Source organism: Streptomyces sp. NPDC026377 (assembly GCF_055567715.1).
Window position 1 is genome coordinate 455,259 of record NZ_JBVHPV010000002.1, and the last position, 222,492, is coordinate 677,750.

At 69.3% G+C, this 222,492-nt stretch carries 238 protein-coding genes, 5 other RNA genes and 2 pseudogenes (2 of these 245 running past the window's edge); 118 read left to right on the forward strand and 127 right to left on the reverse strand.

The window, feature by feature from the left end; translation table 11 throughout:
- Positions 1–226: the final stretch of an ABC transporter ATP-binding protein gene (locus tag ACZ4MU_RS06150; protein WP_467871562.1), read on the forward strand. Its footprint begins 917 nt before the window's first position; 226 of the gene's 1,143 nt are visible here — the last part of the coding sequence; its start codon lies off the left edge, out of view; it ends in the stop codon at positions 224–226.
- Between the two features lie 388 nt (positions 227–614).
- Here ACZ4MU_RS06150 and ACZ4MU_RS06155 read toward each other — a convergent pair whose 3' ends face one another.
- The 12 genes from ACZ4MU_RS06155 to ACZ4MU_RS06210 form a co-directional block, all read right to left on the reverse strand.
- Positions 615–1,640 carry an ABC transporter ATP-binding protein gene (locus ACZ4MU_RS06155; protein WP_467871565.1) on the reverse strand — a complete coding sequence of 342 codons (1,026 nt, stop codon included), beginning with the start codon at positions 1,638–1,640 and terminating at the stop codon, positions 615–617.
- Positions 1,633–2,607: an ABC transporter ATP-binding protein gene (locus ACZ4MU_RS06160; RefSeq protein ID WP_467871567.1), complete on the reverse strand. Its 975-nt coding sequence runs from the start codon at positions 2,605–2,607 to the stop codon at positions 1,633–1,635. The genes ACZ4MU_RS06155 and ACZ4MU_RS06160 overlap by 8 nt, the downstream gene beginning before the upstream one ends.
- A 13-nt stretch (positions 2,608–2,620) precedes the next feature.
- Entirely contained in the window at positions 2,621–3,541 is a 921-nt protein-coding gene (locus tag ACZ4MU_RS06165; RefSeq protein WP_467872253.1) for an ABC transporter permease, read from the reverse strand.
- A gap of 88 nt (positions 3,542–3,629) precedes the next feature.
- Positions 3,630–4,553: an ABC transporter permease gene (locus tag ACZ4MU_RS06170; RefSeq protein ID WP_467871570.1), complete on the reverse strand. Its 924-nt coding sequence runs from the start codon at positions 4,551–4,553 to the stop codon at positions 3,630–3,632.
- 72 nt (positions 4,554–4,625) lie between these two features.
- A complete protein-coding gene (locus ACZ4MU_RS06175; RefSeq protein WP_467871572.1) occupies positions 4,626–6,251 on the reverse strand; it encodes a peptide ABC transporter substrate-binding protein in 1,626 nt (541 codons plus the stop codon).
- Positions 6,252–6,468: 217 nt separating this feature from the next.
- Entirely contained in the window at positions 6,469–7,617 is a 1,149-nt protein-coding gene (locus ACZ4MU_RS06180) for an ABC transporter ATP-binding protein (RefSeq protein ID WP_358836002.1), read from the reverse strand.
- Positions 7,610–8,665 carry an ABC transporter ATP-binding protein gene (locus ACZ4MU_RS06185; protein WP_467871576.1) on the reverse strand — a complete coding sequence of 352 codons (1,056 nt, stop codon included), beginning with the start codon at positions 8,663–8,665 and terminating at the stop codon, positions 7,610–7,612. Before ACZ4MU_RS06185 ends, ACZ4MU_RS06180 begins: the two co-directional genes overlap by 8 nt.
- 14 nt (positions 8,666–8,679) lie before the next feature.
- A complete protein-coding gene (locus ACZ4MU_RS06190) occupies positions 8,680–9,621 on the reverse strand; it encodes an ABC transporter permease (RefSeq protein ID WP_467871579.1) in 942 nt (313 codons plus the stop codon).
- Positions 9,614–10,540 carry an ABC transporter permease gene (locus ACZ4MU_RS06195; RefSeq protein ID WP_467871581.1) on the reverse strand — a complete coding sequence of 309 codons (927 nt, stop codon included), beginning with the start codon at positions 10,538–10,540 and terminating at the stop codon, positions 9,614–9,616. The genes ACZ4MU_RS06190 and ACZ4MU_RS06195 overlap by 8 nt, the downstream gene beginning before the upstream one ends.
- 146 nt (positions 10,541–10,686) lie before the next feature.
- Complete coding sequence (locus tag ACZ4MU_RS06200; RefSeq protein ID WP_467871583.1) at positions 10,687–12,306, reverse strand: peptide ABC transporter substrate-binding protein; 1,620 nt, start codon at positions 12,304–12,306, stop codon at positions 10,687–10,689.
- Between the two features lie 456 nt (positions 12,307–12,762).
- Positions 12,763–14,670: a translational GTPase TypA gene (typA, locus tag ACZ4MU_RS06205; protein WP_389890161.1), complete on the reverse strand. Its 1,908-nt coding sequence runs from the start codon at positions 14,668–14,670 to the stop codon at positions 12,763–12,765.
- Between the two features lie 307 nt (positions 14,671–14,977).
- Complete coding sequence (locus ACZ4MU_RS06210; protein WP_467871587.1) at positions 14,978–17,497, reverse strand: ABC transporter family substrate-binding protein; 2,520 nt, start codon at positions 17,495–17,497, stop codon at positions 14,978–14,980.
- 311 nt (positions 17,498–17,808) lie between these two features.
- Between ACZ4MU_RS06210 and ACZ4MU_RS06215 the strand changes: the two genes are divergently transcribed.
- From ACZ4MU_RS06215 to ACZ4MU_RS06230, 4 genes are read left to right on the forward strand one after another with little or no spacing between them, the layout of a single operon-like run.
- The gene (locus ACZ4MU_RS06215; RefSeq protein WP_358836310.1) at positions 17,809–18,096 is read left to right on the forward strand and encodes a hypothetical protein; all 288 of its coding nucleotides are present in this window, start codon (positions 17,809–17,811) and stop codon (positions 18,094–18,096) included.
- A 22-nt stretch (positions 18,097–18,118) separates the two neighbouring features.
- Positions 18,119–18,937 carry a hypothetical protein gene (locus tag ACZ4MU_RS06220; RefSeq protein WP_467871590.1) on the forward strand — a complete coding sequence of 273 codons (819 nt, stop codon included), beginning with the start codon at positions 18,119–18,121 and terminating at the stop codon, positions 18,935–18,937.
- Entirely contained in the window at positions 18,937–20,886 is a 1,950-nt protein-coding gene (locus tag ACZ4MU_RS06225; protein ID WP_467871592.1) for a fumarate reductase/succinate dehydrogenase flavoprotein subunit, read from the forward strand. The genes ACZ4MU_RS06220 and ACZ4MU_RS06225 overlap by 1 nt, the downstream gene beginning before the upstream one ends.
- Positions 20,883–21,659, forward strand: coding sequence for a succinate dehydrogenase/fumarate reductase iron-sulfur subunit (locus tag ACZ4MU_RS06230; RefSeq protein WP_467871595.1), 777 nt, complete (start codon positions 20,883–20,885; stop codon positions 21,657–21,659). Before ACZ4MU_RS06225 ends, ACZ4MU_RS06230 begins: the two co-directional genes overlap by 4 nt.
- A 64-nt stretch (positions 21,660–21,723) precedes the next feature.
- Here ACZ4MU_RS06230 and ACZ4MU_RS06235 read toward each other — a convergent pair whose 3' ends face one another.
- Positions 21,724–22,782, reverse strand: coding sequence for a glycoside hydrolase family 18 protein (locus ACZ4MU_RS06235; RefSeq protein WP_467871598.1), 1,059 nt, complete (start codon positions 22,780–22,782; stop codon positions 21,724–21,726).
- Positions 22,783–22,923: 141 nt separating this feature from the next.
- Here ACZ4MU_RS06235 and ACZ4MU_RS06240 point away from each other — a divergent pair, with 141 nt between their 5' ends.
- Both ACZ4MU_RS06240 and ACZ4MU_RS06245 read left to right on the forward strand, forming a co-directional pair.
- On the forward strand, positions 22,924–24,975 hold the full coding sequence (locus ACZ4MU_RS06240) for a TPM domain-containing protein (RefSeq protein ID WP_467871601.1): 2,052 nt from the start codon (positions 22,924–22,926) through the stop codon (positions 24,973–24,975).
- On the forward strand, positions 24,972–25,679 hold the full coding sequence (locus tag ACZ4MU_RS06245) for a PspA/IM30 family protein (protein ID WP_467871603.1): 708 nt from the start codon (positions 24,972–24,974) through the stop codon (positions 25,677–25,679). The genes ACZ4MU_RS06240 and ACZ4MU_RS06245 overlap by 4 nt, the downstream gene beginning before the upstream one ends.
- Before the next feature lie 61 nt (positions 25,680–25,740).
- On the opposite strand, the gene ACZ4MU_RS06250 is transcribed toward ACZ4MU_RS06245, so the two are convergent.
- The 6 genes from ACZ4MU_RS06250 to ACZ4MU_RS06275 form a co-directional block, all read right to left on the reverse strand.
- Positions 25,741–28,305, reverse strand: coding sequence for a SpoIIE family protein phosphatase (locus tag ACZ4MU_RS06250; RefSeq protein ID WP_467871606.1), 2,565 nt, complete (start codon positions 28,303–28,305; stop codon positions 25,741–25,743).
- A 166-nt stretch (positions 28,306–28,471) separates the two neighbouring features.
- Positions 28,472–28,867 (reverse strand): ATP-binding protein, encoded by a 396-nt coding sequence (locus ACZ4MU_RS06255; RefSeq protein ID WP_467871609.1) that lies wholly within the window; start codon positions 28,865–28,867, stop codon positions 28,472–28,474.
- Between the two features lie 139 nt (positions 28,868–29,006).
- The gene (locus ACZ4MU_RS06260) at positions 29,007–29,435 is read right to left on the reverse strand and encodes a (deoxy)nucleoside triphosphate pyrophosphohydrolase (RefSeq protein ID WP_467871611.1); all 429 of its coding nucleotides are present in this window, start codon (positions 29,433–29,435) and stop codon (positions 29,007–29,009) included.
- 101 nt (positions 29,436–29,536) lie between these two features.
- The gene (locus tag ACZ4MU_RS06265; RefSeq protein ID WP_467871614.1) at positions 29,537–29,716 is read right to left on the reverse strand and encodes an SPOR domain-containing protein; all 180 of its coding nucleotides are present in this window, start codon (positions 29,714–29,716) and stop codon (positions 29,537–29,539) included.
- A gap of 310 nt (positions 29,717–30,026) precedes the next feature.
- Positions 30,027–30,779 (reverse strand): GntR family transcriptional regulator, encoded by a 753-nt coding sequence (locus tag ACZ4MU_RS06270; RefSeq protein ID WP_467871616.1) that lies wholly within the window; start codon positions 30,777–30,779, stop codon positions 30,027–30,029.
- A gap of 136 nt (positions 30,780–30,915) precedes the next feature.
- A complete protein-coding gene (locus tag ACZ4MU_RS06275) occupies positions 30,916–32,166 on the reverse strand; it encodes a DUF4190 domain-containing protein (protein ID WP_467871619.1) in 1,251 nt (416 codons plus the stop codon).
- Between the two features lie 161 nt (positions 32,167–32,327).
- Between ACZ4MU_RS06275 and ACZ4MU_RS06280 the strand changes: the two genes are divergently transcribed.
- Positions 32,328–33,512 carry a pyridoxal-phosphate dependent enzyme gene (locus ACZ4MU_RS06280; RefSeq protein WP_467871622.1) on the forward strand — a complete coding sequence of 395 codons (1,185 nt, stop codon included), beginning with the start codon at positions 32,328–32,330 and terminating at the stop codon, positions 33,510–33,512.
- 52 nt (positions 33,513–33,564) lie between these two features.
- On the opposite strand, the gene ACZ4MU_RS06285 is transcribed toward ACZ4MU_RS06280, so the two are convergent.
- A complete protein-coding gene (locus tag ACZ4MU_RS06285; protein WP_467871624.1) occupies positions 33,565–34,440 on the reverse strand; it encodes a carbon-nitrogen hydrolase family protein in 876 nt (291 codons plus the stop codon).
- A gap of 391 nt (positions 34,441–34,831) precedes the next feature.
- Between ACZ4MU_RS06285 and ACZ4MU_RS06290 the strand changes: the two genes are divergently transcribed.
- The 5 genes from ACZ4MU_RS06290 (at position 34,832) to ACZ4MU_RS06310 (ending at position 39,795) form a co-directional block, all read left to right on the forward strand.
- Entirely contained in the window at positions 34,832–34,960 is a 129-nt protein-coding gene (locus tag ACZ4MU_RS06290; RefSeq protein WP_467871627.1) for a DUF6408 family protein, read from the forward strand.
- A gap of 166 nt (positions 34,961–35,126) precedes the next feature.
- Positions 35,127–37,184, forward strand: a complete 2,058-nt coding sequence (locus ACZ4MU_RS06295; RefSeq protein WP_467871629.1) for a DUF2075 domain-containing protein — start codon at positions 35,127–35,129, stop codon at positions 37,182–37,184.
- A 110-nt stretch (positions 37,185–37,294) separates the two neighbouring features.
- Positions 37,295–39,175 carry a DNA/RNA helicase domain-containing protein gene (locus ACZ4MU_RS06300; RefSeq protein WP_467871631.1) on the forward strand — a complete coding sequence of 627 codons (1,881 nt, stop codon included), beginning with the start codon at positions 37,295–37,297 and terminating at the stop codon, positions 39,173–39,175.
- Positions 39,176–39,269: 94 nt separating this feature from the next.
- Positions 39,270–39,539: a type II toxin-antitoxin system Phd/YefM family antitoxin gene (locus ACZ4MU_RS06305; protein WP_019434848.1), complete on the forward strand. Its 270-nt coding sequence runs from the start codon at positions 39,270–39,272 to the stop codon at positions 39,537–39,539.
- Positions 39,532–39,795, forward strand: a complete 264-nt coding sequence (locus tag ACZ4MU_RS06310; protein ID WP_467871633.1) for a type II toxin-antitoxin system RelE family toxin — start codon at positions 39,532–39,534, stop codon at positions 39,793–39,795. Before ACZ4MU_RS06305 ends, ACZ4MU_RS06310 begins: the two co-directional genes overlap by 8 nt.
- 241 nt (positions 39,796–40,036) lie before the next feature.
- On the opposite strand, the gene ACZ4MU_RS06315 is transcribed toward ACZ4MU_RS06310, so the two are convergent.
- The 27 genes from ACZ4MU_RS06315 to ACZ4MU_RS06445 form a co-directional block, all read right to left on the reverse strand.
- A complete protein-coding gene (locus ACZ4MU_RS06315) occupies positions 40,037–41,296 on the reverse strand; it encodes a tyrosine-type recombinase/integrase (RefSeq protein WP_467871635.1) in 1,260 nt (419 codons plus the stop codon).
- Positions 41,297–41,331: 35 nt separating this feature from the next.
- Complete coding sequence (locus tag ACZ4MU_RS06320) at positions 41,332–41,514, reverse strand: helix-turn-helix domain-containing protein (protein WP_467871638.1); 183 nt, start codon at positions 41,512–41,514, stop codon at positions 41,332–41,334.
- Positions 41,511–41,798, reverse strand: coding sequence for a hypothetical protein (locus ACZ4MU_RS06325; protein ID WP_467871640.1), 288 nt, complete (start codon positions 41,796–41,798; stop codon positions 41,511–41,513). The genes ACZ4MU_RS06320 and ACZ4MU_RS06325 overlap by 4 nt, the downstream gene beginning before the upstream one ends.
- Entirely contained in the window at positions 41,795–42,031 is a 237-nt protein-coding gene (locus tag ACZ4MU_RS06330) for a hypothetical protein (RefSeq protein ID WP_467871643.1), read from the reverse strand. The genes ACZ4MU_RS06325 and ACZ4MU_RS06330 overlap by 4 nt, the downstream gene beginning before the upstream one ends.
- Positions 42,032–42,042: 11 nt before the next feature.
- Positions 42,043–42,471 (reverse strand): hypothetical protein, encoded by a 429-nt coding sequence (locus tag ACZ4MU_RS06335; RefSeq protein WP_467871645.1) that lies wholly within the window; start codon positions 42,469–42,471, stop codon positions 42,043–42,045.
- The gene (locus ACZ4MU_RS06340) at positions 42,471–42,644 is read right to left on the reverse strand and encodes a hypothetical protein (protein WP_190415544.1); all 174 of its coding nucleotides are present in this window, start codon (positions 42,642–42,644) and stop codon (positions 42,471–42,473) included. The genes ACZ4MU_RS06335 and ACZ4MU_RS06340 overlap by 1 nt, the downstream gene beginning before the upstream one ends.
- Before the next feature lie 27 nt (positions 42,645–42,671).
- Positions 42,672–44,900 carry a deoxynucleotide monophosphate kinase family protein gene (locus tag ACZ4MU_RS06345; protein ID WP_467871647.1) on the reverse strand — a complete coding sequence of 743 codons (2,229 nt, stop codon included), beginning with the start codon at positions 44,898–44,900 and terminating at the stop codon, positions 42,672–42,674.
- Positions 44,900–45,100 carry a hypothetical protein gene (locus tag ACZ4MU_RS06350; protein ID WP_467871650.1) on the reverse strand — a complete coding sequence of 67 codons (201 nt, stop codon included), beginning with the start codon at positions 45,098–45,100 and terminating at the stop codon, positions 44,900–44,902. The genes ACZ4MU_RS06345 and ACZ4MU_RS06350 overlap by 1 nt, the downstream gene beginning before the upstream one ends.
- Positions 45,097–45,456: a hypothetical protein gene (locus ACZ4MU_RS06355; RefSeq protein WP_467871652.1), complete on the reverse strand. Its 360-nt coding sequence runs from the start codon at positions 45,454–45,456 to the stop codon at positions 45,097–45,099. The genes ACZ4MU_RS06350 and ACZ4MU_RS06355 overlap by 4 nt, the downstream gene beginning before the upstream one ends.
- 34 nt (positions 45,457–45,490) lie before the next feature.
- Positions 45,491–45,558, reverse strand: an RNA gene (locus tag ACZ4MU_RS06360) — hammerhead ribozyme type II.
- Between the two features lie 56 nt (positions 45,559–45,614).
- Complete coding sequence (locus ACZ4MU_RS06365) at positions 45,615–45,851, reverse strand: hypothetical protein (RefSeq protein ID WP_467871655.1); 237 nt, start codon at positions 45,849–45,851, stop codon at positions 45,615–45,617.
- Positions 45,852–45,957: 106 nt separating this feature from the next.
- On the reverse strand, positions 45,958–46,383 hold the full coding sequence (locus tag ACZ4MU_RS06370) for a hypothetical protein (RefSeq protein ID WP_467871658.1): 426 nt from the start codon (positions 46,381–46,383) through the stop codon (positions 45,958–45,960).
- Positions 46,380–46,622, reverse strand: coding sequence for a hypothetical protein (locus tag ACZ4MU_RS06375; RefSeq protein WP_356450172.1), 243 nt, complete (start codon positions 46,620–46,622; stop codon positions 46,380–46,382). The genes ACZ4MU_RS06370 and ACZ4MU_RS06375 overlap by 4 nt, the downstream gene beginning before the upstream one ends.
- A 9-nt stretch (positions 46,623–46,631) precedes the next feature.
- The gene (locus ACZ4MU_RS06380) at positions 46,632–47,030 is read right to left on the reverse strand and encodes a hypothetical protein (protein WP_467871660.1); all 399 of its coding nucleotides are present in this window, start codon (positions 47,028–47,030) and stop codon (positions 46,632–46,634) included.
- Between the two features lie 80 nt (positions 47,031–47,110).
- Entirely contained in the window at positions 47,111–47,851 is a 741-nt protein-coding gene (locus tag ACZ4MU_RS06385) for a DUF2786 domain-containing protein (protein ID WP_467871662.1), read from the reverse strand.
- 18 nt (positions 47,852–47,869) lie between these two features.
- Positions 47,870–47,938, reverse strand: an RNA gene (locus ACZ4MU_RS06390) — hammerhead ribozyme type II.
- 1 nt (position 47,939) lies between these two features.
- Entirely contained in the window at positions 47,940–48,443 is a 504-nt protein-coding gene (locus tag ACZ4MU_RS06395) for a hypothetical protein (RefSeq protein WP_467871665.1), read from the reverse strand.
- Positions 48,444–48,460: 17 nt separating this feature from the next.
- Positions 48,461–48,526: hammerhead ribozyme type II (locus ACZ4MU_RS06400), an RNA gene on the reverse strand.
- A gap of 82 nt (positions 48,527–48,608) precedes the next feature.
- Positions 48,609–49,043: a hypothetical protein gene (locus tag ACZ4MU_RS06405; protein WP_467871668.1), complete on the reverse strand. Its 435-nt coding sequence runs from the start codon at positions 49,041–49,043 to the stop codon at positions 48,609–48,611.
- Between the two features lie 19 nt (positions 49,044–49,062).
- An RNA gene (locus ACZ4MU_RS06410) (hammerhead ribozyme type II) lies at positions 49,063–49,130 on the reverse strand.
- 15 nt (positions 49,131–49,145) lie between these two features.
- Entirely contained in the window at positions 49,146–49,796 is a 651-nt protein-coding gene (locus tag ACZ4MU_RS06415) for a hypothetical protein (RefSeq protein WP_467871671.1), read from the reverse strand.
- A 41-nt stretch (positions 49,797–49,837) separates the two neighbouring features.
- Positions 49,838–49,902: hammerhead ribozyme type II (locus ACZ4MU_RS06420), an RNA gene on the reverse strand.
- Between the two features lie 45 nt (positions 49,903–49,947).
- Positions 49,948–50,208 carry a hypothetical protein gene (locus tag ACZ4MU_RS06425; RefSeq protein WP_467871674.1) on the reverse strand — a complete coding sequence of 87 codons (261 nt, stop codon included), beginning with the start codon at positions 50,206–50,208 and terminating at the stop codon, positions 49,948–49,950.
- A 96-nt stretch (positions 50,209–50,304) separates the two neighbouring features.
- Positions 50,305–50,589 carry a hypothetical protein gene (locus tag ACZ4MU_RS06430; protein ID WP_467871676.1) on the reverse strand — a complete coding sequence of 95 codons (285 nt, stop codon included), beginning with the start codon at positions 50,587–50,589 and terminating at the stop codon, positions 50,305–50,307.
- 1,328 nt (positions 50,590–51,917) lie between these two features.
- Positions 51,918–52,361 carry a hypothetical protein gene (locus ACZ4MU_RS06435; RefSeq protein WP_467871678.1) on the reverse strand — a complete coding sequence of 148 codons (444 nt, stop codon included), beginning with the start codon at positions 52,359–52,361 and terminating at the stop codon, positions 51,918–51,920.
- Positions 52,362–52,440: 79 nt separating this feature from the next.
- Positions 52,441–53,250 (reverse strand): hypothetical protein, encoded by an 810-nt coding sequence (locus tag ACZ4MU_RS06440; RefSeq protein WP_467871681.1) that lies wholly within the window; start codon positions 53,248–53,250, stop codon positions 52,441–52,443.
- Positions 53,251–53,276: 26 nt separating this feature from the next.
- The gene (locus ACZ4MU_RS06445; RefSeq protein ID WP_467871684.1) at positions 53,277–54,215 is read right to left on the reverse strand and encodes a hypothetical protein; all 939 of its coding nucleotides are present in this window, start codon (positions 54,213–54,215) and stop codon (positions 53,277–53,279) included.
- A 773-nt stretch (positions 54,216–54,988) separates the two neighbouring features.
- Here ACZ4MU_RS06445 and ACZ4MU_RS06450 point away from each other — a divergent pair.
- The 42 genes from ACZ4MU_RS06450 (at position 54,989) to ACZ4MU_RS06655 (ending at position 83,731) form a co-directional block, all read left to right on the forward strand.
- Positions 54,989–55,426 (forward strand): phage terminase small subunit, encoded by a 438-nt coding sequence (locus ACZ4MU_RS06450; RefSeq protein ID WP_467871686.1) that lies wholly within the window; start codon positions 54,989–54,991, stop codon positions 55,424–55,426.
- Positions 55,427–55,461: 35 nt separating this feature from the next.
- Positions 55,462–55,749 carry a hypothetical protein gene (locus ACZ4MU_RS06455; protein ID WP_223828491.1) on the forward strand — a complete coding sequence of 96 codons (288 nt, stop codon included), beginning with the start codon at positions 55,462–55,464 and terminating at the stop codon, positions 55,747–55,749.
- On the forward strand, positions 55,746–56,111 hold the full coding sequence (locus ACZ4MU_RS06460; RefSeq protein WP_356450195.1) for a hypothetical protein: 366 nt from the start codon (positions 55,746–55,748) through the stop codon (positions 56,109–56,111). The genes ACZ4MU_RS06455 and ACZ4MU_RS06460 overlap by 4 nt, the downstream gene beginning before the upstream one ends.
- A complete protein-coding gene (locus ACZ4MU_RS06465; protein WP_467871691.1) occupies positions 56,074–57,123 on the forward strand; it encodes a terminase in 1,050 nt (349 codons plus the stop codon). Before ACZ4MU_RS06460 ends, ACZ4MU_RS06465 begins: the two co-directional genes overlap by 38 nt.
- 33 nt (positions 57,124–57,156) lie before the next feature.
- Positions 57,157–58,572 (forward strand): phage portal protein, encoded by a 1,416-nt coding sequence (locus ACZ4MU_RS06470; RefSeq protein WP_467871694.1) that lies wholly within the window; start codon positions 57,157–57,159, stop codon positions 58,570–58,572.
- Between the two features lie 32 nt (positions 58,573–58,604).
- On the forward strand, positions 58,605–59,711 hold the full coding sequence (locus ACZ4MU_RS06475) for a VG15 protein (protein ID WP_467871697.1): 1,107 nt from the start codon (positions 58,605–58,607) through the stop codon (positions 59,709–59,711).
- Between the two features lie 3 nt (positions 59,712–59,714).
- Positions 59,715–60,218 (forward strand): hypothetical protein, encoded by a 504-nt coding sequence (locus tag ACZ4MU_RS06480; RefSeq protein WP_467871700.1) that lies wholly within the window; start codon positions 59,715–59,717, stop codon positions 60,216–60,218.
- A 77-nt stretch (positions 60,219–60,295) separates the two neighbouring features.
- Positions 60,296–61,357 carry a phage major capsid protein gene (locus ACZ4MU_RS06485; protein ID WP_223828488.1) on the forward strand — a complete coding sequence of 354 codons (1,062 nt, stop codon included), beginning with the start codon at positions 60,296–60,298 and terminating at the stop codon, positions 61,355–61,357.
- 71 nt (positions 61,358–61,428) lie between these two features.
- A complete protein-coding gene (locus ACZ4MU_RS06490; protein ID WP_467871702.1) occupies positions 61,429–61,887 on the forward strand; it encodes a hypothetical protein in 459 nt (152 codons plus the stop codon).
- Positions 61,884–62,219, forward strand: coding sequence for a phage head completion protein (locus tag ACZ4MU_RS06495; RefSeq protein ID WP_150171697.1), 336 nt, complete (start codon positions 61,884–61,886; stop codon positions 62,217–62,219). Before ACZ4MU_RS06490 ends, ACZ4MU_RS06495 begins: the two co-directional genes overlap by 4 nt.
- The gene (locus ACZ4MU_RS06500; RefSeq protein ID WP_467871706.1) at positions 62,219–62,587 is read left to right on the forward strand and encodes a DUF5403 family protein; all 369 of its coding nucleotides are present in this window, start codon (positions 62,219–62,221) and stop codon (positions 62,585–62,587) included. The genes ACZ4MU_RS06495 and ACZ4MU_RS06500 overlap by 1 nt, the downstream gene beginning before the upstream one ends.
- On the forward strand, positions 62,587–63,087 hold the full coding sequence (locus ACZ4MU_RS06505) for a hypothetical protein (protein ID WP_356450207.1): 501 nt from the start codon (positions 62,587–62,589) through the stop codon (positions 63,085–63,087). The genes ACZ4MU_RS06500 and ACZ4MU_RS06505 overlap by 1 nt, the downstream gene beginning before the upstream one ends.
- Positions 63,088–63,162: 75 nt before the next feature.
- Positions 63,163–63,915 carry a phage tail tube protein gene (locus ACZ4MU_RS06510; protein WP_403500117.1) on the forward strand — a complete coding sequence of 251 codons (753 nt, stop codon included), beginning with the start codon at positions 63,163–63,165 and terminating at the stop codon, positions 63,913–63,915.
- 104 nt (positions 63,916–64,019) lie between these two features.
- Positions 64,020–64,358, forward strand: a complete 339-nt coding sequence (locus ACZ4MU_RS06515) for a phage tail assembly protein (protein ID WP_150171689.1) — start codon at positions 64,020–64,022, stop codon at positions 64,356–64,358.
- A 65-nt stretch (positions 64,359–64,423) separates the two neighbouring features.
- Positions 64,424–64,729: a hypothetical protein gene (locus ACZ4MU_RS06520; RefSeq protein WP_356450212.1), complete on the forward strand. Its 306-nt coding sequence runs from the start codon at positions 64,424–64,426 to the stop codon at positions 64,727–64,729.
- Between the two features lie 3 nt (positions 64,730–64,732).
- Positions 64,733–68,716: a phage tail protein gene (locus tag ACZ4MU_RS06525; protein WP_467871709.1), complete on the forward strand. Its 3,984-nt coding sequence runs from the start codon at positions 64,733–64,735 to the stop codon at positions 68,714–68,716.
- Positions 68,717–68,814: 98 nt separating this feature from the next.
- On the forward strand, positions 68,815–69,564 hold the full coding sequence (locus ACZ4MU_RS06530) for a phage distal tail protein (RefSeq protein WP_467871712.1): 750 nt from the start codon (positions 68,815–68,817) through the stop codon (positions 69,562–69,564).
- A gap of 6 nt (positions 69,565–69,570) precedes the next feature.
- Entirely contained in the window at positions 69,571–70,773 is a 1,203-nt protein-coding gene (locus ACZ4MU_RS06535) for a siphovirus ReqiPepy6 Gp37-like family protein (RefSeq protein ID WP_467872255.1), read from the forward strand.
- Positions 70,773–71,075 (forward strand): hypothetical protein, encoded by a 303-nt coding sequence (locus ACZ4MU_RS06540; RefSeq protein WP_467871715.1) that lies wholly within the window; start codon positions 70,773–70,775, stop codon positions 71,073–71,075. The genes ACZ4MU_RS06535 and ACZ4MU_RS06540 overlap by 1 nt, the downstream gene beginning before the upstream one ends.
- Positions 71,075–72,076 (forward strand): hypothetical protein, encoded by a 1,002-nt coding sequence (locus ACZ4MU_RS06545; RefSeq protein WP_467871718.1) that lies wholly within the window; start codon positions 71,075–71,077, stop codon positions 72,074–72,076. Before ACZ4MU_RS06540 ends, ACZ4MU_RS06545 begins: the two co-directional genes overlap by 1 nt.
- 22 nt (positions 72,077–72,098) lie before the next feature.
- Entirely contained in the window at positions 72,099–72,350 is a 252-nt protein-coding gene (locus ACZ4MU_RS06550) for a hypothetical protein (protein WP_467871719.1), read from the forward strand.
- Between the two features lie 73 nt (positions 72,351–72,423).
- The gene (locus ACZ4MU_RS06555; RefSeq protein WP_467871721.1) at positions 72,424–73,698 is read left to right on the forward strand and encodes a tail fiber domain-containing protein; all 1,275 of its coding nucleotides are present in this window, start codon (positions 72,424–72,426) and stop codon (positions 73,696–73,698) included.
- Complete coding sequence (locus ACZ4MU_RS06560; protein ID WP_467871723.1) at positions 73,695–74,018, forward strand: DUF2746 domain-containing protein; 324 nt, start codon at positions 73,695–73,697, stop codon at positions 74,016–74,018. Before ACZ4MU_RS06555 ends, ACZ4MU_RS06560 begins: the two co-directional genes overlap by 4 nt.
- 68 nt (positions 74,019–74,086) lie before the next feature.
- Entirely contained in the window at positions 74,087–74,971 is an 885-nt protein-coding gene (locus ACZ4MU_RS06565; protein ID WP_467871724.1) for a peptidoglycan recognition protein family protein, read from the forward strand.
- Positions 74,968–75,210 carry a DUF7439 family protein gene (locus tag ACZ4MU_RS06570; protein ID WP_467871726.1) on the forward strand — a complete coding sequence of 81 codons (243 nt, stop codon included), beginning with the start codon at positions 74,968–74,970 and terminating at the stop codon, positions 75,208–75,210. The genes ACZ4MU_RS06565 and ACZ4MU_RS06570 overlap by 4 nt, the downstream gene beginning before the upstream one ends.
- 480 nt (positions 75,211–75,690) lie before the next feature.
- Positions 75,691–76,146, forward strand: coding sequence for a hypothetical protein (locus ACZ4MU_RS06575; RefSeq protein ID WP_467871728.1), 456 nt, complete (start codon positions 75,691–75,693; stop codon positions 76,144–76,146).
- A 242-nt stretch (positions 76,147–76,388) separates the two neighbouring features.
- Positions 76,389–76,706 carry a hypothetical protein gene (locus ACZ4MU_RS06580; protein ID WP_467871730.1) on the forward strand — a complete coding sequence of 106 codons (318 nt, stop codon included), beginning with the start codon at positions 76,389–76,391 and terminating at the stop codon, positions 76,704–76,706.
- Positions 76,697–77,611, forward strand: a complete 915-nt coding sequence (locus ACZ4MU_RS06585; protein ID WP_467871733.1) for a hypothetical protein — start codon at positions 76,697–76,699, stop codon at positions 77,609–77,611. The genes ACZ4MU_RS06580 and ACZ4MU_RS06585 overlap by 10 nt, the downstream gene beginning before the upstream one ends.
- Positions 77,612–77,685: 74 nt before the next feature.
- Positions 77,686–78,147: a hypothetical protein gene (locus ACZ4MU_RS06590; RefSeq protein ID WP_467871734.1), complete on the forward strand. Its 462-nt coding sequence runs from the start codon at positions 77,686–77,688 to the stop codon at positions 78,145–78,147.
- Complete coding sequence (locus ACZ4MU_RS06595) at positions 78,144–78,275, forward strand: hypothetical protein (RefSeq protein ID WP_263398903.1); 132 nt, start codon at positions 78,144–78,146, stop codon at positions 78,273–78,275. Before ACZ4MU_RS06590 ends, ACZ4MU_RS06595 begins: the two co-directional genes overlap by 4 nt.
- Before the next feature lie 30 nt (positions 78,276–78,305).
- A complete protein-coding gene (locus ACZ4MU_RS06600) occupies positions 78,306–78,740 on the forward strand; it encodes a hypothetical protein (protein ID WP_467871737.1) in 435 nt (144 codons plus the stop codon).
- A 66-nt stretch (positions 78,741–78,806) separates the two neighbouring features.
- The gene (locus ACZ4MU_RS06605) at positions 78,807–79,676 is read left to right on the forward strand and encodes an AAA family ATPase (RefSeq protein WP_223828485.1); all 870 of its coding nucleotides are present in this window, start codon (positions 78,807–78,809) and stop codon (positions 79,674–79,676) included.
- 15 nt (positions 79,677–79,691) lie between these two features.
- Positions 79,692–80,084: a hypothetical protein gene (locus tag ACZ4MU_RS06610; RefSeq protein ID WP_467871740.1), complete on the forward strand. Its 393-nt coding sequence runs from the start codon at positions 79,692–79,694 to the stop codon at positions 80,082–80,084.
- Entirely contained in the window at positions 80,081–80,227 is a 147-nt protein-coding gene (locus tag ACZ4MU_RS06615) for a hypothetical protein (RefSeq protein ID WP_467871743.1), read from the forward strand. Before ACZ4MU_RS06610 ends, ACZ4MU_RS06615 begins: the two co-directional genes overlap by 4 nt.
- Positions 80,227–80,367 carry a hypothetical protein gene (locus tag ACZ4MU_RS06620; protein WP_399533307.1) on the forward strand — a complete coding sequence of 47 codons (141 nt, stop codon included), beginning with the start codon at positions 80,227–80,229 and terminating at the stop codon, positions 80,365–80,367. The genes ACZ4MU_RS06615 and ACZ4MU_RS06620 overlap by 1 nt, the downstream gene beginning before the upstream one ends.
- Positions 80,364–80,783 (forward strand): CHC2 zinc finger domain-containing protein, encoded by a 420-nt coding sequence (locus tag ACZ4MU_RS06625; RefSeq protein ID WP_467871746.1) that lies wholly within the window; start codon positions 80,364–80,366, stop codon positions 80,781–80,783. The genes ACZ4MU_RS06620 and ACZ4MU_RS06625 overlap by 4 nt, the downstream gene beginning before the upstream one ends.
- Positions 80,784–80,808: 25 nt before the next feature.
- Positions 80,809–81,285: a toprim domain-containing protein gene (locus ACZ4MU_RS06630; protein ID WP_467871748.1), complete on the forward strand. Its 477-nt coding sequence runs from the start codon at positions 80,809–80,811 to the stop codon at positions 81,283–81,285.
- Positions 81,282–81,644 (forward strand): hypothetical protein, encoded by a 363-nt coding sequence (locus ACZ4MU_RS06635; protein ID WP_467871751.1) that lies wholly within the window; start codon positions 81,282–81,284, stop codon positions 81,642–81,644. Before ACZ4MU_RS06630 ends, ACZ4MU_RS06635 begins: the two co-directional genes overlap by 4 nt.
- Positions 81,641–81,862, forward strand: a complete 222-nt coding sequence (locus ACZ4MU_RS06640; RefSeq protein WP_150171651.1) for a hypothetical protein — start codon at positions 81,641–81,643, stop codon at positions 81,860–81,862. Before ACZ4MU_RS06635 ends, ACZ4MU_RS06640 begins: the two co-directional genes overlap by 4 nt.
- Positions 81,859–83,046 (forward strand): hypothetical protein, encoded by a 1,188-nt coding sequence (locus ACZ4MU_RS06645; protein WP_467871753.1) that lies wholly within the window; start codon positions 81,859–81,861, stop codon positions 83,044–83,046. Before ACZ4MU_RS06640 ends, ACZ4MU_RS06645 begins: the two co-directional genes overlap by 4 nt.
- Positions 83,043–83,351 (forward strand): hypothetical protein, encoded by a 309-nt coding sequence (locus ACZ4MU_RS06650; protein WP_467871756.1) that lies wholly within the window; start codon positions 83,043–83,045, stop codon positions 83,349–83,351. Before ACZ4MU_RS06645 ends, ACZ4MU_RS06650 begins: the two co-directional genes overlap by 4 nt.
- Positions 83,348–83,731 (forward strand): hypothetical protein, encoded by a 384-nt coding sequence (locus ACZ4MU_RS06655; protein WP_150171645.1) that lies wholly within the window; start codon positions 83,348–83,350, stop codon positions 83,729–83,731. Before ACZ4MU_RS06650 ends, ACZ4MU_RS06655 begins: the two co-directional genes overlap by 4 nt.
- A 69-nt stretch (positions 83,732–83,800) precedes the next feature.
- On the opposite strand, the gene ACZ4MU_RS06660 is transcribed toward ACZ4MU_RS06655, so the two are convergent.
- Positions 83,801–84,373, reverse strand: coding sequence for an HD domain-containing protein (locus ACZ4MU_RS06660; RefSeq protein ID WP_467871759.1), 573 nt, complete (start codon positions 84,371–84,373; stop codon positions 83,801–83,803).
- A gap of 17 nt (positions 84,374–84,390) precedes the next feature.
- On the reverse strand, positions 84,391–85,497 hold the full coding sequence (locus ACZ4MU_RS06665) for a helix-turn-helix domain-containing protein (protein WP_467871762.1): 1,107 nt from the start codon (positions 85,495–85,497) through the stop codon (positions 84,391–84,393).
- A gap of 247 nt (positions 85,498–85,744) precedes the next feature.
- Between ACZ4MU_RS06665 and ACZ4MU_RS06670 the strand changes: the two genes are divergently transcribed.
- From ACZ4MU_RS06670 to ACZ4MU_RS06690, 5 genes are all read left to right on the forward strand, one after another.
- The gene (locus tag ACZ4MU_RS06670; protein ID WP_467871765.1) at positions 85,745–86,176 is read left to right on the forward strand and encodes an ATP-binding protein; all 432 of its coding nucleotides are present in this window, start codon (positions 85,745–85,747) and stop codon (positions 86,174–86,176) included.
- A gap of 10 nt (positions 86,177–86,186) precedes the next feature.
- Positions 86,187–86,726: an NUDIX domain-containing protein gene (locus ACZ4MU_RS06675; protein ID WP_467871768.1), complete on the forward strand. Its 540-nt coding sequence runs from the start codon at positions 86,187–86,189 to the stop codon at positions 86,724–86,726.
- Positions 86,727–86,828: 102 nt separating this feature from the next.
- Positions 86,829–87,035, forward strand: coding sequence for a hypothetical protein (locus ACZ4MU_RS06680; protein ID WP_467871771.1), 207 nt, complete (start codon positions 86,829–86,831; stop codon positions 87,033–87,035).
- Positions 87,036–87,209: 174 nt separating this feature from the next.
- A complete protein-coding gene (locus ACZ4MU_RS06685; RefSeq protein ID WP_467871773.1) occupies positions 87,210–88,379 on the forward strand; it encodes a cupin domain-containing protein in 1,170 nt (389 codons plus the stop codon).
- Positions 88,380–88,486: 107 nt separating this feature from the next.
- Positions 88,487–89,200, forward strand: coding sequence for a hypothetical protein (locus ACZ4MU_RS06690; RefSeq protein WP_467871776.1), 714 nt, complete (start codon positions 88,487–88,489; stop codon positions 89,198–89,200).
- A gap of 5 nt (positions 89,201–89,205) precedes the next feature.
- Here the strand turns inward: ACZ4MU_RS06690 and ACZ4MU_RS06695 are convergent, their stop codons facing one another.
- Positions 89,206–90,414: a hypothetical protein gene (locus ACZ4MU_RS06695; protein ID WP_467871779.1), complete on the reverse strand. Its 1,209-nt coding sequence runs from the start codon at positions 90,412–90,414 to the stop codon at positions 89,206–89,208.
- Positions 90,415–90,712: 298 nt separating this feature from the next.
- Positions 90,713–91,801: a redox-regulated ATPase YchF gene (gene ychF / locus ACZ4MU_RS06700; protein WP_467871782.1), complete on the reverse strand. Its 1,089-nt coding sequence runs from the start codon at positions 91,799–91,801 to the stop codon at positions 90,713–90,715.
- A 249-nt stretch (positions 91,802–92,050) separates the two neighbouring features.
- Between ychF and ACZ4MU_RS06705 the strand changes: the two genes are divergently transcribed.
- Complete coding sequence (locus ACZ4MU_RS06705; RefSeq protein WP_467871785.1) at positions 92,051–92,650, forward strand: DUF6542 domain-containing protein; 600 nt, start codon at positions 92,051–92,053, stop codon at positions 92,648–92,650.
- Positions 92,651–93,011: 361 nt separating this feature from the next.
- Here the strand turns inward: ACZ4MU_RS06705 and ppgK are convergent, their stop codons facing one another.
- Both ppgK and ACZ4MU_RS06715 read right to left on the reverse strand, forming a co-directional pair.
- Positions 93,012–93,752: a polyphosphate--glucose phosphotransferase gene (ppgK, locus tag ACZ4MU_RS06710; RefSeq protein WP_467871787.1), complete on the reverse strand. Its 741-nt coding sequence runs from the start codon at positions 93,750–93,752 to the stop codon at positions 93,012–93,014.
- Between the two features lie 56 nt (positions 93,753–93,808).
- Positions 93,809–94,798, reverse strand: coding sequence for a 4-hydroxy-3-methylbut-2-enyl diphosphate reductase (locus ACZ4MU_RS06715; RefSeq protein ID WP_467871790.1), 990 nt, complete (start codon positions 94,796–94,798; stop codon positions 93,809–93,811).
- Between the two features lie 72 nt (positions 94,799–94,870).
- On the opposite strand from ACZ4MU_RS06715, the gene ACZ4MU_RS06720 reads away from it, so the two are divergent.
- The 4 genes from ACZ4MU_RS06720 to ACZ4MU_RS06735 all read left to right on the forward strand — a co-directional run bounded on the left by ACZ4MU_RS06720 (position 94,871) and on the right by ACZ4MU_RS06735 (position 99,416).
- Positions 94,871–96,268, forward strand: coding sequence for an APC family permease (locus ACZ4MU_RS06720; RefSeq protein ID WP_467871793.1), 1,398 nt, complete (start codon positions 94,871–94,873; stop codon positions 96,266–96,268).
- 59 nt (positions 96,269–96,327) lie between these two features.
- Entirely contained in the window at positions 96,328–97,542 is a 1,215-nt protein-coding gene (gene xseA / locus ACZ4MU_RS06725) for an exodeoxyribonuclease VII large subunit (protein ID WP_467871796.1), read from the forward strand.
- 112 nt (positions 97,543–97,654) lie between these two features.
- On the forward strand, positions 97,655–97,903 hold the full coding sequence (locus tag ACZ4MU_RS06730) for an exodeoxyribonuclease VII small subunit (RefSeq protein ID WP_467872256.1): 249 nt from the start codon (positions 97,655–97,657) through the stop codon (positions 97,901–97,903).
- Between the two features lie 922 nt (positions 97,904–98,825).
- The gene (locus tag ACZ4MU_RS06735; RefSeq protein ID WP_467871799.1) at positions 98,826–99,416 is read left to right on the forward strand and encodes a malonic semialdehyde reductase; all 591 of its coding nucleotides are present in this window, start codon (positions 98,826–98,828) and stop codon (positions 99,414–99,416) included.
- 133 nt (positions 99,417–99,549) lie between these two features.
- On the opposite strand, the gene ACZ4MU_RS06740 is transcribed toward ACZ4MU_RS06735, so the two are convergent.
- Positions 99,550–100,083 (reverse strand): DUF4245 domain-containing protein, encoded by a 534-nt coding sequence (locus tag ACZ4MU_RS06740; RefSeq protein WP_365104664.1) that lies wholly within the window; start codon positions 100,081–100,083, stop codon positions 99,550–99,552.
- 124 nt (positions 100,084–100,207) lie between these two features.
- On the opposite strand from ACZ4MU_RS06740, the gene glpX reads away from it, so the two are divergent.
- Complete coding sequence (gene glpX / locus ACZ4MU_RS06745) at positions 100,208–101,239, forward strand: class II fructose-bisphosphatase (protein ID WP_467871802.1); 1,032 nt, start codon at positions 100,208–100,210, stop codon at positions 101,237–101,239.
- An 85-nt stretch (positions 101,240–101,324) separates the two neighbouring features.
- Here glpX and ACZ4MU_RS06750 read toward each other — a convergent pair whose 3' ends face one another.
- Entirely contained in the window at positions 101,325–101,681 is a 357-nt protein-coding gene (locus ACZ4MU_RS06750) for a WhiB family transcriptional regulator (RefSeq protein WP_467871804.1), read from the reverse strand.
- A 149-nt stretch (positions 101,682–101,830) separates the two neighbouring features.
- The gene (locus ACZ4MU_RS06755) at positions 101,831–102,535 is read right to left on the reverse strand and encodes a DUF1707 SHOCT-like domain-containing protein (protein ID WP_467872259.1); all 705 of its coding nucleotides are present in this window, start codon (positions 102,533–102,535) and stop codon (positions 101,831–101,833) included.
- Between the two features lie 273 nt (positions 102,536–102,808).
- On the opposite strand from ACZ4MU_RS06755, the gene ACZ4MU_RS06760 reads away from it, so the two are divergent.
- The gene (locus ACZ4MU_RS06760) at positions 102,809–104,476 is read left to right on the forward strand and encodes a fumarate hydratase (protein WP_467871807.1); all 1,668 of its coding nucleotides are present in this window, start codon (positions 102,809–102,811) and stop codon (positions 104,474–104,476) included.
- A gap of 516 nt (positions 104,477–104,992) precedes the next feature.
- Here ACZ4MU_RS06760 and ACZ4MU_RS06765 read toward each other — a convergent pair.
- A complete protein-coding gene (locus ACZ4MU_RS06765; RefSeq protein WP_467871809.1) occupies positions 104,993–107,827 on the reverse strand; it encodes a GNAT family N-acetyltransferase in 2,835 nt (944 codons plus the stop codon).
- An 85-nt stretch (positions 107,828–107,912) separates the two neighbouring features.
- Complete coding sequence (locus tag ACZ4MU_RS06770) at positions 107,913–109,427, reverse strand: ricin-type beta-trefoil lectin domain protein (RefSeq protein ID WP_467871811.1); 1,515 nt, start codon at positions 109,425–109,427, stop codon at positions 107,913–107,915.
- A 107-nt stretch (positions 109,428–109,534) separates the two neighbouring features.
- Here ACZ4MU_RS06770 and ACZ4MU_RS06775 point away from each other — a divergent pair, with 107 nt between their 5' ends.
- From ACZ4MU_RS06775 to ACZ4MU_RS06785, 3 genes are all read left to right on the forward strand, one after another.
- A complete protein-coding gene (locus ACZ4MU_RS06775) occupies positions 109,535–110,926 on the forward strand; it encodes a class II fumarate hydratase (protein WP_467871813.1) in 1,392 nt (463 codons plus the stop codon).
- A gap of 93 nt (positions 110,927–111,019) precedes the next feature.
- Positions 111,020–111,694, forward strand: coding sequence for a cytidylyl-2-hydroxypropylphosphonate hydrolase (fomD, locus tag ACZ4MU_RS06780; RefSeq protein ID WP_467871816.1), 675 nt, complete (start codon positions 111,020–111,022; stop codon positions 111,692–111,694).
- A 237-nt stretch (positions 111,695–111,931) separates the two neighbouring features.
- Complete coding sequence (locus ACZ4MU_RS06785) at positions 111,932–114,010, forward strand: SpoIIE family protein phosphatase (RefSeq protein WP_467871818.1); 2,079 nt, start codon at positions 111,932–111,934, stop codon at positions 114,008–114,010.
- A 74-nt stretch (positions 114,011–114,084) separates the two neighbouring features.
- Here ACZ4MU_RS06785 and ACZ4MU_RS06790 read toward each other — a convergent pair whose 3' ends face one another.
- Positions 114,085–116,490, reverse strand: coding sequence for a transglycosylase domain-containing protein (locus tag ACZ4MU_RS06790; protein WP_467871821.1), 2,406 nt, complete (start codon positions 116,488–116,490; stop codon positions 114,085–114,087).
- A gap of 259 nt (positions 116,491–116,749) precedes the next feature.
- Between ACZ4MU_RS06790 and ACZ4MU_RS06795 the strand changes: the two genes are divergently transcribed.
- From ACZ4MU_RS06795 to ACZ4MU_RS06810, 4 genes are read left to right on the forward strand one after another with little or no spacing between them, the layout of a single operon-like run.
- On the forward strand, positions 116,750–116,881 hold the full coding sequence (locus tag ACZ4MU_RS06795; RefSeq protein WP_467871823.1) for a hypothetical protein: 132 nt from the start codon (positions 116,750–116,752) through the stop codon (positions 116,879–116,881).
- A 2-nt stretch (positions 116,882–116,883) separates the two neighbouring features.
- On the forward strand, positions 116,884–117,408 hold the full coding sequence (locus ACZ4MU_RS06800) for a PadR family transcriptional regulator (RefSeq protein ID WP_067163548.1): 525 nt from the start codon (positions 116,884–116,886) through the stop codon (positions 117,406–117,408).
- Positions 117,405–118,097: an ABC transporter ATP-binding protein gene (locus ACZ4MU_RS06805; protein ID WP_467871825.1), complete on the forward strand. Its 693-nt coding sequence runs from the start codon at positions 117,405–117,407 to the stop codon at positions 118,095–118,097. Before ACZ4MU_RS06800 ends, ACZ4MU_RS06805 begins: the two co-directional genes overlap by 4 nt.
- On the forward strand, positions 118,094–120,463 hold the full coding sequence (locus tag ACZ4MU_RS06810; RefSeq protein ID WP_467871827.1) for an ABC transporter permease: 2,370 nt from the start codon (positions 118,094–118,096) through the stop codon (positions 120,461–120,463). Before ACZ4MU_RS06805 ends, ACZ4MU_RS06810 begins: the two co-directional genes overlap by 4 nt.
- A 347-nt stretch (positions 120,464–120,810) precedes the next feature.
- On the opposite strand, the gene ACZ4MU_RS06815 is transcribed toward ACZ4MU_RS06810, so the two are convergent.
- Positions 120,811–121,779 (reverse strand): LysR substrate-binding domain-containing protein, encoded by a 969-nt coding sequence (locus ACZ4MU_RS06815; protein WP_467871829.1) that lies wholly within the window; start codon positions 121,777–121,779, stop codon positions 120,811–120,813.
- A gap of 191 nt (positions 121,780–121,970) precedes the next feature.
- On the opposite strand from ACZ4MU_RS06815, the gene ACZ4MU_RS06820 reads away from it, so the two are divergent.
- Positions 121,971–122,525 carry a peroxiredoxin gene (locus ACZ4MU_RS06820; RefSeq protein WP_358833091.1) on the forward strand — a complete coding sequence of 185 codons (555 nt, stop codon included), beginning with the start codon at positions 121,971–121,973 and terminating at the stop codon, positions 122,523–122,525.
- A 13-nt stretch (positions 122,526–122,538) separates the two neighbouring features.
- Complete coding sequence (locus ACZ4MU_RS06825) at positions 122,539–123,072, forward strand: alkyl hydroperoxide reductase (RefSeq protein ID WP_467871833.1); 534 nt, start codon at positions 122,539–122,541, stop codon at positions 123,070–123,072.
- Between the two features lie 136 nt (positions 123,073–123,208).
- Here the strand turns inward: ACZ4MU_RS06825 and ACZ4MU_RS06830 are convergent, their stop codons facing one another.
- The 4 genes from ACZ4MU_RS06830 to ACZ4MU_RS06845 form a co-directional block, all read right to left on the reverse strand.
- On the reverse strand, positions 123,209–124,636 hold the full coding sequence (locus ACZ4MU_RS06830; RefSeq protein WP_467871836.1) for an AI-2E family transporter: 1,428 nt from the start codon (positions 124,634–124,636) through the stop codon (positions 123,209–123,211).
- A 155-nt stretch (positions 124,637–124,791) separates the two neighbouring features.
- Entirely contained in the window at positions 124,792–125,487 is a 696-nt protein-coding gene (locus tag ACZ4MU_RS06835) for an aggregation-promoting factor C-terminal-like domain-containing protein (RefSeq protein ID WP_467871839.1), read from the reverse strand.
- A 368-nt stretch (positions 125,488–125,855) separates the two neighbouring features.
- On the reverse strand, positions 125,856–127,178 hold the full coding sequence (locus ACZ4MU_RS06840; protein WP_467871842.1) for a PhoH family protein: 1,323 nt from the start codon (positions 127,176–127,178) through the stop codon (positions 125,856–125,858).
- A gap of 328 nt (positions 127,179–127,506) precedes the next feature.
- Positions 127,507–128,268: an isoprenyl transferase gene (locus ACZ4MU_RS06845; RefSeq protein ID WP_467871844.1), complete on the reverse strand. Its 762-nt coding sequence runs from the start codon at positions 128,266–128,268 to the stop codon at positions 127,507–127,509.
- Positions 128,269–128,431: 163 nt separating this feature from the next.
- Here ACZ4MU_RS06845 and mgrA point away from each other — a divergent pair, with 163 nt between their 5' ends.
- Positions 128,432–129,475: an L-glyceraldehyde 3-phosphate reductase gene (gene mgrA / locus ACZ4MU_RS06850; protein WP_467871847.1), complete on the forward strand. Its 1,044-nt coding sequence runs from the start codon at positions 128,432–128,434 to the stop codon at positions 129,473–129,475.
- 386 nt (positions 129,476–129,861) lie between these two features.
- Here mgrA and ACZ4MU_RS06855 read toward each other — a convergent pair whose 3' ends face one another.
- From ACZ4MU_RS06855 to ACZ4MU_RS06865, 3 genes are all read right to left on the reverse strand, one after another.
- On the reverse strand, positions 129,862–131,391 hold the full coding sequence (locus tag ACZ4MU_RS06855; protein ID WP_467871850.1) for a DUF2079 domain-containing protein: 1,530 nt from the start codon (positions 131,389–131,391) through the stop codon (positions 129,862–129,864).
- A gap of 71 nt (positions 131,392–131,462) precedes the next feature.
- Positions 131,463–132,257 carry a class I SAM-dependent methyltransferase gene (locus tag ACZ4MU_RS06860; RefSeq protein ID WP_467871852.1) on the reverse strand — a complete coding sequence of 265 codons (795 nt, stop codon included), beginning with the start codon at positions 132,255–132,257 and terminating at the stop codon, positions 131,463–131,465.
- A 54-nt stretch (positions 132,258–132,311) separates the two neighbouring features.
- Complete coding sequence (locus tag ACZ4MU_RS06865; protein ID WP_467871855.1) at positions 132,312–133,022, reverse strand: prepilin peptidase; 711 nt, start codon at positions 133,020–133,022, stop codon at positions 132,312–132,314.
- Positions 133,023–133,465: 443 nt separating this feature from the next.
- Between ACZ4MU_RS06865 and ACZ4MU_RS06870 the strand changes: the two genes are divergently transcribed.
- Together ACZ4MU_RS06870 and ACZ4MU_RS06875 are read left to right on the forward strand one after the other, a co-directional pair.
- Positions 133,466–133,837 carry a DUF192 domain-containing protein gene (locus ACZ4MU_RS06870; protein ID WP_467871858.1) on the forward strand — a complete coding sequence of 124 codons (372 nt, stop codon included), beginning with the start codon at positions 133,466–133,468 and terminating at the stop codon, positions 133,835–133,837.
- A gap of 124 nt (positions 133,838–133,961) precedes the next feature.
- On the forward strand, positions 133,962–134,369 hold the full coding sequence (locus ACZ4MU_RS06875) for a VOC family protein (protein ID WP_467871860.1): 408 nt from the start codon (positions 133,962–133,964) through the stop codon (positions 134,367–134,369).
- Between the two features lie 52 nt (positions 134,370–134,421).
- Here the strand turns inward: ACZ4MU_RS06875 and ACZ4MU_RS06880 are convergent, their stop codons facing one another.
- The 16 genes from ACZ4MU_RS06880 to ACZ4MU_RS06955 all read right to left on the reverse strand — a co-directional run bounded on the left by ACZ4MU_RS06880 (position 134,422) and on the right by ACZ4MU_RS06955 (position 147,036).
- Positions 134,422–134,850, reverse strand: coding sequence for a MarR family winged helix-turn-helix transcriptional regulator (locus ACZ4MU_RS06880; protein ID WP_467871863.1), 429 nt, complete (start codon positions 134,848–134,850; stop codon positions 134,422–134,424).
- Complete coding sequence (locus ACZ4MU_RS06885) at positions 134,850–135,269, reverse strand: SRPBCC family protein (protein WP_467871866.1); 420 nt, start codon at positions 135,267–135,269, stop codon at positions 134,850–134,852. Before ACZ4MU_RS06885 ends, ACZ4MU_RS06880 begins: the two co-directional genes overlap by 1 nt.
- Before the next feature lie 359 nt (positions 135,270–135,628).
- Positions 135,629–136,318: an OmpA family protein gene (locus ACZ4MU_RS06890; protein ID WP_467871868.1), complete on the reverse strand. Its 690-nt coding sequence runs from the start codon at positions 136,316–136,318 to the stop codon at positions 135,629–135,631.
- A gap of 14 nt (positions 136,319–136,332) precedes the next feature.
- Positions 136,333–136,920 (reverse strand): hypothetical protein, encoded by a 588-nt coding sequence (locus tag ACZ4MU_RS06895; RefSeq protein ID WP_467871870.1) that lies wholly within the window; start codon positions 136,918–136,920, stop codon positions 136,333–136,335.
- 26 nt (positions 136,921–136,946) lie between these two features.
- Entirely contained in the window at positions 136,947–137,612 is a 666-nt protein-coding gene (locus tag ACZ4MU_RS06900; RefSeq protein WP_467872262.1) for a pilus assembly protein TadG-related protein, read from the reverse strand.
- Positions 137,609–137,839: a hypothetical protein gene (locus ACZ4MU_RS06905; protein ID WP_467871873.1), complete on the reverse strand. Its 231-nt coding sequence runs from the start codon at positions 137,837–137,839 to the stop codon at positions 137,609–137,611. The genes ACZ4MU_RS06900 and ACZ4MU_RS06905 overlap by 4 nt, the downstream gene beginning before the upstream one ends.
- 129 nt (positions 137,840–137,968) lie before the next feature.
- Complete coding sequence (locus ACZ4MU_RS06910; RefSeq protein ID WP_467871875.1) at positions 137,969–138,691, reverse strand: response regulator; 723 nt, start codon at positions 138,689–138,691, stop codon at positions 137,969–137,971.
- Complete coding sequence (locus ACZ4MU_RS06915) at positions 138,688–140,139, reverse strand: sensor histidine kinase (protein WP_467871878.1); 1,452 nt, start codon at positions 140,137–140,139, stop codon at positions 138,688–138,690. Before ACZ4MU_RS06915 ends, ACZ4MU_RS06910 begins: the two co-directional genes overlap by 4 nt.
- Positions 140,140–140,149: 10 nt before the next feature.
- Positions 140,150–141,037 (reverse strand): DUF5936 domain-containing protein, encoded by an 888-nt coding sequence (locus ACZ4MU_RS06920; RefSeq protein ID WP_467871881.1) that lies wholly within the window; start codon positions 141,035–141,037, stop codon positions 140,150–140,152.
- Positions 141,038–141,047: 10 nt separating this feature from the next.
- Positions 141,048–141,986 carry a type II secretion system F family protein gene (locus ACZ4MU_RS06925; protein ID WP_467871884.1) on the reverse strand — a complete coding sequence of 313 codons (939 nt, stop codon included), beginning with the start codon at positions 141,984–141,986 and terminating at the stop codon, positions 141,048–141,050.
- An 8-nt stretch (positions 141,987–141,994) separates the two neighbouring features.
- Entirely contained in the window at positions 141,995–143,332 is a 1,338-nt protein-coding gene (locus ACZ4MU_RS06930; RefSeq protein ID WP_467871887.1) for a CpaF family protein, read from the reverse strand.
- Positions 143,333–143,349: 17 nt separating this feature from the next.
- On the reverse strand, positions 143,350–143,787 hold the full coding sequence (locus ACZ4MU_RS06935) for a TadE/TadG family type IV pilus assembly protein (protein ID WP_467871889.1): 438 nt from the start codon (positions 143,785–143,787) through the stop codon (positions 143,350–143,352).
- Positions 143,784–144,164 carry a TadE/TadG family type IV pilus assembly protein gene (locus tag ACZ4MU_RS06940; RefSeq protein ID WP_467871891.1) on the reverse strand — a complete coding sequence of 127 codons (381 nt, stop codon included), beginning with the start codon at positions 144,162–144,164 and terminating at the stop codon, positions 143,784–143,786. The genes ACZ4MU_RS06935 and ACZ4MU_RS06940 overlap by 4 nt, the downstream gene beginning before the upstream one ends.
- Before the next feature lie 5 nt (positions 144,165–144,169).
- Positions 144,170–145,405, reverse strand: coding sequence for an AAA family ATPase (locus tag ACZ4MU_RS06945; RefSeq protein ID WP_467871894.1), 1,236 nt, complete (start codon positions 145,403–145,405; stop codon positions 144,170–144,172).
- A 7-nt stretch (positions 145,406–145,412) separates the two neighbouring features.
- Entirely contained in the window at positions 145,413–146,117 is a 705-nt protein-coding gene (gene cpaB / locus ACZ4MU_RS06950) for a Flp pilus assembly protein CpaB (RefSeq protein WP_467871897.1), read from the reverse strand.
- Positions 146,118–146,184: 67 nt separating this feature from the next.
- Complete coding sequence (locus ACZ4MU_RS06955; RefSeq protein WP_467871899.1) at positions 146,185–147,036, reverse strand: hypothetical protein; 852 nt, start codon at positions 147,034–147,036, stop codon at positions 146,185–146,187.
- 125 nt (positions 147,037–147,161) lie between these two features.
- Here ACZ4MU_RS06955 and ACZ4MU_RS06960 point away from each other — a divergent pair, with 125 nt between their 5' ends.
- On the forward strand, positions 147,162–148,967 hold the full coding sequence (locus ACZ4MU_RS06960) for a chitinase (RefSeq protein ID WP_467871901.1): 1,806 nt from the start codon (positions 147,162–147,164) through the stop codon (positions 148,965–148,967).
- Between the two features lie 48 nt (positions 148,968–149,015).
- Here the strand turns inward: ACZ4MU_RS06960 and ACZ4MU_RS06965 are convergent, their stop codons facing one another.
- Positions 149,016–149,858, reverse strand: coding sequence for a S1 family peptidase (locus tag ACZ4MU_RS06965; protein WP_467871903.1), 843 nt, complete (start codon positions 149,856–149,858; stop codon positions 149,016–149,018).
- Positions 149,859–150,256: 398 nt separating this feature from the next.
- Between ACZ4MU_RS06965 and ACZ4MU_RS06970 the strand changes: the two genes are divergently transcribed.
- Positions 150,257–151,636 carry a M14 family metallopeptidase gene (locus ACZ4MU_RS06970; protein ID WP_467871906.1) on the forward strand — a complete coding sequence of 460 codons (1,380 nt, stop codon included), beginning with the start codon at positions 150,257–150,259 and terminating at the stop codon, positions 151,634–151,636.
- Between the two features lie 90 nt (positions 151,637–151,726).
- Here the strand turns inward: ACZ4MU_RS06970 and ACZ4MU_RS06975 are convergent, their stop codons facing one another.
- The 3 genes from ACZ4MU_RS06975 to ACZ4MU_RS06985 are packed head-to-tail and all read right to left on the reverse strand — an operon-like array spanning position 151,727 to position 153,945.
- Positions 151,727–152,158, reverse strand: coding sequence for a RidA family protein (locus ACZ4MU_RS06975; RefSeq protein WP_467871909.1), 432 nt, complete (start codon positions 152,156–152,158; stop codon positions 151,727–151,729).
- Between the two features lie 15 nt (positions 152,159–152,173).
- A complete protein-coding gene (locus tag ACZ4MU_RS06980; RefSeq protein ID WP_467871911.1) occupies positions 152,174–152,929 on the reverse strand; it encodes an IclR family transcriptional regulator in 756 nt (251 codons plus the stop codon).
- Positions 152,926–153,945 (reverse strand): sugar kinase, encoded by a 1,020-nt coding sequence (locus ACZ4MU_RS06985; protein ID WP_467872264.1) that lies wholly within the window; start codon positions 153,943–153,945, stop codon positions 152,926–152,928. Before ACZ4MU_RS06985 ends, ACZ4MU_RS06980 begins: the two co-directional genes overlap by 4 nt.
- Before the next feature lie 172 nt (positions 153,946–154,117).
- On the opposite strand from ACZ4MU_RS06985, the gene ACZ4MU_RS06990 reads away from it, so the two are divergent.
- Together ACZ4MU_RS06990 and ACZ4MU_RS06995 are read left to right on the forward strand one after the other, a co-directional pair.
- On the forward strand, positions 154,118–155,386 hold the full coding sequence (locus tag ACZ4MU_RS06990; RefSeq protein WP_467871913.1) for an amino acid deaminase: 1,269 nt from the start codon (positions 154,118–154,120) through the stop codon (positions 155,384–155,386).
- An 8-nt stretch (positions 155,387–155,394) separates the two neighbouring features.
- The gene (locus ACZ4MU_RS06995) at positions 155,395–157,023 is read left to right on the forward strand and encodes an N-acyl-D-amino-acid deacylase family protein (protein ID WP_467872267.1); all 1,629 of its coding nucleotides are present in this window, start codon (positions 155,395–155,397) and stop codon (positions 157,021–157,023) included.
- Between the two features lie 7 nt (positions 157,024–157,030).
- Here ACZ4MU_RS06995 and ACZ4MU_RS07000 read toward each other — a convergent pair whose 3' ends face one another.
- From ACZ4MU_RS07000 to ACZ4MU_RS07010, 3 genes are read right to left on the reverse strand one after another with little or no spacing between them, the layout of a single operon-like run.
- The gene (locus tag ACZ4MU_RS07000; RefSeq protein ID WP_467871916.1) at positions 157,031–158,263 is read right to left on the reverse strand and encodes an FG-GAP-like repeat-containing protein; all 1,233 of its coding nucleotides are present in this window, start codon (positions 158,261–158,263) and stop codon (positions 157,031–157,033) included.
- 45 nt (positions 158,264–158,308) lie between these two features.
- The gene (locus ACZ4MU_RS07005; protein ID WP_467871919.1) at positions 158,309–159,550 is read right to left on the reverse strand and encodes an FG-GAP-like repeat-containing protein; all 1,242 of its coding nucleotides are present in this window, start codon (positions 159,548–159,550) and stop codon (positions 158,309–158,311) included.
- 54 nt (positions 159,551–159,604) lie between these two features.
- Positions 159,605–160,030 (reverse strand): ATP-binding protein, encoded by a 426-nt coding sequence (locus tag ACZ4MU_RS07010; RefSeq protein WP_467871922.1) that lies wholly within the window; start codon positions 160,028–160,030, stop codon positions 159,605–159,607.
- Positions 160,031–160,124: 94 nt separating this feature from the next.
- On the opposite strand from ACZ4MU_RS07010, the gene ACZ4MU_RS07015 reads away from it, so the two are divergent.
- Together ACZ4MU_RS07015 and ACZ4MU_RS07020 are read left to right on the forward strand one after the other, a co-directional pair.
- A complete protein-coding gene (locus tag ACZ4MU_RS07015) occupies positions 160,125–160,940 on the forward strand; it encodes a helix-turn-helix domain-containing protein (protein ID WP_467871925.1) in 816 nt (271 codons plus the stop codon).
- A complete protein-coding gene (locus ACZ4MU_RS07020; protein ID WP_467871927.1) occupies positions 160,937–161,185 on the forward strand; it encodes a DUF397 domain-containing protein in 249 nt (82 codons plus the stop codon). Before ACZ4MU_RS07015 ends, ACZ4MU_RS07020 begins: the two co-directional genes overlap by 4 nt.
- Here the strand turns inward: ACZ4MU_RS07020 and ACZ4MU_RS07025 are convergent.
- On the reverse strand, positions 161,152–163,080 hold the full coding sequence (locus ACZ4MU_RS07025; RefSeq protein ID WP_467871929.1) for an alkyl sulfatase dimerization domain-containing protein: 1,929 nt from the start codon (positions 163,078–163,080) through the stop codon (positions 161,152–161,154). The two genes, ACZ4MU_RS07020 and ACZ4MU_RS07025, sit on opposite strands and share 34 nt — an antisense overlap.
- Before the next feature lie 627 nt (positions 163,081–163,707).
- Between ACZ4MU_RS07025 and ACZ4MU_RS07030 the strand changes: the two genes are divergently transcribed.
- Positions 163,708–164,919, forward strand: coding sequence for a pyridoxal phosphate-dependent aminotransferase (locus ACZ4MU_RS07030; protein WP_467871932.1), 1,212 nt, complete (start codon positions 163,708–163,710; stop codon positions 164,917–164,919).
- 97 nt (positions 164,920–165,016) lie between these two features.
- Positions 165,017–165,391, forward strand: coding sequence for an SCO4983 family protein (locus ACZ4MU_RS07035; protein ID WP_467871935.1), 375 nt, complete (start codon positions 165,017–165,019; stop codon positions 165,389–165,391).
- A gap of 347 nt (positions 165,392–165,738) precedes the next feature.
- Here the strand turns inward: ACZ4MU_RS07035 and ACZ4MU_RS07040 are convergent, their stop codons facing one another.
- The 7 genes from ACZ4MU_RS07040 to ACZ4MU_RS07070 all read right to left on the reverse strand — a co-directional run bounded on the left by ACZ4MU_RS07040 (position 165,739) and on the right by ACZ4MU_RS07070 (position 173,217).
- On the reverse strand, positions 165,739–166,884 hold the full coding sequence (locus ACZ4MU_RS07040; protein WP_467871938.1) for a hypothetical protein: 1,146 nt from the start codon (positions 166,882–166,884) through the stop codon (positions 165,739–165,741).
- Positions 166,881–167,645, reverse strand: a complete 765-nt coding sequence (locus ACZ4MU_RS07045; protein WP_467871941.1) for a PP2C family serine/threonine-protein phosphatase — start codon at positions 167,643–167,645, stop codon at positions 166,881–166,883. Before ACZ4MU_RS07045 ends, ACZ4MU_RS07040 begins: the two co-directional genes overlap by 4 nt.
- 37 nt (positions 167,646–167,682) lie before the next feature.
- Positions 167,683–168,450 (reverse strand): vWA domain-containing protein, encoded by a 768-nt coding sequence (locus ACZ4MU_RS07050; protein ID WP_467871944.1) that lies wholly within the window; start codon positions 168,448–168,450, stop codon positions 167,683–167,685.
- A 37-nt stretch (positions 168,451–168,487) separates the two neighbouring features.
- On the reverse strand, positions 168,488–169,492 hold the full coding sequence (locus ACZ4MU_RS07055) for a hypothetical protein (RefSeq protein WP_467871947.1): 1,005 nt from the start codon (positions 169,490–169,492) through the stop codon (positions 168,488–168,490).
- Between the two features lie 151 nt (positions 169,493–169,643).
- Entirely contained in the window at positions 169,644–170,102 is a 459-nt protein-coding gene (locus tag ACZ4MU_RS07060; RefSeq protein ID WP_467871950.1) for a hypothetical protein, read from the reverse strand.
- Complete coding sequence (locus ACZ4MU_RS07065; protein ID WP_467871953.1) at positions 170,089–171,072, reverse strand: serine/threonine-protein kinase; 984 nt, start codon at positions 171,070–171,072, stop codon at positions 170,089–170,091. Before ACZ4MU_RS07065 ends, ACZ4MU_RS07060 begins: the two co-directional genes overlap by 14 nt.
- A gap of 309 nt (positions 171,073–171,381) precedes the next feature.
- Complete coding sequence (locus tag ACZ4MU_RS07070) at positions 171,382–173,217, reverse strand: phosphoenolpyruvate carboxykinase (GTP) (RefSeq protein WP_467871956.1); 1,836 nt, start codon at positions 173,215–173,217, stop codon at positions 171,382–171,384.
- A gap of 271 nt (positions 173,218–173,488) precedes the next feature.
- Between ACZ4MU_RS07070 and trhA the strand changes: the two genes are divergently transcribed.
- The 3 genes from trhA to ACZ4MU_RS07085 are packed head-to-tail and all read left to right on the forward strand — an operon-like array spanning position 173,489 to position 176,448.
- Complete coding sequence (trhA, locus tag ACZ4MU_RS07075) at positions 173,489–174,169, forward strand: PAQR family membrane homeostasis protein TrhA (protein ID WP_467871958.1); 681 nt, start codon at positions 173,489–173,491, stop codon at positions 174,167–174,169.
- 58 nt (positions 174,170–174,227) lie between these two features.
- Positions 174,228–175,799, forward strand: a complete 1,572-nt coding sequence (locus ACZ4MU_RS07080; protein WP_467871961.1) for an MFS transporter — start codon at positions 174,228–174,230, stop codon at positions 175,797–175,799.
- A gap of 10 nt (positions 175,800–175,809) precedes the next feature.
- The gene (locus ACZ4MU_RS07085; protein ID WP_467871963.1) at positions 175,810–176,448 is read left to right on the forward strand and encodes a TetR/AcrR family transcriptional regulator; all 639 of its coding nucleotides are present in this window, start codon (positions 175,810–175,812) and stop codon (positions 176,446–176,448) included.
- Between the two features lie 74 nt (positions 176,449–176,522).
- Here ACZ4MU_RS07085 and ACZ4MU_RS07090 read toward each other — a convergent pair.
- Positions 176,523–178,543 (reverse strand): annotated as a pseudogene (locus ACZ4MU_RS07090) (thioredoxin domain-containing protein).
- A gap of 161 nt (positions 178,544–178,704) precedes the next feature.
- Here ACZ4MU_RS07090 and ACZ4MU_RS07095 point away from each other — a divergent pair.
- Positions 178,705–180,351: a recombinase family protein gene (locus tag ACZ4MU_RS07095; RefSeq protein WP_467871966.1), complete on the forward strand. Its 1,647-nt coding sequence runs from the start codon at positions 178,705–178,707 to the stop codon at positions 180,349–180,351.
- Here the strand turns inward: ACZ4MU_RS07095 and ACZ4MU_RS07100 are convergent.
- The 16 genes and pseudogenes from ACZ4MU_RS07100 to fabG form a co-directional block, all read right to left on the reverse strand.
- Entirely contained in the window at positions 180,348–180,506 is a 159-nt protein-coding gene (locus tag ACZ4MU_RS07100) for a hypothetical protein (RefSeq protein ID WP_467871969.1), read from the reverse strand. The two genes, ACZ4MU_RS07095 and ACZ4MU_RS07100, sit on opposite strands and share 4 nt — an antisense overlap.
- Complete coding sequence (locus ACZ4MU_RS07105) at positions 180,503–180,748, reverse strand: hypothetical protein (RefSeq protein ID WP_467871972.1); 246 nt, start codon at positions 180,746–180,748, stop codon at positions 180,503–180,505. Before ACZ4MU_RS07105 ends, ACZ4MU_RS07100 begins: the two co-directional genes overlap by 4 nt.
- Before the next feature lie 8 nt (positions 180,749–180,756).
- The gene (locus tag ACZ4MU_RS07110) at positions 180,757–182,511 is read right to left on the reverse strand and encodes a DNA polymerase (protein WP_467871974.1); all 1,755 of its coding nucleotides are present in this window, start codon (positions 182,509–182,511) and stop codon (positions 180,757–180,759) included.
- Positions 182,512–182,636: 125 nt separating this feature from the next.
- Entirely contained in the window at positions 182,637–183,152 is a 516-nt protein-coding gene (locus ACZ4MU_RS07115; protein ID WP_467871977.1) for a hypothetical protein, read from the reverse strand.
- Entirely contained in the window at positions 183,142–183,363 is a 222-nt protein-coding gene (locus ACZ4MU_RS07120; RefSeq protein WP_467871979.1) for a hypothetical protein, read from the reverse strand. The genes ACZ4MU_RS07115 and ACZ4MU_RS07120 overlap by 11 nt, the downstream gene beginning before the upstream one ends.
- Positions 183,360–183,929: a hypothetical protein gene (locus ACZ4MU_RS07125; protein ID WP_467871982.1), complete on the reverse strand. Its 570-nt coding sequence runs from the start codon at positions 183,927–183,929 to the stop codon at positions 183,360–183,362. The genes ACZ4MU_RS07120 and ACZ4MU_RS07125 overlap by 4 nt, the downstream gene beginning before the upstream one ends.
- On the reverse strand, positions 183,922–184,743 hold the full coding sequence (locus ACZ4MU_RS07130) for a metallophosphoesterase (RefSeq protein ID WP_467871984.1): 822 nt from the start codon (positions 184,741–184,743) through the stop codon (positions 183,922–183,924). Before ACZ4MU_RS07130 ends, ACZ4MU_RS07125 begins: the two co-directional genes overlap by 8 nt.
- The gene (locus ACZ4MU_RS07135; RefSeq protein WP_467871986.1) at positions 184,740–185,258 is read right to left on the reverse strand and encodes a DUF3310 domain-containing protein; all 519 of its coding nucleotides are present in this window, start codon (positions 185,256–185,258) and stop codon (positions 184,740–184,742) included. Before ACZ4MU_RS07135 ends, ACZ4MU_RS07130 begins: the two co-directional genes overlap by 4 nt.
- Positions 185,258–185,944, reverse strand: a complete 687-nt coding sequence (locus ACZ4MU_RS07140; RefSeq protein WP_467872281.1) for a toprim domain-containing protein — start codon at positions 185,942–185,944, stop codon at positions 185,258–185,260. The genes ACZ4MU_RS07135 and ACZ4MU_RS07140 overlap by 1 nt, the downstream gene beginning before the upstream one ends.
- Positions 185,945–185,978: 34 nt before the next feature.
- Positions 185,979–186,302 (reverse strand): annotated as a pseudogene (locus tag ACZ4MU_RS07145) (CHC2 zinc finger domain-containing protein); the annotation flags it as partial.
- Between the two features lie 12 nt (positions 186,303–186,314).
- Entirely contained in the window at positions 186,315–186,737 is a 423-nt protein-coding gene (locus tag ACZ4MU_RS07150) for an endonuclease domain-containing protein (protein WP_467871989.1), read from the reverse strand.
- A complete protein-coding gene (locus ACZ4MU_RS07155; RefSeq protein WP_467871992.1) occupies positions 186,734–187,036 on the reverse strand; it encodes a hypothetical protein in 303 nt (100 codons plus the stop codon). The genes ACZ4MU_RS07150 and ACZ4MU_RS07155 overlap by 4 nt, the downstream gene beginning before the upstream one ends.
- Before the next feature lie 115 nt (positions 187,037–187,151).
- The gene (locus ACZ4MU_RS07160; RefSeq protein ID WP_467872270.1) at positions 187,152–187,946 is read right to left on the reverse strand and encodes an AAA family ATPase; all 795 of its coding nucleotides are present in this window, start codon (positions 187,944–187,946) and stop codon (positions 187,152–187,154) included.
- 84 nt (positions 187,947–188,030) lie between these two features.
- Complete coding sequence (locus ACZ4MU_RS07165; RefSeq protein WP_467871995.1) at positions 188,031–188,807, reverse strand: RecB family exonuclease; 777 nt, start codon at positions 188,805–188,807, stop codon at positions 188,031–188,033.
- Complete coding sequence (locus ACZ4MU_RS07170; RefSeq protein ID WP_467871998.1) at positions 188,804–189,094, reverse strand: hypothetical protein; 291 nt, start codon at positions 189,092–189,094, stop codon at positions 188,804–188,806. The genes ACZ4MU_RS07165 and ACZ4MU_RS07170 overlap by 4 nt, the downstream gene beginning before the upstream one ends.
- 185 nt (positions 189,095–189,279) lie before the next feature.
- On the reverse strand, positions 189,280–189,984 hold the full coding sequence (fabG, locus tag ACZ4MU_RS07175) for a 3-oxoacyl-ACP reductase FabG (protein ID WP_467872000.1): 705 nt from the start codon (positions 189,982–189,984) through the stop codon (positions 189,280–189,282).
- Between the two features lie 344 nt (positions 189,985–190,328).
- On the opposite strand from fabG, the gene ACZ4MU_RS07180 reads away from it, so the two are divergent.
- Both ACZ4MU_RS07180 and ACZ4MU_RS07185 read left to right on the forward strand, forming a co-directional pair.
- Positions 190,329–191,117: an MmyB family transcriptional regulator gene (locus ACZ4MU_RS07180; RefSeq protein ID WP_467872002.1), complete on the forward strand. Its 789-nt coding sequence runs from the start codon at positions 190,329–190,331 to the stop codon at positions 191,115–191,117.
- A gap of 53 nt (positions 191,118–191,170) precedes the next feature.
- The gene (locus ACZ4MU_RS07185; RefSeq protein ID WP_467872004.1) at positions 191,171–192,100 is read left to right on the forward strand and encodes an MBL fold metallo-hydrolase; all 930 of its coding nucleotides are present in this window, start codon (positions 191,171–191,173) and stop codon (positions 192,098–192,100) included.
- Positions 192,101–192,167: 67 nt separating this feature from the next.
- Here ACZ4MU_RS07185 and ACZ4MU_RS07190 read toward each other — a convergent pair whose 3' ends face one another.
- Positions 192,168–192,680, reverse strand: coding sequence for a hypothetical protein (locus tag ACZ4MU_RS07190; RefSeq protein WP_467872007.1), 513 nt, complete (start codon positions 192,678–192,680; stop codon positions 192,168–192,170).
- A gap of 537 nt (positions 192,681–193,217) precedes the next feature.
- Between ACZ4MU_RS07190 and ACZ4MU_RS07195 the strand changes: the two genes are divergently transcribed.
- From ACZ4MU_RS07195 to ACZ4MU_RS07315, 25 genes are all read left to right on the forward strand, one after another.
- Positions 193,218–193,514 carry an HNH endonuclease gene (locus ACZ4MU_RS07195; RefSeq protein WP_467872009.1) on the forward strand — a complete coding sequence of 99 codons (297 nt, stop codon included), beginning with the start codon at positions 193,218–193,220 and terminating at the stop codon, positions 193,512–193,514.
- Between the two features lie 223 nt (positions 193,515–193,737).
- Positions 193,738–194,169, forward strand: a complete 432-nt coding sequence (locus tag ACZ4MU_RS07200; protein WP_467872012.1) for a phage terminase small subunit — start codon at positions 193,738–193,740, stop codon at positions 194,167–194,169.
- Positions 194,170–194,186: 17 nt separating this feature from the next.
- Complete coding sequence (locus ACZ4MU_RS07205; protein WP_467872014.1) at positions 194,187–194,951, forward strand: hypothetical protein; 765 nt, start codon at positions 194,187–194,189, stop codon at positions 194,949–194,951.
- Between the two features lie 65 nt (positions 194,952–195,016).
- Positions 195,017–195,862 (forward strand): hypothetical protein, encoded by an 846-nt coding sequence (locus ACZ4MU_RS07210; protein WP_467872017.1) that lies wholly within the window; start codon positions 195,017–195,019, stop codon positions 195,860–195,862.
- Between the two features lie 9 nt (positions 195,863–195,871).
- Entirely contained in the window at positions 195,872–197,323 is a 1,452-nt protein-coding gene (locus tag ACZ4MU_RS07215) for a phage portal protein (RefSeq protein WP_467872019.1), read from the forward strand.
- 43 nt (positions 197,324–197,366) lie between these two features.
- A complete protein-coding gene (locus tag ACZ4MU_RS07220; RefSeq protein WP_467872022.1) occupies positions 197,367–197,903 on the forward strand; it encodes a hypothetical protein in 537 nt (178 codons plus the stop codon).
- Between the two features lie 66 nt (positions 197,904–197,969).
- A complete protein-coding gene (locus ACZ4MU_RS07225; RefSeq protein WP_467872025.1) occupies positions 197,970–199,070 on the forward strand; it encodes a hypothetical protein in 1,101 nt (366 codons plus the stop codon).
- A gap of 14 nt (positions 199,071–199,084) precedes the next feature.
- Complete coding sequence (locus tag ACZ4MU_RS07230; protein ID WP_467872028.1) at positions 199,085–199,423, forward strand: head-tail connector protein; 339 nt, start codon at positions 199,085–199,087, stop codon at positions 199,421–199,423.
- 24 nt (positions 199,424–199,447) lie between these two features.
- Positions 199,448–199,753: a hypothetical protein gene (locus tag ACZ4MU_RS07235; protein ID WP_467872031.1), complete on the forward strand. Its 306-nt coding sequence runs from the start codon at positions 199,448–199,450 to the stop codon at positions 199,751–199,753.
- Complete coding sequence (locus ACZ4MU_RS07240; RefSeq protein ID WP_467872034.1) at positions 199,753–200,082, forward strand: hypothetical protein; 330 nt, start codon at positions 199,753–199,755, stop codon at positions 200,080–200,082. The genes ACZ4MU_RS07235 and ACZ4MU_RS07240 overlap by 1 nt, the downstream gene beginning before the upstream one ends.
- Positions 200,079–200,462 carry a hypothetical protein gene (locus ACZ4MU_RS07245; RefSeq protein WP_467872037.1) on the forward strand — a complete coding sequence of 128 codons (384 nt, stop codon included), beginning with the start codon at positions 200,079–200,081 and terminating at the stop codon, positions 200,460–200,462. The genes ACZ4MU_RS07240 and ACZ4MU_RS07245 overlap by 4 nt, the downstream gene beginning before the upstream one ends.
- A gap of 63 nt (positions 200,463–200,525) precedes the next feature.
- Positions 200,526–201,440 (forward strand): phage tail tube protein, encoded by a 915-nt coding sequence (locus tag ACZ4MU_RS07250; RefSeq protein WP_467872039.1) that lies wholly within the window; start codon positions 200,526–200,528, stop codon positions 201,438–201,440.
- A 113-nt stretch (positions 201,441–201,553) separates the two neighbouring features.
- Entirely contained in the window at positions 201,554–201,844 is a 291-nt protein-coding gene (locus ACZ4MU_RS07255; protein WP_467872042.1) for a hypothetical protein, read from the forward strand.
- Positions 201,845–201,957: 113 nt separating this feature from the next.
- Entirely contained in the window at positions 201,958–202,251 is a 294-nt protein-coding gene (locus ACZ4MU_RS07260) for a hypothetical protein (protein WP_467872045.1), read from the forward strand.
- 8 nt (positions 202,252–202,259) lie between these two features.
- Positions 202,260–208,106, forward strand: a complete 5,847-nt coding sequence (locus ACZ4MU_RS07265) for a transglycosylase SLT domain-containing protein (protein WP_467872047.1) — start codon at positions 202,260–202,262, stop codon at positions 208,104–208,106.
- Positions 208,107–208,295: 189 nt separating this feature from the next.
- Positions 208,296–209,108 (forward strand): phage tail family protein, encoded by an 813-nt coding sequence (locus tag ACZ4MU_RS07270; RefSeq protein ID WP_467872050.1) that lies wholly within the window; start codon positions 208,296–208,298, stop codon positions 209,106–209,108.
- A gap of 8 nt (positions 209,109–209,116) precedes the next feature.
- The gene (locus ACZ4MU_RS07275) at positions 209,117–210,478 is read left to right on the forward strand and encodes a Gp37-like protein (protein WP_467872052.1); all 1,362 of its coding nucleotides are present in this window, start codon (positions 209,117–209,119) and stop codon (positions 210,476–210,478) included.
- A 4-nt stretch (positions 210,479–210,482) separates the two neighbouring features.
- The gene (locus ACZ4MU_RS07280; protein WP_467872054.1) at positions 210,483–211,556 is read left to right on the forward strand and encodes a hypothetical protein; all 1,074 of its coding nucleotides are present in this window, start codon (positions 210,483–210,485) and stop codon (positions 211,554–211,556) included.
- A gap of 10 nt (positions 211,557–211,566) precedes the next feature.
- Positions 211,567–212,358: a hypothetical protein gene (locus ACZ4MU_RS07285; RefSeq protein ID WP_467872056.1), complete on the forward strand. Its 792-nt coding sequence runs from the start codon at positions 211,567–211,569 to the stop codon at positions 212,356–212,358.
- Complete coding sequence (locus tag ACZ4MU_RS07290; protein WP_467872059.1) at positions 212,351–213,181, forward strand: hypothetical protein; 831 nt, start codon at positions 212,351–212,353, stop codon at positions 213,179–213,181. The genes ACZ4MU_RS07285 and ACZ4MU_RS07290 overlap by 8 nt, the downstream gene beginning before the upstream one ends.
- Positions 213,182–213,258: 77 nt before the next feature.
- The gene (locus tag ACZ4MU_RS07295; RefSeq protein WP_467872062.1) at positions 213,259–214,341 is read left to right on the forward strand and encodes a hypothetical protein; all 1,083 of its coding nucleotides are present in this window, start codon (positions 213,259–213,261) and stop codon (positions 214,339–214,341) included.
- A gap of 36 nt (positions 214,342–214,377) precedes the next feature.
- The gene (locus ACZ4MU_RS07300; protein WP_467872065.1) at positions 214,378–214,911 is read left to right on the forward strand and encodes a hypothetical protein; all 534 of its coding nucleotides are present in this window, start codon (positions 214,378–214,380) and stop codon (positions 214,909–214,911) included.
- A complete protein-coding gene (locus tag ACZ4MU_RS07305; protein ID WP_467872068.1) occupies positions 214,908–215,189 on the forward strand; it encodes a hypothetical protein in 282 nt (93 codons plus the stop codon). The genes ACZ4MU_RS07300 and ACZ4MU_RS07305 overlap by 4 nt, the downstream gene beginning before the upstream one ends.
- Positions 215,190–215,428: 239 nt before the next feature.
- Positions 215,429–216,526: a LysM peptidoglycan-binding domain-containing protein gene (locus tag ACZ4MU_RS07310; protein WP_467872070.1), complete on the forward strand. Its 1,098-nt coding sequence runs from the start codon at positions 215,429–215,431 to the stop codon at positions 216,524–216,526.
- 8 nt (positions 216,527–216,534) lie between these two features.
- Positions 216,535–216,819 (forward strand): hypothetical protein, encoded by a 285-nt coding sequence (locus tag ACZ4MU_RS07315; RefSeq protein WP_467872072.1) that lies wholly within the window; start codon positions 216,535–216,537, stop codon positions 216,817–216,819.
- Between the two features lie 226 nt (positions 216,820–217,045).
- Here the strand turns inward: ACZ4MU_RS07315 and ACZ4MU_RS07320 are convergent, their stop codons facing one another.
- The 11 genes from ACZ4MU_RS07320 to ACZ4MU_RS07370 form a co-directional block, all read right to left on the reverse strand.
- On the reverse strand, positions 217,046–217,210 hold the full coding sequence (locus ACZ4MU_RS07320) for a hypothetical protein (protein ID WP_467872074.1): 165 nt from the start codon (positions 217,208–217,210) through the stop codon (positions 217,046–217,048).
- Positions 217,207–217,515 (reverse strand): hypothetical protein, encoded by a 309-nt coding sequence (locus ACZ4MU_RS07325; RefSeq protein WP_467872077.1) that lies wholly within the window; start codon positions 217,513–217,515, stop codon positions 217,207–217,209. The genes ACZ4MU_RS07320 and ACZ4MU_RS07325 overlap by 4 nt, the downstream gene beginning before the upstream one ends.
- On the reverse strand, positions 217,512–218,312 hold the full coding sequence (locus ACZ4MU_RS07330; protein WP_467872080.1) for a hypothetical protein: 801 nt from the start codon (positions 218,310–218,312) through the stop codon (positions 217,512–217,514). The genes ACZ4MU_RS07325 and ACZ4MU_RS07330 overlap by 4 nt, the downstream gene beginning before the upstream one ends.
- A 326-nt stretch (positions 218,313–218,638) precedes the next feature.
- Positions 218,639–220,003, reverse strand: a complete 1,365-nt coding sequence (locus tag ACZ4MU_RS07335; protein ID WP_467872082.1) for a DUF3987 domain-containing protein — start codon at positions 220,001–220,003, stop codon at positions 218,639–218,641.
- 10 nt (positions 220,004–220,013) lie between these two features.
- Positions 220,014–220,220, reverse strand: coding sequence for a hypothetical protein (locus ACZ4MU_RS07340; protein WP_467872085.1), 207 nt, complete (start codon positions 220,218–220,220; stop codon positions 220,014–220,016).
- Positions 220,217–220,975 (reverse strand): Lsr2 family DNA-binding protein, encoded by a 759-nt coding sequence (locus ACZ4MU_RS07345; protein ID WP_467872087.1) that lies wholly within the window; start codon positions 220,973–220,975, stop codon positions 220,217–220,219. Before ACZ4MU_RS07345 ends, ACZ4MU_RS07340 begins: the two co-directional genes overlap by 4 nt.
- Before the next feature lie 153 nt (positions 220,976–221,128).
- A complete protein-coding gene (locus ACZ4MU_RS07350) occupies positions 221,129–221,341 on the reverse strand; it encodes a hypothetical protein (protein WP_467872089.1) in 213 nt (70 codons plus the stop codon).
- A gap of 14 nt (positions 221,342–221,355) precedes the next feature.
- Positions 221,356–221,565 (reverse strand): hypothetical protein, encoded by a 210-nt coding sequence (locus ACZ4MU_RS07355; RefSeq protein WP_467872092.1) that lies wholly within the window; start codon positions 221,563–221,565, stop codon positions 221,356–221,358.
- The gene (locus ACZ4MU_RS07360) at positions 221,565–222,008 is read right to left on the reverse strand and encodes a hypothetical protein (protein ID WP_467872094.1); all 444 of its coding nucleotides are present in this window, start codon (positions 222,006–222,008) and stop codon (positions 221,565–221,567) included. The genes ACZ4MU_RS07355 and ACZ4MU_RS07360 overlap by 1 nt, the downstream gene beginning before the upstream one ends.
- Positions 222,009–222,088: 80 nt before the next feature.
- Positions 222,089–222,340 carry a hypothetical protein gene (locus tag ACZ4MU_RS07365; RefSeq protein ID WP_467872095.1) on the reverse strand — a complete coding sequence of 84 codons (252 nt, stop codon included), beginning with the start codon at positions 222,338–222,340 and terminating at the stop codon, positions 222,089–222,091.
- On the reverse strand, positions 222,337–222,492 hold the 3' portion of the coding sequence (locus tag ACZ4MU_RS07370; RefSeq protein ID WP_467872097.1) for a hypothetical protein. The gene runs 105 nt beyond the window's last position; 156 of the gene's 261 nt are visible here — the last part of the coding sequence; its start codon lies beyond the right edge, outside the window; the stop codon is at positions 222,337–222,339. Before ACZ4MU_RS07370 ends, ACZ4MU_RS07365 begins: the two co-directional genes overlap by 4 nt.

Genomic DNA, 222,492 nt, shown 5'->3' on the forward strand with positions numbered 1-222,492 from the left:
GCCGATCGATCCGCCGTCGGGGTGCCGGTTCCGTACGCGGTGCTGGAAGGCGGCCGAGCGGTGCGCGACGCAGACGCCGCCGCTGGTGCGTCTTGAGGGCAACCGGGAGGGGCATCTGACCGCGTGCCACTTCCCCGAGGAACCGACGGTCGCGGCGCGGGGGGAGGATGTGGTGCTCGATCCCGCGCTCGCCGCGATCGAGGAGGCGACGGACACGGCCCGTTGACCCGAGCGGGTGCCTCCGCGGATCGTCTGCGGCCCGGTGGTGGGTTGCCCGCGCAGTTCCCCGCGCCCCTCAATACCCAGGTCGTCTGCGGACCGTGGACGGCTGGTCGCGCAGTTCCCCGCGCCCCTGAAAGGCTCGGCTGCGCCTTCGCGTTCACCGGGCCCCCTGAGGGACGCGGGGCCCCACAGCGCCACAGACGCAGGCGAGAGGCGAAGGCGCAGCCGAGCACATCAGGGGCGCGGGGAACTGCGCGAGCAACCCACCACCCCGCCGCAGACAAAAACCGGGCCCACAAGGGGCGCGGGGAACTGCGCGACCAGCACACCACCGCGCCGCAGACGAAAACCGGGCCGCAGGCAAGCCAGCACCGGCCCGCGGGTTAAAGCGGCTACTCCGGCACCACCCTCCGCTCCTCCGCGAAGTGGCACGCCGACGGATGCTGAGCCGGGCCCGGCGCCAGCCGGAACGCCGCCGGTACCGCCAGCAGAGGCACCTCCAGCGCACACCGCTCCTGCGCCTTCCAGCACCGCGTACGGAACCGGCACCCGGAGGGCACGTTCGCCGGGCTCGGCACATCCCCGGAGAGGATGATCCGCTCACGCCGCTCCCGCGCGGACGGGTCCGGCACCGGCACCGCCGACAGCAGCGCCTGCGTGTACGGATGCGTCGGATGGTCGTAGATCTCCTCGTCCCGCCCGGTCTCCACGATCCGGCCGAGGTACATCACCCCGACCCGGTCGGAGATGTGCCGCACGATCGACAGGTCGTGCGCGATGAACACGTACGACAGCGAGAACTCGTTCTGCAGGCGCTCCAGCAGATTCACCACCTGCGCCTGCACCGACACGTCGAGCGCGGATACCGGCTCGTCCGCCACGATCACCTCGGGCCGCAGCGCGAGCCCCCGCGCGATCCCGATGCGCTGGCGCTGGCCGCCGCTGAACTGGTGCGGGTAGCGGTTGATGTACTCCGGGTTGAGCCCCACCACGTCCAGCAGGTCCTGCACCTTGCGGCGCCGGTCGCCCTTGGGAGCCACCTCGGGGTGGATCTCGTACGGCTCCCCGATGATGTCACCGACCGTCATCCGGGGATTCAGTGACGTGTACGGGTCCTGGAACACCATCTGGATGTTGCGGCGCACCGCCCGCAGCGCGCGCCCGGACATCGCCGTGATGTCCTCGCCCTTGTACTTGATCTGCCCCGCCGTCGGCCGCTCCAGGTTCACCAGCATCCTGGCGACCGTCGACTTGCCGCACCCCGACTCCCCCACGATGCCCAGCGTCTCGCCCGCCGCGAGGTCGAAGGAGACCCCGTCCACGGCCCTGACCGCGCCGATCTGCTTCTTGAAGAGGATGCCCCGGGTGAGCGGGTAGTGCTTGACCAGGTCGCGCACTTCCAGAATCGCCTCAGTCATCCAGGCACTCCTTCCAGAAGTGGCACGCGCTCCTGCGGTTCTCGGAGACGACCGCCAGCGGGGGGACGTCGGTGCGGCACACGTCCCGCGCCATCGGGCAGCGCGGATGGAAGGCGCAGCCGGGCGGGATGTGCATCAGGTTCGGCGGCAGGCCCTTGATGGCGTACAGCTCCCGCCCCTTCTGGTCCAGGCGCGGGATCGACCGGAGCAGGCCCTTGGTGTACGGGTGCGCGGGCGCCCGGTAGATCTCGTGGACGGGGGCCTCCTCGACGATCCGGCCCGCGTACATCACCGCGATCCGGTCCGCGACGTCCGCGACCACCCCGAGGTCATGGGTGATCAGGATCAGCCCCATGTTCATCTCGCGCCGGAGCTCCGCGAGCAGGTCCATCACCTGGGCCTGGACGGTCACGTCGAGTGCGGTGGTCGGCTCGTCCGCGATGATCAGCGCGGGCTCCAGCGCCATCGCCATCGCGATCATGATGCGCTGGCGCATACCGCCGGAGAACTGGTGCGGATACTGGTTGACCCGCTCCTTGGCCGCCGGGATGCGCACCCGGTCCATCAGCTCCACGGCCTTGGCCCTGGCGTCCGCCCGGGACATCCCCCGGTGCACGGTGAACATCTCGGCGAGCTGCGCTCCCACGCTCAGCACCGGATTGAGCGAGGACAGCGCGTCCTGGAAGATCATCGCCATCCCGGAGCCCCGGATCCCGCGCCGCTGGTCCTCCTTGAGGGTGAGCAGGTCCCTGCCCTGGAAGACGATCTCGCCCCCGGTGATCCGGCCCGGCGGCATGTCCAGGATGCCCATCACCGCCTGCGCGGTCACCGACTTGCCCGAGCCGGACTCGCCGAGCACGGCCAGCGTCTCACCGGCCTCCACCGAGTAGGTCACCCCGTTGACGGCCCTGGCGACGCCGTCGCGCGTCCTGAACTCGACCTGGAGGTCGCGCACTTCGAGCAGCATGGCGTCCAACTCCTCAGCGCAGCTTGGGGTCGAGGGCGTCGCGCACCGCGTCGCCGAGCATGATGAACGCCAGCACCGTGACCGCCAGCGCCCCGGCCGGCCACAGCAGCATGTGCGGGGCGTTGCGGATGTACTGGGAGGCGGCCGAGATGTCGATGCCCCAGGAGACGGACGGCGGCTTCAGCCCGACGCCGAGGTAGGAGAGCGTGGCCTCCAGGGAGATGTACGTACCGAGGGCGATGGTCGCCACGACGATCACCGGGGCCACCGCGTTGGGCGCGATGTGCCGTAGCAGCATCCGCGTGTTGGAGGCGCCGAGCGCGCGGGCCGCCTGGACGTAGTCGTTCTGCTTGGCGGTGATCACCGAACCGCGCGCGATCCGGGCGATCTGCGGCCAGCCCAGCAGGATCATGAAGCCGATCACCGGCCAGACGGTCGTGGAGGTGACCACGGAGAGGAAGACCAGACCGCCGAGCACCACGGGGATGCCGAAGAAGATGTCGGTGATCCGGGAGAGCAGCGCGTCCCAGCCGCCGCCGAAGAACCCGGCGAGCCCGCCCAGGACCGAGCCGAAGAGCGCGACCCCCAGGGTGGTGCAGACGCCGACGGTGACCGAGGTGCGGGCGCCGTAGACGGTGCGGGTGTAGACGTCGCAGCCCTGGCCGTCGTAGCCGAAGGGGTGGCCGGGCCGGGAGCCCAGCTGGGCCTTGGACAGATCGCATGTGAGGGGGTTGCCGGAGGCGATCAGGGACGGCCACAGCGAGATGACGACCAGGAAGAGGATGATCAGGCCGGAGACGAGGAAGACGGGGTTGCGCCGCAGGTCCCGCCAGGCGTCGCCCCACAGACTGCGCGGCTTTCCGGCCGGGCCGGTGCCCTCGGGGCCGCCGGGGGCCCCCTCCAGGGACGCGCCTTCGCTGATCGCGAGGTCCATCGCGCCGCTGGTGCCGGTGGGCGCGATGGCCTGCTCGTCGACGCCGCCCGCACCGGTCGCGGCGACGCTGCGTTCGTCGAAGTCGGGCTCAGGCATAGCGGATCCTCGGGTCGAGTACGGCGTAGAGGAGGTCGACGACGAGATTCGCCACCAGGAACACCAGCACCAGAACGGTCACGAACCCGACGACGGTCTGGGTGCTCTGACGCAGGATGCCCTGGTAGAGCTGGTAGCCGACGCCGTGGATGTTGAAGATCCGCTCGGTCACGATCGCCCCGCCCATCAGGGCGCCCACGTCCGTACCGATGAAGGTGACCACCGGGATCAGGGAGTTGCGCAGCAGATGCCGGGTGATCACCCGGCGCCGGGGCAGGCCCTTGGCGACGGCGGTACGGACGTAGTCGGCGCGGGAGTTCTCCGCGATCGAGGTCCGGGTGAGCCGGGTGACGTACGCGAGCGAGACCGAGGCGAGGACCAGGCCCGGCAGCAGCAGCTCGTCGAAGGGGGCCTCCGGGGAGACCGACGGCTTGATCCATCCCCACTCGACGCCGAGCAGCAGCTGAAGCACCAGACCGGTGACGAAGGTCGGGATCGCGATGACCACCAGGGTCAGGATCAGCACGGCGGTGTCGACCGGCCGGCCGCGCCGCAGACCGGTGACCACGCCGAGGGTGATGCCGATGACGATCTCGAAGAGGATGGCGATGATCGTGAGCCGGATGGTGACGGGGAAGGCGGTCGACATCAGCTCGGTGACCTTCTGGCCGTTGAACGCGGTCCCGAAGTCACCGGTGAACACGTTCCCCATGTACGTCGCGTATTGCTGCCAGACCGGCTTGTCGAGGCCGAACTCCGCCTTGAGGCGGGCCGCGGTCGACGGGTCGCACGCCTTGTCGCCGCAGAGCCCCGCGATGGGGTCGCCCATCACGTTGACCATGAGGAAGATCAGCAGCGTGGCGCCGAAGAAGACCGGGATCATCTGCAGCAGACGCCGGATCACATACCGTCCCATGAACCGCTCCGAGAGTCGGGGAAGGGGCCGGGCCCGGCGCGGGGCACGCGCCGGGCCGTACCGCCGTCGGCGTCAGCTGACCTTGATCTCGTTGTAGACGGGGACGCTGAAGGGGTTCAGAGCGACGTTGGAGAGCCGGGAGGAGTAGCCGGCGCTGCCGTTCTGGTACCAGAGCGGGATGGCGCCCATCTGGTCGCGGAGCACGCCCTCGGCCTTCTGGAAGAGGTCGATGGCCTTGGCCTTGTCCGTCTCGGCGTTGGCCTCGTTCACCAGCTTGTCGAACTCGGCGTTGGTCCACTTGCCGTCGTTGGAGGAGGCGTTGGTGTAGTACAGCGGCTGGAGGAAGTTCTGGATCAGCGGGTAGTCCATCTGCCAGCCCGCCCGGAACGGTCCCGACATCTTGCTCTGGGTGATCTGGTTGCGGAAGTCGGCGAAGGTGCCGACCGGGTTGCCCACGCACGCCCGGTCGTTGCCCAGCGCGTTGTTGACGCTGTTGCAGATGGCGTCGATCCACTCCTTGTGCGAGCCGGTGTCCGCGTTGTACGAGATCTTCACCTGGCCGCCGGGGATCCCGCCGCCCTCCTCGATGAGCTTCTTCGCGGCGGCCGGGTCGTACGTGCAGGCGTCCCCGCACAGGCCCGCCTTGTAGCCGCCGTCCGCGCCGAGCACGGGCGAGGTCCAGTCGGTGGCCGGGGTGCGGGTCTTCTGGAAGATCGTGTCGGTGATCTGCGCGCGGTTGATCGCCATCGACAGGCCCTTGCGGACCTTCGCCGCGCCCGGGGTGTTCCAGGCGTCGTCGTAGTACGGGAAGGCGAGCGTCTGGATGATGCCGGCCGGGGTGTTGATGTACCGGTCCCCGAGGTCCGCCTTGACGTTCTTGAGCTGGGAGGCGGGCACGTCGTCGACGAGGTCGAGGTTGCCGGCGGTCAGGTCGGTGTAGGCGGTGTTGTTGTCGGTGTAGACCTTGAGGTCGACGCCGCCGTTCTGCGCCTTGTCCGGCCCCGGGTAGCCGTCCCACTTGCGCATCTCCAGCTTCGAGCCCTTGGTGTACGAGTTCACCGTGTACGGGCCGTTGCCGACCGGCTTGGACAGCCATGCCGCGTGGTTGTCGAAGAAGGCCCTGGGCAGCGGGGCGAAGGCGGCGTAGCCGAGGGTGTCGGGCCAGGTGGAGAACTTCTGGTTGAGCTTGACGGTGAAGGTGCGCTCGCCGGTGACCTTCAGCCCGGACAGGCTCTCGGCGCTGGGGTCTCCCTTGTCGGGGTGGGTCTTGTCGTAGCCCTCGATGTACCCGAAGAAGTAGGCGTTCTTCTGGTTGTTCTTGAGGTTGGCGCCGTAGTTCCAGGCGTCCACGAAGGACTTCGCGGTCACCTTCTCGCCGTTGGAGAACGTCCAGCCGTCCTTGACCGTGATGGCGAAGGTGGTCGAGTCGGTGGTCTCGATCTTCTCGGCCAGCATGTCCTTGGCCTCGCCGGTCTTCGGGTCGTACCGCTTGAGGCCCCGGAAGAGCATGTCGAGGACCTTGCCGCCCTGCACCTCGTTGGTGTTGGCGGGCTCCAGCGGGTTCTGCGGATCGCCCCAGGACGAACTCACGATGCCGGAGGCGCCCCCGCCACCGCTGTCCCCGCCACCGCAGGCCGTCGCCGCGAGAGCGACGACCACCGCACAGGCGGCCCACTTGGCGTGCGTGGCTCCGCGCATTGGAGTCCTCCTAGAGTCCCAAGTCTGACTTAGGCCCAAATATCACCCCAGGAGGGGAAGGGACGCACCTCTGCCGCACCCACATGGGCGTGGGCGTGCTCCGTACGGGGCGCGCGCCGCAGGAGGGCGCGGGGGACCGGCGCGGGCATACGCCGAAGGGGCGCCCGCAACCGTGTGGTCGCGGGCGCCCCTTCGGTGCGGCGCGGGCGGGACGCGGTCAGGCCGCGCCCACCACGTCCTTCTCCTCGGCGAAGTGGCACGCCGACTCGTGCGCGGCCGGGGTGTCCTGACCCAGGAAGCGCTCGGGCACGGCGAGCAGCGGCACCTCGGTGGCGCAGCGCTCCTCCGCCTTCCAGCAGCGGGTGCGGAAGCGGCAGCCCGACGGCGGGTTGGCCGGGGACGGCACGTCACCGGTGAGGATGATCCGCTCCCGGTGCTCACGGGCGTCCGGGTCCGGCACCGGCACCGCGGAGAGCAGCGCCTGGGTGTACGGGTGCGTCGGGTGCTCGTAGATCTCCTCGTCGGAGCCGATCTCGGCCAGCTTGCCGAGGTACATCACCCCGACGCGGTCCGAGATGTGCCGGACGATCGACAGGTCGTGCGCGATGAAGAGGTAGGAGAGGTTGAACTCGTCCTGCAGCTTCGCCATCAGGTTGATGACCTGCGCCTGGACCGACACGTCGAGCGCGGAGACCGGCTCGTCGCAGATGATGATCTCGGGATTGAGCGCGAGGCCGCGGGCGATGCCGATGCGCTGGCGCTGACCGCCGGAGAACTGGTGCGGGTAGCGGTTGATGTACTCGGGGTTGAGGCCCACCACGTCCAGGAGCTCCTGGACCCGGCGGCGCCGGTCGCCCTTGGGAGCCACCTCGGGGTGGATCTCGAAGGGCTCCCCGATGATGTCGCCGACCGTCATCCGCGGGTTCAGGGACGTGTACGGGTCCTGGAACACCATCTGGATGTTGCGGCGGACGGCCTTCAGCGCGCGCCCGGACAGCTTGGTGATGTCCTGGCCCTTGTAGAAGACCTCGCCGGCGGTCGCCCGCTCCAGCGTCATCAGCAGCTTGGCGACGGTGGACTTGCCACAGCCGGACTCGCCGACGATGCCGAGCGTCTCGCCCTGGTAGAGGTCGAAGGAGACCCCGTCCACGGCCTTGACCGCGCCGATCTGCTTCTTGAAGAGGATGCCCTGGGTCAGCGGGAAGTGCTTGACCAGGTTGCGCACCTGCAGGATCGGCTCGCCGCGGTCGACCTTGGCGTCGAGGAGCGCCTCGACCTCGGTCGTCGTCGAGGCGTCCTTCTTCACGACGTCCGTGACGCTGGGAGTCGCGTCCACGGCCTCGTCCTTCTTGGCCGGCTCAGCCATGGATCGTCTCCTTCCAGAAGTGGCAGGCGCTGCCGCGGCCGGTCAGGACCGTGCCGTCGGCCTCGGTGACCTGGTGCAGCGGCGGGGCGTCCGTACGGCAGATGTCCTGGGCCTTGGGGCAGCGCGGGTTGAAGGCGCAGCCCGAGGGGACCTTGAGCAGGTTGGGCGGCAGGCCCTTGATCGCGTAGAGCTCCTGGCCCTTCTGGTCCAGGCGCGGGATCGAGTCGAGCAGACCCCGGGTGTACGGGTGCGCCGGGCGCTTGTAGAGCTCGTGCACCGGTGCGGTCTCCACGATCCGGCCCGCGTACATCACGGCGATCTTGTCCGCGACGTCGGCGACGACGCCGAGGTCGTGGGTGATGAGGATCAGGCCCATGTGGTACTCGCGCTGGAGCTCCGCGAGCAGGTCCATGACCTGCGCCTGGACCGTCACGTCGAGCGCGGTGGTCGGCTCGTCCGCGATGATCAGGTCGGGCTCCAGGGCGAGCGCCATCGCGATCATGATGCGCTGGCGCATACCGCCGGAGAACTGGTGGGGGTAGTCGTTGACCCGCGCCTTGGCGGCGGGGATCTTGACCTTGTCCATCAGCTCGATGGCCTTGGCCTTGGCCACCTTGCGGGAGGCGCCCTGGTGGACCCGGAACATCTCGCCGAGCTGGTAGCCGACGGTGAGCACCGGGTTGAGGGAGGAGAGCGCGTCCTGGAAGATCATCGCGATCTTCTGGCCACGGATCTTCCGCCGCTCCTCGCCGGACATCTTCAGCATGTCCTTGCCGCGGAACAGGATCTCGCCCTGCGGGATGCGGCCCGGGGGCATGTCCAGGATGCCCATGATCGCCTGCGCGGTCACGGACTTGCCGGAGCCGGACTCGCCGAGGACGGCGAGGGTCTCGCCGGCCGAGACGGTGTAGTTGACACCGTTGACGGCCTTGGCGATGCCGTCCCGGGTGTGGAACTCGACGTGCAGATCGCGGACTTCGAGGAGCGGCGCGGAGTCGCCCTCGGAACGCGGGGCGGGTACACCCGCCGTTTTCTCAATGATGGTCATGGAGTACGCCCTCCCTAGCGCATCTTCGGGTCGAAGGCGTCGCGGACCACGTCGCCGAGCATGATGAACGCCAGCACGGTGATGCTGAGCACGGCGGCGGGGAAGAGCAGGGCGTGCGGGGAGGTCAGGAACCGGTCCTGCACGTCACTGATCATCAGACCCCAGGAGATGTTGGGGTGCTGGATGCCGATGCCGAGGTAGGAGAGCGCCGACTCCGCCGAGATGTAGACACCGAGGTTCATCGTCGTGACGACGATGACCGGGGCGAGCGTGTTCGGCAGGATGTGCCGGAACGCGATCCGCTTGGTGTCCGCGCCCAGCGCCTTCGCCGCCATCACGTAGTCGTTGTGCTTGTTGGCGATGACCTCGCCGCGCATGATCCGGTACACCTGCGGCCAGCCGAGCACCGCGAGGATGAACGACACGGACCAGGGGTCGCCGCCACCGATGATCGACATGATCAGCAGGGCGCCGACGATGAGCGGCAGCGCGAAGAAGACCTCGGTGACGCGGGAAAGGATCGCGTCGATCCAGCCGCCGCGCAGACCGGCGATCATGCCGAGCAGCGCGCCGAAGAACGTCGTCATCAGCGTGGTGGCCACGCCGACGATGATCGAGTTCCGGGTGCCGAAGACCGTACGCGTGTAGATGTCGCAGCCCTGGAGGTCATAGCCGAAGAGATGACCGGAGGTGGGCGGCTCCATCGAGTTCTGCAGCTGGCAGAAGCCGTCGCTGAAGGGGCTGCGCGAGGTGAAGAGGCCGGGGGCGATCGCCAGCGCCAGCAGGATCACGATGACGAAGCCGGAGATGAGGAACATGGGCCGCTTGCGCAGGTCCATCCAGCCGTCGCGCAGCAGGCTCGCCTGGCGGGCCGCCGCCTTCTCCTCGGCCTCGGCCGCCTTGTCGCTCACCGTCGCGTCGGCCGGGGCGGCCTTCTCCATGGTCTTCTCACTCATAGCGAATCCTCGGGTCGAGCACGGCGTAGAGAAGGTCTACGACGAGATTGGCCACCAGGTAGATCAGGACGAGCAGGGTGACGATTCCGACCACCACGGGACGCTCGCGCAGATAGACGGACTGGGCCAGCTGTCCGCCGATACCGGGCAGGTTGAAGACCCGCTCCGTGATGATCGCGCCGCCCATCAGCGCACCCAGGTCCATGCCCAGGAAGGTGACGACGGGGATCAGCGAGTTGCGCAGCGTGTGGATGCCGATCACCCGGCGCCGGGGCAGGCCCTTGGCGATCGCGGTGCGCACGTAGTCCGCGCGGATCGACTCCATCATGCTCGCGCGGGTGAGTCGCGCGATGTACGCCATGGAGGTCGAGGCCAGCACGAAGGCGGGCAGCATGTAGCTGGTGGGCCAGCCGTCGTCGACACCGGCGACCGGGGTGATCTTCCACTTGACGCCGAACTCCAGCTGGAGCACGTTGCCGAGGACGAACACCGGGATCGAGATCAGCAGCAGCGTGCTGATGAGGACCAGGTTGTCGAGGAACTTGCCCTTCTTCAGCGCCGCGAAGATACCCGCGACGATGCCGATGACCGCCTCGATGCCGAACGCGGTGAGCGCCAGCTGAAGGGTGACCGGGAAGCGCTCGCTGACGATCTCCGAGATCGAGCGTCCGGTGTAGGTCGTGCCGAGATCACCGGTGAAGACACCACTGATGTAGTGCCAGTACTGCACGATCTTCGGGTCGTTCAGGTGGTACTGCTCGCGCAGCATGGCCGCGATGTTGGGGTCGGCGCGCTTCTCGCCCGCCAGGGCCTGGATCGGGTCGCCCTTGAGTGCGAAGACCAGGTAGAAGATGAGGAACGTAACGCCTATCAGTACAGGGATCGCCTGCAGGATACGGCGCACGACGAATCGGCCCATCGGTTCTCCAGAGGGGTGCTGACTCGCCCGGTGCCGGTGAGGGGTGGCAGTGCGGACGGCTGGACGGCAGACAGGGTGGGCAGGGAGAGACCTCCAATGGACTCCCCCTGCCCACCCTCAGCCCGTTGGATCACGGGCTGGATCGCTCAGCTGAGCTTGACGGTGTCCCAGAGGACGTCGCCACCGGCGATCTTCATGCTCTTGATCTTCGAGCTGTAGCCAGCGTTGAGCTTGTAGAAGTACACGGGGATGTACGGCATCTCGTCGAGCAGGATGTCGTCGGCCGCCTGGTACCCCTTGACAGCCTCCTCCGGGGTCTTGCCCTGGTCGCCCTGGACGAGAAGCTTCTCGAAGTTCTCGTTCGTGTAGCCCGCGTAGTTCGAGCCGTTCTCGATGGCGTCCTTGGAGAAGATCGGCCGCAGGTAGTTCTCCGCGTTCGGGTAGTCCATGTTCCAACCCATACGGAACCCGCCGCTGTACTTCTTGGCGTCCAGGTCGTTCAGGATGGTCTGGAACTGCTCGAACGGCTTCGCGGTGACCTTGATGCCGAGGTTCTGCTGGATCTGGTTGGCGACCGCCTCGATCCAGCCCTTGTGGTCGCCGTCGGCGTTGTAGCCGATCTCCAGCGTGTTGTTCGGCAGGCCGCCGCTCTTGGCGTAGAGCTCCTTGGCCTTGGCCGCGTCCAGCTTGCACGCGTCGGCACAGGCGCCCTGGCGGTAGCCGGTGATGATCGGGCTGATGAAGTCGTCGGCCGGCATGCGGGAGCCGAGGAAGATCTTGTCGGCGATCGCCTTCCGGTCGATCGCCATCGAGATCGCCTTGCGGAGGTCCTTGTTCTTGAAGGCGTCGTTGTACTTCAGCGGGAAGCCGATGTAGCCGACGCCGGAGTCCGACTCGTCGATCGCGCGCTCGCCGAGGTCCTTCTTGTACGTGGCCAGGCCGGACGTCGGGATCGAGTCGTCGATGTCCAGGTTGCCCGCGACCAGGTCCTTGTAGGACGTGTCGGAGTTCGAGTAGATCTTGAAGTTGATCCCCTTGACCTCGTACTTCGAGGCCTCCGGGTACTTGTCGTACTTGACGACGGAGATCTTGTCGTTGTGCTGGAACTTGCCCGACATCTTGTACGGGCCGTTGCCGATCGGCGCCTCGCCGAAGGCCTTCGGGTTGTCGAAGAACACCTTCGGGAGCGGCATGAACGCCGAGAAGGAGAGCTGCGAGGTGAAGGCGGAGAACGGCGTCTCCAGGGTCACCTGGAGGGTGTTGTCGTCGACGGCCTTGAGGCCCGACATCTCCTTGGTGGCGACCTTCTTGCCCTTGCCGGGGTTCAGGTCCTTGAAACCGGCGATGTGCGAGAAGAGCGGGTTGGTCTGCTGCGCGTTGTCCTGGTTGGCGCCGTAGTTCCAGGCGTCGACGAAGGACTTCGCCGTGACGGCCTCACCGTTGTGGAAGGTGTAGCCGGGCTTCAGCTTGATCGTCCAGACCTTGGAGTCCTTGGTCTCGATCGACTGCGCCAGGTCGTTGACGACCTCGTTCTTCTCGTTCAGCTTGGTGAGACCGGTGAAGACGGCCTTGACGACCTCGCCACCCTCGGTCTCGTAGGTGTTCGAGGGCACGAGCAGGTTCTGCGGCTCGCCGATCTCCATGGAGATGACGCCGTCCGAACCCCCCTTGCCCTTGCTGTCACCGTCGCCGCCACCACAGGCGGTCGCAGCCAGGGCAACGATCGCCGCACCCGCGACCCACTTGGCGCTCTTGGCACCACGCATGGGTTCCTCCTCATGAGTCCACTTGTCACAACAAGAGGGGCACAAAAAGATCGCCGACACCCCTGACGGCGATCGATCAAACGCCCCGAGTGTGCTCGTGAGTCGGCACTCCCCACAGTGCGTGACCCATTGACCCGAGCTCAGTGGAGCCAACTATTAAGTACGGCCGGGCTGTAAACCACACTTAAAGGGTCTCGTTTTGACAACATCAGGTCAGGCCAACAGTCCGAAATCCGGACAAACAGAGCACAGACAGACACCCCCGAAACGGACCGTTAACACATCTTCCGGAGAGCGACGCTCGATATCCGAACAGCGTGTAGGGGAAAACAACTTGACCGCGCGAGGCGCGGAAGGCAGGGTGCGCGCCCCCGGCGGACCCCACCGTACGACAGCGGCCCGGCCCCCCGCGAAGATCGCGGGAGGCCGGGCCGTGGAAGCCCTAAGGGCCCTGGCTCAGCCGTGCTTGGCGCGCGAGGCCGTGCGGCCGCGCTCCTTCTGGTCCAGGACGACCTTCCGGATACGGACGGCCTCCGGGGTCACCTCGACGCACTCGTCGTCGCGGCAGAACTCCAGGGACTGCTCCAGGGAGAGCTTGCGCGGCGGGACGATCGCCTCGAAGGAGTCGGCGGAGGAGGAGCGCATGTTGGTGAGCTTCTTCTCCTTGGTGATGTTGACGTCCATGTCGTCGGCGCGCGAGTTCTCGCCGACGATCATGCCCTCGTACACCTCGGTGCCCGGGTCGGTGAAGAGCACACCGCGCTCCTGGAGGTTGGTCATCGCGAAGGCGGTGACGGCGCCCGCGCGGTCGGCGACCAGCGAACCGTTGTTACGGGTCGTCAGGGTGCCGAACCACGGCTCGTGGCCCTCGTGGATGGAGTGCGCGATGCCGGTGCCGCGCGTGCCGGTGAGGAACTCCGTACGGAAGCCGATCAGGCCGCGGGACGGGACGACGAACTCCATGCGGACCCAGCCGGAGCCGTGGTTGGACATGTTGTCCATCCGGCCCTTGCGGACGCCCATGAGCTGCGTGACGGCGCCCATGTGCTCCTCGGGCACGTCCACCGTGAGGCGCTCGACCGGCTCGTGCACCTTGCCGTCGACGAGCTTGGTGACGACCTGCGGCTTGCCGATGGTCAGCTCGAAGCCCTCACGGCGCATCTGCTCGACCAGGATGGCCAGCGCCAGCTCACCGCGGCCCTGCACCTCCCAGGCGTCGGGGCGCTCGGTGTCCAGCACGCGCAGCGAGACGTTGCCGATCAGCTCGCGGTCCAGGCGGTCCTTCACCTGGCGCGCGGTGACCTTGCGGTCCTTGACGGCCGCCTTGGCGGAGGCGCCCTTGCCGGTGCCGCCACGGCCGACCAGCGGCGAGGTGTTGGTGCCGATCACCATGGAGATCGCGGGCTCGTCCACCGTGATCAGCGGCAGCGCGACCGGGTTCTCGGGGTCGGCGAGGGTCTCACCGATCATGATGTCCGGGATACCGGCGACCGCGCAGATGTCGCCCGGGCCCGCCACCTCGGCGGGCTTGCGGGTGAGCGCCTCCGTCATCATCAGCTCGGTGATGCGGACGTTGGAGATCGAGCCGTCGCGCTTGATCCAGGCCACGGTCTGGCCCTTGCGCAGCTCGCCCTGCTCGACGCGGAGCAGCGCGATGCGGCCGAGGAAGTTGTCGGCGTCGAGGTTGGTGACGTGGGCCTGGAGCGGCGCGTCCTCCTCGTACGTCGGGGCCGGGACGTGCTCCAGGATGGTGGAGAAGAACGGCTCCAGGCTGGTGGAGTCGGCCGGGACCGTGCCGTCCTCCGGCTTGGTCAGCGAGGCGATGCCGTCGCGGCCGCAGGCGTAGACGATCGGGAACTCGATCTGGTCCTCGTCCGCGTCCAGGTCCAGGAACAGGTCGTACGTCTCGTTGACGACCTCGTCGATCCGGGAGTCGGGGCGGTCCGTCTTGTTGATGCAGAGGATGACGGGCAGCCGCTGCTGGAGCGCCTTGCGCAGCACGAAGCGCGTCTGCGGCAGGGGACCCTCGGAGGCGTCCACCAGCAGCACGACCGCGTCCACCATCGACAGACCGCGCTCGACCTCACCACCGAAGTCGGCGTGGCCGGGGGTGTCGATGATGTTGATCGTGATGGGGGCCCCGCCGTCCTTGGGGTGGTACTTCACCGCCGTGTTCTTGGCGAGGATCGTGATGCCCTTCTCACGCTCCAGGTCGTTCGAATCCATCATGCGGTCGTCGAGGGACTCGGCGGCGTGCGCGGCGAAGGAGCCGGCCTGCTTGAGCATGGCGTCGACGATGGTCGTCTTGCCGTGGTCGACGTGGGCGACGATGGCGACATTGCGGATGTCGTGGCGCGTGGGCATGCTGGCTGGCGCTTCTCTCGATCGGGAATCAGGCGTCTGACGGTCGAAGCCTCGTCCGCCCGCCGGGCGCGAACACGCCACGGCTAGTCCTATGGTACGGGGCTGGCGCGCCGGAGGCCTCCCGGGCCGAACCTGTGATCGTTTCTCGGGGTGCGGGGAGCTGCGGAGCAGCCCTGGTCGAGGCCGCCCCATGGCCGGGTCAAGGGCAGGTACGACCTTGCCCGCCGGCGGACCGACGGGCAAGGGACTTGAGCCAGTTCTGAGGTTGTGACCTGCTGTTTCTCAGGGCGAGCGGTGATCTTTTCCGTTACTTCTCAGACCTCTTCGGGGCAATACCCGACTTCTTGAAGCCGATGTCCTGGAAGAGCGGGGTGGCGAACCCGAAGGCGCCCGCGTTGGCCACATTGGGCTTCACCGCGACCAGCTGGGGGCGCTGGTAGAGGGGGATGGAACCGGCCGCCGCCCAGATGCGGGCGTCCGCCTTGCGGACCAGATCGCGCGCCTCGCCTTCGTCGAGCTCCCCGGCCGCCTGGTCGAAGAGCTGGTCGATGTGGTCGGTGCCGACCCTGGTGTAGTTCTGCTCGACGACCAGCGAGCCGTCGGAGGCGGGCTCGGGCTTGGCGAAGACCGGCCGGTCGTCGGTGGCCGGGTAGGCGGTGCCGGGCCAGGAGTACAGCGCCAGGTCGAAGTCGCCCGAGGCGATGTGGTCCTTGAAGTAGCTGTCGTCGGCCACCTTGGAGACCTCGGTGCTGATCCCGACGGCCCTGAGCATCTGCGCGATCCGGTCGCCCACCGCCCGCAGCGACTCGGAGCCGGGACCCGACGGCAGGACGAACCGCAGGGTGAGCGGCTTGCCGTCCTTGCCGAGCGGCCCGCCCGCCGCCGGGGCCGCGGTGCCCTTGGGGGCGTACGCGCCGGGGGCGCCCCCCTTGTGCTGGGCCTCGGTGCGGTGGGCGTCGCGGCCCGTGCCGCGCTCCTTCCCGCCGCCCGCCTCGTCCCGGTCGGCGGCGCCCCGGTGGCCGGAGCCGGCCTCGTCCAGCGCGTCGGCCTGCCGCATCAGGGCGATCTCCTGGAGGGCGGCGGCGCGGGCCGGGGCGAGTACGTGCGTGTCGGCGCCGGGGCCGGAGCCGCCGGGCCGGTTGTCGCCCGGCCTGTCGTCGCCCGCGTCGGAGCCCTCCCGGCCCCGCGAGGAGCCCTCGGGCCTGTCCTCGTCCGCGTAGTACGGGCCCTCGCCGACCTTCGCGCCGCCCACGGAGTACAGGTTCGGGCTCGACCGGACCCGCTTGCTCTTGTCGTCGCCGACGATGTAGGTGCCGTCGTCCCCGGCGCTCTCCCGCTTGGCGTCGCCGTCCGCGCCGGCGCCGGACGCCTTGCTGCCCGCCTTGGTCGTGCCGGGCTTCTGCCGGGCGCCGCCGGGGGTCCAGCCCGCGTCCGCGAGCAGGGCCTGCGCCTCGTGGGTGTCCTGGCCGCCGAGCGCGCCGCTGTTGTCGGCGTACGCCGGCTGGCCGGCCAGCGCCAGATGGCTGCCGGGGGGCCGGGCGGGCAGCCCGAGCGGCTTGAGCACCATCTCCGCCAGCTCCTGGCGGTCCAGCGCCCGGGCCACCGCCCGGCGCACCCGCTCGTCGGAGAGCGGGCCGGAGCTGCCGTTGAGGGCGAGCTGGGTGTAGGCGGGCTCCAGGGACTTGCGGATGGTGAGCCGCGCCAGGCCCGTCTGCTCGTCCGCGTACCGGGCGACGGCCTCGCGGCTCTGCCTGCGCACCCGCACCTCGGCCTCGGCCCGCTCCTCGTCGGAGCCGTGCGCGACGGCCCAGGAGCGCAGCGCGGAGGCGGGGGTGAGGGCGGCGTCGGCGCCGTGCGCGATGCCGGGGCCGTCGGCGCCCCGGCCGGCGTCCTTGTCGCGTCCGGCCTGGGTGATGCGGTCGGCGGCGGACCGGTCGATCTCGGCCACGTCCAGGCTGCCGTCGGCGAGGGCGGCGACCCGCTTGTCGCGCGGCACGGCCCGGAAGACCAGCTCGTCGAGCTTGCTGGGCCGGCCCCACCAGCGCGGGTTGCGGGCGAGGGTGAGGGTGCCCCTGTCGCGGTCGGAGGCCTTCAGGAGAAACGGTCCTGCGGTGGCCTTCAGCTTGCCGCGGGCGCCGTCGTTGAAGGCGTTCGCCGTGCCGGTGACGTCCTTGGGGTAGAGCGGGCTGAACAGGGCGCGCCAGTCCGCGTACGGCTTGGCGAAGGTGACCTTGACCTCCAGGTCGTTGGCGCCCTTCTCGATCTTCTCGATCCGCTCGTACCCGGCGTTGCGCGCGGTCCAGAACGCGGTGTCGCGCCCGCTCAGCGCCCGCCACTGGGCGACGAAGTCGGGTGCGCCGACCTCGCGGCCGTCGCTCCACACCGCCTTCTGGTTGAGCTTGTAGAGCACGACCTGCTTGGGCTCGCGCTGAACGACCTCCGCGCTCTCCAGATAGTCCGGATTGCGCTGCGGGCGCCCGCGTTCGTCCAGGGTGAAGAGGGACGGCAGCACCGCGCCGGTGACGCGCGCGGTGGCGGCGTCCGCGTCGGCCTGGAAGGCGTTGAGCGTCTGGGGCATCGCGTCGACGGCCCAGCGCAGGGTTCCCCCGTCGGCGACCTGGGGCCGGGCCGCCGCGCCGATGTCCTGGGGCGCGACGACCGCGCCGGCCTCGTCGTCGCCCGAGGAGCAGCCGGTCAGGGCGGGAAGCGCCAGCACACCGGAGGTGAGGAGCGCGACGGACCGGAGCGACGCGACGGTGCGGATCGCGGCGACGGTACGGGTCGCCCGGGAAGATGCCCTCCCGCGCTGGACGCCGACGTGGGGCATGTCTGTACCTCTTCGTCAGTTTTATCTACTTGGTGGCATTTCGCGATGATCACACGTATTGCCCACCCACTGAAGAGGACGCCGCCCCCGCCCGTACGGCGACACGGCGCGGCGGCGGCCGGATCCCACCCATGCGGCGCAACGAGGGGCGCGTGCGACGGGGTGTGCGCCCCGGGAACCCGGTGCACACACCTTCACAACCACGGAAGTGACGCGCGACACTCTCAGGCGCATGACCTTTCGGGGGACGGGAGGTCGCCCTCCCACATGACCGGTCACCGCCGCCCGCCACTGCGGAAGGTAGGCACGCCATGTCCCTGCACGAGGAGCTGACGGCAGTTCAGCGCTGTCTCGACGACCTGGTCAGGTCGGTGGGGCGGCTGGAGAAACAGATCGGCGACGACGGCCTGGACATCCGCCGGATACGGACCGACACCGACCATCTGCGCGAGAGCGTCGCGCTGCTGCGCCAGACCGCGGCCCCCGCCACCGAGGCGCGCCCCGACCTGCTCACCATCCCGGACACGCCGTACGACACCTCGCTGTGGACGGACTCGGACGACGAAGGTCTGGGCGCCCGCGACCGGCGCGCCCCCTGACTGAACGGAACGGGAGCCACTGTTGGCCACAGGCACCGAACCCCAACCGCTCACCGGCGTGTCCGGCGCCTCACGCGCCGCCATCGCGCCCCGCCATCTGCGCACCGACCGCTGGTGGCTGGCGCCCGCCGTGACCGCCGCCGGACTGCTCGCCTTCGTCGTCTACTCGACCTGGCGGGCCTTCGCGAACGACGACTACTACGCCGCTCCCTACGTCTCGCCGTTCTACTCGCCGTGCGTCGCCGACAACTGCGTCCCGATGCGGGGCGGCCCGAACGCCGACCTCTTCGGCAGCTGGTGGGGCCTGTCCCCCGCGCTGCTGATCCTGATCTTCCCGCTCGCCTTCCGCGGCACCTGCTACTACTACCGCAAGGCGTACTACCGGGGCTTCTGGGCCTCGCCACCCGCCTGCGCGGTGGCCGAGCCGCACAAGAAGTACACGGGCGAGACCCGCTTCCCGCTGATCATCCAGAACATCCACCGGTACACGTTCTACTTCGCACTGCCGGTCGCGGCCTTCCTCACGTACGACACGGTGCTCGCCTACCGCGACGCGCACCACCGGTGGGGCCACATGGGTCTGGGCACCCTGGTCTTCACCGTCAACATCGTGCTGATCTGGGCGTACACCCTCTCCTGCCACTCCTGCCGGCACATCGTCGGCGGGCGGCTGCGGCACTTCTCCCAGCACCCCGTGCGCTACCGGATGTGGAGCTGGGCCGGGAAGCTCAACCGCCATCACATGCTGCTCGCCTGGGCCTCGCTGATCAGCGTCTCGCTGGCCGACCTGTACGTGTACTTCCTCGCCACCGGGGCCTTCGACGATCCGAGGTTCTTCTGATGACGCACGTGGAACGGCAGCAGTGGGACGTGGTCGTGGTGGGCGCCGGAGGGGCGGGCCTGCGGGCCGCGATCGAGGCCCGCGAGCAGGGCGCCCGTACCGCAGTGATCTGCAAGTCCCTCTTCGGCAAGGCCCACACGGTGATGGCCGAGGGCGGCATCGCCGCCTCCATGGGCAATGTGAACTCCGGCGACAACTGGCAGGTGCACTTCCGCGACACCATGCGCGGCGGCAAGTTCCTCAACCAGTGGCGGATGGCCGAGCTCCACGCGCGCGAGGCGCCCGACCGGGTGTGGGAGCTGGAGACCTGGGGCGCCCTGTTCGACCGTACGCCGGACGGCCGGATCTCCCAGCGCAACTTCGGCGGCCACGAGTACCCGCGCCTGGCCCACGTCGGCGACCGCACCGGCCTGGAGCTCATCCGCACCCTCCAGCAGAAGATCGTCGCGCTCCAGCAGGAGGACAAGCGCGAGTTCGGCGACTACGAGGCCCGCCTGAAGGTCTTCCAGGAGTGCACGGTCACCCGGATCTTGAAAGAACACAGCCTGAAGGAGGACGACCGGGTGGCGGGCGCCTTCTGCTACGAGCGCGAGTCCGGCCGGTTCTTCGTCCTTGAGGCCCCCGCGGTGGTCCTGGCCACCGGCGGGATCGGCAAGTCCTTCAAGGTGACGTCGAACTCCTGGGAGTACACCGGCGACGGCCACGCGCTGGCGCTGCTGGCCGGGGCGCCGCTGCTGAACATGGAGTTCGTGCAGTTCCACCCCACCGGCATGGTCTGGCCGCCCTCGGTCAAGGGCATCCTGGTCACCGAATCGGTGCGCGGCGACGGCGGGGTGCTGCGCAACTCCGACGGCAGACGCTTCATGTTCGACTACGTGCCGGACGTCTTCAAGGAGAAGTACGCGGAGTCCGAGGAGGAGGGCGACCGCTGGTACGAGGACCCCGACCACAACCGCCGCCCGCCCGAACTGCTCCCGCGCGACGAGGTCGCCCGCGCCATCAACTCCGAGGTGAAGGCGGGCCGCGGCTCCCCGCACGGCGGTGTCTTCCTGGACGTCTCCACCCGGATGCCCGCCGAGGTCATCCGGCGCCGGCTGCCGTCCATGCACCACCAGTTCAAGGAGCTGGCGGACGTGGACATCACGGCCGAGCCGATGGAGGTCGGCCCGACCTGCCACTACGTGATGGGCGGCATCGCCGTCGACTCCGACACCGCCGCCGCGCGCGGGGTGCCCGGGCTCTTCGCGGCGGGCGAGGTGGCCGGCGGGATGCACGGCTCCAACCGCCTCGGCGGCAACTCCCTCTCCGACCTGCTGGTCTTCGGCCGCCGGGCCGGGCTGCACGCCGCCGGGTACGCCTCGGCCCTGGCGAGCACCCGCCCGGCCGTCGACGAGGCCCAGGTGGACTTGGCGGCCGCCGAGGCGCTGCGGCCCTTCAGCGCCGAACCGGCCGGCGCCGCGGGCGCCGCGCCGGAGAACCCGTACACCCTGCACCAGGAGCTCCAGCAGGCCATGAACGACCTGGTGGGCATCATCCGCCGGGACGCGGAAATGCGGCAGGCCCTGGAGAAGCTGGGCGAGCTGCGCGTACGGGCCCGGCGGGCGGGGGTGGAGGGGCACCGCCAGTTCAACCCCGGCTGGCACCTCGCCCTGGACCTGCGGAACATGCTGCTGGTCAGCGAGTGCGTGGCGCGCGCGGCCCTGGAACGCACCGAGAGCCGGGGCGGCCACACCCGCGAGGACTGGCCCGCGATGGACCGCGGCTGGCGGCGGGCGAACCTGCTGTGCCGGCTGGCCGACCCCACCGGGGACCCCGGGGCGGCCGATCCGGTCCGGGGGCAGATCCGCCTGACACGCGAGGAGACCGAACCCGTCCGTGCCGACCTGCTCGCCCTCTTCGAGAAGGAGGAGCTGGTCAAGTACCTCGCCGAAGAGGAGCTCTACGAGTGACCACGTATGCAGCGAGCTTCCGGGTCTGGCGGGGCGACACTAGCGGGGGCGCCCTGAAGGACTTCACGGTGGAGGTGAACGAGGGCGAGGTCGTCCTCGACATCATCCACCGCCTCCAGGCCACCCAGGCGCCGGACCTGGCCGTGCGCTGGAACTGCAAGGCGGGCAAGTGCGGTTCGTGCTCGGCGGAGATCAACGGACGGCCCCGGCTGCTGTGCATGACCCGGATGTCGGTCTTCGCGCGCGAGGAGACGGTCACCATCACCCCGCTGCGGGCGTTCCCGATCGTCCGCGACCTGGTGACCGACGTCTCCTTCAACTACGAGAAGGCGCGCGAGGTTCCCGCCTTCGTCCCGCCGAAGGGGGTCGCGGCGGGCGAGTACCGGATGCAACAGATCGACGTGGAGCGCTCACAGGAGTTCCGCAAGTGCATCGAGTGCTTCCTGTGCCAGGACACCTGTCATGTGGTGCGCGACCACGAGGAGAACAAGGCAACCTTCGCCGGGCCGCGCTTCCTGATGCGGGTGGCGGAGTTGGACATGCACCCGCTGGACGCGGCCGACGAGAACGGCCTCGACCGCAAGCGCACCGCCCAGGACGAACACGGCCTCGGCTACTGCAACATCACCAAGTGCTGCACCGAGGTCTGCCCGGAGCACATCAAGATCACCGACAACGCGCTGATCCCGCTGAAGGAGCGCGCGGTGGACCGCAAGTACGACCCGCTGGTCTGGCTGGGCAGCAGGATCGGCCGTCGGCCGGGGAGCCAGTAGTACCGAAAGCGGCGGGGCCCGGCATCGGTCGATGCCGGGCCCCGCCGAGGCGCGCAGCCCTTGTTCAGTTCCAGCCCTTGTCGTACGCGGCCCAGTCGCGGTCGCGCGCGGTGAAGTCGACGTAGAGCGCCACGCCGAAGTGCTCGCGGTGCCGGTCGGTGCGGCCCAGGCCAAGCCGAACCCCGCGCACCGCCGCCTTGACCGTCTCGGCCGAGGCGTGGTGGCCCATGGTCTCCGTCTGGAAGAACGGCAGCCCCATCAGCAGGTCGGTGTCCTCGGGCGTCACCTCCAGGGCCAGCGAGGCCTGCTGGGCGACATAGCCGCCGTACAGGCTCTCCAGCGGCATCGAGGTGTCGTACGACATCACCGCGATCTGGTCGACCCGCTCGGCCACCTGCCCGAAGTACGCCTGCGACCACCACTTGGGGTGTCCGGCGATTCTGCCCGCGGCGGAGTGCAGCCGGGGCACCGGGTCGATCTGGTGCGCGGCGACCGACAGCGTCGCGTGGTGCGCGCGCGTGACGGGCCGTACCGCGTCGAGCAGGCGCAGGAAGGGGCGGCTGCCCGAGGGCATCGGCTCCAGGTCGAAGTGGACGCCGTCGAAGCCGCCGTCCGCCAGGGCCCGGCGCGCCGAGTCCACCATCGCGGTCCGCGTCGCCGCCCGCTCCAGGCGCAGACCCGTCGGGCCCTCGGTGGCGAGCTTGTCGCCGAGCCACGCCTGCACGCGGACTCCGGGCAGCCTGCGGTGCACCCCGTCGACCAGCCAGCGCGCCCTGGGGAAGCGGGACGGGGGCAGCGTCCCGTCGTGCTCCAGGGGTCCGGCGTGGACGTACAGGTCGTGTATCCCCGTTTCCCGTACGCGTGCGGCGAAGGCGTCCAGGTCGCCCTCCCCCTTGCGGCCGTCGACCCAGGCGTGGCCGAGCCAGATGGCGTCGCGCCCGCGCGACCTGGTGCCGTCGCCCGGGTCGCCCGCGTAGCTGCTGCGCAGCGCCACCGCGCCGACCACCATGGGCGCCATCACCAGGAGCACGGCCGCCAGCGCGGCACGCCGCACCCACGTCCGTGCCGGGCGCCGCGACCACCGGCGCAGACCGTCGACTCCGGCCGATATTGCTGTCCGCACGAGTACCCCTGACTGTCAGTGTGCCGTGGAAGTATGACCTCCCGGTGGCGCGCTGCCCAACGAGCGGGAAGGGCGGGCCGAGGGGTTCCGGGTGCCCCCTCCCGGTCGCGGAGCGCCAGATACCGCCATACGCTCACAAATGTGACGCCGCGTGTCAGTCGCACCGGACCCCGCACAGCCGTCCGGGCCGTCCGGGCCCCGGTGGCCGTGCTGATCGCCACGTGCTGGGCGCTGCTCCTCGGCGCGGGCCCCGCGCGGGCGGAGGACCCGGTCACGCTCGCCGCGAGCGGCCGGATCACCGACCGGGCGCACGCGCTGGGGCCCCGCGCGCCCGGGGTGGCCGCCGCGCTCGACCGCCTCCACGAGGACCGCCGGATCCAGCTCTTCGCGGTGTACGTGGACGACTTCTCCGGCCGTACCTCCCAGGACTGGGCCGACACCACCGCGCAGCAGAACGGGCTCGGCCGCGACGACGTCCTGCTGGCCGTGGCGACGGACACCCGGAGTTATGCCTACTCGGTCGACCAGGACTTCCCGCTCAGCGACCAGGTGCTCGGCGAGGTGGCCCGCGAGTCGGTGGAGCCCGCCCTGCGGCGTGGCGACTGGGCCGGGGCGGCGGTGGGCGCCGCCGAGGGCCTGGACGCCGCCCTGGCCGGGCCGGGCAGGCGCGACGGCTCCACCGTGGCCGGTGACTATGTGCTGCCCGTCGCCGTCCTCGCCGGGGCGGGCCTGGCCGCCGGGTACGCGTACACGCGCCGCAGACGGCGGGCCGCGACCCGGACGACACCCGCGAGCGGCAACGGCGCGGGCGCCCGGGAGTGGGAGCCGGAGACGGCGCCGCCGGACCTGGCCGCCCTGGAGGCCGAGGCGGACCGGACCCTGGTCGCCACCGATGACGCCATTCGAACGAGTGACGAGGAACTGGGGTTCGCACGCGCGCGGTTCGGGGAGGCGGCCACCCGGCCCTTCGCCGGGGCCCTGGCGTACGCCCGGTCCGAACTGGCCACCGCGTTCCGGCTGCGCCAGCAGCTCGACGACGACCCGCCACCGCGGGGACCGGCCCTTCCGGAGGGACCGGCCCCGCCCGGCGAACCGGAGCGGCCCGAGGAATGCGGTGCGGCGCGGCGCCGGACGCTGCGGGAGATCGTCGCGCGCTGCGCGGCGGCCGGCCGCCGTCTGGACGAGGAGTCGGAGGCCTTCGACGCACTGCGCGCGCTGGAGCAGGACCCCGCACCGGCGCTCGAGGGCGTCGAGACGGCCTTCCGCACGCTCACCGGGCGCACCGCCGCCGCGGATTCGACCCTGACCGCACTGCGCCAGGGGTACGCGCGGGGTGCGACCGCGCCCGTCGAGCGCCATGTCGAGGAGGCCAAGGAGTACCTGGTCGCGGCCACGGCCTCGCTCAACGCCGCCCGCCAGGCCCTCGACGCCCAGGACCCGGGCGAGGCCGCGGCGCGGGTGCGCGCGGCCGAGAGCGCCGTCGCCCTGGTGACCGCCCTGGTGGAGGGGGTCGACCGGCGCGCCGGTGAACTCGCCGGCGCCGTGGAGCGGTTGCCCTCGGCCCTGGCGGGGGCGCGCGCGGAGGTGGCGGCGGCACGGGAGGCGAGCGCCCCCGCGGGGCACTCCGGCTCTTCCGGCCCCGCCGGTCTTGTGCCGGAGCGGATCGCCCGGGCGGAGACGGTGCTCATCGGCGTGGGACGGGCACGGGCGGCCGGTCCGTACGACCCGCTCGACGCGCTGCGCCGGATCGTCGGGGCGGAGGCGGCCCTGGGCGAGGCCCTGACGGCCCTGGGCGTACGGGAGCGCGACGGCGGCGTGGAGCACGCCCGTGCGCTCCTGGACCGGGCGGTGTTCACGGCCCGCGCGGCCGTCGCGGCGGCCGACGACCGTGTCACCGCCCACCGGGACGCGGTCGGCCGCGCGGCCCGCACCCGGCTCGCGGAGGCCCGCCGCCATCTCGCCCGGGCCGCCGGAACGGCCGTACCGGACGCCGACGGCGCCCTCGCCGAGGCGCTGCGGGCGGACGCCCTGGCGCGCCAGGCACTCGCCCTCGCGGACACGGACGTACGTGTCGAGGAGGACGCGCCGAGGACCTTCGGCGAAAACGGAAGGCTTCCGGAGCGCGGGGGCGGCGGGGAACGCGGCACCCCCTCGGACCACGGGAACCCTTCGGGGCAAGGAGAAGAGCCATGAGCGACAGGCAGTCGGTACTGGGCCGCGTCGGCCTGCTGGCGAAGGCCAACGTCAACGCGCTCCTCGACCAGGCCGAGGACCCGCCGAAGATGCTGGACGAGCTCATCCGGGAGTACACCGGCGCCATCGCCGTGGCGGAGGAGGCCCTCGCCTCGACGCTGCGCGGGCTGCGGCTGCTGGAGGCCGACCGGCGCGAGGACCTGGCCGCCGCCAAGGAGTGGGGCGCCCAGGCGGTCGCCGCCAGCAGGAAGGCCGACGGGCTGCGCGCGGACGGGTCGGCGAGGGAGGCCGACCGGTTCGACCATCTGGCCAAGGTGGCGCTGGGCCGCCAGGTGCGCTCGGAGAACGAGGCGCGGGTGGTGGAACCGGTGATCGCCACGCAGACGGAGGTGGCGGAGCGGCTCGGGTCCGGCCTCGCCCGGATGAAGTCCCAGCTGGACGTCCTGCGGGCGGAGGAGGTCGCGGTGGCGGACGGGGCGGCACCGGCGGGCCGGGTCCCGGACGGGCTGGGCAGCGTCGACCTGTTCGACCCGGCGTACGAGATACGGCGTTTCGAGGACAAGCTGCGGCGCGAGGAGGCACGGGCGCGGGGTACGGCCCGGCTCACCGAGTCTTCCCTCGACGCCCAGTTCGAGCAGTTGGACGCGCCGGGCGAGACGGCGGAGGTGGAGGCGCGGCTGGCGGCACTGAAGGCGACGACATAGGGACGGGGACGCGCCCCGCGCGTGGGCGGGCCGCCCATGGCCAAGGCCCCGGCCCCCCGGCTCAGTACATGCTGAGCAGTTGCTCCTCCGTGAGTTCGGCGACCGGGGTGGACTCGCCGTCCGGGAGTGCCAGTTCGAACCAGACCGTCTTGCCGCGCGGGGTGCGGCGTGAGCCCCACGCCGCGCTCAGCAGGCCGACGAGCTGGAGCCCCCGGCCGCCCTCGTCGGTGTCCCGGGCCCGCCGCCGTCTCGGCTGGACCAACCCCGCGTCCCACACCTCGCAGACGAGCGTGCGGTCGCGCAGCAGCCGGAGCCGCACCTCGCCCTCGCCGTACCGCAGGGCGTTGGTGACGAGTTCGCTGACCAGCAGCTCGGTGGTGTCGACGAGGTCGCCGAGGTCCCAGGCGAGCAGCTGGGTGCGGGCGAGTTCCCGGGCGCGGCCGACCGAGCGCGGCGAGCGCGGCAGCCGCCAGTCGCCGACGGCGTCCATGGGCAGGCCCTGGATACGGGCCATGAGCAGGGCGATGTCATCCTCGCCGTGGCGGGTGTCGAGGGTGTTGAGGACTTGGTCGCAGACGTCCTCCAGGCCCGCGACGGGGTCGCTGATGGCCTTGCGGAAGGCCCGCAGTCCCTCGTCGAGGGGGTGGTCGCGGGACTCCACGAGCCCGTCGGTGTAGAGCGCGAGCAGGGTGCCCTCGGGAAGGTCGACCTCGATCTCCTCGAACGGCTCGCCGCCCACGCCCAGCGGCAGCCCGGGCGGCACGTCCAGGAACAGCGCGGGCTCACCCGGCTCGACCAGGACAGGGGGCAGATGGCCCGCGTTGGCGATGGTGCAGCGCCGCGTCACCGGGTCGTACACGGCGTACACACAGGTCGCCAGGTAGACCTCGGAGAGGTCGGCCTCACGGGACTTGTGGGCGGAGCGGGACCCGGGACGCCCGCGCCGGTTGCCCGCCCCGGCACGGTCGGGGCCGCCGGGGTCGCCCAGGCCCCGGGCGATCTCGTCGAGGTGCGAGAGCACTTCGGCGGGCTCCAGGTCGAGCATGGCCAGGGTCCGTACGGCGGTGCGCAGTTCGCCCATGGCGACGGCGGCCCGCAGACCCCGGCCCATCACGTCCCCGACAACCAGCGCGGTGCGGTGGCCGGGGAGTTCGATGACGTCGAACCAGTCGCCGCCCACCTCGGTGGCGGCGTTGCCCGGCAGATAGCGGCAGGCGATGTCGAGCCCGGCGGCCTCGGGGTCGCCGGGCGGGAGGAGGGAGCGCTGGAGTATCAGCGCGCGTTCGTGCTCCCTCCGGTACAGGCGGGCGTTGTCGATGCAGACGGCGGCGCGGGAGGCGAGTTCGGTGGCGAGGGCGCGGTCGCGTTCGCCGAAGGGCTCGCTGCCCTTGGCGCGGGAGAACTGGACCAGGCCCACGACGGTGTCGTGGGCGACCATCGGCACCGCGAGCGTGGTGTGCACCAGGCTTCCCTCGTCGCCCGGTACGGCGCGCAGACGGCCGGTGCGCAGGGCGTCGGCGCAAGGTGAGTGGAAGGGGTAGCGGTGGACGTCTCCGACGGAGACGGACACGGGCGGGGCGGTGCCGCCGGTGAGGGTGGGCGGCGCGTCGGAGACGGCGCTGGCGAAGGCCACCCGGCGCAGCTCGGCCTTGCCGTCGACCCGGTTCTGGATGGCGTCGTCCCCGGCGAGCAGCGCCTGGTAGAGGTCGACGGAGGCCAGGTCGCAGAAGCCGGGGACGGAGACGTCGAGGAGCTCGCGGGCGGTGGTCTCCAGGTCGAGGGAGTTGCCGATGCGGTTGCCCGCCTCGTTGAGGAGGGCGAGGTTGCGGCGGGCGTCGGCGGCCTCGCGGGCGGCGTTGTGGCGGCGGGTCACGTCGATGCCGAGGCTGGCGACGCCGATGGGCCGCCCGGTGCCGCTGTGCACCCGGTAGAGGTTGATCGACCAGTGCCGGCGGGCCGGGTCGCCGGGGGCGGTGCCGACGAGCTGGAGGTCGGTGACGGCCTCGCCGGTGTCGAGGACGCGGCGCAGGGCAGCGGCCATCCGGTCGGCCTCGGCGCGGCCCAGATAGTCGTGGACGGTCCGGCCCCGGTGTTCGTCCGGTTCGCCGCCGAAGACGGTGGCGAAGCGCCTGTTGGCGCGCAGGACGGTGAGGTCCGTGTCGAACAGCAGGAATCCAAAGGGAGATTGTCCGAAAATGGCCTGCGAGGCGGCGAGGTCGGTCTCTATCCCGCGCAGCGCCCGTACGTCGACGACGATGCAGAGCGCGCCGCGCTCCCCCGCCGCCGTCTCACTCGGCATCACATACAGCTCGGCGAGTCCGTGCCGGCCCTGGCCCTCGGGCGTACGGAAGGGGACCAGGCCGGTCCACTCGCGCCCGTCCAGGATCTCGGCGACCCGGCGATGGCCCTGGGTGCGCAGCTCAGGGGGCATGAAGGCATCGACCGGGTCGAGTCCGACGACCTCGCGGGCGGACAGCCCGAACTGCTCCTCGGCCCGTCGGCTCCACTGCTCGACCAGCCCGTCGGGCCCGATCGAGAACGAGGCGACCCTGATGTAGTCATAGATCGAGCCAGGCGGACTGCTCTGCCACACGACGCCGCCCGCCGTCCCAGGTATCTCGCTCACGCGACCGTCCCCTCCAGCTCACCGCACCGGACCGGCCTTGACCGCAGTATTCAGTACTACGGCCGCCACCGACACGGCGTTCACGATCACATCCCGGTCTCGTTCTTTTCCGGCCGCCCCCGGCGTCGCCATCCGGAAGGGGGTGATCGTTCGTCCCTCCCTCCTTCTAACCCGGCAGGGCCAGCTCGAACCACACGGTCTTGCCCGTCCTGCCGCGCCGGGTTCCCCAGCGCCGTGCGGAACAGGCCACCAGCTGAAGGCCCCGGCCCCCTTCGTCGTCCGGTCCCGCGTCCCGCTCGACGGGCTCCTCGGGCAGCGGGTCGGAGACCTCCACCAGCAGGGCGCCGGGGTCCGGCCGGGCCATCCGGACGCCGATGGGACCCGAGGCGTACCGCAGGGAATTGGTCACGAGTTCGCTGACCAGCAGCACCGCCACATCGCTGGCGGCCGCGTCCAGCTCCCAGCCGCGCAGGGTGTCCCGGACGGCGTGGCGCGCGGTGCGCACGGCGTTGGCCTCCGCCGGAAAAGTCCACTCGGCGCAGCCGCCGGATGTGTCGATCACGCCGCTCTCACCCGCATCCGACTCTTCGGGGGGTTTGGAAGGATTAATAGCCACATACCCGATATTTGCGTTCAGCTATCCCCTGGTGGGGCGCATGGTGGCACGAACGGCGTAGGGGCACCCGGTGAGGGAGGGGCGCTCAGCGACCCGGCGCGCCCTCGTGCGCCGCCCGGACGCCCCCGGCGAGCAGACGTGCCGCCTCCGCCACCGCCGGCCGGTCCTGCGGCAGCCAGTCGACCTGGTCGGTCTCGTAGGGGCCGAGCCAGCGCAGCTCGTCGTGGTCCTCCAGCGGCAGGGGCTCGCCGGAGACCAGCCGGGCGGTCCACACCCGCAGGACGAGCCCGGGCTTCAGCGGCCACTCCCCCACGATGCGCTCCAGCGGCTCGGCCTCCACGCCCAGTTCCTCGCGCAGCTCGCGCACCAGGGCGTCCTCGGGGCGCTCGCCCGGCTCCACCTTGCCGCCGGGCAGTTCCCAGCGCCCGGCCAGCTCGGGCGGGGCACTTCGGCGCGCGGCGAGCAGCCTGCCCCGGTCGAGTACGGCTCCGGCCACCACCACACGAACGTCCATGCGCCGGAGCGTAACCCGCGCCGGGCGGAGTCCGGTCCCGCGGGCCGCCGCCGGGCTCCGCCTCCGCGTCCGCCTCCCCGTCCGCCCTGTGGGGCGCCTCGCTACCGCGCCGGCTGGGCGATCCGCTCGACCCAGTAGAGCCGGTGATGTCCCAGGTCGTCGAGGCTGTCGACGATCTTCTGGGCCTCGGCCCGGGTGGCGTACCGTCCGACGCGGTAGCGGTTGCCGTTGTCGTCCTGCCGTATGACCTGCCAGGAAAGCACCACGCCACCGTCGCTCATCGCGCCCCTCCCGCTGTCGGCGTGCAGGTCGGTGAAGATCCCCAGGAAACCGCATTCCGCATATGCCCGAGCCTACGCCTGACCTTCACTCAGCGGATCCGTGTTCTCACGAAGAGATACGGATCCGGCCACAGCGGGGCAGAGCGGCGGGGGCGTACTCTTCGGAGTGCGCCCCCGCCAAGGAAGTTGACGCCGGATCAGCCCTGCGGCGACACGGCGGCCTCACCACCGGTCAACGGCAGTCGGGAGGCGCCACCCCACCCGTGGGCGAGAGGCGGGAGGGGGCCACCCGCCACCGGACAGCAGGCCCTCACTTCACCGGCAGGTGGTAGGCGATCCGGTAGCGGTCGGCGGGGACCACCACGTCGGCCGTCTCCACCGCGCGGCCCGAGGCGTAGTACGTCCGCTCGATGACGAGCACCACATGGCCCGGGACCCCGCCGAGCGCCATGAGCTCCTCCGCCAGCCCCGGGCGCGCGCCGACCTCCTCCACCACGTTGTCCACCACCACGTCGATCGCGGCCATCCGCTCCACCACGCCGCACCCGCCGAGCGGACCCTCCTCGGGCAGCATCACCGGGGTGCGCCCGGTCACCGCGAGCGGCTCCCAGGACGTGGAGAGCATCATCTGCTCGCCCGCGTCCCGGTACACGTACCGGGTGCGCATCACCCGGTCGCCGGGGTGGATGCCGAGCCGCTCGGCGATCTCGGCGGACGCCTGCTCCTGCTCGCTGTTGGACTCCCAGGTGCCCCGGGCGCCGTCCTCGGCCTGCTCCTGACGGAACGGACTGGCCCCCTTGGCCGGGCGGAACCCGGAACGGGCCACCCGTCGCTGGACGGGGCGCTCCTTCACATACGTACCCGACCCGGAGCGGCCCTCGACCAGACCCTCGGCCATCAGGACCTTGCGCGCCTCCAGGGCGACCGTGTCGGAGACGCCGTACTCCTCGCGGATACGGGCCTGGGAGGGGAGGCGGGTATGCGGCGGCAGCGACCCGCTGACGATCTTCCGCCGGAGATCGCTGGCTACGCGCAGATAAGCCGGCTGCTCACCGAAAGTCACTGGCCACTCCCATCAGGTTGACAGACTGCAACAGCGTGGCAACCGTGGGTTGTGCGCAGCAAGCCATGGCCAGACATTCACCCGAAGTGATGATCTTGCCCGTGCCCAGCGGATACCGCGAGTAGGGCTACCCCTCTCAGACCGCCTTGGAACCGCCACTTCCGGTTCCGGCCTCGCGCCCGGAGCCCGACCCGTCCTCGGTGCCGCCGCTCTCGGCGCCACCGCTGTCGGTGCCGTCGGAGCCGCCGTCGGCGCCGGAGTCGGTGTCCGGCGGGGTGGTCGCCAGGCGCAGGGCGCGACGGGCGGCGATCTCCGTGGTCTGCCGCAGGGCGCTGTCGGCGGCGCCCGAGTGCGTGGAGAAGGCGTCGGCGTCGGCGGCCCGGGCCGCCTTCGCCCACTCCCCGGCCGCCGCCTCCATCTCCTTGGCACGGGCGCTCACCCGCGCCTGCGCGGCGGCGGGCCAGCCGCGCCCGCGCAGCCGGACGCTCTCCTGCCCCAGCACCTGCGAGACCCGCCCGGCCCACTCCTTGAAGGCCGGCAGATCGTCCTCGACGCGGTCCTCGTCCGGGCCGGCCGCCAGCACCCGGTCGTAGGCGTTGGAGGCGCGCAGATAGGTCACCTGGTCGGCGTCGAGCCGTAGGGCGTCGTTGCGCACCGAGCCCTTGAGCCTGCCGCTGGTGGTGGCGAAGGAGCAGGTGACGGTGCGGTCCCCGAGCCGCCAGCTGCGCCGGCTCGGCGTGTAGGAGTACGACTCGGCCTCCGCCGGAAGCGCCCAGCTGTCCAGCGCGTACTCCTGTTCGACGTACCAGCACCGGCGGTCGGCGAGCGCGGTGACCTCCTTCTCGCCGGGGAAGGAGGTGCCCGCCACCTTGAAGGAGCCGGAAACCTCGCCGTCGTGCGGCTCGGCGCACGGCACGACGACCACGTCGACGACCTCGGCCTCCAGTTCGCCGCCGGGGACGTTGAAGCAGTCGCCCCGGCGCAGGTCCATGGTGCTGCGGGTGCTCCTGGCGTCGTCGATGCCCTCGCGCACCCCGTCCCAGAACGCGCTCAACGCGCCGGTCGCCACGAGGACGACGGCCAGGACGGTGCTGACCGAGGACAGCACCACACCGGCGACCGCCATGCCCTTGCCGCGCTGCCCCTTCTTCCGGATCCGCCCCAGGGCGAGCACGCCCAGGACGAGTCCGAGCGGCGGCACACAGCAGACGATGCCGGTGACCAGCGAGGCGATGGCCAGACCGCTGGTGCCGGCCGGCTCCTGGAACGGCTGCGGATACGGGTACCAGGGCTGCTGCGGTCCGGCGTGGGGCGGCGGCCAGCCGGGGCCGTGGCCCTGGCCCGGCTGCGCAGGCGGCTCGGGCGCGGGCGGCGGCGGTATGTCCACGGGCGGGAGCTCCTCGTCGAGGTCAGGCGAACTGCTGCGCGAATCGTACGCGGGGGGCGGGAGGGGCGGCCGCGCGGCGGAGCCCCGGCTTCCGCCGCAGCGTGCGGCATCGGCCGCAGCAACCTGACGGGTCGTCACCGTCGACGCTCTAGGGTCGCTGTATGACACACACGAACAGTCGGTATCCCGCCTCTTCCGGCGCGGGCGGAGCGGGCGGAGCACACGGAGTGGACGCCACGGCGGCGTACCGCTGCCCGCAGGACGGCACCCGGGTGCCGGTGGAGGCCGCCGCACCCTGGTGCTGCCCGGTGTGCGGGGGCCCGTGGGACCTGGACTTCACCGCCGGGGCCGTGCGCCCCGAGGCCCTGGCCGGGCGGGTGAACTCGCTCTGGCGGTACGCCGAGGCCCTCCCGCTCGACGGCCCGCCGCCGCTCACCCTGGGCGAGGGGCGCACACCGCTGGTACCGCTGACCGGCACGGTCTCGGCGAAGCTGGACTTCCTGATGCCGACGCTCTCCTTCAAGGACCGGGGTGCGGTCGTCCTTGCCGAGCTGGCCCGGCGCCTCGCGCCCGAGCGCGTGATCGCCGACAGCAGCGGCAACGCGGGGACGTCCTTCGCCGCGTACCTGGCCCGGGCCGGACTGCCGACCACGGTGTACGTGCCGGAGGCCACCTCCCCGAAGAAGGTCGAGCAGATCGCGGCGCACGGGGCACGGGTCGAGCGCGTCCCCGGCGACCGGGAGGCCACGGCCCGCGCCGCCCGGACGGCGGCCGACGCCCCCGGCACGTTCTACGCCTCCCACGTCTTCAACCCGTACTTCCTGCACGGCACCAAAACGTACGTCTACGAGCTCTGGGAGGACCTCGGCGGCCGCCTCCCCGCCTCGCTCGTGGTGCCGGTCGGCAACGGCACACTGCTGCTGGGCGCGGCACTGGCCACGGCGGAGCTGTACGCGCACGGCCTGATCCCCGAGCGCCCGGCCCTGATCGCGGTCCAGGCGGAGGCGGTGTCACCGCTGGCGAGGGCGTTCCGAGCGGGCGCGGACGAGCCGACCCCCACGGCGGCGGCCGACACCCTGGCGGAGGGAATCGCGATCCCCCGCCCGCCCCGGGGCCGCCAGATCCTCCGAGCGGTACGCGAATCGGGCGGCACGTTCCTGACGGTGACGGAGGCCCAGATCGCGGCGGCCCAACGCGACCTGGCGGCACGCGGCCTGTTCGTCGAGTCGACGGGGGTGGCGTGCTGGGCGGCGGTCAGCACGGAGCCGGAGGCGCTGGGGGACGGGGACGCGGTGGTGCCGTTGTGCGGGGCGGGGTTGAAGACGGGGGTGGGGGTGGGGGGGTAGGGGGTGCGGGGTGCGGTGCCGGGGGTGCGGGGTGCGGGTGCCGGGGTTCCGGTTACTGAAGGCTATGGGGGGATGCCGCACTGGCCACGCGTACGGTCCGCCGGGGCGGCAACACCCCGGCGCCCTCCCCCAGATCCCTGAGCATGGGCTCGGCGTCCCGTACCGCGCGCAAAACCTCCGGCTCCAGATCCACCCGGACGATCTCCTCGGCGTGGGGCCCGGCCTCGGCGACGACCCGCCCGTCGGGCCCCCACACCGCGCTGCCTCCGCAGGTCTCCCACTCCCCCGTCCGCCCGACGTGGTTGGCGAGGACGGCGTACACGGTGTTGTCGAGGGCCCGCGCGGGGAACCACACGCGCGACTCGTGGTACCCGTTCCCCACCCCGAACAGCGCGCCCACCAGGTACGCGTGGCACCCGTCCAGCGCCGCCGCGCGCGCGTGCTCGGGGAACCCGGAGTCGTAACAGACCCCGAGCCCGAGCCGCCACCCGTCGACGACGAGGGTGAGACCGGAGGAGCCGGGCCGGTAGAGGGCGCGCTCGGACTTGAAGAGGTTCTGCTTGTCGTAGCGCGCGACGACTCCGGACCCGTCGAAGACGAGGGCGGAGACATACAGCTCCCCACCGTCATGGACGGCGGCACCCACAACGGCGACGACCCCACTCTCCCGACAGGCCTCCACGACAACGCCGAGCCGCGAGTCCTCGGGCCAACTGACGGCACACCGCTCCGGCTCGGCCCGGATGAGCCCGGGCTCATACCCACTGAGGAACTTCTCAGCGAACACCACAACCCGAGCCCCACCCGCCCCAGCCTCCCTGACGAGCCGGGCGACGGTGGCGACGTTGGTGGGGATGTCACCGGGGGCGACGGGGGCTTGGGCGGTGGCTATGCGGAGGGGGTGTGGGGGGAGGTCGTAGGTGGTCACGGGGGAGATTCGATCACGGCGGGGCCGCCGGCGGGAGGCGGGGGACACGGCCAGACGCACGGGCACCGCAATCGGGTTCCTCCGGGCAACGACGGTCCGGACGGCTCCGGCCTCCGGTCGCCGCCCTCCTGAGAGCGCGCTCCCGCCTCGGCGCCTGCCCCCTTCGTCCCGCGTACTCACATGATGCCGCGCCACCGGTCCCAACTCCTTGGCCAGAGAGCCCAGTCGTGAGCTAGCGTTGTTCCGCACCGCGTGTCCTCTCCGGAGGATGTGCGCGACGTGACCTGCGAAGACGTAGGCCTTTCGGTTCGGTGACGCGAACCCTCGGTGCGCTCCCGGCGGGAGTCATCCGGCAACCGTCACCGGTCACAACCGAAGGGGACGCATTCGTATGGCTGCAGTCGAGTACACGCCCAAGCGCCGCACCTGGGTCCGTGACGTCCTGGTGGGCATCACGGCGAGCTTCGGCTCTAACCTGATGTGGACGCTGGCGCAGGCCGTGGTGCACCGCCTCGGCTGAGCCCTGGCGGCGGGCGGGCCTCTGATGGGGCCCGCCCCAACCCCGCAGGGGCACGCGTTAACCTACGGACTGTCATTGCGGCCCGACGGGCTTCCGCGCTCCCCCAGGGGAGTCACGAAGGACATGCCCCCACCCGCACGAGTCATCTCGTGCCTGGGGAACCTTCGTGCTCCTGCAACTGTCCGCGGCCGAGCTCGGCCGGCTCATCGTGCCCCGGGCCGGGTCGCCGTTCCTCCCGCTCACCGAGCTGCTGATCGACGAGCATGTCCGGGTCAAGGGAGGAAGGCCCGGTCAGGGCGATGTGGCCGCTTGGAACAACAGCGTTCCGGTGGTGGTCGAGGCTCTGCTGGACCGCGGTCTCGACGCGGTTGAGGTGCAGGTCGAGGTGGACCTGCCGCACACCAACTCCGCGGTCGACCTGGTGCTGTGCGGTGAGTATCCCGGTACGGGGACGGACTCCTACCTCGCGGTCGAGCTGAAGCAGGTACGGCACGCCACGGTGGATCCCCGCTGCCCGATCGCCGTCGACCTGGGCTTCGGCGACCGGAAGAACAAGCTGCACCCGGTCCGGCAGGTCCAGCGCTACTGCGAGTACATGGTGCGCTATCTGCCGCACCTGCGGCAGAATCCGGACCAGTTGATGGGTGTCGTGCTCCTTCACAACGCCCGCGACGCGGGCGTGGAGGCGCTGTTCGGTCTGCCCGAGACGGACCACGGCTTCCTCTACACGCTCGACGACATTGCCCGGTTCCGCAGAGTGCTAACTTCGAGGTTCACCGCCGCGTCCGGGAAGCGGGCAGCCCAGGCACTGCAGCAGGCACGCCGCGACCCCCTGCTCAAGGTCACCGACGTGGCCCGCCAGCGGTCCGTCGTCGGCGGGGGCCTCACCCTCCTCGACGAGCAGTACGTCGCGGTCGACCGGATCACCCGGCACCTGGAGAAGACCGCGCGTTTCACCGGCTCCGGCGCGGACCTGTTCTACGACCCCGACACCGACCACGGCGCCGTCCCCGACCAAGGCGTCAAACGCGTCTACATCCTGCGCGGCGGCCCGGGCAGCGGGAAGAGCGCCGTGGCCCTGGAGCTGCAGCGCGCGCTGGGACTGAAGGGCCGTGAGGCCGTGCTGGCCAGCGGATCCCACGCGTACACGGAGACGCTGCGCGAGATCATGCTGAGCACGGCGCGCTCCGGACGACTGGCGGACAAGCGCCGCGCGGCCAACCGGCTGTACCGGTACTTCAACAGCTTCGGCGAGACCCCGCCGGACAGCATCGACGTCCTCATCTGTGACGAGGCGCACCGCATGCGGCGCAGCTCGACCCACCGCTGGACGCCGAAGGAACTGCGTGACGACAACCGACCGCAGGCAACAGAAGTGATCCGGGCCGCCAAGGTGCCGATCTTCCTGCTCGACGACCATCAGTCGATCCGTCCCGACGAAGTAGGCACCGCGGACTACCTCAGGAAGCTTGCCGAGGACGACGGCTGCCTGGTCGAAGTGACGGACCTGGAGGGAACCTTCCGGGCGGGTGGCAGCAAGCGGTACCAGCACTGGGTCCGGCAGTTGCTGGGCCTGGACACCGTCGATCCGATGCCCTGGAGACCGGACGGACGGATGACGCTCACGGTCGCGGACTCCCCGGAGCAGTTGGAGCGGTTCATCAAGGAACGTGGCCTCGCGGGAGCCACCGCACGTATCACCGCCGGCTTCTGCTGGCCCTGGAGCAACCCGGACGGGGAACGGCTCGTCGACGACGTACACATCGGGGACTGGCGCCGGCCGTGGAACGTCAAGCCGGAGCACCAGGTTCCGGACGCGCCCAGGTCCGACCTGTGGTCGACCGACCGACGCGGCATCGGGCAGATCGGCTGCGTCTACACGGCGCAGACCTTCGAGTACGACTGGAACGGCGTCATCATCGGCCCCGACCTGCTCTTCCGGGACGGCAAGTTCACCGTGGACCGGACGGCATCGCACGACCCCGCCTTCCGTGGCCAAATCGACGACGCGACCGTCGAGCGGTGTGTCCGCAACGCCTACCACGTGCTCCTCACCCGCGGTGTCGTCGGCACCGTGGTCTACGCGACGGACCCGGCGACCCACAACGAACTGCGCAGGCTCATCGCGGGCACGATCGGCATGCAGCACTACGACGGCGCCCAGCCGCAGCTCACCGCCGAGGGATCGCAACTGCCCCCCGCCTACGGCAGACGTCACGGGTAACCTTGATCCCGTCGTAGCTGCGGCCCGCCGGGCTTCCGCTCCGCCCGGCGGAGTCACCGAGGACATGCCCCCACCCGCACGAGTTCCTTCGTGCTGCCTGGGGGCATGCCTTGCTGTTCCGCGACTCCGCCGCCGCGGTCGCCGCCGAGTGCCTGTCCGGTGCTCTCTTCTTCCGTCTGACGGAGCAGTTCGTGCACGTACACGGCCGCAAGCCGGGTCCGTCCGAGGTCCGCTCGTGGGAGCGGAGCATCCCTGTCCTGGCGAACGCGCTCAACGACGCGGGGCTCGGACAGGTGGAGATGCTCCTGGAGTACGGGCTGCCGCTGAACAGCAAGCGGGCCGACGCCGTGCTCGCCGGGGTGCACCCGGAGACCGGTGTGCCGTCATACGTCGTGGTGGAGCTGAAGCAGTGGAGCAGCGCCGAACCGGACGACGACGATCCGTCGCTGTGCCGGGTCGACGCGTACACCAGGGCGGTGTTGAACCCCGTCGACCAGGTGCGCGGATACTGCGAGTACCTCATCTCCTTCAACGGCGCCCTGGCCGGGCACCCGGAACGCGTCAGCGGCGCCGCCTATCTGCACAACGCCACAGAGTTCGGAGTCAGCGGGCTCTTCGAAGCCGAGCAGAACCAGCACGGCCGGCTCTTCATCGGCGCGCGCCGCGGGGAGTTCATCGACTACCTGCGCACCAGGCTGGGCACCGCGTCCGGCGCGGGCTCCGCCGACGAGCTCATGAGCGGCAAGATCGGCCCGTCCAGGCAGTTGATGGCGGTGGCCGCCCAGGAGGTGCGCGAGCGCGAGCAGTTCGTGCTGCTGGACGAGCAGCAGATCGCGTACCGGAAGGTCCTCAACGCCGTCCGCCGTGCCAAGCGGGCCGACCACAAGGAAGTCGTGGTCGTGACCGGCGGTCCGGGAACCGGCAAGAGCGTCATCGCGCTTTCGCTCCTCGGCGAGCTCTACCGTCAGGGCGTCACCGCGCTGCACGCGACGGGCTCCAGCTCGTTCACGACCACCATGCGCAAGGTCGCGGGTACCCGAAAGCGTGAGGTGAAGGACCTCTTCAAGTACTTCAACAGCTTCATGACCGCCGAGCGCAACGGCCTCGATGTCCTGATCTGCGACGAGGCCCACCGCATACGCGAGACCTCGGCCAACCGCTACACCTCGGCAGCGAACCGCACCGGCCGACCCCAGATCGAGGAACTCATCGACGCCGCGCGGGTCCCGGTGTTCCTGCTGGATGAGCACCAGGTCGTACGGCCCGGCGAGATGGGCACGGTCGCGGAGATCGAGGCGGCCGCCGCGAAGAAGGGGATTCGCTGCCAGGTGGTGCCACTGGACAGCCAGTTCCGGTGCGGTGGCAGCGACGCGTATCTGCGGTGGGTGGTACGGCTGCTGGGGCTCGAGCCGGGTGGCCCCGTGGTCTGGGAGCCGGACGGAAAGATGCGGCTCCTGCTGGCGGACAGCCCGCAGGAGATGGAGGCCTTCCTCGACGAGCGCCGCGCGCGGAAGTACAGCGCACGCATGTCCGCGGGCTACTGCTGGAAGTGGACGAAGAAGGTGGCGCCCGGGCAGGCACTGCCGGCCGATGTCGTGATCGGCGAGTGGGCCCGGCCCTGGAACGTCTTCGGCGACCGGGCCGTCGACGGCGCGCCTCCGGCCGCCCTGTGGGCGACCGACCCCGCCGGCTTCGGACAGGTGGGCTGCGTCTACACGGCACAGGGCTTCGAGTACGACTGGAGCGGCGTCATCATCGGCCCGGATCTGGTGTGGCGCGGCAACCGCTGGGTCACCGACCGCACGGCGTCCAAGGACCCCGTCTTCAAGAAGTCGACTCCGGAGGCGGACGTGAACCGGCTGATCCGCAACACGTACAAGGTCCTGCTGACCCGGGGAATGATCGGCACGGTGGTGTACTCGACCGACGCCGAGACGCGCGAGAAGCTGCGGGAGCTGGCGGGCGCGGTGTCGAGCCTCACGTCCGTGTGACCCACGGAGGGGGCCACGCTCGCATCGTCACGAGTGGCGGGCCAGACGAGCCCTGCCGTTGTGTACACATGAGACACTCGGTACGCTTGAGCCCATGACGCAGCCGCTGCCCATAGAGTCCATCCGCGATGTACGCGCCCACCTGGCGGAGGTCGTGGAGCGCGCGGACCGCGACGACGTGCCCACGGTGATCACGCGCCGGGGCAAGGAAGTCGCCGCCGTGGTCTCCATCGAGGTGCTGCGCAAGTACCAGGAGTGGGAAGAGCGTGAGATCAACCGGATCATCGACGAGCGCATGGCCAATCCCGCGCCCGGCATCCCGATCGAGGACATCATGAGGGAGACGCTGGCGCGCGGTGAGTGAGTACCGAACCGTCTTCCGTCCCGAGGCACAGGCTGAGCTTCGCGAGATCCCCCGCGACATGGCGCTGCGCATCCTGGCCAAGCTGACGGAGCTGGAGACAGACCCACTCGGCTTCAACAGCACCGCACTCGCGTCTCAGCCCGAACGACGCCGGCTGCGCGTCGGCGACTATCGCGCCGTCTACACGATCGACAACGGGGAGCTGGTGGTCTGGGTCGTTCACGTGGGGCACCGGTCCAATGTCTACGAGACCTGATTGCCGCTGACTCCACATCAGAATATCCAGCACGGTGAAGGCGAAGGGGCCGGACTCGATCGAGCCAGACCCCTTCTGACCTGCATATTTGCCGACGTCGGCGACGCGGCGTTATTTCATCCGCTCACACGTTGAACCGGAACGTCTGACACAGAGCTGCGACCTGCGAAAACGTGGCTTCTGAAGATCGCATCCAGCACAGATCCAGCACGGTAGGAACTTAACCAGCACACCCAGCACATCAGGCAGCCGGACCGTACTCGCCGGGCTCTTCTGGAGCCTCGCTCTCGACCTCAATGGGCACCGGCCCGATGGCCTTCTGCATGATCGCACGGCAACGGTCCCACGCCTCCGGGACGAGGTGCCCGTAGATGTCCACTGTGGTCTTGATCGACTTGTGGCCGAGCCACCGTGAGACCTCGTGGATCGGGATGCCGGCCGCCAGGGCGGTCGAAGCGAAGAAGTGGCGGAGCGAGTGCGGGTGGTACTTCGGCTTACCATCGGCGTCCACGAGCCCGGCCAGTCTGCACGCCTTCTTGAAGTGGTAGCTGTACGTGTTGGCGGTGGGCATGGTGCCCTTCCCGCGCTCGCGGGGCGCGAAGAACACCGCGACCTGCCGGGACTTCCCGGCCGCGTTCTGGAATGTGAGCGGGATCGGCTCCCACAGCTCGACGTGGGCATTGATCTCGTCGCAGACGAACGGGGCCGCCGGTACGTCGCGGTACTCGCCCTCTTCGCGATGCTTGAGCGGCACCAAGCGGGTCTTGCAGTCGTCGCGGTGGGCCTTTGAGCTGATCTGCCAGCGGACGCGGATCACGTCGTTGCGCAGACATCCGGTGTGGAAGGCGAGGGCCTCGCTCACTCGCAGCCCGACTCCGGCCTGGAGCCAGACTGTGAGCTTGTACTGCGGTGACATGTGCTCGTGGAGCAGACGGACCTCCGGGAGGGTGGGGATCTCGTCCTCGTCGACCGCGTGGTTGCCTGGCGCGGTCTTCACATCCTTGGTCGGGTCCTCCTGGATGACCTTCTCTTCCTTGGCCGACCAGAACATGTGCTTCACGAGCTTCATGCGGTCGTGGACCGTGCTGGCCGCGAGCTTCTTGCTGATGGCCGCCTTGAAGTGCTCGATGTCCCGCTTCGCGACTCCGGCCATGGTCTTCCGGCCGAGCAGGGGTATGAGGTGGGTGTCGATAAAGCCCCGGTAGTTCGAGTACGTGGAGTCGCCGATCACCCGGCGGTTCAGCCAGTCCTCCGCGTAGGCTCGAACCGTGATCTTCCCGGCCTGCGGGTCGATGAAGGTTCCGTGGTCCTTATCGTTCTCGACCTTGTTGGCGAAGGCGTCCGCCGCCGTCTTCTTGGTGAAGCTCTCTTCCCGCTGCCGAGCGGTGCGCCCGCCCGGCTCCCTGTACCTGACGGTCCAGTCGTGGCCGCAGCGAACCTTCTCGCAGGGGTAGAGCGGGCTTCGCTTATCTGTCTTGCATCTCTGAAAAACGGTCGCCATGTGGCCCCCTTTCGTGCTGGGGCAGGGCTGTGCCGTTACCCGTAGTGTTCGTCGAGGTACGCGACGATGTCGCGCTCACGGAATCGGAGGAGGCGGCCGACCTTCTGGGGCCGCAGTCCCCACGCCCGGTACTTGTTCTTGACGGTGGTCTCGCTGACCTTGAGCCACGCGGCCACCTCTTCCGGCGTAAGGAGCCGGTTACTGCCGCCCTGGCTCAACGGGCGGGCCTCTCGCCTCGCTGTGCGTCGGTGAGCGAGTGCACTGTCTCCCAGGCCAGTGCCGCCGACTTCAGCGCGCGCTTCTGGTCTGCCTTGAGCCTTCGGATGCGGGCCGGCACGAGCGCCGGATCGGAGAGACCAAGGAGTTTGGCCGCCTCGGCGAGCAGCTCCTTCGGGTCCTCAACCGGGGCATGGCCGGGCTGGGAGTACACCCGACACTCCTGGCCGGAGACGCCGAGGACCCAGCCCCAGCCGTTCGCCATGGCCTTCTCGCTGTGCTTCAAGCGGCGGCCCCGATGTAGTCGGCACGGGACTGCGCGGTCAGGTGCCACATCCCGTAGTCGCATTCGTAGAAGCGGTTTTCGCGGTACAGGCCACGCCGGGAGCCCTTGCGGTCGACCGCGCGGTGCCGCATGGCCTGAGCACGGCCGAGGGCCTTTTCGGCTGCCCGCTCGTCCTCGTAGGCGCGCTTGTTGCCGCACGGACAGGTGCGGAACTCAACTGATCTGATGCTCACGGCGGTTGTCCTCACTTCTCGAATCGGCTGCATGGGCAGGTGGGTATCTGGCAGGCGCCTCGGGCGGCGCTGGCGGCGGAGTGGGTGAACGGGGCGTGTCCGCACTCGGGGTGTTGGCAGTAGCCCTTCCAGCCCTTCTTGCCGTCGATGTTGGCGAGCGTGATGCCGGGGCTGTTGAGCTTGACGAGTCGTCCTGTGCCGCCGATGGCGAGCTTGGAGGCGAAACTCTTGGCCTCGGCCTCGTTGCCGAACGGCGCCCAGTTCAGCCCGCGGCTTCCGTCACTCCAGGTGTGGACGAGGGCCACCCAGTCGCGCATCTGGAGGATGTCGGCGACTTGCTTGATGACCGCTTTGGCCATCTGGTCGGCACTGCTGAAGTCGGGGTCCTCCAGCAGTGCCTTGACCGCTTCGACCTCCTCCTTGCGGGGGGTCAGTCGCATCAGTCGTGGATCTTCACCGGGAAGGCGAAGAAGCGGGACGTGACGGCTGCTCCGACCCCGGTTACGAGGTAGGCGTCTGTGTCGATCTTGCGGGCGGTGTCTTCTTCGGCGTCGGTGAACACGGCTCCGATGGGCAGAGCATTCAGGTCTTCCGGCGTCGTGATGGTGGCCATGGGGCTCCTCCTCTTTCCTGGTTCAACTTACCCCTTCAAGGCCGCAGGTTCAAGTTTGCCATTCAGGTGCGCGGAGATCACCCGAAGCACCTCCCGGCCCAGCTCCTCGGGGCTACCGGTGTTCTCAAGGACCGCGTCGAAGTCCCACCCATCGAGGGCCGTTTCACTGCTGTGCGATGCCTCGCGGATGGCTGGCTGATCCGGGCGGACGAGCTTGATGACGATGCCGCCGCGCTTCCGGATCTCCTCGGCCTCGTTGGGGAAGCGCACGTCCGTGATCACTGTCGGCGCGTCAGGCTCCAGGTCGTTGAAGAGGGCCCTCACCCACACATCCTCGCCGAGCACGGTCCGGCCGGCCTCGGTCCCGCACCGCTGCATCAGGCCCCGGAGATCCCAACTGAAGTCCTTCACCCGCTCCCACCCGTGCTTGTCGACCTCTTGGGCCAGGCCGTCAGGCTCGGCCGTCTCCACGGTGTCGATCATGGGGTTGAGCGCGTACAGGAAGCGCTTCATGGGGTCGGCGAAGGCTCGGCGCTGCCAGGCGCGTTCCCCGTCTAGCGCGGCGAGCGCCTGGGCGGCCGTGTCCTTGCCCGCTCGGGCTGCGCCCGCGATGCCGATGAGGGGAGCGGCCGGTCGTACGGCCGGGGGTTCGTCCTGGGTGCTCTGCTCGGCGTCTGGCGTGGGGGCCGGGATCGGGTCGGCCATGGGGGCTTCGAGGAGCTCGACCTCCCACTCCGGGAGCATCGTCACCCAGTTCTGACGCGTGGGTGCGGCTTCGAGGCGCGGGTCAACGTGCAGTCGGATGACCTTGGTTCGCGTGCCGTCCCAGGCGGCCGTCTTGTGCATGGGGTCCGCCACGAGGTAGCCCTCTCGGGTGACGGTGTGGCCTCGGGTGTCGCGGCCGACCGCGCGGACCCGCTGTCCGGCCTTGAGGTTGGTGAGCTTGACTTTCATGGTCACGGTGTCTCTCTTTTCGTTCGCAGCCGCAGGCGCGGCGGGGTGGTTGTAGATCTCGGCGAGGTACGCGCGGAGCTGGGGTTCCCATGTCACCCCGAGAAGGGCGCCCACCACGGCACAGCCCATCGGAGGGGCGACGACATCACCGATCTGCTGCGTGCAGGACGAGCGGGAGCCGGTCCAGGGGTAGCCGGGGCGGAAGCCGACCAGGAGCGCGGCCTCGTCGAGCGAGAATCGGCGGTCCTTGTCGTGCTCCCAGTACCAGCCGCGGATTTTCGAGGTGATGCCGGTCGCTGCTTTGTCGGCCGACCAGCAGTTGCCGCCCGCTGTCTTGCGGACTCCTCTGGTGTTGACGCGGATGCCTTCGGGCCAGCCGAGCGCCTCGGCGGCCGTGGTGGTCGGGATCGGCTCCTTCGGGGTCAGGGCCTCCATGTCGACGTAGGAGTGTCGGGCCGCCATGAGGAAGGTGCGCTTGCGACGTGAGGCGAGGCCATAGTCCACGGCGTCCAGGACGCGATATTCCGCGCTGCACCAGTCCGCCGACCACAGTTCTTCGCGTAGCCCGTCGAGGATGTTCTCCGGCAGGGCCGAGCTCTGTTCCATGGCCAGCCAGCGGAGGTTGTCCCACTGGGCAGTCAGGGAGAGCGCCCAGATCAGCACCTCGGCGAGTAGGCCGATCCGCTCATCGGTCATCCCGGATATCGGCGCCCGCACTTCGTCGAGGGTGAGCAGGGGGCCTGTGAACCCCGCGTAACCGTCCCAGTCGGGGTCGCTACAGATCAGGCAGATGTCGGCGAACTCGCAGGCGCCGCACTCTCCGCTGTCGTGCCAGTGCCCAAAGGTCGCTTCGAACGCCATCGTGAATACGTCGAGCAGGAGGTCTTGGTTTGCGGGGTCCAGTCCGGCGCGTTTTCCGGCGGGAGTCCAGCACTGGCAGGGGGCGGAGACGATCAGCCCGCGCACCCAGCGGAGGGCCGGGTGCCTCGGGTCCAGTGATCGAACGTCAGCGACGATCCGGTTGAATCCGGCCGCACGAGCAGTGGCCGAAGCGTCCTTGTGGATCTCAACACCAACGGTATCGAGGTCATGTCGAAGCACGTCCCGGACGCCAGCGTCCCAACCTCCGGGCCCTGCAAAGAGGTTGACCACCCGATCGGGATCACCCGGCTCGGGCGGGAAGAGCCAGTGCACAGGCCAGGGGGCCGCAAGTTCCTCCAGTTCCTCGGGCGACATGTTGCTGAGGTCCAGTTCCTCGGGAGTTCCAAGGGCCCCGGCCGTGTCCAGACGGGTGAGGGGCATCAGTCCACGTCCACGGTCTCGACGCTGGTCAGCCAGTCGCCGACGATCTCCCAGTGGTAGCCAGGACGTATCAGGCCGTCGTACATGTAGACGTGGCGTCCGCAGTCGTCACACTCGTAGGGACTGCGGTGGATGTGGCGGATCGGACCGTTGCACTCGACGCAGCGGACCACATTCGTAGGGAGAGTGGTGGTGCTCACGCGGCATCCCCAAGGCCGTAGGTCTCGCGGTGCCGACGTGGCATGTCGACGGGGGCGTGCCAGGCGAGCGGTTCGTGCTCCTGGCGGAGGGCGTGCACGGTCAGGTGCTCGGCGGCCTCATCCCGGCCGGCATCGTGGGCGTGGTCGAGTACGGCGGTCAGGAGCGTGTCCGGATCGACCTCGTGCGGGGAACCAGCCCACTTGATCTCGTGGCGGAAGTCGATGGTCGGCTGGTGCTGGTAGATGTGCACCGCGGCCTTGCCGCCGCCCCACCGGAGGGTGATTCGGTAGGTGTCGTTCGTGAAGAATCGGGCTGTGTCGCTGTTGAACGCGACGGCGCCGTGAGTCGTGGTCATCAGGTACCGTGCCTTTCGTTGGGCTGGCGTGTTCATTTGGCTGGCATCGTCAGGCGGGGGACACCACTCCCCCGCGACCCGGCTCACCACCGGGTTTCGCCCACGGGCACCCCTCCCCACCTCGTATGGGGAGGGGTGTTTGCGTTTGGGGCAGACAGTCAGAGGTCCGTGCCGTACATGTCGGTCACGTCGCGGGTGATGTCGTTCGCATCGTCGGTGTCAAGCTCGTCAACCCACTCGTCCTCGTTCTCGTCGAGCCAGTCCTGAAGGGCGTCTTCGTCCTCGGCGATGTCGGCCGGGACGGTGACGGTGGCCTCCACGTCGGTGATCGTGGTCTCCGTGACCTCGAAGCGAACGGTCAGGGTGACGGTCTCGGGCTCGGTTGCGGTCGTCACTTCTTCTCCAGTCGGGGTAGTGCGCGGCAGCGGGTGCAGGTGAGGTCTTCGTCGAGGAGCTCGGGCACGAGGCCGCACCCCAAGCACGGTTCGGTGTTGCGGTCGGTCATGAAGCGCCCTTCAGCGCGCGGTCAAGGACCGGCCAGTACCAGGGGCATTCCGAGGCGGGCCAACCGTGGCGCTTGCCCCACTCCCGGCGTGACTGGGCGGCGCACCGCTCGCATATGAACCGATCACCGAGGATGTGGTCCGTCCAGGGGCCCCGGCCGCGCACCTTCGGTGGGCAGATTTCGCAGGGGCCGCCACCGCGGATGTGCTGATAGACGAGCGCGGTCTTCCCGTTGAAGGGTGAGGTCGACCAGACGGCCGCGTGACCGTGTTCCTCGGCTCGCTCGTGGGCGAGTTTGAAGGCGTCGCGGTATCCGTAGTCGTGGAAGGTGCCCTCGACCTGCTCCATGCCGTCGTGGCAATAGAGGCCGTGACTCGGCGCGTCCGGGTCAGGGCAGACGTACACGTCGTATCGCCAGCTCACTTCGCTCCCTCCTTCGTGGCGTCCTGGAGGGCGTCGAGGATCTCGGCCATGGCGGGGCTCGGCCGCTCCTCCTCGGGGAGGAGCTCGGCGGGGAGGCTGATGAGGAGCCTGTGCGTCTCCTGGGAGAGAGCGAGCAGGGTGTACCACTCGGCCGTGCCGGGGTCGAAGTCCTCACGCCAGACGGTGACTTCGCGGCACATGCTGAGAACCCTGCGGATGGAGTCCTGGAGGTTGTCCATGTCGGCCTTTCAAGCTTCGGGAGGGGTGTCGTGGGCAATGCAGGTCGACCGGCGGCACGGGCGGCCGAGCGAGGCAATGAACTCGCGGTGGGCATCGAGCCCGGCCTTCAGCCAGTCGTCGCCCTCGACGAACTGGGGGCGCTTCTCGGCCCAGAGCTCTCGGGCCCACTCGATGTCGCGGACCTCGTGAAACTCCGAGGCCCCGTGTTGGCGGATCAGGTCGACCCAGGAGGCCCGAGCGCGGTCGTAGGCGCTGCGGGAGTGGTTGCATCCGGAGGCCGGATCGATGTCCTCCATGGGGACGCCAGACTCCAGGCAGAGGGCTATCCGGGCGTCGGCCATCGACGTGGCGCGGTCCGGGCACCGCGAGTTGGCGGCGGCGTAGAGGATGAGGGTGGCGCGGCGCATGGTGCCTTTCGGGCAGGGGGCCGCCCCGCCAGTGACAGGGCGGCCCAGGGCATACGGGTGTGGTCAGGCAGGCGTGGGCGTCATGCCGCGATGGATCGGCCGGCACGGGTCCCGACGCGCTTCGCGCCTATGTCGGCCCGGCGACCGGCGGCCGAGCCCTCCTCGAAGGCGGAGGTCCGGCGTGTACGCGGCTTGTACTCGCCGACGCCGCTCGGGTTCGCCTCGTCGGCGGCCCGCTTGGCGATGGCCGCGCGGTCGGCGAGGACCAGGGCGACGGACGTGCCGTGCACGGCCTCGGCCTCTCCCTTGGCTCGTGCTTCGGCGTCCTTGATCCGCTGGACGACGGTGTACGTGAAGCCGCGCAGCCACGCCTTGCGGTGGGTGGCGAGGGTGGTGGACTCCCACCATTCGGGGCGCGTGGCCCGCAGCCCGTTGGACGCCTGGAGCGAGAGGGAGGCGTAGAGCATTTCGGCGCGCTCGATGTCGGACTCGAAGCCGTAGAGCTCGACCGTGTACGTGAAGCGCTTCTCTCCGCGCTTGCGCATCTGGCCCAGGATCGGTTCGACGCTAACCGCCTTGGCAATCAGCGCGGCCAGGAGTCGACGCTCCGAAGCGTACGAACCCTCGATCACGATGGTGCGCTGAATGACCTTGTCGGTAGTCGGGTCGGACGCGGCCAGCATGGCGCGCTCGATTCCGTACTTACCCATCAGTTCGGCGGCCTTGCCGAAGTACGCCTCTGATTCCTCGGGGGTGACTCCGGGGTCCTCCGCCTTGGCGAGGATGGCGCGGATCTTGGCAAGGGTTGCCTCGTTGGACATGTGACTCTCTTTCGTGCAATGCGGCTGGCATCATCAGGAGGCGGACACCACTCCGCCCCGACACCTCCTTTCGAAGGTGTTTCGCTGGTTACTTCGCCGGGGAATGGCCCATCAATTCGGTGAGCCAATCCTTGATGTCTGCAAGGGACTTGGCGTGCTTCGTGGCCGCGTCGGCCCCCTGGGCGATGTATGTACGGGCAGGTCCCTGCACGTCCTGGAATTCGTGGGCGAGGCGGTCTGCTTCCACGAGGTCGGCAGCTTGGCGCCGAATGACGGCGACGTGCACGGCCTTGCCCGAGACCGCGACGAATTCGATAGCACGGTCACAGGAATCGATTTCGTCGACGGCCCGGCCGAGACGCACGCGAGCGTCGCGCATGTCGCTCGCTTCGGCCTTCCGTTCGCGGATTACGTCGAAGATGCCGGACAGGGTCCGCCCGTTGTTCCTCTCCGAGAATCGGCGGTGCTGGTTCCGCAGCTCGATCACGTTGTTCTCAAGCCGTTCGATCTCGATGCGTAGTGCCCGATCGAGCTCGGCGGCGTAACGCGCAACGAGCGCACCGCAGTTGTGACCGTAGGTTTCCGCGTTCATGGTGCCTCTTTCGTGTAATGCGGCTGGCATCGTCAGCACCCGGACACCACTCCGGGTGGACCTCCTTTCTGGAGGTTTCGCCATTGCTTACTTCATGTGTCCTTCCGTTTTTGGGCAGGGCGGAGTGCCGGCCTGGGGGTAGACCGGCCCCTGGGATTTCGGGATTCAGGCCCCGATAACTTCGGCCTCTTCGATGTCGTCCGAGTCCTCCGACTCGTCCGGCTCCTTGCCCATCTCGTAGTGCTTCATCCAGAGCTCACCGGCGTCCGGGCGGCCAGCCGCAGCCAGCAGCGCGGAAAGCGCCGACACCTCGCCGTACGACAAGCCATCGGCCTGGTGCAGAGCGGTAAGCGAGTTGTCGAAGGCATCGGCGAACTGGGCAACGGCGCAATTCAGCGCACGGTGCGTCTGGGCCGTCACGCGGACCTGCACCTCGGCCTCCATCGCCTTGCGTCGCTCCGCTTCGAGGAGCGCCTCCAGGGCATCGATCTCGTCGAGGGAGTGGTAGAAGGCGTGCAAGGCCAGGCGGCTGACCTCGGCCCGGAGCTTGCGGCGCTGAACCCAGTTCGTGATGAAGGGAATTCGCATTTCATGCCTCACGTGCGGTGTGTTCTGCGTGCTTTGGCTGGCATCGTCAGCACCGGGACACCACTCCCGATGGACACCCCCTTTCAGGGTGTTTCGCCGGTTCAAGTTAGCCTTTCAGGCCCGAGAAAGATCGTGATTGTGCGTGACCTCCTGGACGTGGATTCCATGCGGGTGCATCACTCCGCAATCGGATTCGCCGCACTCGCACTCGTCGCGAAGGATCTGCGCGTGCATCTCGGCACAGCCCTGGGCGTACTGCCAGGCAGACCACAGGGACGTGAACACCGACTCGGCGTCCTTCTCGTACCCCTCGCGCTGCGTCACCCGGACGCGGCCGGACGCTTCGGCCTTGACCTCCCAGTGCCCCAGGAGTTCGGCAACCTCGTTCCAGACACGCATCTCGTGCGCAGGCTCGCATTCGCCCTCGAATGTGCAACCCGTGCCGTCACAGTGGCCCGTGAAGCAGTGCGCGGCTTGCGAGCTGTCGCAGTCGCCGTCCCGGTTGCAGCCCTCGCAGTAACGGCGACCGTAGACCGCGTTACCGCAGCAGTCGCAGTTGTGGGCTCCGCGAACGATCTCCTCGGACTCATCTTCGAGCAGCTCCCACCCTTCGGGTACGAACAGCTCAACGTCGTCCGGCTCCTCGGAAAGGTACTCCTGGATATACGTCGTCTGAGTCGCCCCCGGACAACCGGGGTACGGCTGAGCAACGATCAACATCAGGTTGTACGCCGCCTCGGACGGAGGGACGATCTTCGCGTTCATGTTGCCTCGTTTTCGTGTTCGTTCGGCTGGCATCGTCGGCACATCACCGACTCGTCAGGTCACGGGCACCACCCCGTGACGACGCTCGACTTCGAGCGTTTCGCCACGAGGGACAGGCCGGCCGCGGGGCAGACCTGTCCCCCAGACCCCGCTACGAGCGGGGACGGAAACCGTTCGCCGGTACGAGATCGCCGGACTCGGATCGGCGCAGCATGTTCGCCGTCCTCACCTCGATCTCGTCAGCAGGCAGGAGACACAGGCGGCACCACCGCTTGAACTCCCCTGGTTTCGGCGCGGGGTTGGCGATCTCGATCACGTCCCCGCACCGCGCCATCGGAGCGGACTCCGACACGTGGTCGAGGGCGTGGAGAACGCTCCCCTGGCGTCCCGGCTTGAACCCGACTTCAGACATCTGGACCCATCCCTCATGAGGGGCCGCCCTCCCACCTCGTATAGGAGGGCGGCCCTCGTGGTTCAAGTTAGCCAATCAGCGCCGAAAAGAAGGGCGTCACGGCAGGATCGAGAGCAGGGCGACCGTCAGCATGTCGGCCACATCCCGCGCCTCGTCGCGCTCAGCACGGAGCACCGCCTCCTCCAGGATGGAGGCGAGGGTGGTCACCGCGTGCGCTTCCCGCTCCTGGCGCAGCTCGGCCCGCGTCGCATCCAGCTCGCGCTGGACAGCGAACAGCCGCTCCGCCAGGCGCTCGGCCTGTACCGCGAAGTCGCAGTCCTGGGCATCCGTGACCTTCTTCAGGTTCACACCGGGGTACGCCTTGAACGTGGTGCTGGACATGTGTCCTCTTCTCATACGGGCCGGGACATGCCGGCCTGGAGGTACACCCCACCTCTTGATGGAGTGCTGGCACCCAACCGACCGAAGGCGATTGGGTCTCAGCACACCACCGAGCCGAAGCCCGGCGGGTGCTCACACGTTCGTTGTAGGCAAGGTGTCGGGTGCGGAGTTCTGCCGCAGTCGCGGCCCTCACGCACCTTCGCAGTCATCTATCCATCGCAGCCCAGCCCGCCCCACGTGGGCATTCGAGGCTGGTGACGGGCGCTTTCGCGCTCCAGTCCGCTGCGGAAATTCGCGTTCACTGTTGAGTTCTCAAGGGACAGCAGCTTGCTTTCTACTCACCACCCCGAAGGGCCGCTTTCGTCCGCGCCTACCAGGTCTTTCCCCTGGCGAGTCACCGCACTTCCGGCCGCAGTTTCCTGCCGCCCGCCCTACTCCTCCCCAGGTAGTCAGCCACCTGGAAGGGGGCCCGCCGATCACCCGGCGGTGGTGCACCCGATGCCCGGATGCTGGCGTGAAGGTCATCCGCTCAACCCCTGGGGGCCTCGCGGTGGCTCCGACCCTAGCGGATCTTCGCCGTTTGGTTCAAGTTCGCCTTTCGGCTTCGAGTGAAGCGGACTCCGTGACCCTTGCGAGCCCCGGCCTTCCGCTTCGGTCCGAACCGTATCAGGTCCGGGCTAGTGGTTCAAGTTCGCCTTTCGGCTTCGTTCCCGCGCCCCCCGGCCCTTACGAGCTGGGGTTTCTGCGGTGAGCCCCGACCCTAGCGGGCCAGTCCTCGTTGGCGCAAGTTGGCCTTTCGGCTTACTCGCGGCGTCCCCACACCGGCCATTCGCTGGCCGTCCGGGTCCCGCCTCCATGGCTTCGTGTCTCGGTCGGCCGCTGCGGTGTCCGTCGTGGCGACGGGTCAGACATTGGCTTAGTTGAACCAAGCGGCGCAAGCTCGGTGTCCGCGATGTCCGAATAGTCTTCCGCATTGTCCGGATTCATCCTCGCCTCGCGTGCCCGGAATGCCCGGATGCAAGCGCGCCCGGCCCGGCCTGCTCATGCCCCGGCCCGGATGAGGCGCGCGTTCCACTGCGCCGCGCGTCGCGCACACGGAAGATGTCCGGTTCGCCTGGTCACGTCCAGTTCTCATGCGGGTTGGCGGGGTGCGCCGGGTGGGTGGGGGTATGACCCCCGGTACGCGAGCGGCCGGACCGCCATGTCTTAGCCGCTCGGATTCTGCCACGGTTCCAGGGTCGACCAACGGCCGAGACCCCGGCTGCCACCTGGGCAAACGGGGCCTCGACGGGCGCAGGGATCGGGCCCTTAGCCCTCTCCGTCCTGCCTCACCCCTTCAACGCCTTGAGTGCTGTCGGTCGGGACATAACGCGGGCGGCCTTGTCGGCGACGCGATTCTTCGACAGGCCCCCTCGGTTCGCCTCGCGCATCGCCTCCACCAGCTCCTTGCCGGCCTGTTCTGCCGCGTGGTCAGCGATGAGCTTTGCCTCGATGGCCACTTCGAGAGCGTGCACCGAAGGCTCGGCCGGTGTGGGGTCGTCGACTGCGGCGTAGGCGCCGTTCGTGCCGGTCACCTCCACCGCCAGGACGTGTTCCTCAGCGTGCTCGGCCGGAGGGTCAGTCAGCCAGCGCTTCAGGATGTCGCGGCCGAGGTCGTGAGCGGTCCCCGTCCAATCCGCGGCGATGCCGGTGGCGATCTCCCGGCCGTCAACGACCTGGGGGTCGGGGCCAACGATCGTGTACTCGAAGATGAGAGCTTCGTGTTCCGTCATGCCGCCAGGATGCCAGTCAACGCCTTGACCAGTCAAGCGTTTTACCAGTAAAGGCGTTGACCAGCTACGGAGTGCCGGGTCAGGCCGCTCGAACTTCGCCGAGGTACCGGTACCCGGACCGCTTCGAGCAGCCGAGGCGCTCCGCGAGCGTCTCGCCGGTGACCTTCTCGCCCTTCGCCTGCATGGCGGCGACCGTGTTCTTGACGACTGCCAGCGGGACGGCCTTTCTGGCGGCACCCTTCTGCCGGGGCTTCTGCTCCGCCTTCTCGGCCTCTGCCAGGTCGCCAGTCAGCTCGTCGGTGATCTCGTCGAGCTCGACCGCCAGCTCGTCGACGGCGGCTGACAGTTCCTCGTACTCGTTGACGATGCCGTGGCTCGTGGCGACGAGCTGGCGGCCTGCCAGGTCGAGGGCCTCTGCCAGCTCGCCCGCCAGGTAGGTGGCCGTCTCCTCCAGCTCGCGCATCTGCTCGGCGGCCGTGACTTCGGCGGCCGGCATGGCTGCCATGTGGAGCATGTGCGCCACGACGAGCGGCGGCACCGCGGATACGGCTGCCACGAGGATCGCCGAGGTGGCCATGTAGCCGCGATCGATCAGGTGCGCCACGACCTGAGCTGACAGTGCCAGGCCGAGGGCGGCCCCGGCGCCGATGGTGGCAGTGACACGGCCGGGTGCCTTGGCACGGCGGCGGATGTCGGAGATGACGGCCGCGCAGGCGGCGTAGGCGGAGACGCACACCGGCATGAGCCACGTCGTCCAGCCGTGCCAGCCCGCCAGTTCTGCCATGCGTATCTCGCCGGGGACGGACATGACGAGGGCGGCGACGAGGACGAGGGGCCTGCCAGCGGTGAAGACGACACGCGCGTACCAGGGCATGTGCATTGAAGACATGGGTTGCCTTTCCGGTACGGGCGCGGTCAGGCCGCGACGGCGGCGCGGCAGAGCGCGCGGCCTCGGCGGGCGGTGTCGAGATCGTCGGCCTGGTCCTCGATGGCAGGGGCGCCAGACAGGAAGGCGGCGGCGCGATCGAGCTCTTCGCGGCAGGCGCCGCACACGGTGCCTCGGCGGCCGAGCGGGAAGGGTGCGGCGCAGACCTCGCAGCGGTCGCGGGTGTCCGGTGCCGGGGGCGCCTTCGGCTGCGGCTTCGCGGGCATCTGGTTCTTCAGCCGGTAGGAGACCAGTGCGGCGGCGCTGTCGACCTGCTCGGGCAGGCGGTTGGTCAGCACGTTGACGATCTTGAGCGGGCTGTGGCCCTCGGCGAGCCAGGCGGCGGCGAGCGGAGCGAGGCGGAGAACCTCGGCGGCGCTGAGCTTCAGACGGCGGTCGGTGTCGCCGAGCTTCGAGAGCGTCTGGGCGGCACGACCGATCTCGGCGTCAGCCGTGGCGGCCTGGTCGTCCTTGTTGCCGAAGGCTTCTTCCTCCTCCTCGTCGGCCTGGGCCCGCTCGTCGCCGTCGCTCTTGGCGGAGGGGTTGGGGAGGAGGTTCTTTTCCTGGGTTTTTTCTCCCTTGGGAGAGCCGCCGACGGACCGAGCCCCCGGTTCACCGACCGTCGGGATGTGGTCAGTCGGAAGATCAGAGACGTGCGTCTCGGTGCACCAGAGGCCCGTCTCGGGGGTCTGGAAGCGCTCGCGGCGGAGGTAGCCCGCGGCTTCGAGCTGGTTGAACGCCTTGCTGACCAGGCGCTTGCCTTCCTCCACGTCGTCGGTCATGGACTCGACCGTGACCTTGGTGTTGTCGGGGAGGGACAGCAGGGTGACGAGGAGACCGCGAGCGGTCAGGGAGAGCTTCTTGTGCCGGGCGGCCTGGTTGGGCACGACCACGAACGAGTGGTCATGCCGGTTACGATGCACTCGCATTCAGAATCCAACCTTCTGAGTGTGCTTGTTCAGGCCCCGGCCGGGTGTTCGCTGCACCAGGCCGGGGCCGCCTGCGTTGCAGGCAGGACCCGAAGGTACAAGTTCGCCTTTCAGATGTCTACCCGGTTCAACTTCTCCCTTGCGCGGCCCGCAGGGGCCGCCCTCCGCCCGCCGCCCCTCATCGCCGTCGTGACGGCTCCGGCTGTCGCCGTCGCCTGTGTCCCAGATCACTCGAACCCCGTTTCCGGAAACAGGCCCCTCGTTCCCTATATATAAGTAGAAGGCAATAAGGATTACTTAGCGCCTTTCTATTGGCGGCCCCGAAGGGGCCGCACAGAGGGAAGTCACAAAAGACTTGAGGGAGGCGCTATTCCTTCCTGGAGCTCTTCGGATAGGCGTTTGCGCCTGCCTCCGAATTGGCCACAGATCCGAAAGCGGATACTCCGCAGGGACGGCCATCAGTGCACAGCCAGAGACGATTACGGCGTGCGGTGTGCCGAGCCCGCCACGGATGTGGACCACATCATTCCCGGTGACGACCACCGAGATCCCAACCTTCAGTCACTCTGCGGGTGGCATCACCGGGTCAAATCCTCCCGAGAGGGCGGTGCGGCTAAGGCCGCTATTCGAAGGCGCCACGCGCGCCGATTCCGCAGGACCGAGGAACACCCCGGCCTGATGTGACTGCGCTGGAGCTCCGGGCATGTACCCGTCGAGCCCGCGCCGGCCCCCGAGGTTCTCCCCTCCCTCGGGGGCCTTCGACCTGGAAGGAGGTGGGCGAGATCCCTGGCCCCGTACCGAATCGGGAGGCGGATCTCGCCCGCCCCCGAGAGCGCAAAGGCTCCGATGTCCAGTCCGTCACCAAGGGCGTGCTTCGGGAAGTCAAGATCCCTAACGCTGACCGGGACTGGCATCCAATTGCACGCCGTCTCTGGGACTCCTTGAAGTCCAGCGGCCAAGCCGACTTCTACCAGAACAGTGACTGGGCATTCGCCTATTCGCTCTGCGAAGACCTGAGTTTCTACAAGAAGTCCGGAAAGAGATCCGGTCAGATGCTTCAGACCATCTACAGCGCATTCGAGAGGCTGCTCGTTGCCGAGGGCGACCGGCGCCGGGTGCGTATCGAGCTGCACGAGCCCGAGCCCGAGGAGCAATCCGCGGCCGTACTCGCCATCGCCGATTACAAGAAGGAGCTGGGGCTCGCCGAGTGAGCCGCTCTCCGAGCGGCCCGACTCCATGAAGGGAGGTGAGTCCCATCTCAGCCCTGACCATAGAACAGATCGACGCTCTCGAACCGACCTTCCTCGGCCCGACGTGGCGGAAGGCGCCGGACGGCTCCTGGGCGCTGCCAGAGCGCACACTCGGTTGGCAGATCGCCGGATGGTGTGCGGAATATCTGCGCGCCGAGGACGGCGGCCCTTGGAAGTTCACTCGCGAGCAACTGCGCTTCGTTCTCCACTGGTATGCGCTGGATGAGTCCGGCCGGTTCCTGAACCGAAAGGGCGTTCTCCAGCGCCTCAAGGGCTGGGGTTGACCGGCAAGGACCCCTTGCTTGCCGTCATTTCCCTGGTTGAATTCGTCGGCCCCTCCCGCTTTTCACACTGGGACGCCTCCGGTAACCCTGTAGGTGTTCCGCACCCTCAAGCCTGGGTGCAAATTGCCGCCGTTTCTCGCGACCAGACGAGAAATACCATGACGGTGATGCCTTCCCTCATGTCGGACAAGCTGATCGAGACGTACGGCATCAAGGCCGGCGCCGAGCTGATCCGGGCGAATGGCGGCCGTCAACGACTTGAGGCGGTGACAAGTAGTTATCGCGCCCTTGAGGGGGCGCGGTCCTTAGCGGTCCACGTTTGTTGTGCTCAACGAAACCCATCACTGGGTGCGGGGCAATAACGGGGACAAGATGTATGAGACGATCGACGGAAATGCGACCAAGAAGGACAGTCGCTATCTGGCGATCACTAACGCATTCCTCCCCGGCGAGGATTCCGTTGCGGAGAAGATGCGCGACGCCTTCGAGAAGATCGTCGAAGGCCGGGCGGCCGATATCGGGTTCCTGTACGACTCCGTAGAGGCCCACCCGAAAACACCGCTGACTCCGGACGCCATCAGGATTGTCCTGCCGAAGATTCGGGGCGACGCCGTATGGCTTCGCGTTGAGACGATCCTGCAAAGCATCCTCGACACCACTCTCTCGCCTTCGCGCAGCCGCCGCATGTGGCTGAACCAGATCGTGGCCGAGGAAGACGCCCTATACGGCCCGGCCGAGTGGGATGCCCTCCGGGACGAGACGAAGACGCTGGCCCCCGGCGACGAGATCGTAATGGGATTCGATGGCGGGCTCCGCGACGACTCGACTTGTCTCATAGCTCTCCGCGTCTCGGACATGTGCGCCTTCGTTCTGGGCCTTTGGGAAAGGCCGGACGGCCCGTCCGGAAAGGATTGGGAAGTTCCCCGCGCCAAGGTCGACAGCGCCGTACACGACGCCTTCAGCACTTTCGAGGTGCAGGGCTTCTACGCGGACGTTGCCCTCTGGGAAAGCTTCATCTCGGAATGGTCCGAGACGTACGGCGAGGGCCTGGCAGTGAAAGCCCCCGGCAAGGATTCGATCGGCTGGGATATGCGGTCGAGCCAGAAGGCTTCGACGCTCGCGCACGAGCGCCTGATGCGAAGCGTCTTCGACCAAAAGCTGTGCCACGACGGCGACTTGGCACTTCGCCGCCACGCGCTGAACGCACGTCGGCGCACCAACAACTACGGGATCTCGTTCGGCAAGGAAAGCAAGGACAGCCCGAAGAAGGTCGACGCGTACGCGGCGCTCATGCTCGCGCACGAGGCCCTCTTCGACCTGCGGGCACGCGGCAAGAAGGTGCGGAAGCGCTCCGGTCGCGGCTTTTTCCTTTGAGCCGAACGGCTAACTTGAACCAGGAGGTATCGCGTGACCGACACGTCGCCTGCCGCGCTCGCGCGGCAGCTCCTCGGCATCCTCAACCGGGATGGCGACCGCCTGAAGCGGATCGACGACTACCTCCACGGCCGTCATGACGACCCGTACATGCCGCCCCAGGCTGACGACGAGTACCGGCTCCTCGCGCGCCGGTCGGTGTCGAACTGGCTGCCCCTGCTCGTCGGGACTCCGGCCCAGGCCCTCTACGTCGATGGCTTCCGTTCCGGGAAGCCTGCGGGCGGGCTCCCGGCTCCGGTCGAGACGAGCTCGCCCGAGTGGGAGCACTGGCAGCGGTCCCGGCTCGACGCCCGCCAGGCCGCTATCTACCGGGGCGCGTTGACGTACGGCCATAGCTTCACGGTCACCGAGAGAGGTCGTGCCGGCCAGGTGCGGACGAAGGGGCTGTCCGCGCTTCGTACGGCCGCGCTGTACGAGGACCCGGCGAACGATGACACCCCCTACGCCGCCCTGACCGTGACCGCCTGGCCTGCGGGCGATACGCGCGGCCGGGCTCGCATGTGGGATGCCCAGCACGAGTACACGGTGACGTTCCGCGGCCTGGACGACGAGAAGGGGATCGTGGTTGCGCGGCTGCGCCGCCACGGCGCTTCGGAGTGCCCGGTCACGCGCTTCGCCTCCCTGGTGGATCTGGAGGGGCGGACGCTCGGCGTCATCGAGCCCATGATCGCCTTGCAGAACCGCATCAACCAGACGATCTTCGATCTGCTGGTGGCCCAGACGTACGCCTCCGTGAAGGTGCGCACGGCGACCGGCATGGCCCCGCCCATTCGGCGCGACCCCGAGACTGGGGAGCCCGTTCTCGACGAGAACGGCAACCCCATTCCGCTGCCGATCAACCACAATGCGCGCAGGTTTTTGTTCGCCGAGGACCCGGATGTCAAATTCGGGAGCCTGGACGAAACTCCGCTCGGCGGATTCATCGACAGCGTGGATATGTCCATAAGGCACCTCGCCGCCGTCAGCCAGACCCCGCCTCACCATTTGCTTGGGCAGATAGCCAACCTGAGCGCCGAGGCCCTCCTAGCAGCGGAAACAGCTCTGAGCCGCAAGATTGCAGAATTCCGTACGGCCTTTGGTGAGTCCTGGGAGAGAGTTTTCCGACTGGCCGCCGAATTGTCCGGGGGCAGCGGCTCGGACGACTACAAGGGCGAAGTCATCTGGCGCGACATGGAATCGCGCTCCCTCGCCCAGGCCGCCGATGCGCTCGGCAAGCTCAAGGAGCAGCTCGGCATCCCGGCGAAGGGCCTGTGGCGCCGTGTTCCGGGCGTCACCCAGACCGAATACGAGGACTGGGAGGAGCTCGCCGAGGACGAGGACTCGGTTCGGCAGCTCTCCACCGCGATCACCCGCGCGACTCCCGATGAAGCGGTACCGGAGGCCGCGTGACGAGCACAGCGCGTCAGGCAGAGGCCGACCAGGTGTCGGCCGCCTTCCATGTCGCCCTGACGCAGATCGGCGTCGAGACCACGGCCGAGGCCCTGTCCTTGTGGGCGGAGGTCCCGGCCGCGCAGCGCGCGGCTACGGCGTCGAGTTGGCTGCGGCGGGCGATCACGTTGGTGATGTCGAAGCGGCGTATGTCGCGCGATCTGGCGCGGGCCTACTACAGGCTCGCGAGGGCTCTACAGACCGGTACGACGGTCGCCGACCCATACCACCCGGAGCCGTCGCACGTGACGCTCGGCGACCTTCGCCGGGAGTTCGCGGCCCTGGCGGGAACGTACTCACCCCCTGCCCCCCGCCCTGCGGGCGAGGCCGCGACCGCCGAGCGCGGGGAAGCCTCGCCCGCACCCTCCGAAGAGCCGGACGACGCGAGTTCTGACGGGTCGACGGCGCCCTTGGCCGACGACGTGGAGGCCGAGCTCGACGACGAGCCGGAGGACTGGGAACGCGTCCTCGTGGAGGAGCTCGAAGGGCTTCGCGAGGAAGAGGAGCGGATCGAGCGTGAGGCGGAGGACGAACTCCGCGTCGTCCTCGACGCGCTGGGCTCCCAGAACCTCGACCGGCGGGTGTCCGAGGTCGACGACCAGCAGCTCGCCCGTGACGCAGATCGTCAGAGGGACGAGGCACACCGGCAGGCCGGCGCCCAGCAGGCAGCCGCCGCTTCCCGCGTCGCGATGAACGGCGGCCGATCAACCGCCTGGAATCACATGAAGCGCGACCGGCGCGCACTCGGGTACGTCCGGCTTTCCCGTACGGGAACCCCGTGCGGCTGGTGCGCAATGCTGATCAGTCGAGGCCCGGTCTACAAGTCCCGTGAATCCGCCACATTCAACGACGGCGACAAATTCCACGACAACTGCCATTGCTACGCGATGCCCGTCTTCTCGCGACAGCAGTACGGAGCATCCGAACTCTTCGCGCTGAACCGTGAATACGAGGCTCTGTGGCCGGAGGTCACAAAGGGCCATGCCGGTAAGAGCGCCCTCACCGTCTGGCGGCGGTTCATCCGCCAGAAGCAACGCGAACGGCAAAAGGCCGCAGCCCTGGCGGCGCGGCAAGCCACGACCACAGCCCAGGAGGCGTGACCCGTGCCCGAAGAGACCCCCGAGTCGTCCACCCCGGCGCCCCAGAGCGGCGAGACCGAGCAGCCCAAGGGCGAGGTCGAGCAGCCCGCGGAAAAGGCCACTGCGCAGGAAGACGAGCTTCCCGACTGGGCCCGCAAGGAGCTGGCCAAGGTCCGCAACGAGGCGGCCGGATACCGCACTCGGCTGCGAGACGCCGAGACCAAGCTCTCCGAGGCCAAGAGCCCGGAGGAGTTCGAGACCGCCCTTGCCGAGGTGAAGGCGCGGAACGCGGAGCTGGAGCACACGCTCGTCGTCGCCTCCGTGGCCCGGAAGTACGACCTCCCCGAGGAACTCGCCGGCCGCCTGCGGGGCAACACGACCGAGGAGCTGGAAGCCGACGCGAAGGCCCTCCAGGCGCTCGTCTCCCCGAAGGTCCCCGAGGGCCTGGGCGGCGGCCTCGATCCGTCCGAGGACCCCGACGAAGAGATGGACCCGCGCAAGCTCGCTCGCCGCGCCCGGCGCTTTTAGCGCCTTGAAGAAACGTTTCCCCTAACCCCCGTGCCGCCCGGCCGGGGGTTTTTTAATGCCCCCGGAGGTAGCACCACTTGCCCACCGTCCAGCACCAGGTTGTAAAGCCCCAGAAGCTCGTCAACGCCGCCGTCGGAATGCTGGAGCAGGAGCTCGTCATTCCGAACCTGTTCCAGAAGCAGGGCGTCGACGCGTTCAAGGGTGCCGAGAATGACACCATCTCCATGAAGGTCGAGGGAATTCTCCCCTTCCACGACTACGCATGGCGGAACGACCGGTCGGCGCCGATCCAGTTCGACGAGTACAGCGAACGAACGATCGCCGTGACCTTCGGCGGCAACGTGTATTCCGCCGTCAAGCTGACCGACGAGCAGAACGATTTCGATATCGACAACTGGGCCAAGCTCCTGCGCCCCCAGTCGAAGGCCATCGCCCGTGGCCTTCAGCGCCGGGCGGTCAACACGCTGACCGGCCAGTCGTACAACGTCACCATCGGCAACGCCGGACAGAACCTTCGCGGCGCGCTCATCGAAGCCAGGCGCGTACTGAACGCCTTCCACGCTCCGCGCGAGGGCCGATACCTCCTCGTCGGCACCGAATTCGAGTCGGCGCTCCTCACCGACGAGAAGCTGAACCTGGCCCAGAACGTCGGCGACAGCGAGGCCGAGTCTGCGCTCCGCACCGCCTCGATCGGCGAGCGGTTCGGCTTCCGGATCGTGGTCGACCAGACCATTCCGGCTGACAGCGCCTACGCGTTCGCGTCCTCGGCGTTCATCTTCCTCTCCGGCGCCCCGAGCGTCCCGCAGTCGGTTCCGTACGGTGCGACCACCTCCTTCGAGAACATCGCGCTCCGCTGGGTCCGCGACTACGACCCGCTGTACATGCAGGACCGTTCCGTCGTGAACACGTACGCGGGCTTCCGCAGCGTGACGGACATCCTCGTCGGCTGGGACGCGGCCAACGAGAAGGAGATCATCTCGACCGGCGAGCACTTCGTGCGCGGCATCAAGCTCCAGCTCGACGGCAAGAGCGACTACCCCGAGGCTGCCTCCGAGCTGGCGAAGATCACCGGCGTCTCCGACGCGAAGGTCTGGACCCCGACCGGCGTGAAGCCGGAGGCCGATCCCGCCAACGCCTGATCCCTCGCCTCATAGGGGCCGGTGCCACACGCGCCGGCCCCTGCCTGGCCTGCCCGAAAGGAGGTCGACGCGTGGCGTACGCGACGCTCGACGAGCTGAAGGGCCGCCTGGATTGGGAGCCCGACGAAGACGAACTGCGCATCGCAGTAACGGCGTTGGACGACGCGTCGGACCTGGCGGCTACCTACGGTCGCGACTGGCCCGAGGACTCGGCCCCCCGGCTGGTGCGCACGCTCGTGCTGAAGTCCGCGGCGAGGTACATGCGCAACCCGAACGGCTACACGCAGTCGAGGGCCGGTGACGAGACGCTCGCCTGGTCGGACGCCCACGGCCGCGACGCCGGGTCGGTGTACTTCACCCGCGAGGAGATCCGCCTCCTGGAGAACCTCGCCGGGAACCGCGCAGGGCTGGCCAGTGTGCCCGTCGTCGCCTGGGGCTCCAAGGCCCGTACGAGCGCCGGTTACGTGCCGGTCGACTACTCGTCTGCCGCCCCCTTCCCTCTGTTCCCGGATGAGGTGGGGCCCTGGTGAGCGTCCAGCGAAGGCGCGGCCAGAAGGCGCGCGTCTGGCGAACGGTCGAGGTGGTCGACAACCGGGGCAACACCGTCATCGTGGCGGACCCCGAAGGCCCCATCGAGGTCCGCGCCGCCTTCATCCCGCAGCGCTCCTCGAAGGCGGAAGTCCCCGGTCAGCAGCAGATCAACGTAACTCGGATGGTGGTCGACGCCCATCTTGAGGGTGTCTCCCTGTGGTCGCGCGTGGAGTACAACGGCCGAGAGTGGGACATCGTGTCCCCTCCCGCTTACCACCACGGTGATCGCCGTACCCGGCACTGGAGCATCGACATTCGGGAGCGGCCCTGATGGCTTACATGTACGAGAAGACGAACCGGGTCCTCGCTCGGCACCAGGACGTGCAAGACGAGCTGGAGCGGGTCACGTTCGAGATCGCGGTGAAGGCCGAAGAGATCCTTGCCCAGCACCACGTCGACTGGCACTCGCGGATCGAGGTCGAGGAAGGCCGCATCGACAAGTACGTGGTCCTCTCCGACGACGCTGGCCAGAAGGCGGCCCTGAGCATCGAGTACGGCCGCAAGGCGTACACCGTGACCCGCGAGGACAAGGACGGCAACGAATACGAAGTCGAGGTCCCCGCGACGGACGGCCTCTACGTCCTCGCCACCGCCTCGGGCCTCCCCAAGAAGCGGAAGGGCAAGGTGAGGGTCGACTAGTGGCCGGCATTCCTGACCACATCAAGGCCATCGCCGAACTCAGCCCCGTCGAAGACCTCTTGCTCGCCGTCCTCCGCAAGGGCCTGCCGGGCATCCGGGTCAAGTCGCTCGTCGACCAGCACGAGACGTTTCCGCTTGTCCTGGTCCGCCGAGACCCCAGCTTCGGCGCCTGGGACGGTGACGCCCGTTTCACCGACGCCGCCCGCGTGGTGATCAACTGCTTCGCAGCTGACCCCAACGGGGATGAGGACTCGGCGATCTTGTCCGAGGCCGTCCGCGTCGTGCTGCGGGACGCCTGGCTCAATAACGAAGTCGTTCCCGGCCGAGGCCACATCACCCGCGTCGACATGAACTCTTCCCCACGCCGGGCCTCGGACTGGGCGACCGCGACCGGCCCCGTGCAGTACGCGGACCTGCCCACGGGTGTGTGGCGCTACGAGTCGATTTACGACATCCGTATCCGCAAGCCGCGGAAGCGCCCCTACCCCCTTCCCCACTAAGCACAGCAGACGAAAGGCCCGACCCCTTCCGGGGTGCGGGCCCTTTTTTATGCCCGCACGAAGGAACGTTTCTTCTTGGCGCTCAACGACCTTGCAACTCTCGTGGTCGGCTCCGGCAACTACCTGACGGCCCCCGTCGGTACGCCGATGCCTGACGATCTCCTCGTCCCCACTTCACCGTGGGAGCCGGTCGGCCACACCTCCCTTGAGGATGTCTTCGGCATCACCTCCGAAGGTGGCGAAGCCACCACGATCGGCAGCCTCCAGAACAAGACCCTCCGCACGAAGTACAGCGCCCGCACGGAGACCATGGCGCTGACCTTGCAGCAGTTCGACAAGGCCGCGCTGAAGCTCTACTTCGGCGCCAACGCCCCGACCCTGCCGGACGGCACGATCGGCGTCCCGGCCGACCCGCAGCCGACACAGGCGGCCTTCCTCGCCGTGTTCGTGGACGGCGAGAACCACTTCGGCTTCTACGCCCCGAAGGCCGAGATCTACAGGGCCGACGACATGGCGATTGCCGACACGGAGTCCCTCGCCGGCCTCCCGCTCGGCGTCAAGCCGATGGTCTACGGCAACAACACCTGGACCTACGCCGTGACGCCGCTGGGCGGCACCGTCGCCACTGGCGCGACCGCTGGCACGCCGGGCTCCTTCACCCCGGACGGATCTGTCGCCCCCGCGAACCTCGCTGCCCTCGCGACCGTCACCGCGAGCCCGCTGACGGCCTGGACCACCGGCCAGTACGTCGCCCTCGGCGACGACTCCAACGCCTACTGGACCGGCTCCGCCTGGGCCTCCGGTACGGCGCCCGGCTCGGGCGCCTGACCCCTCGTCCCGGCGTGAGCGCTGCGGACCCGCTCGCGCCGGGCCCTTCCCTCTCCTCGGTCCGCCTCCCCCCTTCTCGTTCAATTCTGGAGGTCCGCACCCCCATGGCTTCTTACTCCCTCGACGACATCCGCAACGCCGCAGAGGCCAAGTACGGCAGCACTGACATCGAGCTCGGCGGCGAGACCGTCCGCCTGCTCAACCCGTTGCGCCTGACCAAGACCGCGCGGAACGAGCTCACCGCGCTTCAGGAACGGCTCGGTGACGACGGTGCCGACCAGGAGGAGCTTCTCTCCGAGGCGATCCGCCTGGTTGCCGAGCACACGAAGGCGGCCGATCGGCTGCTCAAGGCGGTCAACGGCGACCTCGCGGTCCTCGCGGAGATCTTCGACCGGTACGGCGAGGGCACCCAGGCGGGGGAAGCCTCGGCCTCGCAGGGCTGATCGACCAGTACGGGGAGGGGCTGTATCCCGACCTGCGCTTCTACTACGGCGTGGATCTCGCCGACGTGATCGCAGGCCGCGGCCCCTCCCCGTCCCTGGTCCTCTCGCTCTTGCAGAGGCTTCCCGACACGTCCCTGACCGTCGCCCTCGCGTCGGGCGGCAGGGAGTTCTTCGGCTGGGGCCAGGACCGCCACCTGGCGGCCGATCTCTTCGACGCGCTCAACACCAACACCAGGGCCACGGGCCAGTGGGGCAAGGGCAAGGCGCCGAAGATCCCCGAGTACCCGCGCCCGAAGCCGAAGGCCAAGAAGAAGGCCGGCAAGCGGCCCGCCTCGGTGGCCGAGATCTACAAGCGGTTCGCCGGGAGGTAGCCCATGCCCGCCGGGCAGGTCATCGGGCGCGTGTCTGTGCGCGTCCTGCCTGACACATCCGACTTCAAGGAGCAGGCAAAGAGGCAGCTCGAAAAGATCGAGCAGCAGCTCAAGATCACGATCGGCACGAAGGTCGACGCCAGGGGCGCCCAGACGGGCGCGCTGGAAGCGGTGCGGGACATCAACCGTCACAACAAGACGACGGACGCCCGCAAGATCCGCTTCTACACGACCATCGCAACGCACGGCATGGCCACGGCCGTTGACAACGCGCGGCGCGAGCTCCAGAACAAGGCCAACAACCGCAAGGTGTCGTTCGAGGTCGACGACCTCAAGGCCACGGGCAAGGTCGAGCTCCAGCTCGACCAGCAGTCGGCGGACAAGACCAAGCGCGACATCGACGACTGGGTGAAACGTATCTCCCCGGTCAAGGTCGACGTAGAGCTGAACTGGCCTACCGGCGCCTCGGCCGCCGTCTCCACGCGCCTCGCCTACCTGACCCGGCCCCGCACGGTCTCGATCCTCCCGAAGCTGAACAACGCGGCGGTCGCGAAGGTCGCCGCTTCGCTCGCGGCCCTGTCCGGCATCCGCGTGCTGAACAACCTGTTCGAGAAGTTCGGCAACATCCTCAAGAACCTCGACAAGTCGGTTCCAGTCATCGGCTCTCTGGCCTCGGCCATCGCCGGTCTGACCGGCATCGCCATCGCCGGGACGAGCAACCTCTTCGCCCTGGCGGCGAGCCTCGCGCAGATCGGGCCCGCAGCCGCGCTTCTGCCCGGCCTCTTCGGCGGCTTCGCGGTCGGCCTCGGCGTCACGTTCGCCGCCCTGAAGGACTTCAACAAGGTCGTTCCTGAAGTCAAGGAAGCCCTGTCGAAGCTCCAGGACTCCATCAGCAAGAACTTCTGGGACAAGGCCGCTCAGCCCATCCGCGAGATGGTCGACGAGCTCCTCCCCGAGTTCACGGCCGGAGTCAACCGCACGGCCACCCAGCTCGGCGGCTTCTTCGGGGGCCTGGCGACCTCACTCAAGGGCGCGCTCAACCCGGCCTTGAACCAGATGTTCGTCGACCTGTCGAAGAGCATCGAGATCGCCACGACCGGCACCGACGCCTTCGCGAACATCATCGCGACACTCGGCAAGGTCGGCACCAGCTACCTCCCGTCGCTGGCTCAGTGGTTCGTCGACCTCTCACAGCAGTTCTCCGACTTCCTTTCGCGCAAGGGCGAGAACGGCATCAAGGCCGAGATCAACGAGGGCATCGATGCCCTGAAGGATCTCGGCGGCATCCTGGCGAACACCTACGGCATCCTCTCGGGCATCGCCCGTGCGGCGACCGAGGCCGGGGGCACATCGCTCTCGACGCTGAACAAGTCCCTCCAGGCGATCCACGCCACCGTGGACAGCGAGGGCTTTCAGAACGGCCTCACGAACGTCTTCGCCGCCGCGCACGCGGCGATGCAGCAGATCGCCACGGTGTCAGGCCCGGCAGTCGAGAACTTCTTCGTCACCTTCGGGCACCTCCTTACCGCGATCCTGCCGCAGGTCGGCGCGATCATCGGCCAGGCCCTCGCCGCAGTGGCCGACGCCCTCGCGCAACCCGAGGTCTTCAACGGCGTCCTGGCCCTCTTCAACGGCATTCAGAACGCGGTGGGGGCGCTCGCTCCCGCGATGGCCCCGCTCGGTCAGGCGTTCGGCGCGCTGATGGAGGTCATCGGGGCGTTCGCGACGATGCTCGGCCCGCTCGTGGCCGCAGCGCTGATCCCCCTGTCCAACGCCTTCGCCCAGCTCGCTCCGATGATCATCCCGATCATCAGCCTTCTCGGCGGCGCATTGACGGGAGCGATTCAGCAGCTCGCCCCGCTCGTCATGCAGCTCGTTCCGGTCGTCGGGCAGATGCTCAACGCGGCCTTCACGGCGCTCGGGGCAATCCTGCCTCCGGTCGCCGAGCTGTTCATGACGATCATGAGCGCGGTCGCGCCGCTCGTCGCCCAGCTCGCTGCCGGCCTGGCCCCGATCCTGCCCTTGGTGGCCGAGGCGTTCACGGCGATCGTCACGGCCGTCACGCCCGTTGTCGACCTGCTTTTGCAGCTCCTCTCGGCGGTGATCACGCCGCTGATCCCGCTGTTCGAGTACATCGTCGCCGCCTGCCTGCCGCCGCTGACCGAAGCGTTCCAGCGGGTCTCGGAAGCGCTTCAGCCCTTCCTTCAGGCGCTGATCCAGGTCGTCAACTTCATCATGCCGATCCTGGTCCCGGCGCTTCAGTTCGTCGCGGACTTCCTGATCGGCTCGCTCGCGATGGCGCTCAACGGCATCGTCGACGTGATCACCGGCGTCCTCGACGTGATCATGGGCGTCTGGAACGTCTTCGCTGGCGTCTTCACCGGCGACTGGTCCCGCGCCTGGGAAGGCGTCAAGCAGATCTTCTCGGGGATCTGGGACATCATCGTCGGCGCCTTCAAGGTGATCATCAACGTCGGCATCTTCGGTGTCCTGAAGAAGGGCATGGGCCTCATCAAGGCCGTCTGGACCGGCGGCTGGGGCGCGATCAAGTCCTTCTTCATCGGCATCTGGAACGCGATCCGCGGTGGCCTCGGCGTCGCCTGGACTGGCATCAAGGGCCTCATCTCAGACGGCCTGGCCACCCTGCGCGGCGTCTGGTCCGGCGGGTGGAACGCGATCAAGCAGTTCTTCATCGACGCCTGGGCCGCCATCAAGTCCAAGGCTGTCGAGGGCGCCAAGGCTCTCTGGCAGGCGATCCGGGACGGCGTTACCCAGTCGATCAAGTTCGTCAAGGAGCTGCCCGGTAAGGCGAAGTCCGCCCTGTCGAACCTGGGCTCCACGCTCGTCAACGCGGGCAAGGAGCTGATCAAGGGCCTCATCAAGGGCATCACCAGCATGTTCGGTGGCGTCAAGGAGACCCTCGGCAACCTGACCTCCAAGTTCAAGGACTGGAAGGGCCCGCTCCCGAAGGACAAGATCCTTCTCTACGACGCGGGCCGCGCCATCATCAAGGGCCTCATCCGAGGTCTTGAGTCGCAGTACGACAACGTCAAGAAGTCGCTGAACGACCTGACGGCGAAGATCCCGAAGAACGCGTCCAAGGGACTCAAGGCCCGAGTCAACGCCGACCGCACGCAGCTCCTCAAGCTCCTCGCCCAGTGGGACGGAGTGGGGACCAAGCTCAAGGCGGCCCGCGACAAGCTCGACAAGCTCCGTGAGGAAGCCTCGAACTACGCGGAGCAGGTCGCCCGGAAGGTCATCGACACGGGCGACGTGACCAAGGTGGAGGACACCTCCTTCACCGGGATCACGGCCGCCCTCACGAAGGCGATCGAGCAGGCGAAGCGGTTCGCCACCGCCCTGGACAAGCTCAAGAAGCTCGGCCTGAACAAGGAGACCTTCGACCAGATCGCGAGCGCTGGCCCGGATGCCGGCCTGGCTGCGGCGGAGTCGATCGCAGGCGCCGGAGCGGACGGAATCAAGGAGCTCAACAAGCTCCAGGCCGAGTTGGAGAAGTACGCCAACAAGGCAGGCAGCACGGCATCGAATGCCCTGTACGAGGCGGGTGTTCACGCAGCCGAAGGCATCGTCAAGGGCCTCCAAGCCCAGCAGGGCGCCATCGAGAAGCTGATGCTGAAGATCTCCGACTCGATGGTCAAGGCCATCAAAAAGTCGCTCGGCATCCACTCGCCCAGCCGGGTCTTCGCGAAGCTCGGCGGCTTCGTCGGCCGCGGATTCGCCAACGGCATCGAGAGCGAGTCCGGCCGCGTGGCCAAGGCCGTGGACGCGATCACCGCGAAGCCCAGCCGCTCGGACTACGCCAGCGCGGCCCGCTCCGTATCGGCTGCGGTGAACGGCGGCCTCGAAGGCCGTACGGGCTCGACGGTGACCAAGGTCCTCAACTACTACGCGGCCCCCGGCTCCTCTATCTCGGCTGAAGAGGATCTGTTCGCGGCGGCCAACCGAGCACGAATGGTGGGCTGGTAGTGACATCACTCCTTCTAGAGACCGAGCGGGACACGCTCGACCTCGGAGAGGTACAGAGCACAGGCGCAGGGTTCCAGGCCACTGCCGGATTGACCGGCATGGGCCTGCCCTCCGTCAACGTCCAGTGGCTCGAAGGGGCCGGAGACGGCGCCCGATGGCGGGGGCAACGGGTCCTGCCCCGTGAGATCGACATGCCGTTGGACATCGTGGGCCGGGACCGGCAGCACCTCGGTCAGCTGATATCCCGGCTCGCTCGGGCCATGGCGGGTGAGATGCGCCTCGTCCTGGTCGATGACTCCGGGCGGCGTTGGTCCACGGTGGTCTACCGGACAGGCGGCGGCGAGATCGACCTCGGGTCCGGAGGGTCGGACATTCAGACCGTGCTCTCCCTCCGGGCCCCGGACCCGTACTTCACAGCGTCGGGTGTGTCCACACAGGCGGTCGGGGGCGATCCGGGAACCACTCCGTTCCTGTCGTCCCTGGCCTCGATGCCCCTGGCAGCATCCCAGGCCATCGGCGAGATGACGCTGACCAACAACGGGGATGCCGACGCCTACCCCGTGTGGGAGGTGTACGGGCCCGGCCGGGATCTCACGGTGAAGTCGCCCACTGGCGAAACGTTGCGCTGGACCGGCTCTCTCACCGCCTCGGAGCGACTGATCATCGACACCCGCAACGGGTCGGTGACGGACGCCAAGGGAGCCAACCGGTACGCCCAGCTCGCGCCGGCCCCTCGCTTCTGGACGATCCCGCCCGGCGTATCGACTGCTGACGTGACTCTGATCGACACCACGGCGGCCTCCAAGATCGTGTGCTCCTGGCGGGCCCGCAGGTGGATGGTGATCTGACTGAAGCTGAAAGACCTCACCGTCGAAGTCCGAGACAAGGCACTGACACGGCTGGGCCTGATCCGCCCCGAAGACCTGGCCCTCTCGATCGAGGACCAGTTCTGCAACGTCGGCACGTGGAAACTGACACTGCCCTCAGAACACCCCCTCGCCGAGGCCCTGCGCGCACCGGGAGCCGGGCTGATCATCACCGGCCCCACCGATGTGCTGATCTCCGGCCCCGTCGTCACCTCCGAGTACGCGGCGACGCCCGAGGACCGGCGCGGTTCCGTCAATTTCGACGGGGTGTCCGACTCGGTTGTCCTGTCGGACATGCTCGCCTGGCCGGAGCCGTCGAACGGCGACGTGTCCACACAGAAGGTCGGCCACGACGAGCGCACCGGCCCAGCCGAGACGCTCATGCACCAGTACGTGGCAGCGAACTGCGGACCGCTAGCTCCCGCCGCGAGACGACGCGCCGGACTCACCATGGGGGCCAACGCGGGACGCGGCCCCACCCTCACCAAGTCGGCTCGCTTCCCCGTACTGGGCGAGCTGCTGACGGAGATCGGCGCGGTGGCTGGCCTCGGCTTCCGCGTCGTCCAGCGCGGCAGCGTTCTCGTCTTCGAGACGTTCGAGGTCGCCGACCGCACCAAGGAAGTCCGGCTCGATGTCGTGACCGGCACCCTCGCCGGACAGCGCGTCTCCGTCTCACCCCCCGGCGTCACCCGTGTGATCGTCGCCGGTCAGGGCGAGCAAGAGGAGCGCACCTTCGTACCGGTCGATTCCGAGTCCTCCGTGACCGCCGAGGGCGTGTGGGGGCGGCGGATCGAACGCTTCGTCGACCAGCGCAACACCAACGACCGAGACGAGCTGACGCAGGCCGGAAACGAAGTCCTTGCCGACTCGGGTGACACGTCCATTGCCGTGCAGGCCGTGCCGGTCGAGGACGCGGCGTCCATGGAGTTCGGCCGGGACTGGGGGATCGGTGACCGCGTGGCGGTCATCGCGGGCGGCCAGGAGCTCGCCGCCACCGTGACCGGCATGGTCGTCAAGGCCGACGAGGACGGCTTCCGGCTCGGCGCCACGCTCGGCGACCCCACGGGTTTCGATCCCACGGCCCTGGCCGCGAAGCGAATGCAGAGCACCGAAACCCGAGTGTCCGCCCTGGAGCGGCACGCCGAAGGAGGCGGGTCAGATCCCGTCATGAGTCTCATGGGAGCGTGGTAATGGCCAGCGCGCCAAAAGCCTTCTATCGGGCGGCACTTCCGACCGCCCTCACCACCGTCTACACCGTGCCGGCCGCTGGCCAGGCCGTCATCACGAACATCGTCGCCACCAACTCCGCGACAACCAGCGCCAGCGTCACCGTCCGACTCGGCGGCGTCCCGCTCCTCGCCAACGTCGGCATCGCGCCGCACGGCGTGCTGACGCTCGACGTGCGCCAGGTACTCAACGCTGGCGACAAGATCGAGGTACAGGGCAACGCCGCACAAGCCCTGACGCACATCAGCGGCGTGGAGGTTTCCTGATGGGACTCTCCGTATGGCCCGCCCCCGAGGACGCCGGAGTCGTCGGCCCCACCGGAGCGACCGGCCCGGCCGGACCGCAGGGCCCGAAGGGCGACACCGGAGCACCCGGCCCAAAGGGTGACCCAGGCATGAAGGGCGACACCGGCCCCGCAGGTCCCCAAGGCGCGAAGGGCGACACCGGAGCGTCGGGCCCAGCCGGGGCACAGGGCCCGAAGGGTGACACCGGGCCCGCAGGACCGCAGGGCGCTCCCGGCCCGCAGGGCGAGAAGGGCGACCCCGGCTCGGTCGACACCGTCAACGGCCTCCCTGGACCGAACCCCGTGCTCACTGCGGCCCACGTGAACGCGGTGCCGACGAGCCAGAGGGGCGCGGCGAACGGCGTTGCCACCCTGGACAGCACGGGCAAGGTGCCGAGCTCGCAACTGCCCCCGATCTCAGATCCGTACGTACCGCCCAGCGAGTTCAGCCCCACCGACCTCGGCCTCAAGGCATGGGCCTTCGATCCCGTGCTGACGGCCTCAACTCCCCTCTACTGCGGCACCACCCCCCGCTTCGCCGCCGTCAAGGTGGCGGCCTCGACCTCGGTCTCCAAGGTGGTGTGGCACTTCGGCGGCTACGCGGGCGGCCTGATCTCCGGGAGCTGGGCCGCGATCTACAACACGTCGATGGCTCGGGTCGGAATCGCCAGCACCATCGAGTCGGGCAACGAGCCGGCCGAACAGCACGGCTCGGGCGGCAACGCCTCCGCCACGGCGCTCGATGCGGCCGTGACGCTCGCGCCCGGCATCTACTACGTCGTCTGGCGCTTCAACTACAACACGACCACGGGCGACGGCCCGATGATCCTCGGCGCGGAGAACACCTTCGGCGCCCCGGCCAACACCTTCGGCCTGAACAACCTGTGGCGCTTCGGCCGTCTTTCCACCTCGCCGACCACCCCGCCGACCACGCTCTCCGGCATCGCCAACGAGAGCAACCGCTTCTGGGTGGCCCTGGCGTGAGCACACCCCACGAGGAGTACCAGTGACCGTTTCCGGCGGAACCCTCAACGCTGCACGCGGCGGCGAGGAGTACAAGGCCCCCGTCCGCCTGTCCCTCTCCCTGCCCGACGACACGGACCTCTACCCCGACGACCGCCTGACCGATGAGGAGCGCGCGGCCATCGTTACCGCCGTGATGAGCGCGGCCGTCTCCGCCCTCCCGGAGCGGTTCACGATCGCCTTCGCCCGGCAGACCGACGAGGCGCGCACAGTCACCGAGGTTGCCCGCCGATAGCGCCACCACGCCCCACCGGCCCCCGTAGCCCCTGTGCTCGGGGGCCTTCCCATGCCGCAGGAAGGAACCCTTCTTGGCGATCACCGCCTACCCCTTTGACTCGCAGGCCGTCACGGAGACCCAGTTCAGCTACCTGTTCCGAGAGCTCTCCTCTGGCGTCGCCGCCTCGTCCGACTCGTCCGCGTTCCGTGTCTCGGCTGCCGGGACCTCCATGGCCGTGACCGTGCAGCCCGGCTTCGCTCTCGTTCGGGGGCACGCCGTTCTCTCGACTGCGGTGGAGACGGTGACGATCCCGGCCGCCGACACGGCCACCCGTACCGATGCGGTCGTGCTCCGCCTCGACCCGACCACGAACACGATCACGCTGGCCGTGCTGAAGGGTGCCCCCGGCTCTCCGTCTCCCTCATTGACCCAGACGGACAGCGGTATCTACGAGCTGCGGCTCGCCTGGGTGACCGTCCCCGGCAACGCAACCTCCATCACCGCCTCGAACGTGGCCGAGGGCCGCCAGTTCACGCGCGGCTACGTCGGCTCCTGGTGGAGCTCGACCCGCCCGACCTCACCGCGGCTCGGGGACCTCGGCTTCAACCGCAGCATCGCAGCGTGGGAGTTCTGGAACGGAAGCGCCTGGGCCAACCTCGCCCCGTCCGTCTCGTGGCCGAGCGTCACCGACAAGCCGTCCGTCTTCCCCCCGGCGGCCCACACGCACTCGTGGTCCCAGATCAGCGACGCTCCGAGCACCATCGCCCCGTCCGCGCACAAGCACGCGTGGAGCGACATCACCGGCACGCCCTCGACCTACCCCCCGTCGAGCCACTCGCACTCGTGGAGCTCGATCACGTCGAAGCCCTCCACGTTCCCGCCGAGTTCCCACTCCCACTCGCAGTACCTCACGTCAGGGAGCACGATCTCCTGGGCCAACGGCACCAAGCGCGCGCACGCCTACCACGTGGGCGGGTCCGGCACCTACTACGCCGTGTGGGTCGACGGCTCCGGGGACTTCGGCCGTAACACCAGCTCGATCCGGTACAAGACCAACGTCCGCGACTCCGAGGTGACCTCGGGCGACGTGCTCGCGCTGCGCCCGCGCGTCTACGACCGCAAGGACTACGAGAAGCCGGACGGCACGCCGGTCACCGGCCGCAAGAACGAGTTCGGCCTCATCGCCGAGGAGGTCTTCGAGACCCTCCCCGAGATCGTCTGCTTCAACGAGGAAGGCGAGATCGAGACTGTCCGCTACGACCTTCTCGGCGTGGCCCTCCTGCCCGTCGTGCAGGACCAGGAGGCGCGGATCAAGGCCCTCGAAGAGCGCCTGTCTGCCCTCGAAGGTCAGGTGAGCGCTACGTGACCACCTCGACCTCAGCCGCTCTCATCTCGGCCGCTGGGACGGTGGCCGTGGCCCTGATCGGCGCCCTCGTCGAGCTGCTGCGCCGCCAGCACCGAGTCATGGGCGAAGTCCGCGACCAGGTGTCCAACACCCACACCACCAACCTTCGCGACGACGTGGACCGCGTGATTACCGGCCTCGGCCAAGTGCTCGACGGCCAGGCGCAGCACACCCGAGAGATGGCCGGCATTCGCGACGACCTGGCCCACGAGCGCGCCGAGCGCCTGGCGGTCGCCGAACGCCTTGACCGCCACGTCTCCACCACGTCCGACCACCACTGACCCCACCCCCCCTTCAGGCCCCGCCCGATTTAGCGGGGCCTTTGTCATGCCCAAGGAGGCAGCACTTCTTGACCGCGCACATCTACCCGAAGGCCGACGCCACCTCGCAGTGGTACGGCCGGACGTACCCCGGCGACACGATGCCGCACCCGAACGTGATCGTCCTGCACACCACCGAGGGCGGATCGTTCCCGACGTACGGGGGCGGCGGCTCGGCGCCGAACTTCACGATCAAGGGCGGCGTCGTTCGCCAGCACTTCTACGCCAACCACAGCTCGCGGGCCCTGGTGAACAAGTCGGGTGGCGTCCAGACGAACACGCTGAACTGCGTTCAGATCGAGCTCGTGGGCACCTGCGACAAGGGCGGCCCCGGCCTGTACTGGCCCAGCGCATCGGACGCCGACATGGCGGCCCTGGTCGACCTCGTGAAGTGGCTGACGGACACCTACCCGATCCCGCTGGTCGCCACGTCGAAGCCCTGGCTGCCGTACCCGTCCTCGTACGGCTCGCGGAGCGGCCAGCGGATGACCTTCGGCGAGTGGATCAACTTCAACGGGATCTGTGGCCACCAGCACGTTCCCGAGAACGACCACGGTGATCCGGGCAACTTCCCGATCAAGCGCCTGATCGAGCTGGTGAAGGCGAAGAAGGCCGGCACGTCGCCCGAGCCGTCGAAGCCCTCGAAGCCCGCGTCCTCGATCGTCGCCCTGAAGGCGGGGGTGAAGCCGGGCGCCACGCACGCACAGGTGGCCGAGCTTCAGCGGCTTCTGATCGCGGCCGGGTACGGCCCGATCCCCGGCGCGGTCACCACGTTCTACGGCAAGAACACGCAGGCCGCAGTGGCGCGCTTCCACAACAAGAACCCACACCTGAAGACCTCGGGCCGCTCGTACGACCCGGCCATAGGCGCCCGCGGCTTCAAGGAGCTCCAGAAGGAGGCTGGTCGCCGATGAGCAAGATGCAGATGCCCGGCTCCAAGCCGATCAGCCTCGTGAACCTGCTTCCGGTTCGGTACCGCACCCGCGTGGGCGCCGTTCTGGCTGCGGTCGGCGTGCTCGTCAGCATCGCGTCCATCGTGTACGCGGACAGCCCCGAGGTGGCCGTGATCGTCCAGATCCTCACCGCGCTCGGCGTGGTCGAGACGGGCAGTCCCGACCCCGACCCCGACTCCGACCCCGGCGACGAGGGCTGACACGAAGAACCCCCTGCTGGTCTCTGCCAGCAGGGGGCTTTCGCCGTTTCACGACCCAGTGCCCTTCCGCTCGGCCGCCTTCAGCTCCTCGATCTCCGCAAGGGTCATGACCTTGCGCTTACTGGACCGTCGACGAACTGGAGCAGGCGCGGCGCTGATGTCACGGGCGTCCGCTGCTGGTTCGGTGGCGCGCGTGAGCACGTTCTCGATCGGCGCGGCGTCGTCTTGGCAGAGGTGGACGACCCTTTCGGTTGCACCTACACGTTCAATTCGATACTCCCGCGTAGGCAAACCGGGCGTTTTACACACATTGCAGACTGTGACAGTCATCTCGATTTGTCTCCCCAGCACAACCCAAGCCCAAGTTCCACGTTGACGAGTCTAACGTGTATGTGTAACCGTAGGTTGGGACAGGCGAGCGTCCTTGGCGCTCAACACCCCGCGAGCCTGCGGGATTCAAGATCCAAGCCAAGGGGAGACATGCCCGCACCGTCGAAGATCGTCGACGAAGCCGAAGTCGAGAAGTGGTTCCAGCAGAAGAAGACTTACGCATGGATGGTCGAGCAGTACAAGGCGCTGTACGGGATCGAGACGACCATCTCCATGTGGGGCAACTACAGGCGCCGGCACAAGATGAAGAGACGGATCACGCGCGATGACAACCTGATCCCGTGGGCCGTCGAGAAGAAGCACCTCTTTCGGTACGAGGTGATCATGCTTCGCCTGGAGGCGCGCGTTCGCGACGGTCAGAAGCTCGCGGCCCGCGAGGCCCAGAGGCTGCGCTCATGGCTCGCTGACCTGGAGGAGAAGAATGCCGTCGTCCACTATGACCCCGAGACGGAGCAGGGCTTCTTCTTGGTCCCACGGGAAGAGCAGGACACTGACATCATCCGCCAGCCCGAAGAGAAGACGACGAAGCGCCGCCGCGCCGACTAAGCCGAGAAGCCACTAACCCCCAGGGAGATCGATTCCCTGGGGGTTTTTGCGTTTGCGCCGGTCACGAGGCCACGCGCGGGGCTGGCGCACGCCCGGTCCAGGTTCGATCTCGACTCCTCCACGAGTGTTCGAACAAGCTATCGAACATCCTCCTGTGGGGTGATCCCGATGTCAGATGTGGCGGTTAGGATTCCGTTAAGTAAGGCAAACTTGCACCAAGCACGACAGAGGGGCCAAGTCGAGTGGAGGAGCAGCGCGAGGCAACCACAGTCCTCGCTCACTCGGGGGAAGCCTGGCGGGAGGCCGGGGTTCAGCGGATCACGGAGGGCGGTGCCGTCCTCTGCGTGGACGCCGACGCGTTCGAGTTCCACCTGACCCTTTCGCTGGACTACACAGAGCGCGACTTTCAATGGGGTGTCGCGCAGGCGGCGGCCCTCGACCTCGCCCTGATACCCGAGACGGAGGAGGAGGCCGAGCTCATAGGCGACGGCCCCGACTTCGTGCGCATCCACTTGGTCCCCACCTGGACGAACCAGAAGGAGCCCCCACTATGGCCCTGACCATCACTGCACTGCCCGCCCCCGCACCGTCCGTTCCGCGTGATGGGTGGGGGCGGCCCCTTGTGGTCCCGAAGGAAGGCGGCAAGCCCCGCGGCCTCACCAGGACGACGACGTTCATCGACACCATCGAGGACAAGAGTGGCCTGATGTCCTGGAAGCAGCGGATGACCCTCGTGGGCGCCGCTCGCGAGGGCTCTCTTTTGCGCGAAGTGGCTAACTTGAACCCAGAGACGCGCGAGGGGAAGGCCCGCCTGGACGTACTCGCCGAGCGGGCGGTCACGGTGGCCGGAGCGAACGCGAAGCGGGAGCGAGGCACACACCTGCACACGCTGAGCGAATTCGTGGACCGGGGCGAGCGCCTGCCTGCCGGGGTCGCCGCCTCCGACGTGGCGGACATGGCGGCCTACAAGATGTCGACGGCACCGTTTGATGTCGTCGCCGTGGAGACGTTCGTGGTGGTACCGGAACTGGGCGTCGGCGGCACCTTCGACCGCATGGTGAGCTACAGCGGTCCCGGTCCGGACGGCGAGCACGTCGAGGGCCTGTTCATTGCGGACTTGAAGACAGGCTCGATCGAGTACAGCCGCCTCAAGATGGCGAGCCAGCTCGCGGTGTACAGCCGTGGCGAGCTGTACGACCACACCGTCTTCCCCGTCAACGACCGGGACAAGAAGGCACTCGCCACCTGGAAGCGCCGGGAGGTGCCGGCCGATCTCGCGAGGGCTGCGTACGCTCCGATCCCGGCCGTCTCCCAGGACTGGGGCATCATCCTCCACCTCCCCGCAGGCTCCGGGGAGTGCACGCCTTACTGGGCTGACCTGCGGTTGGGCTGGGAGGCAGCGAAGGCCGCGCAGAACACGCGCGTCTTGCGCGGCAAGAACAAGAGTGCCCTTCGTCCGTTTTGAGTTGTTTTCCGTGGCCTGAACGTGTAATTTGAACCATGCGCCGGACGGTTCGGCGCTACACGAGAGGGGTGAGTTTGAGCGACACGCAGCGGTCGGTGACCGTGACCATCAAGTCGGGCCCGGAGCGCGACGACTGGGCCGCAGCCTTCAAGGGAGCCGCGTACGAGGTGTACGACGACGTGGCCACTTTTTTTGGCTTCGAACGTGAAAGTGTAACCACGCTCAGCCTTCACGAGCTGGTCAGCGAGGCGTCCAAGACGGCCCAAGGCGTCGCGACCGTCGTCCGCGACCTGGGCGCCACCGTCGTTCCCGCCGCGCAGCCTGCGACACCTGGCGAGGACCCGTGGGCAGCCGCCCAGACGGCCCCGGCCCGCGAACAGAGCACCGCGGCCTCCCTCCTGGAACAGATCAACGCCTGCGCGACCACGGACGACCTGAAGAGGCTGTGGGCGCGGAACCAGGACGCGTTCGCCGACCAGGCCGTGATGGACGCGTGGAAGGCGCGAGGCCGAGCCCTCAAGGCGGCCTCCGAATGAAGCCCCTGGGCCTGGCCCTGGCCGTGGTCTCGCTCCTGCTGGCCGTCTGGCTCTGGACGGCCGCCCCCTGCGAGCTGTGGACCTTCTCGAAGGCGGGCGACATGCCCGCCCGATGCATCAGCCGATAACTCGACCCCAAACACAAGGAGTTCCCCTTAGTGGCACTGAATCTCGCTTCTCTCCCCCAGGCCAACGGCGGCTGGTTCAAGCCGAAGGACAACATCGACGCGGTGGCGATCCTCGTCGAGGTCAAGGACTTCGAGCGCCAGAGGCCCACGCCGAACGGCCCCAAGGACAGCGCTCTGTGCGACATCTCCATCTGGAAGTCGCGCGAGCAGCTCGGCGCCGCCCCGGAAGTCAACCTCGGTCAGCGCATCGAGCAGACGGTTCTTGCGCGCGACCTGGAGACCGTCGTGGGTCAGGCCGTGCTCGTCACCGTCGATCAGGTGCCGTCCAAGAAGCCTGGCGGCAACCCGGCGTGGGTCTGGAAGCCGGTGACGGACCCGGAGATCGTCGCGGCCGTCGTGGCATACGGCGAGAAGCGCGACGCGGCCGTGACCGAGGCCGCCGCAGCGGCGCCCGACTTCGACTGACGCGGAAGGCCGGCACGGGGGCGGCCGTCCTGGTCGCCCCCGCCTCACCCAGAAAGGAGACACCGAGTGCTGACCCCTGGTCGCTCGCTGACGATGCACGCAGAATCCGGCCGCGAGCTGCCGCGCGTGGAGGCGTTCGAGGCGCTGTACAACCTGGGCTGCCGTCCGCGTCACGGTGAAGTCGTGATGATCGCCGGGCGGTCCGGCACCCAGAAGAGCGGGCTCGCTTTGTTCTGGGTCGCCCAGATGAACTTGCCGACCCTGTACTTCAGCGCGGATATGTCGGCCTTCACTGCGAGTAGCCGCCTCGCGAGCATGGCGACCGGCGACACGACGGAGATGGTCGAGGCCGGGATGTCTGCTGGCGGCCGGTATCGCGAGACATACGTGAACGCCTTGCGGGGCTCGCGGATCACCTTCTCGTTCGGCAGCCCGATCACGTGGCGCGCGGTCGACGAGGAGCTGGAGGCGTACGTCGAGCTCTGGGACGCCTACCCAGAGGTCTTCGTCTTCGACAACCTCATGGACTTCGAAGGCGCGGAAAGCGACTACACCGAGCAGATGGCCGTGATGTCCAACGCGACCGAGCTGGCCCGCGCGACGGGCGCGACCGTGATCATCCTTCACCACGCGTCAGACAAGTCCTGGGAGGCCAAGAGCGATCCGTGGGCACCGCCGAGCCGCGACCAGGTGAAGGGCGGCTTGAGCGAGAAGCCGGAGCTCTCGCTCTCCGTGGCGCTGGACCCGAACAGCCTGGAGTACCGGATCGCGGTGATCAAACAGCGCATGGGCCCGTGCGATCCCACGGCCCGCCGATATGCCTCCCTGCGATGCCACCCAGACGTGACCCGCTTCTCAAAGCTGGAGCGGATGACCCTCTTCAACCCCCCGGAGCCGAAGCCCTGGTCCCCCACGGCCGTGCTCGACAAGGCTTGACCTGAAAGGCTAAGTGTGACCGACATAGCGGCGAGGAACCGCAGGAACCGGCGCGCAGGCGCCCGCTGGGAGGCCGAGTTCCGCGACGAACTTCGCCAGGCCGGATACGACATCGAGCGACTGCGGCTGACCGGCACCGAGGACGAGGGCGACCACGTGATTCGCCGCCAGCCGGTTCGGCACCGTCCGTTCCTGATCACCGAGACGAAGAACGCGAAGTTCGAGCCGGGCACCTTCATCAAGGAGGCCCTCCGCGAGCGGGACAACTACGCGAAGCACCGCGACCTCGACCCGCGAGACGTAGACGTGGCGGTGATCGTGCGGCGACGGGGCGCGAGCTGGCGCCACGCCTACGTGCTGAGCACGGTCGAGGAGTTCTTCGACCTTCCCCCGGAGACCTCCTCGTGAGGCTGTATGAGGAGGTCGAGGAGCAGGCCCGTATTTGCCGCGAACTCGTCGAGTTGCTGGACGAGTTCACCACTCCGCAGGGCCTCGGCGAACTCGGCTACGACCTCCACGCCCGCTTCTTCCGGGGGGAGCGCGTCGCGTGATGCCGGCCGAGGAAGTCTGCGGGTTCGAGGCGTTCCTCGACTGCCTGAACGATCCCGACTTCGACGGCCAACTCCTCATGGAGTTGGAGGAGTTCTTCGAGATCCCGATGCACGACCTCGACGAATGGATGCTGCCGTGAACCTGGGTCGCCTCCGGAACGACTTCGAGGACCAGGAGCGCGAGAAGCCCACCCTCGCGGCCGTCCTCGACCACTACGAAATCGACTACAACCCCGAGCGCACCACGGGCATGGCCCCGTGCCCCCTCCACGACGACAACACGCCGTCGTTCTCGTACCACCTCGACCGCGGATTGTGGAAGTGCCACTCGTGCGGCGAAGGCGGCGACAGCTACACGCTGCTGATGAAGAAGGAGCCCACAGACTTTGCCGGAGCACGAGCCCTTGCGACCTCTCTCGCCCTCACAACGGGCGATGCTGGAGGAGGCGACGAGCGCGTATCAGGCAGCGCTTACGCCGGACGCCGCGCGGTATCTCCTCGCTCGCGGAATCAGCAAGGACGAGGCGGCTACGTACCGGCTTGGCGTCGTCGCTGACCCTCACCCCGGCCACGAGCGGCAGGTGGGCCGCCTCGCGATCCCGTACCTGGCGCACGACGGGCACCCACTCACCATCCGCTTCCGCTGCCTGGAAGACCACGACCACCGGGCCTACCGGCACGGGAAGTACAACACCCTGAAGGACGACCCGCCCCGGCTGTACGGGGTGGACGCGATCCACGCAGCGGGCGACGAGATCCACGTGACGGAGGGCGAGCTCGACGCGATCACCCTCCGCCGTCTCGGTCTCCACGCGGTCGGCGTGCCAGGGGCCGCCCTCTGGCAGCCGAGGCACCGCCGGATGCTGGCGGGCTTCTCTCGGGTGTGGGTCTGGGGCGACCCGGACGAGGCGGGGGCCGAGCTGGTCACCCGCGTGTGCAAGTCCCTGCGATCGGCCCGAGGCGTCCGTCTGCGCGATGGCGACGTGACCGAGACGTACAAGGCCGGAGGCGCTGACGCCCTCCTCTCCCTGATTGACGAAGCGAGCAAGACGAAGTGACCGAGACGACCGCGAAGAAGACGACGACCAAGAGGCCGGCGCGGAGGCCCGACCCCGCGACGGCTGTCCTTGCGGAGGTGAAGGCGGTCCGCAAGGCGTACTCCGGCCAGTCCATGCCGGTCGCGGGCGGCCATAACCCGCTGAAGGGCCGGGAGCACCACGAGCGCGAGGCGAATCGGTGGATGGCGGCGGACACGGCCCGCAAGTTCGACGGCGTTCCCGGCTGGGACTCCGCCGTCCTGGCGCAGGCGTACCGCACGCTCGCCGAGCGCGAGCCGGAGCACGTCCGGGCCGGGCTGATCCGCCTGGCGGCCCTCGCTGTCTCGGCCGTGGAGTCCCTCGACCGGGAGGCGCCGTGACGACGCGCTGTGACCTGCCTGGGCGTCCGGGCCCCCGGCTTCAAGCGATCTGGGCGGCCCTCGACGGGGCCGAGAGGAAGGCGTTCGAGCGCCACCTCATGAACGACACGGCCGCCGAGGATCTCGTCTGGATTCTCGACCGCTACGGACACCGCGTGTCCGCCTCCACCATCCGCACGTACCGGCGCCGACTGCGCCAGGAAGCGAACGATTCTTGAGCGACCTTCTCGAAGAGCTCCTGTCGAAGCCCGTGGGCCCGACCATCCCGGCTCGCCAGACCGATCCGGACAGGGACTTCACCCGGCAGATCGAGGTGAGCGGCGACGCTGCCGAAGTCACCGTTCGCGGCCCCGAGAGCATGGACCCGCAGGGCAGCGCGGCGGCCTGCTTGAAGGCGCAGGGCCTCGACCCGGCCGACTGGGAGGTGAAGGGCTTCCGGTCGAGCGAGTGGACGATGCCGAACGGCGAGACTGGCGTCTCGGCGCGCTTCCAATTCGCGAAGAAGACGCCCGCTGACCGGTCCGGCCTGGACGTTGACGAGCTCCTGGCGGCCATCGATAACCACCAGCCTCGACAGCTCGCCACGGCCGAGGAGGGTGACCACACGTTCGTGATCGCGCTCGGCGACATGCAGTTCGGCAAGGCGGACGGTGACGGCCCGGCGGGCACCCTGAAGCGCACGATCGAGTGCATCGACCGCGCGGCCGACCTGCTGGACGCGTACCGGAAGCGGTTCGACATCGGGCACGTCCACATGGGGTGGCTCGGTGATCATGTCGAGGGCTTCGTGTCGCAGGGCGGCTCGAACTCGTGGCGGACCTCGCTGACGCTCACGGAACAGATCCGCCTCACCCGCCGCGTGATGCTGCACGGAGCCCTCACCATGGCGCCGCTCGCCTCCCGCGTGTCGATGGCCGCAGTGCCCGGCAACCACGGCGAGGCCGTCCGCATCGCGGGCCGGGGCGTAACGCGCTACGACGACTCCCACGACACCGAGTCCTTGATCTGCGTCCGTGACGCCCTGGCGCTGGCCCCCGAGCGCTTCGGCCACGTGGAGTTCTACGTGCCGGACACCGACGAACTGACCGTGGTCGTGGACTGCTCGGGCACCACTGTGGCTCACGCCCACGGGCACCAGTGGAGGCCCGGCCGGCACTTCGAGTGGTGGAAGGGGCAAGCCTTCAACAAGGCATCCGCCATGCACCAGGCGGACCTTCTCCTTGCCGGTCACCTTCACCACGAGCACGTGGACACGGACGGCCCGCGCACCTTCCTTCAGCCCCCGGCCATGGAGAGCGAATCGACCTGGTGGCGGCACGCGAAGGGCACCACGGGAGCGCCGGGCCTGATGGTCGCGGTGACGAAGAACGGCCACACCCCCGTGAAGGAAGTGGTCCGGTGAGCGCCTCCCACGACTGGACGCTCCTCGACGACCCGCAGGTTCAGCGCGTGATCGACGTGGTGGCCCGCAAGTTCGGCACGGAGTACGGGCTCGCCCTGGAGCGGGACGACGCCCGGCAGGAAGCCGCGCTCGTCGTCGCAGAGAAGGCCAGCGAAGCGCGCCAAATGCTCGCGGCCGGTCCCGGCCTCCTGCACCGCTGGCTGTGTCAGCAGCTCCGGAACGCGTGGCTCACGGACCTTCGCCACCAGTCGCGACACCTGTCCTACGAGGCGGCCCTGAACGGGGCCGAGAAGGGTCTCCTGTGAGTACGTACGACCGCCGGGTCATCGAGCACCTTCTCCCGGCCGTGTGGTCGCCCGAGGCCGCGTACGGCATCCGGAACCCGGCCGCCCCGGACGCTGACATGCCGAAGGGCACCGTCGACAAGCGGGCCGCGGATTCCCTCTTCGCCCACCTCGCCGACATCCGCCGAGCCTGGGCCGCTTGCCCGCTCGAACTGGGTGAGCGCCGGGCCCTGTTCCTGCGGTTCGCCCTCGACTGGCCGGACGCCCTGATCGCTGCCCGCGACGGAGTGACCGACCGGGCGGTGCGGTACCGCGTCGAACGCGGTGTGGGCAAGCTCGCCGCGTGGCTGAACGGCCGGACCTACATTGACGGGTACGACGAGCTGGAGGCTGCCGCCTGAGCGGCCTCCGCATGACGAAGCGCCCCGCCAACTCCACGGAGGAGAGGCGGGGCGCCCTCTTTCGTTCCGCTACTTGAGGAAGGTCTGCTGCCACTCGATCGAGGTCATGTTCAGTGCCGCCTCGGCGAGCTCCTGGGCGGAAGCCGTCTTGAGCTTCGAAAGGCTGCTGTCGATCCAGTTCTGAACGTTCGAGCAGCCCTGCTCGCGGTACTCGACGGCCTGAATGAGGCACTCCAGCTTGTCGGCGTCGTGCGCGCAGATCACTTCGAGGGAGTCACCGTTCTCGTACTCCTCCACGATGCGCTGCGCGCCGGCCTTCACCGCCGGATGCGCGGCAGACACCTGGTCCGCGGTGACCTTCTCGTTCGAGGCCGCGTCCAGGTACCGCCTGCCGATGTGCGGAATGTCGCTGACGCGGGTCTCCTGCGTGTCGTGCCAGAGGCCGAGCAGCGCGGCCTTCCCTGCGTCGGCGCCCTCCATCATGGCGAGCACCGAGGCGATCAGGGCGACGCGGAAAGAGTGCTCAGCGATCGTCTCAGGGTCCTTGACGCCCGCGATCCACCACCCGGACCTCTTGGCCCGCTTCAGCATCCCCATCTCAAGCAGGAAGCCTGCGGTGCCTTTTGCCGTCTCGTCCGCCATGTGGCCCTCCGGTCATATCACTTACGGTTCTCGCGTAGAACGTAATGCACGGTAACGAGTTCCCGCCTGGCACGAGCGGAGATTCGATCACCGTCAAGGAGACTGGCCGCTTGTCCGGTGAGGGCTGCCGCGATCTCGGGGGCAGCCAGCGGCAGCCAGCGGTGGACAGCCAGCAGTGCCCACAGGCTGTGGATGTACAGATCGGCGTAGCCGGGAGCCTGGTGCAGCCCCACGACAAGGCGACGGAAGAGCGTCACAGGGTCGAACGCGGAAAGGCTCCGATCGCCCATGAAACGGTCGTTCGCTTGAACCTGCGGTAAGGCCCCGAGCCAGTAGGCCCAGTAGTTCAAGTTCGCGGCCTCTGCCGCGTCGTCCTCCGCCATGGCCCTGTCGATGAAGGTGAGCAGAGGCTCAGTATCGCCGAGCCGGGCAAGGGCCGTGGCCGTTGATCTGGCCTCGGCCCAATGGGGGGACCATCCACGCGCGGCGAGCACGTCACGGCGGGCGTGAAGGGCTTGGGCTGTCCACCGGGTGGCGTCCGGCGTCCGGTCGTACGAGCTGAGGTAAAGGGCTTGGCGGTGCAGCAGGACGCCTTGGTCGCTTCTGCGGTCGGCGGACTCGGCCGATGCTCTCAGGTGGTCGAAGAACTGCCGCCGATGGGGCACGGGCAGGAGGGGCGCCGGAGGGGTCTTGCTTCGTCGGGGCACCTTGATCCGATTGACCAGTGACGGCGGCGTTGTGCCGTTGACGGCCCAGGCGATCATGTGGGCCGTGTCGCGGGTGTGCACCCACTCGGCGAGCGGGTGGAGCTGCCCCTCGTCGCCTGATGTCAGCGCCGCTCCGATGATCCGGTCAGCGTCCATCGCTGCGTCAAGGAGGCCGAGGACGGCGGGGTCGGCTCCAAGCGCGGGGAGTTGGCGGCGAAGGCCGAGCAGCGCCCCCGCCTTCATGTGCGCCAACGGCCGACGCCCCGACTCCCAGCCCTGCACCGTCGCCAGGTCGACACCCAACCGCTCGGCGAAACGGGCCTGCGTGGCGGAGAGGCTCTCGCGAGCGAGGCGCAGGATGAAGCCAGCGATCGTGCTGCCCTGTGCCCGGCGTCCCGCTGAAGCTGTGCCGTTCATGGCGCTCCCCGTGCAGTCAGCTACCAAATACGTACCCTCGGTCAGTCCTAACGTATGCGGTGCCGCCATAGGTTCAAGTCACGGAATCAACAAGGAGCTCTTGTCAGCCCCTAGTTGACTGCGTAGCTGTCGCGGCAAGCAACGGCACCATCGCGCTCCCCCGCGCAACGCGACAGCTCCGGAGGAGAACGCTCCGGCCTTGCACCCCCCGTCAAGGCCGGGCGTTCCACCACCTCGGAGGGAACTCGTGACCCCGATCGTGACCATTCCCGCAGCCATCGGCTCGCCTGGCTACTCCTCGGAGCTGCCGCGCGAGGATCAGTCCGTACCCCTGGCCCGCTCGCTAGTCCGCTCCGCCCTGAGCGCATGGACCTTGGACGACTGGGCCGGGGTGGCGGAGCTCGTCGTGTCGGAGTTGGCCACGAACGCGGTCAAGCACGGTGCCGGGCCATGGATAACGGTGCGTGTGACTCGATCGAGGGACGACCGCGTTCGCGTCTCCGTGACGGACGGGTCGTTGGCGATGCCGACTCTCAAGCGGCCGTCGCCCGACTCGGTGAGTGGCCGCGGGCTGCTCCTCGTCAACGAGATGACGAACGACTGGGGGACAGACCTTTCCCGCCGGGCCAAGACGGTCTGGGCCGAGATCGAAGTGACTGAAGCGCCCTACGAGTCGTGAGGGGAGAACGGTGGTCGACGACAGCGAGATCGTGAAGACGATCAACAAGTACATGCACGGAAATCCGAGTGCGCAACACGTGCTTATGCCCCTCTACGACGCCTTGCGCGATCACGCGGCGCGTCGCGGCCAGTGCTCGCACAACAACCGGTGTCCCATCGTGAAGGCGGGGGCGCTCCTCGTGGACGAGCGCGAGCGCGTCCTCGCTCTGAAGAACGGAACGGGGTGGTCCTTTGCCGAAGGAGAGCCCGAGCCCGGCGACACCACCCTGGGCGAGACGGCCTTGCGCGTTCTGCGCGAGCACGCGGGCGTCTACGACGTATGGACCATGCCGGAGTTGGAGGACCAGCCCCTCATCATCGACGTGATGCCCGCCGACCCCGAGGACGGACCACGGGTGCGGGTGGGATTCCGCTACCTCTTCCGGACTCACTCCGGCGCCGTCCTCCCCACCATGATCGAAAGCGGACTGGCACGCTGGCGCCCCCTGGACGAGGTCAACCCGCTGATCGCCGAGCGGCTCCAGGAATGCATGGCGGTCGCACTGTGAGCCAGCGAAGGCAGCAGATCGCCTACATCGTGGCCCTCGCGGTGATTGGCGGCGGCCTGCTCTGGGCGGTGTTCGGCGGCGGCCGTGGCTAGACCGCACGGCGTGCCGGCCGCAGCCCTCGCATTCCCTGCCTATCCGTTCGAAGTGCAGCAAGGCGACTTCGTACACGCCGAAGGCGCGTACCGCGAAGTGGTCGACATGCGGCGCGCGGGGCCGAGGTTCAAGACCTTGATCTTCCGCGACAACACGCTCTGGCTCATGAGTCAGCAGCACGTCATCTACCGGCCCGTCCTCCCGGACGACCAGTAGGTGACCCACAGATTTCCCGCCGGGTCCCCGGTCGGGATTCCCCCAGCACGGAAGGAGCACGACCATGGACAACCTGATCGTCTCGAAGCGCAGCGTGAAGGGCGCCACCACTCAGGACCGCCTCGGCGACGGTGGCGGCACCGGCAAGGGCGACGGCAACGACTAACGCCGTCGATGATCGCCCCCTTTGATGCGGCGATCCGGAGCCTCGGCGAGGACTTCCTCGCCGGGGCCTTCGGCCGCTCCTATCAGCACTGGTCACAGGCTGCGCACCTTTCCGGCCTGTTCGCGTGGGACGACCTGAACGAGATCCTCACCCGGCACCAGCTCGACGCCCCCAGGCTGCGACTGTTCAAGTCGGGCGAGCAGGTCCCCACGCACCTCTACACCCGCACCTCGGTCACCAAGCGCCACCAGGTCCGCCGTCACATCGAGCCCGGCAACCTGCACAAGCAGATCACCGAAGGGGCCTCTCTGGTCCTGGACTCCTTGGAGGGCCTGCACCCCGGCGTCGAGTCGCTCGCCGAAGTCCTGGAGCGGCACTTCCGCACCGATGTCCAAATCAACATGTACGCCTCGTGGACGCCGACGGAGGGGTTCGGCGTGCACTGGGACGACCACGATGTTGTGGTGTTCCAGCTCGAAGGATCGAAGCGGTGGAAGCTCTACGGGCCGACCCGGAGTGATCCCCTTCGCATCGACGTGGAGGCACCCGAGGAGCCCGAGGGCGAACCGCTGCACGAGATCGTGCTCCAGGCCGGGGACATGCTGTACCTGCCTCGCGGCTGGTGGCACGCGGTCGCGGCGACCGAAGGCCGGTCGCTGCACCTAACGTGTGGGCTCACGCCGACAACCGGCCACCACCTCCTCACGTGGGTCGCCGGTCAGCTCCTCTCCGCTCCTGCGGTCCGCGCGACGCTTCCCCTCCACAGTTCCCCCGAGGATCAGGAGGCATATGTCGAGGAGCTGCGCACGGAGCTCACGAAGGCCCTGCATCCCAGCGTGCTCGGCGAGTACATCGACGCCATGGACGCACGCGACCCCGGCCGCCCGGCGCCTTCGCTCCCGTACGTTGGCGGCGTCCCGGCCGAGGGGCAAATCACCGTCCGCCTCACCACTGCGCGGGCCGCTCTCCGCCCCGGCGAGGAACCCGACACGGTCGTCTTCCGAGCCGCCGGAGAGGAATGGGTGCTCCGCGACGAAATCGCCCCGGCGCTGGAATCGTTGATGGAGGGGAGCCCGATGTCTCTCGGGAAGTTGGCCGCTACCTCCGGCCTTTCCCTGGAGACTGTTGCAGCCCTCGCCAACGAGCTCGTCTCTAACGATGCCGCCGCCGTGACCTGAGAAGGTGAAGTCAAATGTTCCCCGCACCACCGCCCCCCGTTGCCGACCGGATGACAGCCGCATTCGGTGAGGCCGCCAGGCTTCACGGCGCGACCGGGATTCCGCGGGTGTGGGGGCATGAAGGCCGCACCCTCTCGGGACCGGCCGGGGACCACTGGCTCAGGCTGGTGTGCGCCCCGGCCGGCAAGGGCAACGGAAAGCTGTGGGAAGGCCCCTCCAAGAGCCGGGCGCTACCCAGAACGGTCCGGCGTCCTCGGCTGCTCAACGTCGCAAACTGGTCTGCGGACCACCGCCAGTACCGCGCGGAGCTGTACGAGCACGTGGGCCGCGCCGTATCACCCACGCCCGTGATCACCGACGTGCCCGAGCTCCCGAGCGGCTGGTGGGGTGAACTGCGGGAGTCCCTCGACGCACTATCGGCCGTACGAACCAAGCGTGTCGCCGTCCGCGAGGAGTACATCCGCCGAGCCGTCCCCCAGTTCACCGGACACGGCGTCGACGGGATCGAGTGGAGGACGGCGCACGGTGACGTGCACTGGTCGAACGTGTCCGGCCCATCTCTGAAGCTGCTCGATTGGGAGGGGTGGGGCGCCGCACCGCTGGGCTACGACGCCACCTGTCTCTACCTGCACTCGCTTCATGTTCCGGACGTGGCGCACCGCGTCTGGAAGGAGTTGGCCGACGTTCTTGATTCCCCGGCCAGTCGCGTCGGTCAGCTCGTCGCCTGCGCGGAGATCCTCCAAGCCGCCCCGCGCGTCGACTTCTACGGCGAGCTCGCCGACGCCGTACGGCACCACCTCGCGACGTTGGGCAGCCCGTAGGCCGGTCAGAGGCCATGGGAGTCCGCGAGATCTTCGACGGCCTCCCGGACGGCCTTGTCCTCGGCCCGCCTTCCGTCGCTGGCCTCCAAAACTGCATCGACAACTTCGTTCACAGCCACTCGCGGAACGTCGTCTGGGTCGTGCACGATCGCCGTACTCTCCGACTTCACGACGCCCGTCTCTGGGTGCGTCACGGTCGTCGTAATCGTGCACGGCTTCCGCTCTCCGGGTCGCGACTCCTCGACGGGTACCTCCGCCTCGACGGTGACAGCCACGTCGTCGCTGACCGTCGTGGAGCCCGTGACCGTGACCGTGTCGGTTACCGGGTCAGGCTCGGACACCTCAAGCTCGACATCGGCGCCGTACATGCTCAGGTCTGCCAGGAAGGCACGGAACGGGTTGAAGGGCCCGAGAACATCCTCGATCGGGTCCGGGATCTGGTCCTTGAGCTCCTGCTCGAAGACATCGGCGACTGATGGCTTCTCACGCTTCTCCGGCGGGCGGCCCTGCCCCTTCCCGTCCCCCGCTTGCCGTTCCTCGTCCCGTCGTCCCTGAGTGCCGGCGCCTTCACGTCGCCCCTGGTTCACCGGCTTGCCGCCACCCGCGCTTCGAGCTGGGGCGTCTACCGATGCGTGGTCGACCTCGGTAGGTGCAACCTTCCGGTAGACGGGCTGGCGTGCGCTCCCGTCCGCCAAGACGGTGTCCTCGCCGACAGTCTCATCCGCGCCGTACGCAAGATCGTGCGCCGCTTCCTTCGGCATCCCCCGGCGCATGGCCTCGGCCACAACGGCGCGGCGCTGCTCCTCGGTCAATGGGACACCCGCGATGCCGCCGTGCCCGTCGAAGTACGTGGGGACATACCCGTCGCGCTCGTCACCGCTGAAGACCGGCGCGGGCTGCGCCTGCCCCTTCGAGGGGACCGCCTCTTCGCCCGTCTCCACGTTGTTGCCGGGCATGTCGGCCTCAGCGGGCCCATGGTCAGGCACGGCGGCGAAGGGGGTCCTTTTCGCTGCCTGCCCGTGACCGTCCTCGACGACCGCCATGGTTCCCGTGAAGACGACGGCGGTGGCCAGTAGGCCGTATCCGAGAGCCGCTGACGCCCGATGCTCGTGGCCTCGCTCGGGTATGGCGAGCAGGTCGACAAACGCGGACTTCATGCGGCTGGACAAGGCAGTCCTCCCCCTTCGGAACGTCATGTTCCGCCAGTAGAACATGGAACGCCTGTTCGAGAGCAAGGAGTATTTGAGTGCCTTCCGGTCTCATCCTTCAGTCGTACAGAAAGCGGACATAAGGAGGATGCGGACGGCCCGCGAGACGCTCTCCAAGACAGGCAGAGTCACCCAGCACCGATCCAGCACGGTGCAGGTGATGAGGGGTGATGACAGGTGACGAGGTGTCAGATTATCCAGCACCGATCCAGCACGGGAAAAACTTAGGGGCCCAGCCTCGAAAGGCTGGACCCCTTCTGACCTGCATGTTTGCCAGATCAGCGACGTGGTGGTATGTCACCCACTACACATTGAAGCGGAACTCCACCACATCCCCGTCCTGCATCACATACTCCTTACCCTCCATCCGCGCCTTCCCCTTCGCGCGGGCCTCGGCGACCGAGCCGGTTTCGATGAGGTCGTGGAAGGAGATGACTTCCGCCTTGATGAAGCCCTTCTGGAAGTCGGTGTGGATGACACCGGCCGCCTCGGGGGCCGTGGCGCCCTTCTTGATGGTCCAGGCGCGGGCTTCCTTCGGGCCGGCCGTCAGGTACGTCTGGAGGCCCAGGGTGTCGAAGCCGACGCGGGCGAGGGTGGCCAGGCCCGGCTCTTCGGCGCCGACGGACTGGAGGAGCTCAAGGGCGTCCGCCTCGTCCAGCTCGGCCAGGTCCTGCTCCAGCTTGGCGTTGAGGAAGATCGCCTCGGCGGGGGCCACCAGGGCGCGCTGCTCGGCCTTGAAGGCGTCGTCGGTGAGCTCGTCCTCGTCGACGTTGAAGACGTAGAGGAACGGCTTCGCCGTCAGGAGGTGCAGGTCGTGGAGGAGCTCCGCCTTCTCCGAGCCCTGGACGATCCCGGCCGAGAACAGCGTGTCGCCCTTCTCCAGGATCTCCTTGGCCTCCTCGACCGCCGCCACCTTGGGGGCGACGTCCTTCTTGATCCGGGACTCCTTCTGGAGGCGCGGCAGGACCTTCTCGATGGTCTGGAGGTCGGCGAGGATCAGCTCGGTGTTGATGGTCTCGATGTCGTCCTTCGGAGACACCTTGCCGTCGACGTGGACGACGTTCTCGTCCTTGAAGGCGCGGATGACCTGGCAGATCGCGTCCGACTCGCGGATGTTCGCGAGGAACTTGTTGCCCAGGCCCTCGCCCTCGCTGGCGCCCCGCACGATGCCGGCGATGTCGACGAAGTCGACCGTCGCCGGGAGCACGCGCTGCGAGCTGAAGACCTCGGCGAGCTTGTGGAGCCGGGCGTCCGGGACGCCCACGACGCCGACGTTCGGCTCGATGGTGGCGAACGGGTAGTTGGCCGCCAGTACGTCGTTCTTGGTCAGGGCGTTGAACAGGGTCGACTTGCCGACATTCGGCAGACCGACGATTCCGATCGTGAGCGACACGTTGGCGACTTCCCGGTACGAGGGTGATGGTCCGTCCGCCCCCGGGGCGGGGGCCGACGCCCCCGCGGATGGGGGCCGACTCACCAGTTTACGGGCGCGCCGTGGTGTCGGCGACGGCCCTCGTCGGGTCCGCTCCCGGCGCCTCCCTACCGCCCCAAGGGTCGGTTTCGCGTCGAACGCAACGCCAAGCTCACCCAAAGGGCGTGTCCCACGGGTCGTTCCTCCCCTGTTGCGACCTACGTTGGTGCGGTGGAGCAATACAGGACGCGCACCCCGCAGCCCGGACAGCGAGCACGCACCGCCGGTGGCCCGGCCGCGGGCGCGCCCAGCCGTACCCCCGGCCGGGCCGCCCCGCTCGGACCGCCCGTCCCCGCCGGGGAGGCGGCGGCCGTGTACCGGGTGGCGGCCCGGCCCGCCCCGCCGTTCGTCCTCGCCCTGCGCCGGCTCCCCCAGCCGCGCCTGACCAGCCTCGGCGGCGGGCTCTTCTCCGCCGCCGTGATGTTCCTGCTCGGCTGCCTGGACTGGCTTCTCTTCGACGGCTCGCCCGCCGTGTACGGCGTGCTGTTCCTGCCGGTGAGCGCCGTCACCGCGCTCTGGGTGCGCCCGGCCGACCTGGTCAGCGCTCCCATCAGTGTCCCGATCGCCTTCGCCTTCGGCATCGTGCCCATCGCGGGCGGCTCCGGCGGCGTCGGCGGCCAGGCCATGGCCGTGGTCACCGCGCTGGCGCTGCATGCCGGCTGGCTGTACGGCGGGACGCTGGTGGCGGGTGTGATCGCGAGCGTACGGAAGCTGCGGCTGATGGGGCGGCGGCGTGCCGCCCGCCCGGCCGGACCCGCATCCCGGCGCTAGAGCCGCCCACCCGGCAGGGCCCGTCACCCCGGCGCCAGAGGTGCCCGCCCGCCAGGGACCCTCACCCCGGCGCCGGAGGCGCCCGAGCCTGCCGGGTCCGTCACCCCGGCGCGAGAGCCCCCCGAGCCCGCTGGCCGCGTACCCCGGAGCCAGGATCCGTGCGGCCCCGCCGATGTCGGGTCGGATGAGGGCCCGCAGGGGCCCCGGGGCACGCCCGTCACGAGCCCTGGGTGGGCGCAGCCGTCCAGGACCCGGGGCACGCCCGTCTTCGGCGCGCCCCGGGCCCGGTCGGCCTCGCCCTACCGCAGGTACCTCATCGCCCTACCGCGGGCCCCTCATCGCCCCGCGGGACCATCGCCGCCTACCGCAAGCCCGCCGTCATCGCCGCCCCCACGATCCCCGCGTTGTTCTGCAGCTCCGCCGGGACGATCTCCGCCCGGATGCCCTCGATCAGCGGCAGGAACTTCTCCGCCTTGCGGCTCACCCCGCCGCCGATGATGAAGAGCTCCGGCGAGAACAGCATCTCCACATGGGCCAGATACTTCTGGACGCGGTGGGCCCAGTGGGACCAGCTCAGGTCCTCGTCCTCCTTGACCTTGGTCGACGCGCGCTTCTCCGCGTCGTGGCCGTGCAGCTCGAGGTGGCCCAGCTCGGTGTTGGGCACGAGGCGGCCGTCGAGGAAGAGGGCGCTGCCGATGCCCGTGCCGAACGTCAGCAGGATCACCGTGCCCTTGCGGCCGCGGCCCGCGCCGAAGCTCATCTCGGCCACGCCCGCCGCGTCCGCGTCGTTCATCACCGTCACCGGGAGGCCGCCCAGGCGGTCGGTGAGCAGGGCGGCGCCGTCCACGCCTATCCAGGCCTTGTCGACGTTGGCCGCCGTTCTGACCGTATTCCCCGTGACGACACCCGGGAAGGTGACGCCTACCGGGCCCGACCAGCCGAATTGGGCGACCACCTCCGCGACGCCCTCCGCCACCGCCTCCGGCGTCGCGGGGTGCGGGGTGAGGACCTTGAACCGCTCCTGGGTCAGGTCGCCGCGCTCCAGGTCCACGGGAGCACCCTTGATCCCGGACCCGCCGATGTCCACTCCGAACACGTTCATGGACCCCACGTTACGGGCGGGCACCGACAGTCACCCACACAACCGCCTGACCAGCGCTAATTCCCGGACAACTCCGCGGCCTCGGCGCGCAGATCGCGGCGCAGCTCCTTCGGCAGCGAGAACGTGATCGACTCCTCCGCGGCCTTGACGATCTCCACGTCCTCGAAGCCGCGCTGGGCGAGCCACTCCAGGACGCCGTCGACCAGGACCTCGGGGACGGACGCGCCGGAGGTGAGGCCGACCGTGGTCACGCCCTCCAGCCACGCCTCGTCGATCTCGTCGGCGAAGTCCACCAGGTGGGCGTCGCGCGCGCCCGCGCCGAGGGCGACCTCGACGAGGCGGACCGAGTTCGAGGAGTTCTTGGAGCCGACGACGATGACCAGGTCCGCGTCCTCGCCCATCTGCTTCACCGCGATCTGGCGGTTCTGCGTGGCGTAGCAGATGTCGTCGCTCGGCGGGGAGACCAGCAGCGGGAACTTCTGCTTGAGGGCGTCAACCGTCTCCATGGTCTCGTCGACCGAGAGGGTGGTCTGGGAGAGCCAGACGACCTTCGACTCGTCGCGCACCTCCACGTTCGCCACGTCCTTGGGGCCGTCGACCAGCGTGATGTGGTCGGGGGCCTCACCGGAGGTGCCGATGACCTCTTCGTGACCCTCGTGGCCGATCAGGAGGATGTCGTAGTCCTCCTTGGCGAAGCGGACGGCCTCCTTGTGCACCTTGGTGACCAGGGGGCAGGTCGCGTCGATGGTGGCGAGCTTGCGCTCGGCCGCCTCCTCGTGGACGGTCGGCGCCACCCCGTGCGCCGAGAACATGACGATCGAGCCCTCGGGGACCTCCGCCGTCTCCTCGACGAAGATCGCGCCCTTCTTCTCCAGCGTCTGCACGACGTACTTGTTGTGGACGATCTCGTGGCGTACGTAGATCGGCGATCCGTACTGCTCCAGGGCCTTCTCGACGGCGATCACGGCGCGGTCCACGCCCGCGCAGTAGCCACGGGGTGCTGCGAGCAGGACACGGCGGGCAGGCGTTGCAGTCATGCGGTCCATGGTACGGCCGGGGTCCGACACCCCTGGCCTGCCCGGCGGGCCAAAGATCGTCCGGCCTACGACACTGGCCGCATGGGTGCGCATCTCGAAGAAGGCGCGGCAGGCGCGGCGAGCGGGCCGAACGGGCCGCGGGAGCCGCGGGACGGCGGCGGGCTGCGGCGCAGCCTGGGCTTCCGCGACCTGGTGGTGTACGGGCTGCTGTTCATCGCCCCCATGGCGCCCGTCGGCATCTTCGGCACGCTCGACGCCAAGTCGCACGGCGCGGTGGCCCTGGTCTACGTCGTGTCGACGGTCGCCATGGCGTTCACCGCGTCCAGCTACGCCCAGATGGTGCGCGTCGTCCCGCAGGCGGGCTCGGTCTTCGCCTACGCGCGCGCGGGTCTCGGCGAGGGGGCCGGGTTCGTGGCGGGCTGGATGGCGATGCTCGACTACCTGCTGATCCCGGCCGTCGCGTACCTCTTCTCGGGGATCGCGATGCACTCGCTGGTCCCGGAGGTGTCCCGGTGGGTGTGGACCGCGCTGGCCGTGGTGATCACCACCGCGCTCAACCTCTGGGGCGTACGGGCGGCGGCGCGGGTCGGGTTCGCGGTGCTGGCGATGGAGATCGCGGTCCTGCTGGTGTTCGTGGCCGCCGCGTGCGTTGTGCTCGTACGGGACGGGGCGCGGCGCGACTGGCTGTCACCACTGGCCGGGGACGCGGGATTCTCGCTCGCGGCGGTGCTCGGCGCGGTCTCGGTGGCGGTGCTCTCGTATCTGGGCTTCGACGCCATCGCCTCCTTCGCGGAGGAGGTCACGGGAGGCTCGGAGAAGGTCGCGCGCGCGGTGCTGTTCTGTCTGGCGCTGGCGGGCGCGCTGTTCGTGGCGCAGACGTATCTCGCGGCGCTCCTGGAGCCGGCGCCGTCGGCCGCGCTGGCGGCCGATCCGGTCCGCCAGGGTTCGGCCTTCTACGACACCGTGGAGGCCTCCGTCGGCACCTGGCTGCACGATCTGGTGGCGGTGAGCAAGGCGATCGGGGCGGCGTTCGCGGCGCTGGCCGGGCAGGCCGCGGCGGGGCGGCTGGTGTTCGCGATGGCGCGCGAGCGGCGGCTGCCGAGGGTCCTGGCGCGTACCGACTCGGGCGTACCGCGAGCGGCGCTGCTGGTGGCGGCGGTGGTGACGCTGGTGGCGGCGGTCTGGGCGGCCCGGCGCGACGACGGCATGGACCATCTGGTGTCGGTGGTCGACATGGGCGCGCTGACGGCGTTCCTGCTGCTGCACGCCTCGGTGATCGCCTGGTACGCGGTACGGCGCCGCGGGGGCGCGCCGAACTGGCTGACGCACGTGGTGCTGCCGCTGCTGGGCGCGGCGGTGATCGTGGCGGTGATGTGGGAGGCGACCCGTACGGCGCAGGTGGTCGGTCTCATCTGGCTGGTGCTGGGCGTCGGGGTGCTGATGGTGCAGGGGGCGGAACGTTTCGGCCGGGTGCGCTAGCCGAGCGGCGGGCGCGGGGTTCGCGGCCGGGTGTCAGTGGGGGCCGTTAGCCTGCGTGCATGGGTCTGAATACGAGTGCGCAGGCGCCGCTGCCGGTCGGTGAGGTGTCGCGGCTCATCGGCGGCTGGATCGACCGGCTGGGGGCGGTGTGGGTCGAGGGGCAGATCACCCAGCTCTCGCGGCGGCCGGGCGCGGGGGTGGTGTTCCTGACCCTGCGCGACCCGTCGCACGACATCTCGGTCTCGGTGACCTGCTACCGGCAGGTGTTCGACGCGGTGGCGGACGTGGTGGCCGAGGGCGCCCGGGTCGTGGTGCACGCGAAGCCGGAGTGGTACGCGCCGAGGGGCCAGCTGTCGCTGCGGGCCGCGGAGATACGGCCCGTCGGCATCGGGGAGCTGCTCGCCCGCCTGGAGCAGTTGAGGAAGTCGCTCGCGGCGGAGGGGCTGTTCGCGCTCGACCGCAAGCGGCCGCTGCCGTTCCTGCCGCAGCTGGTGGGGCTGGTCGTCGGCCGCGCCTCGGCGGCCGAGCGGGACGTGCTGGAGAACGCGCGGCGGCGCTGGCCCGCGGTGCGCTTCGAGGTGCGCAACGTGGCGGTGCAGGGGGTGCACGCGGTACCGCAGGTCGTCGAGGCGGTGCGGGAGCTGGACGGGCTCGCCGAGGTCGATGTGATCATCGTGGCGCGGGGCGGCGGCAGCGTCGAGGACCTGCTGCCGTTCTCCGACGAGCAGCTGGTACGGACGGTGGCCGCGTGCCGTACGCCGGTGGTCTCGGCGATCGGGCACGAGCCGGACTCGCCGCTGCTCGACCTGGTCGCGGATCTGCGGGCGTCGACGCCCACGGACGCGGCGAAGAAGGTCGTCCCCGACGTCGGGGAGGAGCTGGACCGGGTCAGGATGCTGCGGGACCGGGCCCGGCGCCATGTCGTCGGCCTCGTCGACCGGGAGGAGCGGGGGCTGGCCGGGATGCTCGCCCGCCCCTGGATGGACCGGCCGCACCGGATGGTGGAGGACCGGGCGGACGAGGTGGACGCGCTGGTGAACCGCTCGCGCCGGGTCCTGGGCCATCTGCTGGACCGGGCCGACTCCGAGCTCGCCCACACCCGCGCGCGCGTGGTCGCGCTGTCGCCGGCGGCGACGCTGGAGCGCGGGTACGCGGTGCTCCAGCGGGCGGACGGGGCGGTGGTGCGGGCCCCGGGGGAGGTCGCCGGGGGCGAGGAGTTGCGGGCCAGGGTGGCCGAGGGGGAGTTCACGGTTGTCGTCGGGACGGATGCGTAGGGTGACGGGTATGGCAGCGAAGGTTGGTTCGGGTGGGGGCGGCGAAGAGGGTGCGGGTTCGGGGGCCGGGCCGGGCTCGGGCCCGGTGGACGGTGAGGCCGGTGCGGGGGGCCTGTCCGGGGCGTCGGCCGGGGCGCCGTCCGGGGCGTCGTCCGGGGCGTCGGCCTCGTCCGAGTCGCTCGGGTACGAGCAGGCTCGGGACGAGCTGATCGACGTCGTACGGCGGCTGGAGGCCGGGGGGACGACTCTGGAGGAGTCGCTGGCGCTGTGGGAGCGGGGGGAGGTGCTGGCGAAGGTGTGCCGGCGGTGGCTGGAGGGGGCTCGGGCGCGGTTGGATGCGGCGCTGGAGGCAGAGGGGTGAGGGGTGCCCCTCCCCGCCCCTTCCCCAAACCCTCCGGGGGTGGGGCGGAAGGCGGTTTCCCGGGGGGTCCGCCCCCGGGTCCCCTTGAGCGGGACCTGCGGCCCCTGAACCCGCCGCCCGGTGAAGCCGGGCCGTCCTACGGCCCCTGCGCCCCTGAAGGGGGGTCTGTGGCCCCCCTCAGGCTTATGCGCGAGGGTTGGTGGGGATGGGTGGGGGTTGCTGGAGCCACGCCCCCGGACCTGAAGCGGGGGCTCTCCCCCAGCACCCCTGGCGGAGCCTGCGACCCACGCGCCCCGTGCAGGCGCGGGGATGGGTGAGGGCCCCGGTGGGGCCATGCCCCGGACCCCGAGCGCGGGGGCCACGCGCCCGGACCCGAGGCGACGGCTCTGCCCCTTGCACCCCTCCCCTGGCGGGGCCTGCGGCCCCCGCACCCCGCTCCGGCGCTCCGCCCCGCTCCTCAAACGCCGCAGGGGCAGAACCACTCCCGCCCGAAGCAACCGGAATACAGCACCCCCAACCCCCCAAGGGGCGCGGGGAACTGCGCGAGCAGCCCAGCACGACCCGCAGCCGAAAACCGGGCCCCAAAGAGGCGCGGGGAACTGCGCGAGAAGCGACCACGCCCCGCAGACGACCGCTGGTCTGCAGGGGCGCGGGGAACTGCGCAACCAGCCCACCGCCCCGCAGACAAACACCCGGCCCAGACCCGAAAGGGGCGCGGGGAACTGCGCGGCCAGCCGCCGGTCGCCCGCAGGCGAACGTCCGGTCGGCCTCAGCCCACCCCCACCATGGCCGAAAATCGTCCCCCCTGTGAGGCCGATCACCCCACCCCCCACTTAGTTGAAAGTTAACCTATCCCCGTCGTACGGTGACACCACCGCTTGATCCCCACAAGCGGAATCCCCGTAAGTCCGGAAGGTTCGTTATGTCTCTCGTCCTTGACCCCGCCGCCCAGGACCTCCTCTTCCGTGAGGCCCGTACCGCCAACACGTTCGCCGAGGAGCCGGTCAGCGAGGAGCAGGTGCAGGCGATCTACGATCTGGTCAAGTTCGGGCCCACCGCCTTCAACCAGACGCCGCTGCGCATCGTGCTGGTGCGTTCCGCCGAGGCGCGGGAGCGGCTCGTGGCGCACATGTCCGAGGGCAACCGGGCCAAGACCGCCACCGCCCCCCTGGTCGCGATCCTCGCCGCCGACAACGAGTTCCACCAGGAGCTGCCGAAGCTGTTCCCGGCCTTCCCGCAGGCCGCCGACGTGTTCTACAGCGAGCGCCCGGCCCGTGAGAACGCCGCCGGTCTGAACGCCGCGCTCCAGGCCGCGTACTTCATCGTCGGTGTCCGCGCCGCCGGGCTCGCCGCCGGTCCCATGACCGGCTTCGACGCCGCCGGGATCCAGAAGGAGTTCCTGGACGACGACCACACCCCGCTGATGGTCGTCAACATCGGCAAGCCGGGCGAGGGCGCCTCGTACCCGCGCAGCCCGCGGCTGTCCTACGACGAGGTCGTCACCACCGTCTGAGCCGGGGGCCGACACCTCAGAGGTCGATACGGCGAAGGCCGCCGCACCCCCCGCTCGGGGTGCGGCGGCCTTCGCCGTGCCGGGGCCAGGCCGGGACCGGGGCCAAGGGCCAGGACCGGGGACGGAGGGGCCCTCAGGCCTTCTTCAGCTCCAGCGCCGCCGCCATCCGCTCCAGCTGCGCGAAGCCCGCCGTGCCGGTCACCACGGTCGTGGAGCCCTTGTCCTCGCGGACGAGCGCGTCGTACTTGGGGCCTTCCCAGCGGCGCCAGGTCGCGCCCGCGATCTGCTGGGTGTGCTCGGTCTTCGCCGCCTTCTTGGCGACGGACTTCACGAACTTGTCGTGGTCGGGCGCCGAGGACTGCTCGATCGCCACGTACTCCTTGTCCGGGTCCAGGAAGCCCAGGTGCCAGGCGTTGTCGGCCTGGCCGTCGTAGGTGACCGAGGTCGCCTTCCACTTGTCCTGGTCGGGCAGCCCGACCGGCGCCGCCACCGGGTACGGCGCGGCGCGCCGGACCGTCAGGAGCTCGACCCGGTAGTCGACCGCCTTGACCGGATCCTTCTTCCCGTCGTGCGGGACGAACATGTAGATCACAGCCACGGCGATACCGATCACCGCCAACGACTGCAGCATGTTCCGCACACTCTGCTTGCCACGTGTTCCTGCCACGCACCCATGGTCTCAGGTCATGTCGCTGCTCATACGTGGCCCCCACTGCTCATTTTGTCGACGTGACGATAGAGTCCAAGCACCCTCTTTTCCCGGCCGTCGCCGTACAGAAAGGTGCGCTCCGATGACCGAGCACAACTTGCCGCCCCAACTCGAGGTCTCGCCCGAGGCCCCCGACCGCAACCTCGCCCTGGAACTGGTCCGGGTCACCGAGGCCGCCGCCATGGCCGCCGGCCGCTGGGTCGGGCGCGGCGACAAGATCGGCGCCGACGGCGCCGCGGTCAACGCCATGCGCACCCTCGTCTCCACCGTCTCCATGAACGGCGTCGTCGTCATCGGGGAAGGCGAGAAGGACGAGGCCCCGATGCTCTACAACGGCGAGCGCATCGGCGACGGCACCGGCCCCGAGGTCGACATCGCCGTCGACCCCATCGACGGCACCACGCTGAACGCCAAGGGCATGCCCAACGCGATCGCCGTCCTGGCCGCCGCCGACCGCGGTGCCATGTTCGACCCGTCGGCCGTCTTCTACATGGACAAGCTCGTCACCGGCCCCGAGGCCGCCGACTTCGTCGACATCAACGCCCCCGTCTCGGTGAACATCCGCCGCGTCGCCAAGGCGAAGAACTCCTCGCCCGAGGACGTCACCGTCGTCATCCTCGACCGCCCCCGCCACGAGGGCATCGTCAAGGAGATCCGCGAGACCGGCGCCCGCATCAAGTTCATCTCCGACGGCGACGTCGCCGGCTCGATCATGGCCGTGCGCGAAGGCACTGGCGTGGACCTGCTGATGGGCATCGGCGGTACGCCCGAGGGCATCATCTCCGCCTGCGCCATCAAGTGCCTCGGCGGCACCATCCAGGGCAAGCTCTGGCCCAAGGACGACGCCGAGCGGCAGCGCGCGCTGGACGCCGGACACGACCTCGACCGGGTGCTGTCGACCAACGACCTCGTCTCCGGCGACAACGTCTTCTTCGTCGCCACCGGCATCACCGACGGCGAGCTGCTGCGCGGCGTGCGCTACCGGGCCGAGACCGCCACCACGCAGTCGCTGGTCATGCGCTCGAAGTCCGGCACGATCCGCCAGATCGACTCCACCCACCGCCTCTCGAAGCTGCGCGCCTACAGCCAGATCGACTTCGACCGGGCGAAGTAGGACCCCGCCTACTGCGTACGCAACCGAAGGGGCGCCCCCGTTGTGCGGACGGGGGCGCCCCTTCGGTTACGTGCGTAAGCGCGCGTCAGGCGGCGGACGCGGCCTTCTTGAGCTCGACCTCGCGCCGACGCCGACGGGCCAGCACCACGCGCCGCTCAGCCGCTGTCAGGCCGCCCCACACCCCGTACGGCTCGGGCATCAGCAGGGCGTGCTCACGGCACTCGACCATGACCGGGCAGCGGGCGCAGACCCGCTTGGCGGCTTCCTCGCGCGACAGGCGCGCGGCCGTCGGTTCCTTGGAGGGGGCGAAGAACAGCCCCGCCTCGTCCCGGCGGCAGACCGCCTCCGTGTGCCACGGGCCCGCCTGGTCCTCCCGAGCTGGGCCACGCTGCGGCGGGACGGCTACGGCGACCTTCAGGGAATGATGCGGCGGATGCAGCACGGCCAACTCCTGACGACGGCTGACGACGGCTTCGCGAGCGAGCGACGATGCGACAGTCCCTACCCGCTGTACGCGTGCCTATGCACTGAGTTCCGATGTGCGGAAGTGCGAACGTGCGCCAGTGACCGGAAGTGTGCGGGCGCCATGCCTCAGGAGCCGAGGTGTTTGCGCAGGCGGCCGTGGAGGTCGGCGATCCGCTTGCCGCGCTTGGGCTTGGCCTCGATGTTGCCGAATACCGAGTATCCGTTGACGACGACCACAGGCGCCTCGGGGTGCTCGGCCTCCAGCGTGTCGACCTCGAAGTTGCCGAAGATGCCGGTCCCGCTGCCGCGCAGGGTCAGGTTCTCGGGGACACGGACCTCCACGTTGCCGAAGATCGAGGTGGCGTTGATGACCGAAAGCCGCTGTTCGAAGTAGGCCTCGGTGAGATCGATCTCGACGCTGCCGAAGAGCGCGAACGCGTTGGTACGGCGGCCGACGCGCCAGCGTCCCTTGCGGGTCGAGCTGGAGAAGACGGCCACCAGGTTCTCGGCGGCGACCGGCCCGGCGGCCTCGTCCGGAGCGTGTGCGGTCGCATACGCGGGGGCGGGCGAGGCGGCGGAGGGCGCGCCGAAGCGGTGCGCGCCGTCGGCGGGCGCGGGCAGATCCCGTACGAGCGGCTCCAGTTCGCCCACCGTCTTGGCGCGGTAGACGCCGTCGATGCGCTCGGCGTGCTCCTCCGCGTCCAGTCGGCCCTCCGCGAGCGCCTCGCGCAGGATGTCGGCGGCCCGGTCGCGGTCGGCGTCGGAGGCGCGCAGGGGCACGGGCTCCGGCGGCTTCGGGGGCTGCGGCTCGGCGTGCTTCTCCAGGTCCACGGAATCGTCCACGCGGCCAGCGTACCCAAACGCGATAGATCGCGACTAGGGGTTCGCGACAGTCGGCGCGTCAGCGCCCGCCCCCGGTGCGCCCCCCAGGCCCGCCCCCCGGTGCGACCCCCGCGCCGGCCCCGGCCCCGCGCCCGCCTCTCACGCCCCCGCCGCGACTGAGCCCTACCTCACAGAGGTGCCGCCGTGGCGGCGGCATACGCTTGAGGGCGCTGTGCCAATGGAGGTCAGCCGCTGTCTGCCGAGTGAGGAATGGCCGTACACATGCCAGAGTTCGCGTACTCCGATCTGCTCCCCCTGGGAGAGGACAACACGCCCTACCGCCTGGTGACCGCCGAGGGTGTCTCCACCTTCGAGGCCGACGGCCGTACGTTCCTCAAGGTCGAGCCGGAGGCGCTGCGCAAGCTGGCCGCCGAGGCGATCCACGACATCCAGCACTATCTGCGCCCGGCCCACCTGGCCCAGCTGCGCCGGATCATCGACGACCCCGAGGCGTCCAGCAACGACAAGTTCGTGGCGCTCGACCTGCTGAAGAACGCGAACATCGCGGCGGCGGGCGTGCTGCCGATGTGCCAGGACACCGGCACGGCGATCGTGATGGGCAAGCGCGGGCAGAACGTGCTGACCGAGGGCGGCGACGAGGAAGCCCTCTCGCGCGGCATCTTCGACGCGTACACCCAGCTCAACCTGCGGTACTCGCAGATGGCTCCGCTCACCATGTGGGAGGAGAAGAACACCGGCTCGAACCTGCCCGCGCAGATCGAGCTGTACGCGACGGACGGCGGCGCCTACAAGTTCCTCTTCATGGCGAAGGGCGGCGGCTCGGCCAACAAGTCGTTCCTCTACCAGGAGACGAAGGCCGTCCTGAACGAGGCCTCCATGATGAAGTTCCTGGAGGAGAAGATCCGCTCGCTCGGTACGGCGGCCTGCCCGCCCTACCACCTGGCGATCGTGGTCGGCGGCACGTCCGCCGAGTTCGCGCTGAAGACCGCGAAGTACGCCTCCGCGCACTACCTCGACGAGCTGCCGACCGAGGGCTCGGCGACCGGTCACGGCTTCCGTGACACGGAGCTGGAGGAGAAGGTCTTCGAGCTGACGCAGAAGATCGGGATCGGGGCGCAGTTCGGAGGCAAGTACTTCTGCCACGACGTGCGCGTGGTGCGGCTGCCCCGGCACGGCGCCTCGCTGCCGGTCGCGATCGCCGTGTCCTGCTCGGCGGACCGCCAGGCGGTCGCGAAGATCACGGCCGAGGGCGTGTTCCTGGAGGAGCTGGAGAAGGACCCGGCGCGGTTCCTGCCGGACACGACGGACGAGCACCTCGACGAGGCCTCGGACGTGGTGCGGATCGACCTCAACCAGCCGATGGACGACATCCTCGCGGAGCTCACCAAGTACCCGGTCAAGACCCGGCTCTCGCTGACCGGCCCGCTGGTCGTGGCGCGCGACATCGCGCACGCCAAGATCAAGGAGCGGCTGGACGCGGGCGAGGAGATGCCGCAGTACCTCAAGGACCACCCGGTGTACTACGCCGGTCCGGCGAAGACCCCGGAGGGGTACGCGTCGGGGTCCTTCGGACCGACCACGGCCGGGCGGATGGACTCGTACGTGGAGCAGTTCCAGGCGGCGGGCGGGTCCAAGGTGATGCTGGCGAAGGGGAACCGGTCGGCGCAGGTCACTCGGGCGTGTGACGCGCACGGGGGGTTCTATCTCGGGTCGATCGGGGGGCCGGCCGCTCGGCTCGCGCAGGACTGCATCAAGAAGGTGGAGGTCGTCGAGTACGAGGAGCTCGGGATGGAGGCGGTGTGGAGGATCGAGGTGGAGGACTTCCCGGCGTTCATCGTGGTCGATGACAAGGGGAACGATTTCTTTCAGGCTCCGGCTGAGGGGCCTACGTTTTTGAGCATTCCGGTGCGGGGTGGGGGGCAGGGGTAGGGGTTTCCCCGCCCCGCCCCTTCCCTGAACCCTCCGGGGGTGGGGGCGGGTTGAGGTGGTCTCCCGGGGGCTGCGCCCCCGGACCCCCGACTGCGGGGGCTCCGCCCCCTGCACCCCACCCGGGGCTCCGCCCCGGACCCCGCTCCTCAAACGCCGGAGGGGCTGAACCGCTCCCCGGCCCCGGCCACCGAGGGTGCCTCGAAAGCCGAAGTCCGTCTGCGGACCGGCGGGACCTGGCCGCGCAGTTCCCCGCGCCCCTGAGCACCCCGGGGCGCGCCAGCCCGCAGCCGCTCAACCACAGAGCAACCCGTGCCCCAAAGGGGCGCGGGGAACTGCGCGAGCAACCCACCACGGCCCGCAGGTGAACGAGGGGCTTTCAGGGGCGCGGGGAACTGCGCGACCAGCCCACCACCGGCCCGCAGACGAACCCCAGCCCCACAGGGGCGCGGGGACCTGCGCACAAAAACGACCACCGCATCCGCAGACCACCCCCCGGCCGCCGCCCGCCAGAGGGGTTTAGGGAACGGGCGGGGTGGGGGGCCTCTCCAGGAACGCCAGGCGTGCCCTTTTCTCCGGCTTTTCCACTTCCTCTCCCAGCACGAACCCCGCCCGCACCATCCGCGCGATCGACTTCTCGTTCCGCACGTCCGGTTCCACCACGATCCGCCGGTGGGACGGGTCGGAGAGGACATAGCGGATCAGGGAGCTCATCAGCGTCCCCGTGAAGCCGGGGCGCACCGGGCCCGGCGCGGGGGCCAGCAGGATGTGGACGCCCACGTCGCCGGGGCGCACCTCGTAGCACTCCCCCAGCGGGTCCGCCCCGGGCTCGTACGTCTGGAACAGGCCCACCGGCTCGTCGTCAAGGAGGAGCAGGAACGCGTGGTGCGTGGGGAGGGAGTCCACGTACGCGTAGGTCTCCTCCACGTACGCCCGGTCCGCGTCCAGCATCCCCCAGAAGCGCGCCCGCTCCTCGGTGACCCAGGAGTGGACCAGCTCCGCGTCCCCGGACGGGTCCAGCCGGCGCAGCCGGACCGTTCCGAAGTCCGGGATCTTCTCCTCGTAGACGGGGGACACCTCGTCGGGGCGGTGTTCGCCCGTCCCGCCGGCCGCCACCTCGGTCACCGCCCCGGTCATCTCCTCGCCCTTTCCCTTTGCCATCGCCTCGGTCATCCCCTCGCTCACCGTCCGCTCTCTCCTCAGTTCACTCCAGCGGGTCTCCACCCGCGCCGACTCCCCCGCCACCCACAGCCGCGTCTGGTCGCGGTGGTGCGGGCTCCCGGGGGTGCCCGAGGCGCCGAACGGGACGACCCACAGGCTGTTCTGACGGTCCGCCAGGTCCCAGACGTAACGCGCCGCCGGGCCGCGGGCGCTGCGGTGCGTCACGCCGGGGACGCTGCTCGTCGACAGGACGCAGTCGTGGTCGCCCGCCAGTCCCGGCCACTCCTCGCGCGTCGGCACCGCCTGCCACGGCGCCAGCCGGTGCGTCTCGGCCCAGGGGCCGAACTCCGCGCCCCCGGCCGCCACGTCCTCCAGCGCCGCCCGGACGAGGTGCGGCCTGTCCAGCTCCGGCAGCATCGGCGTGGTCAGGATCGTCTCCAGCGCGAAGGCGATCCTCGGCGTCAGCGCCAGCCACGGCAGGAACAGGTCCGGCAGAGCGGGGAGTTCGGCGAGATCGGCGAGGACGGGGTGGGCGGCCAGTGCCCGTACCAGCCGGTCCCGTACCGCCGCGTACGCCGTCGCGTCCGTCGAATCCGCGTCCATCCGGCGGTCCCAGGCGACCAGGCGGTCCCGGAGCGCCGCCGCCCGGGGAGTCAGTTCCTCAAGACCCGCCAGGAGGTGCAGCAGCGGGCGCGCGGACGCCAGGTGGGTGTCCGTGTGGATCGACGACATGCCGGAAGGCGTCCAGGCCCGGGAGCCGGCGAGCAGCGCCGCTATGCGCTCCGCCCGGTACGGGGGCGCGAACTCCACTCCCAGCGGCGCCGCCAGACCCCGCTCGTTGGCCATCACCGCCGTCCCGTCCACCTCCGCGCGCGGCATGGGGGCCCAGCCTCTCCAGGCGTGGTCCGCCTCCCACGCCGGGACGACCCGTACGCGGTTGGTCTCGTGCCGCAGCGGTACGCGGCCCGCCACCCGGTGCAGACGGCCGCCCGCGGTGTCGGCGGCCTGGACCACGTTGACGGGCTCGACCCAGTCGTCGAAGGCGCGGTCGACGTCGTCGGCGGTGCGGGCGCGCAGCAGCGCCGGGAGCGCGGCGAAGCCGAGGGCGGCGGTGACGCGCGGCGGGTGGCGCAGGCTGATGGCGTCGGGCGCGTCGGGGCCGCCGATGATCACCGGGCCCCGGTCCGTCTCGATCACCTCGACCGTCACGGGGGCCGCGCCCGCGACCTTCACCGTCTCGGTGTGGACGGCGGCGGGGGCCCAGCCGTCGGGGCCGAACGCGGCCACGCCCGTACCCTCGCGCCGCAGGCGTTCGCGGTAGAGGTCCTGGTAGTCGGCCATGGCGTTGGTGATGGCCCAGGCGACCGAGCCGGTGTGGCCGAAGTGGGCGATGCCGGGGACACCGGGGACGGCGAGGCCCACGACGTCGAACTCCGGGCAGGCGAGGCGGATCTGCTGGTAGACGCCGGGGTCCTCGATGAAGCGGTGCGGGTCGCCCGCGAGGATCGCGGAGCCGGAGGCGGTGTGCTCGCCGGTGATCAGCCAGCCGTTGGAGCCGGCGGTGCCGGGGCCGTCGGTGGCGAACAGCTCGACCGCGCCGGGGCCCAGCGCCGCGACCGCCCGCTCGCGCCAGAGCTTGGTGGGGAAGCCCGCGAAGAGGATGTGGGTGGAGAGCCAGACGCCGAGCGGGGTCCACGGCTCCCAGCGCCCGGGAGCCAGACCGGTCGCGGCGAAGCCGGGCTGTGCGGCCGCACCCTCGCCCAGGCTCGTCCCCGCGAAGCCCGACCGCACCGCCGGGCCCTCTGCCGCGCCCGTCGCGCCGGAGCCCGCCTGCGCCGCCGCAGCCCCAGCCGCGCCCGTCCCCGCGAAGCCCGGCTCCGCCGCGCCCTCGGCCAGGCCGTCGTTGACCCCCTCCGTGTACGCCGTGACCCAGTCGGCCGTCTCCGCGTCCAGCGCCGCGAAGCAGCGCCGGGCGGTGTCGGCCAGGCGGGCGCGGCGGGCGAAGACGTCCCAGCCGGCCGCGTCGGGGCCGAGGAAGGCGGCCGTGGTGCCCTGCACCCGGTGCCGTTCGACCTCCAGCTGCCAGGCCCGGTCGACTGCGGTGATCCGGCCCTGGGCGTACGCCAGCGCGCGGGCGTCGGGTGCCCGCAGATGCGGGACGCCCCAGCTGTCGCGATAGACCTCGGCGTTCACGCCCGATCCCCTCCCTGTAAGTTAGGACAGCCTAACCTAAAGGGAGGGGCCAGTGATGGGGCGGGCGGCCGTGCTTGCGGAGCCGCTACGCGAAGCGCTGCGACGGGGAGCCGTCGCACGGGCGCAGCGTCAGCGGGTCCTTCGCCGCCGCCAGCGTGGCGCACAGCCCGGTGGCCGCCGCCGGACGCAGCGTGGAGCCGTCCCGGACGAACTCCTGGTTGGCGCCGCCGTGGCAGTTCCAGATGATCAGCCTGGCCCCGGCCGCGTAGGCCGCGCCCGGCACGTCCAGGCAGCGGTCCTGGGTGAGCTGGGTGTGCAGCGACCCGCGCGCGCCGTCGTACCACCAGCCCTGGTTGCGCCCGCCGTGGCAGTCCCAGCCGAGCACCGCCGTGTTGTTCGCGCTGCTCGCGCCGCTCACGTCCAGGCAGCCGCCGGTCGCCGCGCTCACCAGCGGCCGGTAGGCGTCGTCCCAGGCGAGCGGGTAGAGCACCGGCGAGCCGGTGGAGGCGGGGTCGGCGCAGCTCGCCTCGCGCACGTCCGCGTTGTAGATCTGGGTGAGGCAGGAGGCGAAGGCGCCGTGGCCGCGGTAGTTGGGGTGGAAGGACTGGCGGACCGAGTTGGCGTCCGGCAGGCCGGGTTTGGAGAGGTCGATGAACAGGCCGCGCGCCCAGGTGTCCTCCATGCACACCTCGTGGCCGTTGAAGAGCCGCGAGTTGTCGAGGTAGACGGCCCCGGTGTCGGCCGCCGCCCTGCGCATCCCGCGCTCGAAGGCGGGCACCGCGGTGTTGCGGCCCCAGACGGTGTCGGAGTCGTAGCCGAGGCCGCCGCAGGCGAGCTTGCCGGGGAAGGCCGGGTTGTCGTGGAAGTCCGGGCCGATCGGGCTCGGGTAGCCCATCACGACCAGCTTGTAGTCGCCGTCGGCGTACCCGGCGTCGCGCATCACGGACTTGAGGTCGGTGACCGTCCGCTCGACCTTGGGCACGAGCGCGTCGACCCGCGCCTGCCAGCCGGGCGCGTACTTGGGCTCGCACGGCCCCTGGAGCAGCAGGTACCGCTCCACGCAGTCGGTCATCACGGGCCCGAACTGGAGGTCGTCGTTGGCCCCGGCGACCAGCAGCACCATCTTGACGCGGGTGTTGCGGGCCTTGATGGCGAGGCTGTCGCTCTGGACCAGCTCGTCGGCGTACTGCTTCGAGCCGCCCGTCCGGATGTTGCCGGTGTACGCGCCGGAACACGCCACGTTGTACGTCTCGTCGGCGGGGATCCCCGTGCGGTGGATGGCGGCGTCGGGTGCCCGGTGGCACCAGTTGTCGGGGCCGTTGGTGCCGGCCTCGTAGGTACCGACGCCCTCGCCGGAGATCTCGCTGTCGCCGAGCGAGATCAGCGCCGTCCTGCGCCGGTCCATGGGCCGCTCGGCAAAATCCCCGTACAGCTTGAGCGCCTCGGCGGCGCGGATCTTCTCCAGCTCGGGCGGAAGGGGGGTGGACTGTACCGTCGCGGCGGGGGCCGCCGCGGCCGTCGCCGTCATGCCGCCGAACGCGGCCGCCGTGACCGCGGCGGCGGCGAACGTACGGCGGAGTCTGTGCCTGGTGCGCCTCATTGCGCCTCCCCGGTGATGAGTTACCACCGGTATTTACCGGCCGGTAGGGGTGCTGGGGAATAGCTGGAACAAGACAAGTGCTCATCTTTATCAGGAGGTTCAAGGACATGAACGACAGTGAGTACCGCGTCGAGCACGACTCCATGGGCGAGGTGCGGGTCCCCGCGCACGCCAAGTGGCGGGCCCAGACCCAGCGGGCGGTGGAGAACTTCCCCGTCTCCGGACAGCGCCTGGAGCGCGCCCACATCGAGGCGCTGGCCAGGATCAAGGCGGCCGCGGCCAAGGTCAACGCCGAACTGGGCGTGCTGGACGGGGACATCGCCCGGGCAGTCCAGGAGGCGGCCTCGGAGGTCGCCGAGGGGCACTGGGACGAGCACTTCCCGGTCGACGTCTTCCAGACCGGCTCGGGCACCTCGTCCAACATGAACATGAACGAGGTCGTGGCCACCCTGGCGAGCGAGCGCCTGGGCCGGGACGTCCACCCCAACGACCACGTCAACGCCTCGCAGTCGTCCAACGACGTCTTCCCCTCCTCCATCCACATCGCCGCCACGGCCGCCGTCACCGGCGATCTGATCCCGGCCCTCGACCACCTCGCCGAGGCGCTGGAGCGCAAGGCGGCCGAGTTCGCGGACGTGGTCAAGTCCGGGCGTACGCATCTGATGGACGCCACCCCCGTCACCCTCGGCCAGGAGTTCGGCGGCTACGCGGCGGCCGTGCGCTACGGCGTGGAGCGGCTGCGGGCCTCGCTGCCCCGGCTCGCGGAGCTCCCCCTCGGCGGCACCGCCGTCGGCACCGGCATCAACACCCCGCCCGGGTTCTCGGCGGCCGTCATCGCGGAGGTGGCGCGGGTGACCGGGCTGCCGCTCACCGAGGCCCGCGACCACTTCGAGGCGCAGGGCGCCCGGGACGGCCTGGTGGAGACCTCCGGGCAGCTGCGCACCATCGGCGTCTCGCTCACCAAGATCTCCAACGATCTGCGCTGGATGGCTTCGGGGCCGCGCACCGGTCTGGCCGAGATCAGCCTGCCCGACCTCCAGCCGGGCTCCTCGATCATGCCCGGCAAGGTCAACCCGGTCATCCCCGAGGCGGTGCTCATGGTCGCCGCGCAGGTGACGGGGAACGACGCCACGGTGGCGGCGGCGGGCGCGGCCGGCAACTTCGAGCTGAACGTCATGCTCCCGGTCATCGCCAAGAACCTGCTGGAGTCGGTGCGGCTGCTCGCGAACGTCTCCCGGCTGCTGGCGGACCGTACCGTCGACGGGATCACCGCCCACCGCGAGCGGGCGCGGGAGTACGCGGAGTCCTCGCCCTCGGTGGTGACGCCGCTCAACAAGTACATCGGGTACGAGGAGGCGGCGAAGGTCGCCAAGAGGTCGCTGGCCGAGCGCAAAACCATCCGCGAGGTGGTCCTGGAGGGCGGTTACGTTCAGCGCGGCGACCTCACCGAGGCGCAGCTGGACGAGGCGCTGGACGTGCTGCGGATGACCCGGCCGTGAAAGGCGGGCCCCACCGGGGACGATGACCGGGCGGTGACCGCGGCCGTGACGCGGGTCGCAGCGTGGACTTGACCGTGCTCCTAAGATCTGCGCATGACAGGTACCTCAGGCATGCACCACTGGGCGCCGGGGGACCAGATCCTCTGGCGCTACCGCGGCAACGGCCCGGACCTGAGGAGCCGCGTCCACATCTGCCGCCCGGTCACCGTCGTCCAGGACACCGACGACCTGCTGGCCGTCTGGATGGCGCCGGGCACCGAGTGCGTCAAGCCGGTGCTCGCGGACGGCACCCCCGTGCACGAGGAGCCGCTGGCGACCCGCTACACCGCCCCGCGCACCACCGAGCGGGCCCGCTGGTTCGGCACCGGCGTGCTCAAACTGGCGCGCCCCGGCGAGCCCTGGTCGGTCTGGCTGTTCTGGGAGCGGGGCTGGCGCTTCCGGAGCTGGTACGTGAACCTGGAGGAGCCCCGCACCAGGTGGTCGGGCGGGGTCGACTCCGAGGACCACTTCCTCGACATCTCCGTCTACCCCGACCGCACCTGGCAGTGGCGGGACGAGGACGAGTTCGCGCAGGCCCAGCGGGTGGGGCTGATGGACGCGGCCCGCGCCGGGCGGGTGCGGGCGGCCGGCGCGGCGGCGGTGGAGGTGATCCGCGCCTGGGGCCGGCCCTTCTCGGACGGATGGGAGGAATGGCGGCCCGATCCGCGGTGGCCGGTTCCGGCGCTCCCGGCGGACTGGGATCGCACCCCGGCGCATATGCCGTCGTGAGACCCTTGATGCGCCCCCGGGGTTCAAACGTAGGATCGTCCTCCGCAAGGCTGCGCATCGACAACGAGGGAACCCAGGGCGCACATTGACCGTATGTCACCTCGAGGGGGGTCGGGACGTGAGGGGTGTCGCGGCCGCCCGTGGAGCGGGTATACCGCACGAAGCGACTGCCTTGCGCATCCCTGTCCTGCCCCCAGCACGGTGGATGTCTCACTCCGGACGGACGGAACCCGACGCGTGACGGAGCATCAGCCCACTTCGCACGAGAGCCGGCACCAGGAGCAGTTGGCCCGGCCTCCTGAGGCGGCCCGGCCGCGCCCGGACGAGCCGGGTGCGGGCTCCGCCGCGCACTCCGGCCTGCCCGCTCCCCAGGTCGCCTCCCCGGCCGCCCGGCGGCAGGCCCGCCCGGTCACCGCGTCCGTGCCCGGCCAGCCCGAACCGGGCTCGCGCGACCTCGCCCGCGACCTGGGCGCGGCGACGGCCGCCGGAGCGATGGGGACTCCGCCCGGGCGGAGTCCCTCCGCGTCTCCCGGCGGCGGCCTGCCCGGCGGCCCCGGAGCCGGGGGCGGCGGCGAGGTGCCCGGCGGGGACGGCGCGGCGGTGGCCCGCCGCGAGGGCGACCGGCTGCGGTTCGTGGGCGCGGCCACCCGCCGGATCGCGCGCGGCATAGACCTCGACGAGATCGTGCTCGGGCTGTGCCGGGCCACCGTCCCCACCTTCTCGGACGCGATCCTCGTGCATCTGCGCGACCCGCTGCCGGTCGGGGACGAGCGGCCCGCCAGCCCCTTCGTGCTGCGGCTGCGCCGGACCGACCGGCTGCGTTTAGTCGATGAGTCCCTCCAGGAGCCGGAGGCTGCCGACGCCCTGTCCCCGCTGAACGCCCAGGCCGATCTGACCCCGGCCGCCGAGCTGTGCGAGGTCCGCACCGGCGGCGCCCTCGCCGAGGTGCTGCGCGGGGTGCGGCCGGTCTTCGGCGACTCCGTGCCCGCCCGCCTCGCCCTGGCCGAGCTGCTGGGCCCCGACCGCCCGGTCCCCGGCGGGCACCGGACCATACTCGCCCCGCTCCGGGGCCGGCGCCGGGTGATCGGCGCCGCCGTGTTCGTCCGTGGCCTGGAGCGGCCGGCCTTCGAGGCGAACGACCTGCTGGTGGCGGCCCAGCTGGCCACCCACACCGCGCTCGGCATCGACAAGGCCGTGCTGTACGGGCGCGAGGCGTACATCGCGGACGAGCTCCAGCGGACCATGCTGCCGGACTCGCTCCCCCAGCCCACCGGCGTACGGCTCGCCTCGCGCTATCTGCCCGCCGCCGAGACCGCCCGGGTCGGCGGCGACTGGTACGACGCGATCCCGCTGCCCGGCAGCCGGGTGGCGCTGGTCGTCGGCGATGTGATGGGCCACTCCATGACCTCGGCCGCGATCATGGGCCAGCTGCGCACCACCGCGCAGACCCTGGCCGGGCTCGACCTGCCGCCGCAGGAGGTGCTGCACCACCTCGACGAGCAGGCCCAGCGCCTGGGCACCGACCGGATGGCGACCTGCCTCTACGCGGTGTACGACCCGGTCGCCCACCGCATCACCATCGCCAACGCCGGGCACCCGCCGCCGGTGCTGCTGCATCTGGGCGGGCGCGCCGAGGTGCTGCGGGTCCCGCCGGGCGCGCCGATCGGCGTGGGCGGGGTCGACTTCGAGGCGGTCGAGCTGGACGCCCCGGCGGGCGCCACCCTGCTCCTGTACACGGACGGGCTGGTCGAGTCCCGGCTGCGGGACGTGTGGACCGGCATCGAGCAGTTGCGGGAGCGCCTCGCCGCCACCGCGCAGCTGACCGGCCCGGACCATCCGCCGCCGCTGGAGGCCCTCTGCGACGACGTCCTGGACATGCTGGGGCCCGGCGACCGGGACGACGACATCGCGCTGCTCGCGGCCCGCTTCGGCGGGATCGCGCCGAGCGACGTGGCGTACTGGTTCCTGGACCCGGAGGACTCCGCCCCCGGCCGGGCCCGGCGCCTGGCCCGGCGCGCCCTGGACCGCTGGGGCCTTGAGGAGCTCACCGACTCGGTGGAGCTGCTGGTCAGCGAGGTGGTCACCAACGCCGTGCGGTACGCGGAGCGCCCGGTGACCCTGCGGCTGCTCAGGACGGACGTCCTGCGCTGCGAGGTCGGCGACGACTCCCCGCAGCTGCCCCGCCAGCGGCGGGCGCGCGACACCGACGAGGGCGGACGCGGGCTGTTCCTGGTGAACCGGCTGGCCAGGCGGTGGGGCGCGACCCGGCTCTCCGGCGGCAAGGTGGTCTGGTTCGAGCTGGCGACGCGCTCCTGAGGCGCGGGCCGCCCCGCAACAGATCGGCCCCCCACCCGTGCGGGTGGGGGGCCGACGCGCGTCACGGGCCGGGGCTACGGCGTGTCGCCGCCGCCCTGGATGGTGCCCTGGGTCGCCCCGCCGTCGGTGGTGCCGGTGGTGGTGCCCCCGGTGGTCGGGCCGCCGGTGGTCTGCCCGCCGGTGGTCGGGCCCCCGGTGGTCTGGCCTCCGGTCGTCTGACCGCCCGTGGTCTGGCCCCCGGTCGTCTGACCGCCGGTCGTCGTCTGGCCCCCGGTGGTGGGACCGCCGTTGGTGCCGCCGGTCGTCGGCGTCTTCGTCGGCTTGTGGGTCGGCGGGGTACGCGAAGGCGTCTTGGACGGGGTGTGCGACGGGGTGTGCGAGGGCGTGTTGGACGGCGTCCCGGACGGTGTGATCACCGGGGTCACGTCCGGCTCCACGGCCGCTCCCTGGTCGGTGTCCAGGTCGAACTTGGAGTCGTCGCTGCCGACGGCGTCGAAGGTGTACGCGGCCCAGATCTTCGCCGGGATGGCGCCACCGTTGATACGGCCGTTGGCGGGGCCCTCGTTGCCGGTGGCGCCCGCGATGCTCACCTGGCCGCCCTTGGGCACCGTGTGCCCGTCCACCTGACGTGCCTCGGCCGCCTCGCCCCACAGACCCACGGAGGTCACCAGCGAGGGCGTGTACCCGGTGAACCAGGCCGACTTGTTGTCGTCGGAGGTACCCGTCTTGCCCGCCACCGGCTGCCCGTCGCGGTTGGGCGCGTCCCGTACCGACCCCTTGGCCGTACCGTCGTCGACCACGCCGGTGAGCACCGAGGTGACGGCGTCCGCCGCGTCCCGGCTGATCACCTGGTCGCCGACCGGGTCGGGCCTGTTGTACTTGGCGACCTTGTGCTGGGCCGACTTCACGATGGACGGCGTGATCTTCTTGCCGTGGTTGTCCAGGGTGGCGTAGGCGCCGGCCATCTCCATCGGGCTCGCGCCGTAGGAGCCCAGCGTCATGGCGGGATGGGCCCCGACGCCCTTCATGTGGTTGAGACCCATCGCGACGGCCGTGTCCCGCAGCTTCGTCAGCCCCACGTCCACGCCCATCTGCGCGAAGACGCTGTTGACGGACTTGTTCATCGCGGTCTGGACGGTGATGGGGCCGTAGCTGTCGTCATCCTCGTTGGGCGGCGCGTATCCGTTGCCGCCCTCGCCCTTCACCGGGCGCTTGTTGTCGCCGTTGTAGATCGTGTTGGCGCGGATCTCCTTGCCGTCCTGCGTCTCGGCCTTGTCGTTGAGCGCGGCGGCCAGGATCAGCGGCTTGAAGGTCGAGGCGGGCTGGTAGGTGGCGGTGGTGGCGTTGCTGATCTGGTGCTTCATGTAGTCCTGGCCGCCGTACAGCGCCACGACCGCACCGGTCTTCGGGTCCACCGAGACGGCACCCGCCTGGATGTCCTGGTCGACCTTCCTCTTCTTCTTGTCCAGCTTGCTGGTCAGCTCCTGCTTCACCGCGTCCTCAAGGAGCTTCTGCTTCTTGGGGTCGATGTTGAGGGTGATCGTCCAGCCGCCCTTGGCGAGGTCCGCCGGGCTGATGCCGTTGCGCTCCATCTCGTCCTTGGCGGCCCTGACCATGTAGCCGGTCTGGCCCTCCATGCCGGGGTCGGGCTTGGGCTCGACGGGCACCGGGAACTTCATCCCGGCCCGCGCTCCCGCGTCCAGCTCCTTCATCTTGACCATGTTGTCGAGGACGTAGTTCCAGCGGGCCGTCACCAGCTTCTTGCCGGTCTCCGAGGCCACCGCCCAGTCGTACTGGCTGGGCGCCTGGAGCAGGGCCGCCAGATAGGCGCCCTGCTCGACGGTCAGCCTGGAGGAGTCCACGCCGTAGTACGCCTGCGCCGCGGCCTGGATGCCGTAGGCGTTGCGGCCGTAGAAGCTGGTGTTGATGTAGCCGGCCAGGATCTCCTTCTTGGAGTACTTCCGGTCGACCTTGAGGGAGATCACCAGCTCCTTGAGCTTGCGGGTGACCGTCTGGTCCTGGCTCAGGTAGAAGTTCTTGACGTACTGCTGGGTGATGGTCGAGCCACCCTGCTTGCCCTTGCCGGAGACGGTGTTCAGCAGGCCCCGGGCGGTGCCCTTGAGGTCGACGCCGGAGTCCTTGTAGAAGGACATGTTCTCGGCGGCGACGAAGTCCAGCTGAACCTTCTCGGGGATCTTGTCGAGCCCGACGACCTCGCGGTTGAGCTGCCCGGTCCGAGCGATGATCTTGCCGTTGGGGAGCTTGTAGACGTTGCTCTCCATCTTGGCCTGGGCGTTGGGCTCCGGGATCGGCGTCATCGTGTAGATGATGTAGAAGCCGCCCATGCCGAGCAGGACGAGCCCGAAGAAGGTGCCGAGCATCTTCTTCCAGGTGAAGAGCCTGCGTATTCGGCCGCCCTTCGTCTGCTGGGTCCGGCGCGCCCCGCGCTGCCGGGCCCGCCGCTCTTCCGCTCGGCCCATAACCTCAGTCGCTCGCCTTCTTGACTCGCCAGATCAGCTCAGAAAACTAACACCGCACCTGTGGACAAAGAGGAGCCCATCACGTCTTTTCCGTACGTGACAATCAGCACCCGGCCCATGGGAACCGACTGACAAACGGCCCCGAGGGTTGCCAGAACCCAGGATCCTGCCCTTTTTTGCCAGGGAATGTCATGTTCCTCATGGCGCTATGCACCGGGGGTATACACCTCGCGTATACCTGGTGCGTATAGTCCTCTCCATGTCACTCGGCTCGTCCCCCGGTCCGGCTGCGTACACGCCCCCGCTCGGCGCGAGCGGGCTGTGCAAGGCGTTCGGTCCCACGCCCGCCCGCCCCTCCCGTCCCCAGCCGTACCAGCAGAAAGGCATCTGAGCATGTCCATCGGCCACACCCTCCTCGGACTCCTTGAGTCGGGCCCGCGCCATGGGTACGACCTCAAGCGCGCCTTCGACGAAAAATTCGGGCACGACCGACCGCTGCACTACGGGCAGGTCTACTCGACCATGTCGCGCCTGCTGAAGAACGGCCTCGTCGAGGTCGACGGCGTCGAGGCCGGCGGCGGCCCCGAGCGCAAGCGGTACGCGATCACCGAGGCCGGCATCACCGATGTCGAGGCATGGCTCAGGCAGCCGGAGAAGCCCGAGCCGTACCTCCAGTCGACGCTCTACACCAAGGTCGTCCTCGCCCTGCTCACCGGCCGCAGCGCCGGGGACCTGCTCGACACCCAGCGCGCCGAGCATCTGCGGCTGATGCGCATCCTCACCGACCGCAAGCGCCGCGGCGACCTCTCCGACCAGCTGATCTGCGACCACGCGCTCTTCCACCTGGAGGCGGACCTGCGCTGGCTGGAGCTGACCGCGGCCCGTCTCGACCAGCTCGCCACGGAGGTACGCGCATGACGCCCGCCGGCTCCCTGCTCCTCGCCAAGGACCTGCGCAAGTCCTACGGGCCCACGCCCGCGCTCGACGGCGCCCAGTTCTCCATCCACCCCGGCGAGGTCGTCGCCGTCATGGGCCCCTCCGGCTCGGGCAAGTCGACGCTGCTGCACTGCCTGGCCGGGATCGTCACCCCCGACTCGGGGTCGATCCTCTACGACGGCCGCGAGCTGTCGTCGATGAAGGACGCCGAGCGCAGCGCGCTGCGCCGCGGCGAGTTCGGCTTCGTCTTCCAGTTCGGCCAGCTCGTCCCCGAGCTGACCTGCGTGGAGAACGTGGCCCTGCCACTGCGGCTGGCCGGGACGCGGCGCAAGGAGGCCGAGCGCACGGCACTCACCTGGATGGAGCGCCTGGAGGTCGACGACCTGGCCGGCAAGCGGCCGGGCGAGGTCTCCGGCGGCCAGGGCCAGCGCGTCGCGGTGGCCCGCTCGCTGGTCACCTCGCCCCGGGTGGTCTTCGCCGACGAGCCGACCGGCGCGCTCGACTCGCTCAACGGCGAGCGCGTGATGTACCTGCTCACCGAGGCCGCCCGGTCCACCAACGCGGCGGTCGTCCTGGTGACCCACGAGGCCCGGGTCGCCGCCTACTCCGACCGCGAGATCGTCGTACGCGACGGCCGGTCCCGCGACATGATGCTGGAGCACTCCGTATGACCCGGGCACGCGCGAGAACCACCGCACGCGTGGCGAACCGGCTCCGCGAACTCGCGCTGGGCGCCAGGTTCGCGCTCACCGGCGGCCGCGAGGGGTGGACGCGCACCCTGATGACGGCGGTCGGTGTCGGTCTCGGCGTGGCGCTGCTGCTCGCCACCACCGCCCTGCCGGGGGCGCTCGCTGCGCGGGACGCGCGCGACAACGCCCGCAACGACTACGGCGCCCAGCAGGCGTCCGCGGGCGCCGACACCATGCTGCTCGCCCGCACCGACACGGTCTTCGACGGCAAGGACATCCGCGGCCGGCTGCTCCAGCCCGAGGGCGATCGCGCACCCGTGCCGCCGGGGCTCTCCGCGCATCCCGCGCCCGGCACCATGGTGGTCTCGCCCGAACTGCGCGCGCTGCTGGACTCGCCCGGCGGCGGGCTGCTGCGCGAGCGCGTCCCGTACAGGATCACCGGCACCATCAAGGACGCCGGCCTCCTCGGTCCGCACGAACTGGCCTACTACGCGGGCAGCGACACGCTCAAGGGCCACGAGGCGCTCGACGCGGACCGGATCGACATCGAGCGGATCAAGTCCTTCCCCGACAAGCCGCTGTCCGAGCCGATCGACCCGATCCTGGCCCTGCTCATCGTGATCATCTTCGTGGTGCTGCTGCTGCCGGTCGCGGTGTTCATCGCGGCGGCCGTACGGTTCGGCGGCGACCGGCGCGACAAGCGGCTGGCGGCGCTGCGCCTGGTGGGCGCGGACAGCCGGATGACCCGCTGGATCGCGGCGGGCGAGGCGCTGGCCGGCTCGCTCCTCGGACTCGCCCTCGGCACGGTGTTCTTCCTGATCGCCCGCCAGTACGTGGGTGAGGTCACCATCGCCCGGCTGAACATCTTCCCCTCCGACCTCGACCCCAGCGCGGGCCTGGCGCTCCTGGTGGGGGCGGCGGTGCCGGCGGCGGCGGTCGCGGTGACGCTGTTCGCGCTGCGCGGGGTGGTGATCGAGCCGCTGGGGGTCGTACGGACGTCGGTGCCGCGCCCGCGGCGCCTGTGGTGGCGGCTGCTGCTGCCGGTGGTCGGACTCGGCCTGCTCGTCCCGATGTTCGACAAGGGCCGTGATACCGGCTTCTACAACCAGGGCCAGGTGATCGGCGGTACGGTCCTGCTCCTGATCGGGGTCACGGCACTGCTGCCGTGGGTGATCGAGACGGTGGTACGGCGGCTCGGCGGTGGCGGGGTCGGCTGGCAACTGGCGGTCCGCCGCCTCCAGATGAACTCGGGCGCCGCGGCCCGCCTGGTCAACGGCATCGCGGTGGCGGTGGCCGGGGCGATCGCGCTCCAGATGCTCTTCAGCGGCATCGAGGGCGACTACGTGACGTCCAGCGGCGAGGACACCGCGCGGGCGCAGCTGGTCGTGCCGATGTCGGCGAACCTCTCCAAGGCCGAGCAGGAGCGCCGCGAGGCGAACCTGAAGGCGGTGCCCGGGGTGACCGGCACGACGACGCTGGGCAACGCGGGCCTGCACACCCCGTCGAAGGATCCCGAGCAGCAGAAGTACGTCGAGATGGCGGTCGGGGACTGCCGCGCGCTGCGCGAGGTGGGCGAGCTGCCCTCGTGCCGGGACGGGGACGTGTTCGTCACGTCCGGGGGCGACTTCGGCGGGGAGGGCGCGGCGCCGGGGGCGAAGCTGTTCTTCCAGTCGCCGTCGGAGGGCGACCGTCCGGGCCCGGAGATCCCGTACACGGTGCCGCGTGAGGCCCGGGTCGTCCCGGCGCGGGCGGACCCCATGGGCACCAGGCGGGGCGGCCTGCTGGTGACGCCGGGGGCGCTGCGCGGGTTCCCGAAGGTGCGCGTCTTCTACACGACGTACGTCACCACGCGCCCGGGTGACCCGCTGGTGGCCGACCGGGTCCTCAACGCGGCGTGGGCGGCGGACCCGTTCACCCAGGCGCGGGCGCTGAACGACGTCAAGACGACGGCGAGGTTCGCCGGGGTGCGGCGGGGGCTGTACATCGGGGCGGCTGCGGTGCTGCTGCTGATCGGCACGAGCCTGCTGGTGTCGATGCTGGAACAACTGCGCGAACGCAAACGCCTCCTGTCGTCCCTGGTCGCCTTCGGCACCCGCCGCACGACCCTGAGCTGGTCGGTCCTGTGGCAGACGGCGGTCCCGGTGGCGCTGGGGCTCACGCTGGCGACGGGGGTCGGGCTGGGGCTGGGGGCGGTGCTGCTCCGCATGGTCGGCCATCCGATCCACGTCGACTGGGCGTCGGTGCTGGGAATGGTGGGGATCGGGGGTGGGGTGGTGGTGCTGGTGACGGTGTTGTCGTTGCCGCCGCTGTGGAGGTTGATGCGGGCGGATGGGTTGCGTACGGAGTAGGGGGCCGGGGGGTGGGTTGTGCGGCTGTCTGCGGCTGGGTGGTGGGCTGGTCGCGCAGTTCCCCGCGCCCCTGGGGGGGGGACCGGTCCTCGTTCGTCCACCCGCCGGTAGGGGTTGCTCGCGCAGTTCCTCGCGCCCCTGAGAGGCCGTCGTTCGTCCACCGGGCGGTGGTGGGCTGGTCACGCAGTTCCCCGCGCCCCTGGGCGGCCGGGCCGCTGGCACACCGAAGGAGCCGCCCCCCCCAGGGGCGCGGGGGACTGCGCGAGAAGCTCCACCGGCCCGCAGGCAAAAGACGCGCCGCAGCGGGGTGCGGGGGGCGCCCCCGGGGCAGTCGCCCCCCGGAGGGTTCAGGGAAGGGGCGGGGAGGGGCACAAACGCACCGGCAACCCCACCAGCGCCCCCCGCAACGCCCCCGCGAACTCCTCGAACTCCCCCTGCCGCGCCGCCCCCGACCGAATCGCCAACGCCACCCTCCGCGACGGCGCCGGATCCGCGAAGTACCCCGTCACCAAGTGCTCATTACGCCCCGCCTCCACCCGCACAGCCGTTCGCGGCAGCAACGTGACCCCAAGGCCCCCCGCCACCAACTGCACCAGCGTGGACAGCCCGGCGGCCGTCGTCGTCACCGCCGCCCCCTCGTCCCGCCCCGCCTCCCGGCAGATGTCCAGCGCCTGGTCGCGCAGGCAGTGCCCCTCGTCCAGCAACAGCAGGTCCAGCTCACGCAACGCCTCGCGCGGTACGTCCTCCCGCCCGCCCAGCCAGTGCTCGCGCGGCATCACCAGCACGAAGTCCTCGTCGAAGAGCGGGAGTTCGGTCACCCCGGGAACGCCCAGCGGAACGGCGAGCAGCAGAACGTCGAGCCGCCCCGCCGCCAGCCCGTCCAGCAGCGACGACGTCTGCTCCTCGTGGACCTGGAGGTCCAGCTCCGGGTACCGCTCGTGGACCAGCCGCAGCACCGTCGGCAGCAGATACGGCGCCACCGTGGGGATCACCCCGAGCCGCAGCACCCCGGTGAACGGCGCCCGTACCGCCTCGGCCTCCTCCAGGAGCGCCCCCACCGCGTCCAGCACCGCCTTCGCCCGTACCGCGAGCCGCTCCCCGGCGGGTGACAGGAGCACCCGGCGCGTGGTGCGCTCCAGGAGCTGCACCCCCAGCGCCTCCTCCAGCGCGGAGACCGCCCCGGACAGCGCGGGCTGGCTCATCCCGATCGCCGCCGCCGCGTCCCGGAAGTGCAGATGCTCGGCCACGGCCGCGAACGCCCGCAACTGCGCCAGACTCGGCTGTTTGGGCGGTTTGGACGGCCTGACGGGATTCACCGGTTTCACCGGCTGACGCCCCACGCCGCTCCCCCGCACTCCCCTATCTCCTACCACTGATAACCACCTCCGATCACGATGACCGAGTCTAGCTATTTCCCTGATCAATGCCTCCTGTGACACCATCGCTAATCCGTCCAACCCCCAGGGAAGCCCCCAAAAGGGACCCTTCCTGAACGCAAGGAGAGCGCGTGCTCACTGTTGGTGACAAGTTCCCCGAGTTCGACCTGACCGCCTGCGTGTCGCTGGAGAGCGGCAAGGAGTTCCAGCAGATCGACCACAAGACCTACGAGGGCAAGTGGAAGATCGTCTTCGCGTGGCCCAAGGACTTCACCTTCGTGTGCCCGACCGAGATCGCCGCGTTCGGCAAGCTGAACGAGGAGTTCGCCGACCGTGACGCCCAGGTGCTCGGCTTCTCCGGCGACTCCGAGTTCGTCCACCACGCCTGGCGCAAGGACCACCCGGACCTGACCGACCTGCCCTTCCCGATGATGGCCGACCCGAAGCACGAGCTCATGCGTGACCTCGGCATCGAGGGCGAGGACGGCTACGCCAAGCGCGCCGTCTTCATCGTCGACCAGAACAACGAGATCCAGTTCTCCATGGTGACCGCCGGCTCCGTCGGCCGTAACCCCAAGGAGGTCCTGCGGGTCCTCGACGCCCTGCAGACCGACGAGCTGTGCCCGTGCAACTGGTCCAAGGGCGACGAGACCCTGGACCCGGTCGCGCTCCTCTCGGGCGAGTGAACGGGAGTTCGACATGGCTCTCGACGAACTGAAGTCCGCCCTGCCGGAGTACGCCAAGGACCTCAAGCTGAACCTCGGCTCGGTCATCGGCAACAGCGAGCTCCCGGCCCAGCAGCTCTGGGGCACGGTCCTCGCCTGCGCGATCGCCTCGCGCTCGCCGAAGGTGCTGCGTGAGCTGGAGCCCGAGGCCAAGGCCAACCTCTCCCCCGAGGCGTACACCGCCGCCAAGTCCGCCGCGGCGATCATGGCGATGAACAACGTCTTCTACCGCACCCGCCACCTGCTCTCCGACCCGGAGTACGGGACGCTGCGGGCCGGTCTGCGGATGAACGTCATCGGCAACCCGGGCGTGGAGAAGGTCGACTTCGAGCTGTGGTCGCTGGCCGTCTCCGCGGTCAACGGCTGCGGGCAGTGCCTCGACTCGCACGAGCAGGTGCTGCGCAAGGCCGGCGTCTCCCGCGAGACGATCCAGGAGGCCTTCAAGGTCGCCTCGGTCATCCAGGCGGTCGGCGTCACGCTGGACGCGGAGAGCGTGCTGGCCGAGTAGGTCGTGGTGATCACGCGGGCGGCCCTCACCGGCCGGCCGCGCGGGTCCCCCGCCTCTCACGGCAGCTCGGAGCGCCGTAGATACGCGAAGGGCCCCCGTCGACATCGTGTCGGCGGGGGCCCTTTCGGCGTTCTCGCTACTTCTCCGTCGGAGCCGGGGCCGCCGCGGGCGCGGGCTCGAAATCGGGCCCAGGATCGAAATCGGGCCCGGGATCGGGCTCGGCACCCGGCCGCGGCTCCTGGTCCGGTGGCGGCTCCGCCGCCTGGGACGCGCTGCGCAGCGCGTTCTCCTTCGCGTGCGCCCGCAGATAGCCGACCACCGTGTTCGTCACCGCCACCAGCGGAACCGCCACCACCGAGCCGCCGATGCCGCCGATCAGGCCGCCCGCGGCGACCGAGAGGACCACCGCGAGCGGGTGGACCCGGACCGCCCGGCCCAGGATGAAGGGCTGGAGCACATGGCCCTCGATCTGCTGGACCAGCAGGACCACCAGCAGCACCATCACCGCGGTGAACACGCCCTCGGTGACCAGCGCGACCACCACCGCGAGCGCGCCGGAGACCACCGCTCCGACCAGCGGGATGAAGGCGAACAGGAAGATGAAGACGGAGAGCGGCACGGCCATCGGGACGTGCAGGAAGTAGATCCCGAGCCCGATGAAGATCGCGTCGATCAGCGCCACTATCACCGTGCCCCGCACATACGCGGTGAGCGTGCGCCAGGCGCGCGGCCCCGCCCCGGCGACGCCCGGCCGGGCCTGGGCCGGGACCAGGTGCAGCACCCACTTCCAGATGCGCGGGCCGTCGTAGAGCAGGAACAGCGTCGAGAACATCGCCAGCAGGATGCCGGTGAGCACCTCGACGAGGACGGTCACGCCCTGGAGGCCCGCCGAGGTGATCTCGTTGGTGTTGTGGCCGATGGTGTCGCTGAGGTTCTTGGCGACCTGGTTGATCTGGTCCTCGGTGACATGGAACGGGCTGTTGAGGAGCCAGCGTTTGAGCTCGTCGATGCCCCCCTGCACCTTCTCGGAGAGCGTGTCCAGGTTGTCCATGACCTGCCAGACCACGAACCAGCCGATCAGGCCCATCACGATGAAGCCGGAGACCGCGGTCACGGCGGTGGCGAGGCCCCGGGGCAGTCCCATCCGCTTGAGGCGGGAGACGGTCGGCTGGAGCAGCGCGGTGATGAACAGCGCGGCCACGAACGCGAGGACCACCAGCCGTACGGCGCTGATCACCCGCATCAGCACCCACAGCGTCCCCGCGAGGACCAGCAGGCGCCAGCCGATCTCGGCGGCCACCCGCATCCCCCACGGCACGGCGTCCACGGGGTCGGGCCGGGCGGCGACGGCGGGCGCGTAGGCGGGCGGGGCGGGGACGTGGTCGGGCGCGGGCGGTTCCTCGGCCGGGGCCGGTGAATCGTCACTGCCGAGCGTCGCGGAGCCGTCCAGGCCCACGTCCGCGTCGGCCCGCGCCTCGGCCTCCGCCCGGCGCTCGTCCAGTCGTTCCCCCATACGGGTCAGACCGGCGCCCAGCGCCCCGAGCAGCCCCGGAACCTTCGACATGATGCTGTCGCTTCCCTTTCCCCCGCCGAGCGTCCCCACCACTCCCCCCACACCGGAGTCGTCGCCTCCGACCGTACACGGGCAAAGCCCCTCACCGAAGGACGGCGAGGGGCTTCGAAAGGTTGAGTCGCCCGGGGCAGAGATTGCCGGGGTCTCTAGTACCAGCTGTTGGCCTGCCAGAACGACCAGGCGCCACAGGGGCTGTGGTACCTCTCGTTCATGTAGTTCAGGCCCCACTTGATCTGGGTGGCCGGGTTGGTCTGCCAGTCGGAGCCCGCCGAGGACATCTTGGAGCCCGGGAGCGCCTGGACCAGGCCGTACGCGCCGGAACCGGCGTTGACCGCCCGGTAGTTCCAGGTGGACTCGTGGTTCACGATGTTGCTGAAGCACTGGAACTGGCCCGCCGGCACGATCTGCCGGGCGATGGCCTTGACCTGCTCGACCGTGTACGAGCTCTGGACGGAGAACGACGCGGGGTCGCGGGTCGCGGAGCGGCTGGCGACCTGCTCCTGCTCCTTCTCCCGCTCCTTCGCCTTCTCCTCGGCCGACTCCTTCTTGGACTTGGCGTCCTTGGCGGCCTGGAGGCGTGCGGCCTCCTCGGCGGACTTCTTCGCCGCGGCGCTCGCCTGGGCCGACTGGGCATCCGCCTGCTGCGTCAGGGACGCGGTCTGCACCTGGGCCTGCTGGCCCGCGGGGATGTCCGCAAGAAGCGTCGTGTCGGCGGCGGTCGCCTCGACGTTGTCGTTCGAAGCGGACTGGGGCGCGCCCGAGGCGACGCCCACGACGGCACCGACGGTGGTGACCGCAGTGGCTGACGCCACCGCGAATCCCCGGACCGAGATCCGGCTCACACGGTTTCCTTCCAGCAGCGCCCGCACTGGTGACCTGAGCGGACGCAATCGTGCCCCTGGCTCTCTCCCCCCAACTGCTCAGGTCACGGGGGGAACTGACCCGGTGGGCAACTCCCTTGCGGGAGCGCCGCGTGGTGCTCGGGCGGCATACGGCGACGCTATGGAGTTACGAGGTACAGGTGTGCCGTATGCGGGGCCTGACGGATGCAAGACTTTGCCCGAGAGCGGCGCCGCAAGGCAATTCCCCACCGCGTGTGAAACCTCACACCCCTTCAGCCCCACGTGTTTTGCCGGATCCTGCCCACGAAAAGGCGCCGCCCGGCTAAGCTCAACGGCTTCGCGGGCGGCGCCGATTCGGGCGTTCGGTATCAGATCTGGCCGTCCTCCAGCATTTCGGTCACCAGTGCGGCGATCTGCGACCGCTCGGAGCGGGTGAGGGTGACGTGCGCGAAGAGCGGATGGCCCTTCAGCTTCTCGACGACGGCGACCACTCCGTCGTACCGGCCGACCCGCAGATTGTCCCGCTGGGCCACGTCATGGGTGAGCACTACACGTGAGTTCGCCCCAATACGGGACAACACGGTCAGCAGAACGTTCCGTTCGAGCGACTGGGCCTCGTCCACGATCACGAAGGCGTCGTGCAGCGAGCGGCCGCGGATGTGGGTGAGCGGCAGGACCTCCAGCATGCCGCGCGACGTCACCTCCTCGATCACCTCGCGCGTGGTGACCGCCGAGAGCGTGTCGAAGACCGCCTGCGCCCACGGGCCCATCTTCTCGGCCTCGGAACCGGGCAGATAGCCGAGCTCCTGCCCGCCCACCGCGTACAGCGGGCGGAAGACCATCACCTTCTTGTGCTGGCGGCGCTCCAGGACCGCCTCCAGGCCCGCGCAGAGGGCCAGCGCGGACTTGCCGGTGCCGGCCCGGCCGCCCATCGACACGATGCCGACGTCCGGGTCGAGCAGCAGGTCCAGCGCGATGCGCTGCTCGGCGCTGCGGCCGCGCAGACCGAACGCCTCCCGGTCGCCGCGCACCAGCTTGACGTTGCCGTCGGCCGTGACGCGGCCGAGCGCCTTGCCGCGCTCGGACTGGAGCACCAGGCCGTTGTGGACCGGCAGGCCCGCGGCCTCCGGCACGAAGAGCGTCTCCTCCTCGAAGAGAAGGTCCACCTGCTCGCCCGAGAGCGACAGTTCGGACATCCCGGTGAAACCCGAGTCGGTGATGGCCAGTTCCGCCCGGTACTCCTCGGCGAGCAGGCCGACCGACGACGCCTTGATCCGCAGCGGCAGGTCCTTGGAGACGACGGTGACGTCGTACCCCTCGGCCTGGAGGTTGCGGGCGACGGCGAGGATCCGTGAGTCGTTGTCCCCCAGCCTGTAACCGGCGGGCAGCACGCCGGGATCGGAATGGTTGAGCTCGACGCGGAGCGTGCCGCCGAGATCGCCCAGCGGGATGGGTGCGTCGAGGCGTCCGTACCGGACCCGGAAGTCGTCGAGCAGGCGCAGGGCCTGACGCGCGAAGTAGCCGAGTTCCGGATGGTGCCTCTTCGCCTCCAGTTCCGTGACCACGACGATCGGGAGCACCACTTCGTGCTCGTCGAACCGGGCCATGGCGTTGGGGTCGGCCAGCAGGACGCTGGTGTCGAGGACGTAGGTGCGCCGGTCGGGCATGCGGCGCTTTGTGCTGGTCACCACGGAAGGACGTACCCCCTCGGAAGAGGTCGGGGTGCGACGGCGTCGCGGGGGTGGGGGCCGGGCTGTGGCCACGCTGCGCGGGCCGAGCACCGGCCCTCCGCTCCGTACGTGCACAGTGCACGCGCGTCCTGGTGCAAAGGGCCTCCCGGGTGAGCGGCCACTTCTGGCCGTTCAACTGGAGGGGGTATTCCCTCGAACAAGCGCGGCCATGCACGGGCATATGCGCTTGGTGGGGACCAGAGGGCCCGACTCCCGGTCGGGGACCGCCGGGACGGGTCGTGACAGGAGGGGACGGACGGGACGGATCAGGGCTCCCGCGGCGCCGCTGTCAGGTCCCGTAGCGCCGGTGGCGCGCCGCGTAGTCGCGCAGGGCGCGCAGGAAGTCCACCTTGCGGAAGGCGGGCCAGAACACTTCGCAGAAGTAGTACTCGGAGTGGGCCGACTGCCAGAGCATGAATCCGGACAGGCGCTGCTCGCCGCTGGTGCGGATGACGAGGTCCGGGTCGGGCTGGCCGCGGGTGTAGAGGTGTTCGGAGATGCTGTCGATGGAGACGGTCTCGGCCAGCTCCTCGAAGCTGGTGCCCCTGGCCGCCGCGTCCAGCAGCAGCGAGCGGACCGCGTCCGCGATCTCCTGGCGGCCGCCGTAGCCCACGGCGACGTTGACGAGTATGCCGCCGACGTCGTGGGTGGCCTGCTCGGCCTCCTTGAGCACCGACTGCGTCCGCGCGGGCAGCAGGTCCATCTGGCCGACGTGGTGGACGCGCCACCGCCCGTCCGCCGCCAGGTCGCGCACCACGCCCTCGATGATGCCGAGCAGCGGGACCAGCTCGTTGTCGGGCCGGTCGAGGTTGTCCGTGGAGAGCATCCACAGGGTCACGACCTCGACGTCCGTCTCCGCGCACCAGCCGAGCAGTTCGTGGATCTTGCTGGCGCCCGCCTGGTGCCCCTGTTCGGGGCTGCCGCCGGAGGCCTTGGCCCAGCGCCTGTTCCCGTCCAGGATGACGCCGATGTGCTTGGGCGCCTGGTCGTGGTCGAGGCGACCTTCCACCCGGCGTGCGTAGAGCCCGTACACCAGGTCGCGCAAGTTCACCGATTCCACCCTCTCGTTGCTTCCGGGAGCCGCCGCAGCACCGCATACGGCCCAACCTCAGTGCCTGCGCGGCCTGAGGGCACCCCCAAGGAAGGCACAGTACTGCGGACGGGTCACAGCGGCCCAACTCGGCCTGTCACAAGTCCGTGATAAGCAGGGAAACGTGACTGAATCCCTCCCCCTCCACCACATCGCCGCCGACGACCGCTACGACTCCATGGAGTACCGGCGGACCGGCCGCAGCGGTCTGAAGCTGCCCGCGCTCTCGCTGGGCCTGTGGCACAACTTCGGCGACGACCGCTCCCTGAACTCCCAGCGCGCGATCCTGCGCCGCGCCTTCGACCTGGGCGTCACCCACTTCGACCTGGCCAACAACTACGGCCCGCCGCCCGGCTCGGCCGAGCTCAACTTCGGGAAGATCTTCGCCCAGGACTTCCGGCCGTACCGGGACGAGCTGATCGTCTCCACCAAGGCCGGCTACCAGATGCACCCGGGGCCGTACGGGGAGTGGGGCTCGCGCAAGTACCTGCTCTCCTCGCTGGACGCCTCGCTCGCCCGCATGGGCCTGGACTACGTCGACATCTTCTACTCGCACCGCTTCGACCCGGAGACCCCGCTGGAGGAGACGATGGGCGCGCTGGCGTCCGCCGTCCAGCAGGGCAAGGCGCTGTACGTGGGGGTCTCCTCGTACACCAGCGAGCAGACCGCCGAGGCGGCGCGGATCCTGAAGGAGATGGGCGTCCCGGCGCTCATCCACCAGCCGTCCTACTCGATGATCAACCGCTGGACCGAGGACGACGGCCTGCTCGACACCCTCGAAGAGGCGGGGATGGGCTGCATCTCCTTCGTGCCGCTGGCGCAGGGGCTGCTCACGGACAAGTACCTCAAGGGCATCCCGGAGGGCTCGCGGGCCACCCAGGGCAAGTCGCTCGACCCGGGTCTGCTCAGCGACGAGGTGGTGCGGCGGCTGAACGGGCTGAACGACATCGCGGCCCGGCGCGGCCAGTCGCTCGCCCAGCTGGCGATCTCCTGGGTGCTGCGCGACCCGCGGATGACGTCGGCGCTGATCGGCGCGTCCAGTGTGAAGCAGCTGGAGGAGAACGTGGCGGCGCTCGCGGGGGCGCCGCTGACGGCCGGGGAACTGAAGGAGATCGACACCTTCGCGGTGGACACCGCAGGCACCAACATCTGGGCCGGGCGCGGCTGATCATCCGACGGGCCGCCGGGCCGCGGCGGATCCGCAGGATCCGCCGCGGCCGGGGCCGCCCCCAAAAAAACGGGCCGGTCCGTGGGGGGGATACGGACCGGCCCGAGGGGGGGTTTCCACCATAACCCTTCGTAAGTGATGGTGGGTGCCACGGCGTGCCGGAACTACGCTCCGAAATCGGCCGGGCACCGCGCGACTGCCTCCGGGGGCGCCCCCGCACGGGGGATCCGGTGGCGGAACGCTTCTTTGACCGTGCAGGTCAGCGCGGTACGGACCGGCTCCGGCAGAGACGCGCGCACCCCACGGCGGGGCCCGGACCGCCTCCGGATGTGCGACACCCCACTCACCCGGGTGGGTGAGCGGGGTGTGGGCCTTCCGGGGGGGCGTCAGCGCCGGAGCAGGGTGATGCCGTCGCGCTGGGCGATGACCCGGTAGCCGTAGGCCTGCTCGGCCTTGACCAGTTCGGCCTCCTGACGCTCCTTCGGGTAGGGCCAGTAGCCCGGCGGGTACGGCCAGGACTCCGGCGGCACCCGGTCGTAGACGATCCACTGGGCGCTCGGCGGCGGCACCTGCCTGCCCGTGTCGTACAGCCGCCAGTGGACCGGGTAGGTCGGGAAGAGCACCACCTCGGTACGGGAGGTGAGCTGGGGCGCCAGCCGGTTGGAGGCGGCGACGGTGGCGCCGTCGGGGATGCGGCCGAGGAGCTCACGGGCGGCGGCGACGTGCTCGGTGGAGCGCCAGGTGGAGCGGTGGGCGAGCTGGGCGAGCGGGAAGGACGGGATCAGCACGAGGGTGACGGCGGCGGTGGTGGCGAGCGAGGCGCGCACATGGCGGCGGCCCAGGGCGTCGCCGGAGCGCCGGTAGGGGGCGAGGGCGTCGGTCATGGCGGCGAGCACGACGGGCATGAGCACGGCCGTGTAGTGGAACGAGGTGCCCCAGTGGAAGGGGTTCTGCGAGAGCATCCGCCAGCCCAGGGTGGGCACCGCGATCCAGGCGAGCGGCGAGCGCAGGGCGATCAGGGCCGCCGGGGCGAAGACCAGGACGAGGGTGGTGGCCTTCACCTCGGGGCGCACGGCGTCCAGCGGGGCGAAGGCGAGCGTGGTGAGCAGGGAGCCGTGGGCGGGCTCCAGGTTGGCGGCGTGGGCGTAGGTGCCGGCCGGGCTGAAGAACGGCATCAGCGCCTTGAACTCCAGCGCGCTGCCGAGCAGCCCCGCGGCGGCGGTCGCCAGGCCGAGCCGACGCCGCCCCTTCCAGGCGATGTACCCGCCGATCGCGGCGAGCGTGAGCCCCAGGTCCTCCTTGACGAGCAGCAGCGGCGCCGCCCAGGCCACCGCGGCCCCCCAGCGCCGCAGTGCCAGCGCCTCCAGGGCGAAGGAGACGAGCGGCACCGCGAAGCACACCTCGTGGAAGTCGAACGCCACGGCCGAGGCGATGCCCCAGCTCAGCCCGTACGCGAAGGCCACGACGTGGGCCGCGCGCCGTCCCAGCGCCTGCCGGGCGCGGCGGGCGAGCGGCACGACGGCGAGGGCGAGCAGGGCGGCCTGGGCGAAGAGCAGGGTGTACGGGGAGGGGGCGAACCGGTAGAGGGGTGCGAGGACGACGAGCACGGGGTGGAAGTGGTCCCCGAGCAGGTTGAACCCCTCCCCGCGCAACGGGGAGACGGGGGCCCGCAGTTGGGCGTACGCCTTCACGGCCTGCTCGAAGATGCCGAGGTCGTAGCCGGTGGTGCGGATGAGCGCCTGGCGGCGGGCGCCGACCGTCGCGTACAGCCCGAAGAGCGCGGCGGCCCACCCCCACCACAGGAGGGCGGGCCGCCGGGGGTGGGTGTTCTTCCAGTCGGCGAGGGCGGCGGCGAGGGACCGGCGGGGCGCCTGATCACGGCTGACCACCCGGATGGCGCCCGCGGACCTGTTCACCTTTGCCGCCTTGACTGTCCCCATAGTCAGCTTTGTCCGCATCCGTTCCATAGGGCCGGATGCTAGGCCGCTCAGGAGGAGCGGAGCGGCTTCCTGGCCTCGATGAGGAACCGTGTCGCATGGGCGACGAAGGGCCCGTCGGTACGGATCTGCTCGTCCAGCTCCGCCAGCCGGTCGCGGTGCTCCTCCACCGTGAAGCCCGGCACCATCCAGACCACCTTGCGCAGGAAGTAGACGACGGCGCCGATGTCGTGGAACTCCGCGCGCAGCTTCTCCTGGCGCAGATCGGAGACCTGGAGCCCGGCGGCCTCGGCCTCCGCGCGCGCCCTGCCCGGGTCGCGTCTGCCCCGGACGTCGGCGGACTGCGGCCCCAGGAAGTACTCGACCAGCTCGAACACGCTGGCGGGTCCGACCTGCTGGGAGAAGTAGGTGCCGCCCGGGGTGAGGACCCGGGCGATCTCCGGCCACCAGGTCTGGACGGGGTGACGGCTGGTCACCAGGTCGAAGGCGCCGTCGCCGAAGGGCAGCGGCGGCTCGTCCGCGTCGGCGACGACCGCGACGCCGCGCGGATGGAGCAGGGCGGTGGCCCGCGCGACGTTCGGCGGCCACCCCTCGGTCGCGACGGCGAGCGGCGGCAGCTGCGGGACGGCGGCCAGGACCTCGCCGCCGCCGGTCTGCACGTCGAGGGCGGCCGTGGCCCGGGCCCAGCGCGCGGCCATGGCACGGGCATACCCCCAGGACGGGCGCTCCTCGGTGGCCCGTCCGTCCAGCCAGGAGAAGTCCCAGCCGTCCACGGGGGCGGACGCCGCCTCGTCGATCAGGTCTTCGAAAGTGCGGGTGTTGTGGTTACGGATGGTTTGCGCCATATTGCGGACCCTACGCGTCTTGTGCGGCCGAGGGGCCGGATATCTGCGCGTCCGCTACGCGCCGAGGCCGCCGAGGAGCAGGCCGAGATACGTCCCGCCGATCATGAAAGGGCCGAACGGGATGGCCGTGCCGCGGTCGGCGCGCCGCGCCAGGATCAGCCCGAGGCCGTACGTGCCGCCGGCCGCGAATCCCGCGAAAGCGCCGGTGAGGAGGATGCCCCAGCCGTACCAGCCGAGCGCCACGCCGAGGCCCACGGCGAGCTTGACGTCCCCGAAGCCGAGACCGGCGGGATGGAGGAGGAAGAGCACGAAGTAGCCGCCGCCCAGGGCGAGTCCGCCGAGCAGGGCGTGTCGCCAGGACCCGTCCGGGTGCGGCGCGAGGGCGGCGGCGCCGAGGAGGAGGGCGGCCGCGGCGGCGAGGGGGAGGGTGAGGACGTCCGGGAGCCGGTTCACCCGGGCGTCGACGGCGGCGAGGAGGGCGGCGGGGGGCAGCAGGAGCAGCCAGACGGCGAGTTCGGGGCGGGGGCCGGTGGCGACGGCGAGGCCGGCGCCGGCGGCGGCGCAGACGGCGCCCCACGCCGTGCCGCGCGTGGCGCACACGGGGCCGCCGAGCCACCGGGTGATCGGGTGCCCCCTGGGGCAGACGTCCCGGGGCGGCGCGCCCGCCTCGACGGAGAGCCGGTAGGCGGCGCGGGGCACCAGTCGGCCGAGGGTGGCGCCCCAGAGGGTGGCGGTGGCTGTGGCCAGGAGGAGGGTCAGGGGCACGGGGGAACCCTAGGGGGCTAGGGGCTTTTCCCCCACCCCGCCCGTTCCCTCAACCCTCCGGGGGCCCCTGGCGGGGGGTGGGTGGGTGCGTGTTCGGGTGCGGGGTGGTGGACGGTTGCTCGCGCAGTTCCCCGCGCCCCTTGTGAGCCAGGAGTTCGTCTGCCGGTGCGTGGTGGGCCGGCCGCGCAGTTCCCCGCGCCCCTATTGGGCCGGCCGGGGGTTCGTCTGCGGGGCGGTGGGGCTGCTCACGCCGTTCCTCGCGCCCCTTCAGGGCCCGGTGGTCGTCTGCGGGTTGTCTGTGGCTGAGCGCGCAGTTCCCCGCGCCCCCAGGTACTTAGGGGCGCGGGGAACTGCGCGAGCAGCCCACCACGGTCCGCGGGCGGCAGTGGCGGGGATGGGGGCGGAGGTCCGGGTTGGGGGTGAGGGGTCTGTAGCGTGGGGGTATGCGGGGGTGGAGGGACGGGTACGGGGAGTTGGTGGTTGAGGGGGGCGCCCGCGTTCCCCTCGAAATCGCCTCCTCCTACCGCGCCCGCACCCACGGCCTCCTGGGCCGCCCCCACATCGAGGGCGCCCTCCTCCTCACCCCCGCCGCCTCCATCCACACCTTCCGCATGCGCTTCCCCCTCGACATCGCCTACCTCGACCGCCACCTGCGCGTGATCACCGTCCACACCGTCCCCCCGAACCGGCTCACCGCCCCCCGCCTCCGCTCCCGCCACATCCTGGAGGCCGGGGCGGGCGCCATGGCGGGATGGGGGATACGGCCGGGCGTACACGTACGGGTGCGCGTCCTTCCGGACGCGGGCACCGCGTGAGCCGGAAGTCGCCTTGCCCCGCCCCCGCGCCGCTGCCTACGATCATGAGTACGGCATCGCGCGTGGGTCACCGGCCCGGTGAGCGTGGAGGTGCCCGTGAGATGCCTGTTGGAGGCATTCCACCGTGTCAGTCGAGCTGAACCACACCATCGTCCACTCCCGCGACAAACGGGCCTCCGCCGAGTTCCTCGCGGACATCCTCGGGCTGCGCGTCGGCGACGCGTGGGGACCGTTCATCCCCGTCGAGACCGGCAACGGCGTCACCCTGGACTTCGCCACCGGCGACCCGGACCGCATCGTGCCGCAGCACTACGCCTTCCTCGTCTCCGAGGACGAGTTCGACGCGGGGTTCGAGAAGATCAAGCAGTGGGGCGTACGGTACTTCGCCGATCCGTACATGAAGCGCCCCGACGAGATCAACCACAACGACGGCGGCCGGGGCGTCTACTTCCTCGACCCGTCGGGTCACGCCATGGAGATGATCACCAAGCCGTACGGAAGCGGCAGCGGAAACGGCAGGGGAAACGGTTAGCGGAATCGGTGTGCGCGCCGACGCCGGCGGCAGTACGTCGTAGCCGCGCGGCTCACTCCTGCGGCCGGGCCAGCGCCGCGAGCAGCGCCACCGCCTCGCCCACCGGCACCGGCCGGAAGAACTCCGCGTCCACCGCCTCCACCGCCGCGATCGCCCGGGGCGCGAGCTCCGCGCCCACCTCGGTCACCCGCAGCCGCTTGGCCCGGGTGTCCGCCGGGTCGGTCTCGCGTACGAGCAGGCCCTTCGCCTCCAGGGTGCGCACCACCTGGGACGTCATCTTCACGTCGGTGCCCGCCTGGCGGGCGACCGCCAGCTGGTTGGGGTGCTCGCCCTGCCCGTTGAGCCACCAGGTGCAGGCGAGCAGCACGAACTGCACATGCGTCAGGCCCAGCGAGGTCAGGGCGGCCGTCACCCCGCGCTGCCAGCGCAGCGTGGCGTGCCAGAGCAGGAAGCCGGGGCTCTCCCCGGGCGCGAGCGCCATCAGCGCGCCTGCGCGAGCCGGACGAGCGCGGCGGTCGTCTCGGGCCAGTCGGCGGTGACGGCCGGGCCGATCCGCGGGCCCATGTCGTCGGCCGCCTCGCCGGTGATCTCCATCCGGTACACCACGCGCGTACGGTCCGGGCCGAGCCGTTCCAGCCGGTGCTCGGTCCGCAGGACCAGTCCCTCGAAGCGGGCCTCGTCCACGAACAGCTCGTTCTCGGCCACTTCGGTGAGCCGCAGCTCGACCGGGTCCTGACCCTCGGCCCCCATCGTGATGCCGGTCCCGGCCGCGAACGGGCCCCGGATCTCGATCTTCTGGATGTCCGCGTTCCAGTCGCCCCAGTTCTCCACGTCCGCCCACAGCCGCCAGACGGCCTCGGGAGCGGCGCTGGTCTCGACCCCGTGTTCGTACACCCACATGTCGACTCCTCCGTAAGTTCTCCGCGTTCGCGTCCGCCTCCGCGCCTGCGTTTGCGTCCGCATGTCGCGTGGCGCGTTCCGCGCTTTGACCTGTCCACAGATTATCTGCGCGCAGACTATCTGTCCACACCTCGCCGCTGCCGCCCCCTCGCAGCGGTCCCCATCACGCCAGAGCGTCGGTTACCGGCCGTCCCGTTCCGCGTGCGCCTTTTTCCAAGTCCGGGGCCCGGCACGGCTGGCAGTCTCTGTGGTGCGCGGGAGCGTCACTTCCTACGGACGTTGACGGGGGCCCGCGCACATACGGGGCCCGACCGACCGCACCTCCACCCGGCCGGCCGGGCCCGTTCTCGGCCCGGCGCCTAGCCGGCCGCGCCGCGCGGGAACGACACCTCGACCCGGCGGTTCTTGCGGCGGCCGTCCTCCGAGGAGTTGTCCGCGATCGGGTAGTCCTCCGCGTACCCCCGGATGTCGAAGGTGACCGCCCCGCCCGCCGCCTGCGCCAGCGCGCCCTGGACGGCGTCCGCGCGCTGCTTGGACAGGATGACGCCGTGTTCGTGCGTGCCGAGGTTGTCGGTGAAGCCGAACACGCGGACGTTCGTGGCCTTCTGCTTCTTGATCTCGTCCGCGATGGCCCGGATACGGCCGGTGGCCTCGGCGGAGAGCGCGGCGCTGTCCTTGCCGAAGAGGACTTCTGCCTGGAGGGCGAAGGAGATGTCGGCGTTGGTGTCGGAGCGGCGCTCCTCGCCGCCCATGTCCTCGACGACCGACTTGATGTCGAGCACCCTCGGCGCGGCGAGCGTCGCCCCGTCGGAGAGCTTCAGCCCCGGCGCGTTGGCGTCGACCTTCACGGGTGGGGCGGCGGCGGGCACGGCGGTCGGATTCGGCTCGTCGGCCCCGGCCGTCCCGGCTCCCGCCCCCGTTCCGACGAGGAGCAGCGCGGCGACGGCGAGGGCGGCGGGGCGGGCGTGCCGGCGGCGGGGGGCGGCGGGGGCCGGGGGCACGGTCGCCGGGGGCGCGGTCGCGGTCGCGGTTGCCTGGGTGGCCTGCATGGGGTGCCTCAGCCTCAGCCGGAGATCTTGATGGTGGCGGTGGGCATGGTGGGGAGCTGGAAGTCGACTTCTTGGACGGGGGTGGGGGGGGCGGGGAACTGGGCGTAGAAGGGAATCTTCTGACCGGCGGTCAGGCCGGTCGGGAAGCGGGTGCACAGACACCGTCCGTCCGTGTCCCGCAGGATCAGATAGCGCTTCTTGCCCGCCTTGTCGACCAGCGTGGCACCCGCCATGGAGGCGCCGTTGTCCCGCAGCTCCTGCTCGGTCCCCTGCCAGCCAGGGGCCGTGAAACCCTGCGACGAGTTGTTCGCCACCACTCCCTCGACCGTGACGAAGCCTCCGACATCGCGCTTCGCGCTGTTGACGACGACCTCGACGCCGTCGCCGCCCCTCATGGTCGCCAGCACCTCGGTGCTCTGCGCGCTGGGCGCGTTGGTCTGCGGGCGGGACTGTCCGCCGGACGCCGAGGCGGGGTTCGAGGGCTTGTCTTCGGACTTCTTGCCGCCCCCGTCCCCACCGCAGGCGGTCAAGGTGAGAGCCAGGACGGCGGCGGCCGTCGCGGCCGCGCCTCTCGCCCAGACTCCGGTCTTGGCCCTATCCATCAGTCAGCCCTCGCTTCTTCCCGCGCTCACTTCTTGGCCAGATGTACGGCAAACAGATCGGACGCGTCGGGCAGGAGGTCGAGCCTGTCGGGGTCGACGTCGAACTCCCGCTGCTTGTCGCAGACGAGCCGGTACGCCTTCTTCTCCTCGTCCCCGGGCCCGGTGCTGCCCTCCGGGTTCGGGGAGGCGGTGCTCGGGGCCGGAAGCGTCGACGGGGCGACGTTCCCCTCGATACCGCAGCGGGGCTCGATCACGGCGGTGGCCTCCGCCGTGCCCCTACTGGTCTCCGTGGCGGCGACGACCGACTTGCCGGCTGTGGTGTCGGTCCGTACGGACACGGTGTAGCCGGGCCAGTCGCCCGGCACGCACGTCCTCACCGAGGCACCGTTGCTCGCGGCCAGGGCGTCGGCGGCCCGGCAGGACTCGTAGGCGTTGCCGCCGCGCAGACCGTTCAGGACGTCCTTCCAGACCTCTGGGTCGAACCCGGAGAGGAGCTTGTCGTGCAGCCGGTCGCGGTAGTCCTGCGCCGCCGCCAGCGCCGCCGCGTCGGCGGCCGTCTCGGCCTCGTTGCGCTTGGCCGCCGCCTGGCCCACCGCGAAGTAGGCGAACGCGAGGAAGAGCAGGCCCGCCACCGCCGTGATGTAGATCGGGAAGGCCTGCCCCCGGTCGCCGTGCGGGCGACGGGACGTCAGGGGTTGATCTTGTTGATCGCGGCAGTGATCTTCTGGGCAATGGCCGTGCCGAAATTCGTCTGCGTAAGCACCAGAATGATCGCCACCACCACGATGATGATCCCCATGTACTCGACCGCGCCCTGCCCCCGGTCCCCCCGCCGCCGCAGCGCCGTCGCCGTGGTGTTCAGCCAGCCGTGGATCCGGATCCTGGTGGCGGTCGCGGGCTTGAGGAGCTTGTCGTTCATGGTGGTCCCCTCCGGGGTCTACGGCGGTGCCGCGCTCGTCAGCCGCACCGTACCCGGGCGCTCCGGTTCCGGCACAGGGTCCCTGGGCCCAATTCCGGAAGGCGGGCGCGAAGCCACCGCCCCGGCGCCTCATCCCGCCGCCCCCCGCCCCGCCCGCGTCCCCAGCCAGGTCGCCACCGCCTGGGCGCGGCTGTTGCTGTGTAGCTTCGCGAAGATGCGGTTGATGTGGTTCTTCACCGTCTTCTCGCTGATGAAGCAGGCGGCGGCGATCTGCTGATTGCTCATGCCCGCCGCGATCAGCTCCATCACCTCCACCTCCCTCCTGCTCAGCCGGTGTGCTCCAAGTTCCGGGCGACGGAGCGGGGTTCGGCTCCGGCCTCCCGCTGACGACTGTCCCACATCCGGTTGCATCCGCGAAGCCTCTTCGTTCGGATTTAATGAAATCGACCGGGCCATGACACCCATGACACCCGGCGCGGCGATGGCGGACAGCCCGCCCCGGGCGATGTCCCTTACCGCGCCGACCAGTTGCTCCACCGTGAACTCACCGTGCACCAGATAGCCGCGCGCGCCCAGCCGCAGCGCCTCGCGTACGGTCTCCGCCTCGGCGCTGTACGTCAGCATCATCACCGGTGCCACCCGCACCAGGCGGGGCAGGGCCGTGAGGCCGTCCACGCCCGGCATCCGCACATCGAGCAGGACCACGTCCGGCCGGTACAGCAGTGCCGCCTCGTACGCCTCGCGGCCGTCCGCCGCCTCCGCCACGACCTCCGTCGCGCCGTGGCTCTCCAGAAGGGCGGTGAGCCCGGCCCGTACGACCGGGTTGTCGTCCGCCACCACCACCCGGGTCACACCCCGCTCCTCTCCAGCGCCGCCAGCGGCAGGTCGAGGCGGACCTCGGTGCCGCGTGCCGCCTCGCCCCGGCCGATCCGGATGCGCGCGCCGAGGCCCGCCGCGCGCTCGACCATGCCGACCAGGCCGAAGTGGCCCGCCCTGCGCAGCCCGTCGAGCGTGGTGCCGGGGGGCAGACCGCGCCCGTCGTCGTACACGCTGATGCGCAGCACGTCTCCCACCACGCCCGCCGAGACGTCCACGCGCGCCGGACCCGCGTGGCGGTGGGCGTTCTCCAGGGCCTCCGAGGCGATCGTCAGGAGCTGGCGGGCGACAGGGTGCGGGACCCGCGTCGCGGGGCCGCCGGGAGGGAGGGAGAGGCAGCGGTAGCTCACGCCCGCCTCCTTGCCGCGTGCCGCGAAGTCCCTTACGCGCGCGGCCAGTTCCGCGAGCACGTCCACTCCCCCGTCCGGGTCCGGTTCGCGGCGCAGGTCGGCGAGGAGTTCGCGGGACTCGGCGGCGGCGCGGCGCGCCGAGCGGGCCACCAGCGTCGCGCCCCGGCGGACCGTCACCGGGTCGGTGCGCTCGGCGGAGGCCGCCAGGCCCTCGGCGGCGAGCGCCACCCCGTGCAGGGTCTTGGCCACCGAGTCGTGCAGCTCACGCGCGAGGCGCGCGCGCTCCTCCTCCACCGCCAGCCGCGCCCGCGCCTCGGTGAGCGCCCGCGAGGCCCTGCCGAACCGCAGCAGCAGATCCCGCAGCGCCACCCCGGCCGCGCCCGCCAGCACACAGAAGCCGGGCAGCAGCAGGGCGGGGGCGAGCGGCTGCTGGTGGTGGCGGTGCTGGGCCATGTACGCCAGCGCCAGGACCACGCACTGGAGCCCGGCGAAGACGCCCGCGCCCCGCCACCCGTACACCAGACCGGCGAGCAGCGGGGTGCAGACGACCACATAGCCGAGCGGGGAGTCTGGGGTCGCGGTGAAGACCAGAAGCGCGCCGAACGCGGTGTCCACGCCGAGCAGCCACGGGTGGCGCAGCAGGAGCGGGCCGAAGCGCTCCCAGTCGCGGTAGAGCGCGTATGAGCCCATGAAGGTGATCAGTACGGCCCCGGAGACCAGCCAGGTCGCCACCCCGCGCGCCGAGTTGGCCAGGGCGAAGGGGGTGCCGAGCCCTATCATCGCGAGCCGGAAGAGGAAGACCTGCCGGCAGAGTGCCTGAAGTGCGTTGAGCTGGAGGGACGTTTCGGGGCCGGACGCGGGGGCGGGGCGGGACTCGGGGCCGGGGCCGGACTGCGGCGGCCCGCCCGGCACGGGTCGCGGTGACGGTGAGGGGCCGCCCGGCACCGGCGACTGCGGCGGCCCTCCCGCCAGCCGCGACGACGCCGGCCCGCCGTGCACCGGGGACGGCGACCATCCGCCCGGCATCCCCGGCCCCGGCCCCAGCCCTGAGCCCGACGGCGACTGCTTCCGCATGGCGGCCCCCTCATTTCCCCGTGAGCGAGCCGATGTCGGCCTCGGAGCCGAGCAGCATCGCGGAGGCCATCAGGATCATGGTGGCGGGCACCATGAACGTGGTGACCATCAGCGTCGCCTTGGGCACCGCCTTGGCGGCCTTGCGGCGGGCGTTCTGGGCGTCGGTGCGGCGCATGTCCGTGGCGATGGCGATCAACGTGTCCACGATGGGCGCGCCCAGCTCCTCGCCCTGCTGGAGCGCGGTGACGAACATGGCGACCTGCTCGGAGTCGTTGCGCCGGCGCAGGTCGTCGAAGGCCTGGCGGCGGCTGACGCCCATGTCCATCTGGCGCAGCGCGATCCGCACCTCGTCGGCCCAGGGCCCCTCGTACTTCTCCGCGACCCGCTCCAGCGCCTGGCGGAAGCCCAGTCCGGCGGAGACCACCACGGCGAGCACGTCGAGGAAGTCCGGCAGGGTGCGCTCGATGTCGTCGCGGCGGCGGCGCACTGCCGCCCAGATGCCGACCTCGACCCAGTAGTACGCGAACGCCACCATCAGCAGCGCGAGGAGGTAGTTGCCGCCGGAGACCATCACCACCGCGCCGACCGCGCCCAGCGCCCCGTACACCGCGCGCCGCGCCGCGTACCGGTCGATGGTCAGGCCACCGGGGTTGCCCGCCATGTCGATCCTGCGCCGCTTCTCCGCGACCCGCCCGGGGCCCATCAGCCGCAGGACCAGCGGGGCCCAGCGGATGCCGAGGCGGTCGACGGCGCCGCCGGTGCGGGTGGTGCGGGTGGCGCCGACCTCCAGGGCGAGGGCCAGGTCGCCGGGGAGCCTGGCCTCGGCACGGTACATCCGTACGCCCTGGAAGGCGCCCAGGACGCCGAGTGCGGCGACGAGCCCCAGGATCAGTTCCATGCCGGCCTCCTCACACGTCGATCTTCGAGATGCGGCGGATCGCGACGAAGCCCAGCGCGTAGAGCGCGAGCGCCACGACGACCGCCGCCTGGCCCAGGAACGTGCCGGTCATCTTGGCGAGCGAACCGGGTGCGATCTGGTTGACGAGCAGCATCGCGCCGACCCCGATGGCCGGGACCGCGTACGCCGTGGTGTTCACCTGGGAGAGCTGGGTGCGCACCTCGCGGCGGGTCTCCTTGCGCTCCTCCAGGGTGGTGGTGAGGTTGCGCAGCGAGTGGACGACGGTGCCGCCCGCCCGGTTGGAGAGGATCAGCGTCGAGACGAGGACGACCAGTTCGCGCGAGGGCAGCCGGGTGGCCAGCTCGCCGAGCGCGTCGTCGAGGGTGCGCCCGACGGCGAGCTGGTCGGCGACGGTCTTGAGCTCGTCGCCCGCCGGGGCCTCCAGCTCGTCCGCCGCCATGGCGATCGCGGTGCGCAGGGCGAGTCCGGCCTGGGTGGCGTTGGCGATCACGCGGGAGATCTCGGGGAGCTGGTTGATGAAGGCCTCGGTACGCCGGGTGCGCTGCCAGTTCAGGAAGGTGTTGGCGGCCCACAGCCCGGCGAGCGCGGCGAGCGGGCCGAAGAACGAGGCGAGCACCGAGGCCGCCACCACCCACAGCCCGATGACGGCGGCCAGGACGTAGACGGCGAACTCGCCGGGGCTCAGGTCCAGGCCGGTCACCGCCAGCTTGCGCGCGACGCGCCGGCCGACGGAGGTGCGGCGCAGCCTGCGGTCCACCCCGGCGAAGGGCCGGCGGCGCCCGGCGGACTCCGGCTCCCCGGCGGTGGAGAGCCGTTGGACCAGGGCCCGGCGCTGGGCGCGGCCACTGGCGTACACGTGCACACCGGCGACCGCCGCCGTGCAGGCGAGCAGGGTGACCCCGGTCGTCAGCTGGGTGAGTGCGGACATGGGCGGTGCTACCTGGCCTCTCGGGTGGCGAGCTGTTCGTCGAAGGAGGCGATGCCGAAGGCCTGCGGGACGGGCTGGCCCGCCAGGTAGAGGCGTTCGGCGACGCGGCGCGGGAGCGGGAAGTGGCGGAACTCGCCGTGGACGCGCCCGTCGGCGGCCATCGGGCGGGGGTCGAAGCGGGCGACGGTGGCGAGCCGGTAGGGGTCGCGGCCGTAGGAGTCGAGGAGGGCGACCTCGGTGACCCGGCGGGAGCCGTCCGCGTGCCGGGTGAGCTGGACCAGGACATCGACGGCCGAGTTGATCTGGTCGTGCAGCGCCTCGAACGGGATCTTGATCTCGGACATGGAGGCCAGCGTCTGGAGGCGCATCAGGGCGTCCTCGGCGCTGTTGGCGTGGACGGTGGCCAGTGAGCCGTCGTGGCCGGTGGACATCGCCTGGAGCATGTCGAGGGACTCGCCGCCGCGCACCTCGCCGACCACGATCCGGTCGGGGCGCATACGCAGCGAGTTGCGGACCAGGTCGCGGATGGAGACGTGGCCCTTGCCCTCGACGTTGGCGGGGCGGGCCTCCAGGCGGATCACATGGTTCTGCTGGAGCTGGAGCTCGGCGGAGTCCTCGATGGTGATGATCCGCTCGTGCTCGGGGATGAGCCCGGACAGGGCGTTGAGCAGGGTCGTCTTGCCGGTGCCGGTGGCGCCCGAGACGATCACGTTGAACTTGGCCTGGATCAGCCCGGCGAGCAGCATCAGCATCGGCTCGTCGAGCGAGCCGAAGGCGATCAGCTCGGGGAGCGTGAAGGAGCGCGGGAAGCGGCGGATGGTGAGGGTGGCGCCGGTCAGTGAGAGCGGCGGGATGATCACATTGACGCGCTCGCCGGACGGCAGCCGGGCGTCGACCATCGGGTTGGACTCGTCGACGCGGCGGTTGACGGTCGACACGATCCGCTCGATCGTCTGCATCAGCTGCTCGTGCGAGGCGAACCGCATCGGCAGCCGCTCGACCCGCCCGCCGCGCTCCACATAGATCTGGTCCGGGCCGTTGACCATGATCTCGGTGACGGACGCGTCCTCCAGGAGCGGTTCCAGGACGCCCAGGCCCAGCGCCTCGTCGACGACGCGGCGGATCAGCTGGGCCCGCTCGGCGGTGGACAGGACCGGGCCCTCGCGGCTGAGGATGTGGCCGAGGACGCGTTCGAGCCGCGCCCGGCGCTCGGCGGCGGCGAGCGAGGACATCTCGGCGAGGTCGATCTCCTCCAGGAGCTTGCCCCGGTAGGCGGCGACGAGGTGCGCGTCGCCCTCGCCGCCCCGGTTCTCCTCGGGGGCGGTGATACGGGCCCGCAGGCTCATGTGGCGTGCCTCCTCGGTCAGTTGCTCTCGTCGCAGGGCATGGTGGCGCTTCTGTGGACCGGGCCGAAGGCGTCGACGCCGGGGAAGACGGAGGGGATGGTGACGGTGACGGTGACGGTCACCGCGTCCCCGGGGCAGCCGCCGGTCCCCCCGATGGTGCTGCGCTGGGCCACCCAGGCGCTGACCGCCGCCCGGCCCGCCTGTTCGGCCCCGCCCGCCCGCTCCTGCTGGGCGGCGGTACGGGCGGCGGCGCGGGCGGCCGTCCCCGCCTGCTGGGCGGCGTACGCGGCGAGTCCCAGCTGAACGCCCGCGAGCGCGACGAGCAGCAGCAGGGGCAGGAAGCCCAGGTACTCGACGGCGGCCGAGCCACGGTCGCGGGCCCGGCTTCCGGCCCCGGGGCACCACCGGACCCACCGGGCCGGGCGCCTCACGGCTCCGCGCCCCGGGCGCCTCACGGCTCCTCCTCGCGGGCCGCACCGGCGTGCCCGTGCACGGTGGTGAGCGGCACGGTGAACGCGCCGGGGAAGAGCACCGGGACCCGGACGCCGACGGTGGCGGTGAAGACGTCCTTCCCCCCGCCGCCGCACTCCTGCGCGGACACCTCCCAGCCGTCCGGCGCCGCCGCCCGCACGGCCGCCGCGCACGCCGCCGCGCCGCCGTCCCTGGCCGCGCCCGCCCGGGCGCCCTCGTCCGCCGCGTGCCCGGCGACGGTGAACGCGTACCCGGTCAGCACCAGTTGCCAGATCGCGGCGAGGGTCACCAGGATGATCGGGACCATGCCGGTGAACTCGACCACGATCTGGCCCCGGTCCCGGTCGGCGGCGGTCGTCACGCCCCTCATCCGTGCCCCCGGCGCCGTAGGACGAGGGTGCCCCGGCCGCTCTTCTCCGGCGCGGGGCCGACGCCCTTGACCAGGCCCAGTTCGCCCGCGAGCGCCCACAGGGCCTGCTTCACCGTGGACTTGGCGTCCAGGTCGTGCAGCCGGCCCGCGTCCACGACGGCCTGGAGCTCCTTGAAGGCGGCGGGGACCGAGGTGCGGGCGGCCCGGGTGCCGGTGACCTTCTGGACCAGCGCGGGCTGGATCTCGGTGGCGCGGGTGTGCCGGTTGACCACGGTGGTGGTCTCCTCCGCCTTGCGGATCTGGAGGCGGTCCCACATCCGGACGATCCGCTTGGCGGCCCGGACCGACACCACGTCCGGGGTGGTGACCAGCAGGGCGGTGTCGGCCATCTCCACGGCGGCGGCGTTGGCGGCGTTCATCTGGGTGCCGCAGTCGGCGACCACCACCTCGTAGCGGTGGCGCAGGGCGGAGAGGACCTGGCGGGCCGCGCGGTCGGTCACCTCCTCGGCCCGTTCGCCGTCGCCCGGGGCGAGCAGCAGGCCGACGCCGGTGGAGTGGCTGAAGAGGGCGTCCTGGAGGACCCGGGGCGAGATGTCGGTGATGGCGGCGAGGTCGGCGATGGAGCGGCGGAACTGGACGTCGAGGTAGGAGGCCACGTCCCCGGCCTGGAGGTCCATGTCGACCAGGGCCGTGGTGCGGCCCGAGGCGCGGGCAGCGAGGGCGAGCTCGATCGCGGTGACGGTGGCGCCGACGCCGCCCTTGGCGCCGGTGACCGTGACGAGCGTGCCGGCGGGTCCGCTGGACGCCTCGCCCCCGCCGCCGAGGTGACGGCGGACGCCGACCGACCACTGGGCGGCCGCCTGGACCCGGCTGACCAGCTCCTCGTAGTGCAGCGGCAGGGTGACCAGGCCGCGCGCGCCGCAGTCCATGGCGGCGGCGAACAGGCCCGGGCCCGCGTCCGAGGTGATCAGGACGACGCCGACGGCGGGGAAGCGCAGGGCCACCTCGCGCACCAGGTCGAGGGCGGGGACGGGCCCGATGCGCTCGTGGACGAGGACGACCTCGGGCAGCTCGTCCAGGGAGTCCCCGGCGAGCCGGGCCAGGGTGTCCAGGAGCTGGGTGGAGTCCGCGACGGGCGCGGCGGGTTCGGCGTCGGGGAGCTGGCTGAGCAGGGTGGTGACGGACCGGGCGGCGTCGGCGTCCTGGACGGCCGGGAGGATCCTGGTGGTCATCCGAACCTCACTGGTCCTTTTCGAGGCGGTACGTACGGTCGCCGGGCGGCACCGTGGAGTCGCCGCCGGGCGCGACGAGCGCGAGCCGCACGTGCTGGGCGAAGGACTCCGCGTACGCGACCCGCTGGGCGTCGAGCGTGCCCAGGGCGAAGGTGATCGGGACGGCCTCCGTGGTCTTGTTGCGGTCGTCGCGGCCGGGGTTGAGGGGGGTGAGCTCGCCGACGGCGATGACCCGGGCGCCGGAGACGATGATCTTCGACTGGGGGGTTTCGCCCTGCTTGGCGGCGGCGAAGGTGGCGAAGATGTTGACGGAGGAGCCGGGCCGGATCTTGCCCGCGACGCCGGTGGACGCGTCGATCATGATGGCGATCTCCTGCTCGCCGGGGCGCAGTGCGGGCCGGTCGGCGATCATGTCGGACTGGAGCAGCGAGCCGGGCCGCAGCGCGGCGGCGGCGACCTTGCCGCGGATCGCGGACAGATCGGTGACGGCGTTGCGGGAGAGCCACCGCTTCGGCATGGACGTCCGGCTGAACAGGTCGGCGCTCAGTTCGGCGTTGGGCTTGATGGTGCTCTTCACCCGGTATGCCGTCACCTCGGGGCCGACCTTGGAGTCGGCGTCGTGGATCACCGAGAGGACCCCGGCGAAGGCCCCGGCGGCACACAGGACCGAGACCAGCAGGAGGATGACGCCGCGGCGCTGACGGGAGTTCATTGACCGTACGACCTCGTTCGATGACGTGGGAGTGGGCGGACGGGCCACCGGGCGGGCTGCGCGGCGGCTAGCTGTACGTACCCGACGCGGGCAGCCGGTGCTCGGGGGCGGGGACGGGGCAGGCGCAGAACCCGCAGCGGTCGCCGATCAGTTCCATGCCGCACCACCGGCACGACTCCCGTCGTACCGATGCCACGAGCTGGTAGAGCACGGACAGATCGGAGAGGTACGCGGCGAACTCGGTGAGCTTGGACGTCCCCCACCACTGGGGCGAATACCCCGGCAGCGGGGCTTCGAGCACCGCGCCGACCTGCCAGGAGGCGGCGAGGTGGACGGTGACCCATTCGGCGGGAGCCGCCGCGCCCGCCACCAGCAGCCGGCAGGCGTAGTCGGGGCCCTCCAGTTCGCCCGTGCCGATCCTCACCAGCTGCGGCGCGGGGTGGGCGACGACCGCGAACTGGCTGCCGGGGAGCCAGGACTTGGCGTGGGCCTTGAGGCCGACCGGGACGCGGTCGAGCCGGGTGACGGAGTTGAGCACGGCCCCGGCGTGCACATAGTGCGCGAGCAGCCGGGCCGAGGAGGCGAGCACCCCGGGGCTGAAGTCGCACACCGACAGCTGGCACAGCTGGCGGGCGAGCACGGCCAGGCCGAGCGGCGGCAGCGGCGAGGCGACCAGCGCGATCCGGTCGCTCTCCAGGATCGAGCGGACCGTGTGCAGCCGCCGTTCATGGGCGGGCGCGAGCGACCGCGGGTACAGCACGACCAGATGGCCGTGCAGGTCGAGCAGGCGGTGCGCGTGGGCGAGCGCGTCGTCGAGGGGCTGGATGTCGGGGGACGAGAGGACCGCGGGCGGCGGCGTGTGGGAATCGGCCGCGGGCAGGACGAGGTCCGGGCTGGTGACGGCTATCGCGGTCGGCACATCAAGTCCCCGTTCACTCGGCCCCCGTTGGGGCCCCGTCACCCGTACGTGATCACCGCACTTCCCCCTGAAGCAGCACTGTATCCACGAGATAGCTGCGCGTGAACAGTCTTCTCGTTTCTGTGATGCCCCGAGGGACGCCAGAGGTCTTGACAACCCGATTGGTCTGGACCAACTTGTACGCACAGCGCGCGCTCCCCTCCCCACCGCCCTCCCCACTCCCCCACCGGAGGCAGCAAGTGAAACGAGCAAGCGGCAGAGTAGCCCTGGCCGTTGCCGTAGCAGGCGCCCTGTCCATAGCCGGGCTCACCGGCACCGCCCACGCGGCGGACGTCAACAACGCGCGCAACGCGGGCTTCGAGTCGGGCCTGACGGGCTGGAGCTGTACGGCAGGCAGCGGGTCCGTCATCCCCTCGCCCGTGCACGGCGGAGCCGCCGCCCTCAAGGCGAGTCCGTCCGGCTCCGACACCGGCCAGTGCGCCCAGAGCGTCGCCGTGAAGCCCAACTCCACGTACACATTGAGCTCCTGGGTGCAGGGCTCGTACGTCTACCTGGGCGCCTCCGGGACCGGCACCAGCGACGTCTCCACCTGGACGCCGGGCACCGGCGGCGGCTGGAACCAGCTGTCGACCACGTTCAGGACCGGCCCCTCCACCACCTCCGTGCAGGTCTACACCCACGGCTGGTACGGCCAGAGCGCCTACTACGCCGATGACATCTCCGTCTTCGGCCCGGACGGCGGCGGGGGCGGCGACCCGGCCCCGACCGTCCCGGCGGCCCCCGGCGCTCTCGCGGTCGGCTCGGTGAGCTCCTCCTCCGTGGACCTGAGCTGGGGCGCGTCCTCGGGCGCGACCGGATACAACGTCTACCGCGACGGCGCCAAGGTGCAGTCGGTGAGCGGCACTTCGGCGACCGTGTCCGGGCTGAGCGCCTCGACCTCGTACCAGTTCCAGGTGACCGCGGCCAACGCCGCCGGGGAGTCCCCCAAATCGGCGGCGGTGACCGCGAAGACCTCGGCCACCGGCACCCCGCCGGGCGGCGGGACCGTGCCCAAGCACGCGGTGACGGGCTACTGGCAGAACTTCAACAACGGCGCCACCGTCCAGAAGATCAGCGACGTGCCCGCGGCCTACGACATCATCGCGGTCTCCTTCGCGGACGCCACCGGAAGGCCGGGCGAGGTGACCTTCAACCTCGACACGGCCGGCCTCGGCGGCTACACCGTCGAGGCGTTCAAGGCGGACATCGCCGCCAAGCACGCGGCGGGCAAGTCGGTGATCATCTCCATCGGCGGCCAGAACGGCACGGTGTCGGTCAACGACTCCACGTCGGCCACGAACTTCGCCAACTCGGTCTACTCGCTGATGCGGGCATACGGGTTCGACGGCGTCGACATCGACCTGGAGAACGGCCTCAACTCGACCTATATGACGCAGGCCCTGCGCTCGCTGTCGTCGAAGGCGGGCAGCGGGCTCGTCGTCACCATGGCGCCGCAGACCATCGACATGCAGTCGACGTCGGGCGAGTACTTCAGGACGGCGCTCAACATCAAGGACATCCTGACCGTCGTCAACATGCAGTACTACAACAGCGGTTCGATGCTGGGCTGCGACGGCAAGGTCTACTCGCAGGGCTCGGTCGACTTCCTGACCGCGCTCGCCTGCATCCAGCTCCAGGGCGGCCTCGACCCCTCCCAGGTGGGCCTCGGTCTGCCCGCCTCCACCAGCGGCGCGGGCAGCGGCTATGTCTCCCCGTCGGTGGTGAACGCGGCCCTGGACTGCCTGACCGCCGGGACCAACTGCGGCTCGTTCAAGCCCCCGCGGACCTGGCCGGGGCTGCGCGGCGCCATGACCTGGTCGACCAACTGGGACGCCAAGTCCGGCAACGCCTGGTCGAACGCGGTGGGACCGCACGTCCACGCCCTGCCCTAGCGGCGGGCCTCCCCGCGCCCGGAAGGGGGCGCGGGGAGACCCTCGTGCTCACGGCTTGGGCAGGGTGCAGCCCGGGCGGCTCAGGTCGACCCGGTTGCCGGTGCCTATGCAGGGGACGATGATGTACGTCTCCTGGGCGTAGTTGATCTTGTAGTGGACGGTGACGTTGCCGTTCTGGTCCACCTCGCACGGGTTGTTCTCGGTGCAGCGCTGGCCGTCCTCGTTGCCGGTGTTGTTCACCGCGACCACCTTGCCGGTGGCCGTGTCGATGACCGGGGAGCCGGAGGTGCCGCCGATGGTCTGACAGGCGGAGGTGTAGCGGACCGAGTCCTTCCAGGTCCAGTCGCCCTCCTTGAGCCGGTACGCGAACCCGTCGATGTTGCAGCTGTAGGTGCGCTTCCAGTAGCCGGAGACCACCTTGATGGCGGTGCCCGCGACCGGGTGCTGGTCGTTGAGGGTGAGCGCGCCGATCCCGTACTGGCTCTGGATCTGCGCGTACGTCTTGCTCAGCTGGTAGACCGTGATGTCGGTGTCGGTCATCGTCGCGTAGCTGACCTTGGTGGCCCGCAGGGTACCGACCTTGCTGCCCGAGCCGTTGAGCAGCGAGAAGCTGCGCGAGGAGGGCTGGTCGGTGATGACCTCGCCGACGGCCGGGAAGCCGGTCTCCAGGCAGTGGCCGTTCGAGAGGATGAGAGCGGGGTCGTTCGGCTGGGAGCTCGGGGTGCGGATCAGCGACCCGGAACAGTTGCTGAGCGCGACCGTTCCGGCGAAGTCGACCGCCTTGACCGTCGCCTTGGCGCCGCTGTGGGTGTGCGGCGCCGCGACGACCGGTGCCGCGCCCGCTCCGACCAGCAGCAGGGCCAGCGCCGTGCCGACGAGAGGCTTCTTCATGTGGGGGTTCCCCTCTGAAGGGTTTCAGGAGTGAGTCCTGAAATTGTCATGAGCATTGTTGGGCGCTCCAACCCCCGGGGGCAACCGTCGGGTTCGGGCCAGTCGGACCGGCCGCTCGTCCGTACGCGCGCGGCGCCCGGAAGGAGCGGCACGGGGCATCCCGTACGCCCGTACGGCCCACCGGGACCGGTCGGACGATCGGATCCGCGGCTCCGGCGAGCACCATGCACTCCATGGAGTCGCGCCGGAACGACCTTGACGGGATATCGCCCACCCGGACCGGGTGAGGAACGGCGCACCTTGACGCTGACATGCCATGCCCAGAAGCTCAGGGTGCGACGCACCACCCCAGCAACGTCGACATGAACACCCCCACCTCTGGATCCCCAGGAGCATTCATGCGACTTCGTACGCGTACGCGCGCCACCCACGCGCCGCGCGGCGGTGCCAGACGTTCGGCGGGTCTCGCGGCCCTCCTGGCGATGGCGCTGGCCGCCCCGCTGACCTCCCACGCCACCGCGTCCCCGGGACCCTCCGCGCGCGAGCGCGCGGACGTGGCCGCCGACGAGACCACCGTCCAGTACGAGATCCACGGCCCGTCCACCCCCGCCGCGCGCACCGCCCTCGCGGCCACCGGGGTCTCCATCGACGAGGTGCGCGAGCACACCGTCGTGGTCAGCGCCGATGCCGGGCAGGCGCGGAACCTGCGCGCGCTCGGCTATCCGCTCAAGGCGCTGCCCGGGCCGCCCGACCGCACGGGCGGCCTGAAGGCGGTGCCCTTCGACTTCCCGTCCGCGGACTCCAGGTACCACAACTACGCCGAGATGACCTCGGAGATCGACCAGCGCCTCGCCCAGTACCCCTCGATCATGAGCAGACGCGTGATCGGCAAGTCGTACCAGGGCCGGGACATCGTCGCCGTCAAGGTCAGCGACAACGTGGCCGTGGACGAGAACGAGCCGGAGGTGCTGTTCACCTTCCACCAGCACGCCCGTGAGCACCTGACGGTGGAGATGGCGCTGTATCTGCTGCGGGAGTTCGGCGCGGGGTACGGGCAGGACTCGCGGATCACCAACATGGTGAACAACCGCGAGATCTGGATCGTGCCGGACCTGAACCCGGACGGCGGGGAGTACGACATCGCCACCGGCTCCTACCGCAGCTGGCGCAAGAACCGCCAGCCCAACTCCGGTTCTTCGTACGTCGGTACGGACCTGAACCGCAACTGGAACTACAAGTGGGGCTGCTGCGGCGGGTCCTCGGGCAGCAAGGGGTCCGAGACGTACCGCGGCTCGGCGGCCGAGTCCGCGCCCGAGGTGAAGGTCGTCGCCGACTTCGCGCGCAGCCGCGTGGTGGGCGGGAAGCAGCAGATCAAGGCGGGGATCGACTTCCACACCTACAGCGAGCTGGTGCTGTGGCCGTTCGGCTACACGTACAACGACACGGCGACGGGGCTGACCAAGGACGACCACGACGCGTTCGCGGCGGTGGGCGGGAAGATGGCGGCGTCCAACGGGTACACCCCGGAGCAGTCCAGTGACCTGTACATCACGGACGGGACGATAGACGACTACCTCTGGGGCGCCCAGAAGATCTTCGACTTCACCTTCGAGATGTATCCGGGTGAGTCCGGGGCCGGGGGCGGGTTCTACCCGCCGGACGAGGTGATCGAGCGGGAGACTTCGCGGAACCGGGACGCGGTGCTGCAGTTGCTGGAGAACGCGGACTGCATGTACCGGTCGATCGGCAAGGAGGCGCAGTACTGCGCCGGTACGTAAGGCGTGTTTGCCCCCACCCCGCCCCCTCCCTGAACCCTCTGGGGGCGGCGGTGAGGGGAGCGGGTCTCTCCCGAGGGCTGTGCGCGGTCGTCAGGCGTCCAGGACCGCCAGGGCGTCGATTTCGATGAGCAGGCCCGGGGGGAGGCCCACGTACACCGTCGTGCGTGCCGAGGCGGGGGCCTTCAGCTCCTGGTCCTCGAAGTACGCGTTGTAGATCTCGTTCATCTCGGCGAAGTGGTCGACGTCGGTGAGGTAGACGCGCATCATCATCACGTCGTCCCAGGTGGCGCCGCCCTCCTCCAGGACCGCCTTGACGTTGGCGAAGGTCTGGAGGGTCTGCTCGCGCAGGGTGGGGCCGGCGACGACGGGTGCCTGGCCGCCGGCCGCCGGGAGGAACCCGACCTGGCCGGCGACCTGGAGGATGTTGCCCTTGCGCACGCCGTGCGAGAACTTCGCGGGCGGGGTGGTGTGGGTGGCGGGGACCAGGGCGGTCTTCTCGTGCCCGTTGCTCTTCGCGGTCATGGACTGCCTCTTCTCTTACGGGGTTTCGGGGGCGGCGCCGGAGTACTCCCGGCTGATGGCCTCCGCGGTGCGGCGCACCAGCGGGAGCAGGGCCAGGAGTCCTTCGGCGGTGACGACGACGTTCGGCGCGGAGACGGACATCGCGGCGACCACGCGGCCGTCCGTGCCCGTCACCGGCGCGGCCACGCAGTTGATGGACTCCTCGTGGCCGCCGAGGTCGCCGGCCCAGCCCTGGTCCCGTACGGCCGCGAGCTCCTTCAGGAACGCGGCGGCGTTCGGCGTCGAACGGGACGTGTACAGGGGGTAGTCGAGCCGGTCGGCGACCGCCCGGCGCTCGGGCTCCGGCAGGTCGGCGAGGAGCAGCTTGGCGACGGCGGCCACCGTGATGGCGACGGGCTTGCCGATCCGCGAGTACATCCGGACGGGATAGCGGCTCTCCACCTTGTCGATGTAGAGCACCTCGCCGTCCTCGTACACCGCGAGGTGGACGGTGTGCCCGATCCGCTCGTTGAGCGCGACGAGGTGGGGGTGGGCGATCTCCCGTACGTCGAGGTTCTCGACGGCCTCCTGGGCGAGCGCGAACAGCCGCGCGCCGAGGCGGTAGCGCTGGTCCTCCTGCCGGTAGACGAGGCCGTGCTCGTGCAGGGTGCGCAGCAGCCGCAGGGCGGTCGACTTGTGCACCCCGAGCCGCTCGGCGACCCGGCCGAGGTCGGCGGGGCCCTGCGCCAGCAGCGGCAGGATGCTCAGCGCCCGGTCGACGGTCTGGCTCATGGCGTACGTACCTCCCTTTCCTCCCCCGTCCAGCCGGGGCCGAGTCGAAGTCTCCCCCAGGCGTCGTCGTCCAGGGCGGCGAGCCGGTCGGCGTGGGCGCGGGCGGGCGGGGCGGTGTGGTCGCCGGGCACGGTGAGCACGGCCGCGGCCATGAGGTGCCCGTGCCGCGCCCGCTCCCGTGCGGGCAGCCCGCGCAGGGTGGCGTGCAGGAACCCGGCGGCGAAGGCGTCCCCGGCGCCGGTGGGGGCGACGACGTGGACGCGGGGGGCGGGGACGACGGTGACGTTGGGCTGCGGGCCGTCCGACGACCGCCGGAGGCTTTCGGGAAGGGGCGGGTTGGGGAACTCGAACACGGTCACCCCCAGGGCGCCCCGCTTCACCACCACCACCCCCACCCCCGGCAGAGCCGCCCGCACCGCCGACACGCCCCGCACCCCCCACGCCTCCTCCGCCTCGTCCTCCCCCACGAACACCACGTCCGCGCCCCGCGCCAGCTCCAGCGACACCCGGGGATCGGAGCCCGGACGCCACAGCCCCGCCCGGTGGTTGACGTCGAAGGACACCAGTGGGCGCCCCGGGCGGCGCGCCAGCAGCGTCCGCATCAGCTCCAGGCAGTCGTCCGACAGCGCGGCGGTGATGCCGGAGAGATGCAGCACCCGCCCGGACCACACGGAATCCCACGGCACGTTCGCCACGGACAGCGCGGAGGCGGCCGATCCGGCCCGGTAGTACGCGACCTCGTGCGTCCCGTCCGCGCGGTCGTCGGCCGTGCGGAAGTACACGCCGGTCGGGCGTCCCGGGTCCCGGCGCACCCCGGACGTGTCCACGCCGTACGCGCCGACCGCCGAGACCAGATGGTCCCCGAAGCCGTCCGCGCCCACCCGGCTGACCCACTTCACCGTGTGCCCGGCGCCCGCCAGCGCGCACGCCACATTGGACTCGGCGCCGCCGACCCCCCGTTCGAAGGAGGGCACATCGGCGAGGCGCCCCGGCCGGGCGGGCAGGAACGCGACCATGGACTCCCCGAGACAGACCGCATCCACGTCCACCCGTCGGCGCTCCCTTCCCCCTGACCCGGCTCACCATTGACCCCGCGTTGGCCCGGATGTTAGACAGCGGTCAGCGAGATACGCAACGGGCGTTGCACATGGTGCAACGTGCGGCGCAGCAGCGATCACGGAGGCTTCCATGGGGTTCCTGGCAGGACTGGCCGAAGAGCGCGTCGACCACCGCTTCAAGGGGCTGCCCCCGGACGCCGACGGTCTGACCGTCGGCGAGCTGGCCGCCCAGCGCCGCAACCTCTTCACGGACGGCTTCACCACCCCCGTCCTCGCCCTCTCCGCCGAGCGCCTGGAGCACAACCTGGCGCTGATGGAGACGTACACGACCCGGCACGGTCTCGCCTTCGCCCCGCACGGCAAGACCTCCATGGCCCCCGGACTCTTCGCCCGCCAGCTCGACCACGGCGCCTGGGGCATCACCCTGGCCGTGCCCCACCAGGTGCGCGTGGCCCGTGCGTTCGGCGTCGAGCGGATCTTCCTCGGCAACGAGCTGGTGGACGCGGCGGCCCTGAAGTGGATCGCCGCCGAGCTGGCCCGGGACGCCGACTTCCGGTTCATCTGCTACGTGGACTCGGTGCGCGGGGTCGAGCTGATGGACGCGGCGCTGACCGGGGCGGCCCGGCCGGTGGACGTGGTGGTCGAGCTGGGCGCGGGCGAGGGCGCCCGCACCGGCGCCCGTACCGAGGCCGAGTGCACGGCGGTCGCCGACGCCGTGGCCGCCACCCGCACCCTGCGCCTGGTGGGCGTGGCGGGGTACGAGGCCGAGGTCCCGGGGGCCACCCCGGAGCGTGTCACGGCCTGGCTGCGCAGACTGACCGCGCTGGCCGCCGAATTCGACAAGGCGGACCGCTTCTCGGGGGCGGGCCTGGACGAGATCGTCATCAGCGCGGGCGGCAGCGCCTGGTTCGACGCGGTGGCGGAGGTCTTCGCCCAGCTTCCCGAACTCTCCCTTCCCGTACTGAAGTTGCTTCGCTCGGGGGCGTACGTCAGCCATGACGACGGCCAGTACCGCCGCGTCACGCCCTTCAACCGCGTCCCGGAGGAGGGCGAGCTGCACCCCGCCTTCCGGCTGTGGGCGCAGGTGGTCTCGCGGCCCGGGCCCGGCCAGGCGTTCGTGAACGCGGGCAAGCGGGACGCGGCGCACGACCTCGACCTGCCCGAGGCGCAGGTGGTGCGCGGGGCGGACGGGACCGAGCGCCCCGCGACGGGGATCGAGGTCACCGCCCTCTCCGACCAGCACGCCTGGCTGCGCACCGACCCGGGCGTGGAGCTGGAGGTCGGCGACTGGGTGGGGCTCGGCCTCTCCCACCCGTGCACCAGCTTCGACAAGTGGCCGCTGATCCCGCTCGTGGAGGCGGACGGCACGGTCGTCGACTACATCCGCACCTATTTCTGATGGCCCTGCTGGACCTCGTCGTCCGTGGTACCCGGGTGATCGACGGCGGCGGGGGCCCCTCCTACCGCGCCGATGTCGGCATCCGGGAGGGCCGGATCGCGGAGCTGCGCCGCGACGGGCCCCGGCTCTCCGGGACCCGGGTCCTGGACGGCGACGGACTCGTCCTGGCCCCGGGATTCATCGACATGCACGCCCACTCCGACCTGGCGCTGCTGCGCGATCCGGACCACAGCGCCAAGGCCGCGCAGGGCGTCACGCTCGAAGTCCTCGGGCAGGACGGGCTCTCGTACGCGCCCGTCGACGACCGCACCCTGACCGAGGTGCGCACGGCCGTCGCCGGATGGAACGGCGGCGCGCCCGGGGACACCGGCCTCGACTTCGACTGGCGCACGGTCGGCGAGTACCTGGACCGTCTCGACCACGGCTTCGGCGGCGAGGGCATCGCCGTCAACGCCGCCTATCTGGTCCCCCAGGGCACGGTCCGGATGTACGCGGTGGGCTGGGAGGACCGGGCGGCCACGCCCCGGGAGCTGGACCGGATGCGGCGGCTGGTGGCCGAGGGCCTGGAGCAGGGCGCGGTCGGCCTGTCCTCCGGGCTCACCTACACGCCCGGCATGTACGCCCCGGACGCCGAACTGACCGCGCTGTGCGAGGTGGTGGCCCAGTACGGCGGCTACTACTGCCCCCACCACCGCTCCTACGGCGCGGGCGCCCTGCGCGCGTACGAGGAGATGGTGGAGCTCACCCGCGCGGCGGGCTGCGCGCTGCACCTGGCGCACGCCACGATGAACTTCGGCGTCAACGAGGGCCGCGCCCCCGAGCTGCTCGCCCTGCTGGAGCGGGCACTGGCCGGCGGCTCGGACATCACGCTGGACACCTATCCGTACACCCCGGGCTGTACGACGCTCGCGGCGGTGCTGCCGAGCTGGGCGGGTGCGGGCGGGCCCGAGGCGGTGCTCGCGCGGCTGCGGGACGGGGCGACGGCCGAGCGCGTCCGCCACGACCTGGAGGTGGTCGGGGCGGACGGCTGCCACGGGGTGCCCGTCGACTGGGAGACGATCGAGATCTCCGGCGTGGGCGATCCGGCCCTCGCGTCCTTCGTGGGCAGGACGGTCGCCCGGTCCGCGCGCGAGCGCGGCGAGACGCCGTGGGCGACCGCCCGTCGGCTGCTGATCGAGGACCGCCTCGGCCCGACGATCCTCCAGCACGTGGGCCACGAGGAGAACGTCCGGGCGATCATGCGCCACCGCGTCCACACCGGCGGCAGCGACGGGATCCTCCAGGGCGCCAAGCCGCATCCGCGTGCCTACGGCACGTTCCCGCACTACCTGGGCCACTACGCTCGTGACCTGGGCATCCTCTCCCTGGAGGAGATGGTCGCCCATCTGACGTCGCGCCCGGCGGCCCGGCTGCGGCTCACCGACCGGGGCCGGGTCCGGGAGGGCCACCGCGCGGACCTCGTCCTGTTCGACCCGGAGACGGTCGCGGCGGGTGCCACCTTCGAGCGGCCCAGGACCCCGCCCGCCGGCATCCCGTACGTCCTGATCGACGGCAGGTTCGTCATCGAGGACGGGCGGCGTACGGACGTGCTGGCGGGGCGGGCGGTCCGCAGAACGCCCACCCCGGCAGGCACTTGACCTGATGTCAGAACACGCGCACGTTACGGGCGGTGTCCCAGAGCATGTCCGCCGCCGGGCTGCCGAGCCCGCCGTGCCCGTCGCCGTGGTAGGCGAACAGCTGGTAGTTGATGGGCCGCATCAGGTCCGCGACCCCGTCCCCGTTGACGTCACCGGTGGCCAGCACCGGGGCGTCGGCGGGCCAGGCGTACGGGAGCTTGGTGCGGCCGCCGAAGGTGCCCCGGCCGTTGCCCGGGTACAGCCACAGGTTCCGGGACCCGTCCCGGGCCGCGAGGTCCGCCTTGCCGTCGCCGTTGAGGTCACCGGGCGAGGCGAGCTGGTTCATGGCGTTCCAGCCGCCGCCGACCTTCAGCCGGTCGCCGAAGGTGCCCCGGCCGTTGCCGGGGTAGGACCACAGCACCCCGGAGGTGTCCCGGGCCAGCAGGTCCCGGCGGCCGTCGCCGTCGAGGTCGCCCGCCGCGCTGATCTCGCGCATCGTGTTCCAGCCGCCGCCGACCTTGACGCGGTCACCGAAGGCGCCGTCGCCGCGGCCCGGGTAGAACCACAGGAGGCCGGAGCGGTCACGGGCGTAGATGTCCTCCTTGCCGTCCCCGTTGTAGTCGCCGTGCCGGGTGAGCTGGGTCATCGCGTTCCAGCCGCCGCCGACGAGTTTGCCCTTGGTCACCCAGTTGGCGTCTCCGGCACCCGACAGGAACCACAGCCGCCCGTCGTCCGCGCGCTCCAGCAGGTCGGGGCGGGCGTCGTTGTTCAGGTCGCCGAACTGCGCGACCGCCGGCAGCCCGGCGGGCCGCTTCTCCTCGTCCTGGACGAACCATTCCATCCACGGCACGCCCTGGGTGACCTCGTAGTCGGTGGTCGCCATGCGGAGGGAGCTGACCTTGTTGTCCCACGTGCGGCCGATGGTGCCGCCGGTGAGGTCGTTGGGGCCGCTGTGCGGGCGGATGTAGTAGCGCTCGCCCTCGTAGTTCGCCTCCGTGGCCAGCGCGACGTAGAGGTCGCTGTTGTTGACGAAGGACGAGATCGAGTTGTTCCAGATGCCGAGGGTGGGGCGGCTGGAGGAGACGATCTCCATCTTGCCCGTGAAGTTCCCGTACTGGAACACGCAGAGCTTCCCCGCCGGGCAGCGGTCGTAGTTCTCCGCGGCCGCCGCCTGCGGGGCAGCGGAGAGGAGGGTGGCCAGCGACGCGGCGACGGCGGTGGCCGTGCCGATCAGACGCCGGGCCGAGGTGGTGCCGAGCATGGGCCGGACTCCGTTCGGAATCAGAGGATCAGTGGACCCGAGAGGTCAGAGGACGAAGTGGGTGGCGCGGGCCTGGGCGTACTGCCGGGGCGCCCGCAGACCGCCGTCCGCCGCGCCCGTGCCCGGGTAGACGCGGAGCTCCTTCTGCCCCGGCGCGTGCGCGAGCAGGTCCGGGTGGCCGTCGCCGGTGACGTCGCCGACGCCCGCCAGCTCGGTGAGCCCGTTCCAGCCGCCGGTGCCGATGAGTTTGCGGTCGCCGAACGTGCCGCGCCCGGTGCCGGGGTAGAACCACAGCTTCCCCGCGGTGTCCCGGGCCACCAGGTCGGAGCGCTGGTCGGCGTTCATATCACCGGCCCCGACCAGCTCGTTCATGACCTTCCAGCCCCCGCCGACCTTCCGGCGGTCACCGAAGGTGCCGTGCCCGTCGCCGGGGTACGTCCACAGGGTGCCGGCGGTGTCGGCGGCGAGCAGGTCGGCGCGGCCGTCACCGGTCAGGTCCCCGGCGGCGGTCAGGTCGGCCATGGCGTTCCAGCCGCCGCCGACCCTGACGCGGTCGCCGAGGGTGCCGTCACCCCGGCCCGGGTAGAACCACAGGACGCCCGAGCGGTCCCGGGCGAACACGTCCTCCTTGGCGTCGCCGTTGTAGTCGCCGTGCCGGGTGAGCCGGGTCATCGCGTTCCAGCCGCCGCCCACGAGGCGGTTGCGGCTGTTGCTCACGTAGGAGTGGTCCGTCCACAGCCGCCCGAACGCGTCGCGCGCGTAGAGGTCGCCGAAGCCGTCGCCGTCCGCGTCACCGAACGCGGCCGCGGCGGGCTGCCCGGCCGGACGCGGCTTGCTCTCGAAGTCGCCCGAGTACGTCGGGAAACGTCCCTCGGTACCGCAGAAGTAGTCCGCCTCGCGGTCCAGGTCGAGCGAGCTGACGCTGTTGTCGAGGTCCGGCCGGGAGCTCTCGTCGAAGGACACCTGGGCGGAGTAGTAGTGCGTGGCCCTGGCCCGCCCCGGGTCGCCGTCCAGGTCCGGCTCGCTGTTGAAGCAGACCGGCATGTCGGTGTAGTTCGCGAACGAGCTGATGCGGTTGTCCCAGGACCCGAGCCGCAGCATGGACCCGGTGACGATCAGCATGTCGCCCCGGCCCATCGGGTCGCTGAAGACACACAGCTTGCCGTAGGCACAGCGGTCGTAGCCGCTCGCGGCCTGGGCGGGCGCGGTGGTGACGGTGGTGACGGTGGCCGCCAGTCCTGCGGTGACGGCGGCCGCGAGCCCGCCGCGTACGAGGCGTGAAGACATGGAACGCACGCGGTTCCCCCCGGGTGTGTGCGAATGCTGTGGAAAGTCAGCGGATCATAGCCCTCCGCCGACGATCAGTTCGAACCAGACCGTCTTGCCGATCCCGTACGGCCGCGGGTGGGCGCCCCAGGCGTCGGACAGCACCTCCACCAGCGCGAGCCCCCGCCCCGACTCGTCGTCCGGACCGGCCGCCCTCGGACACGGCAGCGCGGCGTTCGCGTCGATCACCTCGACCCGGAAGAGGTCCCCGCCGAGCACGCACCGGGCGACGATCTCGCGGCCGACGGGCACGCGCGCGTGGCGCACGGCGTTCGTCATCAGCTCGCTGAGGAGCAGGACGGCGGTGGCGGCCGGTTCGTCGGGGATCTTCCAGGCGCGCGCCTGCTCCGCGAGCAGTGCTCGCGCGCGCGAGACACTGCGGGGCCCGCAAGGGAGCCGCCATGCAACATCCTTCGGAAGGGGGGAAGTTGTGCGATCCATGGCTCATACCGTGCTGGGCCTGGCATAGCCTCAGGGAGTATCAAAGTGGGTACATTCCCGGCCGTACCCGCGAGGTACCCGAAGGGCGGGTTCAATGACCGAGCCGACTTCCCTGCCGCCGATCGCGTGGCGTTACTGCGGCGACCAGGTGAAGCTCTGGCGGGAGAGCGCCGGTGTATCCCGCAACGACCTCTGCAAGGCGGCGGATTACCAGTACGAGTACGTCAAGTCGATGGAGAACGGCCGCCGCAAGCCTACTCTGCGGCTGCTGACAGTGGCCGATCAGATGTGCGGGGCGCAGGGGAAGTTGCTGGCGGCGAACCAGTATCTGAAGCCTGAGCCGTTCCCTGCGCGGTCGCAGGAGTACATGCAGGCCGAGGCGGAGGCGATCGCCATCCACTCGTATCAGCCCCTGCTCGTTCCGGGATTGCTGCAAACGGAGGAGTACGCGCGGACTCTGATCAGTGAGAGTTGCCCGCCGCTGGATGACGAGACAGTGGAGGAGCGCGTGAATGCCCGGCTTCGCAGGCAGGACGCGCTGCGTGCGCGACCGTCGGTAATGTTCGGCTTCACCATGTACGAGGCCGCCTTGCGCACCATGGTCGGAGACCGTGAATGCATGCGGCGTCAACTGCACCACATCTTGGAAGCTGCCAAGTTGCGCAATGTGTCGGTGCAGGTGGTTCCGATGGGCCGGTGCAGCGGTCTTGCCCTTACTGGGTCCGTAGTCCTGTTGGAGACTCCCGACCACGAGTGTTACGCGTACACAGAAGCCCAGACGACCAGCGCGCTTTACACAGATCCCGTCAAGGTCAGTGAGTTGACCCAACGCCATGGCATGATCCGCATGCACGCCCTCAGCGTCGAGGAGTCGGCGGAGTTCATCAGCAAATTGGCGGAGGAGCTATGAGCGACCAGCTCGTATGGTTCAAGTCCAGTTACAGCGACGACCAGGGCGGGGAGTGCGTCGAAGTCGCCCTGGCCTGGCGGAAGTCCAGCCACAGCGATGACCAGGGCGGCGCCTGCGTCGAGGTCGCCGCCTGCCCCCACACCGTCCACGTACGCGATTCCAAGCTCGGCGGGGACAGCCCGACGTTCTCCGTCCCCGCCGCCGCCTGGGCTCAGTTCACGACCGGGATAGCCGGGAGCAGATAGCGGAACACCCGGTCCGCCGGGCCGCGGTCGTCGATCTGGGCGCGGCCCGCGCGTACGGCGTCGTCGAAGTTCGCGGCGAAGTCCGGGCCGGACGCCAGGAGCCGGTCCAGGGTGTCGCGCGTCAGCACGATCGTGGCGTGCGGCTTGTCCACGCCCGGCGGCATGGTGTCGCCGCGGGTGTCGGTGTAGACGAGGACGCCGTCGCGCAGCACCGTGACGCCCGACTGGCCGGTGTTGGTGAAGGTCCACAGCAGGACGACCGGATCGCGCAGCTCGGCCGCGCTCGGGCCGTCAAGGCGGGCGGCGAGGGCCGCGAAGTACTGGGCGGGGTTGGCGTGGTGCACCAGGTCGCCGACGACGGGGCGGGCGCCGGGCGGGCGCGGGCCGGGGCGGAGGTCCTGGGCGGCCGTGAGATAGGCGTTGCGCAGTGGGCCGTACTCGGCGAGGTAGCCCAGTTGGGTCAGCGCCAGGGCCTGCAGCGAGGTGGCGGTCTCCAGGACGGCGGGCGGGACCGTCGCCGGGTCGCAGGCGGCGGCCAGCACGTGGTCGAGGAGTTCGACGACCCGCTCGTAGCGGGGCGTGGACGCGTCGTACTCCGCGCGCGCGGTGGCCAGTACCTCCTCGGCGCCGCCGAGGGCCACCACGTACCGCTTGGCGGTGGCGGCACAGGCGGGGGTCGCGGCGACCGCGTCGGTGGCGGCGACGAACTCGTGGCCGAGCAGGCGGAGCCAGGTCTGACGGGCGGCCTGGGTGGCGGTGCCGACGTAGCCGGCGGCGGAGAACGGCTGGTTCGAGGGCTGGGACTGGCGCCTGACCCAGGCGTCGCGGCGGGCGGCGAGGCGGGCCGTGACGGCCTTCCCGCCCCAGCCGGGCCACTCGTACGCCCCGGCCACGATCTCCGCGACGCCGCCGAACGCCTTCAGGGTCTCGTCCAGGTGGCGGGCGCGTACGTCCCCGAGGCCGCCGAGCAGGCCGGGGGCGGTCAGGTAGAGGACGTGGTGGTCGGGGAGGTAGACGTTCATCTCGGCCGGGGACTGGAGGCCCGCGGCGGGCTGGAGGACCATACGGACGCCATCGGCCTCGACCTCGGCCTCGCCGGAGTGCTGGTGGGTGGGGGGGATGAGGGTGGGCTCGCCGGTGGAGACGGTGAGGCCGGGGCCGCTGTCGACCAGGCCGTACGGTCCCGCCTCCAGACGGGTGCCGTAGGTGTGGTCGACCAGGCAGGCGGTGGCGAGGCCCTCCACGACGTGGCGGCGGACCGCGTCGTCGAGGAAGCCGTCGGGGGCGTGGACGGCGAGGTCCTCGGGGACGGTGTCGCCGCGCTCGGCGAAGAGGCCACGGGAGCCGCCGAAGTGGTCGACGCAGCTGGCGGTGTAGACGAGCGCGCGGACGGGGCGGTGGTCGTCGGTGGTCTCGCGGTAGAGGCGGAGGGCGTACTGCGCGGTCTCGTAGGAGCCGAGGGGGTCGATGACGACGAGTCCGGTGCGGCCTCCGACGATCGTCATGTTGGCGAGGTCGTAGCCGCGTATCTGGTGCATCTGGTGGGTCTGGTGGACGCCGCCGTTCTCCGTGCGGGTGACCTGGTAGAGGCCCGCCATGGCGTTCATCCGGCCCTGGCGCCAGACGCGCGCGTTGACGGAGGGCGGGATCTCGTCCTCGTCGCGCAGGAAGTCGAACCGGGCGAAGTCCCAGGCAGTGCCCCCGTCCCGGGCCGGGATCACGGACACGCCCGGCCGGGCGATGAGCCCTTGCGAGGCGTTACGGAAGTCGGAGACGTCGGACGGGACGCCGTGTCCCCCGGCGGGGCGGTTGGTCCGGAGGACGTACGGGGTCGGCGGGACGGGGTGGGGCTGGGCGTCGGGGTGGTCGTGCGCGCCGTTGCTGCCGTTGGTCATGGGCTGCCTCCCTGGGGGCGTCGCGGGGCGGGAACGTAACGCTGGGGGGAGGGGGGCTGGAAGGGGGCGAGGGGGGTGGGTGGCTGAGATGTGGGGCGGGGCGGGGCGGGGCTTGTGTGCGGGGCGGCGGGGCCTCTCGCGCAGTTCCCCGCGCCCCTTCAGGGCCCGGATTTCGGCTGCGGGCCGGTGGGGGCTGGTCGCGCAGTTCCCCGCGCCCCTTGAATGCCGCTGCGCGGCATCCCGGGGCGCCCCGAAGGGGCGCTTCAGGGGGCGCGGGGAACGGCGCGAGCAACCAGCCACGGCCCGCAGACGACGACTGGTTATAGGGGCGCGGGGAACGGCGGCGCGAGCAACCCGCCACCGGGCCGCAGAGGAACCCCGGGCCGAACAGGGGTGCGGGCAACCCGCCACGGCCGGTGGGTGGCAGCTCGTCGTGGTGCATCTCACCCGGCGTGCCGGGAAAGGGCACAATCCAAGCCGCCACCCCACCCCCAACCGGCGATCCCACGGCCAGCCCCCGGCACCGCATTCCGATAGAAGCCGGGCATCCGCCCACGCACCCCCGACCGGCCCACCCCACGGGCAAACCCCGCGCGTCCCCCGAAACGCGCCCGTAAGGTGACCGTCATGCAGGTGATCCAGTCGACCAAGCTCGCCAATGTCTGTTACGAGATCCGCGGCCCGGTTCTCGAAGAAGCCATGCGGCTGGAAGCGGCAGGTCACCGCATCCTCAAGCTCAACACCGGCAACCCCGCCGCGTTCGGCTTCGAGTGCCCGCCGGAGATCCTGGAGGACATGCTCCGCAACCTCTCCGGGGCGCACGGCTACGGCGACGCCAAGGGCCTGCTCTCGGCACGCCGCGCGGTGATGCAGCACTACCAGACCAAGGGCATCGACCTCGACGTCGAGGACATCTACCTCGGCAACGGCGTCTCTGAGCTGATCCAGATGTCGATGCAGGCGCTGCTCGACGACGGCGACGAGGTGCTGGTCCCGGCCCCGGACTACCCGCTGTGGACCGCCTCCGTCTCCCTCGCCGGCGGCACCGCCGTGCACTACCGCTGCGACGAGCAGGCCGACTGGATGCCGGACCTCGCCGACATCGAGCGGAAGATCACCGACCGCACCAAGGCCCTGGTGATCATCAACCCGAACAACCCGACCGGCGCGGTCTACGACGAGGAGATGCTGCGGGGTCTCACCGAGATCGCCCGGCGCCACAACCTGGTCGTCTGCTCGGACGAGATCTACGACCGGATCCTCTACGACGGCGCCACGCACACGCCGACGGCCGTACTCGCCCCGGACCTCATGGTGCTGACCTTCAACGGTCTGTCCAAGAACTACCGGGTGGCCGGTTACCGCTCCGGCTGGATGGCGGTCTGCGGCCCCAAGGCCCACGCCTCCTCGTACATCGAGGGCCTCACCATCCTCGCCAACATGCGGCTGTGCGCGAACATGCCGTCGCAGTACGCGGTGGCCACGGCGCTGGGCGGGCGCCAGTCGATCGAAGACCTGGTGCTGCCGGGCGGGCGGTTGCTCGAGCAGCGCGACACGGCGTACGACCTGCTCACGCAGATCCCGGGCGTGACGTGCGTGAAGCCGAAGGGCGCGCTGTACCTCTTCCCCCGGCTCGACCCGGCGGTCTACAAGGTCAAGGACGACCGCCAGATGGTCCTGGACCTGCTGCGGGCCGAGAAGATCATGGTCGTGCACGGCACCGGGTTCAACTGGCCCGAGCCCGACCACTTCCGCATCGTGACGCTTCCCTCGGCGCAGGATCTGGCGGGTGCGGTGACCCGGATCGGCAGCTTCCTGGACGGCTACAGCCAGATGTAGCCGGAGGGATCCGGATCCCGCCAGGTGCTGGTCCGCACTCAACTTTAGACAGAATCTAAGATAGGATGGCCTCCTGCGTCAGAAGGAGGTCATTCTCATGTACGAGCCGATCCGGACGAAGTCGGTGCACAGCACGGTGGCCTCCGACGCCGGTGTTCCGCGCCGCTCCCGTGAGGAGGAGCTGGACATCCAGCTCGCCGGGCACCTCGCGGCGCTGCTCGCGGTGACGGACGAACTCGGGCTGACCGAGGCCGGGGACGCGATCGCGTCGCAGGTCGCGCGGCTGCGGGGCGGGCATCCGCCGGTGCGGCACGCGGGGCTGAGCCGGGCGGCGGCGCCTGCCCTGCACGGGCGCGCGCACGCGCTCGCGGGGCGCGCGCTGGTGGTGGCCGCCTCGCGCGCGGACACTGCGGCGGCGATCCTGGCGGCGGAGCGTATGGATGCCCACTCGGCGGCGGCCGCCGCCCTCTGATCGGCCCCGGTCCGCGCGCAGCGGAGGTCCGCGGACCGGGTGCCACATCCCCACCGGCCGAGGCCCGGCCCGGTGGCCGTTTGCTCGCGCAGTTCCCCGCGCCCCTAAAACCAGTCGTCGTCCGCGGGTCGTGGTGGGCTGGTCGCGCAGTTCCCCGCGCCCCTCGAATGCGCCCCTCCGGGGCGCCCTATAGGGGCGCGGGGAACTGCGCGACCAGCCCCCACCGGCCCGCAGCCGAAATCCGGGCCCTGAAGGGGCGCGGGGAACTGCGCGAGAAGCCCACCGGCCCGCACACGCACACCCGGCCGAACAGCGGCGCGGCCCCCCACCCGCGCGCAGGCGCACGCCTACCCCGCCGCCAGCACCAGGATGATCAGCAGAAGCACCACCAGCCCCACCAACAGCGCCGTCCGGGCCCCGGACGACGGTTCGGGGGGTGGGGGCGGGGCCCCGGGGGTGAAGACGTCGTGGCCCGTCAGGGCGGCGCGGCCGCACCACGGGCAGGTCGGCAGGTGCGACCCGTACGTGTGGCCCGGGCGGTCCCGGCACACCCGCACCCGGGCCCGCTCCCGGTCCAGCGCCCGCAACCACTCCTGCGCCGAAGGCCGCGCCCCGGGATCCAGCACCCCGGGGCCGAACGCCGCCCGGGAGAGCTGGAGCAGCTCGGGCGGCAGCACGGACGGGTCCACGGTCCCCCGAGGCACCACGACCCGCTCGGGCCGCACCACGTAACTGATGCTCGCCGCGATGTTGTCCTGGACCGTCGACTCCGGCGTGCTGTCGTGCGGCACTCCCCCGAAGGGGTGGTTGCCGGCCGTCAGCAGCTGGTAGACGAGGACCGCCAGCGCGAAGTCGTCGCTGGCCCGGGTGGCGGGGCCGCCCGCCTGCCGCTCGGGCGCCGAGTAGTCCGTGGTGTGCATCAGACAGGGGAACAGCTCCCCGGTCACCGCGTCGGTGAAGGCGATGGAGTCGCAGTCCAGGAACGTGACGAAGCCGTTCGCGTCGACCACCACGTTGCTGCTGGAGAAATCCCCGATCACCAGCCCCTCGTGGTGCATACGGGCCGTCATGAACGCCAGGTTCCACGCGACGCCGAGCAGGAAGCGCCAGTCGGCCCGCCCGTGGAAGAGCCGCACGCGCTGGGCACGCGTGAACAGGCCCACCAGCTGGACGTGTTCGGGCTCCCCGAACCGCTGCATCGCGTATCCGAGGAACGCGCCGCCCGGCGCCCGCGCGGGCGCGGTCGGCCAGGCGAGCTCGGGCCGCTGCGAGCGGTCGGTGGGGCGCCCGCCGAGCGGGGACATCGTGAGCATCCGGATCAGCCGCCGCTCCTGCTCGGGCCCGGGCGGCTCCCGGTAGAGCTTGACGACGGTGTGGTCGTCGCCCTCCACGGGGTAGACGGCCGCCTGACCGCCCCCCTTCAGCGGCTCGGCGGCGAGGACCACCGGCACCCCGCCGAGCAGCACGGTCCGCCCCTGCGCGGGCCCGCTCATCCGCCCCCTCCGTCCCGTACCGCCCGCAGCAGGGTCTTGTCGTCACCATTGAGCGCGGTCAGCCGGTCGGAGCGGAGCAGCGCGGCGAGGCGGTCGTCCTCGTCGTCCGGCAGGCACCCGCCGGTGTCGAGCGAGCGCAGCACCGACGCGGCGAAGGACTCGTTGGGGACCTGCGGGGCGCCCTGCGACCAGGAGAGCGCGGCCTGGGCGAGTCCGTCCGTGGACAGCAGGACGCCGTCGACGCCGTCGTCCCGTACGCAGTCGGTCCGCACCCGGCGGGCGGCCTCCGGGGTGGTGACGAAGACCGTCTCGTTGCTGTACTCGCTCACGGCGGCGGGCTGCGGCAGGAGGTGGAACTGCCGTTCGCCGTCCTCCGTCCCGGCCCGCAGCACCACGAACCCGTCCCCGACGCTGACGTGCCCCAGCCACCCGGGCGCGAGGACCACCACGGTCAGGGTGGTGGCGTGGTCCCCGGCCGCCTCGCCCGTACGGTCGAGGAAGCCGTCCACGACCCGCTGGAAGCCCTGGCGCAGCAGCCGGTGCGCGGTGGGGCCGTCCGCCCACGGGGCGGGCAGCCGGGAGAAGTGCTCCACGGCGAGGCGGACCGCGAGCAGGGAGCCCTCGCCGGAGCGCGGCCGGCTGCCCGCGCCGTCCGCGACGGCCAGGACCGTGACCGGCCCGTCCGTCGAGCACCGCCAGGCGTCCTGGCAGGGGACGCCGTCCCGGCGGTGCCGGTAGCCCTCCACGCTCAGCCCGTGCACCCGCCAGCTCCCGTGCGCGCGCGTCCCCATGGCCCGCTCAGGCTTCCCAGGCCGGGCGCTGCGTCTTGAACTGGCTGAAGATCTTCTCGAAGACCTCGTCGCCCGCGCCCTTGGTCTCGGCGCTGGCGCTCGCCGACATCATCTGGAGCAGCTGGCGGAAGGGGAAGCCCTGGAGGCGGGCGTTGAACTTCGGCGCGTACGCCTGGAGCACCTGCTCGGCGAGGTCGGTCAGGCCGCCGACGCCGATCGCGTACAGCCGGAAGCGGCGGGCGGCCTGCTCGTCGGCGAGGACGGGGACGAGCCGCTGCCAGGTGCGGCTGATGTGGCCGGTGCCGTCGGTCGGCAGGCCGTCGGTGACGAGGCAGATCTGCGGCCGGTAGTACTGCAGACCCTGGGAGCGCAGCTCGGTCTTGCGGGCGGCGACCACGTGCATGGCGAGCTCCAGCGCCTCGGTCATCAGGGTGACCCCGGAGGCGGCGAGCCGGGGCGGCTCGAACATGTGGGCGGCGACGAACGGGCCGACCGGGGAGCCGGGTTCGAGCGGCTGGCCGCCGCGCCAGGCGGTGACGCCCCGGCCGCCGAAGGTGATGACGGCGACCTCGACGCTGTAGCTGAGGCTGACGTCGTCGTGGAGTTCGCGGGTCCACTCGCTCAGGGCCTGGTTCAGCGCGTCGATGGGCGGGCCCGCCATCGAGCTGGAGGTGTCCAGGCACAGCACCAGCGGCAGCCGCTGGGCGTTGTTCTCGAACTCGATGTCGGCGTACTCCGCCGGAAGCGTCCTCGGTGGCTGCTGCTGCCTGCGCATCTGGCCCCTCCCCGTCCTTCGGTGTCCTCGCCGCGCCTCACCGGCCGTGCGGCGCCCTGCTGGTGACGTTGCGTCCGTCGTCGGCGTACGTGCGGGCGTACAGGATCCCGGCGTCCTCGCCCCGGCCCTCGCTCACCTCGACGCGGGTGCCGGGGGCGGGCGCGGGCGCGGTGGGCTCGGCCCAGACAGCCCGGCGCAGGCACTGGTCGAGCTCGACGTACCCCTGCGGGTGCAGCGCGGTGCGGACGACGGCGGTACGGCGCGGCGCTCCCGTACCGCCGGGCTCGCGGCCGGGAGCGCGGTGCCTGCCGGGTACGGCGGCGGTGCCCGCCGGGCGCGTACGGGCGGCGGGCACGGCCGACGGGCCCGCCCCGGCCGGCACGGCATACGCCGGGCGCGGGCCGCGTGAGCGGCGGACCGCGTAGACCAGCGCGGCCATCAGGAGCAGCAGCAGGGTGGCGGTGCCGAGCAGGGGGACGAGCAGCGAGGAGCCGTCGTCCGCGCCGCCGACGCTGTCGGAGTTGCGGCCGAGCTCGGCGGCGAGCTTCGCGTCCAGGAGGTCCTGGCCGTGCAGGGGCTTGGCCTTCTTGCCGTCGGCGACGAGCTCGCACAGTCCGCTCTCGCAGACGCCCGCCTCGCGCAGCGCGTCCAGCGTCCTGCCGTCGAGCCGGGTGATCTCGGCGTCCGGGTCGACGAGCCGGTCCCCGGCGAGGACGAGCAGCAGGGTGCCGCCCGCGCCGGTGGGATGCCCGGCCGGGACCGTCAGGACCAGCGGGCCGCGGTCGAAGGCGGCTTTGCGCTGGGAGAGCTTCCAGTCGGCGGCCTTGCCGTCGAGCGCCAGCGGCCGGTGCAGCGTGACGAGCACGGCCGGGTCCTGGGCGTCCACCCGCCCGGCCCAGCAGCCCAGCCGCTCGGCCAGCTTCCCCGAGCAGGACCCGTCACCGGCGGCGGCCGGAAGGGCCGCGGCGAACAGGGCCGCGGCCAGCAGCGCGGCCGTCGCCCCCGCCCGCCGCGCACCGCGCGGACCACACAGCTGCGCCATGGGTGAATACCTCCCCGTCCCCCGGAAAAGCACATCGCAAATATGGCGCCACCGGCCGCCGTGCGTAAGGGCTTTGGCCATTCCGGGGCTGTTCCCGGGCATTTCCGCGGCCTTTTCGGGACCGCTCCCGGGCGGTAACCGAAAACTCTTTCTACAGCTGGAACACCTGATGGCACCGGAGGAACATCTGCCTCGCCTGTTCCACCCAGTCGCCCGCCAGGGAATCGAATTCCGGCTGGGCCATCCGGCAGTTGAGCGGCAGGGTGCAGACCCCGGCGATACAGGGCCTGGGCCCCCGTACGTCCCACACCGACAGCATCGGGACCAGTTGTTCGGTGTTCCACGCGTTGGCCGCCGCGGCGGCGGTCGCCAGCTGGTCCCCGCGCAGGAACCGGCCGTCCGTCATGAACGCCACCAGCAGCTTGGTGGTGGTCATGAACCGGACGGTGACGGCCCGTCCCGCGTCGGCGAGGTCGAAGCGCAGCGAGACGGAGACGGTGTCCTCCTCGCAGTGGAAGTGGCGCCCGGCCGCCCAGGCGTGGACCAGCGGGCGCCACCGGACACCCAGCTCGGCCCCGGCGCCCGCCGGTGTCCCCTCAGAGTGCCGCACGGCCCACCGCCTCGATCACCATGGCGTCGCTGAGCCCCGCGTCCAGGAGGGTCCGCGCGTGCAGCAGCAGACAGGACGGCAGGGAGGCCCGGTCACCGGCGGCCCGTCGGCCGTCCAGCTCGCCGGTGCGGACCCGGATGCGGCGGGCCACGGTGGGCGGCGGCCAGGTGAGCGCCCGCGCGCTGCCCGCGTCCGGGCCGAGCAGCCCGCTCAGCAGCGCGTCAAGACCCGGCCGGTCCTCGGGCCGCTTGGCCAGGCACTCCTGGACCAGGGGAAGCAACTCGGCGGGTACGTCGTCGAGTTCGGGCTCGGCGTGCACCACCCGGTAGGCCACCCCGGCGCCGTGGCGGAACGGAGCGTTCCCGGTGACGGCGTAGACGAGGACCCCGCCGAGCGAGAAGACGTCGCTGGGCGGCCCGACCCGGGCGCCGGTCATCTGCTCGGGCGACATGTAGGGCGGGGTGCCCATCAGCGTCCCGGCGCGGGTCAGCCCGGTCGCCCCGGCCACCATGGAGATGCCGAAGTCGATGACGCGCGGCCCGTCGGCGGCGAGCAGGACGTTCGAGGGCTTGAGGTCGCGGTGGACGACCCCGGCGCCGTGGATGGCCTGGAGCGCCTCCACCAGACCGGCCCCGAGCCGCCGGGCCTGGCCGCCGGTGAGCGGTCCGTCCGAGCCGACCGCCTCGGACAGGGCGGGGCCCGGGACGTACGCCGTGGCCAGCCAGGGCAGTTCGGCCTCCGGGTCGGCGTCGACGACCGCCGCCGTGAAGGCCCCGCCGACCAGCCGCGCGGCGGCCACCTCGCGCGCGAAGCGGCGCCGGAACTCCTCGTCGGCGGCGAGTTCGGGACGGACGACCTTGACGGCGACGGCCCGGCCCGCGGGCGAGCGCCCCAGATACACCCAGCCCATCCCGCCGGACCCCAGCCGCCCCACGATGCGGTACGGCCCCACCCGCAGCGGATCACTCACCGGTGTGCGCATCCTCCGCGCCCCCTCGTTCGGCCCCACGCGCTCCGGGACCGAGTGTCCCGCCAACGCCCGCTCCCGGCAGCCACCCCGGCGAAAAACCACCCGGGGAAACTTCCGGGACGGGACCGGGAGAGCGGACCGGCAGGGCGGGACCGGGAGGACGGGACCGGCGCGGCCGTCCGGAAAAGCGGCCGGCCCCCGGAGCCGTGAGGGGGCTCCGGGGGCCGGGCGCGAACGTGGCGGACCGTCGTGACCCCACTGGTCAGGGCGGTGTTCGGGGCAGCCCGCCACGAGTCTCGGGCGGGCGGGTCAGCCCAGGCGGGCGACGAGCGCGCGGTACTCGTCCCACAGCTCCTTGGGCGTGTGGTCGCCGAAGGTGTTGAGGTGGTCGGGGATCAGCGCCGCCTCCTCGCGCCAGACTTCGGTGTCCACCTCGAGGAGGAACTCCAGGTCCGACTCGGCCAGGTCCAGACCGTCGGTGTCCAGGGACTCCTTCGTCGGCAGGACGCCGATCGGGGTCTCGACGCCCTCGGCCCTGCCTTCGAGGCGCTCCACGATCCACTTCAGGACGCGGCTGTTCTCGCCGAAGCCGGGCCACACGAACTTGCCCGCGTCGTTCTTGCGGAACCAGTTCACGTAGTAGATCTTGGGCAGCTTGGCGGCGTCCCCCTTCGCCGCGGCGTTCGCGCCGACCTTGACCCAGTGGGCCATGTAGTCGCCCATGTTGTAGCCGCAGAACGGGAGCATCGCGAACGGGTCGCGGCGCAGCTCGCCGACCTTGCCCTCGGCGGCGGCGGTCTTCTCGGAGGCGACGTTGGCGCCGAGGAAGACGCCGTGGTTCCAGTCGAAGGACTCGGTCACCAGCGGCACGGCGGAGGCGCGGCGGCCGCCGAAGAGGATCGCGGAGATCGGGACGCCCTTGGGGTCCTCCCACTCGGGGGCGATCGTCGGGCACTGGCCGGCCGGGACGGTGAAGCGGGCGTTGGGGTGGGCGGCCGGGGTCTCGGACTCCGGCGTCCAGGCGTTGCCCTTCCAGTCCGTCAGACGCGCGGGCGGCTCCTCGGTCATGCCCTCCCACCACACGTCGCCGTCCTCGGTGAGCGCGACGTTGGTGAAGACGGAGTTGCCCCACAGGGTCTTCATCGCGTTGGCGTTGGTGTGCTCACCGGTGCCGGGCGCGACGCCGAAGAACCCGGCCTCGGGGTTGATCGCGTACAGCCGGCCGTCCTCGCCGAACCGCATCCACGCGATGTCGTCGCCGATGGTCTCGACGGTCCAGCCGGAGATCGTGGGCTCCAGCATGGCCAGGTTGGTCTTGCCGCAGGCGCTGGGGAAGGCGGCGGCGACGTACTTCGGCTCGCCCTGCGGCGGGGTCAGCTTGAGGATCAGCATGTGCTCGGCGAGCCAGCCCTCGTCGCGCGCCATCACGGAGGCGATGCGCAGCGCGTAGCACTTCTTGCCGAGCAGCGCGTTGCCGCCGTAGCCGGAGCCGTAGGACCAGATCTCGCGGGTCTCGGGGAAGTGCGAGATGTACTTGGTGGAGTTGCAGGGCCAGGGCACGTCGGCCTCGCCCTCGGCCAGCGGCGCGCCGAGCGTGTGGACGGCCTTGACGAAGAAGCCGTCGGTGCCGAGCTCGTCGAGAACCGGCTGCCCCATACGGGTCATGGTGCGCATGGAGACGGCGACGTACGCGGAGTCGGTGATCTCGACGCCGATGGCGGAGAGGTCCGAGCCGAGCGGGCCCATGCAGAAGGGCACGACGTACATGGTGCGGCCGCGCATCGAGCCCCGGAAGATCCCCTTCTCACCCGCGAAGATCTCCTTCATCTCCGCCGGAGCCTTCCAGTGGTTGGTCGGCCCCGCGTCCTCCTCCTTCTCGGAGCAGATGAAGGTGCGGTCCTCGACCCGGGCGACATCGGTCGGGTCGGACGCCGCGTAGTAGGAGTTCGGGCGCTTGATCGGGTCGAGCTTCTTGAACGTCCCCCGGGCGACGAGCTCCTCGCACAGGCGCTCGTACTCGGCCTCGGAACCGTCGCACCAGACCACCCGGTCCGGCTGGGTGATGGCCGCGATCTCGTCTACCCAGGAGATCAGTTCCTGGTGGTTGGTCGGGACGGGAAGGGGAGCCGCGATGTCGCGCGCCACGATCGCTCCTTGTAGAGGGTTCGGTGATTCCCTGGTGAGGGTCTCTTCGTTCGTTGCCCCGTGGGGGCTGCGACCCGGACGCTTCGGTGTTACCTGGCGCTCATCCGGTGCCGACCGCACTCATCTGATCATCCGTGCCTCTCGCCCATATGTCCAGAGGCACTCTCACGTGAGCATCGCCACTCGACACCGGATCTACCCCTCCGGGTAGGTGTTCGGGACATACGGTTACGGGCCGCCCCTATCCGTAACTTACGGAGGCGTAGGTAGCATGCGGGACATGACTGATCAGGTGACGGACCTCGCGCCGACCGGGCCGCTGAAGCCCAAACTCCGCGGCTGGCTGCACGCGGGGATGTTCCCGGCGGCCGTGGTCTCCGGCCTCGCACTGACCGCGCTGGCCCACTCCACCCGCGGGCGCGTCGCCTGCGGGATCTACGCCCTGACCGCCTGCCTGCTCTTCGGTGTCAGCGCCCTCTACCACCGGGGGGAGTGGGGACCGCGCGGCGAGGCGATCCTCCGCCGGCTCGACCACGCCAACATCTTCCTGATCATCGCGGGCACCTACACCCCGCTCACCCTGCTGCTGCTCCCGGACTCCAGCGGACGCGTGCTGCTCTGGGCGGTGTGGGCGGCGGCGCTGGCCGGCATCGCGTTCCGCGTCTTCTGGGTCGGCGCCCCGCGCTGGCTCTACACGCCCTGCTACATAGCGATGGGCTGGGCGGCGGTCTTCTTCCTCCCCGACTTCCTGCACACCGGCGGTGTCGCGGTGCTCGTCCTGATCGTGGTCGGCGGGCTGCTCTACAGCGCGGGCGGTGTGATCTACGGCCTCAAGCGCCCGAACCCCTCGCCGCGCTACTTCGGCTTCCACGAGGTCTTCCACTCCCTGACGCTGGCCGCCTTCATCGTCCACTACATCGGCATCTCGCTGGTCGCCTACCAGCACGCTTGACCGTAACCATCTTTTGAGAGTTACTGTCACTTGACGGTAACTCTCACGGAGGTATGCCATGACACAGGTGTCCGGTCCCGATCCACGGCGCTGGTGGGCGCTGGGGGCGATGGTCGCGAGCATGCTGGTGCTCGGCTTCGACATGACGATCCTCAACGTCGCGCTGCCGACCATGGCCGAGCAGCTCGGCGCCACCACCGGCCAGCAGCAGTGGACGGCCGACGCCTACGTCGTGGTCTTCGCCGCCCTGATGCTCCCGGCGGGCCTGCTCGGCGACCGCTTCGGCCGCCGCCGGATGCTGATCACCGGCCTCGGGATCTTCCTCGCGGGCTCCCTCATCGGTGCGCTGACCAGCAGTGTCGGCGCGGTCATCGCGGCCCGCGCGGTCATGGGGGTGGGCGCGGCCTTCGTCATGCCGCTCGCCCTGGCCGTGCTGCCCTCGCTCTTCCCCGCCGAGGAGCGCACCAAGGCCGTCTCCATCGTCACCGCCTCCTCCGCGCTCGGCCTGCCGCTCGGTCCGATCATCGGCGGCTTCCTGCTCAACCACTTCTGGTGGGGCTCGGTCTTCCTCATCAACGTGCCGATGGTCGCGATCGGCATCGCCGCCTGCGCCTTCCTGCTCCCCGAGACCAGGGACCCGGCCGCGCCGCGCGTCGACGCCCTCTCCACCGCGCTCACCGCCGCGGGCCTGGGCTCCCTCATCTACGGGATCATCGAGGCGCCCGGCCGCGGCTGGGGCGACGCCCTGGTCCTGGGCACGCTCGCCGCGGGCGCGGTGCTGCTCGCCGCCCTGGCCGTACGGGAGCGGCGGGTGCCGCGTCCGATGCTCGACATGGCGCTCCTCGGCCACCGGCCGTTCCTGCTCAACACGCTCGCGGCGACGCTGGTGATGTTCATCCTCGCCGGGCTGATGTTCGTGCTGCCGCAGTACCTCCAGGCCGTGCTCGGCAACGACGCCTTCGGCACCGGGCTGCGGATGCTGCCGCTGATGGGCGGCCTGATGGTCGCGGCCAAGGCCGGGGAGCCGCTGGTGCGGCGGTTCGGGGCGCGCGGCACGATCGGCGCGGGCCTCGTGGTGCTCGCCCTCTCGGCCTTCCTCGGCAGCCGCACCACGGTGGAGAGCGGCTACGGCTTCACCGCGCTGTGGCTGACGCTCACCGGTCTCGGCTTCGGCTTCGCCATGGTCCCCGCGATGACGGCGGCGCTCGCCACCCTGCCGCCGGACCGCGCGGGCAGCGGGTCCGGGCTGCTGATGACCGTACGCCAGGTGGGCAGCGCGATCGGGATCGCGCTCCTGGGCTCGCTGCTCGCGGGGGTGTTCACCGACCGGCTCGACACGGCCGGGCTCCCGGGCCCGCTGGCGGACCGGGCGGGCGACTCGGTGGTGGCCGCGCGGCTGGTCGCGGAGCGGCTGGGCGACGCCCGGCTCGCCGCCTCGGCCGACTCCGCGTACGTCCACGGCATGTCCACGGTGCTGCTGGTGTGCGGGGCGGCGGCCCTGGTCACCGCGGTGCTCGCGGTGGCGCTGCTGCCGGGCCGCGAGAAGCCGCGCCCGGCCGCGCCGGGGTCGGCGCAGGCGGCGGGGGCGCCGGTGGGGGCCGGGGCCGCGGGGGACGCGGGGGATGCCTGAGAATGCCGGCATGGCCGCAACGCACCGCACCCGCTCCCTCGACTCCGTCGCCGAGGAGCTGCAGCCCCGGCTCGGGCTGCGCGAACGCAAGAAGCTCAAGACGCGCGTCGCGATCCGGCGCGCCACCTACCGGCTGATCGCCGAGCAGGGGTACGAGGCGACGACCGTCGAGCAGATCGCGGAGGCCGCCGAGGTCTCGCCTTCCACGGTGTTCCGCTACTTCCCCACCAAGGAGGACATCGTCCTCACGGACGAGTACGACCCGGTCATGGTCGCCGATCTGCGGGGCCGCCCGGCGGACGAGCCGCCGCTGGACTCCCTGCGCCACGTCGTCGTCAGGGCGACCCGGCTGGCCCTGGAGTCCGACCGCGAGGAGATGGTCCAGCGCACGTCCCTGCTGGTCCAGGTCCCCGCGCTGCGGGCCCGGCTGATGCAGTCGCTGGCGCTCACCAGCCGGCTGCTGTGCGGAGTGCTGGCCGAACGGACCGGCCGCACGGAGAACGACCTGGAGGTGCGGGCCTTCTCGATGGCGGTACTGGGCGCCATCTTCGAGGCGACCGTGTACTGGGCCGAACGCGACCACCAGGACGACCTGGTGGACCTGGTGGAGCGCTCCCTCAACACCCTCGGCAACGGGCTTCGGGGCTGAGCGCCCGCGCGCGCCGAATGTGGGGGGCTGGGGACGCGCGGGGGCCCGGGATGCGCCCGGGCCCCCGCGCGTCCTCAGGACAGCGCCCTGGTCAAGGCGTCCGCGGTGGTCACCGGCGCCTCGCAGGTGAAGTGGCGGCACACGTACGCCGCCGGGCCCCCGTCGACCAGGGGCCGGTCCACCAGCAGCGGGAACTCCGCGCCGCCCGGCGCGCCCACCGCCACCACCGCGCCCGGCGCGCGGCCCAGCAGCGCCGCCCTGTGCAGCTCGCTCCCGGGCTCGCCCACCACGGCCACCTCGCGGGGCCCGTCGAGCAGCGCCTCGGCGGTCGCCAGGCCCCAGCCGATGAACCTCGGGGCGCGCGGCCCCAGCGCCTTCACCACGCCGAGCGCGGCCTCGGCCGCGGCCCGGTGCGGGGTGGAGCCGGTGTGCGCGGCGTACGAGAGCAGCGCGCCCGCCGCCGCCGTCCAGCCCGACGGGGTCGCGCTGTCCGTGGGGTCCTGCGGGCGCCGGATCAGCCGCTCGGCGTCGTGCGCGGTGTCGTAGAGCACCCCGCCCCCGCCGGTGAACCGGTCCAGGACGATGTCGAGCAGGAACCCGGCGAACTCCAGCCAGGCCCCCTCCCCCGTCACCCCCGCGAGCGCCAGGAAGCCCTCGGCCACGTCCGCGTAGTCCTCCAGGACCCCGTCGTTGGAGCCGGCCCGGCCGTCCTTGGAGGTACGCGACAGCCGCGCCCGGTCGTCCATGTGGACGCGCACCAGCAGGTCCGCCGCCTCGGTCGCCCGCTCGATCAGGTCGGGCCGGTCGAAGTACGCGCCGGTCTCCGCCAGCGCGGCGATCGCCAGACCGTTCCAGGCGGCCACGACCTTGTCGTCCCGGCCCGGACGCGGCCGCAGCTCGCGCGCCGCGAAGAGCCGCTCCCGTACCTCCGCCGCCACCGGTCCGCCGCCGGAGGGGAGTTGGAGGACGGAGGCGCCCTCCTCGAAGGTGCCCTCCTCGGTGACCCCGTAGTGCCGGGCCGCCGCCTCGCCGTCCTTCTCCCCCAGCACCTCGGCGAGCTGCGCGGGCGTCCACACGTAGAACGCGCCCTCGACGTGCCGGCCGCTGCCGTCGTCGCTGTCGGCGTCCAGGGCCGAGGCGTAGCCGCCCTCGGCGGTGCGCAGCTCGCGCACCATGAAGTCGGCCGTCTCCAGGGCCACCCGGCGCGCCAGCTCCGAGCCGGTGGCCCGCCACAGGTGGGCGTAGACCCGGCACAGCAGCGCGTTGTCGTAGAGCATCTTCTCGAAGTGGGGCACCACCCACTCGCGGTCGACCGAGTAACGGGCGAAGCCGCCGCCCAGCTGGTCGTAGATGCCGCCGCGCGCCATCCGCTCACAGGTGTCGGCGGCCATCTCCAGCGCGCCCTCGGCGCCGGTGCGGGCGTGGTGGCGCAGCAGGAACTCCAGCGTCATCGACGGCGGGAACTTGGGCGCGCCGCCGAAGCCGCCGTGCCGCTCGTCGTAGTCCCGGGTCAGCCCGAGCAGCGCGCCCGCCAGCTCCTCCTCGCCCGGCACCCCGGCGCCCCCGCCGTACACCAGCTCGCGCTCGGACAGGTCCCGTACGACCTTCGCGGCGACCTCGTCCACCTCCTCGCGCCGGTCCGTCCACGCGGCCCGCACCCCCTCCAGGACCTGTCGGAAGGAGGGCATGCCGTGGCGCGGCTCGGGCGGGAAGTAGGTGCCGAAGTAGAACGGCTCGGCCTCGGCGGTGAGGAAGACGGTCATCGGCCAGCCGCCCCGGCCGGTCGCCGCCTGCACCGCCTCCATGTAGACGGCGTCGACGTCCGGGCGCTCCTCGCGGTCGACCTTGACGTTGACGAAGTGCTCGTTGAGGTACGCGGCGGTGGGCTCGTCCTCGAACGACTCGTGCGCCATCACATGGCACCAGTAAATTATCAGAAGCATAAGTGACAGGACGAATAACCCACACTCAACAGAATGGGCACGTCCCGCCTCTTAGCTTCCCTCATCGCCTCCTCTCCCCATGGCCACCAATCCACTGGATTCGAGGCGTGCTGGAGTAGGTAGGGCGACTGGGAGTTGGCCAGTCTGTTCATGCAGCCACTCTCCCACGCGCCAGCCCCACGCCCAACCCAAACACGGATACCAGAGTGCCCAAAAAGTTGATGTGCGATGTAGTGTAGAAGTTGATGCGCGAGGTGACGCGCCCAATCTACCCCTCCCGGACGCCCGGGACGCAAGACCAAGAAGGTGCACGTTGAACACAGCCAGAGGGGGAACCTTCGGCGCCGCTGCGGCGCCCGAGGACACAGGCCCAGATGATCTTGAGCTGAGGGGCACGCCTGCCGGACTGGCGCCCCCTGAAGAGTTGAGCAGGCTCCACCCCGACACCCCCTTCCTCATCGCCTACTCGCGCATCTCAGACGACTGGCGCAAGCACAACAAGAAGAAGGCAGCCACCTCCTCGTGGGCGGCAGGGAAGGGCGTTGCGAACCAGCACCGCCGAAACGACAAGAACGCCGCCCGCCATGGGGCGATCATCGTCCACCGCTACACCGACAACGATCTCTCCGCCTCGAAGCGTGATGTGGTCCGCCCCGACTTCTTGGCGACGCTCCGGGACCTTCGTCGCGGGTACACGCCGGAGGGGTACCGGGTCGATGGCGTGATCTGCGTTGACCAGGACCGCGTGCAGCGCACGAACCGGGACTGGGAAGACTTCGTGGACGCCCTCACGCTCGACCCGGCACGTCGCTTCTACACGCCGTCAGGGCCCATGGATCTCACTGAGGAGAGTGAGATCATCAAGACGGGCGTCATGGCGGTGGTCAACAAGGCCGAGTCGCTGAAGAAGAAGCGCCGCATCCGCGACTGGCACCAGGACCGCATCCTTGACGGCCTCCCCCACAGTGGGCCGAGGCCGTTCGGCTGGGAAGACGACAAGATCCACCTGCGGCCGGCCGAGGCTGACTACCTCGCGTGGGCGATTCGTGAGCGGATCAAGGGCAAGGCCGTGAAGACCCTCTGCGCCGAGGCCAAGAGGCGGAACCTCACGGGAACCCGCGGTGGCGAGATCGGGCCCCAGTCACTAACCCAGATGATGACGGCGCCCCGGGTCTGCGGGTACCGCGCCAACCGGGGCGACCTGGTCTTGGACGACAACGGCGCGCCGATCGTGGGCATCTGGGAGACGATCGTGAGCCCGGAGGAGTGGCGCGCGGTATGTGCCACCTTCAAGGACGGAAGCACGTACCTCGCACGAGGGTCGGGCACTCCCCGCATCACGGGCATCCCGAAGACGGTCAAGTACCTGGCCTCGACCCTCCTTCGGTGCCAGAAGGTGTTGGAGGAAGAGGTGAACGGCAGGGCGAAGGAACGTACCTGCAACGCACCGATGGGCGGCCAGCCAGCAAAATCGAAGCGGAGTCCGTACGTCTACACCTGCCACACATGCTCGAAGAACGCGATTGCTGGCCCGATGGTGGATAACCAGATCGAGCGACTTCTGATGGCCAAGCTGACACAGGCACGGGCGACGTACAAGGCGCCCGAGGTGGTATGGCCGCTGGAAGCCCAGCTCAAACAGAAGGCTGACAAGCTGGTCAACCTGGAACGCCAGTGGGAGTCTGACGAGATCAGCGACGAGATGTTCTATCGCCTGGCTCCGAAGCTGGAGACCGAGGTTAAGAAGTTGCGACGTGAGCGGGCACGCTTCGAGACGGAGGCCCGACAAGGGTCGGAGTCTCCGAGCGACATCATGAGGAAATGGAAGAGCGGCGAATACGATCTCGAACAGAAGCGTAAGGTCCTGTTCGAGGTATTCGCCGCGATCCGCGTAGTCCCGGGGGTGAAGGGCAACAAGGCGCCCGACCCGAAACGGCTCACCCCTGTCTGGAAGTCTTAACGGGCCTGGGGAGTGAACTCAACATCGAGTATCTTCCCCAGAGCTTCCCACTTGTCGTCTCCCCAGTCCGGGGAGGCGGCAAGTTGGCTTTTCACCCACCTATCGATCGCACTGTCAACGGTCTCCGCCACCAGGGCCTCTTTCAGCGTGCTCACTCCTCGCCCTCCATGTCGTCGCTGACGACGCCAATGCCCGGGTGCATCTCCTTGGCCCAGTAGTCGGTGGCCATCTCCTGGGCCAGGATGTGGGGGACGCCAGCCGCAACCGCCTCCGTGTAGACGACACCGGCGATTCGGGCCAGGGTGACCACGGCGGTCCCGCGCTTCTCGATCAGGGCCTGGTTCATCTCCGTCTCGATGCCGGAGATCAGCTCGTCAAACCCATCAGCGTTGGTCAATTCATTCCTTAATGCTTGCTTGCTTCGAGGTCGAGGACACTGCCCCAGCTCCGCTCGCCGATCTCGGCGTCAACGGGGATGAGGAGGCCCTTGACCGTCATTTCCATGATCCGGGCCGTCTTCTCGGCCAACTCCGCCGCCCGTTCCTTGGGGAAGCTGAAGACCAGCTCGTCATGGATCGGGAGGCGAACGAGATCGGTGTAGCCGTGGCGGTCGAGTTCGATCAGGGCGCGAGCCGTGATGTCACGGCTGGTGGACTGGATGAAGTAGTTCAAGGCGGCGTAGATGCGGTCACGGTCGACGGGGATGCGCCGGCCGGTGCCGGTGTAGATGTAGCCGGTGCGACGGGCCTCGCGCTGGAGGCGGTCAGCGAAGCGTTTAACGCCGGGATAGGTCTCCCAGAACGCCTTGACGGCCTTCTTGGCTTCGACCTCCGATACGCCGTACTGCTCAACGATGGCCCTCCAGCCCCCGCCGAAGCACACCGTGAAATTGGTGCCTTTGCCCGCCTTACGAGCAACACCTGCGGCATCAGCAGTTATCTGATGGAGGTCAAGGCCGCGCTGGAACGCATCGATCATCGTCGGGTCGCCGCTGAAAGCGGCGAGCACGCGCAGTTCCATGTTCCCGTAGTCGGAAGACACGGTCACGTGACCGGGTTCCGCGAGGAAGCAGTGCCGAACGTACGAGTCGCCAGCCGGGAGTGTCTGGGCTGCTATCGCACCTGAGATGGTCATGCGAGCCGTGCGGGCCTGACAGGAGTTGATGCTTGCCCGGACCCGGCCTTCGGCGTCCTGGCTCGCAAGCGCCCGGTCGAACCAGGTGGCCTTCCACTTCTTCGCCTTCTTGGCCTGGATGATGGCCTCGGTCAGCGGTATACCGATCGAAGACAGCACCTCGTCATCGACGCATATGTTTCCCTTCTTGGTCTTCTTCGTGAGCGCGATGCCCCGCTGCTGGAGCGCGGCGATGATCTGCGCGTTGGCGTTGACGTTGTCAACGCCCTCGTGGCGGGCGACCTCCTCCCACTTGCGCTGCTGCTCGCGCAGTTCCTCAGACTTCGCCTGCGCGTACTGCCGGTCGAGGAGGTACCCGGTCCGCTCGATCTTCGCGGTGATGTGCGCGAGCCGGTGTTCCCAGGAGACGAGGCCCCGCTTCCAACTGCGCACCGGGACCTTGGACTTGAGGATCTTGTACAGGCGGAACGCGAGGATCGGGTCCATACCGGCGTAGAGCAAAAATCCGTGGTGGTCGATAGGGACGATCGGCCACACCTCGTCCTTTTTGACCTTCAGCTCCTTGGCGATGACGGCCATGGAGCCCTTCACCTCGGCGGCGATGTCCTCGCATATGTAGTGCCGAGTCAGCTCTTCGAGCTTGAGGCCGGGCCCGTTCTCCTTGACTGCCCTCGGGTCGACGAGGTGGGCGAACAGCTTGGTGTCCCAGCTCTTGGGGGCCAGTTCCTCCATGGGGATGCCGAGGCACTGCTGCGCCACGTGCAGGTCATAGGTGCCGTTGTGGGCGATGAGCCGGTGCGCCGTCCTGAGCGCCCACCTCGCCGCGTCCTTGAACGCTCGGCCCTTCTCGACCGGGACAACGAACGCCTCCTGGTCGTTGCCGAACTGCCAAAGACGGGCCCGGAAAGTACCGAGGCTGGCGTTCCACCAGTCCAGGCCCGTGGTCTCGCTGTCGTGGGCCAGGAGTCGCTGGTGAGCCAGCACGAACGATTGGAAGTCGAGAAGGTCGTCTTCGGTCTCGACCACGTGGATGCGGACCGGCTGGCCCTTGATCGGGTAGTCAATAACCCGGATGTGAGTCCTCCTTGCCCAAGGGGCCGGCCGATCGACCGGCCCCCTCGCACATCAACTTTATGGGTAGAGTTAATTCATTACTTCGCCCGGAAGGACCCGTCCTTCTGCCGCCAGAGCGGCGGGCACTGCTCGGACTTGTCGAGGCCCCGGCCGCCACAGAAGTAAGCGGCCCAGCTTCCGCCGTCCTTGAAATTCCTCTGACCGTGGTCACAGGTGTAGTCGCTGCTGTTCGTGTTGGAGGCGACGACCTTGCCGTTCTCGAACCGCTTGGGTGCGGCGCCGGCCCCGCCCTTGTACTGCTCGCGGGTGTACTGGGCGAACTTGGCGTTGTACTCGATCAGTCCCTTCTCCTTCATGGCGGTCAGCAGCTCAACGCCGCGGGTCGCCGTCTCGACGGCGGTGTGGCCGTAGACGGCCGGGGTCAGCCACTCGGCGCCATAGTCCGGGCCTGCCTTGACCGTGAGGCCGATCTTGAAGGGTGCGGGCGTGGTGGGGGCGGGAGCGGTCATGGGCTTCTCCTTAGGGTTGTCGGTTTCCGTGGGGGTGGGTTCGTCCCAGGGGGACTTGTCGGCGAACGGGTCGTCATACGTCAAGGCGGGTTCCCTTCGCGGCTGGGGCATGGGTGAGCATGTCCAGCAGCCTGGTGAGGTCGAGCGGATGGAGATTGAGTTCGGTGAGGTCGCCGTCAGCGTCCCGATAGCCGATGTAGGTGGGTGTGCCGGCCGCGTCGTCGTAGGTGACCTCCAGCCGAACGAACGCCCCGGCGGCGAGGTCGCGCCTGTACGTTTTCGTCGTCTCGATCACGCGGCGTTCCTCCGGGTGCGCAGGGTGCGGTTCATCTGCTGGGCGAGGGCGACTGCGGCTCGTGTGAGAGCTTGGCGGTCGGCCTGGTCGGGGACGGGGAGACCGTAGACGTGACGCCGCATGAGGAGCTGCTGGTACCGCTCAGGCAGCTTCTTCATGGATGCCGCAGCGTCGATACGCGCCGAGACGACGTTGTCGGTGACACGGGCCTGTAGAAGGTCGTCCTTCTTGCCGACCATGTGGCTCAGTTCGTCGTCGGTGTAGAGGAACGTCCTCAACGCGGCCTTGGCCTCGTCAGGGGTGTAGTAGTAGGCGTCGTCCAGGAGGTCGCGGTAGTTGCGCTCCTTGCTGGCGTACTGGGTGCCGGCCTTCTGGAAGATCTTCCAGAGGAAGTCTTCGTTGCCGTAGTGGGCTTCGATGGTTGGCCGGTGTTCGTAGGCGTGGAGAAGAATCTCCTGCTTCACGTCGTCCTGTTCGACGATGCTCCACTTGCTCGCGATGTTGTGGGCCACTCGCTCCGCCAGGGCCGAGAGGTAGGCCCAGTCAAGGACGACCGGTTCAGGCAACCTTCGCTCCCTTCGCGGGGCTGACGAAGCGGCCCTGGTGGTTGCGCTGGATGGCCCCGTAGCGGATGCCGTCCACCACGAACGAGCCATCGCGCTCTACGTACACGGGTACGGGCACCGCGGAGTACTTACCGACGAGCAGCCGCCCCCATCCCTTCTGCCAGTTGGCCACGCCTTGAGACAGGTACTCGGCCTTGGACTCGTCCATGAGGTGCCCGACCTCGAAGCCGAAGAGGGTGCGCCGGTGCCGTCCAACGCCCACGGTCTCGGGTGAGACCGCGTTCTTGTGGGTGTGCCCCATGACGACGGACCGGTCCAGCTTCTTCACCTTCGAAGCCGCCGTCCTGCCCGGGATCTGGTTCAGTCCCCGTAGCTCGTGGCCGTGCATGGCGACCCATCCGGGCGCGACTTCCGTGAAGGCTGGCAGGACTTCGATGTCCAGCTCGTCAAAGCCCAGGAGCACGTCGATGTCGAAGGCTCGGCTGGCGGCGAGGGCCGGCGCGTACTTGAGCAGGTAGTCACGGGGGCGTGAGTCGTGGTTTCCGATGACGAACTTGATCGGTCCGCCGTAGACCTCGCGCAGCTCAGCCAGGAGGGCCTTGCCACCTTCAGACTCCCGGAAGACGTCATTCTCGAATTCAGCTCGGGTGCCCTTGGACCAGCGGCTCGGGGCCGCGAAGTTCATGAAGTCGCCGATGATCAGTACCTCGGCGGGCTGCTGCCCTCCGATGTAGCCCCACAGGTTCCGCACCGCTCGTGCGTCGTGCAACGGGTACTGCACGTCCGAGACGACCGCGATTTCCTTCACGCTCACGCGGCCTCCCCTCGGCGCTGAATCTCGATGTCGATGTAGGTCTTGGCCTTCTCCAGGTCCTCGATGGCACTGCCCTTCAGGTCTGCTCGCCACAGGTACTTGATCGCGTTCCCGAGAGGGAAGTTGAGGTGCTTGGTGATCTCGATGCACTCGATTCCGCTGGGGTGGCTGGTGTAGTGAGGTGGGTGCTCGATGGCGAGCCGGTCTGTGGGGGTGGCGCTTGGGGTGGTCAAGGCGGCCTTCATCACTTCCTGTGCTTTGTAGGTGTCGATGCCGAGGGCCAGGCCCTTTGTCTCGTTCAGGAGGCGCCGCCCGGGGTTGGCCTCTGCGACGGGCATCAGTTCGTCGTCTGTGAAGCAGAGCGCGCCGCCGTTGCGGAGCTGCACGTCGTTCGGGTACGGCTGACCCTCGTGGACGGCTTGAACGACACCGCGCTTGTCCTCGTAGAGCCAGCTCGCCGCCTGTCCGGACACGGCGGCAATGATCACTTCGTCACCGACGTTGAATCGCGCCATCAGAGGCCCAGCCTTTCTCGGAACTCTGCGGGACCGAACTCGTGAATGAATCTGGCTGCGTCGTAACCGTCGCCCAGGTCAACGGCCTTGGCGTTGGGCAAGCGCTCGCAGACCTTGGCGGAGAAGCGGCGGCCGGCGTCGTCTCCGTCACCAAGAACGAAGACGATTTCGAAGCCCGCGAAGGCCGGGTCGAAGTGGTCCCGCCAGCTCGACACACCCGGGGTGCCCACGGCGGGTACGTCGGCGCCTTCGACCGCAGCGCCGTCCAACTCCCCTTCGTTCAACGCGATGTATGACTTGCTGGTGAGTAGGGCCGCCGTGTTGAAGAGGTGAGGCGGATGGCCGGGCAGCCCCATGTATTTGCCGTGGCCATCGTGCTTCTCCAGATGCGGTGGCAGATATGAGCCGTCCGGTGCCCTCACGCACGCATCAGCAATACAGCGGAAGCGGATTGTTGCCACCGCGTGGATACCCCCGGCGGGCCGCCAGTACGGGATCGCCAGGCGACCACGGTGAAGTTCATGCCCTACGGCTGGCTCCGAAACGTAGCCGAGGCGGAGCTTCGCTACGTTGCCGAGGCCGCGGTGCGCCATGTACCGCTCCGCCGGGCTGCCCTGGTAGTTGGTCGTGTAGCGCTTGGCCGCCGCGACCAAATCGGCTTTCTGCGAGTCGTGCAGCTTCGACAAACCCCGCCTTCTCCTGTCGCATGATGATGTCGATCGAGTCCAAGGAGAGGTCACAGGCGAAGCAATGGACCTTGTTCTTGGCGTAGTTGATGCTCGCGGAGGGGGTCCGCTCGGCATGGAAGGGACATAGACACCTACTCCAAGCGCCCGATGTTCGTGGGCGCTGCGGGGGCTGCCACTCCGGGAAATAATGGGCAAGGACCGTGGTGATGGGCGGCCTAGCGGCCTTCTGCTTGCTCACCCGCGCCTCGCGATTCAACTTTTTGGGTATGGACTGGGAATTCGTGCTTGCGATAGGCCGCCTCCATGAAGGCTCTGTTGCCGCGCCACTCGCGGTACGTGGCGATGGGCTTGCCATGGCTCTTCGATGTCACTTGTCCTTGCCTTGGTAGAAGCGCCGGCCTATGAGGCGGAGTGCGGGCGGGTCATCGAGGTACTGGGCCGCCGCCCGAAGCACGGCTGGCCGATCTCTGGCTGCGGTCAGGAGCCGGCCGTTACACATACGGCACAGCAGTCCTCGAACGAGTTGGGTTTTGTGACAGTGGTCGACAGAGAGGCGCTGCCTGCGGGTTCCACCGCAGATGGCGCAGCAGCCGCCCTGAAGGCGGAACAGGAGGTCGTACTCTCCGGGCCCCAGGCCGTACATGGAGCGAACACGGGCCTCATGACTGGCGGTGCTCCGCGCAGCCCTCTTGCACGTACCGCAGATTCTGCCGCGCGGTGTGAAGAACCTCTCGGCCCGGTTTTTTTCGCAACGTGCGCAGCGTCGGAAGCCCTTGCGGGGGCTCGTCACGCTGCCTTCCGGAGCGAGCGCTCAAGGCGCATGAGCCGTCCGACCTGGTCGCAATCTGTCACGTAGGCGCACAGCGTGTCGGCGGCCATGACCTTGACGAGTTGGCGCCCGCCTCGGCCGCGTCGGGTGACGACGACCTGCAACTGTCCTCGGCCGCGGAGTTCGTGGGCGAGCTGGCGCACGCTGCCGATGGTGACCGTGTCGCCGAGTTCGACCAGCAGGGCCACCGGCTCGGTGAGCTTGGCGCGCTCGTCTGCGTCAAGGGGGAAGCGCTCGGCGAGGTTGCTGGCCAGGTCCATCGAGATACTGAAGCCCTTGACGGGCCGGCCATGCTGGCGGCTGGTGGTGATCACTGCTTCCCTTTCACGTGGAACCTGATGCGCGAACATCGCACATCAACTTTATGGTGCTGCTTCAGAAGGCTGCACTGACCGCAGCGTCCTCCAGCCGCATATTGCTCGTGTTGAAGCTGAAGGAGGCATACGTCTCACCGCTGCTGTCTTCGAAGCCTTCACGGTTCTTGACGGGGCTGATGTGCAAGGTGCGGCCGTCCATGCCGTCGATCTCCTTGTGAATGGTCAGAATGAGGGCTGGCACTCTGCTGATTTTCCCTTTGAGGCCAGACTGCGGGATCGGCTTGAGGCCGTCCGCGTAGTCGCCGATGACGTGGTGCATCGCCATGACGTGCGCGTGCGTTTCGCGGGCGAGTTCGTTGAGGTAGTCGCAGAGACCTTCCAAAGAGAAGGTGAACTCGTCGGCGTTCGATGTGCCGCCCGCATCGATATTGGTGATGTTATCGACGACGACGAGGTGCGGGTAGATGTTAAAGACCTCACAGTACGCCTCAAGGTGGAGTTCTATCTCGGCTGGCGTGGGCCTTGCGGAGTAGTTGAATCGCTGCCACCAGCGCCCCGCAAGCACCTTGTTGTACTCCTCGAAGTCATCAGCATGCAATTTGGCCTTGATGCCCTTGGCGTCATCGCCTGTCAGGATGGCCGTAGCCCTGGAGAGCTGCGTTGCAGCCGTCGAGTCCGCCGAGAAGTACAGCGTCGGCACGTTGCTTCGAACAGCCAGATTGAGGGCAGCTACGGACTTTCCCGTTCCGCCAGCGGCAGCGACAACCGACAACTCCCCCCTGCGGAAGTCTGCTCCGAGTTCGGTCAGCCCCTTGAAAGGAGACCTGATTGGCTCACCGGCTGCACCCTTCATGCGCACGGACTGACTCAGTGAATACACCCGAACCCCTCTTTCCTTCTGTCTCCAACATTAGGCGAGTTCGCCTCGCGCATCAACTTATTTCTTAAATGAACAGGCGTGCGCTACGTCACAGAAGCGGCAGGAGAAGCCGGGGTTGGCGGGAAAATCCCCCCGCTTCACGCCAGCGTCCATGGCTGCGTATCGCTCACCAACGGCCGCCTCCGTGACCTTGTCCAGCGCAACGGGCCTCGACAAACGGCCGGTCTTCGCCAGGTACCAGTCCGCCTTGTTGACGTCCACGCCGTAGACCTTGCGTACAGCGACGCCGTAGGTCTCAAGCTGGAACTTGCTCTTCATGGAGCCGGTCTTCCAGTCCCTCGGGCGCACCGTGCCGTCTGCGTCCTGCACAAGCTGGTCGATGAAGCCCCGGACTCGTACGCCGCCCAGTTCCACCAAGAAGTACAGCTCCACGCCAGGTGTGCCGTCAGGGGTGCGATAGGTCTCCGTGGGGTTCTCGGCAGCCCACTCCACGTAGCGTCGTGTCTGCTGCTGGCCCAACGCGTACCGCCGCTCGATGTCCTCTCCCCCGGTGCCAGTGGCCGACAGCCACAGATCGGTGTTCGGCTCTTTGTCCAGGTCTTTGTTCACCAATGCGCTGTACCGCTCGGAGAACAAGGTCACGGCCTCGTCCGCCGTCATGGTTCGTCCAGACAGCTCGACCTTTTCGGCGGCGGCATGGAATGCCGTCCCGTGGTGACTCCAGGCGGCAGGCCGCGGAACGATCCGCTCGACCCGCTGAAGATAGAAGCGGTGAGCGCACTTCTCGTACTGCTCGGTCTGGGAGACGGAGCGAGGCTGAGTCTCAATACTCACAGGGTGACCTCCGGGTGGATGACATACAGGGTGGACTCGGTGCTGCCGGGGAAGTGGAAGTTCGGGCGGGCCATGTGGAGGCTCTCGATCACCGAGTAGCGCCAACCTGGCAACCCTTCTTCGCGAAAGGTTCGCTCAACGTCCTGCTCGCAGTCGGCGGTTGCCATGTCACTGACCACGAGGTGGAAGTAGGGCGTCCCTGGCGCGGGCGTCACAATCTTGCAGATCATGACGCCCACGCTGACGAGGAGATTGATCGGTGCCTTGTTGATGGGCGCCCGGTCCACAGCGTCTACGAGTCTCTGGATGACACGTGGGTGGGCCGTGGCCAGAGCGCAGGACAGGGCCATACAGGAGGTCTCCTCACTGGAAATCTCAGGGGCCGGCTGCTCACGCCCTCCCCCGAGGCGGTCTCACATCAACCTGGTGCCGAAATGAGGTTCGAAGACGTGAAGTCATCGAACCGGGCAGCTCAGTGCCCCATTCCGACGCCGCCATCAACGGGGATGACAGCTCCAGTGATGTACGCCGCTTCCTCCGACGCCAGGAACCGCACAGCCGCAGCCACCTCTTCCGGCTGCGCGAGACGGCCAAGAGGAATTTGCCCGCAAAGTTCCGCTGTGCGCTCGGGTGACAGGGCCGCGGCCATGTCGGTGGCAGTCAGACCGGGAGCCACCACGTTGGACGTGATCCCCCTGGAGCCCAACTCTCGCGAGAGGGAGCGCGCGAGCCCTATGAGCCCCGCTTTCGAAGCCGCGTAGTTGGCCTGCCCGGCTTCGCCCAGCAGGGCAACGGTGGAGGAGATGAAGATCATGCGGCCCTTACGGGCCCGGAGCATTCCGCGAGCAGCATGCTTGGCGACCCGGTACGAAGCCGTGAGATTGGTGGCCAGCACGTCACCGAAGTCCGCCTCCGACATGCGCAGCAACAGGCCGTCGCGGGTGATGCCGGCGTTGGCGACAAGCACCTCGACGGGGCCGTGCTCGGCCTCGATCTGCTTGAAGGCGGCTGCCACTTGCTCGGGGTCAGTGATGTCGCACTTGATGGCGAGCAGTCCGGCCGGCGGTTCGCCGGACCGGTAGGTGACGGCCACCTTGTCCCCGGCAGCGGCCAGGGCCCGCGCGATTGCGAGGCCGATACCCCGGTTGCCCCCGGTGACGAAAACACTACGACTCACAGCTGAGAAACCTCTCAAGGCAGATGGAGACAGATAGACGCCGGACTGGTCGGTTCCAGCGCCACGCAGACGACGGCGGCCAGACCCTGGGGCCTGTCACGATCGTGAAGCGGTGGTTCATCTTTGCCTGGTTTCGAGGCTGGTCAGTCGCCATTTTCGACCGGTAGCTACTGACCGGTACTCGAACTACCGGATGGCGAACTGCCGATCATGGGCAGGTATAGCGCCATATGCCCTTTTCGCTCTGTGGGCACAAGTGTGCGATCAAGACCGACATGCCCGTAATCTGTGCGTCGCCCCCTCCGATACTTGACCGATCCTTTACTAAAGCTGGTGCTCTGCCCATGACCGATCTCGTGCGCTTCTCTCGACTGCTGCGGCACCTGCGTACCAGTTGCGACGGCAACGAAGTGCCTGGCCTCTTCAGAGGTTCATCCCGTACGACGAAGCGCGGGATCACCCAGGACCAGATCAGTCGCCTCACCGGCATCACCGAGGGCTGGTACCGGGCCTGTGAGACCGGTCGCCGGGCGCCTTCTCCTGAGTGGATCGAGACCCTGGTCCGCGCCCTCGTGCTCGACGAAGGGCAGCGCTACAGCCTGTACGTGTACGGCACCGGAGCCGAGCCGCCCAGTCGGTACCGCCCCGACCGAAGCAACCTGCATCCCACCGCAGAGGCGTTCGTGCATATGCAGCCATGGACGGCCTACGTCTCCGACTTCGCGTGGGACGTGATGGCGCTCAACAGCACCGCCGGACGCGAGTGGCCATGGATGCTGAACGGCATCAACGTCATGATCTGGGCTCTCACATACCCCGAGGCCCGGATGCAGCTCGTCAACTGGGAGGAGGAGTGGGCCAAACCGATGGCGAGCCAACTACGCCTGCGCCACGAAGCGAACCCTGATCACCCCAGGCTGAACGAGGTCATCGAGGAGATCAAGCAGCGCGACCGAGGGGCTGCGCGCCTCCTGGAGGACGACCTGACCACCGTTCACCACCCCGACAAACAACAACGCCTGGCCTACCTGCCCGGCCATGGAGACACCGTCTTTGAGGTGACTTTCCTCTGCTACACACCCATGGCAGACCCGTCGCTGCGCCTCATGGTCGTACCAGCAGAAGCCAAGTAGGCCGGCTCCGCGTGAAGACTCACGACTACACAAGAACAAGGAAGATTTCAGCAGTGACGCCCCACCTGCGGCCCCTGTCCGACTCAACATGGGCGTGGCTCCACGACCGCACCGGCTGGGGGTGGAGCAACTGCGGCGTCATCGTCTCTGAAGGCGCAGCCCTTCTGGTGGACACTCAATTCACCCTCGCTGCAACCCGGGAGCTGTTGGACGCCGTGATGGGCGCGCTCCCGGACGTGCAGATCAGCACCATCGTGAACTCGCACCAGAATGGCGATCACACCTGGGGCAACCAACTGCTTCCCGACGCCGAGATAGTTACCTCCGCTGCCTCTGCGGACCACCTGTGCCAAGAGATGAACCCCGTACAGCTCACGGCTTTGTGCCAGGCAGATCCCTCCTCCCCCGTCGCGGCCTACGCGGCTAAGCACTTCGGCGGCTTTGACTTCACGGGTGTTGAGGTTGTTCCGGCGACGCGAACCTTCACCGGACGTGAAGAGGTGAAGGTCGGCACGGTTCTGGTCGAGCTGCTTGACCTGGGCCCCGGCCACAGCGCAGGAGATGTGGCTGTCCATGTTCCCGACGAGGGTGTGCTGTTTGCCGGAGACGCGATCTTCTCCGGCATGCACATGGTGGTGTGGTCGGACTCGTTGAGCGAGTGCGTGCGCTCCTGTCAGACCATCCTTGACACGGGTGCAGAAACGATCGTCCCGGGGCATGGCCCGGTACTGGATCGGTCCGGCGTTGCCGGATTCCGGGACTACCTGCTGCGCGTCGGCGAGAGCGCTGGTTCCTACGCAGCGGCGGGCATACCGCTGGAGGAGGCGGCACAACGCGTGCACGCCGAACACGCCCAGGGTTGGGCGCATCCGGAGCGGCTCTTTACCGCAACCGCGGCGGCCTACCGTGATGCAGGGGTTCAAGGCATCCCGGCCGGCACCTACGCCCTCGTGGAGGGGATGGCAGGTCTGGCGGCGGCCTAGGGCCGTCACGCTCATGGGCCGGCTGGTACCCCAATCGCGGGTGCCAGCCAGCAGCCATACCCCTGCCTCAGGCGGTGCGCGGCGGTTCTTGGTGCTGGTCCGTGTCCGGCAGTTCCATGGCTCGCTGGAGATCCGCCTCAGGCAGTTCCACGCCTTCTGGCCACCGGAGGATTCTGCGGTTGTCCTGGGGCTTCCGCGGCGCGTAATCAAAGCCCGACTTGGACGTCGGGTCATAGTCGATGACGACGTTGTCGCGCACCAGCCGACCGATCAGCCAGTCAGCTTCCCGCCGCTGTGTTTCGCTGGCGGTGTCCCCGAGCCGCACTCGCATGTACACCTTGAGGTTCTTCAGGATGTACGCGTTGTGATGGCTCGGGCCGGTGCGGGATGTCTTGACATCCCAGATGGACTTCACCAGCTCGTTGACACGGACAGCGATGGGCTGCTTGCGCAGCTTCATCTTCACCATCCGCTTGTTCACCGCCTGGACTGACGCCCCGTACTGAGCGGCGATTTCGGCGTCCTTCACCCCGAGGTGGAAGAGCTTCGACAGTTCGGCGTCAGAGGGCAGCTTGGTCACGAAGAGCGACCTTTCGATCACAGACTTCGGCGCACCTTCGCCCGAAGGGGTCATCACAGGGACGCCTCACCATACCAACGGTACGCGTCGCACATCAACTTTTACACGCAGGGTTGCCCTCACCGGGCAGATTGTGAGGTGTCTCTCATTCGGCCTTCTCCTCGGTCATATCGGTCCGAGTAACACCTACATACATAGTGAGACCGAGTGAAACGAGGTCGAACAGAAAGTCTCCTTGGAGTTCCTGAATGAATTAACTACAAATAGAGCTTTCTTCCTGTTGATCTCCCAGATGAATCTTTCTTGGTAGAGATCCAGGAAGATCACGGCCCCGGCTGCCAGACAAGAACCCAGCCGGGGCCTTCATTCGGTTCGCTGCGGTTGATCCCCGCAGCGAGCGAAGGCGCGGTCGCTCCGCGCTGGAGTCGCAGTGTCCGGCGCGCACCCCGCCCCGCAAGGGCGGACGAGCGGGTTCGAATCCCGCCGACTCACCCCTCACGGAGGGAGGCCACGATGCCCCGAGCTAAGTCGATATGCATGTCGGTGGGCTGCACCTCCGTGACCACTCGTTCAGGGCGCTGCGAGAGCCACGCCCCTCCCAAGAGGGGCTGGAAGACCTCAGCGCGGAACCTCAAGCGCCCTGGCGACTTCCACAAACGCCGGTCCCTGGTCCTGGCCCGGGACCGCTTTACGTGCCAACGCTGTGGCTCACGAACCGAGTTGGAAGTCGACCACCTGATTCCAGTCGCCAGAGGCGGCACCTGGGACCTGTCGAACCTGTGGGTCCTGTGCAGGGACTGCCACAGACACAAGACCTACTACGAGGACCGGTAGGCCCCCGCTCAATCATTCATTCACTCCCCCCACGGAGGCTTCCAGTGCCCTTGTGCGATGGCCTTTGCGTTCATTGCCAGTGCCCCTTCCCGCCGAACAAGGCTGCCCGCCGGCCTTCGAAGGCCGCAGAGAAGCGCCAATGGGTACAGGACGCCCTCTTTGAGCTGTCGGAGCTGGGCGAGCTGTACGGGATCGATCCCCACAGTCTTCGGAGGGTGCCCTGATGCCCTCACGCCGCGGGCCGGCCCCCAACCCCAACGCCCGACGCCGCAACACCGACCACGCCCTGGGAGAGCACGGCCTGTCTCTCAGCTCTGGCGAGGGCCGAGCCCTGCCGAAGTCCCTCGGCGTCGAGACCGGCGGTGCCAAACGCTTCTGGAAGACCTGGGCAGCAGCTCCCCAAACTGAGCACTGGCTAGAGACCGACTGGGCCGAACTGGAGCTGACCACCCGGCTGGTGGACGCCTTCTACCAGGGCAACGTGCGCCTGGCCGGCGAGATCCGGCAACGAGTTGGGCGGTGGGGCGCCACCACCGAGGACCGAGCCCGACTTCGCATGAACTTCGATCGGCAGGCAGAGCAGGAAGCCGCACAAGCCACCCAGGAAGCCACCACGGACCTGGATGAGGAGCTGTTCAAGATGCTCTCCGAGTGAGAAAGGGGGGTGAGCGAATGCCGCTGACGGGAAACATGCCATCCGGCATTCCGCCTCGCTCCCGAAGCCTCGGTTACGAGATCATGCGTTGGGCCGAGCGGTACATCGTCCAGCCTGACGGTGAGCACGCTGGCCGCCCGTGGAGCTTCAGCCCCGAGCAGTTGCGCTTCCTGCTGTGGCTCTACGCAATCGATGACAACGGCCGATGGGTCTACCGCACGGCGGCCCTGCGCCGCGCCAAGGGGTGGGGGAAGACCCCGTTGCTGGCCGCCATCGCGATCATCGAGTTCATCGGCCCTGCTCGCTTCTCCCATTGGGCGAAGCAGGGCGAGCCCTGCTACACCTGCGGCGGCGGTGCCGGTAAGAAGCCGCACTCCGGCCAGGAGAAGCATCCCATCGCCAAGCGGGTCGCCCTGCCGCTCGTGCAGATCGCGGCGACATCTTTGGACCAGACCGCCAACACCCGGGACATGATCCGCGGAATGCTGGCGGAGTCCCCCGCCGAGAAGGAATTTAACCTCGACATCGGCAAGGGGCTCATCCAGTTCAAGGACGGACGACCGGGCCGTATTGAGCCCGTCACCTCATCCTCTCGTGGGCTTGAGGGGGCGAGGCCCACCTTTGCTCGGCCCCGGCAGGAACGTTTCTGCCGGGGCCGGGTTGATGCCACTTTGTTGTTTGCGACGAGGTCCATCACTTTGTTGAATCAAACCAGGGCGTATACGTCTGGGAAACTCTTGATCGCAATGTCCAGAAAACCGCAGGTGCCGGTTCCCGTCTGATCGAAACGACCAACGCGTTCAATCCTAACGAGGCTTCCATCGCCCAGCGGACCTATGAGGCCGCAATGGAACTCGGGGCCAAGCGCATTCTCTACGACTGCCGTGAGGCGGTTCGGGATGTCGACCTCAAGAACGAGGAAGCCGTACGTGAAGCGGTGATCGACGCCTACGGCGATTCTCATTGGGTCGACGTGGACGGCATCGTCGAAGCAGTCATGGACCCGCGCACCAGCGCGGCCATCGCCTACCGCTTCTACTTGAACAACATCCAGGAGAACGCGGACGGCTGGCTGATCAAGTCGGAATGGGACGCCTGCCTCGACGAGGACGACCCCGTTCTCCCCGGCGACCAGATAGCCGTCGGATTCGATGGGAGCCTCCGAGGGGACGCCACAGGATTGGTCGGCGCCCGCCTGCGGGACGGAAAGCTCTTCACGCTCGGCCTCTGGGAGAACCCACGAGACCCGAAACAGCCTGACTGGGAAGTCGACGTCCTCGCCGTTGAGGCCGCCGTGAAGCGCGCCTTCGAGACGTACAGAGTCGAGTGGTTCTACGGAGATCCACCGTATTGGCAGGAAGCCATTGGCCGCTGGGCCATCACCTACGGCGATGACCATGTTTTCGAATACTGGACCAACAAGCCGATGCGGATGTGCGAGGCCACTGAACGGCTGCACTCCGCCGTCGCGGTCGGCGACGTCAAACACGACGGCAATGCCGACCTGACCCGCCACATGTTGAACGCAGTGACGCGGGAAGTCCCCCAAGGGATCTTGATTACCAAGGATTCCCCCCGTTCCAAGAAGAAAATCGACCTGGCCGTGTGCGCCATTCTTGCCTTTGAGGCCAGGGCTGATGCAATCGCTGACGGTCGACTCAATGTGCGAAGGGGGCGTGTAGTCGGCTTTTAGCGAGGCTGCATGATCGTCCCCCCTAACGGATACACCGCCGCCGGTCCGCCCGAATCCCCGGCCGACTGGCTGGCGTATCTCCACGGAAAGCTGACCAACCAACTGCCGGACCTGTTCCGGTACGCCCAGTACTACGAGGGCGAACATCAGAGGCTCGCCTTCTCCCAGGCACGTTTCAAGGCCGAGTTCCGTGAGGTTTTCGAAAGCTGGCGGGACAACTTTTGCGGCCTGATCATCGACAGCGCGACGGAGCGCATGACGGTGGATGCCTTCCGAATACCCGGATCGCCCGGCACCGACGAGGATGCCTGGGAGTTCTGGCAGCGCAGCAGCATGGACGTGCTCTCGAACGCGGTCCACTTGGACGCCATGGTGCAGGGCCGGGCCTACGTCCTGGTCTGGGCCGACAAGGGCGGCGAGCCTTCGATCCAGCCGGTGAGCGCCGAAAACATGGTCGTCCAGTACAAGCCCGGTTCCCGCACGGAACTGGAGGCTGCGGCACGGTTCTTCCTGGATGACTGGGGCCGGCAGTGGGTCACCCTGTGGACCGAGGACTACGTCTACGAGACCAAACGGGGCGAGACCGAGTGGGAAGACGGCATCAAACGCCCGAACCCTATGGGCACCGTCCCGGTCGTCCCGTTCCACAACCGCTCCCGACTGTCCGGTGACCCGTACTCGGACCTCGCGAACGTCATTCCGATTCAGGACGCAATCAACAAGACCGTCTCGGATGCGCTGACCGCATCGGAATTTGCGGCGTTCCCTCAGCGGTATGTAACGGGCCTGGAGATCGTAGAAGACGATCAGGGCAACCCCGTGGAGCCTTTCAAGGTCGCGGTGGACAAACTCCTCCAGGCCGAGGACCCCCAGGCCAAGTTCGGCCAATTCGAGGCCGCCAGCCTCAGCAACTATTGCGACCTGGTCGGCCTCCTGCTCCAGCATATGAGTTCGATCTCGCGGACGCCGCCCCATTACTTCCTGGTCAACGGAGGAACCGCGCCATCAGGCGAGAGCATCATCAGCGCGGAAGCGGGATTGGTGGCCAAGGTCCGGGAAAGAATGCTGCATTTCGGTGAGGCTTGGGAGAAGGTCATCCGGCTGTGTTTCACAGTGAAGCGGGACGAGCGAGCCAACGCCTTCGCCATGGAAACCGTTTGGCGCGATCCGGAGTATCGAACCGAGGCACAACACATTGATGCCCTCCTCAAGCTGAAGCAACTCAATGTCCCTGAAGAACAATTGTGGAGCGACGCGGGTTACACCCCTTCCCAGATCAGCGCCTTCCGTGAAATGCGAAAGGACGATGCCCGCGCTGCGGCCGAGGTCCAGAAGCTCGGCCCACAGCAACAGGAGATGGGAAGAAGTGAGCCAAGTGAAGCGAAGGCAGCCCAAATGGCCCAGAAGTCCCCGCAAGGCAATTCAGGCAACGTGAACCGCAAGCTCAGTGAGACAAAGTAACCGACTCGCCGAAATGGCGTTTCCATCCGAAATGGATTAGTGCATGGACGAGACACAGAACCAGAACAATCCTGCTGCCAGCCCTGCCGAGGTCGAGGCGCCTCAGCCGCCCGAGGCTCCGGTCGACGCCGGCCCCACTGATGAGCTGGAGAAGTGGAAGCGACTGTCCCGGGAGAACGAGAAGCGCTGGAAGCAGACCAGCAGGGAGCTGGAGGGCATCCGCCAGGCGCAGATGACCGATCAGGAGAAGGCCATCGAGTCGGCGAGGGCGGAAGCCCGTAAGGCTGCGCTGGCGGAGGTGGGGACTTCGCTGGCCGAGGCGGAGATCCGAGCCCAGGCAGCCGCGGCCGGTGTCTCCGTGCCCACTGACTACCTGGACCTCGCTCGCTTCGTGGCCGAGGACGGCCGCGCCGATCGAGAGCGGGTTACCGACCTGATCGCCTCACTCCCGAAGCCTCAGGCACAGCCGGAGTTCCCCCAGCTCATGGGGACGGGGTACCACCGGGCCAGCGGCAGTGACATTTCCTCCATGGACCCGAACGAGCTGGCTGACTTCATCGCTGGCGGGTCCTTCATTTAGCCCGCAACCCCCCGAATGCCCTCCCCTCCAGGAGGGCTTTTTTTATGCCCTTTTGGAGGCACGCCTATGGCGCTTACCACGCATCATTTCAATCTTGACCCCAAGCAGGTCACTATTGCTGCTCTCGGCCTCCTGGACCGACAGCTCACCCTGGGCGGGATTCCGGCACGGTATTCGGAGCTGAAGTTCACTGGCGGCCTCGGCGACGTGATCAACGTGAACCGTGAGAGTCGCGGCATCCCGGTGCAGGCGGCCGGCATCTCTGAGCCGATCTGGAACCCGGTGAAGGGCGACAAGAACAAGTTCGCCGCCGCTTCGGACCGCCCGCTGCCGACCAACGATCGTCTGGCGCCGATGGGCTTCATCAACGAGAGCCGGTTCCCCGTCCAGCTCACCACCCTTGCTCAGAACTCCACCGCGCTGTCGATGGAGCAGGTGGCCTTCGACCTGAAGCAGTTCGGCACCCAGGTGCTGACCAAGCTGACCAGGGGCTTCGCGGAGTACTTCGATGACACCACCGCGACCTTCATCAAGGCCAACATCACACGATCCGGTCTGAGCGCCGCGCAGAAGAGGGTCGTCGGCGGTGATGTCGAGGTGACCATCCCGGCTGCGGACGGGACGGGGGAGAACATGAAGGCCCGCGCCCTCGGCCTGCGTACCGCACTCGTTGACGCCCGCATGGCGATGAACGTCGCCAACGTGCCGACCTCCGAGCGCTACCTGATCGCCGGTCCCGAGGTCGAGGCCATCCTCCTGAAGGACCCCGAGTTCGTCGCGGTGGACTACAGCGGCGACACCAACGCCCTGCGCCGGGCGGTCGTCGGTCGGATCTACGGCTTCGACATCGTGATTCACAACTCGTTCGGCCTGGAGATGTACCTCTTCCACAAGAGCGCGATGCTCCTGGTCAGTGCTTGCCCGGCGATCCCGATGGGTGCTGTGCAGGGCAGCGTCCAGAACATCAACGGCATCGCTACCCGCATGCTGATCGATTACGACTACGGCAAGAAGGCCGACACGATCGGCCTGGACACCATGTACGGCCTGTCCACAGTCCGGGAGGACCCGGATTACTCGGTCCGTGGCGTCGGCATCGGCGAATCGTTTGTGCGCGGCCTGAAGGTGTCGATCACCGAGAAGTCGACCGCGCCCTCGGGCTCCTAACGGAGGAGCCCGCCATGCCCGTATCCGTCGCAGACATCGAGGTCAGGCTCGGGCGGAGGTTCGAGGACGCAGAGAAGCCGCGGGTCGAAGCATTCATCGAGGATGCTGCGGCCTTCATCCGCGACTACTGCGGTAGCCGGTACACGCCCGATGCCCCCGGCGTTCGGGCCGTTCTGTGCTCTGAAGTCATCCGGTGGCTGGCGGTCCAGCCCGGCATCGTGTCAGAGCGTGTAGGCGACGTAGAAGTCCAGTTCGGCCCTGCCTCCTCCGCCCAGCAGCTCTCTCCGGCGGCCAGGACCGCGCTGAAGCGGTATCGGCGCCCCCTGTCCACCGTCCGCCTTGAACGGGGGTAGGGGTTGTTCCTGTTCAGTGACCACGTGGTGGTCCGCCGAGCGGACCTCAAGGACTCGACTTACACCAGGCGCCGGGACTGGTCGACCGCGCGGAACGTCTTCGAGGGCCTGGCCCATGTGCAGCCGGACCGCGCCTTCGAAGCTCGCTCCCCCGAGCGCGAGACGGCGCAGGAACGGTTGCGGGTCTTCCTGCCCTGGGGCACCGATGTGGACTCCGCGGACCGAGTCGAGTTCGACGGCCGCACCTACGAGGTCGACGGCGATCCCATGGAATGGAACTACGGCTCGATCCGGCATGTCCGGGTCCGCGCCTGGAGGGTGGAGCACTGATGCCCGCAGCATTCCGACTCACCCTCTCCGAGGCGGGCCTCAAGGAACTTGTCTCCTCCCCCAAGTCGGCGGAGCTGAGTGCGAAGAAGGCCGAGGAGATCGCGGCCCTGGCCCGAGGTGAGGCGCCGAAGAACAAGCGCGGCTCGTGGAACATGTACTCGCGCTCGATCTCGGTCACGTCCTTCGAGGAGAACGGCGTTGTGCACGCCGCTGTCCAGGCTGACCGCCACCCGCTCCTCGTTGAGTTCGGCTGGCGAGACAAGGCCGGCCGCCGCCACGCGGGCCGGCACATCCTCAAAGGCGCACTGATGAAGGTCAGGGAGTCGTGAGGATCGATCCCGTCTCCGTCGTCCATGACTACCTGCGTGAGAAGCCCGAGCTGGCACACGCGGTGACCGGGGACCTGGTGGGCCGGGAACCCGGCGAGACCGCTATCTACATCGAGCACGCGGGCGGCTACCGAGCAGTCCGGGACCGCATGGACCGGGCCGACGTCACCTACCAGGTGTACTCGGAACACCGCGACCAAGCCGCCGAGTTGGCCTACCTCGTACGCGAATACCTGCTTGAGGACCTGCCAGGCCGCCGAGTGGGCGGTGCCTTGGTGCTCGATGTCTCCGATGGCATCAGCCCCCGCTATTTTCCGGATTCGACTTCCCGAGAACATTCCTATCTCGGCGAAGTCTCCGTGTTCACTACCGAGGAATAAAACTTCCTCCTCATCCAGCCCCCAGCGATGGGGGCTTTTTTTATGCCATAAAGAGGATACACATTGACTGCTGACGCTAAGGGTAACGACGCAGGCCGAATCCGGTTCGCCCCAGAGGGCGCTCTCTACTTCGCCCCCCTCCCGAAGTCCGGCGCTGGTCCGAAGCCTCCAACTGACTGCGGTGTCAAGGGAGTTGCGCCTAGTGGTTACACGCCAATGGGCTACGTGGATGAGGGCGGCGTGACGATTACGCCTTCCATTTCCTCCGATCCGGTAAAGGTCTGGCAGAGTGCAGTGCCGGTCCTTTACAACGTGAAGGAAGCTTCGTTCCAGGTAAAGACCACTCTGATGGAAACGAACCTCGCCACCACGGAACTCTTTTTCGGCGCGGAGTGGAAGCCGGCCACGGAAAAGGGCCCGGACGGAACTGAGCGGCCGATCAAGGACACCTGGCGTCTGGACCTGTCCAGTACTCCGGAGCTGAGCGAAATTTCCCTCGTCGTGGACTGGTCGCAGGGCGCCGTGCAGTACCGCGCAGTAATCGAGCGGGCCATGATCTCTGACCGGGGCGCCATCCAGCTCCAGCGGGCCGAAGCCGGAAAGTTTGAGTTGACCATCGAGGCGTTGGACGCCGCGGGCCGCCTGGGCTACGTCCTGACCAACGACGCGATCAAGGACGGGGCCGTACTCCCTGGCGAGAAGTTCCAGGCTGACCTTTCGCAGGAGACCGTCAAGCAGGGCGGCGAGGTCCACGTGACCGGCAAGGGTGCGAAGCCGAACGCTCCGATCACTGTCACCACCGGTGACCCGAAGCTGGTGGCCGACGCGGGGAACGCCTCTCCGAACGGTGCCTTCGACATCCGGGTCACCGTCGCCGCTGACGCGCCGCTGAAGGGCTTCACCATCAGCGCGAGCGATGGCGAACACTCCGCGCAGGCCGGCACTCTCACCGTCGAGCCCACGGTGCAGACCGTCTAACGCCGATCGGCCGCAGGCCCCACTCATCCCCGTGGCGGGGAGGGAGAAATCCCCGCCCCACCCTCTACCCCTCACGCCCCCCACCGGGGGCCTTCTTGTTTTCAGGAGTACCTATGGCTGCTACCGCGAATCAGGCTGCGTCCGCGAAGACCGCTGCGAAGAAGGCGGAGGCCGAGGCCGGCCCGGCGACCTTCGAGCACCGGGGCATCACCTTCGAAGTCCCCAACGCCCTGGACATGCCGCTCGAACTGCTGGAGGCCGAGGACGAGCTGACGGCCGTCCGACTGATCGTCGGCGATGAGCAGTGGGCGGCCTACAAGGCCACCCGCCCGACGATCCGCGAGTTCGGCGAGTTCGCTGACCTGGTGGCGAAGGCTTCGGGTCAGGACGACTCGGGAAACTAATCGCGACCGTCCGCGTCATTCAGGAGTTCAGCGACGAGCTGGAGGCCGATCTCCTCGAACACTTCGGGGTCGATCTGCTGGACCTGTGGCGCGGACGGCTCTCCCTACGCCGCGTGGGCGTGCTGATCGCGTCGCTGTGCAGGAAACCGGGCCGCTCTTCCGTCCTGGCCGCCCTTGACGAATCCACCACCTGGGATACCAACGAGCACTTGCTCGCCCGCATCAGCGACGGCATCGAGCTGTCGAACTACCTCTTCATCCAGGCCAATTCCTCGGAAGACACCGGCCTCGAACCTCCGACGCCTCTGCCTCGTCCGGGACAGCCTGAACAGCAGCCGGAACCGCAGTTCGAGTTCGCCTCCGGCTCCGACGTGGCCTCTTTCTTCACGCAGATGAACAACCTGTAGGGGGCCACATGGCGAGCCGCGGAAGGGCACCGGTCAAGGTCGGGTCCGGCTACATCGAGATCTACCCGGAGCTGTCGAAGACGGGTCTGACGCGGATGCGTACTGACCTCACCCGGCAGATGACGCGAGCGGGAGAACAGGCAGGCAAGGCGTTCTCCCGCTCGATGGGCCAGGGCTTCGCCGGTATCGCCTCGCTTGCGGCCAAGCAAGCCAAGGTCGCGGGCAAGATGACCGAGAAGGAGGCCCTGGATACCTCCAACAAGCTGCGGCAGATCGAGCGCAGCCTCACCCGGTTCCATGGTGAGGAGGCAGGGCAGCAGTTCCGCACCTACCGGAACCTCGCCAAGCAGCGCGAGCAACTGGAGCAGGGCACCAGCGCGGCAACCCGCCGAGCCATCAACGACGTCGTCCGCGCGAACCACCAGGCGGTTCAGGAGTCGATCCGCGACGAGCGGTCCAAGGCGCAGGAGAAGCAGCGCCTGGAGCGTGAGGCCCAGGCGGAGACACACCGCCGCGTCACCGCCGAGCGGGCCGAGGAGCGTGCTCTCGCCCGTGATGTCGCGGAGATCAAACGCGAGCAGACCGCTGCCGCCCGCCAGGCCGCCGCCGAGCAGAAGGCGGCAGAGCGCGAGGCCCAGCTCGCCGCCCGCCAGCGCCTGGCCGAGGAACGCCTCGCGATACAGACGCGCACCGCGGCCCTACAGAACGAGTTGCGGGACCTTGCGGTGCAGCGCCGCGAGTACGCCAACACCATCACCGCGAATCAGCGCCAGCTCCGTGGCTTCATGGCCGAGCACCGTGGCAGTACCAAGAGTGCGGCCGACCAGTGGAAGTCGCTCTCGCAGGGCACGGAGACATTCGGCACGAACTTGGAGCAGGTCGGCCGGTCGATCACTCAGAACCTGGTCGCTCCGCTCGCGCTGGCAGCGGGATACGTGACGAAGATCGGCACCCAGTCCGCGGACATGCAGTTCCTTTCGTCCCGGGGTCTGGAGCGGGCCGGCTTCAACAACAAGGATGTCATGAAGGGCATCCAGTCCATTCAGGACTTCGCGGTGAAGACGCCCTTTTCGCTTGAGGACATGACGGACAAGTTCCAGCAGCTTGCGCGGAACTTCCAGTCCTACGGTGACTCGACGGGTGAGTCCCTGAAGAAGAGCCAAAAGCTTATTCGGGGCATCGCTGACTTCGCTGCCTCGTACGGCGTTTTGGACCCTGAGCGGGTCAAGGGCGCCATGTACAGCGCGGACATGATGATGGACATGTCCAAGCTCAACACGCGGAGCTTGAAGCAGTTTTCGCGTGGTACGGGCATTCCCATCAACGAGCTGGCGAAGATGGCCGGCTTCACTACGTCGGGCAAGGGTGACGACGACACTGAGGCCAAGGAGTTCCTGAAGAAGGTCCAGGAGCGAGGAGAGGGCGTCTCCTCCAAGCAGTTCTTCGCCAACTTCCTCAAGGCGTACGACACCCGTAAGGGCGTCAAGGGAACGGCCGAGACCCTGGGCACCGGCTCGATCGGCGGAGCCCTCCAGGCTGTCAAGGAGCAAGCTCAGCTCAACTTCGGCAAGCAGTTCGGTGACTTCAATCCGGAGACCGGTCGGTTCGAGTGGACCGAACTGGGCGAGCGTGTCCATACCCTCGTCGCTCGGCTCGGCAAGCTCCTTGAGGACCCCGACTTCAAGCACCTCACCGGCGGTCTCCTGGGCCAGTTCGTCCGAGCGCTGGGGCTTCTCCTCACTGGGGTCGAGAAGGCGGAAGATCTGCTCAACGATCACCCGTGGCTCAAGGACCTGGTGGTCAAGGCCGTCAAGGTGGCTGCGGTTCTCGGCCCCCTGGCCATTGCCATCGGACTGGCCACGAAGATCATCGGCAAGTTGGGGAAGTCGTTTCTGCCGGTACTCAAGATCGGCGGCGGCCTGGCCAAGGGTGCTCGTGGCGCGCTCCGCACTGGTAACCAGTTCCTGGCGGGGGTGACGGCTGGCCGGGGGAACTTCCGTGAGGCGTACCGCGAACGTCGCGCCGAGTCCCACGGTGGTGACGACCGCTCCATGCTGCGGCGCGGTATCGACCGGATGCGCGGCCAGGACAGCCGCGCTGAGGCCGTACAGCTGAACACCGAGGCCGCGGAGCGCGCCCTTCGCGAGATCGATCAGAAGATCCAGACGGTCAAGGCCGCCATCCGCTCATTGAATGAATTGAGGCTCAACAACCTCGCTGAGTCTCTGGGCGGGGAAACGGGCGCCTCGGTGAAGGCCGGCGCACGCGACGCTGACCAGCGAATCGGCGGTGTCCGTCAGGGCGTGCAGCAGCTCAATGCGGCGGGCCTGGCCGAGATCACCACGAAGTTCCGCTCTTTCGCCGATGCCGCGAACGCGGCTGAGCAGCAGGTGAAACAGACGCACGGCGCGGTGCGGGACCTCAACGACGGCAAGCTCGGCATGGTCCGCCAACAGGTCGAGTACCTGAAGGACAAGTCGGATACGGCCAAGCGCCACATCGCCAACGTCGGCTCCGAAGTGGGCGACCTCAACGACCGTTCTCTGTCCCAGATCCGGGGACGGTTCACCTCAACGCTCACACCGGCCGTCAAGGGCTCATACAGCCAGGCACGGGACCTCAACGAAAAGATCAAGGACATCAACGGGCGGGGCCTCGGCAGCATCACGTCGAAGGTCCGCACGCTCCGCGACGCCCTTGACCAGGCGGAGGGCAAGGCCGGAAAGCTCGAAGGGAAGATCGCCGCCGTCAACGGCCTCACCGGCTTCGGCGGAGGAGATGGCAAGGGCAACGGCGGTAGGTCGAAGAAACACGCACTCGGCGGAGTCATCCCGGGCTACGCCCCCGGCGTAGACAACTACCCGGCGATCTTGAGCCCCGGCGAGGCCATCCTGCGGCCCGAGGTGGCTCACGCGCTCGGCGCCGACACCATCAACCACTGGAACGCGGCGGCGGCCCGGGGCCACCTCTCCCGCCACGCGAAGGGGACGGCAGGAAAGGGGACCCGAAAGTCGGGCCCCTGGCCGATGTCGATCCTGGGCGAGCTGTGGGACTCGATCAACCTCGGCCCGGCGGCGGGCGCCTTCGGTGGCGGTATTCAGATGGCCGCAGCCGGACGTGCGATCGGCGGCACGACAGGCCGCAACGTCGGACGTTGGGGGTCGCAGGCCGGCGGCGACGCGGCTGGCCGTGGCGCCTTGAACCGCTTCGACAACCTCCGCGAGTTCGCCACGAACCGCATACCGGGCCTGCTTCGGGCCGCCCCGACAGGCATCGGAAACATCCTGGGTCTGGTGGCGGGAGCCGTGGCCCCAACTGCGGGTCAGCTCTTCTGGGATGACATCTGGAAGGGCCAGGGGAACATCGTCCAGCGCGGTGCGAAGTTCACCGGCGACCTGCTGGACCCGAAAAACCTCTGGCAGATGATCAAGGACGGGGTGGGCGGCCTCTGGGAGACCGTGAAGTCCATCGGCGGCCTGATCGAGAAGGTGGCGACCGACGGCCCGGCAGCGGTGCTGAAGGAAGGCATCGAGGCCATGAAGGCCACGTTCTCGGAGATGCTGGCCGGGGTCCGGGACATGATCCAGACCGTCCAGGACCTGATCAGCAACCCAGCTGAGTTCGCAGAGGAGGTCTGGCAGAACTTCTGGGCGCGAGCCAAGGAGGCGATGCCGAACACCGAAGGGCTGTTCAAGTTCGCGGACGGCGGGATCGTCCCCGGCGGATACGCCCCGGGCAACGACAGCGTCCATGCGCTCCTGTCTCCCGGCGAGGCGGTGCTGCGGCCGGAAGCGGCCCGCTTCCTCGGCTTCGCCGCCATCCAGCAGCTCAATGCCGGAGCCAAATCGGGTTCCTTGTCGGGCACAGCCCAGGAGCCGACGACTGCTGTCGCTACCCCCGACGCCACGGCGTTCACGGAGGCGGCCAAGCAGATCGTTGACGCAGTGACGTCGATCGAGGCCGCCTTGCGGCAGCTCCGCGCAACCTCCGACGCAGTCTGGGCGCAGACCTCTCAGCGCGTCACGACGGCCGTCGACGGCCAGCTCGTCCCCGCCTACCAGCGTCAGGGCAGCGCTCTGAGCGGGCCTCTGTCCCAGGCACACCGACAGTTCCAGTCCACGAACCAGGGGGTCTGGTCCGATGTCCAGGCCACCACCGGTTCCGCCTCGGGCCGGGTGATCGATTCATTCACTCGTCTGCGATCCGGGCTCCAAGGACTGTCGGGCTTCTTCCGGCAGACCGGTCAGGCAATCGAGAGCACATGGCGCTCAGCCATGTCGTACGTGGACTCCTCGACCCGGAGCACACTGGCCGGGCCCTACAACCACGGCGCAGTCTCGATGATGAGCGAGATGGCGAAGTTGGCGGGCACCAAGGCCCCCCTTCGCACCCTGGCCTTCGCCAGTGGTGGTGTCGTTCCCGGCTACCAGCCGGGTGTGGACTCTGTCCCTGCTGTACTCAGCCCCGGAGAAGGAATCCTTCGCCCGGAGGTCGTTCGCGCTCTCGGTGCAGAAACGATTCTCCACTGGAATGCAGTGGCCCGCAGGGGCGGTAACGCCTTCGCAGGCGGCGGCATCGTCGGGCCGGCCCACTTCGGCGGGCAGTCCGGTAGCGACTGGGTGAAGCGGCACAAGGACGACGACTACGACGGCTACGCCTCCGCGTTCAAGGCTGGGTGGAAGGACGTCGTCCAGCCGATGCTTGACACGGTCGGGAGCACCTTCGGCCTCTCCGGAGATCTCGCGAAGCGGGACTTCCAGGCCGGTCGGCCGTGGATGGAGAAGTGGACGTCGTGGGTCGACGAGCACACGACGGGTGGTGGTGCGGTCGTCAAACTCGCGCTGTCTGAGTTCGAGCGGGAAGCCCCGATGGTGGGCGGCTCCAAGTACACCGATGGTGCTCTGGAGTCCTGGTGTGCGGACTTCGTCTCGTGGGTCGTGGACCACGCGGGTGCGAACGCCGCGTACGGCGGGAGCCCGAAGGGCACGCCGCGGAATCGCTGGCCGGCGGTGGCGGCCTGGAACGGCGCGATGCGCCACGTCCCGGTGGCTCAGTCCCAGCCCGGTGACCTGCTGACGTACCGGGGCGATGGCCACATCAACATCAAGACCGGCGCGGATGAGACGGTCGGCGGAAACGAGTCCAACTCGCTGAAGCGGACCCGGGGTTACTGGCGCACGGCGACGGCCGCGCTGCGGCCAACCGGCGGCGGCTCTGCCTCCGTGGATGGCCCGGTTCTCAACGCCTGGCCCGGCTCGATCCCGAAGTTCACCGGCTCTCTCGGGGGCGGCGTGGACTCCGCAATCGGCCAGTACATCGCCAAGGCGATGGCGCTGACCGGGGTCAGCGGGTCGAAGTGGGCTGACGGCATGGCGACGATCATTCGCCGTGAGTCCGGGGGCAACGTCCGGGCTGTCAACAACTGGGACTCCAACGCCAAGGCCGGAACCCCGTCCAAGGGTCTGACCCAGGTGATTGACCCGACTTTCCGGGCTTACCACCAGGCCGGTACGAGCTGGGACATCTTCGATCCGGTGGCGAACATCGCCGCCTCGATCAACTACATCCGGGACCGGTACGGCGACATCAGCCGGGTGCAGCAGGCCGATGCCAGCAAACCCTCGAAGGGCTACTGGACCGGCACCAATTACGCGTCTCCTGGCCTCGCCCTCGTGGGTGAGAAGGGGCCCGAATTGATCGATTTCCGCGGCGGTGAACGCGTCTACAACGACGCAGATACCCGAGATCTCCTCGGGAAACGCTACGAGATCCATATCCACGAAGCCAAGGCCGAGAACACCACTCAGGCCGTGATTCGCGGCCTTCAGTACGTGGAGGCGATGTACGCCATGTGATGCATAGGAGTGTGTATGCCAATTCCGGCTTCCTGGGATTTTCTCCCGGAGATGCCTCCAGAGAATCACCCCAGCCCTCCAATCCCAAAGAAGTGGGGGCACACCTACGTATCGATCACGGGCAGTGCCGGTGAGGGGGACGAGATACCTCTCACCGGCTTCGGAGGCCGGTACTGGCCCAACATCTTCATGCAGGCTGGCGCCACCGGCCTCGACATGCCCCCTATGGAAATCCGATCCGACGCAAGCCCGAACCTCGCCGGGTCGATGTACCGCAGCGCAAGGGCCGCCGCGCGAGAGATCATGATCCCGTTGTTCCTCTACGGCATCGACCGGTACACCGTCAGACGCCTGAAGCAGTCACTTATCCGGGCCCTCAACCCTCTCAACGGGCATTGTGTACTCAAAATCCAGGAGAGCGGCCTGCCTCCCCGGTACCTGAAGTGCTGGTACAAGGGCGGCCTGGAGGGCAACGAATCAGAAGACAGCAGTGGCTTCCGATGGATTCGCTACGGCGTCCAGCTCACTGCCATGGACCCGTGGTACTACGGCGATGACTTCCATGTCGCCGAATGGACATTCGGCCAGGGCTCTTCTTTCCTGAAGCCCGCGAAGTCCCTCTTCCCTCTCTCAATCAGCCAAGGACTGGTGTCGCGGAAGGACTTTCCTGTCACCAACCCCGGCGACGTGGATGCCTGGCCCGTGTGGGAGATCACCGGACCCGTGCGCCGGTTCCAGTTCACCTGCGGCAAGCGCTCGTTCGGCATCGACGGCAGAGCACAGGACGCCGTCCCAGGCGGCACCACTTTGAAGATCGACACCCGCCCCGGACGCAAGACCCTCCTGGACGACAAGGGCAAGAACTACTGGCCCCTGCTCAACGCGTCGCCGTCCCTGTGGCCCCTGCCCTCGGGCAGATCCCAGATCGGGATCGAACTGGTTCCGGGCAGCGCGAACGCAACGCTGCGCATGACGATCGCCCCCCGATACGAGACCTACTAGGAGGTGCTTTGGGGTACCGAATAGAGGTCCGTGGCCGTCCCGACGCGGACGGCCTTATCCATCGGATCGGCGAGCTGGACACCTGGATCAAGCTGGACCTGATCATTCGCTACAACCAGCAGGGCACCTGGCAGCTCCTCGTCAAGGACAAGACGCCGCAGGCGAAGTTGCTGGAGAAGGGCGGCGGGGTCGCCGTCTGGATGGATGGTCGCGATGACGAGCCGATCTTCTCGGGCCAGATCGAACAGTTCCAGAAGTACTGGACCGTCGAGCAGCACACAGATCAGGGCTCGGTGTACGTGGGTGGCAAGTGCGACAACAAGCTCCCCTACCAGTACCTCGCCTTCCCCGGCGTCAAGAACTGGGGCACGGGAGGGATGAGCGTCTACCCCGCGAACGAGCAGTGGAAGGACCGCGACCGGGACGCCCGCCCGATCGGCGAAGAGGCCGGCCAAGCTCTCTGGGTTGAGATGGACCTCGCCTTCGGGGCCCGCGGCCTACCAGGCCGGAAGGCCCCCGGTGTCACCCTGCTTCCGCCTCCGGTCGCCGATCAGCCAGGAATACCGCCGAAGATCGGCGCCAAGGTGGCGGGCACCGTTCGCTACGACAACCTGGGCGCGCTCGCAGAGAAGTGGACCAAGGAAGGCGGAATCGGTTACCGCTTCCTGTGGCATCCCGATGACAAGAAGATCAAGCTCACCACGTTTCTCCCACAGGACAAGACCAACAGTGTGCGCTTCTCCCCCGAGTTGGGGAACCTCCGTGAATATGTCGCCACCCTGACAGCACCTCGCGTAACTCGCGCCATCGTCGCGGCGCAGGGCGAGGGCAAAGACCGGTTCATCCGCCAGTACCCGGAGGCGGGCTACGGTCCCGATGGGCTCACTGACGACGAACGCGAGTGGGGCCTGATCAGCGAACAGTTCATCGACCGCCGCGACATCCCCCTGAAGACCGACGCAGCCGGAAAGCCGGTCCTCAACAAGCCCAAGGACGGCGGCTTCACGCTGCCACCCGGGGCCAAAGACGAAGCCGAGGCTCTGAAGATCTACCAGGACGCGATGAAGACGGCCGCTGAAGCCGTACTCAAGGAGTCGGAGAAGAACGGCAATTTCCAGATCTATCCCATTGACACGCCTCAATGCCGTTTCGGAATCGACTACTTCGTCGGTGACCGCGTGTCCGTGGACATCGAGGGCGAGGTCTACGAGGACATCGTCCGCGAAGTCAACATCACGGTGGAGGACGGAGGGCGGTCCGAAAGCGTCGTCCCGAAGATCGGTGAGCAGGGGACCGGGGAACCTCTGAATTTGTACAAACACGTATCGGAAATGCGGGAAAAGCTCCGCAAGCTCGAAGCAAGGATGTGATCCCGTGGCGGAGATAAGTTTCCCGTTCGAGAAGGACGGCGGAGAGGGAGGCCGGCAGGCCGTAAGCCAGGTGGATTGGCAGAAGATGGCAACCATGTGGGGCGGGGACCGCGTAGCGAGCCGCATCACCGCTGTCTCCCCCGACGCGGCGACCCTCCCTTTCTACGCCAAGATCCTGCCGAACACCCGCACCCTGGAAATTCAGGGGGGCGAAGCCTGGGTGGGCGGCTTCTACTACAAGCTCGAAGGCACGCGTCAATTCGAGATTGGCCAGAACTTCGACAAGGCCAAGGACCGCCGCGACGTGGTCGTCATCCGAGTGGATCACACCAAGGGCTCCGTGAACATGGACGTCCGACAGAGCCAGCCTTCCTCTAACCCGGTTCCGCCGCAGCCGATCCACGAGGCTGGCCAGCAGTGGGAGATGGTCATCTGGGAGGTCTTCGTCCCGAGGGACAACGGCACCCCTCAGCTCTACGATCGGGCCCCCTTCGACGCGCCGAACCACGTGGCCTTCCCCTGGTGGGCCGCAGACTCAACCCGGTTCCTCCCCCAGGGGACCTTCGCCCTTGATCTCGACAGCGACGCCCGCCACGTCCAGGAGGAGATCTATAAGGGCCGCGACGGCGTGGCGGTCGCCCGCACCTTGGGTAAGTCCTGGAACTACACGCCCGATCTGATCAACGCCGCCAGCATCCCCAAGGGCCTTTTGCTGCGCGGTCGTTGGCGCTGGGCCGCCCCGAATCTCGCCTGGTTCACGATCGACTTCGACAACTCGTCCAACACGGACATCCGGGCGAAGGACGGCGCGCTCAGCTTCACGCTGCCCCAGAACCTCAACGGCGTGGTCGGCCAGTCGTTCGCGGGCTACATGCTCAACGGCGGCTACCGGGGCGGGATGCCCAACTTCGTGGCGATCACCGGAATGGCCAACGGTGGCAACAAGGGCAAGACCGTGCGCATGACGTACCCGAGCCAGAACTACTTGAGCGAGGGCCTGGACTACCTGACGGTTTTCCCGTCTCAGTCTTCGATCGTCATCTCCGGCGTCTACGAGACCAACGCCTACAACGAGTAAGGAGCCAACGATGGAACGTTACCTCTTTGGCGGCGGCACCGCCGACGTTGCCGAAGACGTGGACGGCGGACGAGTAGCCGGTGCACCGGTCACCATCTGGGACGGCCCCACGGACACCGCGAACCGGGTGATGGACCTGGTCGACGTCGAGAACGGCAGCCAGATCGAGCAGAGCACTCTCACGGCCGACGAGTACGGCTATATCCTCCCGTTCCTCGGCCCTCCCGGAGTGGAACGCCTGTGGGCGAAGGCCGGCACGGTGGCAAAGCGGGTCGAGCTGATCCAGATGAGCCTGTCCTCTCGGCTGGCCAAGCACCTCACCACGGACGTGGACCCGCACAAGGATCGTGAGTACACGGATCGCAAGTTCGATGCCGCGGTGGGACGGACCGGCAAGAACGACGTCGCAACCGGCCCCGGCGATGCCTGGCTCAACGTCGAGGCAGCAGGCGGCACCAACGACGTGATCCGCATGAATCGCGCGGGCGAGGTCGGCACGCAGCTCAGGAGCAACGGCACCTTCTACATCCAGCCGTTCACCAACAACACCGGCCTCGTCGTCCTCACGAAAAACACCAACGAGACCACCAACGCCATCAACGTCCAGGGTGGCGCAGACGGGGCCACCTCCGTCTTCCGCGTCCGCAAGTCCGGCAACGTCCTGATCACCGGGTCTCTCCAGGCAGACGGCAACGTGATCGCCCCGAACGTTGGATCTGCCCGCGTGTACTCCGGGCCTGCTTCCGCCCTGCCCCCCACAAGCCAACTCAAGCCCGGGGATGTGTGGTTGCAGTATGGCTAACGTCTGGAGGGTCTGGGACGGCGCTGCCTGGGGCGCCCCCAAGGTCAACTACTGGACCGGAACGGAGTGGACGGCAAGCGTTCCTCGTGGCCAGTACTGGGACGGGCAGGGGTGGGTGTCCTCTGCCCCACCGGCCCGTGAATTCGCAGCGTTCGTCGGCTCGAACAAGGGGAACTTCAAGGACACCCGCTACGCCGGCCTTCCCGTCCCGGCCGAGGCCCGCGTCAACGATTTCGTCGTCTCCATCTGCGCGAACATGAAGGGCTTCGCCAAGCTCCTCTCTCCCGGCGGCCACCTTCCACAGGTCATCTCCCCCTCCACGGACGAGGTGTCCTTCGCAGTCGTCTGCTGGCCGTACACCGGCCAGGAGAACGATGTCGTGTGGGACCTCGGCGACTCCCCCCAGGCCGCCTGCATGAACCTGCTCTACCGCAACGGCGACGTCTCCAATCAGTCCGTGACCCCCGTGAGCGACATGCAGCTCCACAAGGACGTGGACAAGGTCCCCCTCATGCCGTCCAAGGACTACACCAGCGTCTTCGTGGCGCTCGCAGTGTCCCGTCAGGTGTCGAGCTACGCGTGGCCTGAGGGAGTCCTTCCGCGTGAAGCAGTGGTGGGCCGGTTCGGCTCGTACGAGATCAGCGCCTTCGCGGCTGACACGCCGGGGGCCGGCGCTTCGCTCGGGGCCCTCCAGCTCAACACCAAGGTGGACGCCGCGGCCATGTACCTGGTGACCATTCCCGGCAGCAGCGACGGGAATCCGACATGGATTCTCGGTGACGCCGCCGCGTCCGTGCTCGGCAAGACGACCTACCTTCAGTGAGGTGAACCATCCCTAAACCCGCCCTCAAGCGGTGGTCGGCCCGTGAAGTTCTCGGCCCAGACCTCATGGACGAGCGGGTGACCGCACCGCAGAAGTACTACGCGAACATGCCCTACGTCTCGGCGCGTGGGGTCGTCACCAGTTCTGGCATACCTGGACAGGCCCTCTACGCCGGCCAAAAGCGGGATGTCTTGTGGGACGCCAAACGCATCTACGCCAACGGCTTCACCACCCCTGACAGCACCCGTTTCAAAATCCCCGAGGATGGCGTCTACCACGTCACCTTCAACGCCTCCGTAAACGGCAACACGGTGCGGGGGGTCGGCGAGAATTTGAATGCCTTCATCGCTGTCGACGGCGCGACCGGCCAGGGCGTCTCAGGCACCATCGGGCATACCACCTTCCAACACCAGATGGCCTCCCAGTACAGCACGATTCAGGTGAGCGTCACCGAATATTTCACGAAGGGGTCCTTCGTGAGAGCCCAGGTGTACTTGGACTCTGGTGCTTCCGGAATCTGGTGGATCGCTGCCGCCGACTATGACGCCGACCTGAATATTTTCATGCTCACCCCGAGCGACAACGGATGGACACAGGCAGCGGCGCCGCCTCCAGCGCTCACAGCATGGTCTGACGACAGCTACGTCAGCGTAGACACGATGAACAGCCAGACCTTCGACGCCTTCATCCACTTGGAGAACCGCCCCAGGTTCCTCGCCCGCGATACCTCCTTCAACGTCGCGGCCGGCCAGGAAAAGGTAGCCCTCTCGTGGAAGACCATGTACTCGAACGACCCTGGGTTTGCAATCCAGAGGCTCGGTGACGGCTACGCCGAGAGAACGGCCGTCAAGGTCCTCTACTCGGGACTGTACTTGGTCACGTTCTCTGGCGCCGTGCAGCACCTCAGCGGTGTGGACTCAGCATCTTACGGATTCCAGTTCAAGATCTATGGCGACAGCGGAGATGCCAAGATCCTCGCCCAGAACAGCACCACGAGGATCAACATGGACTGCTCGGTCGCGGTCAACGAGCTGGTCTACCTCAAGGCTGGCGAAGCCCTTAACGTCCGCTTTTACGGCTGGGGCTCTGACACGCGCTGGACCAACGGCGCTGGAGACGGCCGAATATTCAATTTGGGGGCAACTTACATGGGAGGCTAGATGCTCACATACCCCTCGTGGCCTTCTCGACAGCTCGTGACGGCCGCCGAACTCAACCCTTATCTTTACGAGAACAACAGCCGACTCGTCACTCCGAGCGCCTTCAGAGTCAAGGGGCTGGAGTCCATCGACGAATTCTCCAGCCGCCTGGAACTCAAGTGGGACCTATGGGACTTCGAACGTCAAGGGTGGACCTCGAAGGACATGAAGAGGTTCCGGTGCCCGGCATCAGGAACCTATTTCCTTAACGCCAACCTGACCTTCCGCCCCCCGGCCACCATGGACGGCAAGAAGGCCGCCCAGGTTGACACTCTGGTGTACTCCTCCGGGCGTGACGGAACCGGGAACACTCCGCTCCTCAAGTCGCTGAACAACACGAAGATCATCGGCAGTTATCTGAGCGTGAACACCTCCGGCCTGGCCTACCTGGCCGAAGGTGACCTGCTCTACGCCACCGCAGCCGGGTCCGGAGGCACCTGGACCAAGGCGGCCTCGGAGAACAAGAGCTGGTCGATGAACTCGCTCAGCGCCATCCAGATAGCCCCGGACGCAAAGGGGCTTGGCGGATGACGAGTACAACGATGATCCTCAACGCCTTCGGCCTGGTCGGTATCGCTGCCACCGTGCTCGGCGGTTACGTGGTGTTGCGCGCCACGAACGAGGCGAAAACGTCTGAGGTCTGGAGGGGGGAGGCCGAGGCACAGAAGGCGCGGGCCGACCGACTTCAAGATGACCTGACCGAGATCAAGCAGCGACTCACGAGCATCGAGCGTGAAAATCAGCGGCTCATCGAGGTGCTGACGTCCCTCGACCCGTCACGACTCGCCGCACTGCATCACAACAACTGACCTGAAGTAATTAATTATTCGTGGGCTGGCTTAGGCCAGCCCTTTTTTATGCCCTTTTGGAGGCGCCCATGAGTCAGGTTTCCAAGGTTCTGTCCATAGCCTTTGGGGAGGTGGGCTATCAAGCGGAGCGGGCTCCGGGCGAGCGCCCCTCCGGACATCAGAAGTACTCCGGGCAGGTACCGGGGCTTGAATGGTCCAACTATTGGCCGTGGTGCGCCACTTGGGTGTCCTGGGTCGCCATGAAGGCCAACGTAGCCAACCTTTTCCCGCGTACCGCGAGCGTCCTCACCGCGATGGAGTGGTTCAAGCGGCGGAGCCGCTGGAGCGAGTTCCCGGCCATTGGTAGTCAGGTTATCTACGGAACCTCGGGCAGCACCCACACTGGTCTCTGTTACGCCTACGACCGCGACTGGATTTACTGCGTGGAGGGCAACACCAGCCTCACCAACGACGCCAACGGCAACAAGGTCATGAAGCGCCAGCGGCTCCGCCGCGACGCCTACGTCCACGGCTACGGCTACCCCGAGTACGCCGAGGGCATCACCACTGCGGACCCCTCCAAGAAGGGCGTCGCGGGTTACACCTATGCGGCCGCCGCATCGGCACCGGCCACCAGCTCGGGCGGCCCCACGGGCAAGTACCGGATCAAGGCCGGTCAGACTCTCGGCGGTATCGCGGCCCTCCTGGGCGTTTCACTCGCTTCGCTCCTGGCAGCCAACCCTCAGATCAAGAACCCCGACCGGGTGGACGAGGGGCAGGAGATCACTGTTCCCGTCGCGCCGACGAGGCCGGACAAGCCCACGGTCCCCCCGGTGAAGCCGACACCCGAACCGAGCAAGCCGACCACCCCGGCACCGGCCACGACCGGCGACTTCTACACCGTGCAGAAGGGCGACAGCCTCAGCGGCATCGCCCGCTCCTTCGGGCAGTCCCTCACCGCGCTGCTGGCGCGCAACCCCTCGATCACAGACCCCAACGTGATCCAGGCTGGCCAGCAGATCCGCGTCACGGGGACGGCACCGAAGCGAGCACCCATGGCCGCCGGCCCGCGCCATGCGGCGCCCAGGCCAGTCGCCGTGACCCCCACGGTGAAGCCGAAGGCGCTTGAGCGTGAGAAGAAGCCCGTGACCGTGATCTTCAAGTGCCAGTGCACCTGTGACTGCTGCGGGGCCAAGAAGCCGAGTCCGCAGCCGACCACCGAGCCGGCCGACGTGTCGAAGCCGGACAAGCCGAGCGATCCCTCGAAGCCGCCCACATCCCCGGCTACCCCCGTGACACCGGCGGTCCCGGCGGCCATGACCTCCCAGACCCCTGACCCCGGCCACCAGGCCAAGTAAGGAGCACCATGGAATTCCTGCGTACCCACTCCGTCCGCATCCTGGCCGCACTGGCGGCACTCGTTCCGCTACTGGTCACCCGGTGGCCCGGCATCGACTGGTACGGCCTGGCGGCCGTCGTCGCGGCACTGCTGGGTGCTGGCGAAATGGCGCAGCGTGTCGAGAACGGCAAGACCAGCGAGGCCCTGTACAAGACGTCGCCCTACGACGAGATGGCCGCGATCCATGTGCAGCTCGCTCAGCGGGAGCGCGAGCCTCGCGCGGTAGGGGATGCCCACACCGTCCGTGAATGAATGAATCATTCCGGGCGTGTCCATGTCATTTTTAAGTGAAAAAGGAGAGGCCCCTCCCCGCCTCATGGGCGGGGAGGGACCGGCCGAGCCGCCGACTCTCAGTCGGACGCGTTCACAGTCGGGGGGACAGGCTCTGTCCACACTCCGTATCTCCACCTGCTCGCGAGAGCAGAAAAGCGGCCCTGCACGAATCGCGCTGGCCGCTTCTGTGGCATGTCGTTCGGTGTCACACCGGCCGCTGCTTCTCGGCCCTCTCGGCCGCCAACGCCTGATGGTGGTCGCACCGCAGAAGCGCCGGCCCCCGCCCGGTCACGGGCTCGCGGAAGATGATCTCACCGGAGCAGCCGCCATGACGGGCGTCGAGGCATGCCAGGTCGAACCTCTGGATCATGCTTCGTCCTCCTGGCCCTCAAGTCCCTGAACCAGAGCGAACGTGCTGAGGGGGAGATTCACTTCGAGAGCGATCCAGTTCTCGGCATGCACCCGCAGCTCGACGCTGTTGCCGTCCCGGATCAGCCGCATGGCGACCTTGCAGGCTGCAAATTCACTCATCCGCTCGAAGAGGTAGGACAACTTGGTCAGCTCGCCGTCGATGTCCACCTGAACAAGAGGCACATACTCGACGTCGGCGGAGCGTGCGAGATCCCGGGCCCACTGCTCGGCGTTCTTCTTGATGTCGCCGGTGTCGCTGCTCATCGCTGCTCTACTTTCTCAATCGGAGTCCACTTCCAGGACTCACCGCCGCGAGGTTCACGCAGGTGCCCTACGACCTCGTTCGTGACTACGTGGCGAATCGGTTTCCCCAGGCCCTGGTCCTTCACCGGAAGGGTAACGACAGGCGCTGACAGCGCGGCCGGCTCAGCCTCCCTGGCCGCGCGGGAGCTGTCTTCCTCTTCGGCCGCCGCAGGGTCGGGCTCGTTGATGATCTCTACCGTGTCGTCCAGGCGCACGGTCAGAAGGTGGCGGTGCTCAGCCTCTTCACCGGGCTGGCCAAGATGGAGCCGCCACACGTCTGCTGGTTCTCCGTCCCATCGGGTGGCGTCCCGCTCCGGATCGGCCAACAGGACGCCTTCTCGGGTAACGGTGCGGCCCCGCGGCTCCCGTCCGGTGACCCGGATGCGGTACCCCGCCGCCAGCTCCCCGATTTGTGCTTCGTTCAGCTTGAAGTGCAAGGTCTCCTCGACTTCCACCTCGGGGCCTTCTTGTTCCAGCGTCTCGTCCGGGAGCAGTGCCAAGGTGTTCGAGTTGCAGGGCTGCTCGCCAGGCTGCCCGACGTAGATCCGCCAGACCTTTACCGACCGCCCGTCGCGCTGCGCTCGGGTGTCTTTGGGTGCACGCAGCAGCGTGCCCTCCAGGGTCTTGGTGTATCCGCGCGTGTCCTTACCCTTGGCCCGTACTCGGGCCCCTTGCTTGGCGCTGGAAACCGGCACCTCTTCGTAGATCAATTCATTCATCTCCTTCGCGATTTCGGGCTCGCGGCTGTCGACCAGCACGCAGAGGCCAGGTGCCTGAACGCGCACCTCGCACACGTCGCAGTCGCAGTCATGGAGGCAGGTGCGACATGTTGCTTCGTCGCAGTAGGGGTCAGGGCCGTGGAAGTCGTGCGTGGGGTCCGGGTCTGGGCATCCCCATGCCTCGCAACCACGCAGCCGTGACCAGGTGGGAAAGACGATGTGCTCTCGTCGGCCCAGGGGCCCGTGCACCAGCGGGTAGCCGGGGCACGGGAAGCTGGAGCGGTCAGCCGCCTCCCTGGTGAGGAAGGCGGCTCGACACGAGCGGCACTGATGCCGGCCTTCCGGCCGTCTGCGGAGGTGGTGCCTCACAGGCAGGCGGCGAACGGATTACTCGGGGCCGGCGCCTGCTGGGGCTGCGGGATGACGATCTTCTTCGCGGGCGGCTTCTCCTCCGCAGCCGGAGCGGCCTTGGGCGGCTCAACCAGGGCGAGGACCGGCGCCTGCTCCCGCTCCGGCTTCTTCTGCGCGCCGTCCACCAGCAGCCGGTAGATCGTCGGCTTCGGGCCCGCAGTGGAAGACTTGCCCCGGTAGTACTCGACGTCATCGAGCTGGTCCACCGTCTCGCGGAGGCCCTGGGCGTTCGTGCGGGCCTGGAGGGACCGGAGCAACAGGGTGGAGGTTGCCTCGCCGCCGTGGCGCTTGAGCGTTTCACGGATCACGTCCGGGAGGCTCTTCACCTTGCTCTGGGTGCCGCTGTGGTTCTCGGTGACCAGCTTCTCCACCGAGTTGATCGAGTACTGGACGAAGGCCCAGGCCGCCATGAGGGCCTTCTTCGAGATCCGTGTCTTCATCTCCGAGGCCGCGAGCACGGCGGCGACCCGGAAGACCTGCTCCGCGGTGCGCTCGAAGTACACGCCGACGTGTTCAGGGGTGCTGGCCATCTTGCCGATCATGTAGGCCCGGATCTCGTCGTACGCTTTGTGCGCCTCCTTGGCGAGCGCGATCTCGCGGGGCTTGTCCTTCGCCCACCTGTATGCCTCGGCCAGCCGCTTGTCCGCCCGAATCGGAGCACGCTTGCCGTACGGCAGCATCTTGCTCTGCTCGACGAGGACAGGGAGTAGCCGGTTGTAGGAGCCGCCCAGGGCCGCGCTGCTGCTGACGTACTTGGCCCACTCACCGGGGGTCACGTGGACGGTGAAGCCCAGCAGGGGCGCTTCGACCTTTTGGACGTCGCCGGTACCGTCCTTGCCCTTGGTGCGGTTGGAGATCTCGTTGCCGTCCCAGGCCGTGCGGAGCTTCTGGTCGAAGGTGGGGCAGCGCTTGGCGCGCTTCAGGACCTCCGCCCATTCCTCTTCCACGATGCAGGCCCGTCCGTCCGGGCCGCCTTCACTGCCCATGGAGGCCAGCTCGATGCCATACAGGTTGCCGACCAGGGATGGGCCGGACGAGATGCCGTTCAGCACCCGTGTGGAGAAAAAGCCCTCGAAGCTGGGTCCCAGCAGGGCGCGGGACGCCCGGTAGGCGGTTCCTTTGCATCCGATGCCAGAGCGGCCGGCGAGCACAGTCCAGACGCAGACGGGGCGCCCCTCATCGGTGCGCACGAATCCGTTGATCGCTGCGGAGAACAGGCTGAGAGTCGAGGCGTAGATGCCTATGGGATCGGCCTCTGTCTGGGGCATGATCGCTTCGACCGCTTCCCCGATGGGCCCGAACTTCATGGTGTCGAACATGGTGGTCCTCTTATTCGGTGCAGTGAGCGGCCAGGGGGTCGCTCGCGTGATTGGGGCATACGAACTGGCCGGTCGTGGGGTCGTATCCGGCTTCGCAGTTCTCGCAGACGAGTCGGCCGCAGACCGGGCAGTCGCCGTACGGGATGCCTTCATCTGCCAGCTCCTCCAGGTCATCGCTACAGACGGCGCAGGTGCTCATCTGCTGCGGATCGGTCACGAGGCCACGTCCATGGCGAGGGATTCCTGACCGGCGTGGGCGTGGCGGTACGCCTCCCGGATGGCACTGGGGATGACGCCCTTGTCGCTGACCTTGAATCCCTGCGCTTTGGCCCAGGCGCGGATCTGCTGGGCCTCGGTCATCTGGGGCGGCTGGGACTGCTTGGCGATGCGGCGAATCTCCTGCTGTTCCTTCTCCCGGCGTTCCTCGGCCCACCGGACGCTGGACTCGGCCAGGCGGCGGTTCTTCTCCAGTCGCCACTTCTCCTCGGCTTCGACCTGGGCCTGTACGTCCTCGGCCGTCTTCTTCTGTGCCACCGCCGGAAGCGGGTCCTCGCCGATCCACTGACCGGAGGTCACCGCCTCACGGAAGGCGCCGGCCCGCGTGGCGTCGAGGCAAGGGGTGGCGGCCTCCCCCGCCTCCTTCACCTTGTGCGGGGCCGGACGGATGCCGCAGATGATCAGGGCGGTGTCCTCCTGGACGTGGCCGACGATGCGGTAGCCGCTGTTTTCCAGCGCCAGCCGGGCGGCGTCGGCGTCGTATCCGGGGATCGTGCCCGTGATGACGGCGCTGCCCTTGGACTCGACCATCGCCTCCAGGCCGTCGCTGCCGAACACGTCGGCGAGCTGGGCCCCGAATCGCTCGGCGTGCTCGGCGCACACGTCCCAAACCTGTCGTCCAGCAACGATCACCGTTGTGGCAGCGCGGTCCTCGGGCTGCCCCTTCTTCTTGCATCCCATGCAGAGCACGGTCATGTGTCTCTCCCTTCGCTTGGTCACCCATGGCGAAGGGCCAGGCCGACTGGCCTGGCCCTCACCAAAGGCGCCCGCCTTGGGGCGGGCATGAAGAAAGCGGCCCATCGGTTGATGGCCGCTCGTCTGGTGGTGCTGTTCGGTTGCGTTTGTTGCTTACCGCTGCTCGACTGTCCAGCGGCTGTCCGTGCGGTCCCAGGCGACGCTGGTCCCGCCGTGCCAGTTGCCCGCGTAGACGTACGGCGCGGTCAACCAGTCGGTCTCGGGCCCCTTGCGGTCCCCGAATTGGACGCTGACCCCCGCGTCCTCCAGGGCGTTCAGGGCATCGGCGAGTTGGGCCCACTGGGCGTCGTTCTTGGGGGTGGCCATGTCTGGGCTCTCTTTCAGTACTTGGTGTAGGTCTCGGATCGACCGAGGTAGCGGACGTTCGTGTGCTTGAGCGTTGCGGGAGCGAGGTTTCTGTGGGCCCAGGCCCACCCTGCTTCGATGGCCGCGTCTCGGCCCTTGGTGGTTCGGGTCACCTGGATGCGGGGCTGGTTGTTCTCGTCGGGCCACTCGGCCACGGCCCAGTGGTAGGTGTAGGACTCGCCCATCACCGGCCGCCCATCGTGAGCTGGACCGCGACCTCGCACTGCTGCGCAGTGGTCATGGCGAGCCAGCGTCCTCGGTTCCTGTCGCTCAGCGCGTCGTGAAGGGCGACGCACGCCCCTGCTGTCCAGGCGTCCACGAGCATCCCGTCGACGGTGTCAGCGGCGTGCAGCTCGGCTATCCGGCGGTACTCGCCGATCCGGCCTTCGGCCTTCCACCGCTCCTCGGCGCCCTGCTCCCACGCGAGTTCGGCTGCCTCGGTTTCGTTGGGCTCCCGGATCTCGTAATCACTCCGCCGGTAGACGGAGCTGCCGACGACGCCCGGATAGTCCTGGTGGCGCCGGTCATAGGTCTCGTCGTCCACGAACCGGCGCTCAACATGCCCTGCGCAGTAACCGAGGGGGTCTTGCGGGGCGGTGGAGTGCCGCGAGACGAAGGTGGCGACCACGGTCGCGGGCTCCGAGCAGAAGCCAGCCGTGCACCGTCCTAGCGGCTTCACCTGAAGCCCTGACGTGAGGGTCTTCCGCATCAGGCGGCCACCGCCACTCGTGCCGCGCGGGGGGCAGCTGCCACCGCCACGGTGTAGAAGAGGGCAGCCTCATGCGTCAAGCGTGCAGAGACGGCTAGCGGGTCGTGGTAATGCTGGGCAAGCGTTCCACACAGCTCGAACGTCTCCCGTAGCGCCTTCAAGCAGGCCAGTGGGGTGTCACGCAGCCCAGCCAGGCCGGCTGCCTCCTGGACCTCTCGCACGTCCTCGGCGTACCTCTTCATGCGGCTCATCGGTCCTCCACGCTGATTCGGATCGGCCAGGCGTTGGCCACCAGGACGGCGGACTCGCCCAACCGGTCCCACTGCGGGGCGGTGCGCCATCCGTTGCGGGGGTGTTCCCAGCTCCACAGGATGAGCGTCTGGATTGCGTGGGTCAGGTCCTG

What these genes read in the sequence shown, in the direction of transcription:
- ACZ4MU_RS06155 (WP_467871565.1), bottom strand. Translation starts at nt 1,640, where the DNA reads ATGACTGAGGCGATTCTGGAAGTGCGCGACCTGGTCAAGCACTACCCG.
- ACZ4MU_RS06160 (WP_467871567.1), bottom strand. Translation starts at nt 2,607, where the DNA reads ATGCTGCTCGAAGTGCGCGACCTCCAGGTCGAGTTCAGGACGCGCGAC.
- ACZ4MU_RS06165 (WP_467872253.1), bottom strand. Translation starts at nt 3,541, where the DNA reads ATGGACCTCGCGATCAGCGAAGGCGCGTCCCTGGAGGGGGCCCCCGGC.
- ACZ4MU_RS06170 (WP_467871570.1), bottom strand. Translation starts at nt 4,553, where the DNA reads ATGGGACGGTATGTGATCCGGCGTCTGCTGCAGATGATCCCGGTCTTC.
- ACZ4MU_RS06175 (WP_467871572.1), bottom strand. Translation starts at nt 6,251, where the DNA reads ATGCGCGGAGCCACGCACGCCAAGTGGGCCGCCTGTGCGGTGGTCGTC.
- ACZ4MU_RS06180 (WP_358836002.1), bottom strand. Translation starts at nt 7,617, where the DNA reads ATGGCTGAGCCGGCCAAGAAGGACGAGGCCGTGGACGCGACTCCCAGC.
- ACZ4MU_RS06185 (WP_467871576.1), bottom strand. Translation starts at nt 8,665, where the DNA reads ATGACCATCATTGAGAAAACGGCGGGTGTACCCGCCCCGCGTTCCGAG.
- ACZ4MU_RS06190 (WP_467871579.1), bottom strand. Translation starts at nt 9,621, where the DNA reads ATGAGTGAGAAGACCATGGAGAAGGCCGCCCCGGCCGACGCGACGGTG.
- ACZ4MU_RS06195 (WP_467871581.1), bottom strand. Translation starts at nt 10,540, where the DNA reads ATGGGCCGATTCGTCGTGCGCCGTATCCTGCAGGCGATCCCTGTACTG.
- ACZ4MU_RS06200 (WP_467871583.1), bottom strand. Translation starts at nt 12,306, where the DNA reads ATGCGTGGTGCCAAGAGCGCCAAGTGGGTCGCGGGTGCGGCGATCGTT.
- typA (WP_389890161.1), bottom strand. Translation starts at nt 14,670, where the DNA reads ATGCCCACGCGCCACGACATCCGCAATGTCGCCATCGTCGCCCACGTC.
- ACZ4MU_RS06210 (WP_467871587.1), bottom strand. Translation starts at nt 17,497, where the DNA reads ATGCCCCACGTCGGCGTCCAGCGCGGGAGGGCATCTTCCCGGGCGACC.
- ACZ4MU_RS06215 (WP_358836310.1), top strand. Translation starts at nt 17,809, where the DNA reads ATGTCCCTGCACGAGGAGCTGACGGCAGTTCAGCGCTGTCTCGACGAC.
- ACZ4MU_RS06225 (WP_467871592.1), top strand. Translation starts at nt 18,937, where the DNA reads ATGACGCACGTGGAACGGCAGCAGTGGGACGTGGTCGTGGTGGGCGCC.
- ACZ4MU_RS06245 (WP_467871603.1), top strand. Translation starts at nt 24,972, where the DNA reads ATGAGCGACAGGCAGTCGGTACTGGGCCGCGTCGGCCTGCTGGCGAAG.
- ACZ4MU_RS06260 (WP_467871611.1), bottom strand. Translation starts at nt 29,435, where the DNA reads ATGGACGTTCGTGTGGTGGTGGCCGGAGCCGTACTCGACCGGGGCAGG.
- ACZ4MU_RS06265 (WP_467871614.1), bottom strand. Translation starts at nt 29,716, where the DNA reads ATGAGCGACGGTGGCGTGGTGCTTTCCTGGCAGGTCATACGGCAGGAC.
- ACZ4MU_RS06280 (WP_467871622.1), top strand. Translation starts at nt 32,328, where the DNA reads ATGACACACACGAACAGTCGGTATCCCGCCTCTTCCGGCGCGGGCGGA.
- ACZ4MU_RS06290 (WP_467871627.1), top strand. Translation starts at nt 34,832, where the DNA reads ATGGCTGCAGTCGAGTACACGCCCAAGCGCCGCACCTGGGTCCGTGAC.
- ACZ4MU_RS06305 (WP_019434848.1), top strand. Translation starts at nt 39,270, where the DNA reads ATGACGCAGCCGCTGCCCATAGAGTCCATCCGCGATGTACGCGCCCAC.
- ACZ4MU_RS06315 (WP_467871635.1), bottom strand. Translation starts at nt 41,296, where the DNA reads ATGGCGACCGTTTTTCAGAGATGCAAGACAGATAAGCGAAGCCCGCTC.
- ACZ4MU_RS06335 (WP_467871645.1), bottom strand. Translation starts at nt 42,471, where the DNA reads ATGCGACTGACCCCCCGCAAGGAGGAGGTCGAAGCGGTCAAGGCACTG.
- ACZ4MU_RS06340 (WP_190415544.1), bottom strand. Translation starts at nt 42,644, where the DNA reads ATGGCCACCATCACGACGCCGGAAGACCTGAATGCTCTGCCCATCGGA.
- ACZ4MU_RS06345 (WP_467871647.1), bottom strand. Translation starts at nt 44,900, where the DNA reads ATGCCCCTCACCCGTCTGGACACGGCCGGGGCCCTTGGAACTCCCGAG.
- ACZ4MU_RS06355 (WP_467871652.1), bottom strand. Translation starts at nt 45,456, where the DNA reads ATGACCACGACTCACGGCGCCGTCGCGTTCAACAGCGACACAGCCCGA.
- ACZ4MU_RS06375 (WP_356450172.1), bottom strand. Translation starts at nt 46,622, where the DNA reads ATGGACAACCTCCAGGACTCCATCCGCAGGGTTCTCAGCATGTGCCGC.
- ACZ4MU_RS06380 (WP_467871660.1), bottom strand. Translation starts at nt 47,030, where the DNA reads ATGCGCCGCGCCACCCTCATCCTCTACGCCGCCGCCAACTCGCGGTGC.
- ACZ4MU_RS06385 (WP_467871662.1), bottom strand. Translation starts at nt 47,851, where the DNA reads ATGTCCAACGAGGCAACCCTTGCCAAGATCCGCGCCATCCTCGCCAAG.
- ACZ4MU_RS06395 (WP_467871665.1), bottom strand. Translation starts at nt 48,443, where the DNA reads ATGAACGCGGAAACCTACGGTCACAACTGCGGTGCGCTCGTTGCGCGT.
- ACZ4MU_RS06415 (WP_467871671.1), bottom strand. Translation starts at nt 49,796, where the DNA reads ATGAACGCGAAGATCGTCCCTCCGTCCGAGGCGGCGTACAACCTGATG.
- ACZ4MU_RS06425 (WP_467871674.1), bottom strand. Translation starts at nt 50,208, where the DNA reads ATGTCTGAAGTCGGGTTCAAGCCGGGACGCCAGGGGAGCGTTCTCCAC.
- ACZ4MU_RS06430 (WP_467871676.1), bottom strand. Translation starts at nt 50,589, where the DNA reads ATGTCCAGCACCACGTTCAAGGCGTACCCCGGTGTGAACCTGAAGAAG.
- ACZ4MU_RS06435 (WP_467871678.1), bottom strand. Translation starts at nt 52,361, where the DNA reads ATGACGGAACACGAAGCTCTCATCTTCGAGTACACGATCGTTGGCCCC.
- ACZ4MU_RS06440 (WP_467871681.1), bottom strand. Translation starts at nt 53,250, where the DNA reads ATGTCTTCAATGCACATGCCCTGGTACGCGCGTGTCGTCTTCACCGCT.
- ACZ4MU_RS06445 (WP_467871684.1), bottom strand. Translation starts at nt 54,215, where the DNA reads ATGCGAGTGCATCGTAACCGGCATGACCACTCGTTCGTGGTCGTGCCC.
- ACZ4MU_RS06500 (WP_467871706.1), top strand. Translation starts at nt 62,219, where the DNA reads ATGGCTTACATGTACGAGAAGACGAACCGGGTCCTCGCTCGGCACCAG.
- ACZ4MU_RS06515 (WP_150171689.1), top strand. Translation starts at nt 64,020, where the DNA reads ATGGCTTCTTACTCCCTCGACGACATCCGCAACGCCGCAGAGGCCAAG.
- ACZ4MU_RS06525 (WP_467871709.1), top strand. Translation starts at nt 64,733, where the DNA reads ATGCCCGCCGGGCAGGTCATCGGGCGCGTGTCTGTGCGCGTCCTGCCT.
- ACZ4MU_RS06530 (WP_467871712.1), top strand. Translation starts at nt 68,815, where the DNA reads ATGGGCCTGCCCTCCGTCAACGTCCAGTGGCTCGAAGGGGCCGGAGAC.
- ACZ4MU_RS06540 (WP_467871715.1), top strand. Translation starts at nt 70,773, where the DNA reads ATGGCCAGCGCGCCAAAAGCCTTCTATCGGGCGGCACTTCCGACCGCC.
- ACZ4MU_RS06545 (WP_467871718.1), top strand. Translation starts at nt 71,075, where the DNA reads ATGGGACTCTCCGTATGGCCCGCCCCCGAGGACGCCGGAGTCGTCGGC.
- ACZ4MU_RS06570 (WP_467871726.1), top strand. Translation starts at nt 74,968, where the DNA reads ATGAGCAAGATGCAGATGCCCGGCTCCAAGCCGATCAGCCTCGTGAAC.
- ACZ4MU_RS06575 (WP_467871728.1), top strand. Translation starts at nt 75,691, where the DNA reads ATGCCCGCACCGTCGAAGATCGTCGACGAAGCCGAAGTCGAGAAGTGG.
- ACZ4MU_RS06585 (WP_467871733.1), top strand. Translation starts at nt 76,697, where the DNA reads ATGGCCCTGACCATCACTGCACTGCCCGCCCCCGCACCGTCCGTTCCG.
- ACZ4MU_RS06595 (WP_263398903.1), top strand. Translation starts at nt 78,144, where the DNA reads ATGAAGCCCCTGGGCCTGGCCCTGGCCGTGGTCTCGCTCCTGCTGGCC.
- ACZ4MU_RS06620 (WP_399533307.1), top strand. Translation starts at nt 80,227, where the DNA reads ATGCCGGCCGAGGAAGTCTGCGGGTTCGAGGCGTTCCTCGACTGCCTG.
- ACZ4MU_RS06660 (WP_467871759.1), bottom strand. Translation starts at nt 84,373, where the DNA reads ATGGCGGACGAGACGGCAAAAGGCACCGCAGGCTTCCTGCTTGAGATG.
- ACZ4MU_RS06665 (WP_467871762.1), bottom strand. Translation starts at nt 85,497, where the DNA reads ATGAACGGCACAGCTTCAGCGGGACGCCGGGCACAGGGCAGCACGATC.
- ACZ4MU_RS06685 (WP_467871773.1), top strand. Translation starts at nt 87,210, where the DNA reads ATGATCGCCCCCTTTGATGCGGCGATCCGGAGCCTCGGCGAGGACTTC.
- ACZ4MU_RS06695 (WP_467871779.1), bottom strand. Translation starts at nt 90,414, where the DNA reads ATGTTCTACTGGCGGAACATGACGTTCCGAAGGGGGAGGACTGCCTTG.
- ppgK (WP_467871787.1), bottom strand. Translation starts at nt 93,752, where the DNA reads ATGAACGTGTTCGGAGTGGACATCGGCGGGTCCGGGATCAAGGGTGCT.
- ACZ4MU_RS06715 (WP_467871790.1), bottom strand. Translation starts at nt 94,798, where the DNA reads ATGGACCGCATGACTGCAACGCCTGCCCGCCGTGTCCTGCTCGCAGCA.
- ACZ4MU_RS06720 (WP_467871793.1), top strand. Translation starts at nt 94,871, where the DNA reads ATGGGTGCGCATCTCGAAGAAGGCGCGGCAGGCGCGGCGAGCGGGCCG.
- xseA (WP_467871796.1), top strand. Translation starts at nt 96,328, where the DNA reads ATGGGTCTGAATACGAGTGCGCAGGCGCCGCTGCCGGTCGGTGAGGTG.
- ACZ4MU_RS06735 (WP_467871799.1), top strand. Translation starts at nt 98,826, where the DNA reads ATGTCTCTCGTCCTTGACCCCGCCGCCCAGGACCTCCTCTTCCGTGAG.
- glpX (WP_467871802.1), top strand. Translation starts at nt 100,208, where the DNA reads ATGACCGAGCACAACTTGCCGCCCCAACTCGAGGTCTCGCCCGAGGCC.
- ACZ4MU_RS06760 (WP_467871807.1), top strand. Translation starts at nt 102,809, where the DNA reads ATGCCAGAGTTCGCGTACTCCGATCTGCTCCCCCTGGGAGAGGACAAC.
- ACZ4MU_RS06770 (WP_467871811.1), bottom strand. Translation starts at nt 109,427, where the DNA reads ATGAGGCGCACCAGGCACAGACTCCGCCGTACGTTCGCCGCCGCCGCG.
- ACZ4MU_RS06775 (WP_467871813.1), top strand. Translation starts at nt 109,535, where the DNA reads ATGAACGACAGTGAGTACCGCGTCGAGCACGACTCCATGGGCGAGGTG.
- fomD (WP_467871816.1), top strand. Translation starts at nt 111,020, where the DNA reads ATGACAGGTACCTCAGGCATGCACCACTGGGCGCCGGGGGACCAGATC.
- ACZ4MU_RS06790 (WP_467871821.1), bottom strand. Translation starts at nt 116,490, where the DNA reads ATGGGCCGAGCGGAAGAGCGGCGGGCCCGGCAGCGCGGGGCGCGCCGG.
- ACZ4MU_RS06795 (WP_467871823.1), top strand. Translation starts at nt 116,750, where the DNA reads ATGTCACTCGGCTCGTCCCCCGGTCCGGCTGCGTACACGCCCCCGCTC.
- ACZ4MU_RS06800 (WP_067163548.1), top strand. Translation starts at nt 116,884, where the DNA reads ATGTCCATCGGCCACACCCTCCTCGGACTCCTTGAGTCGGGCCCGCGC.
- ACZ4MU_RS06805 (WP_467871825.1), top strand. Translation starts at nt 117,405, where the DNA reads ATGACGCCCGCCGGCTCCCTGCTCCTCGCCAAGGACCTGCGCAAGTCC.
- ACZ4MU_RS06810 (WP_467871827.1), top strand. Translation starts at nt 118,094, where the DNA reads ATGACCCGGGCACGCGCGAGAACCACCGCACGCGTGGCGAACCGGCTC.
- ACZ4MU_RS06825 (WP_467871833.1), top strand. Translation starts at nt 122,539, where the DNA reads ATGGCTCTCGACGAACTGAAGTCCGCCCTGCCGGAGTACGCCAAGGAC.
- ACZ4MU_RS06830 (WP_467871836.1), bottom strand. Translation starts at nt 124,636, where the DNA reads ATGTCGAAGGTTCCGGGGCTGCTCGGGGCGCTGGGCGCCGGTCTGACC.
- ACZ4MU_RS06860 (WP_467871852.1), bottom strand. Translation starts at nt 132,257, where the DNA reads ATGGCGCAAACCATCCGTAACCACAACACCCGCACTTTCGAAGACCTG.
- ACZ4MU_RS06870 (WP_467871858.1), top strand. Translation starts at nt 133,466, where the DNA reads ATGCGGGGGTGGAGGGACGGGTACGGGGAGTTGGTGGTTGAGGGGGGC.
- ACZ4MU_RS06880 (WP_467871863.1), bottom strand. Translation starts at nt 134,850, where the DNA reads ATGGCGCTCGCGCCCGGGGAGAGCCCCGGCTTCCTGCTCTGGCACGCC.
- ACZ4MU_RS06885 (WP_467871866.1), bottom strand. Translation starts at nt 135,269, where the DNA reads ATGTGGGTGTACGAACACGGGGTCGAGACCAGCGCCGCTCCCGAGGCC.
- ACZ4MU_RS06890 (WP_467871868.1), bottom strand. Translation starts at nt 136,318, where the DNA reads ATGCAGGCCACCCAGGCAACCGCGACCGCGACCGCGCCCCCGGCGACC.
- ACZ4MU_RS06895 (WP_467871870.1), bottom strand. Translation starts at nt 136,920, where the DNA reads ATGGATAGGGCCAAGACCGGAGTCTGGGCGAGAGGCGCGGCCGCGACG.
- ACZ4MU_RS06905 (WP_467871873.1), bottom strand. Translation starts at nt 137,839, where the DNA reads ATGAACGACAAGCTCCTCAAGCCCGCGACCGCCACCAGGATCCGGATC.
- ACZ4MU_RS06915 (WP_467871878.1), bottom strand. Translation starts at nt 140,139, where the DNA reads ATGCGGAAGCAGTCGCCGTCGGGCTCAGGGCTGGGGCCGGGGCCGGGG.
- ACZ4MU_RS06920 (WP_467871881.1), bottom strand. Translation starts at nt 141,037, where the DNA reads ATGGAACTGATCCTGGGGCTCGTCGCCGCACTCGGCGTCCTGGGCGCC.
- ACZ4MU_RS06925 (WP_467871884.1), bottom strand. Translation starts at nt 141,986, where the DNA reads ATGTCCGCACTCACCCAGCTGACGACCGGGGTCACCCTGCTCGCCTGC.
- ACZ4MU_RS06930 (WP_467871887.1), bottom strand. Translation starts at nt 143,332, where the DNA reads ATGAGCCTGCGGGCCCGTATCACCGCCCCCGAGGAGAACCGGGGCGGC.
- ACZ4MU_RS06945 (WP_467871894.1), bottom strand. Translation starts at nt 145,405, where the DNA reads ATGACCACCAGGATCCTCCCGGCCGTCCAGGACGCCGACGCCGCCCGG.
- cpaB (WP_467871897.1), bottom strand. Translation starts at nt 146,117, where the DNA reads ATGAACTCCCGTCAGCGCCGCGGCGTCATCCTCCTGCTGGTCTCGGTC.
- ACZ4MU_RS06960 (WP_467871901.1), top strand. Translation starts at nt 147,162, where the DNA reads ATGCCCCGAGGGACGCCAGAGGTCTTGACAACCCGATTGGTCTGGACC.
- ACZ4MU_RS06965 (WP_467871903.1), bottom strand. Translation starts at nt 149,858, where the DNA reads ATGAAGAAGCCTCTCGTCGGCACGGCGCTGGCCCTGCTGCTGGTCGGA.
- ACZ4MU_RS06970 (WP_467871906.1), top strand. Translation starts at nt 150,257, where the DNA reads ATGCGACTTCGTACGCGTACGCGCGCCACCCACGCGCCGCGCGGCGGT.
- ACZ4MU_RS06975 (WP_467871909.1), bottom strand. Translation starts at nt 152,158, where the DNA reads ATGACCGCGAAGAGCAACGGGCACGAGAAGACCGCCCTGGTCCCCGCC.
- ACZ4MU_RS06980 (WP_467871911.1), bottom strand. Translation starts at nt 152,929, where the DNA reads ATGAGCCAGACCGTCGACCGGGCGCTGAGCATCCTGCCGCTGCTGGCG.
- ACZ4MU_RS06985 (WP_467872264.1), bottom strand. Translation starts at nt 153,945, where the DNA reads ATGGTCGCGTTCCTGCCCGCCCGGCCGGGGCGCCTCGCCGATGTGCCC.
- ACZ4MU_RS06990 (WP_467871913.1), top strand. Translation starts at nt 154,118, where the DNA reads ATGGGGTTCCTGGCAGGACTGGCCGAAGAGCGCGTCGACCACCGCTTC.
- ACZ4MU_RS07000 (WP_467871916.1), bottom strand. Translation starts at nt 158,263, where the DNA reads ATGCTCGGCACCACCTCGGCCCGGCGTCTGATCGGCACGGCCACCGCC.
- ACZ4MU_RS07005 (WP_467871919.1), bottom strand. Translation starts at nt 159,550, where the DNA reads ATGTCTTCACGCCTCGTACGCGGCGGGCTCGCGGCCGCCGTCACCGCA.
- ACZ4MU_RS07010 (WP_467871922.1), bottom strand. Translation starts at nt 160,030, where the DNA reads ATGGATCGCACAACTTCCCCCCTTCCGAAGGATGTTGCATGGCGGCTC.
- ACZ4MU_RS07015 (WP_467871925.1), top strand. Translation starts at nt 160,125, where the DNA reads ATGACCGAGCCGACTTCCCTGCCGCCGATCGCGTGGCGTTACTGCGGC.
- ACZ4MU_RS07020 (WP_467871927.1), top strand. Translation starts at nt 160,937, where the DNA reads ATGAGCGACCAGCTCGTATGGTTCAAGTCCAGTTACAGCGACGACCAG.
- ACZ4MU_RS07025 (WP_467871929.1), bottom strand. Translation starts at nt 163,080, where the DNA reads ATGACCAACGGCAGCAACGGCGCGCACGACCACCCCGACGCCCAGCCC.
- ACZ4MU_RS07030 (WP_467871932.1), top strand. Translation starts at nt 163,708, where the DNA reads ATGCAGGTGATCCAGTCGACCAAGCTCGCCAATGTCTGTTACGAGATC.
- ACZ4MU_RS07035 (WP_467871935.1), top strand. Translation starts at nt 165,017, where the DNA reads ATGTACGAGCCGATCCGGACGAAGTCGGTGCACAGCACGGTGGCCTCC.
- ACZ4MU_RS07040 (WP_467871938.1), bottom strand. Translation starts at nt 166,884, where the DNA reads ATGAGCGGGCCCGCGCAGGGGCGGACCGTGCTGCTCGGCGGGGTGCCG.
- ACZ4MU_RS07050 (WP_467871944.1), bottom strand. Translation starts at nt 168,450, where the DNA reads ATGCGCAGGCAGCAGCAGCCACCGAGGACGCTTCCGGCGGAGTACGCC.
- ACZ4MU_RS07055 (WP_467871947.1), bottom strand. Translation starts at nt 169,492, where the DNA reads ATGGCGCAGCTGTGTGGTCCGCGCGGTGCGCGGCGGGCGGGGGCGACG.
- trhA (WP_467871958.1), top strand. Translation starts at nt 173,489, where the DNA reads ATGCGGGACATGACTGATCAGGTGACGGACCTCGCGCCGACCGGGCCG.
- ACZ4MU_RS07080 (WP_467871961.1), top strand. Translation starts at nt 174,228, where the DNA reads ATGACACAGGTGTCCGGTCCCGATCCACGGCGCTGGTGGGCGCTGGGG.
- ACZ4MU_RS07085 (WP_467871963.1), top strand. Translation starts at nt 175,810, where the DNA reads ATGGCCGCAACGCACCGCACCCGCTCCCTCGACTCCGTCGCCGAGGAG.
- ACZ4MU_RS07135 (WP_467871986.1), bottom strand. Translation starts at nt 185,258, where the DNA reads ATGGCGCGATTCAACGTCGGTGACGAAGTGATCATTGCCGCCGTGTCC.
- ACZ4MU_RS07155 (WP_467871992.1), bottom strand. Translation starts at nt 187,036, where the DNA reads ATGGACCTGGCCAGCAACCTCGCCGAGCGCTTCCCCCTTGACGCAGAC.
- ACZ4MU_RS07160 (WP_467872270.1), bottom strand. Translation starts at nt 187,946, where the DNA reads ATGAAGGGTGCAGCCGGTGAGCCAATCAGGTCTCCTTTCAAGGGGCTG.
- ACZ4MU_RS07180 (WP_467872002.1), top strand. Translation starts at nt 190,329, where the DNA reads ATGACCGATCTCGTGCGCTTCTCTCGACTGCTGCGGCACCTGCGTACC.
- ACZ4MU_RS07195 (WP_467872009.1), top strand. Translation starts at nt 193,218, where the DNA reads ATGTCGGTGGGCTGCACCTCCGTGACCACTCGTTCAGGGCGCTGCGAG.
- ACZ4MU_RS07200 (WP_467872012.1), top strand. Translation starts at nt 193,738, where the DNA reads ATGCCCTCACGCCGCGGGCCGGCCCCCAACCCCAACGCCCGACGCCGC.
- ACZ4MU_RS07205 (WP_467872014.1), top strand. Translation starts at nt 194,187, where the DNA reads ATGCCGCTGACGGGAAACATGCCATCCGGCATTCCGCCTCGCTCCCGA.
- ACZ4MU_RS07210 (WP_467872017.1), top strand. Translation starts at nt 195,017, where the DNA reads ATGGAACTCGGGGCCAAGCGCATTCTCTACGACTGCCGTGAGGCGGTT.
- ACZ4MU_RS07215 (WP_467872019.1), top strand. Translation starts at nt 195,872, where the DNA reads ATGATCGTCCCCCCTAACGGATACACCGCCGCCGGTCCGCCCGAATCC.
- ACZ4MU_RS07220 (WP_467872022.1), top strand. Translation starts at nt 197,367, where the DNA reads ATGGACGAGACACAGAACCAGAACAATCCTGCTGCCAGCCCTGCCGAG.
- ACZ4MU_RS07225 (WP_467872025.1), top strand. Translation starts at nt 197,970, where the DNA reads ATGGCGCTTACCACGCATCATTTCAATCTTGACCCCAAGCAGGTCACT.
- ACZ4MU_RS07230 (WP_467872028.1), top strand. Translation starts at nt 199,085, where the DNA reads ATGCCCGTATCCGTCGCAGACATCGAGGTCAGGCTCGGGCGGAGGTTC.
- ACZ4MU_RS07240 (WP_467872034.1), top strand. Translation starts at nt 199,753, where the DNA reads ATGCCCGCAGCATTCCGACTCACCCTCTCCGAGGCGGGCCTCAAGGAA.
- ACZ4MU_RS07255 (WP_467872042.1), top strand. Translation starts at nt 201,554, where the DNA reads ATGGCTGCTACCGCGAATCAGGCTGCGTCCGCGAAGACCGCTGCGAAG.
- ACZ4MU_RS07265 (WP_467872047.1), top strand. Translation starts at nt 202,260, where the DNA reads ATGGCGAGCCGCGGAAGGGCACCGGTCAAGGTCGGGTCCGGCTACATC.
- ACZ4MU_RS07270 (WP_467872050.1), top strand. Translation starts at nt 208,296, where the DNA reads ATGCAGGCTGGCGCCACCGGCCTCGACATGCCCCCTATGGAAATCCGA.
- ACZ4MU_RS07285 (WP_467872056.1), top strand. Translation starts at nt 211,567, where the DNA reads ATGGAACGTTACCTCTTTGGCGGCGGCACCGCCGACGTTGCCGAAGAC.
- ACZ4MU_RS07290 (WP_467872059.1), top strand. Translation starts at nt 212,351, where the DNA reads ATGGCTAACGTCTGGAGGGTCTGGGACGGCGCTGCCTGGGGCGCCCCC.
- ACZ4MU_RS07305 (WP_467872068.1), top strand. Translation starts at nt 214,908, where the DNA reads ATGACGAGTACAACGATGATCCTCAACGCCTTCGGCCTGGTCGGTATC.
- ACZ4MU_RS07310 (WP_467872070.1), top strand. Translation starts at nt 215,429, where the DNA reads ATGAAGGCCAACGTAGCCAACCTTTTCCCGCGTACCGCGAGCGTCCTC.
- ACZ4MU_RS07315 (WP_467872072.1), top strand. Translation starts at nt 216,535, where the DNA reads ATGGAATTCCTGCGTACCCACTCCGTCCGCATCCTGGCCGCACTGGCG.
- ACZ4MU_RS07320 (WP_467872074.1), bottom strand. Translation starts at nt 217,210, where the DNA reads ATGATCCAGAGGTTCGACCTGGCATGCCTCGACGCCCGTCATGGCGGC.
- ACZ4MU_RS07325 (WP_467872077.1), bottom strand. Translation starts at nt 217,515, where the DNA reads ATGAGCAGCGACACCGGCGACATCAAGAAGAACGCCGAGCAGTGGGCC.
- ACZ4MU_RS07335 (WP_467872082.1), bottom strand. Translation starts at nt 220,003, where the DNA reads ATGTTCGACACCATGAAGTTCGGGCCCATCGGGGAAGCGGTCGAAGCG.
- ACZ4MU_RS07345 (WP_467872087.1), bottom strand. Translation starts at nt 220,975, where the DNA reads ATGACCGTGCTCTGCATGGGATGCAAGAAGAAGGGGCAGCCCGAGGAC.
- ACZ4MU_RS07350 (WP_467872089.1), bottom strand. Translation starts at nt 221,341, where the DNA reads ATGGCCACCCCCAAGAACGACGCCCAGTGGGCCCAACTCGCCGATGCC.
- ACZ4MU_RS07355 (WP_467872092.1), bottom strand. Translation starts at nt 221,565, where the DNA reads ATGGGCGAGTCCTACACCTACCACTGGGCCGTGGCCGAGTGGCCCGAC.
- ACZ4MU_RS07365 (WP_467872095.1), bottom strand. Translation starts at nt 222,340, where the DNA reads ATGAGCCGCATGAAGAGGTACGCCGAGGACGTGCGAGAGGTCCAGGAG.